Source organism: Tsukamurella pseudospumae (assembly GCF_001575195.1).
Taxonomy (GTDB): domain Bacteria; phylum Actinomycetota; class Actinomycetes; order Mycobacteriales; family Mycobacteriaceae; genus Tsukamurella; species Tsukamurella pseudospumae.
Genome location: NZ_LSRF01000058.1, coordinates 224,793 through 455,478, shown reverse-complemented (window position 1 = coordinate 455,478; position 230,686 = coordinate 224,793). Strand labels below are relative to the sequence as shown.

Genomic DNA, 230,686 nt, shown 5'->3' with positions numbered 1-230,686 from the left:
GTCGCGGCGGGGCTGGCCGGATACGCGTTCCGACGGTGGCTGTCGGTCGAGGGCGCGATGCGCACCGGCCGCGACCTGCGCGGGTCGCCCGCGACGATCGTGCTCGCGGCCCTGATCGTGCTCGCCGGGGCCGTGCTGGCCGTCGCGATGCTGGTGACGTGAACCCGGGGACCCCGGGGGCACCGTCGGGCCTGGCGGCCGAGCGGACCCGGCTGGCGCGCGTGCGGACCGTCGTCGCGGTGCTGATGACCTCGGCGATCGTGGCGCGTGCCGCCCTGGCCAGCTGGCCCGCGACGGCACTGGCGTGCGTGGCGGTGGCCGCGATCGCTGTGGGCACCCGCCTGCATCGGGCCCCGCTCGGGCCGGGTCGCGCGCTGGTGTTCGCGGTGCTCGTCGCGGTACTGGCGGCGGTGGGGCTGGTCGCGGTGCGGCTCTGACTGCGGGATTCCGGGAGTCTCGGAGCGCGCGATCGCGACGCACTCGGATTCTGACCGATACGGGCACGCGGTCCGGATCGGACAGAATCGGAGAGTCGTGCGGCGGACGTCGGTATCCCGGGCCGGAACCCGCGCGTTACGCCGGTCGGGCCGCGTCGCGCACCCGGATCCCGACGGTGCCGTCGGCGCCCCGTCGGATCTTGGAACCGGTGATCGTGAGCCACCCGAGGATTCCGTACTTCTTCGCGATCTTCGACGCGGCGGCCGAGCCGTCGAAGACCTCGCCGGTCCCGGCGACCTCGGGCCCGAAGGTCTTCTTGCCGCGGGTGTCGCACGCCTGGACCAGGACCGACGGGTTGCGCCGCAGCCGCTTGACCTTCCAGGAATCGGCGACGGTCCACACCACGAGATCGGCGCCGTCGCGCACGGCCCAGATCGGGGTGGCGACGGGCGTGCCGTCCTTGCGGAAGGTGGTCAGCAGGACGTACTGGGCGTCCGCGACATCGGCAACGCTGCTCATGCGCCCAGCGTAACCGGCCAGGCCGCGGGCACGCTGCGCGCGATCCAGCCCGCGATCGCGGCGTTGACCTCGGCGGGCTTCTCCTCGCCCATCCAGTGCCCGGAGTCGACGATCACCTCGGTGAGGTCGGTGCACGCCTCCCGCATCGGGTCGGCGAGCCGGGTCCCGACGGTGTCCAGGGTCGCGTCGTACCGGCCGTGCAGGAACAGCGCGGGCTTGTCGATGCGGCCGCCGTTGAGTTCCGTCTTCGCGTAGTCGGCATCGGCCCTGCCATTGACGTACCAGGAGTTCGGGCCGGCCATGCCGCCCCGCTCGAAGGCCGCGACGTAGACGGCGTGGTCCTCCGCGGTCAGGACTGCGGGGTCGAGCGGCAGCTGCGGCACCGGTCCACCGCCGAACCAGCCGCCGTTGCGGCTGACCAGAGCGGTGGGCGCCGGCCCCTCGAGATGCCGGGGCTCGCCGCGGCGGAACAGCGCCGCGATCAGACCGGGCAGGTCGCTCTCGAACTGGTCGGTCACCTCGTCGAAGGCCCTGAGGTAGTGCACCTGGTAGTCCCACTGGCCGTACGGGTACTCGTCGGCGGGGTACTTGTCGCGATCGATCAGGTCGAGCATCGACGGCCCGCTCGCCGGCAGGTGCGGCACGTTGAGCGAGGCCACGGCGTCGACGACCTCGGGGTGATGGGTCGCGATGTTCCAGACCACCGGCCCGCCCCAGTCGTGCCCGATCCAGATCGCGCTGCTCCGGCCCAGCGCGGCGAGCAACTCCAGCATGTCGGCCACCGCCTCCTCCCGACGGTAGGCCGTCTTCTCCGGGTGCACCGTCGACGATCCGTAGCCGCGCATGTCCGGCGCGACGCACCGGAGGCCCAGCGCCCCCAGCGCGCGGAGCTGGTGCCGCCAGGAGTATCCGAGCTCGGGCCAGCCGTGCACGAAGACCAGCAGCGGACCGTCGACCGGTCCGGACGCGAGGTACGCGGTGGTGTGGCGCGGGGTCCGGGCGATGTGCGGGGTGAGCGCGGTCATGAATACAGACTGACACGCGGCGCGACTCCTTGCCCCGGCGCGGCCCGCGGCCCACTATCGAGGTATGCCCCACGTGATCGTCCAGAACTGCTGCAACGACGGGTCGTGCGTTCCGGAGTGTCCGGTGGACTGCATCCACCCCACGCCCGACGAGCCGGAGTACGCGACCGCGGAGATGCTCTACATCGACCCGGACGTGTGCATCGACTGCGGCGCCTGCATCGACGCGTGCCCGGTGGGCGCGATCACCACCGACTACGAGCTGACGACGGAGATGGCGCCGTTCGAGGCGATGAACGCCGAGTACTACCGGGCGGTGGGGTCGGCGGCGGACCGCGATCACCCGTACGCCGACCCGCGACTCGGCCGCAAACGCCCCGCCTCGGACGCCGCGACGCTGCGGATCGCCGTGGTCGGCGCCGGCGCGGCGGGACACTACGTGGTGAGCGAGCTGCAGAGCCGGATCGACGTCCGCGCCGAGATCGACGTGTACGAACGCCTGTCGGAGCCGGGCGGGCTGGTCCGGTTCGGCGTCGCGCCCGACCACGCCGACACCAAGAAGGTCCAGGAGCAGTTCGCGAAATCCCGTGCACAGAAGGGCGTCACGACACACCTCGGGGTGCGGGTCGGCGAGGAGGTCTCGCACGAGGATCTGGCTCGCACCCACCACGCCGTGGTCTACGCGGTGGGGTCGCTGCACGGCCGCACATTGGGCCTGCCGGGAGCGGATCTGCCGGGCGTGACCGCCGCCGCCGACTTCGTGGCCTGGTACAACGGCCATCCCGATTTCGCCGGTCTCGCTGTCGATCTCACGCGCGAGCGGGTCGTGGTGCTGGGCAACGGGAACGTCGCACTGGACGTCGCGCGGATCCTCACCGCCGACCCCGAGACCTTCGCCGACACCGACATGACCGACGATTCCCTTGCTGCCCTGAGGGGTTCGCGGGTGCGGGAGGTCGTGGTGCTCGGCCGGCGCGGTCCGGAGCACGCCGCGTTCACGTCGCCGGAGCTGGTGGGGCTCGCCCGCACCGTGCCGGTGGTCGTCGAACCCCGAGACCTCATCGAGCCCTCCGACGACGCCGGCGACGACCAGACGCGGTTCTACCGCACGCAGAAACTGGCACTGCTGCAAGGTCTACCGTCTGCCGATGCGGATTCGGACGAGCGGCGGGTGGTGCTCCGGTTCGGCACCCCGCCCACCGGTATCACCGCCTCCGACGGTGCGCTGTCCGTCACCTTCGACGACCACGGAGCGCCGGGGAGCCTGGACTGCGGCATGGTGCTGGCGTCGATCGGGCTGCGCGGCACGTCCGTGCCGGGCGTGCCCTTCGACGACGCGCGCGGGGTCATTCCGAACGCCGACGGTCGCGTCCTCGGGCCCGACGGTGCCGCCCTCCCCGGCGTGTACACGGCGGGGTGGAGCAAGCGCGGCGCGACCGGAGTGATCGGCACGAACCGCTTCGACGCCCGCGGCACCGTCGACGCCCTGGTGGCGGACTACCACGCGGGACTGCTGCCCTCCCGTCACGAATAGCCCGCCACATGCCTCGCCATGGTGGTCGGCGCCATGAGAATTCGTCCGTTCGGACGACGCGCGAGAGCGCCGCGCGACAGTAGATTGCATGGGTGTATCCCCCCACACCGAACGCGCCTCTCCCGACGGCGCCGACCGCGAGAACCCGCCGGCGCAGCCTCCTGATCGTGATCCTCGCGCTCACGACCGTGATCGTTCTGGCCGGGGCCGGGTTCCTCGCGTACCGGATGCTCGCCGAGCCGGACGCACCGGACCGATTCCTCCCCGAATCGACCGTGGCAACCGTCCCGGTGGGACGGGCTCCGTCCGCGATCGCGGTGCACCGGACCGCCAATAAGGTCTACGTCGCGAACTACACGAGCGAGAGCGTCACGGTCATCGACGGGGCGACGAACAGCGTCACATCTACGGTGGACCTGCCGGGCTTTCGCCCGAGCGAACTGGAGATCGACAGCACACGCGACCGGCTGTACATCGGTTCCACTGCCGGCCGGAAGATAAAGATTCTCAATACAACGACCGATGAGATCATCGACACGGTCACAGTTGGCGACGGCCCCTTCATCGCCGCTGACCAGGGGCGAGATACTCTGCACACGGCGAATAACCGAGACCTCGACGTCACCTCATACAACGCGGCCACAGGTGAAGTCCGGCACTCCGATCCTATCGGAACGCGACCGTACTCGATCAGCTTTGATCCGAAGCGCGCCGTGCTGTACGTGGTGATCACCGCAGACAAGGAGTCGGCGGTCGCCGTCGTCGACTCTCAGACGCTCACCGTGGTCGACCGGATCCCGCTCGGCACAGCATCGTTCGAGAGCGCGTACGACCCGATCAGCAACAATCTGTTCGTTGCCAACACCAACGATGACACAGTGACGCTGGTCGACATGAACACCAGAACCATTCGGCGGACCATCCCATTGGGCACCACCGCGTACGAGTTCGGCCTCGATCCGTACCGCGGCACTGCGTTCGTGGGTGACTTCAACACGGGAACCGTGTTCGCCCTCGACGCGCGCACCGGTGACACGGTGCGAACGTACCGGCCGGGGACCAAGGCCACCGCGGTGGCGGTCGACACCGACCGCAAGGTGCTGTACGTCGCCGACCAGGACTCACAGGTGGTGCACGTGATGCGGTGACCACGATGCCGGCGGCACACACGAAGCGGGCGCGACCGAGGTGGTCGCGCCCGCTTTCGTGGTCGCCCTAGCCGACGATGAGGCGGTCACCGTCCGGCGAGAGGGTGACCTGCACCGTGTCACCGTCGCGGACATCGCCCGCGAGCAGCGCCTTGGCGAGCTGGTCGCCGATGGCCTGCTGTACCAGCCGGCGCAGCGGCCGCGCGCCGTAGAGCGGGTCGAAACCGTGCTGCGCGAGCCAGCCCCTAGCGTCGTCGGAGACCTCGAGCTCGAGCCGGCGCTGGGACAGCCGCTTGCGCAGCTGGTCCAGCTGGATGTCGACGATGCCGCCGAGCTGATCCTGGCTCAGAGCGTCGAAGATCAGCACGTCGTCGAGCCGGTTGATGAACTCCGGCTTGAACTTCGCGCGCACCGCGGCCATCACCTGCTCGGGCGTGCCGCCCGCGCCGAGGTTCGACGTGAGGATCAGGATCGTGTTGCGGAAGTCCACCGTGCGGCCCTGACCGTCGGTGAGCCGGCCCTCGTCGAGCACCTGCAGCAGCACGTCGAACACGTCCGGGTGGGCCTTCTCGACCTCGTCGAACAGCACCACCGTGTAGGGGCGGCGCCGCACGGCCTCGGTCAGCTGGCCGCCGGCCTCGTAGCCGACGTACCCGGGGGGCGCGCCGACGAGCCGTGCGACGGAGTGCTTCTCGCCGTACTCGGACATGTCGATGCGCACCATCGCGCGCTCGTCGTCGAAGAGGAACTCAGCGAGCCCCTTCGCCAGCTCCGTCTTGCCCACACCCGTGGGGCCGAGGAACAGGAACGAGCCGGTGGGCCGGTTCGGGTCTGCGACGCCGGCACGAGTGCGGCGCACCGCATCCGAGACGGCCTCGACCGCGGCGGTCTGGCCGATGACGCGCTTGCCGATCTCGGACTCCATGCGCAGCAGCTTCGCGGTCTCGCCCTCGAGCATGCGGCCGGCGGGGATGCCGGTCCAGGCGGAGACCACGTCGGCCACATCGTCCGGACCGACCTCCTCCTTGAGCATGACCTCGCCGTCGGACGCGGCACCCGAGCGGGTGACGGCCTCGTCGAGTTCCTTCTCCAGTGCCGGGATCTGGCCGTAGCGCAGCTCCGCGGCCCGGCCGAGGTCGCCGTCGCGCTCGGCGCGCTCCGACTCGCCCTTGAGGGTCTCGAGCTGCTCCTTGAGCGCGCGCACCGAGTCGATGGCGCCCTTCTCGTTCTGCCAGCGCGAGTTCAGCTGGGCCAGCTTCTCCTTGTGGTCGGCGAGCTCGCCGCGCAGCTTCTCCAGGCGGTCCTTCGACGCGGCATCGGACTCCTTCGACAGCGCCATCTCCTCGATCTCGAGGCGACGGACCAGACGCTCCTCGGCGTCGATCTCCTCGGGGCGCGAGTCGATCTCCATCCGCAGGCGCGAGGCGGCCTCGTCGACGAGGTCGATCGCCTTGTCCGGCAGGAATCGCGACGTGATGTAGCGGTCCGACAGCGACGCGGCGGCGACCAGCGCGGAATCGGTGATGCGCACGCCGTGGTGCACCTCGTAACGCTCCTTGAGGCCGCGCAGGATCCCGACGGTGTCCTCCACGCTCGGCTCGCCGACCAGCACCTGCTGGAACCGGCGCTCGAGCGCGGCGTCCTTCTCGATGTACTGGCGGTACTCGTCGAGCGTGGTGGCGCCGACGAGCCGCAGTTCGCCGCGGGCGAGCATCGGCTTGATCATGTTGCCCGCGTCCATCGCGGAATCGCCGGTGGCGCCGGCGCCCACGATCGTGTGCAGCTCGTCGATGAAGGTGATGATCTGCCCGGCCGAGTCCTTGATCTCGTCGAGCACGGCCTTGAGCCGCTCCTCGAACTCGCCGCGGTACTTGGCGCCGGCGACCATCGCACCGAGGTCCAGGGAGACGACGGTCTTGTCGCGCAAGGACTCCGGCACGTCGCCGGTGACGACGCGCTGGGCCAGGCCCTCGACGATCGCCGTCTTGCCGACGCCGGGCTCGCCGATCAACACCGGGTTGTTCTTGGTGCGACGGCTGAGCACCTGCACGACGCGACGGATCTCGTTGTCGCGCCCGATGACCGGGTCGAGCTTGCCCTCACGGGCCCGCGCGGTGAGGTCGGTCGAGTACTTCTCGAGCGCCTGGTACTGGCCCTCGGGATCCTGTGAGGTGACCTTCGCGCTGCCGCGGACGGCGGTGAAGGCGTCGCGGATGGCCTGAGGGTTCGCTCCGGCGTTGCCGAGCACCTGTGCGGCCTCTCCCCCGGCCTCCGCGAGGCCGTAGAGGACGTGCTCGGTGGAGACGAACTGGTCGCCCATCTCGGTCGCGAGCTTCTGCGCGGCGCTGATCGAGGCGATCGACTCACGGCTGAGCTGCGGCGTGGAGCTGGACCCACTGGCCTTCGGCTTGCGGTCGACGATCTCCTGAGCGCGGTTGCGCACGGTCACGGGGTCCACGCCGACCGCCTTGAGCAGCGGCGCGGCGATCCCGTCGGTCTGGTCGAGCAACGCCACCAGCAGGTGCGCCGGAGAGATCTCCGGGTTACCCGCGGACGACGCCGCCTGCAGTGCCGAGGTCAGCGCGGCCTGCGTCTTGGTGGTGGGGTTGAACGAATCCACTTACTGGACCTCCTGCGGTCGTGACGGAACTTGTCGTGCAACCTGAGCGCTCTCCACTCAAGTATGCCTACTGACATGTTCAACCGCCACAGTCTTGAGTCTGTTCCGCTCAACCCGCAATTCGACGGTGACCCGCACCACATTCACGCTACGTCGCCGGCGTCTCGCCACTCACGCGGTTGTGCGCGGCTACCCGTTCATCCTCGTCTGCACCCGAGGGCGCGCAGCCTCGATCCCCTGATCGACAGCGCTCGCGACCACTTCCGTCGCGCAGGCGGCCAGGGCAGCCACCGCGCCAACCATCACCATCCACAGACCCCAGCCGGTCGATGTTGTCGAACCCAGCCAACTGCTCGACTGGTCCACCACGTCCGGATTGACCATGACATACAGCCCGCCCGCGACGCCGACAGCGCCGAGTACTGCTCCTACGACTGCGACTACACGCCGTGCGGTGACCGCGAGGGCTACTCCCACAAGGGCGATCAGACTTCCGACGACCACAGCGGCGATTCCCATATCGGTTATCCCCAGATACCAATCTCCGTTGGACAGAAGCTTCCAGGCTCCACCGGGCTGGACGACATCCGAGTACGTCTTGCCGAGCCCCGGCGTTCGGTCCGTATACACCGATCCCTCGCGATTGAATGTCGTTACCACCCAAGGGCCGAAAGTACCTGCAACCACCGCCAAGCCTGAGATGGCAGCAATGGCGCCCACGATCCGCGTCGAAGTGGCTTTCGAACGCGACTTGTTGGGAGGCCTCCCTGTTGACGGATCGTCACTGTGAAGCACCGGGCGAATGACCGTGCGGTCCGGCGCAATCATCGTCGGATCAATGGGAGCCACGCTTCCGGCCGCTTCCACAAGCGCGGCAGCCAGCTCGGCGGCAAAGGCCTCGCTCGACGGATACCGGTCCGCCGACGACTTCGCCATCCCCCGCGCGATCACTGCATCGACCCGCGCACTCAACTCCGGCCGGGCCACCCGCACACTCGGTACCGGCGCCGTCACATGCGCGACGATCACTGCGCCGGCATTGGTGTTCGTGAACGGAACCGACCCGGTCAACAGGTGAAAGGCAGTCGCCGCCAAGGAGTACTGATCAGACCGCGCATCCACCGGCTGCCCCTGCAACTGCTCCGGCGAGGCGTAGCTGATGGTTCCGAGCGTCATCCCGGTCCCGGTCAGCTCGGAGTTCTCCGCGCCCAACCGCGCGATCCCGAAATCGGTCAGCAGCACCCGGCCGGTGGTACTCACCATGATGTTCGCCGGCTTCACATCCCGATGGATCAGCCCCTGCGCACCGGCGAAGTCCAGCGCCGAAGCCACGTCGCCCACCACCCGTGCGACCTCCCCGACCGGCATCGGCCCGCGGCGCACCACCTCGCCGAGGTCTACCCCGTCGACGAGGTCCAGCGCGATCCACAATCGGCCGTCGGTCTCGCCCCGATCGTGCACCGCCACGATGTTCTGATGGCTCAGCGACGCAGCAAGGTCGGCCTCCCGCTCGAACCGCGCCCGGAACTGCGCATCGTCAGCCAGATTCGGCGCCAGCACCTTCAAAGCCTCACGCCGCGGCAGCCGGGGATGCCGCGCGACGTAGACCTCACCCATGCCGCCCGCACCGAGACGCCGCTCGATCGTGTATCCGGCGAAGACTTCCCCTGGTTCCAGCATCGTTCCCTCCCAGGATGAACGATAGCAACGGATCTACGCCAGGGCGGCGACGCGCTCCGCGAGCTTCTGGTGGGTCGCGGCATCGGGATGGCCGTCAGCACTGGACCCGTAGACCCAGCCCTCGCTGAGCGGCGAGATGACCGACACCGTCGGATCGACGGACCGGGCGGCGCCCACGATGGCGGCCTCGGTGGCGCGGGCGTCGGGACCGCCACCGCGGACCGTCGGGAACACCGTGATCAGCGCGACCTTGGCATTCGGCGCCTGCCGGCGCACCGTCGTGATGACCTGCCGCACCTGGGCGTCGATCGCGGACGTCGAGGCGCCCACGTCATTGGACCCCGCCTGCACCACGACGAGCGACGGATCATGCGCGGGCAGGTTCGCGGCCTGCGTGAGCCCGGCGATCGCACCGTCGTTGTACCCGGCGCCGCTGCGCGCGCTGAGGTACACCGAGCGGCCGGCGATGGCGCTGATCATCCGCGGGTAGGCCACGACTCCGGCCACCTCGTACCCCGTCGAGATCGACGCGCCGATCACCACGATCGGGCGCCCGTCGGAGCCCTGCGTAGCGGGCACGGCGACGACCGGCGCCGCACCCAAGGACGCCACGAGGACACCGGTCCCGACGATTACCCCCAAACGCGACACGCTCATGCCGACATCGTGACACAACACTCGTCACATGCATAACTTTCGCAACTCTTGTTACGCGGCAGGGCGGATCCGCCGCCGCGACCCGAGCACTCGGCCACCGGCCGTCCGCACGACGACGGCGCCGTGCCGGAGCAGACCCCGCCAGACGCCCGGGCGAGCGGCGAGCACCGTCGAACGAGTCCGGTCGCGCGCGGGCACCCCCGCGATCCGCGCGGCGAGCCAGTCCAAGCTCGGCGTCACGGACAGCACCAGGGCGGTGAGGTGCTCCGACGCCCCGTCACGCAGGTAGTCGACGACGGCTCCCAGCTCACGGTAGGTCGCGACCAGGCCGTCGACGTCGTCGACGGAGATGATCGGGTCGCGGACGGCCTGCACCACCAGCAAGGGGCACGACGGTGCCTCCCGCCCGGGTTCGATGTCGGCGAACATCGCCGCCTGCGCGGGCCGTGCCAGGAACTCCTCGAGGGGCATAGTCAGGACCGATCCGACGTCGAACCCGCGGAACCGGGCAACCGCCCCGATCGTGCTGAACTCCGCAGCGCTCGCGAGCAGTTCCCGCGCTTGCGGAGTGCTGTGCGCGTCGAGGTCGGCCCGGAAGTCCGGGTAGGCGCGATAGAGGCCCGCGACGACGGCGAGCGCGAGGCCGCCGAACGGACCGCCCGCGAGCCGCAGGAAGGTGTTGCGCAGATTGCCGACGGGACTCCCCGCGACGGCGCCGGCCAGCGGTACTTCCGGCGCGTAGGAGGGCTGCAACTCCGCGGCCCAGGCGGTGGCGAGGCCGCCGCCGGAATAGCCGAACAGCACCGTCGGATCCTGCGGGCTGATGCCGAAGGGCGCGAAGGCGCGGGCCGCACGGATCCCGTCGAGCGTGCAGTACCCGGACTCGCGGGGCACGCCCCAGTTCCCGGACGTGCCCTCGTGATCGGGAACGACGACCGCCCAGCCGCGGGCGAGCGCCATTCCGACGACGAGCAGCTCCCAGCGGGTCGCCGAACCGTACGCGCGGGCGCCGCGGCGCAGCGCGTACGACGGGAAACTGCGCGGCGAGAGCGAGTCGATCGCGCACTGGAAGGACAGCAGCGGCCGCGGACCGTCGGCGGCACCGGCCGGGAGGATCAGCGTGGCGATGGAGGTCTGCGGCGCACCGTCGTGGTCGGCGGTGCGGTACTGGACCTGCCAGGCGCGGTGCGGGATCCGCACGCCGCCGAACACGCCCAGCTCGACGCGGCGGCTCCGTAGGATCGCGCCGGGCGCCGCGTCCGCGAAACCCGCGACCGGAACGAGGAAGGGGTCGCCCTCGGGCAGAGGCGGTCGCGGGATCCTGGGCGTCATCGCCTCAGGCTAATGCCGAATTCAGGCGAGTGCAGAAACTCGCTCGGCGAGGCGCTCGTGCGCGGCGATGCCGGGGTGCCCGTCGGCGGACGCACGGTAGCGCCACCCCTCGTTCAGCGGCGAGATGACAGCGACGGACGGGTCGACCGCCCGCGCGGCGCCGACGATCGCGGCGTCGGTACTGCGGGCCGCGGCGCCGTTGTGGATGGACGGGAACACGGTGACCACGGCGATCCTGGCGCCGGGCGCCTGCCGGCGCACCGTCGACACGACCTGCCGCACCTGCCCCGCGACGACGCCGGGCGACGCGCCGACGTCGTTGGTGCCGGCCTGCAACACGACCAGCGACGGGTTGGTGCGCGGGAGGTCGGCGGCGCGGGTGAGTTGGGCCATGGATCCGTCCGCGTAGCCTGCGCCGCTGCGGGCACTGACCAGGACGGGACGGTCCGAGATGGCCCGGACCTGACGCGGGTAGGCGTCGACGCTCGGGACCTCCTTGCCGGCCGAGACCGACGCGCCGATCACGACGACCGGGCGACGGTCCGCGGCCGACTGGATGCGCGGCGCGGTCCGGCCGCCGGCAGGGGCGACGCGGGGCGCCACGCGGACCGCGGGCTTCGCCAGGGCGACGGGCTTCGCGAGCGCGATGCGCTGCGTGGCCACCGGCTGCGCGCCATTCGTGTTCACGGAGCCGCCCTGCCCTGCGCCGGGGTCCGCCGACGCGGCCGCGATCGCGAACGGGGCGAACGCGATGCCCGCGCCGAGCGCGACGCCGTATCCGAATCGACGCAGGTGACGACGGTTCCGCGGTGCGGCCATGGCGGCGGGCCCTTCTCTTGAGCTCGGTGGATCGTGGTGGCGATCCGGCTCGCGGCTCGCACAGGACGAACCCGCGACGTGATGCCGCGGGCTCCTGCAAGGAATGTACTCGATCGCCGGCGACCCGGCCCGCCTCGACGCGTGTGATCCGCGTCCGACTCCCGGCATGCGCCTGCACGTAGAATGGTCGGGTCAGGTACGGGTTCCAACGGGCAGGAGCGGACGCGAGGTGGGTTCGCATTCACGGCACGGTCTGGCGCAGATCGCCGCCGACATCCGCCCGGAGGCCGACGAGTTCACCAAGAACCTGTTCGCCCGGCTCTTCGCGATGGATCCGTCGCTGCGCGACCTGTTCCCCGCCAGCATGACGGCGCACCGGGCCGTGTTCCACCGGGTGCTCGACCATGTCTTCACCGCGATTCCGAAGACCGAGGGCCACGACGAACTCATCGAGTTCCTCGCGCAACTCGGCCGCGACCACCGCAAGTACGGGCTCACCGAGGCGAACTACGACACGATGACCGACGCGCTCATCGCGGAGGTGCACGCGGTCTACCGTCCGCACGGCGGGCTGGATCCCGAGGACGCCGAGGTGCTCGAGCAGGGCGTGCGGCTGGTGACCGGCGTGATGCGCGGCGGCGCACACTCCGATCCCACGCCCGCCCGCCGCACGGGCCGCGTCGTCGAGGTGCTCCGACCGCACCCGGGGCTCGCCGTCGTGCGGCTCGTGACCGACGAGCCCCTCCTGTTCCGGCCCGGCCAGTACGTGGAGACGCAGATCCCTCAGGTCCCGCGGCAGTGGCGCCCGCTCTCGATCGCCGTACCGCCGAACACGCAGGGGCAGGTCGAGTTCCACATCCGGTCGGTCAACGGCGGGTACGTCTCGAGCACCGTCTTCGCCGAGACCCGCGTCGGGGACCTGTGGCTCTTCGGGCAGGTCCACGGGCTTCTCCGGCCCGACGGTGACCGTCCGGTCACCATGATCGCCGGGGGCACGGGCCTCGCACCGATGAAGTCGATCCTGCTGGCCATGGGCATGAACGCCGACAACCCCGACGTGCACCTCCTGCTGGGGGCGCGATCGCCGGGGCTGCTCTACGACTCGGATTCGTTGGCGCCGCTCGCCGCCACGAATCCGTGGCTGAAGGTGACGCAGGTGACCGATGCGCGGCGGGATCCCTGGTGGCTCAAGCGCCCCGCCACCGCGTACCGCAGCCTGCCGCTGCGGCACGGCTCGCTGGTCGACGCGATGGCCGACCTCGACCTCACCGGACGACAGGTGTTGATCGCCGGCCCGAAGGGCCTGCTGCGCGCCGCGCGCGAGGCCGCGATCTCCCGCGGCGCCGCCCCGGAGGACGTGCTCCACGACCCGCTGTGACGCGCAAGACCCGCTCCCGATTGGGAGCGGGCCTTGCGGATCAGTGGGTCCGCGCGAGCGGCGGGTCCGGGGTTGACGGCCCGGGGCAAAGGAGAGGTCAGCTCCTAGCCGCGGCGGCGGGTGCGGGGTTGCCAGACCACCATGGCAGAGGACTTCGGCACGTGCACCAGCTCGGTGCCGGTGCGGTGCACGGTCTCGACCTGGGCGGTCAGTTCCTCCACGCGCCGCTGCAGCGCGTCGACCTGGTTGGTGAGGTCGATGATCCTCTTGATGCCGGCGAGGTTCACGCCCTCGTCCTGCGAGAGTCGCTGCACCTCGCGCAGCAGATCGACATCCCGCGTGGAGTAGCGCCGACCCCCGCCCGCCGACCGCTCGGGCGTGACGAGCCCGAGCCGGTCGTACGTGCGGAGGGTCTGCGCGTGCATCCCCGCGAGCTGCGCAGCCACCGAGATCATGAACACGTGCGCGTCCGGATCGTCGGGGAACCGCTTGTCGCCGTTCATCGTCACGCCCCCGGGCCGCTCGCGCCGCCCGCTGCACCGGCCCAGCCGCTGCGCGGATCGAATCCGCTCGCGCGCTCGGCCTCGGTGTAGGCCCGCAGCGCCTCCTGGGCCCGCTCGTCGAGCGACGGCGGGACCGCCACCTGCACCTTGACGAGCAGGTCACCGTGACCGCCGGCCCGCTTGGGCACACCCCGACCACGCACCCGCAGGGTGCGGCCGTCGGTGGTGCCCGCCGGGATCTTCACGCCGACGGACTGGGTCAGCGTCGGCACCGTGACGGTGGCGCCCAGCGCCAGCTCCGAGAAGCTGACGGGCAGGGTGACCAGGAGGTCGTCGCCGTTGCGGCTGAAGACCTCGTCGGCCTTCACCTGCACGGTCACGAACAGATCGCCCGACGGTGCCCCGCGCATCCCCGCCTGCCCCTGGCCGGCCAGGCGGATGCGTTGACCGTCCTTGACGCCGGGCGGGATCTTGACGTTCACCGTGCGGGTGCGCACAGTGACGCCGGTGCCGTTGCAGTCGGTGCACGGGTCGTCGATCACCGAGCCGGTGCCGCGGCAGTCCGGGCACGGCTCGGAGAAGCTGAACGCCCCCTGGTTCCGGCTCACGAGTCCGGAACCGTTGCAGGACTGACACACCCGCGGGCTGGTTCCCGGCTTGGCGCCGGAACCGTGGCACGTGGTGCACGGCGACGGCGAGGTCAGCGTGATCGGCGTGGTCACGCCGAGCGTCGCGTCCCGGAAACCGAGCGTGATCTCCGACTCGAGATCGCTGCCCCGACGGGGCCGCGTGGCCTGAGGGCCGGGGCCGCCCTGCGCCGCGCCGCCGCGGTTGAAGAGGCCCTCGAAGATGTCTCCGAAGCCTCCGCCACCGCCGCCACCGCCGTTGCCGGAGGCGGCACCGTCGAAGATGTCCGAGAAGGAGAACCCTCCCGAACCGCCCCCGGCGTTGCCGAAGCCGCCGGAGCCGAAACCACCTGCGCCGCCGCCGTAGCCGCCCGAACCGCCGGAGCCGAAGCGACCGGCGCCGAACAGGCGTCGCGTCTCGTCGTACTCCTTGCGCTTGGCCGGGTCGGAGAGCACGGCGTGCGCCTCCGAGACCCGCTTGAAGCGCTCCTCGGCCTGCGTGTTGCCCGGATTCGCATCCGGATGCAGCTCACGGGCGAGCTTGCGGTAGGCCTTCTTGATCTCGTCGGCGCTCGCGCTGGAGCTGACGCCCAGCTCCTTGTAGAAGTCCTGTTCGACCCATTCCCTCTGTGCCACTGGGCATCACCTCCTTTCTATGAGTCGCCCTGAGCGGACTCACCCGGCGCATCGGCCGGACGGTCCGTCACAGCGACCATGGCGTTACGGATCACCTTGCCATCGATCTGATATCCCTGGCGCAGCACCGCTCCCAGAACGGGATCGGCACCGTCGCCCTCGTGCTGCACGGCCTCGTGGATCGACGGATCGAACTCGTCGCCCTCGGCGCCGAAGGGCTCGAGACCGAGCCCCTTGAGCACACCGTCGAGCTTGTCGGACACTGACTTCAGCGGTCCGGCCTCGAGGTCGCCGTGACCTCGCGCCCGATCCAGATCGTCCAGAACCACGAGCAGCTCACCCACGACGAAGGCCTTGCCCGCGGCACGGGCGTCGACGACCTCGCGCGCGGTGCGCTTGCGGTAGTTGGCGAACTCCGCCGAGACGCGCTGCAGATCGGCGGTGAGTTCCGCCTCCTTGCTCGACGGCGCCCCGTCCACGACCTCGGCCTGCGCCGCGTCGTCCGGCCCGGCCGGGGCCGCGGCGGATTCCTCCGCCACGGCCTCGGGGGTCACCTCGTCCGGTTCCACCGGATTCTCGGGGCTCGTCATTACTTGGCGTCCTTCGGATCCTCGTCGACGACCTCGGCGTCCACGACACCGTCGTCCTGCTGAGCGCCGGCCTCGGCACCGTCGGCACCGGCCTCGGCACCGGCCGCGGCGTAGATGGCCTGGCCCAGAGCCTGCGACTCGGTCGACAGCTTCTCGACGGCGGCCTTGACGGCGGCGATGTCGGTGCCCTGGAGCGCCTCGTTCGCCTCCTTGATCGCGGCCTCGACCTTCTCCTTGTTCTCGGCCGGAACCTTGTCGGCGTTCTCGGACAGGAACTTCTCGGTCTGATTGACCAGCGACTCGGCCTGGTTGCGGGTCTCCGCCTCCTCGCGACGAGCCTTGTCCTCCGCGGCGTGCGCCTCGGCGTCCTTGATCATCCGGTCGATCTCCTCCTGCGACAGGCCACTGCCGTCGGAGATCTTGATGGTGTTCTCCTTGCCCGTGCCCTTGTCCTTCGCGGTCACGTGCACGATGCCGTTGGCGTCGATGTCGAAGGTGACCTCGATCTGCGGCACACCGCGCGGAGCCGGCGCGATGCCGGTCAGCTCGAAGCTGCCGAGCAGCTTGTTGTGCGCAGCGATCTCACGCTCACCCTGGAAGACCTGGATCTGCACCGACGGCTGGTTGTCGTCGGCCGTGGTGAAGGTCTCGGAGCGCTTGGTGGGGATCGTGGTGTTGCGCTCGATGAGCTTGGTCATCACGCCGCCCTTGGTCTCGATGCCGAGGGACAGCGGGGTGACGTCGAGCAGCAGCACGTCCTTGACCTCGCCGCGCAGCACGCCGGCCTGCAGGGCGGCGCCGACGGCGACGACCTCGTCCGGGTTGACGCCCTTGTTGGGCTCCTGGCCGCCGGTGAGCTCCTTGACCAGCTCGGTGACGGCGGGCATACGGGTGGAACCACCGACGAGCACGACGTGGTCGATGTCGCCCACAGCGATGCCGGCGTCCTTGATGACGGCCTGGAAGGGCTTGCGGGTGCGCTCCAGCAGATCGTTGGTGATCTTCTGGAACTCGCTACGGCTCAGGTTCTCGTCGAGGAACAGCGGGTTCTTGTCGGCGTCCACCGTGATGTAGGGCAGGTTGATCGAGGTGCTCTGGCCCGAGCTCAGCTCGATCTTCGCCTTCTCGGCGGCCTCGCGCAGACGCTGCATGGCCATCTTGTCCTTGGTCAGGTCGATGCCGTGCTGCGCCTTGAACTTCTCGACGAGCCAGTCGACGATGCGCTGATCCCAGTCGTCACCGCCGAGGTTGTTGTCGCCCGAGGTCGCACGGACCTCGACGACACCGTCGCCGATCTCCAGCAGCGAGACGTCGAAGGTGCCGCCACCGAGGTCGAAGACCAGGATGGTCTGCTCCTTCTCGCCCTTGTCCAGGCCGTACGCGAGCGCGGCGGCGGTGGGCTCGTTGACGATGCGGAGCACGTTCAGGCCCGCGATCTGGCCGGCCTCCTTGGTGGCCTGGCGCTGCGCGTCGTTGAAGTACGCGGGCACGGTGACGACGGCGTCGGTGACGTCCTCGCCCAGGTACGCCTCGGCGTCGCGCTTGAGCTTCATCAGCGTGCGGGCGCTGATCTCCTGGCTGGTGTAGTCCTTGTCATCGATCTTCTGCGTCCACTCCGTACCGATGTGGCGCTTGACCGAGCGAATGGTGCGGTCGACGTTCGTGACGGCCTGGTTCTTGGCGGGCTGACCCACCAGGACCTCACCGTTGCGCGCGAAGGCCACCACGGACGGGGTGGTCCGCGAGCCCTCGGCGTTCGCGATCACGACAGCCTCGCCGCCCTCGAGGACAGCGACGCACGAGTTGGTGGTGCCGAGGTCGATGCCTACTGCACGTCCCATATTTGTTTGCCTCCTGGTTGCCGGCCGCGTGCGGCCGATGGTTACTTCCTGCTGACAAGACTTCAGCGCCCCCGGCTCAAGGGGCGAACACGTCAGTTCTACCCCATTGAGCGAGGCACGCTCAAGTAGTACGTCATGTCCAACGGACGTCCGGACGGGAATGTTCCCCGTTTCGCGAGAAAGTTGAGTCCATTCCACTCAAGTTCTGTTTCTGCAGGTCACAGCGCTCGACGGTGCGCTGTGACCTCACTCACAGTCCGACGTGCCGGCCCAGCACGGTAGGAATCAGGAGGCGATCCGAGTAGTTCCACGCATCCGTGACCGCCCGCCGACGGCTGAACTGAAGGCATGACGATCACCGTGTGTACCGACCACCGCGACGCCCTTCGCACCCGCATCGCCCGCGTGGCGCTGTGCGCCTCCGGCGCGGCCTACGGGTGTTTCGTTCTGCTCGTCGTCGCGATCCTGGGCAACGACCTCGATGCCTTCGACGAATTGGCGGGCGTCGCCGCCCTCGCTGCACTCACGACGCCCCTCCTCGCCGCGATCGGCAGCGCCTGGGGCCGCGGCCCGTGCCGGATCGCGTGCACCACCGTCCTCGCGATGACCGGTCCCGTGGTGGCCATCGTCGTGATCACCGCGCTGGCCGCCGCATCGCACTGAACCGTCTTCATCACCACAGCGGGCGCAGCATACCCACGCACTCGATGGATCCACACCCGCACCAGTCGGCTATGTCATGAAGGCACCGACAGCCACCACCACGTCTCCGCTCGATCGCGCCGGCCAGAGGTGACGTCGCGAGTCGGGCGCGGCGTTCGTCCCCTATGAAACACCGAATCCCCCACTCGAAGCCGGCCGAGCGCGGAAGCGACCCGGGCGCACCGTCGGATCAGTAGCGTCGAGGGCGACCGCGTCCCAGAACCAGGAGATCCGATGTACCGACTGACCGTGCTCTACAACCAGCCGACCGACGCCGCGGCGTTCGACGCGTACTACACGGGCACGCACCTGCCGCTGGCCGCGAAGCTGCCCGGACTGCGGAGCGCAGCGGTGTCGAAGGGCGACACGCTCGACGGCAGCACCCCGGACATCTACCAGGTCGCCGAGCTGTACTTCGACAGCAAGGCCGACCTCCTGGCCGCGCTCGGCTCGGACATCGGCCGCGAGGTGGGCAAGGATGTCGCGAACTTCGCCACCGGCGGTGCCTCGATGGTGTTCACCGAGGTCACCGAGGTTTCGCTGTAGCCCGGACACGACAGCGGGCGGGCCGCCGAAGCGACCCGCCCGCGTACCGTCGGACCCGTTAGGCAGCGACCTGTGCGCCCTGCACAACCGGCTCGAGCGCCTGCGCGACGATCTCCGCCACGTCGATCATCGGCTTCACCTCGAGGGCGGCCAAGACCTCGGCCGGGACCTCGTCGAGGTCGGTCTCGTTGCGCTGGGGCACGAACACCGTCTTCAGGCCGTTGCGCTGCGCGGCCAGCAGCTTCTGCTTGACGCCGCCGATGGGCAGCACCCGGCCGTTCAGCGTGACCTCGCCGGTCATCCCGACATCGCTGCGCACGCGCCGCCCCGTCAGCATGGACACCAGCGCGGTGACCATCGTGACGCCCGCCGACGGCCCGTCCTTGGGGACGGCGCCGGCCGGGAAGTGGATGTGCACCGTGCCGTTCAGCGCGGCCGGGTCGATCCCGAAGTCGGCCGCGTGCGCCTGCACGTACGACAGCGCGATCTGCGCCGACTCCTTCATCACGTCGCCGAGCTGACCGGTGAGTTTGAGCTCCGGCCCGCCCTCGCCGGGCGTGTGCAGCGCCTCGATGAACAGGACGTCGCCGCCCATGCCCGTCACCGCGAGACCCGTTGCCACACCGGGCACCTCGGTCCGCTCGGCCGTCTCCGGGGTGAACCGGGGCCGGCCCAGGTAGCCGACGAGCGAGTCCACATCGACGACGGTGCGCTCGGCACCGTCGGACTGCTCGACCGCCACCTTGCGCAGGGCCTTGGCGAGCAGCCGCTCGAACTGCCGGACGCCGGGCTCGCGGGTGTAGTTCGCCGCGATCTCGCGCAGGGCGTCGTCGGTGACGGTCACCTCATCGACGGTCAGCGCCGCCTTGTCGAGCTGGCGCGGGACCAGGTAGTCCCGGGCGATGGCGACCTTGTCGTCCTCGGTGTAGCCGTCGATCGTGACGAGCTCCATGCGGTCGAGCAGCGCCGACGGGATGTTCTCGATCACGTTGGCGGTCGCGAGGAAGACCACGTCGGACAGGTCCAGGTCGAGGTCGAGGTAGTGGTCGCGGAAGGTGTGGTTCTGCGCCGGGTCGAGCACCTCGAGCAGCGCCGCCGCGGGATCGCCGCGGTAGTCGGAGCCCACCTTGTCGATCTCATCCAGCAGCACAACGGGATTCATCGATCCCGCCTCGCCGATCGCGCGGACGATCCGGCCCGGCAGCGCACCCACGTAGGTGCGACGGTGCCCGCGGATCTCCGCCTCGTCGCGCACGCCGCCCAGGGCCACGCGGACGAACTTGCGGCCCAGCGCGCGGGCCACGGACTCGCCGAGCGAGGTCTTGCCCACGCCGGGAGGGCCGGCGAGCACCATGACGGCGCCCGACCCGCGGCCGCCGACCACGGACATGCCGCGCTCGGCCCGCCGCGTGCGGACGGCCAGGTACTCGACGATGCGGTCCTTCACGTCGTCGAGGCCGTGGTGGTCGGCGTCGAGGATCTCGCGCGCACCCTTGAGGTCGGTCACGTCCTCGGTCACCGTGTTCCACGGCAGGTCGAGGACCGTGTCGAGCCACGTCCGGATCCAGCCCGCCTCGGGGCTCTGGTCCGTGCCGCGCTCGAGCTTGCCGACCTCACGCAGCGCGGCCTCCCGCACCTTGTCGGGCAGGTCGGCGGCCTCGACGCGGGCGCGGTAGTCGTCCGAGCCCTCGGGCTCACCCTCGCCGAGCTCCTTACGGATCGCGTTCAGCTGCTGGCGGAGCAGGAACTCCTTCTGCTGCTTCTCCATGCCCTCGCGGACATCGGAGGCGATCTTGTCGCTGACCTCGGTCTCGGCGAGATGCTCGCCGGTCCAGTCGATGAGCAGCTGCAACCGCTCGTCGACGTCGCCGGTCTCCAGCAGCTGCCGCTTCTGCTCGGTCGTCAGCCACGAGGAGTAGCCGGACGTGTCGGCCAGGGCCGCGGGATCGGTGAGCTTGTTGACCGCGTCGATGAGCTGCCACGCCTCGCGGCGCTGCAGCATCGCGAGCACGACCTTGCGGTACTCGGCGGCCAGCTCCTTGGTGCGCTCGGTGACGGGCGAGTCCTCGATGAGGTCGACCTCCACCCACAGCGCCGCGCCCGGGCCGGTGGTGCCCGACCCGATGTGGGCGCGCTGCTCACCGCGGAGCACCGCGACGAACTCGGACTGCCCCTGCACCCGGCCGACCTGCACGATCGACGCCACGACGCCGTGCGTGGGGTAGCCGTCGCCCTGCCGTGGGGCGATGAGGAGCTTGCCGCGCTCGCTGGCGCGGCCGGCGTCCACAGCGGCCTGCGCGGCATCGTCGAGCGTGATCGGGACGACCATGCCGGGCAGCACCACGAGGTCGGAAACGAAGAGAACGGGCAGAGTCATCTGCTCAGACATGGGACCTCCAAAGTTCAGTCTGCCCCGCTCAACGTCGGCGGCCCGCCCGGTTGTTCCAGGCGTTCGCCGTGGGCGAACCCGTCGCCCGACAGCTGCTTTCGCAGCATCCGCGGCCGCGACGCGCAGATGTGTGGTCATTCGTTCTCATGATCGTGAGAACGGATGACCACACATTTTCAGCGGATCAGGCCGCGACGGGCTCACGGACGGGCGCGCCTCGTGCTCGACTGCGCCCCCCGATCTCACGCCGCCACCGGCTCGTGCACCGGGCGCGCCTCGTGCTCGACGCCCTCGTGCTCCCTTCCCACCTCGAACCGCAGCAGCCGCAGCGCGTTCGCCACGACGATGAGCGTCGAGCCCTCGTGGATGAAGACCACCGGGCCCATCGGCATCCCGAGGAAGGTCACGATCACCAGGAAGACGACGATGCCGAGCGCCGCGATGAGGTTCTGCCGGATGATGCGGCTGGTCCGCCGGCTCAGCCGGACCGCGAAGGGCAGGCGCCCCAGGTCGTCGCTCATCAGGGCGACATCGGCGGTCTCCAGTGCGACCGCGGAACCGGCTGCGCCCATGGCGATCCCGACGTCGGCCTGCGCCATCGCGGGCGCGTCGTTCACGCCGTCGCCGACCATGGCGCACCGTCGGGCCCGGTCGCCGCCGGACAGCTCCCGGACGTGCGAGACCTTGTCCTCGGGCAGCAGGCCGCCCAGCGCGCGGTCGACGCCGACCTCGCGCCCAACGGCCTCGGCGACCTGCTGATGGTCGCCGGAGATCATGACGATGTCGGTCATGCCGGACTCGCGTAGGCGGTCGAGCACCTGCCCGGCCTCCCGGCGGGGCGTGTCCATCACGCCGATCACCCCGAGGAAGCGGCCGCCGCGGCGGACGATCATGAGCGTGCGGCCGGCGGCCTGCAGGCGTTCGACGTCGGCGGCCACCGGATCGAGCGCGACACCGATGTCGGTGAAGAGTCGCTCGTTGCCGATCTCGACCGCCTCCCCCTCGACGACGGCGCGCACGCCGCGGCCGGTGACGGACTGCAGGTCCGTCGCGGAGAGAACGGTGCTGGTCCGGGCGGCGACGGCGTCCGCGACGGCGGCGGCCAGCGGGTGATCGGAGAGCCTCTCGACGGCCAGCGTGGTGGCGAGGAGATCGTCGAGCGGGGAGCCGGGAGCGGCGACGGTGTCCGTCACGCGCGGCTCGCCCCAGGTCAGCGTGCCGGTCTTGTCGAAGGCGATCGAGGTGACGCGGCCCAGCGTCTCGAGCGGCGCGCCGCCCTTGACCAGCACGCCGGCGCGGGCCGCGCGGGCCACTCCCGCGAGCACGGCCGACGGGGTGGCCAGAGCGAGCGCGCACGGGCTCGCGGCGACGAGCACGGCCATGGCGAGGTAGAAGGCGTCGTCGAAGGGCTTGCCGAGAGCGACGTACCCGACGACGAAGACGCCGATCACGAAGGCGATCACGGCCGGCACGTAGATCCGCTGGAACCTGTCGAGGAAGCGCTGCCTGGGCGACTTGGCCTGGTCGGTGGAGGCGACGAGCTCGACGACGCGGCTGAGCGTCGAATCCTTCGCGAGCGCCGTGACCCGTACGACGAGCGCGCCGGAGCCGTTCACGGTGCCGGCGAAGACGGTGTTCTCCGCACCCGCGCGGCCCGTGGCCGGTTCCTTCTCCACGGGCATGGACTCGCCGGTGACGGCGCTCTGGTCGATCGCGGACCGGCCGTCAATGACGACGCCGTCGGCGCTGACGCGGGCGTTCGGGCGGATCAGCACGAGGTCGCCGACGGTGAGGTCGTCCACCTGCCGGTCCACGAACTCACCGGCCGTGGTCGACGGTCCGCCGACGTGCACCAGCGCCGTACGGGGCGCGAGGCCGGCGAGCGCCTCGATCGACTTCGACGCCCGGGCCAGCGCGAACTCCTCCAGCGCGTGGCCGAGGCTGAACAGGAACAGCAGCACCGCGCCCTCGGCGAAGCGGCCGATCGAGGCGGCGCCGATCGCCGCGACGAGCATGAGGAAGTCGACCTCGAACTTCCCGGCCAGCGTGGACCTGATGGCCGAGCGGATGGTGAAGAAGCCGCCGAAGAAGTAGGTGGCGAGGAAGAGGGCGGTGCCGACGCCGGACAGCCCCAGGGCGTACTCGGCGATCATGCCCGCGGTGTAGGTGACGCCCGAGGCGATGGCGAAGCCGATCTCCCACCGCGCCGAGTGGCCGGAATCGTGGTCGTGTTCTGCGCTCATGGCTTCACCGTAGGTGATATATGCATACATTGCAATATATTGCTCCTAGGAGTTCCTAGACTCGACCCGTGCACATCGGAATCATCGGGGCGGGGCTGTCCGGGCTGTCGGCGGCGCTGCACCTGCTCGGGGCGGGCCATCGAGTCACCGTCGTGGAGCGGTCGCCGCAGGTCGGCGGGCGCGCGGGGACGGAGACCGTCCGCGGCCACCTCGTCGACCCGGGCGCGAGCGTGCTGACGATGCCGGAGCTGGTCTTCGACGCCCTCGCCGCCGCGGGGCTGGACCGCTTCGCCGCCGAGGACGAGCTGGACCTGCTCCCCGTCACGCCCGCGTACGCGGGCCGCTTCCCGGCGTTGGAGGGCCTGCCGGCCGGCGTCCTGCACGTACCCGACGACCTCGCCGTCGACGAGCACATGCGCTGGCAGGAGTCGATGTTCGACGCCGCCTACGAGCGGTTCATCGGCGGCGACGCCGCATGGTCCTCCTACGCGAACCCGCGCGACCTGGCCGCGCTCGGTCGGCTCGTGCGCCTCGGTGCGCTGCGGTCGATGCAACATCAGGTGGACCACCGCGTCGACGATCCGCGCGCCCGCCGCATGCTCACCTTCCAGGCGCTCTACGCCGGAGTCGCGCCGTCCGCCGCGCGGGCGGTCTACGCCGTGATCTCGCACATGGACGTCGGCCTGGGCGTCTGGTACCCGCGCGCCGGGATGGGCCGCGTCGCCTCGGTGATGGCCGAGCAGGTCGAGCGGGCCGGCGGCACCGTCGTCCTCGGGCACGAGGTGCTCGGCCTCGACGGGCGACGGGGCCTGGTCACGGGCCTGCGCGCCCGCCCGGTCCCGCGGCCGGACGGCAGCACCGGGCCTACCGGTCCGGTATCGGAGCCGGTGCGGCGGTTCGCGTTCGACGGGGTGGTGCTCACCGCCGACTCCCCGATCACCGACCGGCTCATCGCGCCGCTGGGCGGTCGCGCTCCGCGGCGGGTGCGGCTCTCGCCGTCGGCGGTCGTCGTGCACCTCGACGTCGATCCGGACCTGCAGGAGCACTGGCCCACGCAGGCGCACCACACGCTGGACTTCGGCGCCGCGTGGGAGCAGACCTTCGCGGAGATCACCGCGACGCGGGGACGCGGCCGCCTGATGAGCGACCCGTCGTACCTGATCACGCGGCCGTCTGTGACGACCGGCGAGGACTCCCCCGTGTCCGTCCTCGCCCCGTGCCCGAACCTGGAATCGGCTCCGCTGGACTGGGATTCCATCGGCGCCGACTACGTGCGCGACGTGCTACGGACGCTCGCGGGCCGCGGCTACCGCGGCATCGACTCCGGGGAGATCCTCCGCGTGGACACCCCCTCGGACTGGGCGCGACAGGGCATGTCCGCCGGCACTCCGTTCGCCGCGGCGCACACTCTCACCCAGACCGGTCCGCTGCGCCGCCCGCAACGCGTGCCGGGCATCGCCAATGCGGTACTCGCGGGTTCGATGACGCACCCCGGCGTCGGCGTGCCGCCCGCGCTCATCTCCGGTCGACTCGCCGCGGAGGCCCTCAGCGCCTCGTGACATCGGCGGATTCCTCCATCACGAGGGACGATTCGGCTTCGTGACGCCGAATTCCGCCGGTTTCACGACCGCCGCAGCCTGAACGAGGCGGCGAGGGCGGCCAGACAGACGAGCGCCGCGAGCGCCAGCGCCCCCGCCGGTGAACCGTGCGCCAGCACGGTGGCCACCGCGGCGGCGCCGAACGCCGAGCCCACTTGCCGCGTCGTGTTGAACACCCCCGACCCCGCCCCGACGAGGTCGCGCGGCAGTTCCGAGGTGGCGAGCAGCGACATCGGGCCCCACATCATCGCGCTGCCCACTCCGACGACGGCCGAGGGCACCATCAGCCACGCGGCCGCCAGTCCCGCGGCGATGACCGCCACGAAGATCCCGAGGCCGACGGCACAGACGGCCAGCCCCGCCGACAGCAGGCCACGGGGATCGCGACGCCGCAGCGATCGGCCCACCCGGGGCGCGAGTAGAGCGGAGACGAGCGCGGTCGGCGCGAGCAGGAACGCAGCGCCTCCCGGCGAGACACCGTGCTGCTGCTGGGCGTACAGCGTCGCAGGGAAGACATAGGCGGTCACCCACGCGCCCGCCAGCACATTCACGCCTGACGACGCCGCGAAACTCCGGATTCGGAACAGCCGCAGCGGGACCAGGGCACCGTCGCCCCGGCGCCGCTGCCCCGCGAGGAACGCTGCCGCGACGATCGCGCCCACGCCGAGCGTGAGCCACGGCAATGCCCCGTTCCCGCCGACCTCCTGCAGCCCGTAGACGAGGCCGAACACTGCGACGGCGGACAGGGCGGCGCCGGGGAGGTCGAGCCGGCGGGCGGTCACCGTCGAACCCGGCACGAAGCGCAGGGTCATGACGATGCCCACGATGCCGAGGGGGACGTTGAGCCAGAACACCCACCGCCAGCTCGCGACATCACTGAGCACGCCGCCCAGAAGCGGGCCGGCCAGCGTGGCGATCCCGGTGATCGAACCCCACACACCGAGGGCGCCGCCGCGGGACTCCATCGGGAAGACGAGGGTGATGATCGCCATGACCTGTGGCGTCATGAGCGCCGCACCGAACCCCTGGACGACGCGCAGCGCCACCAGGGCGCCGATGGTCGGCGCGCATCCGCAGGCGAGGGAGGCCACGAGGAAGACGGAGAGGCCGAGCAGGTACATCCGGCGGTGGCCGAACCTGTCGCCGAGGCGCCCGCACACCAGCATCGGGACGGCGAAGGCGAGCAGGTACGCGGACGAGACCCACAGCACCGATCGGACATCGGTCCGCAGGCCCTCCATGAGGCGAACGGTGATGACGGACAGCGCCGTCGCGTCCACCAGGATCATGACGTAGCCGAGGGCGAGCGCGCCGAGCGCGGCCCACCGGTCGGCGAAGACGGACGGGGATACGGGCGTGGAGGTACGCAAAAGAGGGGACTCCTGACACGGGTGGCACGGATGGAGGCGTCCGTCGATGCGGCAGCGCGCGTCGACACGTGTCAAGAGATCATGCGCAGCAGCCTATCCCGCATGGTGCGCACCTGATCAAGTGATTTACCGGCCCCCGTCTCATCGACGGAGGCCGGCACGCCTACAGGCGCGGGTCCACCGGCTCCGACTCCTGCGCCAGCACAGCGAACACGGCCTGGTGCACGCGCCAGAGCGGCGCACCGTCGACGAGCGAGGCGAGAGCGTCGAGCCCGAGGGCGTGTTCCGCCAGCGCCATCTTCCGCTTGCGAGCGAGGTTCCGGTCACGCAGCACGTCGAGCGAGTCGAGGTAGTCCGGCCCGTAGATGATCCGCAGGTACTCGCGGCCGCGGACCTTCAGACCGGGCTGCACCTTCCGCCCGGCACCGTCGAGCGGCTTGACGACCATCCCCTCGCCGCCCGCCTCCGTCAGCTCGGTCCACCACCGTGTCGCCTCCGCACGGTCCGTCTCCGATCCGAGATCGACGATGCGGTGCCGAGTGGGCGTGAGGAACGGATCATCCAGCGCGCCAAGGGCCTCCATGTGCCACTCGTGCGACTCGGTGGCGAGCACTCGTCCCTCGGCCGCCAACACCTGGAAGGGTGCGACGGTGACGCCGTCGAGCCCGTCCGTCGGCCGGCAGTACCTGGCATAGGCATCGCGGAAGGCACCGGCGTTCACCATCCTCCGTTCCGTACGCGCGCGGAGCGCGGTCACGTCGAGACCGCGGGCGGCGGCACCGTCGAGCCCGGTGAGAGCCGCCGGGAGCGCGACGCGGGCGGCGGCGCCGACCGAGGCGTACTGCGAGCGGATCAGGCCGTCGGCCTTCACCGACCACGGCAGGAGCTCGCAGTCCAGCGCGAGCCAGTCGGTCTCCAGTCGGTCGAACAGCGGGTCCACGGCCCGGCGGAGGCGGTCCACCAACGGCTCGACGTCGTCGAAGAAGGAACGACCGGTGCGGGTGAACACGGCGCCCGTACTGCCGTCCGTGACGCCGAATCGGCGTGCGGCCGTGGCACCGTCCCGGGCTAGGACGGAGACCGCCCGCGAGCCCATGTGCTTCTCCTCACAGATCACCCGCCGCACGCCCCAGGCGGCGTAGTCCTCGAAGGCGCGACCCGGGTGCTCCAAGAAGCCCTCGCCGCGCGACACCGACGCCGGGGACATGGTGGCCGGCAGGTACACGAGCCAGCGCGGGTCGACCGCGAACCGGCTCATCACCTCCAGTGCGGCGGCGGCGTTCTCGGACTCGACCTTGATCCGGCCGCCCGTGCGGGTGGGCAGCCAGCGGGTGCCGCCGACGTCGTCGTAGCGCAGCACGGACGCGACCCGATCCTGCTCCGACTCCTGCGACTCCCGCGGTTCCGGCCGGACCGGCTCGTACCACTGGGATTCCGCGGGGACGGAGACGATCTCGCGCTCCGGATAGCGCAGCGCGGTGAGGGCGCCGCCGAACACGGCACCGGTGTCGAGGCAGAGCGTGTTGTTGACCCACGCCGGCTCGGTGACCGGCGTGTGCCCGTAGACGACGGTGGCGGCACCCCGGTAGTCGCGGGCCCACGGGTACCGCACGGGGTAGCCGAACTCGTCCGTCTCGCCGGTGGTGTCGCCGTACAGGGCGAAGGCACGCACCCGCCGCGAGGCCCGGCCGTGGTACTCCTCCTTGAGGCCCGCGTGCGCCACGACGAGCCGACCCGCGTCGAGGACGTAGTGGCTGAGCAGCCCGTCCATGAACCCCTGAGCCGCGGTGCGGAACTCCTCGGTCTCGGCGGCCAGCTGATCGAGCGACTCCTGCAGTCCGTGTGCCACGGTGACCTTCCGCCCCTGCAGCGCGCGTACCAGCTTCGCTTCGTGGTTCCCGCTGACGCACAGCGCGTTCCCCGCGGCCACCATGCCCATGACGAGGCGCAGCACGCCCGGGGTGTCGGGGCCGCGGTCGACGAGGTCGCCCACGAAGACCGCGGTGCGGCCCTCGGGGTGCTCGGCGCCGTCCGGGCGCACGTGCCAGCCGAGATCGGTGAGCAGCGTGCGCAGTTCGGTGGCGCAGCCGTGCACATCGCCGACGATGTCGAACGGGCCGGTGAGCTCGGTACGGTCGTTCCACGGCTTCTCGCGGATGATCGCGGCACCGTCGGCCTGCGCGACGTCCCGGAGGACGTGGACCCGGCGGAATCCCTCCTTCTTGATGCCCTTCATCGACCGGCGCAGCTCCCGCACCTGCCGGGTGATCACCTGCGGACCGAAGGTGCGGTCGGCCCGGATCCGGTTGCGCTCGACCGCGACCTCGTCGGGGAGGTCGAAGACGATCGCGTCGACGAGGACGTCGTGATCGCGCGCGAGCGCCACCAGGGACGCGCGCGCCGCCCGCTGCACGTTGGTGGCGTCGACCACTGTCAGCAGGCCGCGGCGCAGCCGGATCCCGACGAGGTGATGCAGCAGGTCGAAGGCGTCGGCGGTCGCGGCTTGATCGTTCTCATCGTCGGCGACGAGGCCGCGGCAGACATCACTGGAGACGATCTCTGTGGGGCGGAAGTGGTTGCGCGCGAACGTGGACTTCCCACTGCCGGAGGCACCGACGAGCAGCACGAGGCCGCGCGCGGGCACGGTGATCGGCGCGGATGCGGCGGTCGGGGCGGCATCGGTCGGCGAGGTCATCGGTCGGTCTCCTTCCGGGTGAAGACGGCCATCTGGGTGGGGGTTCCGCGGTCGGGGTCGATGTCGCCGATGCCCTCGTAGCGGACCACGTAGCCGTGCCGGGCGGCGACGCCGTCGGCCCAGGAAGCGAATTCGGCGCGACTCCACTCGAACCGGTGGTCGGTGTGCCGCATCCCGGTCAGGTCCGGGTAGAGCGCGTTGTACTCGCGGTTGGGTGTCGTGACGATCACCGATCCTGGGCGGGCGGCGCCGAACACGACGTGCTCGAGCGCCCCCAGCCGGGACGGATCCACGTGCTCGATCACCTCCATGAGCACCGCGACGTCGAAGCCGGACAGGCGCTCGTCCTCGTAGGTCAGTGCCGCCTGGAACAGGTCGACCCGGGCGCGCTGGCGCTCGGTCATGCCGTCGAGGTGCAGCCGCTGCGCGGCGCGCTGCAGCGAGCGGACGGAGACATCGCAGCCCGCGACCCGCTCGATCCCCCGGGTCGCCAGCAGGCGTTCCACGAAAGCACCCGGCCCGCAGCCCAGGTCGACGACGCTGGCAGCACCACAGTCGACGATCACTCGATGCACCGCGTCGTGGCGCAGTGCGTTCAGCGGCCGGGGCGCGACCTCGTCGTCGGACGTCGCGGACGGCGCACCGTCGAGCTCCGCCAGGCGATCGAGGGCCTGCGCGGCGAGGCCCGGTCCCCGTCCGAGGTAACGGCGGGCGATGAGCTCCCGCTCGGGATGCGCAGCGAGCCAGCCCTCCCCGGACCGGAGCAGCTTGTCCACCTCATCGGGGCCCTGCCAGTAGTGCTTCGACTCGTCGAGGACGGGCAGCAGGACGTAGAGGTGATTGAGCGCGTCCGCGAGGCGGACCGTGCCGGTCAGCCGCAGTCGCACGTACCGGGAGTCGCCCCAGTCCGGGAAGGCGTCGTCGAGCGCGATCGGCTCGGCCTCGACCGACCAGCCCAACGGCGCGAAGACGCGCTCGGCCACCGCCGGACCACCGCGGCAGGGCAGCACCGGGATCGCGATGTCGAGGTCGATCGCGGTGTCCGCCACCGCCTGCCGCGACCCGCCCTGCCCCTTGCGCGCGCTGCGGAAGACGTCGGCGAGGGTCGCGGCGAGCAGCGAGGACGCGGCGTACGGTCGGTCGTTCACGTACTGCCCCAGCGAGAAGTCCGGCGTCGCGCGACGACGTCGCGCGAGCGCGATCGGATCCACCTCCAGCAGCAGTGCGGCCGTACACCGCTCCTCCGACGCCTCGGGGTAGAACACCGTGGCCGTCCCGAAGGGCTGCGAGAACTCCTGCACCCGATCGGGATGCTTGTGCAGGAGGAATCCCAGGTCGGTCGCGGGGGTACGGGTCGTGGAAACGGTCAGGTACACCCGTCCATTCTGCGCTGTCGCGGAGCGGCGGCCAAGCGATATTCAGTTGAGCGCACCGTCGGGCGTACCTATCGTCGCAGCATGACCGATCGGAAGAATGTCGAGTACGGGGACCGCGACGTGGCGCTGCAGGGCGAGATCCTGCGCACCGTCGTGGGTTCCGGCGTGCACGGCATCGCGATCGCGGGCACCGACGACCACGACGAGCTCGGCGTGTACGTCGAGCCGCCCGAGTCCCTGCTCGGCGTCGAGGAGCACCGTCCGGACTACATCTGGCGGACGCAGCCCGAGGGCGTGCGCAGCGGGCCCGGCGACACCGACCTGGTCATGTACTCGCTGCGGAAGTACCTGCGGCTGGCCGTCAAGGGCAACCCGACGGTGCTCCTGCCGCTGTACGCGCCCGAGGAATCGGTGATCACGGCGACCGATCTCGGGCGATCGCTCCGGGAGCTGCGCGCGGCGTTCCTCTCCCGACAGGCGGTGGAGCGGTTCCTCGGCTACATGCACTCCCAGCACGAGCGGATGCTGGGCCGGGCGAACGGCGTGCCGAACCGGCCCGAGCTGGTCGAGCGGTACGGGTGGGACGTGAAGTACGGCAGCCACGCACTGCGGCTCGCGTATCAGGGGTACGAGATCGCCCGCTTCGGGACGCTCACCCTGCCGATGCCGGCCGAGCAGCGCGAGCACGTGCTGGCCGTGAAGCGGGGCGAGGTCCCGCGCGCCGCGGTCTCCGCGGCGATCGGGGTGCTCGAGCGGCAGGTCCGCGAGCTGCTCGACCGCGGCACCCCGCTGCCCGAGCAAGCCGATACCGGCCGGATCACCGCGTGGGCGGTGGCCACGCAGCGCGTTCACTGGGAGTGGTGAGTTCCGCGCTCCACCCGTGGTGGATTGTGCCCGCCCAGCGGGCACAATCCACCACACCGCTCAGAGGAGGGCGTCGATCTGATTCATCGCCTCGGTCATCCCCTCCGCCATGCCCATCTCCAGCACCCGCTCGAGCTGCTCGAGCGTGCGGTGGACGGCGACCAGTTCCATCCGCGTCGATCCTCCCGCGGCCGTGAGGACGACCGTGTTCACGGAGTAGTCCTCGGGGTCGACGGGCTCGCCGTCGTCTCCGGCGAAACCGTCACGGAAGGTGAAGGTCGACGGTGCCGCCGTGGAGTCGGTCGACCACCAGCCTGCGGCCCTCGTCCCGTCCGGACCGGTCATGTAGTAGCGCGACTCACCGCCGGGCCGCAGCTCGTGGCGGACGAAGGTGGCCGGCCAGGTGGGCGGGCCCCACCACTTCTCCAGCAACCGCGGGTCCTCCCAGAGCTGCCAGACCTTCTCGGGCGAGGCGGCGAACTCCGCCTCCAGGGTGAACGTCAGCGCGTCGCGATCGGCGCCGGTGGTGAGCACGGGCATGGCGGAACTCCTTGGTCGAGTCAGTCGATCGGTTCAGTCCGTGGCGGCTCGAGCAGCGCATCCATCCGCGCGACCCGGCCCCGCCAGAGGTCCTCGTAGCCGCGCAGCAGGCGGGCGCCGCGCGCGATGGTCTCGATGTCGGGCCGGACCAGGGCCTCGCGGCCTCGTCGCACCTTCGTGACCAGGCCCGCCCGCTCCAGCACCGCCACATGTTTCTGCACCGCCGCGAAGCTCATGTCGTAGCCGCGGGCGAGCTCCGACACGGAACTCTCCCGCTCGATCACCCGGACGACGATGTCGCGCCGGGTGCGATCCGCGAGGGCGTGGAAGAGGCGGTCCACCTCGTCCGGCGCCAGTTCATCTACAACCATCACGTTGTACGTTACGGCCGTCACAGTCGCCGCGCAAGCAGTTCTGCACCCGTGCAGGAAAGTGATAGATTTCGTGCCGGGCGCTCTCACCGCAGGATGGCGCCCGATTGACACCAGGGTGTTGAATGTCAAGACACCCGCGGAAGGAGTCACACCGATGAGTTCGCGCGCCAAGGCTGCACAGCACGAGCCCGCCGAGGTCGAGATCCATGCTCGCAACGTGAGCTTCGACTGGGAGAACGTCCCGCTCGAATGGATCCCCGGCGAGCCCGTGGCCAGCGACATCGTCAGCAGCATCCTGCACTCCGTGCTCCCCGAGGGAGAGCGCTGGTTCTGCGAGGTCTACACCGAGGCGCTGCCCTTCGTGAAGGACGAGAACCTCGCCCGCACGATGCGCGGCTTCATCGGCCAGGAGGCCATGCACGCCGAGTCGCACGACCGCGCGCTGTCCGAGTACCTGGAGCGGTGCGGCATCGACACGAAGCCGGTGGCCCGGCAGTTCGAGTACATCTTCCGCAAGATCCTCGCACCGCGGACCTACCACTCCGATCGCGCCCAGTACAACGACATGGTGCAGCGGCTGTGGCTGATCGCGGCCGTCGAGCACTACACCGCGATCCTCGGCGTGTTCGCCCTCAACAACGCGTGGGACGAGTTCAACGTCGACCCGACGATGGCCGACATCTGTCGCTGGCACGGCGCCGAGGAGGTCGAGCACCGGTCCGTCGCGCACGACGTGGCGAACTACTTCGACCCCAGCTACTTCCACCGCTGCCGCGCGATGATCGTGGGCATCGTCTTCCTCATCCTCGCGCTGCACCGCACGTCGGGCTACATGCTGCGCAAGGACCCGAACTTCAGCTACTCCTACCCGCGGCTGTGGTGGGAGTACCTCAAGGGCTCGCACAAGAACATCCTGCCGAAGCTGCGGGACGTCGTGAAGTTCACGCTCATCTACTTCAAGCCCAACTTCGACCCGGCCTCGATCGGCTCGACGGCGCAGGCCGTGGCCTACCTCGCCACCTCGCCGGCCGCCCGGGCGGCGAACGGATGACCGGGGATCGCAAGGCCCCGTCTGTCTTCCGGCCCTGGGGCGAGCCCGTCACGGAGGTGCCCCCGCACCTGTACGGCCGCTGGAAGCACGACCCGCTGCTGCGCTTCGCCAACGCCTTCTTCGGCGTGACCATCCCCGCGTTCGCGCATCTGATGAAGCCGCGGAACCTGGCCGAGCCGAGCACCTCCCGCGACCTGCGAGTGGTCTCCCGCGAGATCGTCGCGCACGACAAGGACGTCGTCGCACTGACCCTCGTCTCCGCCGACGACTCCCCGCTCCCCCGCTGGACGCCCGGCGCCCACCTGGACCTCCTGCTCCCGTCGGGCCGCATGCGCGAGTACTCCCTGTGCGGCGACCCCGCGGACTCCGACACCTACCGCATCGCCGTGCGCCGGATCCCCGGCGGCGGAGGCGGTTCCGTCGAGGTGCACGAGACCCTGCACGTCGGTTCGACGGTGACCGTCAAGGGACCCCGCAACGGCATGCCCATGGCCGTGCCCGGCCACGGATCGTCCGCCGAGCACCTGCGGTTCGTCGCCGGCGGCATCGGCATCACGCCGATCCTGCCGATGATGATCGCCGCCGAGCGCCTCGGCCTGAGCTGGTCGATGCTGTACACCGGACGCTCCACCGACACCATCCCGTTCATCGCCGAGGTGGCGACGTTCGGCGACAAGGTCGAGGTCCGCACCGACGACGAGCACGGCATCCCCACCGCCGACATCCTCATCGGCGACACCCCCGGCCCCACCGCGCTGTACGCGTGCGGACCGATTCCGATGCTCGAATCGCTGCGCGTCGGCCTGATCGGCCGCACGGACGTCGAGCTGCACTACGAGCGGTTCTCCGCGCCGCCCGTCGTCGACGGTAAGCCGTTCACCGCAACGCTGTCCGCTTCCGACATCACGCTCGACGTGGCCGCGGACGAGACGCTGCTGGCCGCGATCCTCAAGGCCAAGCCCGACGCCCCGTACTCCTGCAAGCAGGGCTTCTGCGGCACCTGCCGGATGACGGTGACCGAGGGCACCGTCGACCACCGCGACAAGACCCTGACGCCCTTCGAGCGGGAACAGGGCCAGATGCTGACCTGTGTCTCGCGCGCGGCGGGCTCGCACCTGACCATCGATCTGTAAGGCGTACACCATGACTGACCAGCACCGGTTCGACGTGACCAGCTCCGACGGACTCACCCTGGCCGGGTTCCGTTACGGCACCCATGATCCCGCCCTCCCCACCGTGGTGGCGATCCACGGCTACCCCGACAACCACCACGTGTGGGACGGTGTGGCGGCGGCGCTCGACGGCCGTGCGAACGTGTACACCTACGACGTGCGCGGCGCGGGCGAGTCGGAGGCGCCGGCGGGCAAGGCCGGATACCGGTTCGATCGCCTGATCTCCGACGTCTCGCGCGTGATCGACGCGGTGCGCGAGGTGAGCGGCGACCGGTCGAAGGTGCACCTGATCGGCCACGACTGGGGCTCCATCCAGGGCTGGCACGCCGTCGTCGACCCCGCGGTGGCGGACAAGACCGCCTCGTACACATCGGTTTCCGGGCCGAACCTCAACCACGCGGGCGAGTACCTGCAGGGTGTCAAGGGTTTCAAGGACGTGCCGGCGCGGCTGCGCCAGGCGGCCGGCTCGACCTACATTCCGTTCTTCCTCGCCCCCGGACTCGCCGATTCGCTGTACAAGCGCGGCTGGGGCCAGAAGCTGATCGAGACGCTGGAGAAGCGCGGCACCGGCGGCAGGGTCGCCGAGGGATACGTCCGCAGCGAGCGCGACTTCACCAACGGCTTGAACCTGTACCGCGCCAACATGCCCGGCCCGTTCCTCAAGCCCGCCGAGGCGACGACCTCCGTACCCGTCCAGGTGGTGACGCCCGAGGGCGACCTGTTCGTGACGCCGCCACTGCAGCTGGCCGGCCTGGACAAGTCGCCGAAGTCGCGGCACGTGTCGGTGCCCGGCGGACACTGGGTGGTGGCACAGAACCCCGGACCGCTGGCGGATGCGACCTTCGAGTGGATCGAGTCGAACCGATGATCTCGCGGATCCCGGTGCGCGGCCGGTGGGTGCGCGTGCGCACGTCCGGCGACGCGTCGCTGCCCACTGTGGTTCTGCTGCACGGCATCACGCGCAGCCTGGAGGACTGGGACCCGACCTTCGAGGCCCTCGCCGGCGAGTTCCGTCTGATCGCTCCGGACCTGTCCGGGTACGGATGGTCCGCCCCGCATCCCGACGGTGCCGGGCTCGCCGCCCTGGGCCGCGGCGTGGGTGAGCTGCTGGACGCGCTCGAGGTGACCGGCCCCGTGCACGTGGCGGGCAACTCGCTGGGCGGCGCGGTCACGATGACCCTGCTGGCGCAGCGGCCCGAACTGGTGGCGTCGATGACCCTGGTCGACCCGGCCGGCTTCGGCTCCGAGGTGACCCCGCTGCTGCGCGTGCTGGGAATCCCGGTGCTGGGCAAGATCATCGCGACCACCGCGAGTCGGCCGGGCGCGATCGTGCAGGAGCGACTGATCTTCGCCGACAAGTCCTACGCGACCCGCGCGCGGATCGACCACGCGATGGCGATCGCCCACGAGACCGACGCGGGCCTGACCGCATGGAAGACCGCGGACGAGCTGGGGTCCGTGCGGCACGGCATCCTGCCGGGCTGGCGCGACGAGCTGCACACGACGATCGCGAAGACGCCGCGACCCACGATGGTGCTGTGGGGCGATGCCGATCGCGTGCTCCCGCCCTCGCAGTTGGAGAACGCGCGCTCGCTGATGCCGCACGCGGAGACGCACCTGATCCCGGGCGTCGGCCACATGCCACAGCTCGAGTGCGCGACCGAGTTCGCGGCGCTGCTCACGGACTTCCTGCAGCGCAACGCCATTGCGGACCTGCCGCGGGCCGCGTCGCAGTAGCCGCAGCGCTTGCGCGACCCTGCGGACGATGCGGACATCGCGGGCGGCGCGGGCGGCGACCGCAGGCGACGTGTGTCGCGCGCGGAGCCTATGCACTTCTCGCACACCAGCATCGTCGCAGCTCAAGAGTGTAATCGAAGTTCCCGTCGATGCGTCCCGCACATGCCCCGACGGTCTGTGCGGCGCACCCGGCGAGACCATCCTCGGGCTCACCGATCGGACCGCAGTCCACCGATCACTTCTGATTCTTCATAGCGTTGCAGCGCTATGAAGAATCAGAAGTGACAGCGGGACGTGGGACCACGTGAATCAGCGGGCGGGCGCGGCTCCGAGCGCGGCGGCGGCCGCGGTGAACGCGCGCCATTCCTCGCGGAGGCGGGTGAGTTCTTCGCGGCCGGCGTCCGTGAGTTCGTAGACCTTGCGGGCGGGGCCGGACTCGCTCTGCTCCCACTCGGCGGCGATGAATCCGTCGTTCTCCATCTTCACCAGCGCCGGATACAACTGGGCCCCCTTGATCGGCTGCAGCCCCGCATCGACCAGCGCCGCGGAGACGCCGTAGCCGTGCCGCGGCGCCGACTCGAGCACGCCGAGGATCAAGAGCGGCAACGTCGCCCGTTGCCACGCAGCGGTGCTCATCCGGCCACCTTCCGCGTCCGCTCCCGCCATGCCCGCGGGCCGCTCGTGAGGACGCCGATCGCGAGCATCACGCTCAGAGCGATGTTCAACGCCCTCGCACTCCCCTCGGCGTCGACCGCCATGAACGCTGCGAAGAGTGCGAGGACGAGGTAGAAGGCCGGCATCCGCCACCAGTATCGACCCGATGCACCGGAGGCATCACCCGCGAGACGTCGCGCCATCGCACCGGGCGCCCCGAAATCGTCGAACGCGGTGGTCGTCAGCTCCGCCCGCAGGTTGCGCTCGTAGTCCGCCGCATCCTTCCAGTGAACCCCCTTGGCACGCAGGGCCCCTCGGAATCGCTCGAACCACTCGTCGTCGGTCCATGCGCTCTGCGGCGTCCGTGCCGGCACGAGCCGCCAGGCCACGACCGCGAGCACACTCGGGAGCAGGAACGAGATCGCGACCAACCACCTGGGCGCTCCCGCGATCAGTACAGAGTCCGACCCGACCACTCCGGTGACGACGCCGCCGGCGGCTACGGCCGCGAGTGCACCCACGGCGAAGCGCGTCGCCGAACGCACCCGCCCGGCGGTGTAGAACGCCACCGCCGCAGAACCCGCGACCATGCACGCCACCACGGCGACCCCGAGTACGAGCGGACCGAGGCCCACGTCGACGGGGCCTGCACCGTCGAACAGGAACATCCCGCCCACACCGATTCCCATCATCAGCAGGATCACCGCAGACAGGGCGAAGACATCACGCATGCCCAGCCCTTCCGCCGCCTCCGCATCGGCGTCCGGACTCCCGTACTCGATCGCATCGGCCCGGGCGAGCTCCACGGGATCGCCGAACAACTCGTCAGCGGAGACTCCGGCCGCGGCGATGGAGTCGACGAGCTCGTTCTGCCGAGCGACGACGAGCTCACGATCGACGCCGTCCTGCCACGCGAGGGTGACGACGTAACGCTTGCCCCACTTCTCGTCCCGCTCAGCGAAGTCCTTCGCTTCCATCTCGACTCCTACCTAGATCGAATTTGTATCTAGATATAGCAGTCGGGACGACGACGGACAACACCGCCGACAGCGAGGGTATGCACGAAATGAATAGTCTCCAGGCGCAAAACACGACCTGACCAGGCGTGACGCGAGATATGCAGAAGATGAATACCCCGCGGAGTGACTACATCGTCACTGCGGGGCGACGACCGAGCGGGCGAGCACCGTCGCCTTCGCCGTCGTGGGGACGCGAACGCGGCCGGAGCGGGCACCGTCGAGCCCGGCGGACCGGAGACGGCGGACGAGCTCCCCGTAGAGGTCGGCGGCGGCGCGGACGCCGCGCTGGACGTCGCGCGGGAGCCGCGCGATCCCGGCGCGACCGGCGGCGAGGTCGGCGGCGGCGTCGTCGAGGGCGTCGTCGAAGGCCTGCTGCGTGAGCTCGGGCAGGTAGGCGCGGCCGAGGCGGAGCTCGTCGTCGGTGAGGTCGCGCAGGAAGTTGACCTTCTGGAAGGCCGCCCCGAGTCGCGCGGCGTCCGGCGCCAGGCGCTCGTAGTCCGACCCGGCGCCGGGAGCGGAGCGAGCGGGCCGACTCGAGGCGGGCACGCCATACAGGTAGGCGCGCAGGCACATCAGCCCGACCACCTCGGCGGACCCGTGGATGTACGCGGCCAGCGACTCCGGCGTGTGCGACGCGGGGGTCAGGTCCGCGCGCATGGACGCGAAGAAGGGCCTGGTCAGCTCGGTGCCGAAACCGGTCGCACGGGCGGTCGCGGCGAAGGCGTGCACCACGAGGTTCGCGCTGAACCCGTCCGAGATCGCGGCCTCGACGGACGCCTCGAGCGCGTCGAGGTGGGCCCGCGGATCGGTGGGGCAGGCACCGTCGACGATCTCGTCCGCCACCCGGACCAGCCCGTAGATGGACGTGATGTGATCACGCACGCGGCACGGCATCATCCGCGCGGCGAGCGAGAACGACGTCGAGTAGTCGCGGATCACCACGGCGGAGGCCGCGACCGCGGCGTGGAGGTACCGCTCGCTGGAATCCATGCCCACCAGTGTCCCGACCGTGTCGGCGGACCTGTCAGGCACCCCGATACGGTGGGGGCATGCGCGTCGCCACCTGGAATGTGAACTCGGTCAAGCAGCGGCACGGGCGGCTGCTGGAGTGGCTGGACTCGCGCCGGCCCGACGTCGTCTGTCTGCAGGAACTGAAGATGACCGACGACGCCTTCGCCACGCTGATCGGCCCGGACCTGGAAGAACGCGGCTACGAGTTCGCCACCGCGGGACAGCCGGCGTGGAACGGCTCGGCGCTGCTGTCGAAGGTGGGCCTGCAGGACGTCGTCGTCGGGATCCCGGGCGCGCCCGAGTACGAGGGCATCGTCGAGGGCCGCGCGATCTCGGGCGTCTGCGGCGCCGGAGACGGCGACCCCGGCATCCGCGTGCACTCGCTGTACACGCCGAACGGCCGCGAGATCGACTCCGATCACTACGCCTACAAGCTCGAGTGGCTCGCCGCGCTCGTCGCGCAGGTGAAGGCCGACACCGTCCCCCAACTGGTCTGCGGCGACATGAACATCGCGCCCACCGACGAGGACGTCTTCGACCCGGCGGCCTTCACCGGCCACACGCACGTCACGCCGCCGGAGCGCGACGCGATCGCCGCCCTCGAGGCCCTCGGCCTGCGCGACGTGGTCCGCGAACGCTGGCCGCACGAGCAGGTCTTCTCCTACTGGGACTACCGCGCCGGCATGTTCAACAAGAACCTCGGCATGCGGATCGACCTGATCCTGGCCAGCGGCACCGTCGCCGACCGGACCGCGGCCGCGTGGATCGACCGACAGGCCCGCAAGGGCAAGGGGCCGTCGGACCACGCCCCCGTCATGCTCGACCTGGACACCGCTCCCGACGGTGACATCGGTCCGATGGTGCCGCCACCGTCGGCCGGGCGGGTGAGCCCGAAGGGCGCGAAGCTTCCCCAGACCAAGGACTGAACCGTTTGCAACCGCAACGTGACTCTCGCTACACTCCTGCACCGACAGGCGGAACGAGGGAGTGCATGTGGACGCGGTTGCAGGCAGCATCAGCAGACGGCACGCCCTGCGCGCCGCCGGTGTGGGGACCGCGGGCGCGGGCATCGCCGCGCTGACCGGCCGGTTGGGCACCGGCCTGGCCTCCGCCGAACCCGGCGTCCGCAGCACCGCCACCCCGGACTCCCGCACGACGTGGGACCCGGAGTGCGACGCACTCATGAAGTCCGTGCTCGAGCGCGGCGACGTCGACCGGACGAACCGCGCCCTCGCGCAGTGGACGACGAACTCGCAGCCCGTCCCCGACGGCATGCCGTCGGACGTGCGGGACTTCATCGAGGAGGCACGCAAGCTCCCCGAATGGCTCGACGCCCGCCTGATGAAGGGCGCCGACACCTTCTACACCACCCGTAGCTTCTATCTCTCGACGATCATCGGGCTCTGCGGCGGGATCATGATGTCGGTGATCCCGCGCGAATCGCGGGCCGTCTACTGGTCGGCCGGCGGCGCGGACATGAAGGACCGCATCGCCAAGACCTATCGCCTGGTGTACGACCAGATCGCCGTCGGCGCCTACGGCCCCAACGGACGGGCCGCCACCACCGCGGTGAAGGTCCGTCTCACACACGGCGCCGTGCGGCACCTACTGCCGCAGTCGCCGCACTGGAAGAAGGTCGCCGACCAGCCCAAGCCCATCTCGCAGGCCGACATGATGGTCACCTGGCACACCCTCGCCACCATGGGCATGCGGATCATGCGGAACTGGGGCGTCCACCTGCCGCAGGACGAGGTCGACGGGCTGCTGCACTCCTGGCAGGTCAACGGGCACATGCTGGGTATTCGCGACGATTACATCCCGTCGAGCTGGGACCAGGCCGAGCGCCAGGCGCAGAAGGACCTCGACACGATCATGGGTCCGACCCCCGAAGGGGTCAAGATCGCCAACATGTTGGTGGACCACGGTCGCGACCTCGACGGACGAATCGTGTCGCGGCCGGCGATCGAGGCGTTCACCCGCTACTCCCTCGGCGACAAGCTGACGGACTGGATGCAGCTGCCGCCGCAGCCGCTGTACCAGGGCCTGCTCACCGCCACCTGGCCCACCTACGTGGCCATCCGCGAGGGAGGGCTCACGCAGGCCGCCCTCCCTCCCGAGCTGTACCACCAGATGGACCAGCTCGCGAACACCTTCGAACTCGTGTACCTGGGCGGCTTCCGGCCGATCAACATCGCCATCCCCACGGGCAACAACCCGAATTACGGTAAGCCGCAGTACAAGTGACTACTCCTCGGTGCTGAGCACCTCGGCGACGAATCCGTTCACACGGGTCCGCAGGTCAGCGAGGTTCTGCTCGCGGATCATCTCCACATCGGTGCCCTTGTGGAACGCGGGCGGTAGCTTGCGCGCGTTCGCGGCGCAACTGAAGTCCTCGCACACGAGCATGCCGATGGTGTCGCCCTTGCGACCGGCGGCACCGCCCCGTCGGACGGTGTAGAGGACCGCCTGGCTCGTGATGTTCACGTCGCGGCACCACGAGCACATGGCCTTCGCGGCGGGCTTCTTCTCGGCCTGGGTGAGGATGACGGTGACCAGCTCGGCACCGTCGGGTCCGGTGGTGGGGACGGCGACGTAGGCGCGCCGCGGGATCTTCCTGTCGCGCCACCCGAGGTACTCGAGCTTGCCGAAGTCGAGGTCGTCGAAGTCGGCCGGGAAGGTCACGCGCTTGATCTCGCTCTTGGTGGCGCCGCGGAAGGCGTCGATGATCTGCTGCTGGGATACGGGATCCATGATTGAACCGTTCTGTGATCCCCGGGCGGTGCGCCGGGGGTGAGGTGTGTAGGCAGAGCTGCGCGGCCGGTCCGGTGGATCGGCTGCGGGGCGGGATCATCTGCCGTGGCGCAGGGCGCCGGACACTCCTCCTCGGTTCATGCACTCCACCCTACGCGCGCTGTCACGCGAATTTCGCCGCCAGCTCCGCCCATGTCCGATCCAGCTCGCCGGCGGGGAACCGGCCGTCGATCTCGAGGATCGCCATGCCGTGCGCCGCGGCCCACAACGCCTGCGCCGCATGCGGATCGCCTGTGACCTCGAAGAAGGGTGCGCCCGACCACTCCTCCAGTCCGTCCGGGAGCGCGCCCCGGTCCAGTGGCCCGACGGTGGCGAGTCGGTACAGGTTCGGGGTGGCCCGCGCGACGGAGCGGTAGTCGCGAATCAGCTCTGCCACGCCGGTGACGGGGCGGAGTGCGGCGCCCGACTCGGCGAGCGCGACACCGACGAGGACGGCCTTGAGCGCGTCCTTGTTCGCGAAGTGCTTGTACAGCGACGGTGCGCGGATCCCGATCTCGTCGGCGAGGTCGCGCATCGTCACACGATCCCAGCCGTCGCGTTCCAGCAGGACGCGGGCGGCCGCCACGATCTGCCGGGCGCGAGGGGTCGCGGCGCGCAGCGGGTCCAGCTCGTCGGGGATCACCGGGCGATCGTAGCCAGCACCCGTTCCCGCAGCGCGCGGTTCATGGCGTCGAAGCCGTCGGCGACGTCGATCGACGAGCCGACCACGGGCACCAGCACTCCGCGGAACCGCTCACCCTGGATGAATCGGGTCCCGGTCGGCGTGGTCTCCAGACGGAAGGAGTGCTCGCCGTCGAGCAGCCGGGGCAGCAGAACCCTCCCCAACCAGCGCAGTTCGCGCTCCGGATCCACCGCCAACACCTCGGGCCGGAAGCCCGTCTCGGAGCCCCGGTCCCGGATCCGGACGTCGAGGTCGCGGCCGACCTCGAGACCGTCCGGCGCAGCGGCGCGGATCACGAACGGATTCCACTGCGGGTAGGCCTCGAAGTCGGTCAGCACCCGCCACACCTCTGCGGGCGACGCCTCGATCTCGACCGACCGCTCGACGGTCCGGTCCCGGTACAGCACGGCCGCGAGTACTCCCACCAGCACCATCACTGCGACCACCGACAGAATCCACTTCATGACGCCTCCAGGCTAACATTGTTAGCCTCATTGTAAGCTAACGTCGTTAGCCGCACAACCGCCGACCCGGCATTGACCACGCGGCCGACCGAACCTAATGTGACCGGCGAGTCACTTCTACGAACGCGGCGAGAGGAGCAGCGCATGACCACCTCGGTCACCGGACCCGCGCGCTCCGGCAGCCGCGGCGTCCCCCGCGAGGTCCGCGCCGCAGCGATCCTGGAGGCCGCCGCCCAGGAGTTCGGGGAGGCCGGATACGCCGGCGCCCAACTCACGACGATCGCGGCGCGCGCCGACGTGTCGAAAGCCCTCGTACTGGCCTACTTCTCGTCGAAGGAGAAGCTGTACATCGCCTGCGTCGAGAAGGCCGGCCCGATCGTCTTCGACGCGGTGACCGGCGCGGTCGCCTCGCCGAACTCCCCAGAACCGCACATGTCCCTGTTCGGCCGGTCCGCGAGCGCCGTCCTCACCTCACTGTTCACCGCCCTCGAGGGCCGCACCGGATACTGGGCGCTCCTGTACGACCGCACACTCCCCGTCGGCGCCGGACGCGACGCCGCCCGCGCCCAGCGGCACCGACTGCGGGAACAGTCGGCGCGCGCCGTCGCCGATGTGCTGCGCGCCGCGGGTCTGACCGATCCCCGGGACAGCTCCGCCGCCGTCCTGATCTGGGAATCGATGGTCTCCGCGTCCATGCACTGGTGGAGTCTCGATCCCGGCATGTCCGCCGGCGAGGTGTCCGCCACCTCCGCGCGCATCCTCGCCGCCCTGTCGTTCCCGGCACCGTCGACCACCCCCGAAACGGAGATGTCATGAGCCGCAAGATTTCCACCCTGTTGTCCCGCGCCGTGGTCGACGCGGCGCTCCCGTTGCTCGACAGCAGGATCGAGGCGTCGAGGCGTCCCTTCGACCAGCCCGAGATCCTGCGGCCGCACGTGACGTCCAAGGTGTGGTCGACCACGCACTACGGGGTGTTCGTACCGGACCTGCCCGAGCCCTACCGGTACGTGAACACGATGACGCTCATCGGCGCGCCCGGCGCGGAGCTCTTCGACCAGGATCATTTGGCGGCTGCGGACGCCCGCAACACCACGACGGTGCTCTCCTCGACCGCGTACGCCGACCAGCACTTCTACCGCGCGTACGACGCGTCGACGGAGTGCAGTTTCGCCCGCGACGGCTCCACACTCCGGTGGGGCGACGAGCTCGCGATCGACATCGACCTGCCGCGGGTGACGGTGCGCGGGCGCTACCCGGGATTCGGCGTCGACCTGGAGCTCGAGGTCACCGACCAGGTCTCCTACTTCGTCAAGACGCCCGTCTACGACCACCTCAGCCTGACGGCGCCGTACACCGGCACCGTCGACGGCGATCGGGTCGAGGGTGTCGGCACGTTCGAGTACGCGCGGATGCGCACGCACCAGTCACTGCTCGGCCGACCGATCCCCGGCCCGCTCAAGCTGCCGATCGACTTCTTCACGTACCAGATCATCGACATCGACCCCACGACGCAGATCCTGCTCACCGACGTCCGCGCCCGCGGCAGCATCGCGTGCCGCCTCGCGCACGTGCGCCGACTCGGCGCGCCGGCGGAGGTCTACGAGGACGTGCGGATGGAGGTGCTCGAGTCCCGCGAGGTGGTCGACGAACGGGGCCGGGCGATGACGGTGCCCGTCCTCCTCCGGTGGACGGTGCGCGACGGCGATGCCGAGGTGCTGACCGTGGACGGTTCGGTGGACAGCACGCTGCGCTACGGGCACGGACGCGGCTACGTGGGCGCGTACACCTACATCGGGTCCTACCGCGAGGAGCCCGTCGCCGGCAGCGCGTACCTGGAATGGATCGACACGCGCGACTGAGCGCGGATCGGCGCGTCAGCCCCGCGGGGTGTCGCCCGCCGGACCCGACGGCATCCCGCTGCCGGGGCACATACCTTTCCGACAAGCCATGCACGCGAAGCATGGCTACAAAACCGCAGGTCAGTGGCAGTTTTCGGCGATCGAGTCATGCGCGGAGCGCATGGCAGCGCCGCAGCACCCGGGCTCAGCGCCCCGTGCCGCCGCAGTAGGAGCCGAAGTACGAGGCGCTCCAGAGCTGCAGCGCAACGGTGCCGCCGATGAGGAGGACCAGCATCGCGACGCCGAAGACTCGCAGACCACGTGTCGTCCCATAGACCATATCGCCGCCCGCAGCGGCGCCGAGGATCAACGAACAGCCCAGCCACAGCAGCCCGACGATGTTGATGCCGATTCGACCGCTGACACCGACCCCGATGCCGCAGACCTCGACGGCGACGAGGTGCATCCGCACCCACGACCAGTAACCGATCGCTCCGGAGCCCGCGAGCACCACGATGAAGGTGGCGACTCGGGCAAGAGTCCCGAGCACGGCGCGCCGGCTCGCGTATTCGCCATTGTTCGAGAGGCCGCCACGCCGGGGGTCGACTGACATCCGACCAATGTAGCGAAGCGCACTGGGAGATGCGTCTAACGCATCAGCGCCCGCGGGCGATGTCCAGCGCGGCCTTCGGGCGGGACAGGAGGTACTCGCGGGCGAGGTTGCGGACCCAGGCGCGGCGGGTGCAGCCGCACTCGGCGCGGACGGCGTCGGCGTCGAGGCCGAGGTGCCGGGCGAGGGCGGCGGCCCGTCGGGCATGGAAGAACTGGGAGACGAGCAGGACACGTTCCACCCCGAACTCGTCCCGCGCGCGCCGACAGGCGAGGTAGGTGTCGAGGCCGGCACCGTCCGTGAGCAGGGCCGATTCGGGGACGCCCCGGTCGAGCAGCCATCCCGTCATCACGGCGATCTCGTCGCCGGACATGCCGCCCTGATTGCCGGAGACCAGGATCTTCTCGGCCTTCCCCAGCCGGTACAACTGCAGCGACGCCTCGAGCCTGCCCTCGACGAACGAGCCCGGGCGGCCACCGAGTACGGACGCACCGAAGGCGATCGCGACGGGGGCCGACGGGGCGTCGGCCGGGAGGTGGAGGGGCCCGGTTCCCGTGATGCCCGTCACGACGGATCGCAACCGCCCGGCCGGGCGGGCGTTCGACGATGCGACAGAACTCATGACCACACCTTACCGACCAGGTAGTTAGGTCATCCTTCGCGCGAAGGCACCAGGTCCGCGATCTACCGTTATGCCAGACGCAGTGGTTTCGCGCTTATATTACTCGCGAGTAACATGAGTGCTACCCAGCCCGCGAGGCAGAAAGGTGCACGACGTGGACCAGACGTATTTGGCCGCCGCCGAGTCCGACATCACCCCGCTGAACATCACCCTCGGCACGATCGGCGCGATCGCCTTCGTGCTCGGCTGGGCGATCTTCTTCCGAGGCGCGCTCCGCATGGTGCGGATCATCGCCCAGGGACAGTCGGCCAAGGACCGCTGGCTCCCCTTCATCCCGCGTGCCGCGGAGGTCGTGGTCGAGTTCCTCGCCCACACCAAGATGATCAAGAACCGCACGGTGGGCATCGCCCACTGGTTCGTCATGGTCGGCTTCCTGCTCGGCATGGTGCTGTGGTTCGAGGCTCTGCCGCAGACCTTCGACCCGTCGTTCCACTGGCCCGTCATCGGCGCGTGGCCGGTGTACCACCTCGTGGACGAGATCCTCGGCATCGCGACCTTCGTCGGCATCCTGGTGCTGATCGTGGTCCGGCAGGTCAAGCACCCGCGGAACCCCGCGCTCTTCTCGCGCTTCGCCGGCAGCAAGTTCCTGCCCGCTTACACGATCGAGGCCATCGTCCTGTTCGAGGGCCTCGGCATGATCATGGTCAAGGCCGGCAAGATCGCCATGACCGGCGAGTCCGACCCCGTCACCGACTTCTTCACCCGCCACGTCGCCGAGCTGCTCCCCGCGAGCCCGGCGATGGTCACGGTCTTCGCCTTCATCAAGCTGATGTCGGGCGTGACCTTCCTGATCTGCGTCGGCAGCAACCTCACCTGGGGCGTCGCGTGGCACCGGTTCTCGGCGTTCTTCAACATCTACTTCAAGCGCGAGCTGGGCAGCCGCCGCGCACTGGGCGCCGCCAAGCCGATGGTCTCCAACGGCAAGGTCCTGACCATGGAGAACACCGACCCGGACGTCGACAACCTCGGCGCCGGCAAGATCGAGGACTTCTCCTGGAAGGGCTGGCTGGACTTCACGACCTGCACCGAGTGCGGTCGCTGCCAGAGCCAGTGCCCCGCGTGGAACACCGGCAAGCCGCTGAGCCCGAAGCTGCTCATCATGGGCCTGCGCGACCACGGCTACGCCAAGGCGCCGTACCTCCTGGCCGGGGGCCGCACGGACCCGGCCGGCGAGCAGATCGGCCTGGTCGGCAAGGACGGCACCGTCGACGAGGCCGCGCTCGAGAAGATCCCCGCGGAGGCCCGCGCCGAGGCCGAGCGCTCGCTGGTCGGCCCCGCAGGTGAGGACGGCGCCCTGGGCGGCGTCATCGACCCCGAGGTCCTGTGGTCCTGCACCACCTGCGGCGCCTGCGTCGAGCAGTGCCCCGTCGACATCGAGCACGTCGACCACATCGTCGACATGCGCCGCTACCAGGTGCTGATCGAGTCGGAGTTCCCGCACGAACTCGCCGGCCTGTTCAAGAACCTCGAGAACAAGGGCAACCCCTGGGGCCAGAACCCCAGCCAGCGCACCGCGTGGATCGACGAGATGGACATCGAGATCCCGGTCTACGGCCAGGACGTCGAGTCCTTCGAGGGCTTCGAATACCTCTTCTGGGTCGGCTGCGCCGGCGCCTTCGAGGACCGCGCGAAGAAGACCACCAAGGCCGTCGCCGAGCTCCTCGACGTGGCCGCCGTGAACTTCCTGGTCCTGGGCCAGGGCGAGACCTGTACCGGCGACTCCGCGCGCCGCGCGGGCAACGAGTTCCTGTTCCAGATGCTGGCGCAGCAGAACATCGAGCAGCTCGACGAGGTCTTCGAGGGCGTGCCCGCGAAGCAGCGCAAGATCGTCGTGACCTGCGCCCACTGCTTCAACGCGCTCGGCAACGAGTACCCGCAGGTCGGCGGCGACTACGAGGTCGTCCACCACACGCAGCTGCTCAACAAGCTGGTCCGCGAGAAGCGCCTCGTGCCCGTGGCGCCCCCGAGCGAGGACGTGACCTACCACGACCCCTGCTATCTCGGTCGCCACAACCAGGTCTACGAGGCTCCTCGTGAGCTCATCGGCGCCTCCGGCGCCACGCTCAAGGAGATGCCGCGGCACCTCGAGCGGTCCATGTGCTGTGGCGCCGGCGGCGCGCGCATGTGGATGGAGGAGCAGCTCGGCAAGCGCATCAACATCGACCGCGTCGACGAGGCCCTGAACACGCTGTCCTCGACGCCCGCCGAGACCCCGAAGAAGATCGCCACCGGCTGCCCGTTCTGCCGCGTGATGCTCTCCGACGGCGTGACCGCCCAGACCGCGGACAACGAGGCCGCAGCGCCCGAGGTCGTCGACGTCGCCCAGATGCTCCTGGAGTCGGTCCGGCGCGGCCTCCCCGAGGGCATCGTCGTCGGCAATCCGAACCGCAAGGTGTCCGACGGTGCCACCGCCCTCGCCGAGGCACCTGCCGCGACTCCGGCGGCCGCACCTGCCGCGGCCGCTCCTGCTGCGGCCCCGGCCGCGCCCGCGGAGAAGAAGGACGCCAAGCCCGCAGTCGGCCTCGGCCTCGCGGGTGGCGGCAAGCGCCCCGGCGGCCCGAAGAAGCCGGGTGCGCCCAAGCCTGCTGCGGCTCCGGCTGCTGAGGCCGCTCCCGCGGCCGAGGCCCCCTCGGCCCCTGCGGCACCCGCGAAGCCCTCGGTCGGGCTGGGTATGGCCGGCGGCGCCAAGCGCCCCGGCGCGAAGAAGCCCGGCGGAGCCGCTCCGGCAGCTGCACCTGCTGCTCCCGCGGCCGAGACCGCTCCGGCGGCCGAGGCACCGGCAGCGCCGACTACGCCCGCGAAGCCCGCGGTCGGGCTCGGCATGGCCGGCGGAGCCAAGCGACCGGGCGCGAAGAAGCCCGGCGCGCCGAAGCCTGCAGCGGCCCCGGCGGAGGCCCCCGCGGCCGCCGCTCCCGCGACCGAAGCACCCCCGGCTCCGGCCGAGGACCGCACGCTGGCCACGGCCGGAGAATCGAAGGCCGCAGGATTCGGCATCGCCGCCGGCGCCAAGCGACCGGGCGCCAAGAAGCCCGGCGCACCCAAGGCCGCGGCACCCGCCGCTCCCGTCGCCGCGGAGGCCCCCGCCGCTGCCGAGGCTCCTGCAGCTCCGGTCGCTGAGGCACCGGCCGCCCCGGCCGCGGAAGCCCCTGCGACGTCCGCGGCTCCGGCCGTGGACCGCACGCTGAAGACCGCGGGCGAGTCCAAGGCCGCGGGGTTCGGCATCGCCGCCGGCGCCAAGCGCCCGGGCGCCAAGAAGCCCGGCGCACCCCGCGCCGCGGCACCCGCTCCGGCCGAGCCCACCCCGGCACCCGAGGCCCCCGCGGCCCCGGCACCCGCCGAGGAGGCTCCCGCGGACAGCGCACCGTCGGTCCCGGAAACCGCAGTTCAGGAAGCCCCCGCAAGCCCGGCACCGTCGGGCGGGAACGACCGGACGCTGACGACGGAGGGCGAGTCGAAGGCCAAGGGCTTCGGGATCGCGGCGGGCGCGAAGCGTCCCGGCGGCCGGAAGTGATCGACTCCGAGCGAATCGCTATCAACCGATAGGGCAGGATGGTCCCGTGCCTGAGTACGTGAGTTACGAGGAGTTCGGGCGGCGCTTCTTCGAGATCGCCGTGAACGAGGAGCGCGTCGGCTCCGCGTTCGCCGACATCGCCGGCGGCGATTTCACCGTGGGCCCGATCCCGTCGGGCCCCGGTGGGATGGCCAAGGTGTGGGCGCAGGTGGAGATCGACGAGCCGCAGCTCACCCGCCAGGTGGGCGAGCTCATCACCTTCACGGTGAAGATCCCGCTGCGCATCGGCCTGCTCATCGACCTCAAGGTCGACCGGATCCGCTACGACGTGGCCGGCCTGATCACGCTGCCGCTCACTGTGCGGGCAGCCGCGCCGCTGGAGCTGCGCATCGAGGTCGACCCGCCCAGGCCCAAGGACGTGTGGGTCGACGTCGAGTCGCGGACGATCCGCGGCTCGATCGTGCGCGTCGTGGCCAGCGTGGACGCGGAGATCCGGCGGTTCATCGCGCAGTACGTGGCCGAGGAGATCGACAAGCCCGAGGTCAAGAAGGCGCGGATCATCAACGTCTCCGAGGAGCTGGGACGCGCCTTCCACAACCTCGGCGACGAGGAGGACCCGCAGGCCGCGGCCGGCTCCGCACCCGTTGCCGAGGTCGTCGAGGTGGTGGAGGTCGTCGAGGTGGTCGAACCCACCGAGATCCTCCCCGCGCCGCCGGCCACACCCGACCAGTAGTCGGGGAATCCCCCGATTCCCGCGCGGGAGTCGTTGTCGCCGTCCGCGTCGGGAAATCCGCGGATCAGCCGGCGGCGCCGTCGACGATGTTCTGGATCGCCGCGCCGTACGCGGCCACCAGCTCGTCGGCGGTCGGCTCCCGGAACAGCGGCGCGGCCACCAGGTAGCGCAGGAAGGCCAGCCCGAACATCGTGCTGGCCACCACGCGCGCCGTCGCGATGTCGATCCCCGCGTGCTTCGTCAGCGTCGGGATCATCACCGACGACAGGAACTCGCCGAAGGTGTTGGCCGCGCCCTCGTCCGCGCTGATCGCGCCGCGCAGCAGCGCCCGGAAGGCATCCGTCGTCTCGGGCCCCTCCCACACGGTGAGCGCGGCCCGGACCAGACGCTCCCCCACTCCCTCCCGCGGACCGTCGAGGGCGGCGGTGAAGATCTCCTCCGGATCGACGGGCATGCTCATCACGCCCCGGAAGAGCCCCTTCTTATTGCCGTAGTAGTACGAGACCAGCGCGACGTCGACACCGGCGCGCGCCGCGATGGCGCGGATCGTGGTGCGGTCGTAGCCCACCTCGGCGAAGAGCTCCCGCGCCGCCTCGAGGATGTCCGTCTTGGCGGTACTCGTGCCCGCCCGTCTGCCCGTGGCCATGCGGCCAGCCTAACAGTATTTCAACGCGTGTTGACTTCTACGCCAACACAGTCGTAGTCTCGGTTTCATCACACGTTGAATTACTCGGAGGTGCTCCACCATGAGCAAGTCCCACGCCAAGCTCGCCGCGGCGTTCGCCGGGCTGGCCATCGCCATCCCACTCATCGTCCTGCTGTTCACCTGGCCCGCATCGCACGGCAAGCCGCACGACCTGCCGATCGGCGTCGCCGGGCCCGCGGCCGTCGCACAGCAGGTCGAGCAGCGCCTCGACGCCCAGCAGCCCGGCGGTTTCCAGGTGCACTCCTACGGCACCGAAGCCGACCTGGTGCAGGCCACGAAGGACCGGAAGGTCTACGGGGGCGTCGTCCCCGGGACCCTCGGCAGCGAGACGAAGGTCGTCGTCGCGAGCGGCGGCTCGCCCGTCGTCGCGCAGATGCTGCCCCAGATGACCACCGCGATGGCCCAGGGCCAGAAGGTGCAGACCGTCGAGGTCGCGGCGCTGTCCGCCGACGATCCCCGCGGTGCCGGCTTCGGCTCGATCGTGATGCCCGTCTTCCTCTCCGGCATGGTGCTGGCGCTGGCGACCGTGATGATCGGCGGCCACCCGAAGATCGTCGCCGTCGCGCTGCCCGTGGGCGCTGCCGTGGTCGGCGCGGCCGCCGTGGGCGCGGCCATGTCGATCGGCGTCCTGCCCGGCGGGTTCTGGGGCCAGTGGCTCGCCATGAGCGCGGGCATGCTCGCCATCGGCGCCACGGTCGCCGGCCTGGTCTCGCTGCTCGGCACCACGGGCATCGGACCGGCGGCGCTGCTGTTCATGCTGGTCGGGATGCCGCTGGCCGGGATCGCGGCACCGCCGGAGTTCCTGCCGCACATCTGGGGCGTGCTCGGCCAGTGCCTGCCCATCGGCGCTACGGGCACGGCCCTGCGCAGCGCGGCCTTCTTCGCCGACGGTGCCGTGGTCGGCGCCGGAGCCGGCGCGGCTTTCGCTGTGCTCGGCGCGTGGATCGCGGTGGGGTACGCCCTGCTCGTGATCGGCGCGGCGAAGCACCGGGCCCGGGCCGGCGCACCGTCGGACAAGGGCGAGGTGACGGAAAAGGATTTGCCGGAACCTGCGACGATATAGCCCATGAGCCGACCGCATGTGCCCCACATCCGCACCGAACTCAAGCCGCTCGAGCAGTCCGCCAAGCTGCAGAACGTGCTGTACGAGATCCGTGGACCCGTGGTGGCACAGGCGGCTCGGCTCGAGGCGCAGGGGCACCGCATCCTCAAGCTGAACATCGGGAACCCGGCGACCTTCGGTTTCGAGGCGCCGGATTCCATCGTCCGCGACATGATCCACGCGCTGCCCACCTCCCAGGGCTACAGCGAGTCGCAGGGCATCGCCTCCGCGCGACGGGCCGTGGTGACCCGCTACGAGGAGGTCCCGGACTTCCCTTACTTCGACATCGGCGACGTGTACCTCGGCAACGGGGTCTCCGAGCTCATCACCATGACGCTGCAGGCGCTGCTCAACAACGGCGACGAGGTGCTCATCCCCGCGCCGGACTACCCGCTGTGGACCGCCATGACCAGCCTCTCCGGCGGGACGCCCGTGCACTACCTGTGCGACGAGGACAACGGCTGGAATCCGTCGGTCGAGGACATCGAGGCGAAGATCACGCCGCGCACCAAGGCCATCGTCGTGATCAACCCGAACAACCCCACCGGTGCCGTCTACTCGCGCGAGACGCTGCAGCAGATCGTCGAGGTGGCGCGCAAGCACTCGCTCCTCGTCCTCGCCGACGAGATCTACGACCGGATCCTCTACGACGGCGCGCAGCACATCTCCATCGCCGAGCTCGCCCCGGATCTGCTGGTGTGCACGTTCAACGGCCTGTCCAAGGCGTACCGGGTGTGCGGCTACCGCGCCGGCTGGATGGTCCTGACCGGCCCCAAGGAGCACGCGTCGGGCTTCATCGAGGGGCTCACGCTGCTCGCCTCGACGCGGCTGTGCCCCAACGTCCCCGCCCAGCACGCGATCCAGGTGGCGCTCGGCGGCTACCAGTCGATCAACGACCTGATCCTGCCCGGCGGGCGACTGCTGGAACAGCGCGATGTGGCCTACGAGAAGCTCAACGCGATCGACGGCGTCAGCTGCGTGAAGCCGCGGGGCGCGCTCTACGCCTTCCCGAAACTGGACCCGAACGTGCACGAGATCCGCGACGACGAGCAGATGGTCCTCGACCTGCTCAACCAGGAGAAGATCCTGCTGGTCCAGGGCACCGGCTTCAACTGGCCCACGCCGGACCACCTGCGCGTTGTGACGCTCCCCTGGGCCCGTGACCTGGCCGAGGCGCTCGACCGGTTCGGCAACTTCCTGAGTTCGTACAAGCAGAAGTAGGGTGGCGGCGTGACAGCCGACCACGACCACGACCACGACGACGTGCACGAGGCCGCCGCGCACGTGCACAGCCATTCGCTGGCCAACATCTCGCTGGGCAAATGGGCCTCGCGGATCGTCGTCGGCCTGCTCGCAGTGATCGGGGTCGCCGTCCTCGCCGGACTGATCGTGCTGTGGCCGTCGCACCTGCGAGTCAGCGTGCCCGGCGGCCCGCAGGCGCCGAACCTGTCGAAGGGCGTCGTCGCGGAGCAGATGGTCGGCGACTGCGACTTCACCCCGGCCGGGAACGGGCAGGTCAGCGAGACACAGCCGCATCCGCTCCTCAACGCCGACGGTGGCTGCCTCAACAGCTCGGTGCAGATCACCAGCGGCCCGGACTCGGGCAAGTGGACGATGTTCTCGATCGGCACGCAGCGCACCAACGTGTCCGCGGTGCCGGGCCAGAGCTCGTCGGGACAGCCGTCCGGCATCGACCTCACGCGTCCGGCCACCCCGGGCACCGGGCAGCCCGACCTGTCGCCGGGCACCAAGATCCTCATCAGCGCCAACGGCGGCGGTGTGGCCGGGTCGCCGTCGAACTACGCGTTCTACGACTACTCGCGCGGCGTGTCGCTGTGGGTGTGGGGCCTGGTGTTCGCGGCGGTCGTCATCGCGGTCGCGCAATGGCGCGGCCTGCGCGCGATCATCGGGCTCGCACTGTCGGGCGCCGTGATCGTGCTGTTCGCCCTGCCCTCGATCCTCGACGGCAACTCTGCCGTGTGGGTCGCGATGGTGGCCTCCGCGGTGATCCTGTACGTGGTGCTCTACCTGGCGCACGGGGTGTCGCTGAGGACCTCGGCCGCGCTGCTGGGCACGCTGTGCGCGCTGGCCGTGTGCGGCGTGCTCGCGTGGCTCGCAACCCTGACCACGCAGGTCACGGGCCTGAGCAATGAGGACTCGACGAACCTGCAGGCGTACGCGACCACCGTGTCCATCTCCGGCGTCCTGCTGGCCGGCTTCATCATCGGCGCCCTGGGCGTGCTCAACGACGTGACCATCACCCAGGCCTCGGCGACCTTCGAGCTGGCGAAGCTCTCGCCCAAGTCCTCGCGGCGCCGGACCTTCCTCGCGGCCATGCGCGTCGGCCGCGACCACATCGCCTCGACCGTCTACACGCTGGTCTTCGCGTACGTCGGCACCGCGCTGCCGCTGCTCCTGCTGTTCTCCATCGCGGGCCGGCCGCTGGGCCAGGTACTCACGTCCGATTCCGTGGCGATCGAGCTGGTCCGCGCGTTCGTCGGCGGCATCGGCCTGGCGCTGTCCGTGCCGCTGACCACCGCGATCGCGGTGCTGCTGGCGAAGCCGAAGCGGGTCGCCGTCAGCGCGGAGGCCGCCAAGCGGTACACCGAGAGCCACCCCGACACCGACCCGTCGGAGATCCGGGTCCGCGAGCGTCGCTCTGCCGTCCGATCGACGGCGCAGGCCGCGGCGAACCCCGACGGTGCCGCGGCACGGTCCGTCCAGGCCGCCGAGGCGGATCCGGCAGGCGGCGTACCGTCGAGCCCCGAGACCGGTCAGTTGCCCGTCCGACGTCCCTCAGGCCCGACGGTCCGCCCGCAGCCCGGTCCGGCGCAGACCCGGCAGGTTCCCGCGCAGAGCCCGGCTCCTCGCCCGGTTCAGCAGCAGGCGCCCGAGACGCAGGGGCCCGGGCGTCGGCGGCTGCCGGACGAGCCGATCCCCGCTCCTCCGCGCCCGCAGCCGCGGCCACCGGTGCTGCCGGACCCGCCGCAGGGCGCACCGTCGGAGCCCCGGCGCCGGGGCCGGCACTCTGCGGACTGATCACGAAAAGTGCGGTCATTCGTCTCAAGAATCCTTGAGACGAATGACCGCACTTTTTGCCGGGATCAGCTCTGGAAGTTCAGGTACGCCTTCGACGGTGTCGGACCGCGCTGGCCCTGGTACTTCGAGCCCACGGCCGAGCTGCCGTAGGGGTTCTCCGCGGGGCTGGTGAGGCGGAACAGGCACAACTGGCCGATCTTCATGCCCGGCCACAGCGTGATCGGCAGGTTCGCGACATTGGACAGCTCCAGCGTGATGTGGCCGGAGAAGCCCGGGTCGATGAAACCGGCGGTCGAGTGGGTGAGCAGGCCCAGGCGGCCGAGTGAGGACTTGCCCTCGAGGCGGCCGGCCAGGTCGTCGGGCAGGGAGCAGACCTCGAGCGTGGAGCCGAGGACGAACTCGCCGGGGTGCAGCACGAAGGGCTCCCCCTCCGCGGGCTCGACCAGCGTGGTCAGCTCGTCCTGCCGCTGTTTGGGGTCGATGTGCGTGTAGCGGGTGTTGTTGAAGACCCGGAACAGGCCGTCGAGCCGCACGTCCACGCTGGACGGCTGCACCATCTGCGGGTCGAACGGGTCGATCCCCAGGCGGCCGGATTCCACGTGGGCGCGGATGTCGCGATCGGAGAGCAGCACGGGGTTCAGCGTAGGGCAGGGCGGCGGTGCGCGAGAGTGCACCCCGGATCGGGGATACTGCCTCTTCGTGACCGACACTCCCCTCCGCCGCGGACTCACCGCGCGGCACATCCGGTTCATCGCCCTCGGCTCGGCGATCGGGACGGGCCTGTTCTACGGCTCCGCCGCCGCGATCCAGGCGGCCGGCCCTGCTGTTCTGCTCGCCTACCTGATCGGCGGCGTGGTGATCTACCTCGTGCTGCGGGCCCTCGGCGAGATGGCGGTGCGCCGGCCGCAGGGCTCGTTCGGCGACTACGCCTCGTCGGCGCTCGGCCCGCGGGCGGGATTCATCACCGGCTGGATGTACGTCTTCGAGATGGTCTTCGTGTGCATCGCGGACGTCACGGCGTTCGCGGTCTACATGGGAACGTGGTTCCCGCACGTGCCGAAGTGGATCTGGGTGCTCGCGGTGATCTTCTTCATCGCCGCGCTGAACCTGATGCGGGTGCGCGTGTTCGGCGAGGTCGAGTTCTGGCTGACGCTGGTGAAGATCGCGGCGATCGTCGCCATGATCGCCGGCGGCGTCGCGGTGCTGATCTTCGGCTTCGGCATGCACGACACCGAGCAGGGCGTGAGCAACCTGTACGCGCACGGCGGCTTCTTCGCGACCGGCTTCGGCGGCTTCCTGAGCTGCTTCGTGCTGGTGGTGTTCGCCTTCGGGGGCTCGGAGATCATCGGCCTCACCGCGGCGGAGGCCGAGGACCCGGAGCGGACGATCCCGAAGGCGATCAACACGGTGCCGGTGCGGATCGGGTTGTTCTACGTCCTCGCGCTGGCGGTGATCATGGCCGTCATCCCGTGGACGCAGATCAGCAGCGAGTCCAGCCCGTTCGTACAGATCTTCCAGGCCCTCGGCGTGGCGCCCGCGGCGCACGTGCTCAACGTCGTGGTGATCACCGCCGCCCTGTCGGCGATCAACAGCGACATCTTCGGTGCCGGCCGGATGATGTTCGGCATGGCCCAGCAGGGTCAGGCTCCCGCGATCATGCGGCGCACGACCGCGAACGGCGTGCCCTGGATGACCGTGGTGATCATGACCGGCGCGCTGCTCGTGGGTGTGCTGCTCAACTACCTGATCCCCGAGAACGTCTTCGTGGTGATCGCCTCGATCGCCACCTTCGCGACGGTCTTCGTGTGGCTGATGATCCTCGCCTCCCAGTACCGCCAGCGGGTCTCGCTCCCCGCCGAGGAGGTCGCGCAGCTGCGGTTCCCCGTGCCGCTGTGGCCCTACGGGCAGTTGTTCGCCATCGGATTCCTGCTGTTCGTGACGGTGCTCATGGCCTTCGAGCACGACACCCTCGTCGCGCTCGTAGTGGGCTTCGCGTGGCTCGCGGCACTGCTCGTCGCGTACCGCCTGTGGGTGGCCCCGCGCACGTCCGCGAAGCCCTGACCGGCCCCCTGGTCCGACGGTGCGCCGTGCTAGTGTTGCCGGTACGCGCGGCTCCGTCGTCCGACGGTGCCGCTGCTGCCGATGTAGTTCAATGGTAGAACTCCTGCTTCCCAAGCAGGTAGCGCGGGTTCGATTCCCGTCATCGGCTCCACACGGAATCCCCCTGCGCAGCAGGGGGATTCCGTGTTTCACAGGCCGTTCTGCGCCACTCGCGGCTATTCGCCCGGGTGGCCGTCGAAGAACGGCCGCACCTCGACCCGCCCGCCGTGCAACAGCACTGGAGCACCCTTGGCGTGCTCGACCGCGGCGTCGAGCGATCCCGCCGCGATCTTGAGGTAACCGCGCACCACGTCTCCCTCGTCGACCAGCGGACCAGTCGTGACCCGCCCGTCGGCGTGGATCACACGGCCGTCGGTCTGCAGGGCACCGCTCGCATCGAGCAGCCAACCGTCACGCCGCCCCTCAGCCCAGAGCTCCTCCCACCTGCGGTTGAATCCCTGGACCTCGTCGGTCGACAGCGTGTCGAAGGTATCCCTGTGGCTCCGAAAGACCGCCAAATACTCCGCCATGCACCTGCTCCTCAGCTCGGATGGACGCGACACCTCGCCGCCTGACCAGGCTAGGAACTGAACCGTCGTTGAGGTCAAGCGACGGATCCGCCGACGACCCCGACCACCGCGGCGGCGGGAAGGTCAGGCACCGACCGGTTCTGCGGTTTCCGTCCGCGCCTTCTGGTCGGCGTACAGCAGGGTGTTCGCCACGATGAGGAACGGCAGCACAGCGATCTGGCCGAGCACCCAACCGCTGGTCGCGAAGAGCAGGCTCGCGAGGCTCTGGGCGGCTACGTCACCGTCTGCGGGCCGGGTCGCGTTGGCGGCCAGCGAGAACGGCAGGCCGACCAGGGTCGAGACCACCGTGACCACCAGGTACGTGCAGATCACCCGGCGCCAGAGCCGCCAGTAGCCGGTGCGCTGCAGGGCTGCGGCGCGCCACAGCGCGTCGACGGGCCGCAGCTTCTCGATCACGAGCATCGGCCCCGCGATCACCAGCGTCGGGAGCACCGCGAGCACGGTGAGCCCCGCGAGCGTGAAGAGCACCGTCGTCGTGAACCGCGCGACGTCCGGCCCCGCCCGGACCGCGAGACCGATCGCGGCTGCGGCCGCGAACACGATCGGCGTGAGGATGACGACGACGTCTAGCACGCCGAGCCCGACCGCCGCGGCGAGCCGCGGGCGCGCGTCCGACCACGCGCGCCGCAGGGACGTCGTGCGGTCCGTGGCGTACCGGTGGGCCACGATGGACCCGATCGCCGTGACGCCGACACTGGCGAGCATCCAGATCAGCGTCACCAGCATCGTGCTCGCCGGGTACACGCCGAGTGTCACCACCATCTGCCGGATGTCGCGGTCCGCGTCGGGCGCGACCCGTTCACCGCTGAGCAGCGGCAGCCGCGCGAGTACTCCGAGGCCGGCGATGGTGCCGATCGACACCGCGGCCAGCCCCAGCGTGGGCCGGGGATTCGCGCGGATCACGCCCACCGCGGATCGGTAGATCTCCCCCAGCCGGCGGGGCGGGCCGGCGTTCAGTCCTTGTCCTCGGGCGCGTCGGACGGGTTGCGCGCGTCGAGCTCCTTCGCGCGACGGCGCTGCTGTTCGGCCCGCTCGCGGCACTGCCGGAGGAACTCGTCGTCATCGTCGGCGTACTGGGCGATGTGGCGTCCCGGGCGTTCGTACTCGGGGAACCCCGCCGTCCGCGACGGTGCGCCGCCCCGGCCCCCGCCTCCCACGGGCCGGCCCATGAGGAACCAGATCAACGAACCCGCGAACGGAATGATGATCACGATGATCAGCCAACCGACCTTGGGCAGGTGGCGCACCCGGAACTCGTCCGAGGCGATCACGTCGATGAGTGCCGCGACCCACAGCACCATCACGATCGCACCGAAGTACGTCATCTCGAACCCCCACCCATAGGAAAACGGATAAGTGATGCTACCGCGAACCCCACGCGGTCTCGACATATTGTGTCACCGTGACTGATCTCAGCTGGCCCGCGACCCGTCTGCTCAGTGTCGGGAAGCGTTCCGGCGCCGTCCGCGGGCACCTGGAGTTGACGCAGACGCATCTGCGGTTCCGCCCGGCCGGGCTCGCCTCGAAGATCGACGGCACGCCGTTCGCGGTCCAGTTCCGGCACATCGTGGGCGCCGGCATCGTCGAGGACGTGGTCGGCCTGTTCAAGCGGACGCGGCAGCGGCTGTGCGTGACCCTCGGCGACGGATCTGAGCAGTTCTTCGAGGTGGGCAGACCTGACGAGGTCGCGGAGGCCGTCCGCAGCCGGCTCGGAGGCCGCGCATGATCGCCGTCATCGGGGGCACGGGGCTGTACCGCTTCCTGTCCGGCGCGACGGAGGAGGTCACCGTCGACACCCCGTACGGTCCGACGAGCGCCCCGGTGACCCTGGGCGAGATCGCCGGGCGCGAGGTGGCGTTCCTGCCGCGGCACGGACGGAAACACGAGTACTCGCCGCACACAGTGCCGTACCGAGCGAACCTGTGGGCACTGCGTCGGCTCGGGGCGACGAAGGTGCTCGCGCCGTGCGCCGTCGGCAGTCTCGACCCCGCGGCCGGGCCCGGGACGATCACCGTCCCGGACCAGCTCGTGGACCGCACGTCCGGACGGACGTCGACCTTCTTCGACGGACACGGCGTGCACGTGAGCTTCGCCGATCCGTACTGCCCCGTCCTTCGGGCCGCCGCCGCGCCGGGAGCCGACCGGGCCTCGGGGACCATGGTGGTCATCGAGGGCCCGCGGTTCTCGACGCGCGCGGAGAGCCGCTGGTACGCAGCGCAGGGCTGGGACCTGGTGAACATGACCGGACTGCCCGAGGCCGCCCTGGCCCGGGAGTTGAAACTCTGCTACGCCTCGATCGCACTGGTCACCGACCTGGACGCGGGCATAGAGGCCGGCGAGGGCGTGCACACCGAGGACGTGCTCGCGCAGTTCCGCGCGAACCTTCCGCGCCTGACGGACGTACTCGCGCGGACCATCGCCACCGTCGACCCGGCCGCACCGTGCGAGTGCGCCCGGGGCGATCACGACCTCCCCGACGGCCTCGACGCCGGTCCGGTCTGGATCTGAGTCGCACCGGGCCGAGCCTGCCGCAGAACGCGGAATCCGCACGACCGAATTCGGTCGTGCGGATTCCGCGGGTCGTTCGCGGCTACGCCGAGCCGAGGTACTTCTCGGTGTCGCGCTGCAACCACTTCACGATCAGGCCGGCCGGGACGGCGCTGAGGCCGATCACACGGTCACCGCCGACGGGCTCGATGAGCAGCGTCCAGGTGAACACGGAGCCGCCGTCGGGGTGCGCCTCGACGCGGTACTTCTCCGCCAACCGGGAAAGCCCGGGCGCGGTGGCGGACTGTACGTAGAAGGCCTTCTCGCACAGCGTCTCCGACTCCTCCCACGAGTAGAAGAGCTCGTCGGCGCTGACGCCCGGGCCGAGGTGCACCCGGCGGGTGGAACCCGCGGCGAAGGGCCGCGGGCTGGTCCACTCGATCTTGCGGATCCCCTTGCACCAGTGCAGGGGCCGGTCCGAGGTCAGCTCACCCCACACCCAGTCGACGGGGCGCGCCGAGCGCACGGAGAACTCGTACACGCCGGGACGGCCGGCCTGCAGTTCGGCGGGCAGGACGGGCTTGAGAGCGGGCATGGGGCCTCCTCGGCCTCGTGGTGACGGGTCGGACGGTGACGGGTCAGACGGTGTGCGCGTCCGCGACGTTCAGCGCCTCGTCGATGATGGCGAGACCCTCGCGGGCCTCCTCGGCGGAGACATTGCACGGCGGGACGACGTGGATCCGGTTGTAGTTGGCGAAGGGCAGCAGGCCGCCCTTCTTAAGGGCGCCGACGGTCTCGTTCATCGCCGGGCTGGTGCCGCCGTAGGGCGCCAGCGGCTCACGGGTCTCCTTGTCGCGCACCAGCTCGATGGCGAAGAAGACGCCCTCGCCACGCACATCGCCGACGGACGGGTGCTTGGCCTTGAACTCCTCCAGCGTGGGCCGGATGATCTCCTCGCCGATCTTCGCGGCGTTCTCGACCATGCCCTCCTCGGCCATCGCATTGATGGTCGCGACCGCCGCGGCCGTGGCGAGCGGGTGGCCGGAGTAGGTCAGGCCGCCCGGGTAGGGCTTGTCGGCGAAGGTAGCGGCGATCTCACCGCTGATCGCGACGCCGCCCAGCGGCACGTAACCGCTGTTCGAGCCCTTGGCGAAGGTCAGCAGGTCGGGGACCACGGGCCCGGCGGCGGTGGTGGCGTGCTCGATGGCGAACCACTTCCCGGCGCGACCGAAGCCGGACATCACCTCGTCGGCGATCATGACGATCCCGTACGTGGTGCACAGCTCGCGGACGCCGGCGAGGTAGCCGGGCGGCGGGACCATGATGCCGGGCGTGCCGGGGATGGCCTCGAGGATGATCGCGGCGATGGTGTTCGGACCCTCGAGCACGATGGTGCGCTCCAGATGCTCGAGCGCGCGCTGCGACTCCTGCTCCTCGGTCTCCGCGTAGAAGGAGCTGCGGTAGAGGAACGGGCCGTCGAAGTGGGCCACGGACTCGCCGCCGAAGTCGCTCGCGAAGCGACGGGTGTCGCCGGTGACGTTGATCGCGAGCTCGGTGCCACCGTGGTAGCTGCGGTAGCGGCTGAGCACCTTGCGGCGGCCGGTGTGCACGCGGGCCATGCGGATCGCGTGCTCGACGGCATCGGCGCCGCCGTTGGTGAAGAACACCTTGTTCAGATCGCCCGGGGTGCGCTCGGCGATGAGTCGTGCCGCCTCGCTGCGGGATTCGTTCACGTGCTGCGGTGCGATCGTGCAGATCTTCGCCGCCTGCTCCGCGATGGCCGCGACGACCTTCGGGTGCTGGTGGCCGATGTTCGTGTTGACCATCTGCGAGCTGAAGTCGAGGAGCTTGCGCCCCTCGCCGTCCCACACGTACGAGCCCTCGCTCGCGATGACGGTCATGGGGGTGATCTGGGCCTGCGCGGACCAGGAGTGGAAGACGTGCGCGCGGTCGAGCTCGTAGGCACGGGCTCCGGCCGCGATGGCGTCGTCGAGGGCCCGGCCGTCGGGCAGCGTGTCGGTCATGATTCATTCTCCAAAGTTCAAGACGGCGATATCCGCTGGTCTGCGCTGGTCACCTGGTACGTGTCGCGGTACTGCGAACGATACTCGGCCCGCCGAACACCGCTGACGGGCCGGGTCTTTCACCCGGCCCCGGACGCCGGCCTCGGCTACCGTCGAGGGCATCATGAGCATCGATCTCGACGCCCTCCTGACGGACGACGACCCGGCACCGTCGACCGCCCTGGCCGGGCATCCCGTGAACGCCGCGCTGGCCCGCGTGCTCGACGACGTGCGTCGGTCCGACCCGCCCGGCGCGGTGGCCGACTACATCCCACAGCTCGCCCACGTCGACCCCGATCGGTTCGGCATCGCGACGGTGTCCGTGGCCGGGCACTCCTACGGTGCGGGCGATCACCGGACGCCCTTCACGATCCAGTCGATCTCGAAGCCCTTCGTCTACGCGCTGGCGCTGCAGACGCTCGGGATCGAGGCGGTGGGCGAGCGGATCGGCGTGGAGCCCAGCGGCGAGGCGTTCAACGGGATCAGCTTCGACGCGCAGGGCCGCCCCGAGAACCCCCTGATCAACGCCGGAGCGATCGTGTGCACCTCGCTCATCCCCGCCGCCGACGGCGCCGAGCGGTTCGCGGCGATCCGGGCCGGGCTGTCGCGCTTCGCCGGCCGGGAGCTCGAGCTCGACGACGCCGTGTATCTGTCCGAGGCCGCCACCGGCTTCCGCAACCTCGCGCTCGCCGCCCTCGCCCGGTCCACCGATGCGCTGCGCACCACCGTCGAGGACGCGCTGGATCCGTACTTCCGGCAGTGCTCGCTGCTGGTCGACGCGCACGACGTGGCCGTCATGGGCGCCACCCTCGCCAGCGGCGGCGTCAATCCGGTCACGGGCGAGCGGGTGATCTCCGAGCCCGTCGCCCGGCAGGTGCTGTCGGTCATGGCGGGCTGCGGCATGTACGACCGGTCCGGGGCGTGGCTGTGCACCGTCGGGATCCCTGCCAAGTCCGGCGTGGGCGGCGGCATCGTCGCGGCCAGCCCGGGCGAGTACGGCATCGGCGTGTTCAGCCCGCCGCTCGACGACGCCGGCAACTCCAGCCGCGGCGTCGCGGCGTTGCAGCAGCTCTCGGACGAGTTCGGGCTGCACATGCTCTCGCGGCCGCTCACGGCGGTGACCGCCCTCGCCGGCATCGACGTCGACCCGGCGTCCGGCCGCGTCACCCTCCGGCTGCGCGGCGAGGTCGACTTCGTGGCCACCGAGCAACTCGTGCACGAGATCCTCAGCACCGGCCAGGTGCGGATCGGGACGGCGGTCACCGTCGACCTGACGAACGCGACGCGCCTCGCCCCGGTGGCCCGGTACCTGCTCACGCAGATGCAGCACGACCTCGGCTACGGCGTGCGGGTCGAGATCCTCGACCCCTCCGGGCTACTGGGCTGAGACCAGCAGTTCGCCGTCGGCGGGGACGCCCGGGTACCGGGTCCCGACGGTGCCGGGCGTCAGTCCGGGGAGCAGCTCACGGTCGGGCCGTTCGACGGTGACCCCGCGCAGCCGCAGCGGCAGGCCCTGGGCCGTGGCCGCGGACGCGCGGTCCATGAGCTGGGCGTGGACGTGCGGCACCGTTGTGTTGCCGGAGTTGCCGCACTCCCCGATCCGCTCCCCCGCGCGCACCGCCTGTCCCACGCGGACGCACGCGGAGCCGCGGCGCAGGTGCGCGACGAGGGCGAAGGCACCGTCGGCGTCGGACCTGATGACGACGTGGTTGCCGATCACCCAGCCCGGGCCCCCGTACGAGCGGATCAGGCCCTCGAGGAACATGTAGACGAGCGCGGGCTTCGAGGTGCGGCAGCGGTGGTCGCGGCGCCAGTCGGACACGCGGACCACCTCGCCGCTCACCATCGCGTGCACGACCTCCCCGAACCCGGCGACATCCTCGGGGCGCGCGAATCCCGTTCCCCAATCGAGCTTTCCGCCGTCGGGGACGAGCGCGAGGTCGACCGCGTAGGCCTGGCCGTAGTCGCGGACGCCGTGACTGGGCACCTTCGTCGACGGGCTGTTCAGCGCCACCCACCGCCCTCGGACCGGCGGTTCGACGGTGCGCGACGGATCGTCCGGCGGCTCGACAGGGCGGACGAAGCCGAGCAGCACGCCGATCGCGACGACGAGCGCGATCACGCCCAGCAGCCACCCCGGGGCGTCGAGGAGGCTCGCCACGACGAACGCCGGCACCCCGACCATGATCAGCGTCGAGCGCAGGCGGTACGCCCCGCGCAGCAGCGATCCGAGCACACCCACCTCCTGTGGATTGAAATTCCGTACTTTCAAACTATCGGATCGGTGTGGTGCCGTCCAGTGCCCGTCGGCGCCTCAGGTCACGGACACGGAGATCCGGTGCCAGCCGGTGGCACCGTCGGGGGCGACCGGCGCCTCCGCCTCGGTCTGGACCTGTCCGTTCGCGTCCGTGGCGCGGACCTCGAGGGTGTGCTCGCCGCGGGCCAGCGGGAGGGACGCCCGCCACTGCCGCCACGTGTCCGGCCCGACGGTGTCCGCGAGCTCGGCCTGCACCCACGGTCCGGAATCCGCACGGACCTCGACCTTGCCGATCCCGGTGTGCTGCGCCCAGGCGACGCCCGCGACCGTCACCGATCCGGCGGACGCCGACCCCCGCGGGACGTCGATGCGCGACTGCACCTTGACCGGGCCCCGCGCGGACCAGCCGCGCGGCGTCCAATAGCCCTGATCGGCGGCGAAGGTCGTGACCGTGAGCGAGGTCACCCACTTGGTCGCCGAGACGTATCCGTAGAGGCCGGGGACGACCAGCCGCGCGGGGAAGCCGTGGGCCACGGGCAGGGGCTCGCCGTTCATGCCGATCGCGAGCAACGACGTGCGGGCGGGGTCGCGGAGCACCTCGAGCGGCGTGCCCGCGGTGAAGCCGTCATGGCTGCGCGAGAGCACCATGTCGGCACCGGCCCGCGGTTTCGCCCGCTCCAGGAGCGCACCGATCGGGTAGCCGAGCCACAGGGCGTTGCCGATGAGGTCGCCGCCGACCTCGTTGCTGACGCATGCGAGCGTGACGTGGTGCTCCTGCATCGGCAGCGCGAGCAACTCGTCCCAGCTGAGCGTGAAGGGCTCGTCCACCAGGCCGTGGACCTCGAGCGACCAGTGCGCCGGGTCGATCTGCGGCACGCGGAGCGCGGTGTCGATGCGGTAGAAGTCGGCGGCGGGCGTGACGTAGGGCGTGAGGCCGGCGATCCGCAGGTCGGCGCCTGCAGGGACCGACGGTGCCGGGGTGCGCGGCACGGGCAGGCGCAGCGTCTCCCGAGCCGCCTTGACGGCGGTCGCCCCGGCCGACAGGAGGCGGGCGCCCACGAGGGCGAGCACCGTCGTTCCGGCGGCCGCACCCGCCACTACCAGGAATCCGCGCCGGTCCATGGCGCCGGCACCGTCCGCGCCCCGCTCCGGTACGCCGGCGGCGTCCGAACGCCGAGCCGGCTCGGCGGCACCGCCCGAGCTCCACGCGGGGGCCAGCCGCTGCGTCGCGAGGCGCAGCACCAGTACCGCCGCGCCGATGCCGACGAGGCTCGGCACGGCCCACAGCGCCGTCGCGTCCGGGCGTAGAACCGCCGTGACCGCCCCGGCGATCCCGACCGCGCCGACCAGCACCGCACCCCACGGCCGGCGCCGGAGTTCCAGCAGGCCCGCGGCCGCCGCTCCCACGGCGAGCACGACGCCCATCGTCCCGAGCAGCACCGCCTTGTCCGTAGTGCCGAAGGTTTCGACGGCGAAGTCCTTGAGCCATCGCGGCGCCGCGTCGATGACCGCCGCGCCGCCCGCGAACACCGTGCTCGCGCCCGGCGCGATGACCGCGGCCACGAGTTCCGCCACCGCCAGCCCGACGGCGCCCGCCAACACACCCGCGAGCGCGGCCGCCCACGCCGGCGCTCGACGCGCGGCCGGGCTCGCGGCAGGTCTCTCGGTCGTCCGGGTCACGAGTCCAGCGTGGCACTTCGCGGCCCCGTCCGGGGCGATCGTCCGGACAGCTCACCGATCCGTAAGAATTCGTGGCGGACGGGTTGCGACCGCGCCGGACGTGACACGACTTTCGGACGACACTGAAGATTCTGACCGATACGGACAGCGTGTCCGAGGCGGACAGAATCCGAGTGTCGCGCAGGAATGGCAGCCCTGCTGTCCAAGCCGGCGATCGTTCGCGACCACGGCACCGTCGGGCACACCGACGACGAGGGCCGCCGCAGCCCACCGGCTGCGACGGCCCCGTCGAACTCGAGAGGTGCGTCAGGCGCGCGCGTCGACCACCGTGTAGGTGCCGTCGGCGTACTCGGCGCGGATGAGCTTCTTGTCGAACTTGCCGACCGAGGTCTTCGGGACCTCGGTGACGAAGGCCCAACGCTCCGGGATCTGCCACTTGGGCAGCTTGTCCTCGAGGAAGGCGCGCTGCGCGGCGACGTCGGCGTCACCCGCGTCCTTGACGACCGCGAGCACGAAGGGACGCTCGTCCCACTTCTCGTCGGGCACGCCGACGACGGCGGCCTCGGCGATCGTCGGGTTGCTCATGACCGTGTTCTCCAGCTCGACGGAGCTGATCCACTCGCCGCCGGTCTTGATCATGTCCTTCGTGCGGTCGCGGATGGTCATGAAACCGTCCGGGCTGATCGACGCGACGTCGCCGGTGCGGAGCCAGCCGTCGTGGAACTTCGACGGGTCGGAGACATTGCCCTCGGGCGCGTAGTACGCACCGGTGATCCACGGGCCGCGAACCTCGAGCTCGCCGGAAGCCTCACCGTCCCAGGGCTGTTCGTTGCCCTCGTCGTCGATGAGCCGGGCCTGCACGGACGCGGGGAAGCGGCCCTGCGTGACGCGGTAGGCGAACTCGTCCTCCTCGGAGACGCCGAAGGGCGGGCGCGAGACCGAGCCGAGCGGCGAGGTCTCCGTCATGCCCCAGGCGTGCACGATCCGGGTCCCGAACTGATCGAACGCACGGATCATGGACGGCGGCACGGCCGCGCCACCGACGACGACCTCGCGCAGGTGCGAGATGTCCTGCGGCTTGGCCGCGAGCTGCGCGGCGACGCCGGCCCAGATGGTGGGCACGGCGGCGGCGAAGGTGGCCTTCGTGGCGTCGAGGATCTGCAGCAGCGGCTCGGGCTGCAGGAAGCGATCGGGCATGATCAGCGTGATGCCGCCCATCATCGCGGCGTAGGGCAGGCCCCAGCTCATGACGTGGAACATCGGCACGATCGCGAGCACGGAATCGGCGTTGCCGAGCGCCATGCCCGAGCTCGAGTTGACCTGCATCGAATGCAGCCAGATGCTCCGGTGGCTGTAGACGACGCCCTTCGGGTCACCCGTGGTGCCCGAGGTGTAGCACATCACGGCCGCGTCGCGCTCCGAGATCTCGGGCCAGTCGAAGGTGGTGGCCTCACCCGCGATGAGCTCGTCGAAGCCGTGCACGGTGATGCCCGCGGGCGCCTCGAGAGCCTCCTTCGGGCCGTTCGCGACGATGACGTGCTGCACGTTCGGGGTGCCGGCGAGGTACTTGCCGAGCAGTGGCGCGACCGAGGCGTCGACGAGGATGACCTTGTCGTCGGCCTGGTTGATGATGAACACCGCCTGCTCCGGCGAGAGGCGCAGGTTCAGCGTGTGGAGCACGGCGCCCATCGCGGGTACGGCGGCGTAGGCCACCTGGTGCTCGTTGTTGTTCCACATGAACGTGGCGACGCGGTCGCCGCGCTGCACGCCCAGCTTGGTCAGCGCGTGCGCGAGCTGCGCAGCCTTGTCACCGACCTCGGCGAAGGAGATGTCGCGCAGGCCCTCGCCCGTCCAGGTGGTGATCTTGGCCTCGGGGAACACGCGGCGGCTGTACTCGACGAGACGAGCGATCGTCAGCTCGCCGTCCTGCATCGTCGTCTGAATCACGGTGGTGGAGACTCCTTCTCGGATGGGGAATGCAGCCGGGGGTGCTACTGACTGGTGATCTGGTTGATCAGGCGCACGACCGACCTCGGTGCGAATTTACTCGAATTGGACAGCAGTGTGGTCAAGGTTCCGACGGAATAGTGGACTCGCGGCAGGAAGGGCACCCGGATCGACGGGTGCACGGAGTGCCACACCTGCTCGGCCACCTCTTCCGGGGTGATGTTCACGCCGAGGGTCCGCGTGCTCTTGGCGTCGGTCTCGGCGAGCGCCGTCTTCGCCCACAGCGGCCAGATCGCGACGACCCGGATGCCGTGCTTCTCCCACTCCAGCTCCAGCGCCTCGGTGAAGCCGGCGACGTAGAATTTGGCGGCACTGTAGGTCGCGATACCCGGCTGGCCGTAGATCGCCGAGGCGGAGCTGATGTTCACCAGGTGTGCACCCGGCTGGTCCTTCAGGTAGGGGAGCGCGGCTTTCGCGCCGTAGGTGACGCCGAGCGCGTCGATGTCGATCTGCAGCTTGATCTGTTGCGGCGTGATCTCGTCGAGGTCGCCACTGAACAGGACGCCCGCGTTGTTGTCGAGAACCGTCAGGCCGCCGCCGGTGTGCTGCGTGAAGTCCGCGAGCGCGGCCTCCCACTGGTCGTAGTCGGTGACGTCGAGCGTGCCGGTCACGATCTCCGGATGCGCCGACCTCAGGTCGGCGAGGGCGACCTCGTTGACGTCGTAGACGCCCACCGTCCACCCCTCTGACAGGAAGCGCAGGGCCGTGGCGCGGCCGATGCCCGAGGCACCGCCGGAGATGAAGATGGAAGGCATGACCCCAAACCTACCCGCTGGTCAGGCGGCGGTCAAGACTCTACTGAACATCACTCAATTAGCGGCGTGAGCGGCGACCATGAGCCGGACCCGCTCGACGAGCGCGTCGAGCTGAGCCTCGGTCACCGTCGCATGCCCGCCGGTGAGGGCCGCGTTGTAGTAGAGGCCGTCGCCGAGGAGGAGCACCGCGCGGGCGGTCGCCTCATCCGGAACCTGCTCGCGGAGCGTGCGCAGCCACTGATCCTGCATGCCGCGGGCCGCCTGCTGGGCGCGCGCGTTCGCCCCCTGGCTGAGGCGGAAGACCGCGACGATCGCGCGGTCGAGCGGGGTATCGGCGAAGACGGACGTGCGCACGTAGTACTCGACCGCGCCCTCCGGGGCCGCGGCCATGAGCTCGACGTCCTCCGCGACGAGCCGGTCGAGCCGGGCCACCAGCCCCTCGACCAGGGCGTCCTTGGAACCGAAGTGGTATAGGAGCCCGCCCTTACTCACGCCGGCGTCGGCGGCGACGGCCTCGAGGGTCGCGGCCCGCTCACCCTGCTCGATCAGGATGCGGACGAAGGACTCCAGCAGCTTGGCGCGCGCGGTCGGTGGGGGTGGCACACATCGATTCTAGGTCCCGCACGATCGACGACGCTCGTTTCTATACCGTCCGGCTGGTACAGTAACAGGGAATCGACCCGCCGAATCCCCAGGAAGTGCTCCATGACCGCCGTCGTCTCCCCCGCCACGCCCGCGCCCCCACGCGCCACGGTGCGCGATTGGGGCGCGCTCGCGGTCCTCATGCTGCCGGTGCTGCTGGTCTCCATCGACGGCACCGTGCTCGGCTTCGCGCTGCCGTCGATCGCCGCGACGCTCGGCCCCACCGCGGCCCAGCAGTTGTGGATCATCGACGTCTACCCGCTGGTGCTGGCCGGCCTGCTGGTCTCGATGGGCAGCCTCGGTGACCGGTTCGGACGCCGGCGGCTGCTGCTCCTCGGCGCGACCGGGTTCGCCGCGATGTCGGTGGTGGCCGCCTACTCCCCCACCGCGGTGGCACTCATCGCCGCCCGCGCCGGCCTCGGCTTCTTCGGCGCCATGCTCATGCCGTCGACGCTCTCGTTGCTGCGCAACATCTTCGCCGATCCGCAGCAGCGGCGGCTGGCCATCGCGGTGTGGGCGTCCTTCTTCGCCGCCGGCGCGGCGCTGGGCCCGATCGTGGGCGGCTTCCTCCTCGAGCACTTCTGGTGGGGCTCGGTGTTCCTCATGGCCGTGCCGGTGCTGATCCTGCTGCTCGTGCTGGCCCCGATCTTCGTGCCCGAGTCGCGCGACCCGAACCCGGGCCGCATCGACCCGGTGTCGATCGCACTGTCGCTGCTCGCGCTCACCCCGATCGTGTACGCCGTCAAGAGCCTCGCCAAGGGTGGCGACGTGCTGTCGGTCGTCCTGCCGCTCGCCGTGGGCGTGGTCGCGACCGCGCTGTTCATCCGCCGCCAGCTCCACCGTCCGGACCCCATGCTCGACGTCCGGCTGTTCACGAACCGCCGCTTCTCCGGCGCCGTCGCCGTGAATCTGCTCAGCGTGTTCTCGCTGGTCGGCTTCATGTTCTTCGTCAGCCAGCACCTGCAGCTGGTGGTCGGGATGAGCCCGATGGACGCCGGCTGGGCACTGGTCCCGGGCCTGATCACCATGATGGTCGCCGGGCTGTACGTGGTGCGCGCCGTGCGATGGATCGCGCCGTCGACCGTGGTGGTCTGGGGCATGCTCGCCTCCGCCGCGGCGTACGCCGTGGTCGCCGCGTTCGCCTCGCCCGAGTCGACGCTCGCCGTGCTCATCGCGTTCGCGATGCTCGGCGTGGGAATCGGTGCCGCGGAGACGCTCTCGAACGACATGATCGTCTCGTCGGTCCCCGCGGAGAAGGCCGGCGCGGCGTCGGCGGTGTCCGAGACGGCGTACGAGCTGGGCTCCGTACTGGGCACCGCGGTGCTCGGCTCGATCCTCGCCGGTGCGTACGCCGCCAATCTCGTGCTCCCCGCGGGGGTGACCGGCGCGCAGGCGGACACCGCCGCCGAAACACTGGCCGGAGCGCACCACACGGCCGCGCAGCTGCCCGCGGATACCGCTGCGGCGCTGATCGACTCGGCCGGTCATGCGTTCGACGCCGGCGTCACGGTGACGTCCGCGATCGGCGTGGGGCTCATGCTGGTCGCGGCCTGGATCGCGCACCGCACACTGCGCGAGCCCTCCTCGTCGGCCGAGCGCACCGCGGCGCAGTAGTCGCGCAGCCGCGACGCCGCGACGCTCGCGACCTCCGCGTGGGCCGCGAGCGTCGCGCCCGCCCGCGCGGCGAAGTCCGCGACGCCCGGCGGCCCGGCCCGCGCGGTCCACGCGCGGGCCGCCGCGCGGAGCCGATCCGCCTCCTCCTCCCAGCGCGCCGCGGCCCGGCGCAGCGCCTCCAGATCCACTGCGTCTGGATCGATGTCACCGGGCACGATCGCTCCCTCCTGTCAACACCGCCGCGAACGCGTCGAGCGATCGTGATCCCTCCGCGAAGTAGCCGGAGTGCGCCGCCAGGCCGAACCCCCGCGCACCGTCGACCGGTAGCGGCGTGGCGCCGAAGGACGGCGCCGACGGGTCCGCTCCCAGCCCCACCTCGACCCCCAGCAGCCTGCGCACGGACCCCAATACGCCGTCGGTGCGACCGATCAACGGCACGGGATCGTCCGGATGCCGCGCCACGAACACCGGCACACCCAGTTCCGCCGTGGATCCCACCGACCCGACGCCCGGCGAGCCCACCAGCACCATCGCGTCGACGGTGCCCGCGAGCGCCCCGTCCGCCCCGGCGAGCGCAGTCGTCGTGGAACCGTAGCTGTGGCCGAACACCACGACCCGCGCGTCCGCGACCGCGCGCAGCGCCGCGATGTCCCGCAGGTCGTCCTGCAGCCGGAACGCGCCCTGCCTGGCAGCGGCCCGGTTGCGCACCTCGAACGGGCTCGCCCTGCCCGACGGTGCGTCGTACCCGATCCAGGCCACCGTCGCCGTCGACCGGGCCGGGTCCGCACGGGCCGCCGCGTCGTACAGATGCACCGCGTTCGCGCTCACGTCCCCGATCGACGCCGCGGTGGTGCCCATCCCCGGCACCACGACCCCCACGTTCTGCGCGGTGTCGAGGTCGCCGATGGCGACGACCGCGATGCCGTCCCCGCCGAACGCCGTGGGGTCGTAGTCGAAGAGCTGCACGGTCCGCCCCGTCCGGTCCAGCTCCGCGAGCCGCGCGGACAGCCGCTCGAGCATCTCGAGCTCGGCCCGTTCGGCGCGGCTCCGCCGCTTCCCGCGAAGGGCCCGCAGGTCGGCTGCGAGCCGCGCCCGGTTCTCCTCGTCGCGCCGCGCGGCGGACCTCGGGCGGCCCGGTCGCGGAACGGGCAACGACGGTGCGCCGAGAGCCACCTGGTCGATCTCCGCCCGGCCCGGCCCCCACCGCTCACCACCCTCCGACTCCGGTGACCGGGCCGCGTCCGCACCGTCGAGCGCCGGCGCCGCGGGCAGATCGATCGCGGCGAGGCGCTCCGCGAGTCCTCCTCCGCCCGCAAGGATCTCGCGCTCGGCGAGCTCGATCGCCACCGCCAACTCGCGAAGCGCCCCGCCCTCGCGCGCCGCCCACCCCGCGTACGCATCGGCGGCCGTCCCCCGCCACGCCGTCTCCCCGATGACCACCATGGCGTCACGCTAGGCGCACCGTCGGACCCGGTGGCCGCGCGAAGGCGCCCGAACCGGCCCGTCATCCACAGGACCGCGGTCCTCCACACGGGCGGGTACGACGGCGGCCGGCGACGCCGGGCAGAACGGGTGCGGGAAGGCATCCGCACCCGATTCGCCCGCAGCGCCCGCGCGAGGAGGGCAATACGCCGGGTGCATACCCATCCCCCGAAACATCGCTCCTACCTGGGGATACAACAGGTATGCGCGCGGCGCATCACCTCGCGGAGCAACACCGCCCACTCCGAACAGCAGCACCGTCGAAGCACTACTCTGGACGCATGCGAATCGGTGCCCATGTCCGCAGTGACACCCACCCCGTCGAGACGGCCGAGAAGCTCGGCGTGGACGTGATCCAGATGTTCGTGCAGGATCCGCAGTCCTTCGACAAACCGCAACCGCACCCGCAGACGGAGGCGCTGAAGGCGTCGCCGCTGGAGATCGTGGTGCACTCCGCGTACCGGATCAACGTCGCCAGCCTCAACAACCGGCTGCGCATGCCCAGCCGCAATGCCGTCGCCCTGCAGGCGCAGGCGGCCGCGGACCTCGGCGCGTTCGGGCTCGTCGTGCACGGCGGTCACCTCCGCGAGGGCGAGGCGCTCGAGGAGGGGATCGCGAACTGGCGCAAGCTGTTCACGCGCCAGGCGGAGAAGGGCGGCTTCGGCGTACCCATCCTCATCGAGAACACCGCCGGCGGCGAGGGCGCGATCGCCCGCCAGCTCGAGGCCATCGACCGGCTGTGGGACGCCGTCGGCGACCAGGGCGCGGGGTTCTGCCTCGACACCTGCCACGCGTGGGCCGGCGGCGAGGACCTGCTGGGCATCGTCGAACGGGTCATGGCGATCACGGGGCGCATCGACCTGGTGCACCTCAACAACTCCCGCGACGAGTTCGACTCCGCGCGGGACCGCCACGCCAACCTGCAGGACGGCACCATCGACCCCGACCTGCTCGCCGATGTGGCCCGCGCCGCCGGCGCCCCGATCATCCTCGAGACCCCCGCCGACGGTCTCGCCGACGACGTCGCCTACCTCAAGGAGGCGCTCGCGTGAACTCCACCGACTGGGATGATCGCTACCGCTCCAGCGAACTGGTCTGGGGCGCCCCGCCGGACCCGTGGATCGTCGAGCAGGTCACGATCCTGCCGCCCGGCCGCGCCCTCGACGTGGGCACCGGCGAGGGGCGACACGCGCTGTGGCTCGCGACCCGCGCCTGGGACGTGACGGCGATCGACTACTCGCGCGTCGGCCTCGACAAGGCGGCCACCGTGGCGGCCCGGTCGCCGCGCACCGTCCGCGCCCGGCTGCACTGGACCCCGCTCGACATCACGGCCGAGGAGATCCCGGACCGGCCCTACGACCTCGTGGTGTGGGCGTACGTGCATCCCGACCCCGAGCACCGGGCGGCGGCGATCGCCCGCGCCGCGGCGGCCCTCGCGCCCGGCGGACTGCTCCTGCTGCTCGCGCACGAGAAGGCGGATTCGCACCCCGGCCTGCCCGTCTTCGGCGCCGCAGAGGTCTCCGAGGCACTACCCGAGGACATGGTGGTGGAGCACGTGGAATGGCGGGAGAGTGATCCGTACCACGGCACCGGCACTGACCTGGCCGTTCGCGCGCGCCGACGACGGGCCGACGCGATCGAGCCCGCGTAGTGCTTGCACTTGTTCGCACGCGGCGCGCGCGTTATTCTATAGATATTACCGAGCGGTAACTTACCGGCAGGTAACAGTCCGACAGCCTGATCTGAGAAGGTGGAACAGCCCCATGGGCCATTACAAGAGCAACGTCCGCGACATCGAGTTCAACCTCTTCGAGGATCTCGGCGTCGGCGAGGTGCTGGCTTCCGGTGCGTACGGCGACCTCGACGAGGACACCGCCAAGGAGATGCTGCGCGAGGCGGCCCGTCAGGCCGAGGGCCCCATCGCCGAGTCCTTCGCCGAGGCCGACCGCAACCCGCCGGTCTTCGACCCGGCCACCCACGAGGTGAAGATCAACGAGGCCTTCAAGAAGTCGCAGGCGCAGTTCGCCGACGGTGGCTGGGCGTACCTCGGCCTCGACGACGAGCTGGGTGGCACCGACGTGCCCCGCTCGCTGTACTGGGGCATCGGCGAGATGTTCCTCGGCGCCAACCCGCCCGTCTTCATGTTCGCCGCCGGCCCCGGCTTCGCGCAGATCCTGCACGACGAGGGCACCGACGAGCAGAAGAAGTGGGCGAAGATCGCCGCCGAGCGCAACTGGAACGCCACCATGGTGCTCACCGAGCCGGACGCCGGCTCGGACGTGGGCGCCGGCCGCACCAAGGCCATCAAGCAGGAGGACGGCTCCTGGCACATCGAGGGCGTGAAGCGCTTCATCACCTCGGCGGTCATGGACGGCATGTTCGAGTCCACCTTCCACCTGGTGCTCGCCCGCCCCGAGGGCGGCGCGCCGGGCACCAAGGGCCTGGGCCTGTACTTCGTGCCGAAGCACCACTTCGACGAGCAGGGCAACCTCGGCGAGGAGAACGGCGTCTACGTCACCGGCGTCGAGCACAAGATGGGTATCAAGACCTCCACCACCTGCGAGGTCACCTTCGGTGGCCACGGCAAGCCCGCCAAGGGCTGGCTCGTGGGCGAGGAGATCAAGGGCATCGCGCAGATGTTCAAGGTCATCGAACACGCCCGCATGATGGTCGGCACCAAGGCCATCGGAACCCTCTCGACCGGCTACCTCAACGCGCTCGACTACGCCAAGCAGCGCGTCCAGGGCGCCGACCTGACCCAGATGGCCGACAAGACCGCGCCGCGCGTGACCATCACGCACCACCCGGACGTGCGCCGCTCGCTGCTCACGCAGAAGGCCTACGCCGAGGGCCTGCGCGCCGTGTACCTGTACACCGCCGCGCACCAGGACGTCCGCACCGCGACCCCCGTGTCGGGCGCCGACGAGGAGATGGCGTTCAAGGTCAACGACCTGCTGCTCCCGATCGTCAAGGGCGTCGGCTCCGAGCGTGCCTTCACGCTGCTCGGCACCGAGTCGCTGCAGACCTTCGGCGGCTCCGGCTTCCTGCAGGACTACCCGATCGAGCAGTACGTCCGCGACTCGAAGATCGACTCGCTCTACGAGGGCACCACCGCCATCCAGGCGCAGGACTTCTTCTTCCGCAAGATCCTCCGTGACCGCGGCGCCGCGCTCGGCCACCTCGCCGGCCAGATCACCGCGTTCATCGAGGCCAACGCCGGTGGCGCCTTCGCCGCCGATGTCGCCCTGCTCAAGACCGCCGCCGAGGACGTGCAGGCCATGGCCGCCACGCTCACCGGTTTCGCGCTCGCCTCGCAGCAGGAGCCCTCGGAGCTGTACAAGGTGGGCCTCGGCTCCGTGCGCTTCCTGATGGCCTTCGGCGACCTGATGATCGGCTGGCGCCTGCTGCACCAGGCCGTCATCGCGCAGGCCGCGATCGACGGCGGCGCCTCCGGTGCCGACAAGTCCTTCTACGAGGGCAAGGTCGGCGTCGCGAAGTTCTTCGCCGCCAACATGCTGCCGCTGCTGACCTCCGTCAAGGACGTCGTCGCGGCCGTCGACAACCAGGCGATGGACCTCGACGAGGCCGCGTTCTGATCGTCGCTCCGTAACACGGAGCACCTCGAGGGCGCTCCGACCACCGGTCGGGGCGCCCTCTCCCGTTCCCGGGTCCGACGGTGCGCCGCCCGCGCCCGGAGCGCCTGGCACGCGTTCGCATCGGCGCGGCCCCGTCGTCTGTCATCCGAACGGATGAATATCGCCGGGACCGGCCCTTTTGATTCCGTACTTGTCAGCCCCAGGTGCGAAGATCTCCTCAAACAGCCCGAAAGCCATTGGGGCACAGGCTAATTACCGGAGGTCATTAGAATGGGTCGTCATTCCGCACCCACCGCACTCACGCGGGCCGCGAAGCGCGCCGGCGTCGCCACGTCGGCGGTCGCGGCCGTCGCATCGATCACCGTCGCGGGCGGCGCCACCGCGCAGGCCGCCGACACCATCCCCGGTGCGTCCGCGGCCGAGCAGGGCTACGGCAAGCTGCTCCAGGCCGCCACCGCCGCCGCGTCGAACGCGCTCAAGCAGGGCGAGAAGGGTGTCGCGCAGGTCGTCGCCACCTACAACGGCATCCCCGTCCTCGCCGACGTCATCAAGGTCACCACCGCGAACGGCGTGACCGTCCCGGTGATCGGGAACCTCCGCCTGGGCAGCACCGCGACGGACGCCGAGACCTCCGTCGAAGGCGGGTACACGGGCATCGCCGGCTCGTACCTCGGCGGCGCGGGCTGGTCCTGGGGCGATGTCGGCGGCACGGGCGGTGCGCCTGTGCTGTACGTCAGCGACTTCGCCGACCCCACCGGCATCGTGAAGGGCGCAGGCTTCCTCAGCTTCCCCGTGCTGAACATCGGCAACGGCGGCTTCAACATCGGTGAGAACTACCAGCAGACCTGGGTGAACGGCGAGATCAAGGGCCTGGTCAAGGGCGACTCCGGCTTCCACCTGCCGTACTTCAGCCTGGACGACGACGGCCTGCAGCTCTCCGGCCCGAAGATCTACGGCGGCCCCGACTTCGGCAAGACCGGCAGCGCCGACTTCGGTCTGAGCACGGGTTCCATCGTTTTCGACAAGGCGACCGGGAAGATCACCCTCACCGGCCCCGCACTGAGCAACGAGACCTGGGACGGCCCAGCGAAGTTCGCCGCCACCGGCTACGGCACGCTGACCGGTGGGCTCAACACCGGCTCGCTCGTCCTGAACGGCGCGGACTCGAAGTGGACCGCACCGTCGGGCTCGGTCCGCGCGGAGACGATCGACCTGGCACCGGTCGGGAAGATCAACGTCGGCGGGTCGCTCGACGGGGGCACCGTCGACCGCAACGGCGTCAACGGTGTGGGCGGCAACGTGACGGGTGGCACGACCACCACCAAGACCACGTCCGTCCAGAACAAGAACGACCCGACCGACCCCAGCGAGGTCACATCCACGACGGACACCACCGTCACGACCAACAACCAGGTCACCCTGGGCGGCAGCGGTTCCAGCTCGTCGATGCCCGTCGTGAGCGGCGACCACACCGCGACAACGCGCGAGGTGGTCACGAACACCCCGTCGACCCCGAAGGACGCGCCGACCACGACCACGTCCGACACGACCACGACGACCACGACGTCGATCAGCACCGACGGCGGCGTCACAGGACCGGAGACCACTTCGGGCAACACCCCCGCCGGCGGCAACGAGTAGCCGCACGGCACAGCGAACAGGGCACCGTCGGGAACCGTCCCGGCGGTGCCCTCCGCCATCTACACCCGGCACCACCCATGCTTCCGTCTCCGCGGTCCGCCCCGGTCCGTAAACTGCGTAACGACCCGCGCCCGACCGACGGAGAGCCGAGCCCCATGGACGAAACACGCCCCACCGACGTCGTGCTCGCGGCGCAGGACCTCGGTGTCGACGGGGAGCACGGGCCACTGTTCCGCGGCATCGACCTGGAGTTCGACCGCGGCCTGCACGCCGTGCAGATGCCGGCCGGGCCGGACCAGAACGCACTGCTCCTGACGCTGGCCGGGCGCCTCAAGCCCACGCACGGCACCGTCGACGCCCTGGGCGCGAGGAGCCCCGGCGCGATCCGCAAGAAGTGCGCCGTCGCGGCGTTCGAGGGCATCGACGACCTGGACGAGTCGGTCACCGTCGAGACCGTGCTGGCCGAGCAGCGGCGCTGGCTCGCGCCCTGGTACTCGATGGTGCCGCTGAGCGCCGGGCGGCTGGAGATGGACCGCGTGTTCGGCGACCTCGACCGTCCCGGGCCGCGGACGCGCATCGTCGAGCTGACGGACCTGCAGCTGTTCCTGCTGCGGATCACCCTGGCCCTGCTCAGCAATCACCCGATCCTCATCGTCGGCGACCTCGAGCAGGTCCGCGACAACCCCGGTCGCGCCGACGCCGTGCAGCGGCTGGGGGCGATCGCCGAGCAGTACACCGTGATCGTCGGGGTGACCAACCCCCTCGGCGGCATCGCGCCCCAGCACACCCTGCACGACCGACGCGCCCTGACCCGGAAGGACTGATTCTCTTGTCCGAGAAGAAGAGCCGCCTCATTCCCATCGTCGCCGGACTGGCCTTCGGTTCCGAGATCAAGCGCTTCGGCCGCAGCCGGCTGACGCGCGCGGCGATCGTCGTGATCATGCTGCTGCCGCTCGTCTACGGCGCGCTGTACCTGTGGGCGTTCTGGGACCCCTTCGGCCACGTCAACAAGATGCCGGTCGCGCTGGTCAACGCCGACAAGGGCACCGAGGTCAAGGGCCAGAAGATCAACGCGGGCGCCGAGGTGGAGAAGTCGCTCGCGGACGACAAGAGCCTCGACTGGCACATCGTCTCCCCGGCGGAGGCCGCGAAGGGCGTCAAGGACGGCACCTACTACTTCATGCTCGAGCTGCCGGAGAACTTCTCCTCCGCCATCGCCTCGCCCATGTCCGGCAAGCCGGAGAAGGCGCAGCTGCGCGCGGTCTACAACGACGCCAACAACTACGTCAGCTCGACCATCGGCCAGTCGGCGATGGCGCAGGTCCTCAACGCGGTGTCCACGCGGATCTCCGGGCAGGCGGTCAATCAGGTCCTGTCGATGGTCATCTCCGCGGGCGCGGGCATCGAACAGGCCGCGGACGGTGCCGGCAAACTCGCGGACGGTCTCGACACCGCCGACGACGGTGCCAAACAGCTCGCCACGGGCCTGACCACCGCGAAGACCGGTTCGGCGCAGCTGCGGACCGGATCACAGCAGCTCTCCGACGGCATCAACCAGGCCACCGACCCGATCCTCGCCATCACGAGGGCGTTGTCCGGGTTGGGCGGGAACACCGCGCAACTCCAGCAGAGCGCCACCGCACTCGCCGACGCCGCCGATAAGGCCGGGGTGTTCATCAAGGCGCAGGACACGATGCTGGCCGGCATCGACGCCGCCATCAAGCAGCTCACCGCCAGCCCCGATCCGGCTGCCCGGCAGGCCGCGGAGGGCCTGCGGGCGGTGCGGGCCCAACTCGCGCAGGCCTCGGTACCCGCCACCGCGAAGCAGCAGGTCGTCGCCGCATCGTCCGCCGCCGCCACCCTCACCGAGCAGCTCCGCACCCCCGGCAGTCCTCTGGCGACGATGCTCGGGCAGGTGGGCGCCACCGGCACCGACCTCACCGCGAAGATCACGCAGCTGCGCTCCGGCGCGGCGCAGCTCGCCGCCGGGAACGCCACGCTCGACGACGGCATCACCCAGCTGTCCGACGGTGCCGGCAAGCTCTCGGACGGGACGGGGCAGTTGCGCACCGGCAGCCGCGAGCTGGCGACCAAGCTGCACGAGGGCGCGGGCTCCGTCCCGAAGTGGACGGACCAGCAGGCCTCCCAGGTCGCCGAGACGATCGGCGGGCCGGTCCAGCTGGACGCGTCGCACGAGAACCGCGCACCGAACTTCGGCTCGGGCATGGCGCCCTTCTTCCTCACGTTGGCGCTGTTCTTCGGCGCACTGGTCCTGTGGATGGTGTTCCGTCCCTTGCAGAACCGCGCGATCGCCGCAGAGGTGCTGGCGATCCGGGTGGTGATGGCCAGTTACCTCCCGGCCGCCGCGATCGGCCTGTGCCAGGCGGTGATCCTGTACTGCGTGGTGCGGTTCGCGCTGGGTTTGGAAGTCGCGCATCCGATCGCGATGGTGTTCTTCATGATGGGCGTCTCGCTCGCCTTCATCGCGTTCACCCAGGCGGTGAACGCACTGGTCGGGCCGGCGGTCGGACGCGTTCTCATCATGGCGCTGCTCATGCTGCAGTTGGTGAGCTCCGGCGGCATGTATCCGGTGGAGACCACCGCCAGACCCTTCCAGGTGCTACACAAGTACGACCCGATGACCTACGGCGTCAACGGCCTTCGGCAACTCGTGCTCGGCGGCATCGACCACCGGCTCTGGGTCGCCATCGGGGTGATGCTGTTCATCTGGGTCGCGTCGATCACCGTCTCGTGTCTGTCCGCGCGGCGCAACCGACTGTGGAACCTCGACCGGCTCATGCCCGCGATCAAGATCTGAACCGCGTATCGACACCGCTCCCCGCTCCCAGCAGTTCCCCGCCCTCACCGGTTTGCGGGCGGTCGCGGCGTTCGCCGTGTGCGTCACCCACGCCGCGTTCTGGGCGGGCGACTACACCCCCGACCTCTGGGGAGCCGCCTATTCCCGGCTGCAGGCCGCGGTGCCGGTGTTCTTCGCCCTGTCCGGGTTCCTGCTGGTGCGGCCGTGGGTCGCGGCGGCACGGTCGACGGTGCGCTGCGGTACTGCCGGACGACGGGGCGGCGGGCGCGACGGGGCGGGCACTGCTGGGCCCGACCTGCGGCGGTACGCGGTCCATCGCGCGTGGCGGATCCTGCCCGCCTACTGGACCGTGGTCACCGTCGTCTACGTGATCTACCTGTGGCGGCCCGACGGTTCCACCCACGGCCAGGGCTGGGTCGGGTATGTGCGGCACATGACCTTCACCCAGATCTACGGGGTCGGGTACGTGCACACGGGGCTCTCGCAGATGTGGAGCATGTGCGTCGAGTTCGCGTTCTACCTGGTGCTGCCGCTGCTGGGGGCGGCGATCGTCCGCTGCGGGCCGCGGGCGTGGATCGTGCCCGCGGCGATGGTGGCGCTGTCCGTCGGGTGGCTGGTGCTGGTCATCGAGACGAACGTGTTCGGCAAGACCACCCGCACCTGGCCGCCCGCGTACGCCGCAGCCTTCGCCGCCGGGATCATCGTCGCGCTGGTGATCGACCGGGTGCGGGCGGCGTCGTGGGAGCGGTGGGCGCGGTGGGGTCTGCTGCTGGCTGCGGCGGCGGCCTTCGCGGTGCTGCTCACCCCGGCCGCCGGCCCGCTCGACCTGAGGTTGCCCACGACCGCGCAGGGCGTGACGAAGTACCTGCTCGAGGCGCTGATCGGCGGACTGCTGGTGGCGGCCTTCGCCGACGGCCGGCCGGGTGTGCTCGGCTCGCGGCCGATGGTGTGGCTGGGGTCGATCAGCTACGAGTACTTCCTGATCCACGTGATCGCGATGGACGTCGTCGTGCTCAACGTGCTGCACTACTCGCTGTTCCAGGGCTCGACGTGGACGATCGTCGCGGTGACCTCCCTGGTGACCGTGCCGCTGGCCTGGGTGCTCAGCCGCGCGGTGGAGAGACTGCGGGCCCGGGCGTCCGCGCGGTAGGTCTTCGGAAGACAGGTAACCGGTCCGACAAGGTATGCGTGCGACGCATACCCCACATTTTCGCAGGTCAGAGCCCATTTATCCTGAAGAGGGGTATGCGTCTCCTGCATACCCTCGCGTGGCGCACGCGGCGCGCCGCACCCCTTTCTCGGGACGGACCGCGGTAGGGCCGCTCAGAATGTCGGGTCCTGCGCGATCACGGGGAGCGTGGCCGACGCCTCTCCCTCACCGGAGCCCGACATCCTGAGCCGCCACGACACGGGAACGAATCGGCGGGCGGCCGAGGTGGAGGGACGGCGACGAACAGGTGCCACGCGATGGCCATGGGGTATGCACCGAATGCATACCCCACACTGAACAATACGGCCCTGACCTGCGAATTCACCCCTATACGCCGCGCGTATACCCCTTCGGGAAAACACTCATCACTCCGCAGGCGACGGAATCCACCGCACCAATCATCGGCGAAGCGCACTCGTCGTCGCATCGATCAGCTCGCGGCGGCGGGCGGACGGCGCGTCCCAGAGCTTCCCGGTCAACGATTCGAGCGCCGCGACCTTGGGCTCCAACTCCCCCAACACCGCCGCGCGCTCCTCTCCGGACAGCTGCGCCGCGGCGATGATCTCGTCGTCGAGGCCGAAGACGGCGTCGTCGAGCGCGGCGAGGTCGGACTCGGGCCCGTGTACGGCCGAGTCCGCGGGCGGCGGGACCGCGGGGGCGACGGCGCCGCGATGCACGTCGGCGATCGCGTAGCGGACCCGCTGGTGCAGAAGCGCCTCCGGCGCAGTCGAATCGGCCCATTCGGCCGGCGCGCGACCGGGTCGGCCGGGAACGAGATCGGAGGACCGGGCGAAGGTCCGGATGCGCTTGTTGGAGTCGCGGACGAACCAGAGGACTCCGACCAGCGTGAGCACCGCGACCACCGCGATCACGAGGACTATCACGACACCGACGCTCATGCCGTCCTCCGGGAGATCTGCGTACGCCGCTGCTCGATGATCAGACAACGATCCTCGACGTACAGCAGCCCGGCGGATTCCGCGATCTCGCGGGCCTCCGCCGAGCGGATCCGCAACTGCAACCACAGCGCGGTCGCACCCGCGGCCACGGCCTGCCGGGCGATGTCCGGTGTGAACTCCGAGGGCCGGAACACATCGACCAGCCCGACCTGTTCAGGGACGTCCGCCAGTGTGCGGTACACCTTTTCGCCCAGGATCTCGTCGGCGTGCGGGTTCACCGGGATGATGCGCCAGCCCCGGTGCTGCATGTAGGCGGGCACGTCGTGCGCCGCCTTCGCCGGATCCGCGCTGGCCCCGACCACCGTGATGGTGTCGTAGTCGCGAAGGATCTTCTCGACCACGTCGTCCGTCGTGCTCATACCCACCACTGTAGGCGGCCGGGGCCCGCTACATCAGCCCTCGATGATGGCGGTGATGCCCTGGCCGCCGGCGGCGCAGATGGAGATCAGCGCACGACCGCCGCCGTTCTCCTTGATCTGCTTCGCGGCGGAGGCCACGATGCGGCCGCCGGTCGCGGCGAACGGGTGGCCGGCCGCCAGCGACGAGCCGTTCACGTTGAGCTTGGACCGGTCGATCGAGCCGAGCGGCTTGTCGAGACCCAGGCGGTCCTTGCAGTACTCGGGCGACTCCCAGGCCTGCAGCGTCGCGAGCACCACGGAGGCGAAGGCCTCGTGGATCTCGTAGAAGTCGAAGTCCTGCAGCGTGAGGCCGTTGCGCGCCAACAGCTTCGGCACCGCGTAGGTCGGCGCCATGAGCAGGCCGTCCTTGCCGCCGACGTAGTCCACGGCGGAGTACTCGACGTCCTTGAGGTACGCGAGCACCGGAAGACCGCGCTCGGCGGCCCACTCGTCGGAGGACAGCAGCACCGTCGACGCGCCGTCCGTGAGGGGCGTCGAGTTGCCGGCCGTCATGGTCGCGTCGCCCAGCGAGACGCCGAAGACGGGCTTGAGCGTCGAGAGCTTCTCGACGGTGCTGCCGGGGCGCAGGTTGTCGTCGCGGGTGAGGCCGAGGTACGGGGTGATCAGGTCCTCGAAGAAGCCGCGGTCGTACGCGGCGGCCATGTTCGTGTGGCTGAGGTAGGCCAGCTCGTCCTGCTCGGCGCGCGAGACGCCGAACTCCTTGGACGTGATGGCGGCGTGCTCGCCCATCGACATGCCGGTGCGCGGCTCGCCGTTGCGCGGAATGTCGATGCCCAGGTTGGCCGGGAGCTTGCCGACCAGCTTGAGGCGGTCGACGGTGCTCGACGCTCGGTTGAGCTCGAGCATCACCTTGCGCATGCCCTCGGAGACGCCGATCGGCGCGTCGGAGGTGGTGTCGACGCCGCCGCCGATGGCCGCGTCGTAGCGGCCGAGCTGGATGCCCTGGGCCGCGGCGTTGATCGCCTGCAGGCCGGTGGCGCAGGCCTGCTGCACGTCGAAGGCGGGGGTGTACGGCGAGAGCGGGCTGCCGAGCACCGACTCGCGGATCAGGTTGAAGTCGCGGCTGTGCTTGAGCACGGCGCCGCCGACGACCGCGCCCAGCTGCTCGCCCTGCAGGTTGAACCGGCTCACGAGACCATTGAGCGCGGCGGTGAACATGTCCTGGTTGCTGGCCTTCGCGTACGCGCGGTCCGAGCGGGCGAAGGGGATCCGGTTTCCGCCGAGGATGGCGACCGGGCGGGTTTCGATGTTTGCCACGGGTTTCTCCCTGTGATCGAGGGTTGCTACTACCGAGTATTCTTACTCTGGAGTAAGTTGCTTGTCGATAGCCTATCGGAACCCCACACGGATGAGGTACCTCACATGCCTGATGCACCCAGCACGGACTTCTACGCGGCCTTCGTGAAGTCGGGCCCCGGCTCCTTCCTGGCCAGCCGCCTCGGCCTGCCGCAGCCGCCGGTCCTGCGTCGCTACCAGGCCGGCAAGCCCGCGCTCGCCGGCCCCGTCCTCCTCGGCGGCAAGGGCCGCCTCGTCGAGCCCGTCCGCGAGCTGCTCGCGGACTACGACCTCGTCGTCAACAACGGCGGCGCCCGCGGCGCCGAGAAGCTGGGCGGCGCGGTCTTCGACGCCACCGGCATCACCTCGATCGACGAGCTGGTCGGCCTGTACGAGTTCTTCGCCCCGCAGATGCGCTCGCTGGGCAACAGCGCCCGCCTCGTGGTGCTCGGCACCACGCCGGAGCTGGTCGAGGATCTGGACGAGCACATCGTCCAGCGCGCCCTCGAGGGCTTCACCCGCTCGGTCGCCAAGGAGCTGCGCGACGGTGCCACCGCCCAGCTCGTGTACGTCCACCCGGACGCCGCGACCGGCGCCTCGGGTCTGGCCTCGACGCTGCGCTTCCTCCTGTCCGGCAAGTCGGCCTACGTCGACGCGCAGGTCATCCGCGTCACCGACAAGGACGCGACCGCCCCCGCAGACTGGGACAAGCCGCTCGCCGGCAAGGTCGCCCTGGTCACCGGCGCCGCCCGCGGCATCGGCGCGACCATCGCCGAGGTTCTCTCGCGCGACGGTGCGCACGTCATCGCCGCCGACATCCCCGCCGCCGGTGAGGCGCTGTGCGCGGTCGCGAACAAGGTCGGCGGCACCGCGCTGCCGCTCGACGTGACCGCCGAGGACGCGGGTAAGAAGATCGCCGAGCTGGTGAAGTCGCGCCACAACGGCCTCGACATCATCGTCAACAATGCCGGCATCACCCGCGACAAGCTGCTCGCCAACATGGACGAGGGCCGCTGGAACTCGGTCATGGCCGTCAACCTCAAGGCCCCGAAGCAGCTGGTCGACGCCCTGCTCGCCGAGGACGCACTGAACGAGGGCGGCGCGGTCGTCGACGTCTCCTCGATCGCCGGGATCGCCGGTAACCGTGGCCAGACCAATTACGGCGCGACCAAGGCCGGCGTCATCGGCCTCGTCGACGCCTACACCCCGGTGCTCGCGAAGAAGAACATCACCATCAACGCGGTGGCCCCCGGCTTCATCGAGACCGCGATGACCGCGGCGATCCCACTGGCCACGCGCCAGGCCGGCCGTCTGATGAACTCGCTGCAGCAGGGCGGCCAGACCGTTGACGTCGCGGAGACCATCTCCTACTTCGCGGCGCCGTCCTCGGCCGCCGTGACCGGCAACGTCGTGCGCGTCTGCGGTCAGAGCCTGCTGGGAGCCTGACATGGCCAAGAACGTGACCGTGCTGCAGGCGCCGCCGTCGAGCCTGTCCGTGCTCACCCGCGGGCTGCGCGGCATCCTGCCGGTCGTCGGCAAGCAGGGCCCCCTCAAGCCCGAGACCGCCCTGCCGGACCGGACCGTCGAGCTCACCGTCGACGTCGATCCCGCGCGGGTCGGCGAGTACTGCGAGGTCGTGGGGCTGCGCAACACCGGCGAGGTGCCGGTGATGTACCTCTACGTGCTGTCCTTCCCGCTCATCATGGATCTGTTCCTGGCCGACGACTTCCCCGCCGCCGCAGTGGGTTCCGTGCACGTGGAGAACACGCTGACGCGGCGGCGCCGCGTGGTGCCGGGCGAGTCGCTGACGCTGCGGACGTCGGTGGGCAACCTGCGGGAGCACCGCAAAGGCATGCTCATCGACTTCACAACGGAGTTCACCGATGCGTCCGGCGCATCGGTCGCGTCCGAGGTGTCGACGATGCTCATCCAGCAGCGCACGTCGCTGTCAGGTGGCGACGGTGCCCGCGGCAGCGCACCCAAGGAGGGCCGCCCCGGCGCCCCCGACGCGCTGCTGTCCGTGAACGGCTCGCTGATCCGGCAGTACGCGGGCGTGAGCGGCGACCGGAACCCGATCCACATGTCGCCCCTGGGCGGCAAGGCCTTCGGCTTCCCGTCGTCGATCGCGCATGGCGCCTGGACCGCCGCGGCGATGCTGCGCGTGGTCGAGGGACACATCCCCGACGCGGTGGTGCACCACGTGCGCTTCGGCAAGCCGGTGATCCTGCCGGCGCGGATCGGCATGTACGTCTCGCGTGACGAGGCCACCGGCGGGACCGAGATCGTGGCGAAGGACCTCAAGAAGGGCTTCCCGCACGTGACGGCCACCGTCACCCCGCTGTAGTCCGCTGTTCGACGGTGCCGAGCGAGCCCGCTCGCTCGCTCCCGGCGCTCACGGTGCCCCGCCCGGCTTCGGCCAGGCGGGGCACTGTGCGTTCCGGGGGGGCAGGAGGTCCGGGGGGATCGGCTGGGCCGGCGCGTAGGGGGTGATCAGGCGGGCGCGAAAGAGTCATGTGTCGTTCCGACAACCTATGCGCCCGACGCATGTCCTGAAACACTGCAGGTCAAACACCATTTCGACGATCAGAGTCATGCGCTCAACGCATACCCCGCTCACCCGTCGGCGGACGCCCCGTCGAGATAGCGCCGCAGTGCATCGCGCCGGACCGCGATGCACTCGACGCACCTGCACATGCGTTCCCACTCGTCCTCAACGGCCCGCTTGGCGTCCGGATCGAGATGAGCTGCAGAGATGCCGCCCGCGTCGGACGCGGCATCGATGATGTCGGCGACCAGCCGCACTGGAACCCCCGCAGACACGAGATCGCGGATGTCCCCGGCTCTTTCGGCGAGCTCGACGGCGTAGTCCCGGTAGCCGTTGGCCGATCGGTCCGGGACGAGGAGGCCCGCCTCCTCGTAGTGCCGGAGACTGCGCTCGGTGATCCCCGTCAGCCTCGCGAACTCACCGATCTTCACTTCCGCCCCTTCGGTCTTGACCTTGACGCTAGCCGGAATGTTCAACGATCGCCGCATGACGATCACAGCGATTCACGACCGCATTATCGGCGACGACGACGGCACACCCGTTCTCCTCATCCACGGTTTCACTGTCGACCACCGGATTCTGCTCCCCCTGGACGACGTATTCGCACGTTCGTCGCATTCGTGGCGGAGACACTACATCGACCTGCCCGGCTTCGGCGCCAGCCCCGCCGGACCTGAGGTCGACGGTGCGGACGCCCTCGGTAGGGCCGTCGAGGACTACATCGGCGAGCGTTTCGGCACAGAGCCTTTCGCTGTCGTGGGCAACTCGCTCGGCGGTGCCCTCGCTCGGCGCATCGCGTGCTCGATGCCGGACCGGATCCTCGGGATGTGCCTCATCGTCCCCTCCGTGGTCCCGCTCGCAGAACGCGACCGCCCGGCGCCCAGCCGATTCGACGAGGACACGTCGCTGTTGGAGGAACTGTCCGGCGAGGACCGCGCAGCGTACGCGGAGATGGCCGTCGACCTGACGCGGGACAACTGGGAACGGTATCGCGATGCCGTCCTGCCGGGTCTGCGGACCTACGACCGCACTGTCGCTGCGCGGATCTGGGCCGACTTCTCCTTCGCCGCCGAGCCCGAGACACTTCTCTCGGAACCACTGAGCGCACCGTCTTTGCTCGTCACTGCGCGCCAGGACTCCGTCGTCGGTTTCGTCGACCAGCTCCGCCTACTGGAGCACTACGACCGAATGTCGATGCTCCTCATCGATCGCGCGGGCCATAACGTGCACATCGACCGTCCGGCGCCGGTGCGGGCGGCGGTCGGCGATTGGATCGATCGCATGGCGCCCGAGCGCGGATCCGCTCCGCGCCTATGACACTCCAGCCTCCGGCCCCGTCCAGCCCTCGCAAGCTCTCGATCGACGAGGGTATGCGCGCAACGCATAGCCTGGCTCCGCAAAATGCACTCTGACCTGCGATTTCATGGGGCATGCGCGGGGCGCATGACTACTGGGAACGACCACAGGTCCTACGCGGTCCCCGCGCGCCCTGCCCCGCCCGCGCTCGGCCGAGCCCGAGCGCACCGTCGGCGAACTACTCCGGGCGCTCGCCGCGGATGCCGCCCCAGAGGAACGAGGTCATGATCTCGACGGCCCGGTCGAGCTCGACCTTTCCGGTGGCCAGACGGTCCGCGATCGCCTCACCGGAGCCGACCAGGGCCACGGCGTAGAGCTCGAAATCGGTGTCGTCGGGGGCGTACTTCGCCGCCTCGCGGAGCAGCACCGCCGTCATCTCGACCACCCGCTCGCGACTGGTCTCCGACAGCGCCGCGAACGCGGCCTGACCCGTGGCCTCCCGGTACATCACCCGCCACGCGTCGCGGTTCTGGTCGACGTACTGGAGGAAACCGGCGATCACCGAGCGCAGGCGCTGCAGCGGCGGGAGCGTGGGGCTCGCGTCGAACTCGATGCTGCGCATGAACTTGCCCGCCTCGCGGGTCACGCAGGCGCCGAACAGCTCGTCCTTGGACCCGTAGTACAGGTACAGCATCGGCTTGCTGATCTGCGCTTCACGGGCCACGGCGTCCATGGACGTCTCGTAGAACCCGTTGCGCGAGAACACCTTGATGGCGGCGTCCAGCATCTGCTGCTCGCGCACCGCGCGGGGCAGACGCTTCGTTCCACCGGCCATCGGCATCCTCCTTACTCTCGAGTCAGATAATAGCCCACAAAGTTACCCGCAAGTAAGTTCCGGGAGAATCCGCGGACTTCAGCAGGTGACGACGTGCTTGGCGCGGGCCACGCGGAGCACGGAGGCGTCCAACTGTTGACGCGTGAGCTTCCCCGACTTCACGGCGGCCTCCACCGCGTCCAGCGCGGCACCGAGCTGGTCGGTCGAGATCCACAGCGCGATGTCCGCCCCGGCGAGGAGCGCCTTCGTCACCGCCTGCGGCACGCTGAACTCGTTGGTGATCGCCTTCATGCCGGACAGGTCGTCGGTGAAGATCGGGCCGTCGAAGGGCTTGGCACCGTAGCCGGTTCCGCCGCGCAGCAGGTGCATGGTCGCGGGGCTCAGGCTGGTGGGCAGGCCCGGCTCGGTCAGCCCGGGCACCGTCAGGTGGCCCACCATGATCCCCGCGTCGCCGGACGCGGCCGCCGCGCGGAACGGGAGGAGGTCCTTGGTCTTGAGCTTGCTCAGCGGCGGCACGCTGACGCCGCCCTGATGCGAGTCGCCGGACGAGCTGCCATGGCCCGGGAAGTGCTTGAACACCGGGTACACGCCGCCGTCGCGCAGGCCGGCCGCGAAGGCCTGGGAGTACTTCGTGACCACGGCGGGATCGTTGGAGTACGACCGGTCACCGATGACGGAGTCGTCGGGCTGCGCGGAGACATCGGCGTCGGGCGCGAAGTCGACCGAGATGCCCATCGACTTCATGAGCTTGCCGACCCGCGCGCCCTCGGCCCGCGCCTGCGCGACGGTCATCGTGCGCGCCAGCTCCCGCGCCGAGACGAGGTTCGCGCCGGGCACCCGGGAGACGCGGCCGCCCTCCTCGTCGACGGACACCATCGCCGGCACCTTGCCCGCCTTCGCCACCGATTGCAGTGTGCCGCTGGAGAACACGCCCTTGTCGGTCCAACTACCGATGAACACCCCGCCCACGCCCTGCTGCACGGCACGGCGGGCGTCGGCGGCGTCCTTCACCCCGACCATGAGCAACTGCCCGACCTTCTCGCGCACCGTCATCTTCGCGAGGAAGTCCGTCCCACAGGACGCGGGGCGTCCCGGGCCCGACGGTGCCGCGGAGGCCGTCGAGCTCGCCGCCTGCGCGGCCGTCGCGGTCGTCGACGGCGCGTCGGGCGTGGAGGTGCCGCACGCGGCGACCGTGGCCGCGGCGATCACCACGATCGTGAGATTCCGGTTCAGTCGCATCGGGATCAGTGTGTCAGATCGGCCGTCAGCCCTTCGCGACCTTGTCGATCGAGGCGACGAGGAGCTTGTCGAACAGCGCGCGGTCGGGCGTGCTGTCCATCGACATCACGACCACGGAGACGGCGTACGACCCGACCCGCGCGATGCCGACGACGGACCGCTGCTTCGTGCTCTGCCCCGCGACCTGCGAGGTGGCGGTCTGCTCGATCACGACGAGGTCGTCCGCCGGGGTCTTCGGCGCGTCGGAGACGACGGTCGTCTCCATCTGCGTGCGCACCTTCTGGCCCTGCACCGACATCTCCGCGGTGACCGACTTGCACGCGCCCCGGTAGGAATCGCGCAGCTTCGCCACATCGGGCTTCTGTGCGATGACCGACTCGCTCGCCACGCCGGTCCCGACGGTGCCGACCGCCATGCCCAGCTGGGAGACGTTCAGGTTCTTCGCCGCGTCGACGACGGCCGTGCCGGACCCGCACGACGCCGGGGTGATGGTGGCGCCGTTGGCGGCGCCCGACAATTGGTCGACGGACTGCTGGAGCTGCGCCTGCCCGACGGGCACGGCCGTGATGCCGGCCGGCAGCTCGGCGGCGGTGAGCGCGAGGTCCTTCGCGGGCTTCGCGGCGGCCGCGGCCGTCTCCGCCGCGGTGGCGGAATGGCCGCTGTGGTCCGTCGTCTCGGCCGAGCCGCCGCCGCAGCCGGCGACGAGTGCGGCGGCGGCCAGTGCGGTGGTCGCGACGCCGGTGAGGCGGATGAGCTTCGTCATGATTTCTCCCGATTTCTGCAGGTCCTGCGCCCGCTGAGCGTGCCCGAGCACGCCCAGCGGACGTACCGTTCACCGGTGAGTATCGCTGTTCCCGCCTCCGCGTGGCTCCACGACTGGCACTTCGACGCCCTGGGTGTCGCGGCGGTCCTCCTGGCCGCGGCCTATCTGTGGGCCGCGCGGGGCGGGCCGGTGCCGTTCGTGCGCCGGGTCGCGTTCACGGTCGTCGGGTGCGCGGCGGCCGTGGCGATCGCGTGCGGACCGATCACGGAGTACGCGCCGCACCTGTTCTGGGTGCGGGCGCTGCAGATCACGCTGCTGCTGTACGTGGTGCCGCTGGGCCTGGCGTCGGGGATGCCGGTCACAGTCTTCGGCGGCCTCCTGTCCCCCGCCCGACGGTCCGCCGCGCTCCGGGCCCTGCGCAGCCCGCTCGCACGGGTCCTCGGGCACCCCGCCGTGGGCTCCGGCCTGTTGTTGGTGACGCCGTGGGTGCTGCTGTTCTCCGGCTGGAACCTCGCGGCGATGCGGAATCCCGCGCTCGACCTGCTCACGCGCTGCCTGCTCGTCGGCGCCGGTTTCGTGTACTTCTACACCCGGGTCCAGGCGGACCCCGTGCCGCGGCGCTACCCGCAGGGCCTGTCGCTGCTGATCACGCTGGTCGAATCGCTGGCCGACGGGGTACTCGGGATCGTCGTGTGGCTCGGACCGCTGCTGTACACCGCGCATTACGCCGCACTGGGTTTCAGCGAGGACTCGATGCGGCTGTCGCAGACCGTCGGGGCGGGCATGCTGTGGCTGCTCGCGGACCTGTTCGGCCTGCCCTTCCTGGTGATCCTCATGTTCGCGCTGCGCCGCGAGGACGCCGCCCGGCAGGTCCGGGTGGACGCGGCCGAGGACGCCCGGGACGCGGCGCGCGCCGACGACGAGCAGGCGGGCGGGGGCGCACCGTCGAACGGACTGTGGTGGGAATCCGACCCCGAACTGGCCAGCCGGTACCACCGCTGACACGCCCGTACTTGCATCTTGCAACTCAACGGTTTCGGCGTAATCTGGAGGTATCAGACAACCGCGAACATCGAGGTGATCCGCATGACTGTCTCCGTCAAGGTTCTGATCGCGTACGACGGCTCGGAGTCCTCCCAGCGCGCCGTGAAGTACGCCAGCAAGGTGCTCGCCCAGGGGCGTGACGCGGAGGCGATCGTGGTCACCGCATGGGAGTCCACGATCCATCAGGCCGCCCGTCTCTCCGCGATGTCGGGCGTCGCCGGGGCCGGGGCCGCCGAGACCGCCCTGACCCGCGAGAGCGACATCGTCCACGACGAGGCGCGCAAGACCAACCAGGAGGGCGTCGACCTCGCGGCCGCCTCCGGGTTCGCCGCCCGGGGTGAGCTGGTCGAGGTGTCCACCACGGTCTGGGCCGCACTGATCGCCGCGTCGGACACCGACGACGTCGACGTGATCGTGTCCGGCAGCCGCGGCATCTCCGGCATCAAGGCGCTGTGGCACTCGTCGGTCTCGGAGCACGTCCTGCGCGGCTGCCAACGGCCCGTGATGATCGTGCCCTCGGGCTGCGCGGACCTGTAGTCGCCGCCCGCGACCATGCCCGCACGCCGCGTGCGTCCGCGGCGTGCGTCCGCTCGACCTGTAGACTCGCCCGCATGGACCGCACCTCGATCATCGCCAGCGCCACCGCCGCGCTCGCCGGCATCGTCGTCGCCGTGGCCCTCGCACTGGTGAGCGGCGCGGCCGTCGGCCAGACGACGCCGTCCACCGACATCAACAGCGTGTCGAAGGACAAGGGCTTCCTGCAGGGCTCGTCGAACTACGGCGAGCGCGACGACTCGGGTGCCAACAAGTAGCCCCCAGCATTCCGACGAACCCCTGACCCGCCGCGCAGGCGCGTGGGCGTTCGTCGTCCTGCTCGCGCTGAGCTTCCTCAGCGCCCCCGGCAAGGTCGTCGCCGACACCAAGCTCGACCTCACCGCGAACCCCCTCGGCTTCCTGGCCCGGGCGGCGAACATCTGGTCCAGCCAGTCGCCGCTGGGCCAGGTGCAGAACCAGGCCTACGGGTACTTCTTCCCGCACGGCGCCTTCTTCGCCCTCGGCCAGCTCCTGCACGTCCCGCCGTGGATCACGCAGCGGTTGTGGTGGGCGCTGCTGCTGTTCGCCGGGTTCTGGGGGATCGTCCGGCTCACGGAGGCGCTGGCCACCGGGTCGCGCGGCAGCCGGATCGTGGCCGCGTCCGCGTTCGTACTCGCACCGCAGGTACTCACCACACTCGGTGCGATCAGCTCCGAGACCGCGCCGGTGATGCTCGCGCCGTGGGTGCTGCTGCCGCTGGTGCAGATGCTCACGGGCGCGGACGTCCCCCTGCGGAACCTGGCCGCGAGATCCGCGGTCGCGGTCGCGCTGATGGGCGCGGTCAACGCCGTGGCCACCGGCTTCGCGTGCGCGGTGGCCGCGGTGTGGTGGCTGCTGCACGTGCGCTTCGGCCGCGGGACCGGCCCGTTCTGGCGGTTCAGTGCCTGGTGGGCGGTGTGCGTCGCGCTGGCCACCACCTGGTGGATCGTGCCGCTGCTCATCATGGGCCGGGTCAGCCCGCCGTTCCTCGAGTTCATCGAGTCCTCCCGCGCCACCACGCAGTGGGCGTCGCTGCCGGAGGTCCTCCGCGGCACCACGTCGTGGAGCCCCTTCATCTCCGACGAACGCGCGGCCGGCGCGATGCTGACCACCGCCCCCGCCGCCGTGGTCGTCACGGGCCTGCTCGCCGCCGCCGGCATCGCGGGGCTCACCATGCGCGGCATGCCCAAGCGCGGCGTCTGGGCGACGGTGTTGCTGATCGGGTTGGCCGGCATCGGCGCGGGCTACGCGAGCGGGTTGGGCTCGCCCTTCGCAGAACCGGTGCGCGTCTTCCTCGACAGTGTCGGCGCACCGCTGCGCAATGTCTACAAACTCGAACCCTTCCTGCGGTTGCCACTCGTCCTGGGCCTGACGCACCTGCTCGCGCGGGCGCCGCTACCGGGCACCGTCGGGCTCGCGCGCGTGCGGCGGGCACTGGCGCACCCCGAGCACGACCGGCTCGCCGCGGGCGCGCTCGCGGTCGTCGTGGTGCTGGCGCTCGCGGGCGGCATGGCCTGGACCGGCAAGCTCGCGCCCCGCGGCCCCTACGACAAGATCCCCGACTACTGGTCGCAGGCGGCCGGCTGGCTGTCCTCGCACGCCGCCGGGACCGCGCCGGGGCAGGCCCGGGCCGAGCGCGCCCTGGTCGTGCCGGGCGCGCCCTTCGGCGCGCAGTTGTGGGGCCTCACGCGCGACGAGCCGATCCAGCCCCTCGCGGAAACCCCGTGGGCCGTGCGCGACGCGATCCCGCTCAACCCGCCCGGCGCGATCCGTGCCCTCGACTCGGTGCAGCGCCTGTTCAGCGCGGGAACCCCGTCACCGGGGCTCGCGGCCACGCTGCGCCGGCAGGGCATCTCCTACCTGGTGCTGCGGGCCGACCTCGACCCCGACACCTCCCGCTCGGCGCGCCCGGCGCTGGCCCGCGCGGCGATCGAGGGCTCGCCCGGGATCACGCAGGTCGCCACGTTCGGGCCCGAGGTCGCGCCGCCGACCGTCGAGAAGGTGGTCGTCGACTCGGGACTCCGGCCGCCCCTGCCCGCCATCACGATCTACCGGGTCGACGGTGCCGTTCCCACCGGCCCGTACGTCACCGACCTGGCGTCGATGCCGCGGGTCGCCGGCGGTCCGGAGTCGCTGCTCACGCTGCAGGCCGACGCCGCGACCGCGGGCCGGCGCGAGCTGGGCTCAGCGCTGCTCGCCTCGGACGCCGCCGCGGCCGGCCTGCCCGACGGTCCGCTGACAGTCACGGACACGCCGAAGAACCGCGAGACCGACTACGGCCGGGTCGACGACCACAGCTCCGCGATCCGCACCGCCGACGACGCTCGTCGCACGCTCAACCGGTTGCCGGACTACCCCGTCGCGGGCGCGGGCCCGGTCGACGGGGCCTGGGATCCCGACGGCGGCGGCGCGAGCATCACGGCGTCGAGCTCGGCGGCCGACGCGACGCAGCTCGGCACGGTGCTCCCCGGCGCCGGACCGGCCGCGGCGGTCGACGGCGACAAGAACACGTCCTGGGTGTCGTCGGGCCTGGACCACGCGCTGGGCCAGTGGCTGCAGTTCACGCTGCCGGAGGCGCGCGGCGACCTCTCGGTGACGGTCACCGTCGGGCGGGCGCTCGGCCCCGCGGTCACACGGCTGCTGATCTCGACCGAGGCGGGCACCGTCTACTCCGATCCGGTCACGGCGAACACCCCGATCACGCTGGTCGCGCCGTCCGAGCCGACGCGCTGGGTTCGGATCACCGCCGCCGACACCACCGATCACACCTGGGGCAACCAGTTCGCGGTCTCCGAGGCGCAGCTCACCGACGCCCGGACCGGTCGCGCGGTCCCCGCCCGTCACGACGTGGTCCTGCCACGGTCCGGCCCCGCGGAGCGCTGGGTCTTCGGGCAGGACACGATGGGCCGCTCCGGCTGCGTCGTCACACCCGGCGAGAAGGGCGCGCCGGGCCCGGTGCAGTGCGCCGACATCGCGATCGGACCCGAGGAGCCCGGCCGGCTGCGGCGCACCGTCGACGGTCCCGGCGCCCCGGCCGTTCTGCCCGCGTTGACGGTGCGAGCTCGGCCCGGTCAGGCGCTGTCGACGCTGCTCGCGAATCCGGCGGCGCCGTCGGCGTACGCGGAGTCGGCGGTCGGCGACGGCCGGGGCAGTTCCGCCGCGGTGACGGACGGCGACCCGAACACCACCTGGACCGCCCCGCAGTCGGTCACGCAGGCCACCTCGCCGAAGCCGGTCCTGCGGTTGCGGCTGCCGTCGGCGCAGCTGGTCGCGGGCCTGACGCTGACGATGCCCCGCGGCGAGGCGCCCACCCGGCCGACGCGGGTCGGCATCGACCTGGGCACGGGCCGGCAGGTGCGCGAGGTGCCGGCGGGCGATTCCGTCACGGTGAATGTCGATCCCGCCGTGACCGATTCGATCTCGATCTCCCTGCTCGACTGGGACGAGCGGCTCAACGTCAACGCCCTCGGATTCCCGGAGAAGATGCCGCCCGGCCTCGCCGAGGTGCAGGCCGTCGGGCCCGACGGTGCGCCCGTTCCCGGCTCCGAGCCCGCCCCCGCGGACCGCCCGATCTCGGTGCCGTGCGAGACCGGACCGACGGTCCGGATCGGCGACCGGGACGTCCGGTTCCGGCTCGAGGCGAGCGCCCGCGAGCTGCGCGACGGTACGCCGGTCCGCGCGATCGCCTGCGATACCGCTCCGCTGCCTCTGCCGGGCGGTCGGACGCAGGTCGTCGCGACGCCCGGGCTCGCGTTCAGTGTGGAGACGCTGACCCTGGACACGCCTGCATCGGCGTCCGCCGCGGATTCGGCCCGCGATGCGCCGCGGGACGAGAGCGTGAAGGTGCAGAGCTGGACCCCCGACCGTCGCGTCGTGACGGTCAGCAGCGCGGCCGCCGACCAGGTCCTCGTCGTGCCCGAGAGCCGGAACCCCGGCTGGGCCGCGACCGGGCCGGACGGGAAGCCGCTGCGCGCGGTGACCGTCAACGGGTGGCAGCAGGGCTGGGTGGTTCCCGCGGGGACCGATGGCGCTGTGACACTGCGGTTCTCGCTGAACGCGCCGTACCGCATCGGGCTGTTCGGCGGGCTGCTCCTGCTCGTGATCCTCGCCGCGCTGGCGCTGGTTCCGGGTTCCCGACCCGGCGCCTCCGCCGCCGTACGCGCCTGGCAGCCGGGGCCGCTCGCCGGTGTCGGTGTGGGCGCGGCGGCGTTCGTGCTGAGCGGCTGGCCCGGTCTGGCGCTGTGGGCGGTCGCCGGCGTGGCGACGTGGGTGATCTCGTCGCTGCGCGTGAGCCCCGAGCGCCGCGCCGCCCTGCGCGTCTTCGGCTCGGCGGGTTTCGTGCTCGCCGCGATGCTGCTCCTGGCCACGGGCCCCTGGCACGCCGATGCCGGCTACGTCGGCCACGGGCCCTGGCCCCAGGGCCTCGCCCTCGTCGGCGTGTTGCTGATGGCCTGGTCGACGGTGCCACCCCTCCGCCTGCCGGGCCGTCGTCGCGACCGATCCGGTGAGGCGGGGCCGGCGGGCGCGGCGGGGACGGCGGGGACGGCGGGGACGGCGGTCAAGCCCCGCTCCGCCGAGGAGCAGTAGTCGGTCGAGAAAGGTATGCGCTGCACGCATGCCCCACGGTTACGCAGCTCAGATGAGGTTTTGGGAGCGGAGGGTTATGCGGTTCGCGCATACCCCGATCGGGCGCTCCACCGCGACAGCCATCGCCGACCACCCACGCCCGACCCGCGCGAGCCCGCGAGCTGAAGGCTGGGAACGTAAGCCAGGAGCCGGCAGCCGGGAACGTGAGCCGGGAGCCGGGAACGTGAGCAGGGAAGCCACGGGCCGGCAACGTGGGCCAGGAGCCGCGGGCCGCGGGCCGGCAACGTAGCGCTGGGAGCGTGGAGTGCGGGCCACGGACCACAAGACCACAGACCGCTCGAGAACACGCGTCGCGAGCAACGCGCCCACCTCGCAGCCCACCGGGGGTATGCGCAGCACGCATACCCCTAGCCGAAAAATATGCGCCTGACCTGCACATATTTGGGTATGCACGATGCGTATACCCTTTTCGGAACGACACTGCCCTCGCCCCAGCCCGGCACCTGCGGCGCCCCGACCCAACCCGCCCAGCCCGGCCCCGCCTGACCTGACTCCGGCCTGTCCTCGATCCGGACCGGTGTTAGACCCCGGCCTCGGTCTCGACCGCGCTCCCGACCGCGCCGTCCACCGCGCCCTGGGACCCGACTGTGGCGGCGGACCGTCGGGCCTCATGACGGGCCAGCCAGCGGCGGGCCGGCTCCTCCACCCAGGCGTAGCTCAGCGCCGCTACGGCGATCGAGAAGACGAGGGTCAGCAGCGTGACCGCCACCATGTTCCCGTGGAAGGGCATGATCGCGAACAGCGGGAAGATCGCGGTCAGCACCACGAGGTGCCAGATGAAGATCCCGTACGACCAGCGCCCCAGCGCCAGCATCGGCCCCGACGCCAGCCATCGCGACGGCGCCCCCACGGGTGCGAGCACGAGCGGTGCCAGCAGCAGGAGGGCCAGCACACCGCCCAGGCCCATCCGGACCGCGAACTGCCAGGACTCGGGGGTGTCCAGCGTCACCGGGCCGCCGAGTGGCGTGCAGATCACCCCGAACACGACGAGGGCTGCCGGCCAGCAGATCCGCCGCCGCGCGAGCCGCCGCGCCCCCGCGTACCGCGACACCGGAGCACAGACCATCTCCGCGAGCACCATGCCCGCCACGAACCACGGGACGTAGGAGGGCAGCCAGTTGTGGTGGTTCACTCCCGGGGGCAACGCCAGCGCGGCGCCGACCCACGCCCAGGACAGCGACGCCGCCGCCACCGCCAGCAGGACCGGCACGCGCCATGGCGCCCGCGCTCCGCGCACCCGCACCAGTGCCAGCGCAGCGAGCGGCAGCACCAGGTAGAACAGCATCTCCACCGACAGCGACCACATCTGGGTGAGCCCGTCTGTGAGCGAATAGGGCACGAAGACCTGCGTCAGCGTGAGGTTGGCGAACCAGGTGGATCCGGACGGCGGGTCAGCCCGCGGCAGCAGCGCCAGCGCCACCACCGCGACCACCAGATACGCCGGCATGATCCGCACGAGTCGCGACCGGTAGTACCGCCCCGTCGCAGGCCCGGCACCGTCGGACCACGCGGCCCGCGCGTGCGCGCGCCACAGCAGGAATCCCGACAGCCCGAAGAACAGCGCGACCGCCATGTCGAACCGGCCCCACACCCGGCCCATCACCGAATGTCCCACCTGACCGGTCTGGAAGGCGGTGTGGGTGAGCATGACGGCGACCGCCGCGACCGCCCGCATTCCTTCGAGCGCGGGCACGAAACCGGCCGCGCCCGCAGTCTTTGCAGTCGCGAAATCGCTGGTACCGGCTGTGCTCATCGTCCACAGAATCTACCCGTGATTCCGGCCCGCCCCGCGCGCGCGACCGGTGTCCCGCCGGTCGCACCTGTAGGCTCGGGTACTTGTAGACGGGTGCGCCGGTGCGTGCCCTCGCAGCGAACCGGCGCGTGCGACCACGCATGCGCCCCGTAGAAGATGTGAGGAGACACTTCGATGGCGGTAGGCCGTAGCAGGCTGGCGCGCGTTATCGGTCCGATCCTGATCTTCGTGGGCGCACTCCTGATCACGTCCGCGATCGCCGGACCGGTCTACGTGGCCGGCAAGCTGACCACGATTCCGCTGAACCTGGACATCACCACGGTGGCGAGGTCGGAGAAGCCTGCGGACTCACAGGCGGACGCGCAGTTCCCCGCGCGCCAGCTGGACCTGTGCTCGTTCAACAAGCCGAAGGCCGTGATCAACGACGTCTCGGTGACCACGCAGACCCGCACGCTCGTGACCTCGCCGTCGGACAAGAGCACGATGACCGTCCAGTCCGGCATGTCCATGGTGGTCCCCTCGATCAAGACCAAGGGCGAGCCCCGGCACCCCGAGCTGACCGGCGCCGCGAAGAACGAGCGCCCCTGCGACGACGGCCTGGTGCAGGCGTGGCTGGACCGCGTATCGCTGGACCGCGAGACGGGCAAGCCCACCGACAAGATCTCCGAGGCCACCTACTCGCCCGGCGAGAGCGCTCCCGCGGTGAAGATCGGCGATCGTCAGGGCCTGCAGTACCGCTTCCCCGCGGACACGACGCAGGACGGCCAGTACTCGTTCTTCGACCTCATCACGCGCAAGAACGTGGGCCTGAAGTTCGTCGAGGAGAAGGAGGTCAGCGGGACCAACACGCTGCACTTCCAGGGCACCCAGGACTGGGTCGACCTCTCGACCATCCGCGACGGCAGCGACGCGACCCTCGGCACGGTGCTCACCAAGACCGCCGGCTGGTGGGGCATCGAGGGACCGGGCGTCGACGCCAAGGACGACATCACCCTCAACCGCTGGGCCAAGACCGCGGTCGACCTGTGGGTGGACCCGAAGTCGGGCATCATCGTCGACCAGTCGCTGCATTACACGCAGCAGTTCCGCACCCCGGCGCAGGTCTCACCGAACACGGCCAAGGCGATCCGCGACTTCCGCCTCGAGGTCTTCAACGCCCAGCAGCGCTGGGTCGATGCGACGGTCCGCTCGCAGGCGGAGGCCGCGAAGTCGGCGCAGAACAGGATCGCGGTCGCGAAGTACGTGGTGCCGGTCGCCGGCGGTGTGCTCGGCGTGATCGCCCTGGGGCTCGGCGCGTTCGCGCTGATCCTGGGCCGTCGGGCCGCTCCTGCGGCGGGCGGGCGCACCGGGGGCGGAAGCTACGACGGTGCCGCCCCGAGCGCCCCGCTCGACGACGAGCCCACCGCGCACTTCGGCGGCGACGATCCGACGACGCCGCTGGGCGCCGACGCGGATCCGGCCACGGAGGCCTTCAGCGCTCAGCCGCGGCCGGACGAGTCCCGGACCGAGGCGATCGACTTCCGGAAACGGGACGACCAGCGCTGATCGCCACAACAGCACCGACCACCATCACCGCCGCGAGCGCACCCAGCGCCGCGGCGGTGATCATTTCCACGGGCGTGCGCGGCCAGGTCAGCAGGACGGCCGCCTCGACCGCGAGCACCGCCCACGCGTAGCCGGCCATGCGGGTGCGCTCGATCGCGATCGCGTACAGCAGCAGCCCCTGCAGCAGCGCGATGAGCGCGCCCTGCGCGGCGAACAGCCACAGCAGCCCCTGCACGGGCCGGTACTCCGCGCCGGCGAGCAGCGTGGCGAGCGGCGCGCAGATCGCGGCCCCGGCCACGCACACCAGTCCGAGCCCGATCAGCAGAGCGAGCACGGTACGCAGTGCGCCCCGGGCCCGTTCGGGCGTGGCGAGCTGCGGATAGAACACGACTCCCACCGCCTGCGGCAGCCAGAACGCGACCTTAGCGGCCACCGCGCCCAGCGCGTAGGTGCCGCCGGCGGCCGCTCCCAGCACGGGCCGCGCGAGCAGCAGGTCCAGCGACGCGAACACCGCGAGCACCAGCTGCACCGAGCTGGCGCCCAGAACGGCCCGCACGCCGGCGACGGGATCGAGTGAGGGCGCACCGTCGGACCCGGGCGGCGAGCCGGCGAGCACCCGGCCGAGCCCGGCCGCGACGAGAGCGCCCACGGTCGTGCCGAGCAGTGCGGGGCCGGGGCCCACCAGCAGCCCCGGAATGCTGAACGCCAGCTTCCCCAGGCCCGCGACGGCCAGCAGGACGGCGAGTCGTCCGAACCGCCGCTCCCCCTGCAGGACGCCCTGTTCGACGGCGAGCAGCACCAGCGCAGGTGCGGCGGCGAGTGCGGCGGCGGCCGTGATCGCCCGGGTGTGCAGGCCCGCGGCCGCGAGCGGCACCGCGACCCCGGCGAGCAGCGTCGCGCCGACCGCGATCACGTACCCGAGGCGGCGCATCTGCGCGGCGCCCGCGCCGCGCACCACCTGGCGCGCGACCACCGTCTGCAGTGCCAGCGCCGGCACCGCGAGCACCAGCACGAGCTGCAACAGCGCGGCGAACTCGCCGTAGCCGGACGGCCCGAGCCAGCGGCTCGCCGGCAGGTGCACGAGGTACGAGCAGAGGTTCGCCAGCATCGAGCCGACCGTCACCCACGCCAAACCGCTCACCCGCACATTCTGTCAGTAGGGTGGCGGAGATGAGATCGCGCGACGCTGCCCTCGCCGCCTGGTCGGCCGCGCTCGCGTTCGTGATCCTGGGCCCGCTGGCGGTGGGCGGGCGGTATCTGCTGCTCCGCGACGCGGTCTCCACGCCGCGCTCGCACCTCACCGACGCCGCGCTCGGCCTCGGCGGCAACGCCGCTCGCGCGACCCCGCAGGACTGGTTGCTGGCGCTCGGCTCGCAGGTCGTCGACGGTGGCCTGCTGGTCACGGCCCTGCTGTTCGTCGCGCTCGCCGCGGCGGGGTGGGGCTTCGGGCGCTGCGCGCTCGCGATACTGAGTGCCGTGGGCCGCGACGCCGGCCTCGGCGCGGGCCTGGCCGGGGCGACGGTGGGGCTGTGGAACCCGTTCGTCGCCGAGCGCCTGCTGCAGGGGCACTGGAGTCTGCTGGCCGGCTACGCGGCGATCGGGTGGATGATCGTAGCCGGACTGCGGCTGTCCGGCCGGCGGCAGCTCGGCGCCTTCGCCGCCTGCCTCGCCGCGGGCGGCCTCACGCCGACGGGCGCCGTGTTCGCGCTGATCGCGGGCCTCGTGACGGCGCCGCGGCGCTGGGCGTGGCAGTTGGGCCTGTTCGTCTGTGCGGCGGCGCCGTGGGTGTATCCCTCGCTGGTGTCGGGCGACGGTGTCCGCGCCGACCCGGCGAGCGTCGCCGTGTTCGCCGCACGGGCCGAGCCCGGACTGGGCACGCTGGGGTCGTTACTCGGGCTCGGGGGGATCTGGAACCGCCAGTCCGTGCCCGACGGTGCGCCGTGGCTCTGGACCGTCCTCGCCATCGTCCTGCTGGTGGGCGGGCTGATCGTGCTTCGCGCCCGTCTGTTCTCGCCGCCGCTGGGCCGGATCGCGCTGCTCGCACTGTGTGCGGTGGTCCTGCCCGCGCTCGCGGCGACCGGGCCGGGAGTATCGGTGCTCGGGGCCGTGGTGCAGGCGATCCCGGGGAGCGGGCTGCTGCGCGACGGGCAGAAGTGGGTGGCGCTCGCGGTGCCGCTCGTCGCGACCTGCGCCGCGGCCCTGGTGTCCGCGCTGCCGGCCACGGCCCGCACCGCGGGGGCGGTCGCGGTCGCCGCGCTGCCGATCGCGGTCCTGCCGGGGCTCGCGTGGGGCGTCGGCGGGGCGCTCGCGCCGGTGACCTACCCGGCGTCCTGGCGCACCGTCGCCGATGCCGTGCCGGCGGACCGCGGAGTGGTCGCCGTGCTGCCGCCGGGGATGTTCCGGACGTACGCCTACGGGCCCGCGGCGCCGGTACTCGACCCGGCGCCGCGGATGCTGCGCGCGCCCGTCCTGCAGACCGGTGAACTGCGGGTGGGCGGCCGGTCGGTGGATCGCGTGCCGGGCGTCGCGGCCGACGCCGAGGACGCGCTCGCCTCTGGCGGCGACGCCCTCGCGGGCCGGCTGGCGCAGCTCGGCGTCGGGTGGGTGCTCGTGGAGGCGGTGTCCGGCGACGACGGAGCGGTGTTCCCGACGGTGCCCCTGCCGGGCCTGGCACTCGTCGTCGACACGCCCGAGCTGCGGCTCTATCGCGTGCCGGGCGAGATCGCGACCGCGGGCGCGTCGCCGCCGGAGCGCGCCGGAGCGTGGGCCGCGCACCTGCTGTGGGCCGCGGTACTACTGGGCGGCGCAGCTGCGGCCTCCCCGATCCGACGGTCCGCCGCCCGCGCCGTGGCCGCCGACTCCGACGACGACGGCTGAGCGCCCGGACATTCTGTACACCGTTCGGTCTTTTTGCGATTCCGCTTGCAGCTTCATGTCCGTTATTTCTTCATGTAATTAGCGCAGCGCATGATACGCTATTCGTGGCGAAATGAGAACCCTTCACCGATGTCGGCTATCTCACTGTTCCCAGGTCTTTTGTGCCGCTATCCACTTCGGGATCATGATTCGCATGATCTCGGGTTTCTCGGAACAGTGGCAGTGCCCGGCGGGCGAGTGGGCCGTATGGGCTCCCGACGCGACCACGAGGGCGGCGATGAAGACCGCACCTGAACAGGGCGTGAGCACGTCCTTCATTCAGGCCGACCACCTGCGCAGCGGCATCGACGGCGAGGCGTGCACGCGCCGGCTCGTGTTCACCACATTCACGATTCACGATGTATTCGACGAATCGTTGATCAATGTGGTGTTCACCGATTTCGTCCGTGCGCACGACGTCTTCCACACCTCCTTTCCGGTGTCGACGCAGCCCGATCCGCACGGCCGAACCCTCACGCCGGAGCAGATCGGACTCGCTATCACCGCCTCGTCGAATTCCCGTCCGGGCGTCACCGTGAAGGATCATCTGCTGGAGTCCGTGCCGGAGCTGCACGACTGGGCGGCCTTCGCCTTCGCCGTCACGGGCGTCGAGCGGGCCCGGCCCGACTCCCCCGCGCCGCGCTTCGACGTGGTGGTCTGCTCGGACCACATGTTCACCGACGGTGTCTCGCAGGCCGTCAGCTTCTTCGAGCTCCTGACGCGGTACACGGCCGCCCGCGCCGGCCGGCCGTTCACCGCGGTACCGGTGCGGCCGTACAGCGAGTTCACGCGGGAGCAGCGCACGTTGGCGGCGACCCTCACGCCGACCCATCCGGACGTGGTGCAGTGGCGCGAAACGCTCCGCCGCTCCGGCGGGATGCCGCGCTTCCCACTCCCCCTGGGCCTGGCCGAGGGCGAGGCGGCGCCGGGGCGGATCGCCGTGCACGGCTCGTTCATCGACGCCGAGCGGACGGCGCGGTTCGCCGCGGCGGCCAAGCGCGCGGGCGCGAACATGAGCAGCGCCCTCCTGGCCGTGCTCGGCCAGGTGCACCACAACCTCACCGGCGACGAGCTGTTCACGATGCTCATCCCCCGCGCCGACCGGTCCGGCGCCGGTGACGCGATGGCCGTCGGCTGGTACGTCACCCTGGTCCCCGTGCAGTTCTCGGCACGCGGCGACTTCGACGAGGTGGCCCGCAACGCGCACGGGGCCGTCGCCGTGGCCAGGCAGCTCGAGCGCACGCCGGTGTTCCCCGTCATCGACCTGCTCGCCGACGACCCGGACTTCCCGGTGGAGCACGGCTTCTCCTCGCCGATGCTCTCCTACATCGACGTCACTCGGGTTCCCGGCGCGGAACTGGCTCGGCAGCACGACTTCTCGGTGTTCGCCAATGCCACGCCCTCACGCGAGGTGTTCGTGTGGCTCAACCGGGACGAGTCGGGGCTGGACTTCAACGCGATGCACCCCGACACCGTGCAGGCCGCCCGCTCCGTCGACACGGTGTTCCGGCTGCTCCGCGACCGCATCGTGGAGGTCGCCGAGCGCAGCCCCGCGCTCACCGCTGTGTGACGACCGGCCCCAGCCGCGGCGATCCGCCCGGGCTCACCGTCCGGCGCTCGGGCCCGTCGGGACGCAGCGCCGAGCGCAGGTCCGCCGAGAATCCCCCGACGCGCGAGACCAGCTCCGCCTGGAGCGCAGCCCGCCCGCGACGATCGAGCGGCGGCACCGCGCCGAGCGGGGCGACGCCGAAGGCGATCCAGGAGGCCGCGGGATCGACGGCGACGGACGTGACCACCAGCTGCGCCCGGCTGGCCGGGTCGGCACCGGCGGGCCGGGGACCGAAGGGCACGGGCACAACGACGGGCAGGGCGAGGCCGCGGGGCTCGCGGCGCCGCGGGTAGCCGAGGAGGCGTTCGGCCTGCGGCACCGTCAGCCCGACGAGTTCCTCCGTCCGGATCCGTCCGCCCGATCCCTCGCGACGCGCGGACGGGACGATCGCCACGAGGACCAGCACCGCGAGGACGCCGAGCAGGGCCTGCACCAGCCGTCCACCCGTGGCCGCGAGCACGGTGGACGCCGCGGCGAATCCGCAGGCCAGGAGGTGCATCGCGAGCTGCTGCTGGAGCGACCGCGCGATCGTGACGAGGCCCACGAGCAGGATCGCCAGCGCGAGCGCGGCCATGTCCCACCGGCGGACCGACAGTGCTACGAGCAGGCCAGCGCCGAAGACGAGCAGGTAGGCGATCCACCATCCGCTCGCCCGCGGGCCCATCACCACTCTGGTCATGCAAAGACGATACAACCCAGGTTTGGCTGTGGATACGGATCAGTGCCCGCGGCGGATCCACTCCTCGAGCTGTGGGGATTCCGCACCCAGTGTCGTGCCGTCGCCGTGGCCGGTGTTCACGACCGTCTCCGGCGGCAACGCGAACAGGCGGTCGCGGATCGACTCGATGATCACCGAGAAGTCGCTGAAGGACCGGCCGGTGGCGCCCGGACCGCCCGCGAACAGCGTGTCGCCGCTGAACAGCCGCCCCGCCTCGGGCAGGTACAGGCACACCGATCCGGGCGAATGCCCCGGTGCGTGGATCACCTGGATCTCGGTGCCGCCCACAGCGATCCGGGTGTCGTCCGCGAGGTCCTGGTGGCCGACGCCCGGGTGGGTCATGGCCCACAGCACGTCGTCGCCGGGGTGCAGCAGGATCGGCGCGTCGAGCCGCTCCGAGAGCTCCGGCGCGACGGTCACGTGGTCGTTGTGCCCATGGGTGCAGACGATTCCGCGCACCGTCCGACCGTCGACGGCGCCCACGATCGGGTCCGCCGAGTGCGCGGCGTCGATCACGACGACCTCGCTGTCGTCGCCGACGAGCCACACGTTGTTGTCGACGTCCCAGTTCCCGCCGTCGAGGCTGAACGTGCCGGAGGTGACGACCCGTTCGACCCGCAGCGTCACAGCACCACCACCGAGCGCAGCACCTCGCCGCGGTGCATGGTCTCGAAGGCCAGCTCCACCTCGTCGAGCGCGATCCGCTCGGTGACGAACTTCTCCAACGGGAGACGTCCCTGCCGGTAGAGGTCCACCAGCTGCGGGAAGTCCCGCTCCGGCAGGCAGTCGCCGTACCACGACGACTTCAACGCCCCACCGCGCGAGAAGAAGTCGATGAGGGGCATGTCCAGGGTCATGTCCGGCGTCGGCACGCCCACCAGGACGACGGTGCCCGCCAGGTCGCGGGCGTAGAAGGCCTGCTTCCAGGTCTCGGGGCGGCCCACGGCATCGATCACCACGTCGGCGCCGAAGCCGTCGGTGAGTTCCTGGATCGCCTCCACGGCATCGACCTCCGCGGCGTTCACAGTGTGGGTGGCGCCGAGCTCGCGGGCCAGTTCGAGCTTGCGCGGATCGCGGTCGACGGCGATGATCGTGCGCGCCCCCACCAGCCGGGCACCCGCGATCGCCGCGTCTCCCACACCGCCGCAACCGATCACGGACACGGTGTCGCCGCGGGAGACGGCTCCGGTGTTCACTGCGGCGCCGAGGCCCGCCATGACACCGCACCCGAGCAGGCCCACCACGGCCGGGTCGGCCTCGGGATCGACCTTGGTGCACTGTCCCTGATGCACGAGCGTCTTGTCCGCGAACGCGCCGATACCGAGGGCCGGCGAGAGCTCGGTGCCGTCCTCGAGGGTCATCTTCTGCGTGGCGTTGAAGGTGTCGAAGCAGTACTGCGGTTTCCCGCGCTTGCAGGCGCGGCACTGCCCGCACACGGCCCGCCAGTTGAGGACCACGAAATCGCCGGGCGCGACGTGATCGACACCCGCACCGACGGTTTCGACGACACCCGCCGCCTCGTGCCCCAGCAGGAAGGGGAACTCGTCGTTGATGCCGCCCTCGCGGTAGTGCAGGTCGGTGTGGCAGACGCCGCATGCCTGGATCGCGACCACCACCTCGCCGGGCCCCGGGTCCGGAATCACGATCGGGACGAGCTCAACGGGCTTCCCCTGGGTGCGGGCGATGATTCCTCTGACGGTCTGCGGCATCAGTGCACCTTATCCATCCAGTCGTCCGGGACGCGACCCTCGGGCCCGGGTACGGGCTGGGACGCGGGATGGGCCTGCGGATCGGCCAACCGCGGACCGTCGTAGTAGCCCTGCGTGGCGTAGTCCCAGAACCAGTCCTCACCGGGCTCGAAGCTCTGCACGATCGGGTGCCCTGCCTCGCGGGCGTGGGCGCTGCCGTGCTGCGACGGCGACGAGTCGCAACACCCGACGTGCCCGCATTGGGCGCAGCGGCGCAAGTGGAACCACCAGCCGCCGGTGGCATCGCACTCGACGCAGCCGGTGCCGCTGGGCGGAACGCTCGGATCGATGGGATCGCTCATGACTCGTCCTTCTCCTCGGGGTCGGCCGGCGCGCGTTGCGGACCGGCGATGGGCAGTTTCACGGTGAACACGGTGGCGCCCGGCTCGGACGTCACCGAGAGGTTCCCCTGGTGCTTGTTGACCACGATGCGCCATGAGATGTCCAGTCCCAGACCGGTTCCCTCGCCGATGCCCTTGGTGGTGAAGAAGGGCTCGAAGATGCGTCCCACCACGTCGCGCGGGATGCCGGAGCCGGTGTCACCGATCTCCACCACGGCGCACTCGTCCTCCCGCCGGGTGCGGATCGTCAGGGTTCCGTTGCCGTCCATGGCCTGGATCGCGTTGTCGATGAGGTTGGTCCACACCTGGTTCAGCTCGGCGCCGTACCCGCTGACCTCCGGCAGCGTGCAGTCGTACTCCTTGACCACGGTGATGCCCTTGCCCAGTTTCTTGCCCATGATCACCAGCGTGCTGTCGAGCAGCTCGTGCAGGTTCAACTCCTGGAAGGGCGCACGATCCATCTGCGAGTACTGCTTCGCGGCGGCGACCAGCGTGGAGATCCGGGTCGTGGAGTCGGTGATCTCGTTGAGCAGCTGCTCCGTCTCCACCGTGTAGAACAGCCACTTCAGCGCGCCCGGCAGCATCTCGGGCCCCACCTCGGCGAGCACGCCCTCGAACCAGTCCTCGTCGGCCCCGGCGGCCACGAACGCGGGCGCGAGCGTGAAGGCGTCCGCGACGTCGTGGTCCTCGAGCCAGTCGGTGATCTCGTCCTCCCGGTCCGAGGCCTCGAGCGGGCTGAGCGACGGGGACTTCGCCACCAGTTCGACGGCCTGCCGCTGCAGGTCGACGAGGTCGACCAGCTGCTCGTGCCGCCAGGTGCCGTTCGCGATGTGCGCCAACTTGTCCCGCATGCCGGCGATCCGTTGCCGCAGCTCGTCGGCCGCACGGACCGCCGCACCGGCGGGGTTGTTCAGCTCGTGGGTGAGCCCCGCGGAGAGCGAGCCGAGCGCGAGCAGCCGCTCCCGCTCGCCGATCATCTGCTGCTGCCGCTTGCCGCCGTAGAACACGCCCTCCAGCAGGTGCAGCGCCATCGGGAACCACTGGTGCATCAGCTCGTTGAAGTCGGCGGAGGGCAGCACGAAGAAGCGCACGGGCGTGATCGCCCGCATCGACGCGTTGTACTTGCCGCCCATCTTCTCGCCGAGGAAGCTGGCCCAGGCCCCGGCGTACACGCCGCGCTGGTCCGTGCGGGTCGTCTCCACCGGCAGGCCGCCCACCGTCTGGCTCAGGGCGATCGTGCCGGAGAGCAGGACGAACAGCAGCTCAGCGGTGTCTCCCTCGCCGTACACCACGCCCTGCGGGTAGTCCTCGATACGGCCCCGCTCGCAGAGCCATTCGAGCTGCTCGTCGGAGAGCTTCTCGAAGAGGAACAGCGTGCGCAGCTCGTCCACCAGGCAGGGGTGATCGCTCGGGGCGCCGCCCACCCGCGCGGTCAGGCCCGCCGGTGTGTTCCCACTGGTCTCGGTCATGAGTCGATGCCCTCCAGATAGCGGTGGACGAACATGACCGCCATCGCGCCCTCGCCCACCGCTGAGGCGACGCGCTTGGCGGATTCGGACCGGACATCGCCCGCCACGAACACGCCCGGCACACTGGATTCGAGATGGAACGGGGGCCGGTCCAGTTCCCAGACCGACGGGGCGTCCTCGGGACGCAGGTCGGGCCCCGTCAGGACGAAGCCCTTGCCGTCCCGCTCGACGATGCCGTCGAGCCAGTCCGTGCGCGGCTCGGCACCGATGAACACGAACAGGAAGTCCGCGGGCACCGTCTCCTCGGTGCCGGCTGCGCGATCTCGCAGTGTCAGAGTCTCCAGGTGCTCCTCTCCCTGCGCCTCGATCACCTCGACGCCGGTGCGCACGTGCACGTTCTCGATCGCCGCGAGCTGCTGGATCAGGTAGTAGGACATGGACGCCTCGAGCGAGGCCCCGCGCACCAGCAGCGTCACCGAGCAGGCGTTGCGCGAAAGGTAGGCCGCGGCCTGGCCGGCGGAGTTCGCCCCGCCGACGATGAAGACGTGCTGGTCGGCGCACGCGGGGGCCTCTGTGAGCGCCGACCCGTAGTAGACGCCGGCGCCCGTGAGCCGGTCCAGGCCGGGCGCGTCGAGCCGCCGGTACGACACGCCCGTCGCGAGGATGACGGTGTGCGCCCCCACGGACGTCCCGTCGGCGAACCGCACCGTGCGCCCCGCTCCCGCGATCTCCAGCGCGGTGACATCGGAGGTGGTGATCACCTCGGCGCCGAACTTGCCCGCCTGCAGGCGCGCGCGCTCAGTGAGCTGCCCGCCGGACACCCCGTCGGGGAAGCCCAGGTAGTTCTCGATCCGCGAGCTCTGCCCGGCCTGCCCGCCGGTGGAGTGCCGCTCGACGAGCACCGTCCGCAGCCCCTCCGACGCGCCGTACACGGCCGCGCCCAGGCCGGCGGGGCCGCCGCCCACGATGACGAGGTCGTAGAAGTCCTCCGACGGTGCCGTGGACAGTCCCACGTGCTGCGCCAGTTCGCTGTCCGACGGTGCCGTCAGCACCGTCCCGTCCGCCGCCGCCACCAACGGCAGGTCCTGCCCGTCGCTGCCCGCGGCGGCCAGCAGCCGCTGCCCCTCCGGCGATTCGGAGGTGTACCACCGGTAGGGGATCTGGTTGCGCGCGAGGAACTCCCGCACCTCGGAGGAACGCGAGGACCACCGGTGGCCGACGACCTTCGTCTCCGGCACGGGCCGGTAGTCGCTGCGCGCCCACGCCTCCAGTTCGGCGTCGATCACCGGGTACAGCTTCTCCTCCGGCGGGTCCCACGGCTTGAGCAGGTAGTGGTCCAGGTCGACGACGTTGATGGCCTCGATCGCCGCACCCGTGTCCGCGTACGCGGTGAGCAGCAGGCGCCGCGCGCCCGGGTAGACGTCCATCGCGGACTCCAGGAACTCCAGCCCCGTCATTCCAGGCATGCGGTAGTCGGCGAGGATCGCCGCCACGACGTCGCCGCGCAGCTTGAGCTCGCGCAGCGCGTCGAGCGCCTGCTGCCCGCTCTCCGCGCGCACGATCCGGTAGTCGCCGCCGTACTTGCGCCGCAGGTCACGGGCCACGGCGCGGGACACGCTGGGATCGTCGTCGACGGTCAGGATCGCGGGGCGCCGTTTCTCGGGTTCGGTCACCGTTTCAGATTACGACGGTGGCCGCCTCCGCGTCGGTGAGTGCAGCTGTGAGCGAACACATCGCGTCCGGTCCGTATCCACGAGGGCGACACGTCCTGCTTCACCATCGATTCACGCTAGCGGATACGCTGTCCCGCTGTCCCCGCCCGATTCGTTTCGACCCCACCGAAACGCCACACCCCCGAATCGTTCGGTCCCCACCAGAACGCCCGGCGTTGTGGTGGGGAGCGAACGGATTGGGGGGGACGACCCCATCGACGACGATCCCCGCGATACCGATCCCCTCCGATCTTCGGTGCGTGTCGGCGAGGACACGCCGATCAGCCGGCGCAGTCTTCCACCAAAGCTCGAAGAATCCGACGTCAACGCGGCAACGACGGCCGAGGGGTATGCGTGCGACGCATGGCATCCGCCTCAGAAATGCCCGTGACCTGCAGATATTCAGCCATGCGCCGCACGCATGGCTTTCGCGATCGACTACCACCGCCGGCTGATCCGGCCCGCGTCTACTCACCCGAGCTGCGCACGCCCACGCCGCGACGGCAGCCCGCCGATCCAGCGAGCGCGAGCCTCAGACCAACCCGCCCACACGCTCTCCCGCCATGGACGCGGACAGCACCCGGGCGACACCGTCGGCGGTGGCGGGCCAGGAGAACTCGCCCGCCCGCTCCTGCGCCTTCGCCCCGAGCTTCTCGCGGAGCAGCGCATCGCTGAGCAGCAGGTGCACCGACTCCGTCAGCCCGGCGAGGTCGCGGACCAGGAGGCCGGTGGCACCGTCGACCACCGAATCGGTGAGCCCGCGCGACGACGTGTACCCCACCGTGGGGACCGCGTGCTGCGCCGCCTCGATCACCGTGATGCCCCAGCCCTCCTTACGGGAGGGCATGACGTGCACCCAGGCCCGCGACAGCAGCCGGTGCTTGCGCTCCTCGGTGACGTGGCCATGGAAGGTCACACGATCCAGCACGCCGAGCTTCGCGGCGTGCTCGTAGAGCTCGGAATCCCACCAGCCGCTACCGATCACGTCGAGATGCAGGTCGGGGACGCGATGGCGCAGGCGGGCTAGCACATCGAGGGCGTCCTCGATCTGCTTGTGCGGCACCAGCCGTGACAGCACCACGATCCGGGGCGACGGCGCCCGCAGGTCAGAGACACCGGGCGCGACAGCGTCGATCCCGTTGCGCACCACGGCGACCCGATCCGCACCCACGCCGAGCAGCGCCAGCTCCTCCGCCGACGGCAGCGACACGGTGAGGTACTGCGACGCGCGATGCACCCACGGCGCGAGCCGCGACTCGATGAACCAGCCGACCCGCGCGACGAGCCGACCCGCCACCGGCCACTGCTCGCGATGGCAGTGGTGCACGAGCACCGTCACGGGCACGCCGGCCACGATCCGCGCGAAGAAGGGAATGCCGTTCTGGGTGTCGATCACCGCGTCGGGGCGGATGCCGCGCAGCGGGCCGCGCCCGAACCGCGCCGCCACGATCGCCACCAGCGCCAGCGGGTACACCGTGAACCGGCCGCCGCCGCGGGAGATGCGCACGCCGCGCACCGACTCGGACCGCGCCGCCCCCGGGTACATCGCCGTCCGGAGCGTGACCCGCACGCCGCGCGCGGCCAACTCCTCGCCGACGCGCTCGAGGTACAGCTCACTGCCGCCGCCCTGGGGGTGGCGGGTGTCACGCCAACACAGCAGGAGGACCTCACGCACGCGTTCTAGGGTACCGTCCGGTCACGTGTACCCCGCTACCTGGAAGAACGCCACGGCACGGCTGCGGCGGCGCGCCACCCTGCGCCGCTCCGTCGGGCTGCTCTCGGACTTCCGGTTCGAGCAGTCGGAGCCCGCGCGCTTCTACGGCTCGCTCGCCCGCGACACCGTCGACCTGACCGGCGACCTGTTCGGGGACCTCGACGGCGCTCTCGTCCTCGACGTGGGCGGCGGCCCCGGCTACTTCGAGGACGCGTTCGCCGAGCACGGCGCCGTCTACGTCCCCGTCGAACCCGACCCGTCCGAGGCCCACGCCGCCGGCATCACCTCCTCGCGGGGCGTCCGGGGCTCCGGGCTCGCGCTCCCGATCGCCGACGGTGCCGTCGACGTCTGCCTCTCGTCGAACGTCGCAGAGCACGTGCGCGATTGGCGGACGATGGGCGACGAGATGCTCCGGGTGACCCGTCCGGGCGGCATGGTGATCCTGAGCTACACGGTCTGGTACGGGCCCTTCGGCGGCCACGAGATGGGGCTGAGCCACTACCTCGGCGGCCAGCGCGCCGCTCGCAGGTACACGCGTCGGCACGGGCACCCGCCCAAGAACCTCTACGGCACATCGCTGTTCAAGGTCGGCGCCGCAGACGGCCTCGCCTGGGCCCGCACCGTCGACGGTGCCGAGCTCGTGGCCGCCTTCCCGCGGTACCACCCGTCGTGGGCGTGGTGGATGGTCCGGGTGCCGGTCCTGCGCGAACTGCTCGTCTCGAACCTGGTGCTGGTGTTCCGCAGGCCCTGACACCTGTTCGACGGTGCGCCGCAACGGGTCCGGCCCCCGACCGCGGATCGCGCGGGAGGGGGCCGGACCGGTGAAGAAACGGATCAGGCGGCGTCCGCCGTGTCCGTCGACGCGGTCGACGAGGAGTCGGTCGACTCCGCGGCGGTGCTCGTGGTGGCATCGTCCGACTTCGGATCCGTCTTCGCGGCATCCTCGGTCTTCGGATCCGTCTTCGCGGCGTCCTCCGTCTTCGGATCCGTCTTCGCGGCGTCCTCGGTCTTCGGATCCGTCTTCGCGGCATCCTCGGTCTTCGGATCCGTCTTCGCAGCGTCCTCGGTCTTCGGATCCGTCTTCGCGGTGTCCTCGACCTTGGGCTCGTCGACACGGTGCTTGCCGACGTAGCCGTCCGCGGCCTTCGCGGCGTCGGCGTCTTTCGCCTTGGCAGCGGCCGCATCGGCATCCTTAGCCTTGGCGGCAGCAGCATCGGCGTCCTTCGCCTTCGCGGCAGCGGCCTCGTCCTCGGTCGCGGCACCGGCGGCGGCGTCCGCCACGGCGGGGGCGGCGAGGAGCGAGGCGACCTGCGCCGCAGGCGCGTCCTTGCCCTTCGCGGTATCGGCGAGCGACTTCGCGGTATCGGTACCGGCGAGACCGGCCAACCCCTTGGTCAGGTTGCCGAACAGGTCGGTCAGCCCGCCGCCGTTGATGACGGAGGAGGCCAGCGACACCGGCAGCGAGATCACCGTGGTGATGAGCGAGATCACCGGCTTGAGCAGGCCGAGCCCCAGGTTCACCACGGGCGAGACGATGGTGTTGGTCACGAGCGAGATCGGCCCGGCGATGAGCGGACCGACGAACGGGATGTTCGCCACCAGAGTCGGGATCAGCTGCGCGCCACCGGAGACCACGCCGCCGACGATGCCGGTGAGCAGGTCGGGCAGCTTCGCCAGGCCGCCCGGCGTGCCGAGGCTGGCGATGACGAGCGATACGACGCGACCGATCAGCTGGCCGTCCATGATGCCGAGCAGCTTCTCGTCCGGCAGGCCGTTGACGATGTCCTTGAGCTTGCCCGTCGGGATCGCGCTCACCAGCTGGATCAGCTTCTCGGTGGGCAGGCCCGCGACGATGGGGCCGAGCTTCTCGACGGGGATGCCGTTGACGATCTCGCCGAGCGTCTTGTCGTCGAGGCCGGAGACGACCTTGATCAGCTTGTCGGTCGGGATGCCGGCGACCAGCTTGGTGAGCTTATCGGCGGACAGGCCCGCGACCACGGGGCCGAGAACGTCGAGCGGGATGAGGTCGACGATCTTGCCGAGCCGGTCGGCACCGAGGCCGGAGACGACCTCGGCGAGCTTCTCGTCCGAGATGTAGCCGACGAGCTTGGTCAGCTTCTCCGTGTCCAGCGCGGCCACCGCGGGGCCGATCTTCGCGGGGTCCACCTTGCCGATGACCTCGGTCAGTACGGCGGGATCAAGTCCCTCGACCAGCTTGGCGATGGTGTCGGTCGGCAGGCCCTTGACGACGGTCGTCAGCTTGTCGACGGGGATCTGCTTGACGAGCTCGGTCAGCTTGTCGGCGGGCAGGCTCGCGACCACGGGGCCGAGGATCTCGTTGGGGATGCCGCCGACGAGGTCCTTGAGCTTCTGCTGATCGAGCCCCGAGACGATCGTGACGAGGCGATCGGTCGGCAGCGCGCCGACGATCTTCGTGAGCGTGGCGTCATCGAGGCTCTTGACGACGTTGATGAGTTTGTCCTGCGGGATGCTCTTCACCACGGCGTTGAGCTTGTCCTGCGACAGCCCCGAGACGATGGTGTTGAGCTTGCCCTGCGGAAGGCCGTTGACGATCTCGGTGAGCTTCGCCTCGTTGAGGTTGTTCATGATCGCCACGACGGCGGACGACGGCATCGCCTCGAGGATCCGCGCCGTCTTGTCCGCCGGGATCCGCTCCATGATGGCGGCGACCTTGTCGGGCGGCACCTGCGCGAGCACGCGCGCCAGCTTGTTCGGGTCCGCGGACGACAGCTCGGAGACGAGGAGCGCGTCGGGCAGGAGATCGATCAGGCCGACCGTCTCGATGTCCACGCGCAGCGGCGCTGCGGCGGCGGGCACGGCGAGCACCTGCGCCGGGCTCACCGCGTGCGGCAGGGTCAGGCTCCCGGCGGGGAGGGTGGTCAGTGCCACTGAACCGGCGAGCACGGTGGCCGCCATCGCTTTGGTCACCACCCCCGTCCGGCTCCAGCTGAATGTCGCGCCGGGGCGCATGAGGGCGCTGTCGCGCAGGGCTGCTTCACGCATGGTTCTTCTCCTGGGGAGGTCTCAGTCGTAACGGCCGCACGCCTTGAGGGTGGGGCGCCGCGGCGTGGCTGAGGAGCGATCGCCCATCGACAATGGAACTTACGTTGTCTTCAGCCACCGCGAAGGCTAGCCACAGGAACTAGCTACCGATGGGTAGTTACTTCGTTTTGAGATTCAACCGAGACCGAACCGTGACAGAGCCGGTTGGCCGACTAAATGCGCAGGTCACACCACATAAAGAGAGCGGCGCGTCAGTCCGATTAACACCGTTTCCCGGCATGCGACCGATCTCCCCAGGCCACAACAGGCGCTGTATCCGTGTCATCTGAACAAGTGAACGATGTGACCTGTACCACTTGCTGCAGAAGGAGGAGGGTTCGCTCGTTTTCACCCAGGAAGGCGAATTTCGCCCAGCTTCTCAGGGTTGCGGATGATGTAGACGCCCGTCACGGTGTCGCCGACGACCTCCACGCAGAGGACGAGGTCGACCGCCCCGTCGAACGCCACGACGATCGCCGGCATGCCGTTGAAGACCCCGAACCGCATGCCCATCTCGCCCATCGTCGTGCCCTTGCGGAGCAGCCCGGTCACGAGCCGCGCGACTCGATCCGCACCGTGCACCGGCCGGCGCGCCGCCGACACCACGCCGCCGCCGTCGCCGAGGAAGACCACCTCCGGCGCGAGCACGTCCATGAGCCCCTGGACGTCACCGGTCGCCGCCGCGACGAGGAAGCGCTCCGCGACGCCCTGCGCGAGCGCCGGTTCCGCCACCGCACGCGGGCGCCGCGCCTGCACGTGCCCGCGGGCGCGGTGCGCGATCTGGCGCGCCGCCGCCTCCGACCGGTCCACCGCCGCGGCGATCTCCGGATAGCCGAAGTCGAACACCTCCCGCAGCACGAACACCGCGCGCTCGACGGGCGTGAGCGATTCGAGCACGAGCAGCATGGCCGTGGTCACCGCCTCCCCCGTCAGCACGTGCTCCGCGGGCCCGTCGCCCGACGGTGCCTCCAGGGGCTCCGGCAGCCACGGCCCGACGTACTCCTCACGCCGCCGCGACGCGGCACGCAACGCGTTGAGCGCCTGCCGCGTCACGATCCGCGCCAGGTAGGCCCGCGGATTCTCGATACCCGCGATGTCGACCTCCCGCCACCGCAGATAGCTCTCCTGCAGCACGTCCTCCGAATCGGCGACACTGCCGAGGATCTCGTACGCCACCGAGAACAACAGCGGTCGGTGCTCGGCGAACAGATCCGCGGCGGACGCGTCGCCCCCGTCGGTGGTCTCACCGGTCATCGCGGCGCCGGCAGCCACGCGTAGCGAGCGGTGTGCGCGGCGCCGCGCGCCATCCGGCAGACCTGCTCCTTGACGACGGCGGCAGCGGCGCCGCCGAAGTGGATGCGCGTGGGGGTGTCGTCGCGCCGGGCCGCCTGGATCACCGCACGCTTCCGGCCGATCGAGACGTTCTGGCCGGTGTATCCCATCGAGTACCGCCGGGCGGACTTCCCGGCGAGCTCACGCGCCAGGTTGTCCGCACCGTGCGCGCCCTGGGGCAGCGCCGTCTGACAGCTGAGCCGCTGCCCGGGAACCGCGGCGCCGTCGCCGACCGCGACGATCCGTGGATCCGAGACGCTGCGCAGGAACTCGTCGACGAGCACCCTGCCGGCGTCGTCCACGGCGACCCCGCTACGCGCCGCCAGGTCGCTGACCTGCGTCGCGATCGCCCACAGCACGAGGCCGTCGACGGCACCGTCGAACCTGCCCCGTTCGATCACGACGCCCAGCCGGTCCAGCTCGCGCCGGACGCGGGCCCGCGCGCCGGGACCGAGCGACGCCCCGACCTCGCCCTCACTGAGCAGCCGGACCCGCAGGCCGGGCCGGGATTCGGCGACCTCGGCCGCGGTCTCGATCCCGGTCAGGCCACCGCCCACGACGGTGACGGCGGCACCGTCGGGCAACGCGGCGAGAGCCGAGCGCGCCTGTTCCGCGGTCTCGAGCGCGCCCACGGCGTACGTGCCCGACGGTGCCGTCGGCGCCCCGCCCGCGGCGTAGACGAGGCGGTCGAAGGGCAGCGACGTTCCGTCGGCCAGAACGACGGTGCCGTCTCCGATCGTGTCGACCGATCCCACGATCAGCCGAATGCGTGGATCGAGCATCTCGGCGAGCGGCGTGAGGGCCGTCCCGCTGCCTGCGACGTGCTCGTGCAGCCGCACCCGATCGACGAAGTCGGCGCGTGGGTTGACCACTGTCACATCGACATCCGACTTCCTGGTCAGCCGGTTGGCGGCGATGGTGCCCGCGTAGCCCGCGCCGATCACGACGACCTTCATGATTGCCTCCTCATGCGATGAACTCATCTTCCGCATATGGGACACCGGCCGCCCGGGATCTGTGACAGCGCTCCCGGATCAGCCCTCGGCGATGGCCGCGAGCGGCGGGGTGCGGGCCGCGCGGATGGCGGGCAGGATCGCGGCACCGACGCCGACGAACGCCGACGCCACGAGCATCACGATCACCGTCGACCACGGCACCACGACCGAGCCGAGCCCCTGGTCGCGGAGGGCGTGCACGAGCGAGACGCCCAGCAGCACCCCGAGCACCAGCCCGAGGGCCGCGCCGAAGATCGCGATCAGCATCGACTCGAGATAGATCGACCGGCGCACCTGTGCACGGATCAGACCGATCGCGCGGAGCATGCCGATCTCCCGGCGCCGCTCCACCACGGACAGCGCGAGCGTGTTGACGATACCCAGGATCGCGATCACCACGGCCAGCCCGAGAAGCCCGTACAGCACGCCCATCAACGCCGTGATCGCCTGCCCCGCTTGATCCTTGAGGTCCTGCTGGTCGTCGACGTTGACCACCAGCAGCGGCTTGACCGCCTCCCGCAACCGCTCCTTGAGGTCGCTCACGGACGTACCGTCGGCGGCGTTGACGAACACCGACTGCGGGGTGACGATCGGCGCCGTGGCCCCACTCGCGGGCGGGTACAGCGTGTTCATGTCCGCCGCGGTGATCACGGGACCGGACAGCATGCCGCCCTTCGCCTCGTAGATCCCGGTGACGGTGAGGGTGGTCTTCGCGCCGCCGACCGCGGACATCGGCTCGACCTTCGCGCCGACCTCCCAGCCCCGCTCGCGGGCCGTCTTGTCGTCGACGAGGATCCCGCCCGCCTTGAGCGTCATGTCGCCCGACACGCGGGTCAGGTTGAAGACGGAGGTCACGGCACCGTCGACCGCGAGGGTGCTCTCCCGATCGCCCCCGATCCGCACCGGCACCCCGTACAGCACCGTCTTCTCGCCGATCCCCGGAACGTCCTTGATCGCGGACAGCGCGGCGGGCGGCATGCCCAGCTGCGGCGCCTGCAGCACGAGGTCTGAGCGGATGCCCTGGTCCACCTGCGCGTCGATCGACTTCTGCATCGACGCGCCGAGCGTGCCGATGACGCCGACCAGCGCGACGCCGATCACCAGCGCGAAGGCCGTCGCCGTGGTGCGCTGCGGGTTCCGCATCACGTTGGTGCGGCCGAGTCGTCCCGCCGGGCCGAAGGGCGCGGCGATCACCTTGCCGATGCCGCCGAGCAGCGGTGCGACCAACGCGGGGCCGCCGATGACCACGGCGAGGATCAGGCCGAAGCCGGCGATGCCGACGACGATCGCGGCGCCCGCGCCCACCTCGGTGGTCGCGACGAACAACAGCGCCATCGAGCAGAGCAGCAGTGCCGCGCCGATCGCGCCGCGCACCATGACCGATTGCGCGGAGCCGCCGTCCTGCGCACGCATGGCGGCGACGGGCGGCACGCGGGAGGCGCGCACCGCGGGGATCAGGGCGGAGACCACCGTCACGACGGTGCCGACGACCATCACCGTGATCACCACCGCGGGGCTGACGGCGAGACCGCCGTCGGGGAAGCCCGCGCCCGCAGCCGTCACGCCGGCCCGCAGCAGCAGCGCGAGGCCGATACCCACGGCCAGGCCGAGAGCGCTGCCGACGATGCCGACGACGAGCGCCTCGAGCACCACGGAGTTGCGCACCTGGCTGCGGCCGGCGCCGATCGCGCGGAGCAGCGCCAGTTCCTTGAGGCGCTGCGCGACCAGCATCGAGAAGGTGTTGTAGATGATGAAGACGCCGACGAGCAGGCCGATCAGACCGAACGCGACGAGGAAGTAGTTGAGGAAGCTGAGCCCCTGGTTGATCGTGTCCTCGAACTGCTGCCGCACCTCCGCGCCGGTCTGCACGTTCAGGTCGGGTAGGCGCTGGGCGAGCGCGTCGCGCAGCTGCTCGGGCGTCGTCCCGGACGCGGCGCCGACCTCGATGTACGGGGCGGTGGCGCCGTCGCCGAACAGCTTCTGCGCCTCGTCCTTCGCGAACAGCGCCCCGAGGTAGCCGCCGGAGTCGGTGGAGATCGTGTACACCCCGACGATCGTCACGTCGATCGGGCCGGGCGAGTGCGGGGCGACCACCGTGGTCTTCGCGCCCACCGGCAGGTCGAGCCGCTCGGAGGCGGACTCGTTGAGCACCATCTCGTTCGGGCCCGACGGTGCCCTGCCCGAGGTGAGCTTCAGGCCGTCCGGGTCGAGGTTCTCGCCGGGCGGCAGGTAGGCGCCGCCGACCTGCGGGGCGCCGGTGGGCGAGACGACCTCACCCTTGCCGTCGCGCAGGGCGATGGTGCCGGTGATCGCCGGGACCACCACACGCACACCGGGGACCGCCTTGATCTGGTCGACGACCGACAGCGGCACGCCCGGCCCGGCGGGTCCGAACCCGCCCTGTCCCTGGGCGTTCTTCGGCGACACGCGCGCATCGACGCCGACGGCGATCTTGTCGGAGATCCCGTCGAAGGCCTTCGACAGCGTGCCCGTGAACACCATCGACCCGGCGATGAACGACGTGCCGAGCAGCACGGAGAGCACCGTCAGGACCAGGCGCCCCTTGTTCGCCATGAGGTTCCGCAGCGCGACGCGCCGCATCGGATTCGCCATCAGCGGGCGACGAGCTCGTCGAGGTGGATCAGCTTCTCCGCCACGCGTTCCGCCGTCGGACGACGCACCTCATCGACGATCCGGCCGTCGGCGAGGAAGACCACCCGGTCCGCGTAGGCCGCGGCGCGCGGGTCGTGGGTCACGATCACCACGGTCTGGCCGAAGTCGTTCACCGCGGCGCGCAGGATCGAGAGCACCTCGGCGCCGGAGCGCGAGTCGAGGTTGCCCGTGGGCTCGTCGCCGAAGATGATCTCCGGCCGGCCCACCAGAGCGCGGGCGCAGGCGACGCGCTGCTGCTGCCCGCCGGACAGCTCGGTGGGGCGGTGCCCCAGCCGCGGACGCAGGCCCAGCCGATCGACGACGGTGTCCAGCCACTGCTGGTCCGGCTTGCGGCCCGCGATGTCCAGCGGCAGCGTGATGTTCTCGATCGCCGTGAGCGTGGGCACCAGGTTGAACGCCTGGAAGACGAAGCCGATCCGGTCGCGACGCAGCTGGGTGATCTGCTTGTCGTTCAGCGACGTGAGCTCGGTGCCGCCCACCAGCACCGATCCGCCGGTCGCCGCGTCCAGGCCCGCGAGGCAGTGCATGAGCGTGGACTTGCCGGAGCCCGAGGGCCCCATGATCGCGGTGAACTCTCCGGCCAGGAAGTCGACGGTGACGCCGGCGAGGGCGTGCACCACGTTGTCGCCCTCGCCGTACACCTTGGTGAGATTCGCGGCCCGCGCCGCGACCCCGGTGACGGGGATGTTCGCCGTCGGGATCTCCTGGGCACCGGGAATCTGTGTCATACAGACGAGAATGCCAGAAATGTGTCACCTGTGACATCGGGAAGAACCCCTGGATCCATCCGTCCGATTGCGGACGGAATCCGTCCTGTGATCCCCCTACCGTGGCCTCGGGCGCCACCGGGCGCCCGCCGGATCACTCACCACGAGGAGACACCCATGCAACTCGCCGCCACCCGTATCTTCACCGACGACGTCGACGCACTCGTCACGTTCTACGAGCGCGTCACCGGCCTCGATGTCGCCCGCGTGCACCCGCTGTTCGCCGAACTGCGCACGCCGTCCGGCACGCTCGCGATCGCCAGCACCCGCACCGTCCCCGCGCTGGGCGAGGGCGTCGCCGCGGCCCGCCAGAACCGCAGCGTCGCCCTCGACTTCCATGTCGAGGACGTCGACGCCCTGTACGGCACCCTCACGGACCTCGCCGACGCGGTGGTCCTGCCGCCCACGGTGATGCCGTGGGGCAACAAGTCCCTCCTGCTCCGCGACCCGGACGGCAACCTGGTGAACCTGTTCACCCCGCCCGCCGCGGGCCGGACCGCTCCCGAGGACACGGGCGCCTGACCTTCGGGGATGATGGACCGATGCGTCTCGAACCCCGCATCCTCATGCACCTGTCCGGCGTCCTCGACCTGCGCGACGGGAAGTTCTTCGGCAGCTGCTTCGGCCACCGCGTGCCCGACGACCTGCTCGCCGCCGTCACGGTGCACGGCGCCGCGACCAACCGAGCGACCGCCGGGTTTGCCTCGCCCTCGCGGTCGCAGTCGGCGATGCCCGTGGAGCTCGAGCACTGGGACGGCGTGCCGCCCGACGACGGCGTCTGGGACACGGTGCTGCGCACGCAGCTCTGCGTCGACACCTCGGGGTCGGTCGAGTGGTTCTCCCCCGGCCCCGAGCACGACGGTGCCGCCCCGGACGACGTGATCGAGTTCCCCATGGCGCGCGGCTTCTACGAGGTCGAGGCCGCGGCGCGGCACGCCGGCGAGGGCGCCGACACGTGGCGACTGCGGTTCTGGTCCTCCGACGAGTACGGCCCCGACCTCAAGGAGATCCGCGAGATCGCGCTCCTCGCGCGCTGACCGCCGCTACCGTGGTCGGCACGGGGATCGGGGGATCCTCGTGGTTCGGGGGGACCATGACCAGATCCGCGTCGACGACGCAACCGTCGCTGCACGCACTGCAGGCGTTCCGGGCGGGGATCTCCGCGCTCGGCATCCGGTTCGGCGAGTTCGAGGCCGCCGCGCGCGACACGGCGCTGGCCCGGCGCGCCTTCGAGGCCGCCACCACCGCCGACCCCGCGATGGCCGACGCCTGGCTCGGCCGCGCGGCCGCGGGCGAGTCCACCGCGGAGGTGCTCGCTGCCCTGCACCGAACCGCCGACGCGATCGGCGCCGCGGCGCGGCGGGTCGGCCTGCCACCGGGCGCACTGTCCACCGTCTTCAGTACCGGCCTGTACGTGGATCATCCGCTGCGCGACGCCGCGACCGCGCACGTCGCGTACGCCGCGCGGCTCCTCGCCGACGGCGCGCCCGACGAGGCCGTCCGGGTCCTCGACGCCGCGCCGCGGTGCCCCGTCGAGCGGTATCAGCGCGCCGTGACGGCGGCCCGGACCCGACGGTGGCCCGACGTCCTGACCGCACTCGACGGGCACGCCGGCTGGGGCGACCCCGTGCTCGGCGCCGCGGCGGCCACCATCGCGGGATCCGCTGCGGCGCAACTGGGCCGGTTCGCGGAGGCCACCCGGCTGCTCACCGTCGCGGCCGAGGGGCCGGTGCCCGGCGCCGCCGCCGCGGCCCGCTACTGCCACGCCCTGGTCCTGCGCGAGCAGGGCGAGGAGGACCGCGCCCGGGAGCTGCTGGAGCGGGCGGCACCGTCGTACCCGCCCGCGGAGGCGGCGCTCCGCGACCCGGGCCACCGCCTGGTCCTGGAGACCCCGGCCGCACCCGAGGACGCCGCCGGCGCCGCGCCGGACGACGGCGCCGACCTGCTCGCCGAGGCGGCGGCCGAACTGGACCGGCAGGTGGGGCTGCGGGAGGTCAAGGAGCAGGTCGCGCGCCTGCGCACCACGATGCAGCTGGCCCGCGTCCGCGCGGATCGCGGGCTCGCCAGCGGCAGCCGGTCGCTGCACCTCGCGTTCACCGGACCGCCCGGCACGGGCAAGACGACGGTGGCGCGGATCGTCGCCCGGATGTACCGAGGACTGGGCCTGCTCGCGAGCGACACCGTGGTCGAGTGCTCGCGGCGCGACCTCGTCGGCCAGTACCTGGGCGCCACGGCGCAGAAGACCTCCGCGGTGATCGACTCCGCGCTCGACGGCGTCCTGTTCATCGACGAGGCGTACACGCTCGTGCAGGAGGGGCTCACCGGTGGCGACGCGTTCGGCCAGGAGGCCATCGACACCCTGCTCGCCCGGATGGAGAACGACCGGGACCGGTTGGTAGTCATCGTGGCGGGCTACGACGCGGAGATCGACCGGTTCCTGGGCTCGAACGAGGGCCTGGCGTCGCGGTTCGCGCGCCGCATCCGGTTCCCCGGCTACACGCCCGGCGAGCTCGCGGAGATCGGCGCGGCGCTGGCGCGCTCCCGCGACGCCGTGCTCACGGGCGACGCGGCGGCCGTCCTCGAAGCCTGCTGCGCGGGCGTCGTCGACCGATTGGACCGCCTGGGCAACGGTCGGTTCGTGCGCAACGTGATCGAGGCGGCCGAGGAGGAGCGGGAGCTGCGGCTCGCCGATTCAGGGATCGACCTGGCCGACATCGACGAGGCTGCGCTCATGCGGATCGAGGCCACGGACATGGCGCGCGCCCTCGACGGCGTGCTGGGCGCGGGCGCCCCGGCGATCTCCTAGCTCGAGCTCGCGACGTTCGCCGCGTACTCGTCGCTGCTGGACGGCCCGGTGCCGGTCATCATGACCTCGTCGGCCAGCCTGTCGGCGGCCTCCAGGTCGATACCGGTCTCGCGCTGGCTGTGGACGATGAAGATCTCCGCGTCGAGCGAGGGCTCACCGTCGGCGTAGACCATGCACTCGACCACGACGAGGTCCGTCTCGGCCTTGACGATGTGCGAGGTCAGACGCAGGCCGAGGCTGAGGACGTCGCCGACGTGCAGCGGACGCAGGTACCGGAAGGACTGGCCGGCGTGCATGATCGCCGACAGGTTGCACCCGGGTATCACCTTGGCGACGAGCGCCGAGGCGCCCTGCAGCATGGGCGCGCCGAGCATCGTGGCCGGCACCGCAACATCGTCGGGCAGCACGCGACTGGCGGCGTACGGGACGTCCCAGCTGCGGATGGCGCGCGCGAACGACCGCACCGATTCCGCGCCGATCTCATAGGCATCGGGGAACCAGATCTCCCACTCGTCGGCGACGGCCACGTCTCTCTCCTTGAACGCCAGCCCTCGTTTCAACCTTGGAGGGACGTATCAGAATAGCCTGCGCCTACGTGCTATCTCAAACCAACGACACCCTTATGACAACACGGCGTGTCACGTGGCCCACGCCTCGGTGACAGGAGGCGTCCGGACTACTAGCGTCGAGGTCATGTGGAGGACGAACTCGCTGCGCGTCGCCGTCGTCGGCGCGGGCATCGGCGGCCTGGCGGCGGCCTCGGGCCTCCAGCGCGCCGGCGCGGAGGTGATCGTCCTCGAGCAGGCCGCGCGCTTCCTCCCCCGCGGGTCCGGGCTGTCGCTGTTCTCGAACGGTTTCGCGGCTCTGCGCTCGCTCGGCCTGGAGGAGCCCGTGCGGGCCGTCCTGGCCGAGGGTCCGCCGTCCGTCCCGATCGGCACCATGCGGGCGGACGGGACGATGCTCGCCGCGTTCGCGCCCGCCACCGTCGCCGACCTTCGCGTGATCGACCGCACGGACCTGCACCGGGCCCTGCTCAGCGGCCTGGCCCCCGACACCGTGCGGCCCGGTATCCGCGTGGAAGGGCTCAGCTCCGGCACCCTCGACCTCGGACCGAGCGGCCTCCTGGAGGACGCGCACGTCATCGTCGGCGCGGACGGCATCCGCAGCCGCGTCCGGGGCAGCCACGCGGGCGACCCCGGCGCGGCCTACTGCGGGTACGGGGCGTGGCGCGGAATCACCGACACCCCCGTCGTGCTGCCCGACGGTGGCGAGACCTTCGGCCGGGGCGAACGATTCGGGTACATGCCACTGCGCGACGGCAGGGTCTACTGGTTCGCCGTGCGGCCCTCGCAGGCTGACGACCTGCCCGAGCCCGGCGAGCTGCACGAACGCTACGGCGCGTGGCACGATCCGATTCCCGAGATCCTCGCCGCCACGGATCTCTCGCGGGCCGGGTACCAGCCCACCGAGCGGCTCGCGCACCCGCTGCGCACCTACTCGCGCGGCCAGGCGACGCTGGTCGGCGACGCGGCACACGCCATGCCTCCCACCCTCGGACAGGGCGCGAACCTCGCGCTCGAGGATGCCGCGGTGCTGGTATCACTGTTGCGGCCGCTGGCGAGCGACCCCGATCCCCGCGAGGTCCCCGCGCGGCTGAGCGCCTACGACAAGGCGCGACGGCCCCGCACCCAGCGCATCGCGCGGCAAGCCCACCTGCTGGGCGCCGCCGGCCAATGGGATTCCCCAGGTGTGGCTTTCGCGCGGGACCTGGCCCTGCGCCTGGCCCCCGATCGCCTGCTCGACCGCGCCTTCCGCCTGCCCCAACGCTGGTCGCCCCCGGACTGAACGAGCGCACGCCATTTGGCATCCACCGCACGGCGTGACGTCCCTCTCCTCGATCGGTGCATATCGCCGTCGAGGCGCATAATGTCCGTATGTCATTCGATGATCGAAGTGTCGAATCGCTGGTCGGCCGCGCGGTCGGCGACCCCCTCGCGCCGTTCGCTCTGCGACCCGAGAAGCACCACGTGTTCGCTCCGCGCGGAGATGCGTTCGTGGCGTACGCGATCCGGCTCGGCGTGGTCGTCGCCGGCGGCGACCCCGTCGGCCTCACTGCGGAGGCCCGCGCGGCGGCGATCGACGAGTTCGTGCGCCGCGCCGGGCACCGCCCGATCGCGGTGCTGGGCGCCGGCGAGGCCTACCGTCCACGCTGGGAGGCGAACGGCCTGCGGGCCGTACCCATCGGACGGGACGTGGTCATCGACGCGTGCTCCTTCGACCTCGTCGGTCGACGGTTCCGCAACCTGCGCCAAGCGGTCTCGCGCACCCGCAACGCGGGGGTCACCGTCGAGATCGTGCGGGAGGGCGACGTGACCGACCTGGACCGGCAGGCCGTCCGCCGGATGGAGGCCCTCGCCGGGCACGACCCGAGCCGGGGCTTCTCGATGATCCTCGGGCGCATGCTCGACGGTGCCCGTCCCGACGGCGTGTTCGCGCTCGCCCGGAGGCCGGACGGCACCGTCTGCGCCGCGCACCGGTACCTCCCCGCCGGGCCGGAGGACCTGTCGCTGGACCTGCCTCTGCGAGCCCGGAATTCGCCGAACGGGGTGGACGAGCGGCTCACGCTGGAGACCGTCGCGTGGGCGCGGGATCACGGCTACAAGCGGGTCTCGCTGGCCTTCGCACCGTTCCCCGACCTGTTCGCCGACGACTCCGCGACGCTGCGGAACCACCCGCGGCTCAAGGCCGCCGCGCGGCGCGCGGTGCACGCCTTCGACCCGCTGCTCCACGTCGAGCGGCTCTACCGGTACCTGCGTAAATACCGCTCGTTCGACCAGGAGCGCGCCGTCATGCTCCGCCCGCACCAGGTCGCACGGGTTGCGGCGGCGCTGATCCTGCTCGAGTTCGGCCGTTACGGCCGCGACGCCCGGCTCTGAGTCGCCGGCGCGATCAGGCGGCGGCGCGTCCCGCGACGAAGGCCTGCACGCACCGCTCGATGTCGTCGGCGGTGTGGGCAGCGGAGAGCTGGACGCGGATCCGGGCCGCGCCCTGCGGCACCACCGGGTAGCTGAACGCGGTGACGTACACGCCGTGCTCGAGCATCGCATCAGCCACCCGCGCCGCGAGGGCGGCGTCGCCGAACATGACGGGGATGATGGCGTGCTCGCCGTCGAGCAGCTCGAAGCCCTCCTCCGTCATCCGGCGGCGGAACAGGGAGGCGTTGTCCACGAGCCGGTTCCGCAGTTCAGCCGAGTCGCGGACCAGCTCCAGCGCCCGCAGCGTGGCCGCGACGATCGCGGGCGCGAGCGAGTTCGAGAACAGGTAGGGCCGGGCCTTCTGCCGCAGCATCGCCACGATCTCGGAGCGGCCGGAGACGTAGCCACCGGACGCGCCGCCGAGCGCTTTGCCGAAGGTGCCGGTGTAGACGTCGACGCGGTCGCCCACGCCGGCGTGCTCGGGAGTGCCGGCGCCGGTGCCGCCCATGAACCCGACGGCGTGCGAGTCGTCGACCATCACGAGCGCGCCGAAACGCTCCGCCAGGTCGCAGATCTCACGCAACGGCGCGAGGTAGCCGTCCATGGAGAAGACGCCGTCGGTGACCACGATGATCCTCCGCGCGGGCGCGTCGCCGGTGGTGGCCTCAGTCAGCTTGGCCTCGAGGTCCGCCATGTCGCGATTGGCGTAGCGATAACGCCGCGCCTTGGACAGCCGGATCCCGTCGATGATCGACGCGTGGTTGAGCGCGTCCGAGACGATCGCGTCCTCGGGACCGAACAGCGACTCGAAGACGCCGCCGTTGGCGTCGAAGCAGCTGGAGAAGAGGATCGTGTCCTCGGTGCCGAGGAACGCGGAGACCGCGGCCTCCAGCTCGAGGTGCAGATCCTGTGTGCCGCAGATGAACCGCACGGAGGCCATGCCGAAGCCGCGGTCGTCCATCGCCTGCTTGGCGGCGGCGATCACGTCCGGGTGGTCCGCGAGGCCGAGGTAGTTGTTGGCGCAGAAGTTGAGCACGTCCACGGCGGGCTCGCCGAGGCGACCCGCGGCGATGCGGCCCGACTGCGGCGAGTCGATGTGCCGCTCGTTCTTGAACGTGCCCGCGGCGCGGATCTCGTCGAGCTCACTGCGGAGCTGATCACGCATCGTCGAATACATGTGGGGTCCTTCCGGATCGGATCATGGTGCGGGCTGGTCGGTACGGATCGGAGATCAGGGCGACGCGGTCAGACCCCGGTCCAGTCGAGCACCACCTTGCCGCCGGTGCCGGCGCGGGCGGTCTCGAAGGCGCGCTCCCACTGCGCGGCGGGCAGCACGTCGGTGACCAGCGATTCGATCCCGGCGCGGAGGGCGTGGTTCGACGAGAGCATCGCGCTCATCGCGTACCAGGTCTCGTACATCTCGCGGCCGTAGATCCCGGTGAGCGTGAGCATGTGCGTGACCACCTTGCCCCAGTCGATGTCGATCGCGCCGCTGGGCAGCCCCAGCATCGCGATCCGGCCGCCGTGGTTCATGTTGTCGATCATCTCCGGGAGCGCCGTGGGATGCCCGGACATCTCGAACCCGACGTCGAAGCCCTCGGTGAGCCCGAGCTCGCGCTGCGCATCGGCGATCCGCTGCCGCGAGACGTCCACCGCCAGATCGGCACCCAGCGAGCGGGCCAGTGCCAGGCGGGGTTCGGAGACATCGGTGATCGCGATCCGGTTCGCGCCGGCGTGCCGCGCCACACCGATCGCCATCAGACCGATCGGCCCGGCGCCGGTGATGAGCACGTCCTCGCCCACGAGCGGGAAGCTCAGCGCCGTGTGCACGGCGTTGCCGAGTGGGTCGAAGACCGCGCCCAGCTCGGGCGTGATCGCGGGATCGCGGTGCACCCACACGTTGGTCTCGGGGATCACCACGTACTCGGCGAAGGCACCGTCGCGCTGCACGCCGACGGACCGGGTGCGGATGCACATCTGCCGCCGACCGGCGCGACAGTTGCGGCACACGCCGCAGACGACGTGTCCCTCCCCGGACACCCGGTCCCCGACGAGGACCTCCCGGACTCCGGCGCCCACGGCGACGACCTCGCCGTAGAACTCGTGCCCCGGGATGAGCGGCGCGGCAACGGCACCGTCGGCCCAGGCGTCCCAGCCGAGGATGTGCAGATCCGTCCCGCAGATTCCCGTCGCCATGACGCGGATCTTGACCTCGTCCGGACCGGCCTCCGGCTCCGGACGGTCGACGAATTCCAGTCCGGGGCCGCGCGCGGACTTGAACAGTGCCTTCATGGGTTCCATTGCACAGCGAGCGAGGATGAAGAACAATGACCATCTACTGATCCGATAGTTAAGGATTCACTTCATGGATATTCGGCAGCTGCGGGTGCTGCGCGAGCTGGGCGATCTCGGGAGCGTGCGCGCGGTGGCCGATGCCATGCTGATCACCCCGTCGGCGGTGTCGCAGCAGCTCGCGCTACTGCAACGCAGCGTGGACGTGCCTCTGACGCGCCGCGAGGGCCGCAACCTCGTGCTCACCGACGCCGGGCGGGTCCTCGCCGACGCGGGCGCGTCCGTGATCCGAGCGATGGCCGACGCGCGCGCCGCCATCGGCGCCTTCCACGACGACCCGGCGGGCACGGTCGCGCTCAGTGCCTTCCACAGCGCCGGCCACGCGGTGTTCTCACGGCTCGTCGACCGCCTGCCGCCGGGCACCGACGGAGTGCCGCACCTGCGCCTGTCGGACGAGGACGTCTCCCAGCAGGAGTTCCCTGCGCTCACCGCACGGTACGACCTCGTGCTCGCCCATCGGATGGCGAACGGGCCCGCGTGGCCGCAGGATCGGGTGTCGGTGCTCCCGATGATCGAAGAGGCGCTCGACGTGGCGCTCCCCGCCGAGCACCCGCTCGCCGCCCGCGACGCCCTGCTGCCCGCGGATGTCGCGGACGAGCCGTGGGTCACCAGCCGCGCCGGCTACTCCCCCGCCGACGTGCTGGCCGCGGTGGTCGCTGTGACCGGCCGTCCGGCGCAGGTGGTGCACCGGATCAACGACTACTCCGCCGTCGCCGCGCTCGTGGCCGCCGGCGGCGTGATCGGGCTGCTGCCCCGGTACACCGCGCGGCAGGCGCTCGCGCCCGGCCTGGTGCTGCGGCCGCTGCGCGGCGTCGCCGCCGTCCGCACGATCGACGTGCTCGCCCGCCCCGAAGCGCTGCGCCGCCGATCGGTGATGACGGTGGCGGACACCTTGCGCGACATCCTCTCCGAGCTCACCGCGCCCCGGGCGTCCTGACGGGGCCCGGGGCACCGTCGGTCAGAGGATCGGGAGCGCGTCCAGCAGCGAGCCGACCAGGCCACCACCGGACGAGCCGCCCGACTCCGAGCCCGCGGACACGCTCGGGATCGAGGGTGATGCCGCTCCCGCGCCGGACGTCGAACCGGAGCCGGAGGTCGAGCCCGAGCCCGAGGTGGACGCGCCGCCGCCCGCCGTTCCCGTGCCGGATTCCGTGGCCGCACCGGCGGTTCGCGCACCGACCGACGCTCCGGACGTCTCGCGGTCCGAGCCGGGCGACGACGCCGCCCCGCTCGCCGCGTCCGCTCCTGCGGTGGTCCGGACGGTCGCGTCCGGTGCGGAACCGGAGCCCGACGGTGCGCCCTCGGCGGCGCCCGCGGTGCCGGCGGGAACCGCCCTGTTCGCTCCGCCCGACGGTGCCGTCGCCCGGCCCGTTCCACCCGCGTTCGCGCCGGGCGCGCCGCCGGTCCCGTTCGTGCCACCGGTCGCGTTCGTGCCACCAGCGCCGTTCACGCCGGCAACGCGTGGTGCTACGGCACCCGTCCCGCGGCCGTCCGCCGAACCCGCACCGCCCGAGCCGGAACCGGTCCCGTTCGCGGAGTTCGCGCCTGCCGAACCGCCCACACGGTTCGCACCGCCGCCGTTCGCACCGCCGCCGTTCGCACCGCCGCCGTTCGCACCGCCGCCGTTCGGGCCTCCGGCGGTCGGGCCGCCGACGCGGGCCGGAGCGGCCTGTGCCGGGGCGCCGCCCTGGCCGGCACCCCTCGGCGTGCCTGCGCCCGGCGCGCCGGAACCGCCTTGCGGCGCGATGTTTCCGCCGCCGGCAATGCCCGCTCCGCCGCCACGGCCCGCGACACCGGCCCCGGCCCCGGCTCCGGCTCCGGTCGCACGTCCGGCACCCGTGGTGCGCCCCGCGCCCGCGGTACCGCTGCCGGCGGCCGTGCCGCCGTTCGCGTTCCCGGCGCCCGGTACACCCGGCTGCACCGGAGCGGGGGGCTTCGCCGGGTCGCCACCGGCCTGCGCGGCGCCCGCACCGAGCCAGATCGAGCCCACCGCCACGGCGGCGGCCGCCGACGCGGTCATCCGCGTCACCGATACCGCGGTCCGATTGTTCCTACGATGCCGCCCTTGATACCTGGACATGAACTCTCCCGTTCTCCATTCGCGCAACGACCATTCCTTCGGGCGGGCGAGTATCGGAATGCGGACACGACCGATCGCCGCAACTCCCCGCGGAGCGCGGCGCATGCTTGAGATGCCTTGAAGACAAACGGAACTCGGAGGTGCTTTCTCCGCCTACAGAACTCGACCCACCTCTGAGGAAACACGAGTCACAGGAGGTTATCCAGGAAACCGGGGTAACGATAACGACACGATGCGAACGCGACCACAACCCGGAAAGGGCACGTTCTGCAACGTTGTTCCGCACCGTGAAGTGCGATCTATTTCGCATCAGTAATTTTTCGATCACATCGGACAACCGCGCTCATCACGCGGTTGCGAACACCGGATCGACCGCTTGCCGCAGCCGTCGCGACCGCACCCGGGCGCAGTGTCCTTTGCCATCGCCGCACCGATCGCGGCCGCCCGCCGGACAGCACTGCGCCCCCGCCGAGAACGGCGAGGGCGCAGTGCGTGTCGCGGAGCGACCGGGGGCTCAGCCCAGACGCTGCTTGAGCGCGTCCAGCTCGTCCTTCAGCCCGGTGGGTAGCTTCTCACCGACGAAGCCGAACCACTCGTCGATCGACGGCAGCTCACCGCGCCACTCGTCGACGTTGACGGCGAGGGCCTCGGCGACATCCTCGACCGGCGCGTCCAGACCGGTGAGGTCCAGCTCCTCCGGCGTCGCGACGATACCGATCGGCGTCTCCTTGCCCGCGGCGTTGCCCTCGATGCGATCGACGATCCACTTGAGCACGCGGCTGTTCTCACCGAATCCGGGCCACAGGAAGCGCTTGTCCTCACCGCGACGGAACCAGTTGACGTAGAACACCTTCGGCAGCTTGGACTCGTCGGCCTGCTTGCCGATCTCGAGCCAGTGCTCGAAGTAGTCGCCCACGTTGTAGCCCAGGAAGGGCAGCATCGCCATCGGATCGCGGCGGACGGTGCCCACCCTGCCCTCGGCGGCGGCGGTCTGCTCGGAGCCCACGGTGGCACCCATGAACACGCCGTGCTTCCAGTCGCGGGCCTGGGTGACCAGGGGCACCGTCGTCTTGCGGCGGCCACCGAAGAGGATGGCCGAGATGGGCACGCCCTGCGGGTCGTCCCACTCCGGGGCGATCGACGGGCACTGCGACATCGGGGTGGTGTAGCGCGAGTTCGGGTGCGCCGCGACGGTGACCGCACCGTCCTCGTTCTCGGCCGAGCTGGACTCCCAGTCCTGGCCCTTCCAGTCGGTGAGGTGCTGCGGAGCGGCGGACATGCCCTCCCACCAGACGTCGCCACCGTCGGTCTTGGCGACGTTGGTGAAGATGGTGTTGCCGGCCTCGATCGTCTTCATGGCGTTCGGGTTCGAGTCGTTCGACGTGCCGGGGGCGACGCCGAAGAAGCCGAACTCGGGGTTCACCGCGTAGAGGCGCCCGTCCTTGCCGAAGCGCATCCAGGCGATGTCGTCACCGACGGTCTCGGCGCGCCAGCCCGGCAGAGTGGGCTGGATCATCGCGAGGTTGGTCTTGCCGCAGGCCGACGGGAACGCGGCCGCGACGTAGTAGACCTTGTCCTCCGGCGAGATCAGCTTGAGGATGAGCATGTGCTCTGCGAGCCAGCCCTCGTCGTGCGCCATCGCGGAGGCGATGCGCAGCGCGTAGCACTTCTTGCCGAGCAGCGCGTTGCCGCCGTAACCCGATCCGTACGACCAGATCTCGCGGGTCTCCGGGAAGTGGGTGATGTACTTGGTCTCGCTGCAGGGCCACGGCACGTCGGCCTCACCCGGCGCGAGCGGCGCACCCACGGAGTGGATGCCCTTGACGAAGAAGCCCTCGTCGCCCAGCTTGTCGAGGACGGCCTGGCCCATGCGGGTCATGATCTTCATCGAGACCACGACGTACGCACTGTCGGTGAGCTCCACGCCCAGCTTCGGGTCCTCGGCGCCCAGCGGGCCCATGCAGAAGGGCACCACGTACATGGTGCGGCCCTGCATGCAGCCGCGGTACAGGTCCGTCATGGTGGCCCGCATCTCGGCGGGGCGCATCCAGTTGTTCGTGGGGCCCGCGGCCTCCTTGGTCTCCGAACAGATGTAGGTGCGCGACTCGACGCGCGCGACATCGGCCGGATCGGAGAGCGCGAGGAACGAGTTGGGCTTCTTGTCCTCGTTCAGCTTGGTGAACGTACCGGCCGCGACCATCTCGGACGTGAGACGGTCCCACTCCTCGTCCGAGCCGTCGGCCCACACGACGCGGTCGGGCTGCGTGAGCTCGGCGACCTCGCGCACCCACTCGATGAGCTGCGCGTGCTTCGTGGGGAGATCCCCCTCGAGACCGGGAATGGTGGCTGACGTCATATGTGTCATCTCCGAGAGTCGCAATCCGAACCTTTGGACCAGTGTCACACATCGGACAAGGTCACAGCACCGAGGGTGACGTGCTTCATCTCACACCACACGCCCGGTGCCACCGCGCCGACGGCCGCTCCCGCCTCACCCCACGTCGCCGCGGTCCATCAGGCGCCAGGCGCCGCCGGAGAACCGCCACGTCTCGAAGGTGCCGTTCGGCCGGATCCGGTGGTAGACGTCCGCGACGCCGTCCGCGTCGAGATCGGTGAAGACCGCGGTGCCGGACGCGTCCGTCAACGTGCCCGTGTCGACCAGCCCGTCACCGTCGGTATCGAGGGCGTGCACGTCGAACCACCCGCCCTCGGCGTGCACCCACAGCCCGCCGGGCGAGGGCCCCTCGGCGGGGACGGCACCGTCGAACAGCTCGGGCCCGAACGCTCCCCCGCCCGAGGGCCCGAACAGACCGAAATCATGGTCCATATGAATTAGACGCACCGGCCCCGGGATCGGTTCCCGATCCGCGTCCCCCGCCGGGATCGGTCGCCGGACCGCGCGCGATCCGCAGGGCGGCGTCGGCCTCCGCGGCCACGAGGGCCGCCGCCAGCTCCACCTCGACCCGCTGCCGGAACACCGCCGACGCCGCGTCCGCCCGGTTCCGGCGCTCCGCCCGCGCGGCCGTCCGACGACGCACTCGCAGCAGCCACACCGCCGCCGCGAGCCCCACCGCGAGGCTGATCGGCAGCGCCAGCCAGCGCACCCCGCCCAGCGCCTCCAAGGGTGCGGCCACGGCCCGGCCGATCCCGAGCCCCGCGGAAGCACCCAGCACGAGGACCGCCGCGTCCTCGGGGCCGCGGCGCCGCGCGGGCGCGGCCGGCGGATCGGCGCGGGGCAGCGACGGGGCAGCGGGCTCCGGCACCGCGGGCCAGCCCGCGAAGGTCCCGCGGTAGACCGCGCGCAGCTGCTCGCGCAACGACCGCTCCAGCTCCACGACCACGCCGTCGAGCCGCGCGCGGACATCACCGTCGTCGTCGAGACGCTCGTCGACGTCCTGGCGCAGGCGGAAGCCCTCCGCCGACGCCGCGAGCAGGGTCGCCCGCAGCCGGGCCACCGCCGCACGCAGGTACGCGGACCGGTCGGCGCGCTCCAGGGCCGGGTTCGACGGTGCCGCCCCCATCCGGGGCGGACGGGGCGCCGGCGGCGCGGGGTGCACCAACGCCTCGTGCAGCGCGTCGAAGCCGGCGCCCGAGTCCGGTTGGACCGCGAGCACGTCGGCCCCGAGGCGACGCGCCGAGGCGGCCGTCGTCTCCGCCGCGTCCGGGTAGACCTCGGCGCCGGTCGCGACGAGCACCGTCGACAGGCCGGCCCGCAGCCGGCCGAGCGCGGCGAGATCGACGGCGTCGGCCGGGACACAGGCGTCCAGCACGTACACGGCCACGTCGTGCGGGTCGCGGTACTCGCCGAGCGGGGTCAGCGCACCGTCGGCGCCGACGGCCGCCGCGTCGCCGCCCAGCCGGGCCGCCACGGCGACCGCGCCCGCCGGGTCCTGTCCCGCGACCAGGATCGTCACGACGCGCGCCCGAGCCGGTCGAGCAGGATCCGCTCGGCGTCGTCACGTCGAGCGCAGTCCGTCACGGCGACGATGCGCAGCAGGTCCTCGAACTCGGCCTCCCGGCGCTCCTCATGGCCGTCGAAGGCGGCAGCGAGCGGCGCCAGCAGGGCGTCGACGCCGCTCAGGTCGCGCAGGCCCGCGAGGAGCTCGTCGTCGGGCATCGACGGTGACCCGCGCAGCGCACCGATCGCGCAGGCCAGGCCGTAGCCGCCGAGCCTGGAGAGCAGCCCGACGTCCGTGCCGAGCGCCTCCCGGGCCGCGACGGCGGACTCCGGCAGCGCCAGGTCGGACTCCGCGAGGCGGCGCACGGCGGGCAGGTCGACGGGGTCGACATCGTCGAGCAGCGCCATCACGGGGATCACCGGGCGGCCCAGCACGTCACCGAGGCGTTCGGCGTAGGCGTCGGCGGCGCGCCACGAACCCGCAGCGTCGGCCCGCGTCCAGGCCACGACCGGCGGCGGGCCGGGCGATCCCGCGGCGAGATCGTCGAGCGCGGCCCGGTCGGTGGCGCGCAGGCCGCCCGCGAAGCAGTACAGGACCGCGTCGGCGGCACCGTCGGACAGCCCGACCGAGCGGGCGCGCAGGGCCGCACCCAGCACCGTCTTCCCGACGCCCTCGCGGCCGAGCACGCGGACGCACGGCGGACCCGTGCGCACCGACAGGTCTTCGAGCGCGCTCCGGACAGCCGATTCCCCCATGAGAGCCCCCACTCCCGGCCGGCGCCCCCGCGCCGGTCCCTATCGGGAGGGTACGAGCGCGTCGTCGTCCGCGGCGGGCGAATCACCCGATTGGTGTCCGCCGGCCACGAACGCCGCGAACACCGCACCGACCACGCAGATCCCCGCGGTCACCAGGAAGACCTCGCCGAACATGTGCGCGTACGCCTCCTGCGTCTGCCGGGCGACCGCCCGCACCGTCTCCGTGAAGTCGCCCTGCGGGACGATCGGCGGCATGGCGTTGACGATCGAGTTCAGGCGGTAGAAGCCGAAGGTGGTCAGCGCGGCGACGCCGATGAGCATGCCGCTCATCCGGGCGACCACGAGCAGGGCGGACGCGATACCGGCCTGCGAGAGCGGCACCGCGCGCAGCGCCGCCGACGACAGCGGGCCGATCACCACGCCGAGCCCGAAGCCGGCGATCGCCAGCGAGGTGTCCAGCGCGGGCAGGAAGCCCAGGTAGTGGGCGGAGAGCACGTCGGTGGGCCAGGTCGCGATGAGCAGGTAGCCGCCCGTCGCGACGAGCAGCCCGACCACCGACACGAGGCGGTCGCCCACGCGCGTCGCGAGGAAGCCGCCGAGGACGGCACCCACGGGCAGCGCCAGCAGGAACCGCACCAGGGTGAGCACCGCGGCCACCCCGTCGCGCTCCAGGACCGCGCGCGCGTAGATCTCGACGTCGACCAGCGTGACCATGAGCGCCGCGCCCGCGCACACCGACGCGGCGCACGAGGCCAGGAACGGGCGCACCCGCATGCCGGCGGTCGCGATGAGTTTGGTGAGCGCGAACTTCTCCCACAGGCCGAACAGCACGAAGGCCACCGCGGCACCCAGGAGCAGCCAGAGCCCGTTCGGCGGCAGGACGTGCTCGCCATCGGGCTCGGGGTTGTACAGACCGATCACCGACAGGCCCAGCGCGACGGCCAGCAGCAGCCCGCCGACGACGTCGACCTTCTCCTTCGACACGGCGCGCTTGGGCACCGTGACCTGCAGGAGCAGCATCGCGATGAGCGCCAGCGGCACGTTCACCCAGAACACCACGCGCCAGGCGTCGTCATGGGGCACCGACGCGAAGTGGTTGTGCACCAGCGTCACCACGCCCACGCCGACGACGGGGCCGAGCACGCTGCCGAGCTCCTGTGCCGCGCCCACCCAGCCGAGCACGGCGGCCCGTCGGCGCGCGGACCAGAGGTCGGCCGCCAGGGCCAGGGTCACGGGGAGCAGCGCGCCGCTCGCGACGCCCTGGACCACGCGGCCCACGAGGACCTCGGGAACGGTGTCCGCGAACGCGGTCACGATCGACCCGACGATGAACAGCGCGAGGCTCGCCTGCAGCACCAGGCGACGCCCGAAGCGGTCGGAGAGTCGTCCGAGCAGCGGCATGGCCGCGATGTACCCCAGGAGGTACCAGGTGATGATCGGCGTGGCGAGCTGGATCTTGTTGATCGGGATCTCGACGCTGCGCATGATGTCCTCGAGCACCGAGACCACCACGTAGGTGTCCAGCGCACCGAGGAGCACCGCGAGGCCCGCGGCGCCGATGGCCACGCCGCGCCCCCGGACCGCGCCGGACGCCTCCGACGGCGCCGTGAGCGTCACTTCGCGGTCTTCGGGTCCAGCAGGGTGACCCTCTTGCCCCAGTCCGAGAGCGTCACGATGAGCGTCCCGTTGTCGAAGCCCACGTTGGCGCGCACGAGGTTGTTCGGCGCGGCTTCCTGGACCCAGAAGGTCAGCGGCCGGTCGCCGAGGGCGGCCTTCGGGACGATGCCGGCGAGTGCCGTGCCCGGGATGATGCCGGAGATCCGGATGGCGTCGGTGCCGCCGATCTGCTCGCGGCCCTCGACCTTGGGCTCACGGACCGACGACAGGAGCTTCGCGATGCCCTTCTCGGGGTCCAGGATGGCCGAGGCGTCGTAGATGTCGGCGGCCAGGCCCATGTCCTGATACGCCTGCCCCGAACCGAACTGCGCCCACAGATGCGCGTCGACCACGACGAACTTGGCCTTGACCTGGGTGCCGTTGAAGGTGACCTCGGCATCGCCCTGGCCGGACACCTTGGGCTCGTTGGTGAGGTACGCGGCGACGCTCTTGACGGGCAGGTTCGGCACCGTGCCGTCGACCGAGAGGTCCAGCTGCACGTCGTGCAGGGCGCGGGCGGACGCCGCCGACGCGTCGATGATGGTCTTCGCGTCCGGCAGCGGGGCGTCGGACTGCTTCGCGTCGCTGCTCTTCGAGCACGCGGCGACGAGGCCGAACGCGGCGAGGAGGGCCACCATCAGGGTGGCCAGACGGAGCGCCGTGTGGCGAGTGTTACGCACGATCATGCGGCCAATGCTAGGTCACATCCGCAAAGCTGGGACGATGGAGAGCGTGCCCCAGTCTCAGGATCCCCGCGCCGAGCACCGTCGGCTGTACCCGCGAGTAACCAGTTTCCGCTCCCGCCGCGCCTCGCTCACTCCCGCTCAACAGCTGGCGATGGACACCGGCTGGGACACCCTGGGCCGGGACATCCCTCCTCCTCGGCCCGTCGAAGCGTTCCCGGCGGAGAACCCGGACGCACGGCCCGGCGCCACCCTCGCCTCCCCCCTCTCCGACGAGCAGCCCGACGGCGCCTTCCCGGCACCGTCGCACCCCTTGGACGCGGCGGCGTGGTTCGGGCGTGAGGCCCCGCTCGTCGTCGAGATCGGGTCGGGCACCGGCACGTCGACCTGGGCCATGGCACAGGCCGAGCCCGACCTGGACGTGGTCGCGGTCGAGGTCTACCTGCCCGGTATCGCCCAGCTGGTGGGAGCCGTGCAACGCGCGGATCTGACGAACGTGCGGGTCGTGCGGGGCGACGGTGTCGCGATGCTCGAGGACATGGTCGCCCCGGGCTCGCTCACGGGCGTGCGCGTGTACTTCCCGGACCCCTGGCCCAAGGCCCGTCATCACAAGCGCCGGCTGCTCTCCGAGCGCATGTTCGCGCTCATCGCGGATCGCCTGCGTGTCGGAGGGATTCTGCACGTGGCCACTGATCATGCAGACTATGCAGAGGCGATTGCGGAGACCGCACCCTCGGAGCCGCTCCTGCGGCCCGTGGCACTGCCCCCGCGCCTCGCCGACGCCGGCCTGCCGATCTCCGTCGACCGCCCGGTGACCAAGTTCCAGGACAAGGCCGCGCAGGTGGGCCGCGAGATCCACGAGTTCGTCTGGGAGCGCGTGGAGGAAGGAGAGGTGTCGTGACGAGTCCGACCGACGAGTCCGTCGTGACCGCCGATCCGGCCCGGCGCGTCCTGCTGGTGTGGGACGCGCCCAACCTGGACATGGGGCTCGGCTCCATCCTGGGCGGCCGGCCCACCGCGGCGCACCGCCCGCGCTTCGACGCGCTCGGGCGCTGGTTGCTGGAGTTCACGGCCACCCTGGAGTCGGACGGCGCGGCGAGCCGTGAATCCGGCACCGCACTCCGGCTCGAGCCCGAGGCCACCGTCTTCACCAACATCGCACCCGGCACCGCCGACGTGGTCCGCCCGTGGGTCGAGGCCCTGCGGAACGTCGGCTACGCGGTGTTCGCCAAGCCGAAGGTCGATGACGACAGCGATGTCGACGACGACATGCTCGATCACATCGACGTCCGGCGGTACTCGCCGGGACTCGGTGGGCTCGTCGTCGCCTCCGCGGACGGCCAGGCCTTCCGCGAGCCGCTCGAGGAGATCGCCGCAACCGGGGTCCCGGTCAAGGTACTCGGGTTCCGCGAGCACGCCGCCTGGGCGTTGGCTTCCCCTACTCTGGACTTCGTCGATCTCGAAGACATCGCCGGGGTGTTCCGGGAGCCGCTGCCACGCGTGAGCCTCGACGCGCTGCCCGACGAGGGTGCGTGGCTGCAGCCGTTCCGCCCCCTGTCTTCGCTACTTTCGAGCCGGGCCTAGCCCTAGAACCGGCCACCGGAAAGGATTTTTCGCTTGTTCGCAGCGATAGGACGCTTCAGTTACGCGTTCCGATACACGATCATCGCGGTCCTGTTCGTGACCATCGCCACCACCGGCGTCTGGGGCTTCCTCGGACTCGGGGCGAAGACCAAGATGAACGGTCTCTACGACGAGAACAGCGACTCGGTGGCGGCGGCACAGGTCACCGACCTGGCCAACGGTCGCGAGATGCAGCCCGACATCCTGGTGCTGATCAAGCCCGCCGAGGGCAAGAAGATCACCGACCCGGACGTCGAGAAGGCCGTCGAGCAGACCCGCCAGGACATCCTCGCGAAGTACGCCACCGGTGACGACTCGAAGCTGAACCCGACGAACGAGAAGGAACCGCAGGCGAGCTCGCTGAGCTACACGATGTTCGCCCCCGGAGGGCCGCAGGCGAACGACGCGCTGTTCAAGAAGTTCAGCCGCACCGACGCCAAGGGCGGCACGTGGGGCTTCTTCACGCTGCCCATGCGCTCGGCGGACGACACGCAGCGCGGCAAGGACTGGGTGGCGATCCAGCAGCCGTTGATGCGGATGCTGCAGTCCGACGCCAACAAGGCGGTCTTCACCGCGCAGGTCGGCGGCCTGGTCCCGGTGACCTCGGAGGTCACGGAGGGCGTCCAGAAGGACCAGAAGAAGGCCGAGATCATCGCCCTGCCGCTGGTCGCGATCGTGCTGTTCTTCGTCTACGGCGGCGTCGTCGCGGCGGTGCTGCCGATGATCATCGGCGTGCTGACCATCGGCGCGGCGATGGCCGTCGCCTCGGTGATGGCGGACTTCACCGACGTCAACCTGTTCGTCGGGCCCATCATCTCGCTGATCGGCCTGGGCATCGCCCACGACTACGGCCTGTTCATGGTGTCCAGATTCAGAGAGGAACTGGACGAGGGCTACGACACACCGACGGCGGTCAAACGCACGGTGATGACGGCCGGCAGAACGGTCATCATGTCGTCGCTGCTCATCGTGGCCGCGCTCGCCTGTCTGTACATCTCGCCGCTGGGCCTGCTCACCTCGATGGCCACCGGCGCGCTGCTCGGCGTGTTCATCGCCGCGCTGCTCTCGCTGACGCTGCTCCCCGCGATGCTCGCGGTGCTCGGCCCGAAGGTCTTCGCGCTCAGCTTCCACTGGTTCCTCACCATCTTCGACAAGTGGAACCTGCCGCTCATCGGCGGCGTCATCCATTGGGCCGCGGAGAAGACGGGCCGCGCGAAGACGAAGGCCAACATCGAGGCCGGCATGTGGGGCAAGGTGACCGATGCGGTCATGAAGCGCCCGAAGACCGCCATCGTCGGGGTCGTCACGCTGCTGCTCGCGATCTGCATCCCGATCGTCGGCCTCCAGTTCGGCGGCATCTCGCAGACCTACCTGCCGCCGGACAACAAGACCCGCATGGCTCAGGATCAGTTCCAGGAGCTGTTCCCGGACAACACCGGTCAGCCCGTCAAGATCGTCTTCACCAACGCCAGCGACGCCCAGATCAAGCAGGTCCTCGACGAGGCGAACAAGATCCCGGGCTTCACCCGCTCGAACCCCGCGGACCCGAACTCCGCGCGGTTCGGCGCCGCCGGAGATGCCGTGTCCACCGCCAAGGGCACCTCGAACAAGCTGGTCGTCCGCGGCCACGAGGTCTCGATCCGGACGTCGAGCGGCAGCATGCAGGACCCCAACGACACCGCAGCGGTCGGCGAGGCCCTGACCGCGTTGCGCGGCATCACGATGGACGGGGCCGACGCGAGCAAGGGCGTCGGGTTCCTGGTGGGCGGCATGCCGATCCTGCAGCAGGACTCGATCAACTCGATGTTGGACCTCCTGCCGGCCCTGATGCTGCTGCTGGTCCTGGTCACCACGATCGCGATGTTCCTGGCCTTCGGCTCGCTGACGCTGCCGATCAAGGCCGTGCTCATGTCGCTGCTGTCGCTGGGCTCGACGCTCGGCTTCCTGACCTGGATGTTCGTGGACGGTCACGGCGGCGACATCTTCAACTTCACCGGCGGGCCCATGATGGCGCCCGTGCTGGTGCTGGTGATCGCGGTGGTCTTCGGCCTCAGTACCGACTACGAGGTCTTCGTGATCTCCCGGATGATCGAGGAACGCGCGGCCGGCGCCACGACGAAGCAGGCGATCCGCGCCGGCACCGCGAACACCGGACGGATCATCACGGCGGCGGCCATCCTCCTCGCCTGCGTCGCCGCGGCGTTCGCCACGTCCGACCTGGTGATGCTCAAGTACGTGTCGTTCGGCCTGATGTTCGCGCTGCTCGTCGACGCGACCGTGGTCCGCATGGTGCTCGTCCCGGCCGTGATGAAGCTGCTCGGCGACGACTCCTGGTGGGCGCCGAACTGGATGCGCAAGATCCAGGAGGCCGTCGGCCTGGGCGAGACCTCCCTGCCCGCCGAGACCCGCGACGGCCGTCCGCTGTCGTCGGTCCGGCCCGCGACCGCGGGGCCCGGGAAGGCCGCACCGCAGGTCGTGGCGGCGGGTGTGCCGGTCGTGGCCGGCTCCGCATCGAGCCCGGCCGAGCACGCGATCCCGCCCGGCGCGGGCATGCCGCCGACCGACCGGCCGGCCCGCCCGACCCCGATGGGCCCCGGCCCCCGGCGTCCCGGACCGCCGCCCGGTTTCTCCGGCCGGATCGAGCTGCCACCGCGCCCCTCGGCGCCCACGCAGCGGCCGCCGCAGGACCCGCGCAGCTACCAGCAGCCGCTCCCCGGGCGCCGTCAGGGCCCGCCGCCCGGACAGTACGGCCCCGGTGGCCCGCGGCCCAGCGGCCAGATGCCGCGACCGCAGGGCCAGCGCCCGGGCGGTCCGCCCCCGGGTGGCCCGCAGGGCCAACGCCCGCCGTACCCGCCTCTCCCGCAGGGGCCGGGTGGGCCGCAGGGCCCGCGCCCCGGCGGCCCCCGCGACACCGGGCCCCAGCCCGGCCGGGACCAGGAGCGCTAGACCCGCCCCTGGTTCGACGGTGCCCCGCAGGACTCGATCCTGCGGGGCACCGTCGTATCCGGGGCCGCGAGGCGCGCGATGTCGGCGCACCGTCGTTCCCTTCGGGCCGGAGGTCCGAGAACGGCATGGTGATGGAGCGCCGTGCACGAGTAGGCTCCGTGTCCATGGCGGGGAGCGACCAGGACCTGGAGATCGCCGGGTACCGGGTGATCGAGCGGCTGGGCGCCGGCGGCATGGGCGAGGTCTACCTCGTCGCCCACCCGCGGCTCCCCCGGAGCGACGCGCTCAAGCTGCTCGACGGTGCCGTCTCCGCCAGCCCGGAGTTCCAGGCGCGGTTCATCCACGAGGCGGACCTACTGGCGCCGCTGTCGCACCCCAACATCGTGCACCTCTACGACCGCGGGCAGCTCGACGACGGCCGGCTGTGGCTGACCATGGAGTACCTCCAGGGCACCGACGCCAAACAGCTGCTGCGCGAGCAGGGACCGCTGGCGCTGGGCCTGGTCTCGGAGATCGTGAGCGGCGTCGCGGGCGCGCTCGACTACGCCTATCAGGATTTCGCCATCACCCACCGCGACGTCAAACCCGCCAACGTCCTGGTGCGGCTACGGGCGGGGCGGGCCGCCGCGGTCAAGCTCGTGGACTTCGGGATCGCCAAGGCCTCCACGGAGGCCACCTCGTTGACGGTGACCGGCACGACCGTCGGGACGCTGGGCTACCTGTCCCCCGAGGCGATCGGCGGCCTCGACCTGGACAACCGCACCGACCTGTACTCGCTGGCGACCGCCGCGTTCGAACTGCTCACGGGCGCAGCGCCGTTCACCGGCACGACCATCGCCGCCGTCATGGGCGCCCACCTCTACCAGCCGGTGCCGGCGGTGCAGGAGCGCGGACCGGGCCTCCCGCCGGAGCTGGACGCCGTCTTCCAGCGCGCGCTCGCCAAGGACCCCGGCGACCGGTTCGCGACGAGCGGCGAGTTCGCCGAGGCGCTCGCCGCGATCGCCGCCGCCTCCCCCGCGGCGCGCGCCGCGGCCCCGACCGTCGCGGACGACGACCCGGGCTACGCCGCGACGATGCTCCGCCCCGCCGAACCCGCCGCCGACGACGCCCCGACCACCGTCGCCCCGTCGGCCGCACCCACGGCACCGTCGGGTCGCGCACCGGTCGAGCTGCGGCGCGGCGAGACCGTGGACCTGCCGCACGCCGCGGAGCTGCTGCTACGCGTCGAGACGCCGCGCGTCCGAGCCGGCAGCGATCTGTTCGCACTGATCGTGGACCGCGACGAGCGGGTCCTCAGCGAGCAGCACATGGTGTTCTACAACAATCCGCGCGACCCCGACGGCATCGCGGCGCTCGCGCCCGGCGACGAGGCCGGCCTCGCCCTCGCTCCGCACGCGCTCCCTCCGGGTGCGCGGATCGTGGTCGCCGTCGCCACCGACGCGCCCGAACCCACCCGCCCGACGGTGCCGGCCGTCACCGTCGGGTGCGCCGACGGGACGTGGACGGTGCCGGCGGCCGGCGAACCGGGGCTGCGCGCGTCCGTCCTGTTCGAGGTGTACCACCGCGACACCCCGTCCGGAGACCGGGTGCTCCGGCTGCGCGCCGTGGCGCAGGGGTGGACCGACGGGGTGGCGGCTCTTGTCCGGAGCTACGGCGTCGAGGTCGACGAGGGCTGATCCGAGTCCGGATCGGCCTTCGGCTCCGACCCCGTGGGCGCCCGTCCGGCGGCACCGTCGGCCCGGGGTACTGAACCGGCCTGCCGGGGCTCCGCCTGCCGGGCCTCGTCCGCGGCGGCACGCTTGGCGGCCTGGCGCATCTCGAGGGCGTCTCCGACGGCGTCGCCGATCTCCCGAGCGACGTCCGCGACGGCGGTGGTGATGATGGTCGCGATGCGGCCGACGCGGATGGAGGTCGACTCGACGGCCTCCTGCGCCGCGTCCTTGCGCCGCTCGATCTTGCCCACTGCGACTCCTCCGTTGCGGTCCGGTGCGTCCGGCCTAGACCGACACCATCTCACGCTCGACGGCGCGCTGCCAGCCCGCCGCGGCCAGCGCCTTCGACGCGGCGTCCTCGTGACGGGCGCGCTCGATGGTCACGGCCAGGTCCGGCTCCTGCTTGGTCCAGCTGTTCGGCAGCGAGAGCTTGGCGATCTTCTTCCACGTCGACGTGAGCTGGCTGCGCAGCGAACCCGTGTTGTAGGGCAGGCCGAACTCCTCGCACGTCGCGCGCACCTCGGCGGCGACCTCCGGGTAGCGGTTCGCGGGGATGTCGGGGAAGAGGTGGTGCTCGATCTGGAAGCTGAGGTTGCCGCTCATGACGTGGAAGAGCTTGCCGCCGTCGATGTTCGCGGAACCGAGCATCTGCCGCACGTACCACTCGCCGCGGGTCTCCTCGGCCGTCTCCTCCTTGGTGAAGGTCTGCACGCCCGACGGGAAGTGGCCGCAGAAGATGATCGAGTACGACCAGATGTTGCGGATCAGGTTCGCCGAGGCGTTGCCCAGGAAGGTGAGCGGGAACAGCGGGCCGGTGAGCAGCGGGAAGATCACGTAGTCCTTGAGCACCTGCTTGCCGGCCTTGCGGCGCATGCCCGCCACGAGTTCCTTGATGTCGGACCACTTGCGGTTGCCCTTGACGATGTTCTCGGCCTCGAGGTCGTGCAGCATGACGCCCCACTGGAACAGCACCATCAACGCACTCGCGTAGGCGAGGTTGCCGAGGTAGTAGGGGTGCCACTTCTGCTCGGGCGCCATCCGCAGGATGCCGTAACCGATGTCGCGGTCCATGTCGAGGACGTTGGTGAAGGTGTGGTGCAGGTAGTTGTGGCTGTGCTTCCACTGATCGCCCGGGCACACGTTGTCCCACTCGAACTCGCGCGAGTTCAGGCCCGGCTCACGCATCCAGTCGTACTGGCCGTGCATGACGTTGTGGCCGATCTCCATGTTGTCCAGGATCTTCGACACGCCCAGCGCGCCGACGGCGACCGGCCACAGCGGCGGCAGGTACATCATCGCGCGGCCGGCGATCTCGAGCCCGCGCTGGTAGCGGACGATCTTGTAGATGTACTCGCGGTCCTTCTCGCCGAGGTCGGCGAGGACGCGGGCACGGATGGCGTCGAAGCGCTCGCCGATGATCTCGACCTGCTCGGCGGTGAGGGTGATCTGTTCGGTCATGATTTCTCCCCTGGGTCTGTGGTGCGGTGGCTAGAGCGCGATCTCGACGTCGCCGACGGGCGCGCTGATGCAGAGCTGGATGTGCTGGTCGGGTTCGGTGTCGGTCTCACCGGTGAGGACGTTGGTGGTGCAGCCGGACTTGCGCACGGCGGTGCAGGAGAAGCAGATGCCCATCCGGCAGCCGCTCTCGGGGAACAGGCCGGAGGACTCGGCCTGGTCGAGGATGGTGCGGCCGTCGTTGTCGACCTCGGTGCCCGCTTCCGTGAAGCGCAGGGTTCCGGTCGCCTCGCCCGACGGTGCCGACACCACCGGCGGGGTGAACTCCTCGACGCGGAGGTCGACGCCGGCGTCGGTGTACAGCTGTTTCGCGGCGTCCAGCAACGACGCGGGACCGCACGCGAGGCCGACGTCGCCGTAGCCCTCGAGCTGCCCGATGTGTTCGGCACCGAGGTGCCGGCCGCCCGCGCGGGTGTACACGTAGGTCACCGACACGTTGCCGAACCGGGCGAGCCGCTCCAGTTCCGCGCGGTACGGGTTGTCCGCCGAGTCGCGGCAGAAGTGCAGGAGCGCGACCTCGCCGTCGTAGTTCTCGTCGATGAGCGTGCGCAGGATCGAGAGTACGGGTGTGATGCCGCTGCCGCCGCTGATGAGGCGGATGCTTGCGGGGCGGTCGCCGGGTGTTCCGGGCAGGACGAAGGTGCCGCCGGCCGGCGTGAGGCCGAGCACGTCGCCCACGGCGAGGTTCTCGCGGAGGTGCTTGCTGACGTGCCCGTCGGCGTCGGCGGTCACGGTGAACTCGAGGTCGCCGTCGTGGTGCTGCGAGCTCGCGGGCGAGAAGCAGCGTGTCTGACGGACGCCGTCGATCACGGCGCTGACCTGGATGAACTGGCCGGCCTGGAAGCCCTCGAACTGGCGAGTGGGGGTCACACTGAAGGTGACGGTGCGGTCGGTGCGGCGACTGACGGCCGTGACGCGACCGCGGATCTCCGTCCAGGTGACCATCGGGTCGACGAGCTCGAGGTAGCGATCCACGGCGTGCGGGGTCAGCACGGCCTCGATGACGTTGCCGGCGAATCGGGTGAAGCGGCTCATGGCTGTGTTTCTCCGTTCAGTGCACGCTTGTACACTCACAGTATGCACGCAGACGTCCGCTCCCCGTCAAGGAGTTGTTCCGTGACCTCGGCCACAGCCTCCGCGACACCGTCCCGACGCAGGGGCGATAGACTCGAACCCATGCCCAGACCGACCCCGCGCGCCGTCGAACGGCACACCCCGGGGCCGTCGCGGGCGGAGGCCAAGGAACGCACGCGGCAGGCCCTTCTCGACGAGGCGCTGGCCCTGGCCGGTGAACGCTCGTTCGCGAGCCTGTCGCTGCGCGAGGTGGCGAAGGCCGCGGGCGTGGTGCCCACTGCCTTCTACCGTCACTTCGCCTCCATGGACGATCTCGGCGTCACCCTGGTCGAGGACGCCATGCGCGTGTTGCGTCGTATGCTCCGCGAGGGCCGGCGCGAGGGCGTCGCGCCGAGCGGCGCCGAGGCCGTCCGGATCGTCGCGAAGCAGGCCCGCGCCAACGACGCGGAGTTCCAGTTCCTGGTGCGTGAGCGTTACGGCGGTTCCCCCGAGCTGCAGCGGGCGATCGACGTCGAGCTGCGGCTGTTCGCCAAGGAGCTCACGCACGACCTGTCGCGGATCCCGCCGCTCAGCGAGTGGAGCGTCGAGGACCTCGACATGGTGGCGGACCTCTACGTGACGATCATGCTGGGTTTCGTCGCCGAGCTCGTGCGCATCGACGCGCGCAACAACCGCGACGAGGCCGAGCTCATCGACCGGACGTCCCGGCAGCTCACCGTCGTGGCCCTGGGCCTGGCCTCGTACCACCCGGCCGAGCGGTAGCGCACCGTCGCGCTGCGTTCCGGGCGCCCCCCGATTCGTCACACCCCCACCCCTTGGTCGACCGCTCCCCCTGATTCGTCGTAACCCCACCGGAACACCGGTCGTTCGGGTGGGGTTACGACGAATCGGGGGGCTCAAATCGCTCAGAAATCGCCGACGGTGCGCGACGATCGAAGCATGACCTCTCCCCAGACGCGCAGCGAGCACGACCTGCTCGGCGACATCGACGTTCCGGCCGACGCGTACTACGGCGCCCACACCGCCCGGGCACTGCTGAACTTCCCGATCACCGGTATCCCCATCGCCACCCACACCCACCTGGTGAACGCGTTGGCTGCGGTGAAACAGGCTGCGGCGTCGGCGAATCGCGAGCTCGGGCTGCTCGACGAGGAGAAGGCACGGGCGATCGTCGCCGCGTGCGAGCGGATCCGCGGCGGCGAGCTGCACGAGTGGTTCCTGGTCGACACCATCGCGGGCGGCGCCGGCACCTCGACCAACATGAACGCCAACGAGGTGATCGCCAACGCCGCCCTCGAGCACCTGGGCCGGCCCCGCGGCGAGTACACGACCCTGCACCCGCTCGACCACGTGAACCTCGGCCAGAGCACCAACGACGTCTACCCGACCGCCGTCAAGATCGCCCTGATCACGCAGTTGCGCGAGCTCCAGGAGGCGCTCACCGAGCTGCGCGGCGCGTTCGGCGCCAAGTCCGGGGAGTTCGCGGGGATCGTGAAGATGGGCCGGACCCAGCTGCAGGACGCGGTCCCCATGACGCTCGGGCAGGAGTTCGGCGCCTTCGCGACCACCCTCGGCGAGGACATCGTGCGCCTGCAGGAGGCCACGCGGCTGCTGCACGAGCTCAACATCGGCGGCACCGCCATCGGCACCGCGCTGAACTCCCATCCGGGCTACCGGGCGCGGGTGATCGAGCGGCTGCGCGAGGTCACGGGTGTCTACGAACTGATCGGCGCCACCGACCTCATCGAGGCGACGGCCGATGTCGGCGTCTTCGTCCAACTGAGCGGCGTGCTCAAGCGGATCGCGGTGAAACTGTCGAAGACCTGCAACGACCTGCGGCTGCTGTCCTCGGGTCCGCGCGCCGGGCTCAACGAGATCCACCTGCCGGCCGTGCAGGCCGGGTCGTCGATCATGCCCGGCAAGGTCAATCCCGTGATCCCTGAGGTGGTGAACCAGATCGCGTACGAGGTGATCGGCCACGACGTCACGATCACCATGGCCGCCGAGGGCGGGCAATTGCAGCTCAACGCCTTCGAGCCGATCATCGCCCGGTCGCTCGTGGAGTCGATCTCGCACCTCACGCGCGGGGCGCGGGTGCTCGGCGAGCGCTGCGTCGCCGGCATCACCGCCAACCGCGACCGGCTCGAGCGGATGGTCGCCGAGTCCATCGGTGTGGTCACGGCGCTGAGCCCCACGATCGGCTACGCCGCCGCGACCTCCGTCGCCGCCGAGGCCCTCGAGTCCGGGCGGGGAGTCGTCGAGATCGTCCGCGAGCGCGGCCTGCTCGACGATGCCGTGCTCGACTCCCTGCTCACCCCCGAGTACCTCACGGGCCATCCGCCGCTCGCACTCTCCCCGCAGTCCGACGGCGCCTGACGGTCCGGTCCGGCACGCGCCGCCGGCGGGTGCCGCTTTCTCAGCCGGCCCCACCGGCCCGATCCGCGCGGCCCGGGGGCGGTCGTAGCGACACGAACGCGACGATCCCCCCGATCACACAGAGCGCGGCGGAGACCAGCATCGCCCGGGCGAAGCCGCTCGCGAGGGAGGCTCCGCTCGGGTCGGTGATGCCCACCGCGAGCGGCAGGACGGCCACGGCGAGCAGGCCGGCGAACCGCGAGATCGCGTTGTTGGCACCGGAAGCGGCCCCGACGTACTCGGCGGGCACCGCGTCGAGCACCGTCGACGTGAGCGGCGCGACCGTCATCGCCATGCCCGACCCGAACACCAGGACGCCGGGCAGCACCCCGCCCCAGTAGCCCGCGCCCGGCACGACCCGCACCAGGAGGGCGAGGCCGGCCCCGGCGACCATCGGTCCGACGGTCATCAGCGCGCGGGGGCCGGTCCGCTGCGCGAGCGCGCCGATCCGCCCCGACAGGAGCGCCATGACGGCGGTGAAGGGAACGAACGCGAGACCGGCCTCCAGGGCTGAGTAGCCGAGGTTCGTCTGCAGGTGCAGCGACAGCAGGAACAGCGCGCCGCCCAGCCCGGTGTAGACGGCGAGGGTGACGATGTTCGTTCCGCTGAACCGCGCCGATCGGAACAGGTGCATCGGAACGAGCGGGTCCGCCGCGCGGTGTTCGACGACGGGGAACGCGGCGAGGGCCGACACCCCGATGGCGAGGGCGAGCAGGACGATCGGCGTCCAGCCCTGCACCGGGGCCTCGATCATCGCGAAGGTCGCGCCGCCCAGGCCGATCGTGATGCAGGTCGCGCCGGCCACGTCGAGCCCGCCCCGCACCCGCGTCGGACGGATCCGCGGCACGTGGCGAACGGTCAGGGCCAGGGCCGCCGCTGCGAGCGGCACGTTGATCAGGAACACCCAGCGCCACGACGCCGAGTCGACGAGCCATCCCCCGACGAACGGCCCGATCGCGGACGAGACGCCGCTCAGCCCGGCCCACACGCCGATCGCCCGCCCCCGGTCCTCGGCGCGGATCACGGTGTCGATCAGCGCGAGGCTGTTGGGCACCAGGAGCGCGCCGCCGATGCCCTGCACCACGCGCGCCGCGATCAGGATCTCGCCGGTGGGGGCGAACCCGCACGCGATCGACGCGAGCGTGAACACCGCCAGGCCGGACAGGAAGACGGTGCGCCGGTCGTACCTGTCGCCGAGTGCGCCGCCCAGCAGGAGCAACGCACTGAGGGTGAGCAGGTACCCGTCGAGCACCCACTGCAGCATCGACAGTCCGCCGCCGAGGTCCCGCCCGATCGCGGGCAGCGCCACGTTGACCACCGAGCCGTCGAGGAAGGCGACGCCGGAGCCGAGGACCGCGGCGGCCACCAGCCACCGGCCGGGCGGCGATGCCAGTGCCAGCCGCTGGGTCGGGCCACCCGCGTCACCGGACACGACGGCGTGGTCCGGGGCGGATCTCCTTCGGCGCAACCTCACGCACAACCACCTCTCCGGGAGCCGAACCGCGGCCCGACGAGCGGACCACGTCCATGGTCGCATCAGTCGACGGACCGCACCATCGGCTCTGTCCGCCACTGCACGATGTTCGTCGCGGCGTAGGGTCCGGGGCATGACGGGACCAGGTCCGGGTGGCCGGGGCGGTATGCGGGCTATCGACGAGGATGCGGTGCGGGTGCAGAACGCCGCGGCTCCCGATGTGGCCCACCTCGGACGGCGGATCGTCGCCCTGTTCGCGCCGTACAGAGCGCAGATCATCATCACGTGCGCGCTCGTGATGATCACCGCCGCGATCGGCGTCGTTCCCCCGCTGTTGGTGGAGCGGGTGTTCGACGACGCCCTCTTCCCGAAGGCCGGCACCCCGTCGATGTCCCTGCTGATGTGGCTGGTGCTGGGCATGATCGGCCTGTACCTCGTCGCAGCGCTCCTCAACGTCCTCCAAGCGTGGTTCACCGCGACCATCGGCAATCGCATCACCGGCGATCTGCGGGTTCAGCTCTTCGAGCACCTCCAGTCGATGGAGCTGGGGTTCTTCACCCGCACCAAGACCGGGGTCATCCAGTCACGTCTGCAGAACGACGTGGGTGGCGTGTCCGGAGTGCTGACCTCCACCGTCACATCGATTCTCGGCAACGTGGTGACGGTGATCGCGTCGCTGGTGGCCATGGTGCTCATCGACTGGCGACTGACGCTCGTGTCCGTCGCGATCATGCCGATCCTGACCCTGGTGCAGCGGCGCGTCGGGCGGGTCCGCGCGAAGATCGCCGGCCGAACGCAGGAATCGCTGTCGGAGCTGACGGCGATCACGCAGGAGACGCTGAGCATCTCCGGCGTCCTGCTGTCCAAATCGTTCAACCGGCAGCGCACCGAATCCGTTCGCTACCAGCGGGAGAACGCCAACCAGATCGACCTGCAGGTACAGCAGGCGATGAGCGGTCAGACCTTCTTCGCGGTCGTTCAGGTGCTCATGTCGTCCGTGCCCGCGGTGATCTACCTGATCGCGGGATTCCTGCTCACCGGCGATCAGGGTGGCGGGATCACGGCGGGCGCGATCGTCGCCTTCACGACTGTCCAGGCGCGCTTGCTGCAACCCCTGGTATCACTGATGCGCGTCGCGCTCGATGTCCAGACCTCCCGGGCACTGTTCGCGCGGATCTTCGAGTATCTCGACCTGGTCCCCCAGATCGAAGACGACCCGGACGCGATCGACGCCTCGAACGCGCCCGGGCCCCGCGGGAGCATCGCCCTCGAGGAGGTCACCTTCCGGTTCCCGGACGCTGCGGACGACAGCCGACCCACCTTGGACGACATCAGCTTCCGGGTCGAGCCCGGGCAGCACGTCGCGCTGGTGGGACCGTCGGGATCCGGTAAGTCCACGATCCTCTACCTGATCCCACGTCTCTACGACGCCACGTCGGGGGCGGTCCGATTCGACGGCGCGGACGTCACCACGCTCACTGCGGCGTCGATCATCGACGAGGTCGGCATCGTCGCTCAGGAGACCTACCTGTTCCACGCCACCATCGCCGACAACCTGCGCTACGCGAAGCCCGATGCCACCGACGAGGAACTCCGGCAGGCGTGCATCGCCGCCAACATCGACCACATCATCACCGGCTTCGAGCAGGGCTACGACACCATGGTCGGGGAACGCGGGTACCGGCTCTCCGGTGGCGAGAAACAACGCATCGCGATCGCACGGGTACTCCTCAAGGATCCCCCGGTCTTGCTGCTCGACGAGGCGACGTCCGCGCTGGACACGGTGTCGGAACGCGTGGTCCAGGAGGCGCTCGACACCGTCGCCCACGGCCGCACGACGATTACTGTCGCGCACCGCCTTTCCACCATCGTCGACTCGGACGTCATCCTCGTCGTCGACGCCGGCCGGATCGTCGAATCCGGCACGCACACCGAGCTCATGGCGCGGAACGGCCTGTACACCGAGCTCGCCGAGCAGCAACTCGCGGCAGCGCGCATCGACGGCGCCAGCTCCCGCGACCAGGCTCCCCTGCCCGGCCGCCGCGCGGACCGATGCCCCGAGTTCGACGACCTCGCGCATGCTGTTGCGGAGCTCATCACGCCCATTCTCGATGCCCGAGCACCCGTCCGTCCGGTGGGTTCCGAATCCGAGTGGCCGCCCGCGATCCAGTAGTCGGCTGTGCGAGACCGCCCTTGATCTATACCCCCTAGGGGTATATCGTCGGCGTCATGGAACACGACCACGGCGCCGGCACCACGCACGCCGCACACGACATGACGGCGCACACGGGGCACGACATGCCCGGGCACGACATGGCAGCCATGCCCGGGATGGACCACTCCGGCCACGGTGGCCATGCAGGCCACGGCGACCACGTCGCGCAGTTCCGGCGACTGTTCTGGATCATGTTGGTGCTCGCCGTTCCGACGGTCGCGCTGTCGGACATGTTCGCGATGATCCTGGGCTACTCACTCCCGGACGTACCCGGTCTGCGGTGGGTCTCGCCGGCGCTCGGCACCGTCATGTACGTGTGGGGCGGCAAGCCCTTCCTGACGGGGGCCGTCTCGGAGATCAAGGCCCGCAAGCCCGGCATGATGCTGCTGATCGGGCTGGCGATCACCGTCGCCTTCGTCGCGTCCTGGGGCGCCTCGCTGAGCATCCTCGACCACCAGCTCGACTTCTGGTGGGAGCTGGCGCTTCTCATTGTGATCATGCTGCTGGGCCACTGGATCGAGATGCGCTCGCTCGCGCAGACCACCTCCGCGCTGGACTCGCTCGCCGCGCTCCTGCCGGACGAGGCGGAGCGGGTCGACGGGGCCACCATCGTCACCGTCGCACCGTCGGAGCTGCGCGTGGGCGATGTCGTGGTGGTGCGCCCGGGCGGCTCGGTCCCCGCGGACGGCGTCGTCGTGGACGGTACTGCGGCGCTGGACGAGTCGATGATCACCGGCGAGTCGCGCACCGTCGAGCGGACCCTCGGCGATCCCGTTACGGCGGGCACCGTCGCCACCGATTCCGGTCTGCGCGTGCGGGTCACGGCGATCGGCGACGACACCGCCCTCGCCGGCATCGGCCGGCTGGTCGCCCAGGCGCAGAACTCGACCTCCCGCGCCCAGCGGCTGGCCGACCGCGCCGCGGGCTGGCTGTTCTGGTTCGCGCTGGGCGCGGCCGCGATCACGGCGGCCGTGTGGTCGGCGCTGGGGATGCCCGACGACGCCGTGGTCCGCACCATCACGGTGCTGGTGATCGCGTGCCCCCACGCACTGGGTCTGGCGATTCCGCTGGTGGTCAGCATCGCCACCGAGCGCGCGGCGAAGGGCGGTGTGCTGGTGAAGGATCGGCTGGCACTCGAGAGCATGCGCACCGTCGACGCCGTGCTGTTCGACAAGACCGGCACCCTCACGCGGGGCGAGCCGACCGTCACCGAGATCAGTGCGGTGTCGGGCGACGACGACGCCGTCCTCACCCTCGCCGCCGCGGCGGAGGCCGATAGCGAGCACCCGCTGGCCCGCGCGATCATCCGCGCCGCCGCGGACCGCGGCCTGACGGTGCCCGCCGCCACCGACTTCAGCAGCTCTCCGGCCGTGGGCGTCACGGCGACGGTCGACCGTGCGACGATCCGCGTCGGCGGCCCGCACCTGCTCGCCGAGGAAGGCGCGCAGGAACTTCCGGTCGCGAACGCCTGGCGCGCGCACGGCGCGATCATCCTGCACGTGCTCCGCGACGGCGACGTGCTCGGCGCGCTGGCGTTGGCGGACGAGGTGCGGCCGGAGTCCCGCGAGGCCGTCGACGCGCTGCACGCCCTCGGGATCCAGGTGGTCATGATCACCGGCGACGCGGAAGCCGTGGCCCGCACCGTCGCCGACGACCTCGGGATCGACCGCGTCTTCGCCGGCGTGCGCCCGGAGGACAAGGCGGCCACGGTCGCCGAGCTGCAGCACGAGGGCCGGCGGGTCGCGATGGTCGGCGACGGCGTCAACGACGCGCCGGCGCTGGCGCAGGCGGACGTGGGCCTGGCCATCGGCGCGGGCACCGACGTGGCGATCGCCTCCGCGGGCGTCATCCTCGCGAGCGACGACCCCCGGTCCGTGCTGTCGGTGATCGAGCTGTCGCGGGCCTCGTACCGCAAGATGCAGCAGAACCTGTGGTGGGCGGCGGGATACAACCTGATCTCGGTCCCGCTCGCCGCCGGAGTGCTCGCACCGATCGGTTTCGTGCTGCCCATGTCGGTGGGCGCGATCCTGATGTCGCTCTCGACGGTGGTGGTGGCGCTCAACGCGCAGCTCCTCCGCCGCCTGGACCTGCGTCCGCAGGCTGTGACCGCGAAGCTCGTGGGGACCCGACCCGCTCGGCCGTGACGCCGGTGCACACGCGAGACGATCGCTATGGTGGCGGCAACGCCCCGCACCGCGGGCACCGACGTGAAAGGGCCGATCGTGGCCAAGACGACGCAGCAACCACCTGAGTTCGCGGACACGGCGCCCTACACGGTCGACTACGTGCACGACTGCCCTGCGCCGGTGGAGGCGGCGTTCGAGGTCTTCAAGGACAACCGCGGCGGCACCCGCTGGCTGGGCTGGTTCGTCACGGCGGTCACGCCCACGTCGGACCCCGAGCACGGCGTGGGGTCGACGCGCACCGTCACCTTCCTCTACGGCCTCGGCAGCCTCGAGGAACGATTCGTGGCCTGGGAGGAGAACCGCCTGTGGTCGTTCACCGCCACCTCGTTCCGGCCGCGCTTCTTCTCCAGCTTCATGGAGCGGGTCACGTTCGAGGCGGTGGACGAAACCCGCTGCCGGATCCACTACCGCGCCGGCATCGACTTCACCGCGCTGGGCAGACCCTTCGCCCGCCCGGCGATCGCCTTCCTCAACCGCGCGATCGTTCCGACCCTGGAACGGATGAGTGCTCTGGCGGTCGAGCAGTTGCGGTGATGAACCGGCGTCAGATGCAGAAGGGTCGCAATCTGCGTGGCGGACAGGCCCTTCGTCACCAGGCGCGGCACCTCGACCACGCGACTCTCGGTTCCTGACCGATTCGGACAACCGCGCGTCGGTACCCGGCCGCCACATCCGCGACCGACGCACATCACCTACAGATCCGGCGGCTTCTGCCCCTGAGGAATCCCTCCTGGAGGTAGCCACCCACGGAATCGAGCACGGATCGATCCGTGCAGACTCGGAGGTCTCACAGCCCCCAGATGACCGAGACGCTGGACGCCGAACATCTTGCTGGACGGCCTGATCGGCGCCTCTGCCGTCATTGTCCGAACCGGTCAAGATCGGAGAGTCCGATGATCGCGATGGGCCGTTGCTTTGCGCGCCAGCACATCCCGCCTCTGCGCACCCGCTCGCGCGCCGCCGCGCCGCCGCACCCGCTTCAATCCAGCCCGTTCTCCAACGCGTAGCGGGCCAGCTCCACACGGTTACCCAGCTGGAGCTTGCGGAGCGTGGCCTGCACGTGGTTCTCGACGGTGCGGTGGCTCAGGTGCAGCCGGGTGGCGATCTGCTTGGCGGACAGGCCCTTCGCCACCAGGCGCAGCACCTCCGTCTCGCGCGGCGTGAGCGCCGCGGCGGGCGTCGGCTCCGGCGCCGCGGCCATCCGCCGGAACTCCCCCAGCACCAGCCCCGCGAGGCCGGGCGTGAAGACCGGTTGCCCGGCCGCAGTGGCGTGCACGGCTGCGACCAGCTCGTCGGCGGAGGCGCTCTTGACGAGGTAGCCGCAGGCCCCGGCCTTCACGGCCTCGACAACGTCGTCGCGCTCGTCCGACGCGGACAGGATCAGCACCTGGGCCTTCGGTGCCGCGGCCAGCACCAGCGCGGTACCCGCGGCGCCGTCGCCGTCGGGCAGTGACATGTCCATCAGCACGACCCGCGGCTGCACCGCACCGGCGATCCGCCCCGCGGCGGCCACCGAGTCCGCCGTCCCCGCGACGACGAATCCGCGGGCCTCGAGGTCGCGCGCGACCGCGTCGCGCCACATCGGGTGGTCGTCCACCACCAGTACGGAGATGTCCGCGTTCGCGGCTACGTCCGGGGTATCCATAGCTCCCATTCCACTCCCTCGTCCACGCCGGTCGTCAACTCCGCGCGCCCACCCAGCTCACGCATCCGTCCGACGATCGACTCCGCCACCCCCAGTCTGCCCTCGGCGCGCGCGGCGTCGAGGCGCCCCGGCGCGATGCCTGCACCGTCGTCGCGCACGGTCACCAGGACCGCGTCGCCCACATCCTCGAGCAGCAGGAAGGACCGCGCCCCGGGACCGGCGTGCCGGAGGGTGTTCTCCAGAGCGTTCCGGACCGCCGCGGTCACCTCCGCCGCGGTCGAGGCGGGCAGCGTCACCGCCCCGCCGGGCTCGGCGAGGGTCACGGTCGACGACGCCAGCGGCCGCAGCAGCTCCCGCAGGTCCACCAGGTCGCCGTCGCCGGCTGTCCCCGGTTCGACGGTGCCGCCCGGCGTCTCGGCGATCAGGCGGCGCAGCGCCCGCTCCTGCTGCGCCGCGAGCTCGCCCAGCGCGCCCAGCTCCGTCCCGGGGCCGCCGAGGGCGGCGCACCGTCGGGCCAGGAAGGCGAGGGCCTGCAGCACCCCGTCGTGCACCTCCCGGGCGAGGCGCTCCCGGGCGCGGGCCTCCGCGGCGACGCGCTCGGCCTCGCGCAGCTGCTCCTGCGAGCGAATGGCCACGCGCGCGGCCACGCCGATCCCCAGGCCCACCGCCATGAAGACGGGATAGTTGGCGTCGCGGAGGATCGTCTCGGGGAAGGTGCCGCGGTAGATCGCGTTGATCGCGGCGATGACGATGCCGCCGATCACGCCCGCGACCGGCCCGGACAGGATCGCTGCGGAGACCACGGGATTGGTGAGCCACAGTGTGGTCGGGAGGGTCTGGTTGTGCGCGGTGAACGCCGGCGATGCCACCCAGACGGTGCCCAGCGCCAGGACCGCGGCGACCGCGAACTCGGCGAGCACGAACCACCGGTGCCGCCCGAATCCACGCACGTAGCCGAATCCGGCGACCAGGCTCACCACTACGACGGCGCCGATCATCACCCAGCTCCAGCCCACGTGCCGGTACCGGTCCGCCTCGTCGATCTGCCGGCCGACGGCGTAGAGCACCGACAGTGCCCGGAACCACTGCGCGCCGCGCCACAGCGGCGCGCGGGGATCCCCGCCGTCGGACGTGGCCCCGTCGGCGGACTCGGCGCGCCGTAGACGGGTAGCGAGGCCTTGCATGTGCCCACGTTAACCGGTGAGTAGGCTGGCGCCGATGAGCGAAGGTGAATCGGCCGACCGGGCGGATCGCCCGGACCCGGCCGCGGCGCCGGGAGCGGACGTCGACGGTCCGACCGGGGCGGACACGCCCGACGACGCCGCAGCGGCGATCACGGCCGATGCCGAAGGCGGCAAACGGCCGGTGCTGAACCGGCGGCGCTGGAAGTGGGCGCGGCGCACCCTGCTGGTGATCCTCGCGATCGTCCTCGGCGTCGAGGCGTATCTGTTCTGGCCGACGGTGTCGAAGTCGGTCCGCGAGCTCAAGCACATCCGGTGGGAGTGGGTCGTCGCCTGCGTCATCGCGGTGTTCTTCTCGATGGACTCGTTCGCCCAGGTCACGCGCACCCTCCTGCGGTCCGCGGGCGTGCCCGTGACGCAGCGGCAGGCGCTGAGCCTGCAGATGGCGTCCAACTCGGTCTCGCAGTCGCTGCCCGGTGGGCAGGTGCTCGCGCCGACGCTGGTCTACCGGCGCACCCGCATGTGGGGCGCCTCGCCGGTGATCGCGACCTGGCAGATCGTGATGAGCGGCCTGCTCATGTCGGCGGGGCTCGCCGTCCTCGGACTCGCGGGCGGCCTGCTGGCCGGCGCCAAGACCAGCCCCTACTCCGTGGTGTTCTCCGTCGCGATGCTCGTGGTCTTCATCGTGCTGGTGCAGTACGTGGCCTCGCACCCGGACGGCCTCTACGTCGTCGGGGCGCGGCTCATCCGCTGGATCAACGACCTGCGCAACAAGCCGGAGGACACCTGGCTCGCCCGCTGGAAGGAGATCCTCGACCAGCTGCAGGCCGTGAAGCTGAGCCGCCGCTACGGCGCCGAGGCCTTCGGGTGGTCGCTGTTCAACTGGGTCGCCGACGTGGCCTGCCTCGCGTTCGCCTGCTACGCCGTCGGCGACGCGCCCGGCCTCGCCGCGCTCGCCGGCGCCTACGCCGCGTCGAAGCTGGTCAACACCGTCAGCCCCATCCCGGGCGGCCTCGGGCTGGTCGAGGCGGCGCTGGTCCCCGCGCTCGTGCTGGCGGGGATGCCCGCCAGCTCGGCGCTGACGGCGACCCTGCTGTACCGGCTGGTCAGCTACGTCCTCGTCGTGGTGGTCGGCTGGATCGTGATCGTCGTCGGATACCGCAGCTACCGCGCCACCCTGGACGTCGACCCCGACGCGGCCGGCGGCAGCGGCAAGCCCGGCAGCACCCGGCCCGCGCAGGACGCCGATCGCACGGTCGAAGCCCCCGAGGGCGACAGCGGACCGTCGACCAGCCCGAGTTAGCACCCCCACCTGCCCTTTTAGCGCGCCGCAACCGGCTCTCAAGGGCGACGGGGCATCGTCGTCCCTGTGAGCGGACGACCCGCACGCTCACATCGCCCCGGAGTGGAGGGGGGCGGGGGGTCAGGCCCGGTCGGGGCGCGTCTGGGAGGACCGCGCCCCGGCCGCGTGCCGAGCACCGTCTACCGTGGTCACATGCGTATTCCGGCCATCGCCGTCCTCGACGTCGTCTTCGTGCTGCTGTTCGTCGTGATCGGCCGGTTCAACCACAACGAGGCGTTCTCGCCGGCCGGGTTCGCCGAGACCGCGTGGCCCTTCCTGCTGGCCCTCGCCGTGGGCTGGGCCTTCACCTATGTGCTGGCCGCCCTGCGCGGCCACGAGCCCGGGCGCGCGCAGACCTTCTACCCGGGGCGCGTCTTCCCCGCGGGCGTCATCATCTGGATCTCGACGGTGGCCTTCGGCATGACCGCCCGGGGCCTGCTCACCTCCAAGGGCGTCGAGGTCAGCTTCGTCATCGTCGCCACCATCGCGCTCGGCCTGTTCCTGCTGGGCTGGCGCGCCGTCGCGCAGCTCGTGATCGCCCGTCGCGCGAAGGCCTGAACTACTTCAGGTACGCCCCCGCGACCTGCAGCGATCCGCTGCCGGAACGGTCGCCCGTCACCATGATCGCGAACGACTGATCGCCGCGGTAGCCGATGAACCAACCGGGGCCCTCCGGCCCGTTGGTGCCGACGAGGCCCTTCGCCTTGGTCGCGACGAGGTCACTGCCGTCACCGGACGGCGAGACGGTGGCGTCCATCTTGGCGCGCACGGCTCTGAGGATCTTCTCGTCCACGTCGCCGATGGGGACGCTGGGCTTCGCGGTCTGGCCCTGTACCACGAACGGCGCCGTGGTCTTCCCCTTGGCGATGGCCGCGGCGAAGATCGCCATGCCGAACGGTGTGGCCTTGACGGTGTCGCCGCCGAGCTCCGCGGGTCCGCGCCCGCCGACCCCCGGCAGTTCCGCGGTCACCGTCTTCACGCCCGTCATGGCGAAGTCGGTGCCCATGCCGAGCGGCGCGAGCAGCTTTCCCTGCTTGCCCGCGTCCTTGCCCGCAGCGGCGTTGACCTCGCTGTACAGCGGCTCGAGGACAGGCCCCGTGGTCGACAGCCCGGTGAGGGCCCAGTCGGGTGAGACGGCGCTGGCCTGCGTGTTCTGCGCGGCGGCGAGCACGGCCCCCGTCGAGATCGAGACCACGACCATCGCGGCGGGCTGGCCCAGCTGCACGACCGCGTTCTCGACGTCGAGCTGGACCTTGGGATCCATGGCGGTGCGCAGGTCCGGTCCGGGCGGCCCCTGGTAACCGACGATCTTGGTGGGCGGCTTGCCGTTCGTGAGCAGTTGCACCTCCCAGCCCGCGGTCGCGTCGCGGTTCGCCTGCCAGGCGCCCTTGATCCCGTCGAACAGCGGCGAGAACAACTGTCGGTTCGAGATGAGCAGGTCCTGGGCCGGGGTGTCCTGCAGGCCGGGCACGGCGGTCAGCTTGTCTCCGAGCACGCCGAAATCGTCGTCGCGCAGGTCGAGGACGGGCACCGGCTTGCCCGGGTCCGCCTTGGCCTTCGCGGCGAGCGATTCGGGGGTGACCAGCGGCGCGACGGGCGAGACGATCTTCGCGACCCGGGTCAGACTGTCGGTGAGGTTCTTCGTCTTGTTCGGGTCGACGGTGAGGCGATGGACGATGCCGGCGAACATCAGGTCCGACTTGTCGGCGGCGAACACCTTGGGCGCCTTGGCGTCGGTGCGGATCTGCCGGATCGAGGTGTCCGGGGTGAGCCCGGGCGCGAGCACCGCCGGGTCCCAGGAGATCCGCCAGCCGATGGACAGCTGCGAGGCGCTGCCCTTGGTGGTGTAGTCCCAGTCCCGGCCGTCACCGAAGTTCCAGTGCGTCTTGACGTCGAAGGTCGCGCTGCCGCCGGAGTAGCGCTGCACGTTGGCCGTGGTGACCTTCACCGACTGCGCGTTCATGTCGCGCAGGGTACGGCCGATGACGCCACCCGCCGCGTCGGGCGACGACGTGACGGCCGCCGCGGCGACGGCCTTGCCCTCCCCGATCGCCGAGGTGTAGCTGTCGAGCATCTTCTGCACCTCTGCCACGGCGCTGTCGCCGCACGCGGACAGCCCACCGCCGACGCCGAGGAGCAGGACGGAGACCAGCGCGGCGGTGCCGTGGCGTGCCCGACCGCTCCGTCTCACGTCGCCTCCCTCGTGGTGAACGGCCCTGCGCCGTCCCTGACGGCGGAGCTTACCTTTCCGACCATGGCATCCTTGGGATATGGATCTGGTGGTGCGTTCCGCGGACCGGGCCGCGTCGTCGATGCCCGGCGTCCGGTCACGTCACTGCTTCTCCTTCGGAGACCACTACGATCCCGACAATACCCACCACGGAATCCTGCTGGCCTGCAACGCGGAGCAGGTCGCGGCGGGCACGGGCTTCGACACGCACCCCCACCGCGCCGTCGAGATCGTCACCTGGGTGCTGTCCGGGTCGCTGGTCCACCAGGACAGTGAGGGACACGCCGGGCTGGTCCACCCGGGCCTCGCGCAGCGCATGAGCGCCGGGACCGGGGTGCTGCACTCCGAGCGCAACGACCGCGCCGTCGAGGGTGCCGACGTCCGGTTCGTCCAGATGTGGGTCCTGCCGGACGAGCCGGGCGGCGCACCGTCGTACGAGCAGCGCGACACGACTGCCGAACTGGCCGCGGGCGCGCTGGTTCCGGTCGCGTCGGGCGACCCCGCACAGGACGCGGCCGTCCGGATCGGGAACCGCGGCGCCACGCTGTTCGCGGCGCGGCTGGCGCCCGGCGGCACCGTCGACCTGCCGGACGCGCCCTTCGGGCACCTCTATCTGGCCGACGGTGCCGTGGTCACCGAGGCCGCGCAGGGCCCCGTCGGGCTGTCCGACGGTGACTCGCTGCGCACCGCCGGGGACGGACGACGCGTGACCGCCGGGCCCGACGGTGCCGAGCTCCTGTTCTGGCGCATGCTCACCCGCCTGGGCGGCTGATCCGGCCCCGACGGTCCGCCGAGGCCGTCGCGGGACCTACGGCAGCGGGCGATCCGAGGGCACCACGAGGTAGCTGGGCCGGTTCGGGTCGATGATCACGTGCTGCGGCGAGAACCTGGTCTCCGAGGTGACCGGGCCCAGCGTGATGGCCTTGATGAGGTTCAGTGCGAACACGTCCACCCGCAGGCGGTGCCCGGGCTTGAGGATCGCGCTGACCGCGTGCGTGGCGATGTCGAGCTCCACGACCTGCCCGGGCTTGACCAGCTGCCGCTGGTTGATGTCGAGCTCGTAGTAGGGCGCGGTGTAGTCGCCGGCGGCGGTCTTGAGGCTGCGCGACTGGTCGATCTGCCGCAGCGAGGTGGTGAGCTGCCCGGAGCTGATCACCTCGGACCGGCCGTCGGGCGAGACATCGGTGACGTTCACCGACCAGTACGCGTCCCGCTGGTCCTGCGTGGTGGTCAGGTGCAGGTTGATCGGCCCGGAGATCACCGTCGACTTCCCGACGGGCTTGCTCGTGAAGGTCAGCCCGTTCATCTCCGCGACGCGGTTGTCGGCGGCGCAGCCCTGGAAGACCAGCAGGCCGAACATCGCCTGCCCGGTGTCGTTCGAGCACAACGTGCTGAGGCCGGGGCCGACGGTGCGCCGCGCCGCGAGCTTCGGTTTCGCGGTCTGCAGGCTGTTGTCGGACAGCGAGCCCGGCGCCGTGCCGGAGGTGAGGCTCGAGAGGTACATGCGCTGGTACTGCTGGTTGGGCTCGGGGAAGCCGTCGCCCTGCCACCAACCACCACCCTTGCGGTGCACCGTGACCGGCGCGTAGTTGTCGATGCCGTTGTCGGCGTCCTTGAGCCACTTGTCGAACCAGGCCTTCTGGAGCACGTCGGCGCGGGTCGGCTGGTTCACGCCGCCCAGGTCGTGGGTGACGGTGACGTGGTACGCGTCGCCGATGATCACCTTCTTCTTCGACAGCGGCAGGCTGCTGAGCTCGGACGGCAGGCGCCATTCGGTGTTGGTGAACAGGTCGTGCCATCCGCCGAACGCGAAGGTGGGCGTGGTGATCTTGTTCAGCGGCGTCCGGAAGGCCTGCCGCAGCGGCGAGTTCTTGTCGATCAGCTCCTTGGTCTTCGGGTCCAGTCCCTCGGCGGTCGGCGAGAAGACGCCCGAGAGTAGCTGCGGCACGAACACCGCGGGGTTCTCGATGCGCTGCTGCAGCCATTTCCAGTCGAAGGTGCCGTTGAGCAGCGAGCGGATGTCGGGGATGAACTTGAGGATGTTCACCAGCGCGAGCCAGGGGCCGAGGAAGCCCACGCCCAGGCCGCCGCCGGGCGCGATGATGTCCGCGGTCAGGTCCGCGCCCGGCACCACCGGGAAGAGCGCCTGCAGGCCCTTCGGGTTCTTCGATGCGACCTGGAGCTGGTTGATGCCCGAGTACGACACGCCGGTCATGCCCATTCGGCCGTTGGCCCACTTCTGATTGCGGACCCAGTCGAGGACCTCGACGGTGTCCTGCTGCTCGCGCTCGGCGAACACCTGCCACACGCCCTGCGAGTTGCCGGTGCCGCGCACGTCGACGACCACCTGGGTGTAGCCGTTCTGCACGAGCTTCGGGTCGAGGCCGGTGAAGGAGCTGACCATGCCGCCATTGAGCACGTCGCGCAGGTCGTTGACGCCGGCGATCGGGGTGCCGGCGAAGTTGAACAGGTTCAGCAGCTGGATCAGCGCGGGAGAGAGCACCGGGACGTTCATCGCGAGCGTCGCGATGGCGCTGACGAATTTGGTGTAGGGCGTCATGTTGACGATCGTCGGGGTCTTCGTGTCGATCGCCCGGCCCGAGGCATCGGCGGGGCGGAAGACGTTCGCCTTGAGCACGGTGCCGTCGGACATCGTGACCGGCACGTCCCACTCGATGGCCATCTTGGGGTACTTCGTGGGGCCGTCGTGGTCGGCGCTCCACTCGGGGTTGATCATCCCGGCGACTCCGGGGCCGGGCTTCCACGGCTCCGCAGTCGCCTTCGCGTTCAGCCCGGGGACGGTCACCACGGTCGCCACGAGGACGAACGCGGTGAGGAGGGCGGCGAGGACCAGTCGCAGGCGCGGACGCGTCAGCCTCATACGAGAATCTCCTTGAACATAGCTCCACCGCACAGGCCAACCCCGTTTGCGGTATGCATCACACGGCACCGTATCGCTGTGCGGCCTCACACGGAATACTGACGAGTCAGTTCTCCCACCATGTGAGATCACTGAGGAGGAGCTGGCAGGATGGCAAGGTGACCTCTACTCCCGCTCTGGACCTCAGCCACGTCGACCCCGCCGTCCGCGTGCAGGACGATCTGTTCGGCCACGTCAACGGCAAGTGGTTGGACAGCCACGAGATCCCCGCGGACCGCTCGACCGACGGTGCCTTCTACGCCCTCCGCGACGCCGCGGAGCGGCACGTGCGCGACATCGTCGAGGAGTGCGCCGCCGCCCCGGCCGACGCCGGACGCGACGCCCGCAAGATCGGCGACCTCTACGCGAGCTTCATGGACACCGCGGCGATCGCCGCGGCCGGACTGACGCCGCTGACCGACGAGCTGACCGAGATCCGGTGGGTGCAGTCACCGTCGGACCTGGTCACGGTGCTCGGGCGCCTGCAGCGCACGGGACTGCGCGGCGTGCTCGGCTACTACGTGGACACCGACGCCAAGCGCTCCGACCGCTACCTGGTCAACCTGGTGCAATCCGGCATCTCGCTGCCCGACGAGGCCTATTACCGCGAGGAGCAGTACGCGCCGGTGCGGGAGAAGTTCGTCGCCCACGTCGCGGCGACCTTCCGGTTGGCCGCCGGCGCACTGGAGGGCGTCGTCGCCGCGGGTGCGGAGGACGCGGCCGCCGCGCAGGTGCTCGACCTCGAGACGGCGATCGCCGCCGGGCACTGGAACGTCGTGGACCGCCGCGACGCGGACAAGGGCTACAACCTGCGCACCTTCGCCGAGCTCGACGCCGAGGCGCCCGGCCTGCGTCTCACGGAGTGGGTCGCGGCGGTCGCGGGCTCCGCCGATTCCTCGGTGTTCGCGGAGGTGAACGTGCGCCAGCCCTCGTACGCCGCGCACGTGGCCGACCTGATCACCGACCGGCCGGTCGAGCAGTGGCGCGTCTGGCTCGCGTGGAGCCTGCTGCACGCGCGCAGCCCGTTCCTCACGGACGACCTGGTCGACGAGCACTTCGCCTTCTACGGCACCGCGCTCACCGGCACGCCCGAGATCCGCGAGCGCTGGAAGCGCGGCGTCACGCTGGTCGAGCAGTACCTGGGCTTCGCGGTCGGCGAGCTGTACACCGCGCAGCACTTCCCCGCCGATTCGAAGGAGCGGATGCGGGCGCTCGTGGCGGATCTGGTCGAGGCGTACCGTCGCCGGATCTCCGAGCTGCCGTGGATGACCCCCGCCACGCGCGAGCGGGCGCTGGAGAAGCTCGGCAAGTTCACCCCGAAGGTCGGCTACCCGGACGCGCCGCGCGACTACGCGACACTGGAGATCCGCCGCGACGACCTCATCGGCAACCTGCGCCGCGGCGAGGCCTTCGAGCACGACCGGGAGTTCGCGAAGATCGGCGCGCCCGTGGATCGCGACGAGTGGTTCATGACCCCGCAGACCGTGAACGCCTACTACAACCCCGGCATGAACGAGATCGTCTTCCCCGCAGCGATTCTGCAGCCGCCGTTCTTCGCCCCGGACGCCGACGACGCCGTCAACTACGGCGGTATCGGCGCGGTGATCGGGCACGAGATCGGCCACGGCTTCGATGATCAGGGTGCCAAGTACGACGGTGACGGCAACCTCGAGGACTGGTGGACCGACTCCGACCGCGCGGAGTTCGGCAAGCGCACGGAAGCCCTCATCGCGCAGTACGACACGTTCGTGCCGCGCGAGCTGGCCGACGAGGCCGGCGGCTCGGAGCACCACGTCAACGGCGGTTTCACGGTCGGCGAGAACATCGGCGACCTCGGTGGTCTCGGGATCGCCCTCGTGGCGTACGGGATCGCGCGCGAACGCGCGGGCGGCACCGTCGACGATGCCTCGACGACGATCGACGACCTGACCGGCCTGCAGCGCGTGTTCTACAGCTGGGGCGAGATCTGGCGGGGCAAGTCACGGCCCGAGGAGGCGATCCGGCGGCTCGCCATCGACCCGCACTCGCCGGCCGAGTTCCGTTGCAATGCCATTGTCTCCAACCTCGATGCGTTCTACACCGCGTTCGGCGTCGCCGCCGGGGACCGCCTGTTTCTGGACCCCGAGCAGCGTGTCTCGATATGGTGACTGTCGATCAGTAAAGTTCTACCGACGTCCCGTCGAGCAGCCGGCGGATACCCAGTTGTGAGCCCCGTGTCGATCCGGCACGGAGAACGGGCGGCCGTGCCTCATCGCAAACAGACCACTGAACAACTCCCCTCGGTTCTCGGCATCGTGCACGAGGCACCGCCCGCCGAGGAGGTGCCCCTCGAGGAGCTCACGCTCAGCGAGCGCATGGGCGAGATCGCGAGGCTGCTGCGCGAACAGTCCGGTGATTCGGAGTCCCTTCTCACGGCGGCCACCCAGTTCGCCGTGGAGCAGGTGCCGGGAGCGGATTTCGCGAGCGTGACCCTCGTCGATCCCAAGGGCGGGATCTCCCATCCGGTGGTGATCGGCGACGAGGCGCAGCGGGTCGCCGACGTCCAGCGCGATCTGCAGGAGGGCCCCAGCGTGGGCGCCACCTTCGAGTCGACCACGATCCTGATCGACGACACCTCCGCCGACGACCGCTGGCCGCGGTTCGCCGCCGCCGCTCGCGACGCGGGCGTGGGGTCGATCCTCAGTTTCTGCCTGTACGTGCAGAACGACGCCTACGGCACCCTGGATCTGATGGCCCGCGAGCCGCACGCCTTCGACGCGGAGTCCGTCTCGATCGGCTCGCTGTTCGCGGTGCACGCGGCGGTCGCCTTCTCCGCCGTGCGCGAGAAGGAGCAGATCCGCGCCGCCCTCACCACCCGCGACGTGATCGGCCAGGCCAAGGGCATGATCATGGAGCGCTACAAGCTCGACTCCGACGCAGCCTTCAGGTTGTTGGCCCGGCTCTCGCAGGACAGCAACGTTCGGCTCGCGGAGGTCGCGGAGCAGGTCATCGAGGCCGGTCCGGAGTAGCGGACCCGACGGTGCGCCCGCCCGTTCCGGAGCGCACGCTCCGGCGGCGGGCGCTCCGCGGGCTACGGGCTGAGCTCCGACGGCTGGCGCGCCGGCGGCTGGCGCTGGCACTCCGGGCTGCGGGCGGCCGCTACGGGAGCGCGCCCGGAGACCCATCGGCCGGACGTACCGCGTGGACGTCGACCCGGGAACGCCGAGGTGGCCGGGGGACCCAGAGGTGCCATGCCGATCCGCAAAGCCATGCGTGACACGCATACCTCACATCACCGCAGGTCAAAGGGCTTTTCATGCGACCGAGCCATGCGCCGCACGCATGGCTCGCGCCTGCCGCTGCTGATCCATGGGGAATCACCGTGCGCTTCGGTCCCCGACCTCGCGGCCACCGCAGGGACCCCCGATTCCGGTTCGTCCCCCGCGCCACACCGAGCCGCGACCCAAACGTCCGCTCCCCCACCGAACGCCGGTCGTCCGACGAGGGGTCAGCCGTCCCCCACGCCACGCCGTCGCCCCCCACGCCACGCCGCCGTCCCGCGCGCCACGCGGCCGCCCCCAAGGCCACGCCGAGCCGCGACCCATGCGCCGGACGCATGGCTTCGACCGAAAATATCGCTCTGACCTGCAAAATATGCAACCATGCGCCGCACGCATGGCTTGGCGAACGGGCACCCGCCTTCTCAACGCGGCCCGCACCGTCGAACCCGGACACCGCGCCGCACCGCCGCCAACCGGGCACGGCGCACCGTCGACCCCGGAAACGAAAGGTCCGGCATCACCTGTGGGGTGATGCCGGACCTCTCAATTGGAGCGAGTGCTCGACGCGGACCTACTCGTAGGTCTCGCCGGCCTCGGCCTTGGCGACCAGCGAGGCGGGCGGCGTGAACTGCTCGCCGTACTTGCCGGCCAGGAACTTCGCCTGCTCGACGAAGGCCTTCGGACCGGTGAGGCCCTCGGCGGGCGTGCCCGGGCGGCCCTCGTAGCCGTTGATGTACTGCATGACGCCACCGGTCCACGCGGGGAAGCCGATGCCGAAGATCGAGCCGATGTTGGCGTCGGCGACGGACGTGAGCACGCCCTCGTCGAAGCAACGCACGGTCTCGATGGACTCGATGAAGAGCATGCGCTCCTGGAGCTCTGCGAAGTCCGGCTTCACGGAGCCCGACTTGAAGTGCTCCTGGAAGCCCTGCCAGAGGCCGGTCCGCTTACCCTCGGCGTAGTCGTAGAAGCCCGCGCCGTCCTTCTTGGAGGTGCGACCGTTCTCGACCATCCAGTCCACGACGGCGAATGCGCCGTGCTGCGGGACGTCCTTGCCCTCGGCCTTGAGAGCCGACTCGGTGGCGAGGCGGATCTTCTGCATCAGGGTGAGCGTCAGCTCGTCCGTCAGCTGCAGCGGCGCGGCCGGGTAGCCGGCCTGCTGGCCCGCCTGCTCCAGGTACACCGGGTCGACGCCCTCACCGATGGCCGCGAGGGCCTCGTTGATGAACGTGCCGATGACGCGCGAGGTGAAGAAGCCGCGGCTGTCGTGGACGACGATCGGGGTCTTCTTGATCTGCAGGGTGTAGTCGATCACCTTGGCCAGCACGGCGTCGGAGGTCTTCTCGCCCTTGATGATCTCCACCAGCGGCATCTTGTCGACGGGGCTGAAGAAGTGGATGCCGATGAAGTCCTCGGAGCGCTTGACGCCCTCGGCGAGGATGGTGATCGGCAGCGTCGAGGTGTTGGAGCCGAGGATGGCGTCGGGCTCGACGATGTCCTCGATCTCCTGGAACACCTTGTTCTTCACCTCGACCGACTCGAACGCGGCCTCGATCACGAGGTCGACGCCCGCGAAGTCCTGCGGGTCGACGGTCGGCGTGATGCGGGCGAGCAGCGCGTCGGACTTCTCCTGCGTGGTGCGGCCCTTGGCCAGCGCCTTCGCCTCGAGCTGCTCCGAGTACGCCTTGCCGCGCTTGGCCGCGTCGATGTCGATGTCCTTGAGGACGACCTCGATGCCGGCCTTGGCCGAGACGTACGCGATGGCCGCGCCCATCATGCCGGCGCCGATGACGCCGACCTTCTTGGCCTGGTACTTCTCGAAGCCGTCGGGCCGCGAGCCGCCGCCGTTGATGTGCTGCAGGTCGAAGAAGAACGCCTTGATCATGTTCTTCGACACCTGGCCGGTGGCCAGCTTGGTGAAGTAGCGCGACTCGATCTCGAGGGCGGTGTCGAAGTCGACGTAGGTGCCCTCGAACGCGGCGGCCATGATGGCCTCCGGCGCCGGCATCGGCGCACCCTTGAGCTGCTTGCGCAGGTTGGCCGGGAACGCGGGGGCGTTCGGTGCCAGGGTCTTGTCGATCGGGGAGCCGCCGGGAATGCGGTGGCCCTTGACGTCCCACGGCTGCGCCGAGGCCTCGGGGTTGGCCTTGATCCACGCCTTCGCGGCGGGGATCAGCTCGTCGACGGTGCCGACCAGCTCGTTGACCAGGCCCGTCGCCTGGGCCTTGGCCGGAGCCATCTGCTGGCCCTGGAGCAGCACGCCCATGAGCGCGCCCTGCAGCCCCAGCATCCGGACGGTGCGGACCACGCCGCCGCCGCCGGGGAGCAGGCCGAGGCTGACCTCGGGGAGGCCGATCTTGCTGCCGCGCACGTCCGCCGCGATGCGGTGGTTGGTCGCGAGGGCGATCTCGAGGCCGCCGCCGAGCGCGGCACCGTTGATCGCGGCGACCACGGGCTTGGGCAGCTTCTCGAGGCGGCGGAGATCCTTCTTGATCTCCTGCACCTCGTCGAAGACCTTCTGCGCGTCGGCCTTCGTGGCCTTGCGGATCTCGGTCAGGTTGCCACCGGCGAAGAAGGTCTTCTTCGCGGAGGTGAGCACGATTCCGGTGATCGACTCGACCTCGGCCTCGAGGCGGTCGACGGTGGCGCGCATGGACGTGCCGTACAGCTCGTTCATGGTGTTCGCCGAGCTGGTGGGATCGTCCATCGTCAGGACGACGATGCCGTCGGCATCCTGCTCCCAGCGGATCATGTTGTCAGACATGTGTTTTTCAGTCTCCTGTTGTTCCGGCGGGCGTCAGATGCGCTCGATGATGGTGGCCGAGCCCATGCCGCCGGCGATGCACAGCGTGATGAGGCCGTAGCGGCCGCCCGTGCGCTCCAGCTCGTCGAGCACGGTGCCCACCAGCATGGCGCCGGTGGCGCCGAGGGGGTGGCCCAGCGCGATGGCGCCGCCGTTGACGTTGACCTGCTCGCGATCGAGCTTGAAGTCCTTCATCCACTTGAGGACGACCGAGGCGAAGGCCTCGTTCAGCTCCCACACGTCGATGTCGTCCTTCGTCAGGCCGGCCTTCGCCAGGACCTTCTCGGTGGCCGGCGTCGGGCCGGTCAGCATGATCGTGGGGTCGGCACCGGTCGACGCGGTGGCGACGATGCGGCCGCGGGGGGTCAGGCCGGCCTTCTTGCCGCCGGCCTCGTTGCCCACCAGGACGAGCGCGGCACCGTCGACGATGCCCGAGCTGTTGCCACCGGTGTGGACGTGGTTGATCTTCTCGACCGTGTTGTAGCGCTGCAGCGCGACGGCGTCGAAACCGCCCATCTCACCGACGACGGTGAAGGCGGGGCGCAGCTTGCCGAGGTCGGCGGCGGTGGTGCCGGGACGACGGTGCTCGTCGTTGTCGAGCACGACGAGGCCGTTCTGATCCTTGACCGGGACAACGGACTTCGCGAAGCGGCCCTCGTCCCACGCCTTCGCGGCGAGGTCCTGCGACTGCGCCGAGTACTCGTCGACATCGTCGCGGGAGAAGCCCTCGATGGTGGCGATCAGGTCGGCGCCGATGCCCTGCGGGGCGATGTAGTTGTCGTAGCTGTACTGCGCGTCGTAGAACAGGGCGCCGAAGTCGGAGCCCATCGGGACGCGCGACATCGACTCGACACCACCGGCGAGGACCAGGTCGTCACCGAGGCCGGAGCCGACCTTCTGGCCGGCGATGTTGGTGGCCTCGAGGCCCGAGGCGCAGAAGCGGTTGATCTGCACGCCCGCGACGGTGTCCGGCAGGCCGGCCACGATGGAGGCGGTGCGGGCGATGTCGGCGCCCTGCTCGCCCACGGGCGAGACCACGCCGAGCACGATGTCGTCGATCGACGCGGGATCGAGATTCTCGTTGCGGTCCTTGATCTCGTCGATCAGGCCGACCACGAGGTCGGTGGGCTTGATCGCGGTCAGCGAGCCGTTCTTGAGCTTGCCACGGGGCGTACGGATCGCCTCGTAGATGAATGCGTCAGACACTGGGTCTTCCCGTCCTTTCGAAGAAGGTGTTCTCAGGGCTCGTGGATGCCACGGGACCTGTCACTCCTACAGGCTAACCGTCTGTAGCTTATTTGGAAAGAGTGGCAGGTAGAACGATACCTAGAACGTGATCCATGGGCTATCGTGACGTTAATCATGGCTGCACCTTCATCTCGCGGATCCGGCCCCGGATCGCGCCTGCGCCCCGCCGAGCGGCGTCGCCAACTGGTCGACGTCTCCACCGGCCTGTTCCTGGACCGCGGGTACGGGAACGTCTCGGTGTCCGACATCGCGCGCGCCGCAGGGATCAGCGGCCCCAGCTTCTACCGGCACTTCCCGGACAAGGAGTCGATCCTCGCCGCAGCGATGCGCTCGGCGGTGGACGAGATGTCCGCCACCACCGCGCGGGTCCTGGCCCGGCGCGGAGCGAGCTTCGACGACCTCGCCGCGGCGGTCTTCGCCATGGCGGTCTCGACCCCCGGGCCGCTCGCACTGTGGCGGTGGAATCGGCGCCACCTCACCGCGGAGCAGGCGCACGAGATGATCGCCGCGAGCGAGTCCGTCCTCGGCTCCTGGACCGAGGCGCTGCGTCGCGACCACCCCGAGATCACCGACGACGACGCCCGCGTCCTCTCCTGGGCCGTGCTCGCCGTCGGCGGATCCGTGCCTCCGAGCCGCGGCCGCATCGGCATCCGCCGCTACCGCGCCGACCTCGAGACGATCGCACGGCGCGTGCTGCGCGCAGCACCGTCGAAGGCCCCGGTCCTGCCCGCGCCGCCCGCGCGCCGCGCGCCCGTGCTGCGCAGCGACGAGATCCTCGACGCCGCGTCCGAGCTCTTCTTCTCGCGCGGCTACAGCACCGTGAGCATGGACGACATCGGTGCGGCCGTGGGCATTTCGGGCCCGAGCGTGTACGGGCACTTCCCCTCGAAGGGGTCCATCCTGGTGGGCGTCGTCGGCCGCGCACGTGCCGCGCTCGAGATCGGCGTCATCGGCGCGGCCGGGGCGTCCGACGGTGACCCCGCCGTCGAGTTGCGCTCGCTGGTCCGGTCCTACGCCGCGAACCTGGTCAGTTCCACCGACCTCGCCGTCGCGTTCACCGTCGGGCGCGAGGTGGTCATCGAGTCGGGAGGCGAGGCGCTTCTCGCCGCGCAGAAGGCGTACGTCGCGCGCTGGGTGGCGCTCCTCTCCGCGGCGGCCGACGCCGCCCGGTCCGACGGGGCCGAGGGTGCGCTCGACCCCGCGGGTGCCCGCATCGCCGTGGGCGCCGCGATGACGATCGCCAACGACTTCGCCCGCACCCGCCGCCTCCGCCGGCGCCCCCGGTTCTACGACGAGCTGGTCTTCCTCGTCGACGCCGCGCTCGGCCTCTGACCCGCCGAACCCGCCGATCTCCGGTGCGCGTGTGCGATGGGACGTGCCTTGACCGTCGGGTGCCGGAATGTGCGGTCATCGGTCTCAATGATCACGAGAACGAGTGACCGCACATTTCGACGCCGGGCCGCGCCCGCGGAATCACCACCCGTTGACGTGCAGCACCGTGTCCAGCGGGGCTCGCTTGGCGCGCTTGAAGTCGGTGCCCTGGGTGTACGCGACGGGCATGAGCACGCCCTGCCGGACGCTCGCCGGGATGCCCAGCGCCTCGGCGATCTCCCGCTCGTACTCGAGATGCAGTGAGGTCCATGCGGATCCGAGGCCGCGTTCGCGCAGAGCGAGTGCGAGGCTCCAGGCCGCCGGGAGCAGCGAGCCCCACAGCCCGGCCTGGTTGCCGGCGGGCAGTTCGCCGCCGGGCACGTGGATCGCGCCGATCACCAGTGCCGGCACCTGCTCCATGATCTCCGCCAGGTAGGTGGCCGACGAGGCCACCTTCTCGGCCGTCTCGAGGTCCTTCGGCGGCTTCGCGGCCCGCGCGGCCGCGCCGGCCTCGGCGTACGCGAAGTAGGACTTGCGGTAGTACTCGGCGACGATCTTCTTGGGCTCGGGGTCGGTCAGCACGATCCAATGCCAGCCCTGCGCATTGCTGCCCGACGGCGCCTGCAACGCCACCTCGAGCGCGTCGGTGATCACGCCGAGCGGGACCTCCCGCTCCAGGTCGAGACGCTTGCACACGGACCGGGTGGTGGCCAGTACCTCATCGGCGGACAGGTCGAGATGCGGGAAGTCGAGGGCCATGCCCCACTCTAACGAGCGCGCCCCGGCGTCGTATTCCCCCGCTTGGCGCGGTCGAGCGTGGCCAGCGACTTCTTGGCGGCCGCCAGTTCGGCCTGGAGCGCCGCGACCTTGTCCGCCGCGGCGTCACGGGCCGCGGACAGCACCTCGTCGACGGCGGCCCGCGCCTCCTTGTCGCCGAGGCCCGCGAGGGCCTTGTGCACGGCGGGCAGGGCGATCTCCGACGCACCGGCCGGCTTCTGCGCGTTCCGCGTCACCTTGAGCGAGGCGGAGTTGTCGGCGCCGACGTGCAGCGTGATCGTCACGGACCGCGCCGCCTTGGGCGCGGGCGTCCCGGGGCGCTCCGCCTTGGGCGCGGGCGTCCCGGGGCGTTTGCCCGACGGTGCGCCACCCGCCGCCGTGCCCGACGGTGCCGGCCCCGCGGGCGCGGGACTCACGGGCGCCGGTGCGGCCGCCTTCTTCGGCGCCCGCTTGACCGGCTTCGGCTGCTTGGTCGAACGCAGCTCCCTTGCCTCGTAGGGCAACTGGTCGTCCACGCCGGTCGGCTTGACCGTCACGGTGGCACCGTCCACCTCGACGATCCGGGCCGACGCACCGGCGGCGAGGCCGAGGCTGGGGACGGCCTCGACAAGATAGACCAGGGGCTTCCTACCTTCGGCGAGCGCCGCCGCGTAGCGGGTGAGGTCGTCGTCCGTGAGCGTCTGCTCGGCCATCTACTTGATCCCCTTCGAAATCGCCGGAAGTACCGTCGACTCCACCGTATCGATCGCGAGCGGCCCGCCGTAGAGCAGTGCGTCGACACCGTTCGTCTTGTCCACGATGATGATCGGCACGCCGTAGATCAGTGACGAGGGGACCCCGTCGAAGCCGCCGTTGCCCGCGGACGGGTCGGTACGGGCCACGATCGTGCGGTCGACGTCGCTGGAGTTGACCGCCTTGTAGAGGTCCGACGAGCCGAGCGTGATCCACCCGGACCCCGACCCCGAGACGGGCGTCTGCATCGAGAAGCCGAGCAGCCCGAGCAGCTGGAAGGGATTGCTGGAGCTGGTCGCGATCCGCGTCGACGAGCCGTCGTAGTGCACCACGTCCAGCTTCTTGCCGTTGAAATCCGGGTGCGCGGAGCGCAGCTCGGTGATCTTGGCCTCGTAGGTCTTCTTCACCGCGTCCGCGCGCCCCTTGGCACCGAGCGCCTCGGCGATGAACGCGAGCTGCTCCTGCCAGGTCCAACCCGACTTGCCCTGTTCGGGGACGGCGATGGCGCGGCCACCCGCCAGGGACTTGAGGTCCTTGACCGTGTTCGCGGCTGCGGGGTCCGTGTCGATGATGAGGTCCGGCTTGGCCTTCTCGATCACCGACTTGTCCGGGTTCGCCGAGGTACCGGCCGTCTGCACCTTCGCCAGTGCGGGCACCCAGGAGGGCAGCTCCGACCTCGGGCCGTTCGCGCCCGCGACGACGTCGAAGCCCAACGCCGACACCAGTTCCGCGTCGCCCGCGCCGAGGGCGACGATGCGCTGCGGCCGGCTGTCGAGCTTTGTCTCGCCGTTGACATCGGTCACGGTCCGGGCGCTCCACGCGTCGAGCGCCGGCCCGGTGTCCTTGTCGCCGCCGATGAACACGAACGCCAGGACGGCGACGAGGACCACGACGAGGGCCGCCGCGCCGCCGATCAGCAGTGGCTTACGGCTCTTCGGCTTCGGCGCGCCGGGCATCCCCGGCATCGACGGACTGCTCGGCCCGCCCAGGGCGCCCGGCGGCGGCCCGCCGGGCCCGTAACCGGGAGGCCCCGCGAACCCGGGCAGCGTGCCGGGTGCCACACCGGCCTGGTTGAAGCCGGTCGCCAGCGCCGGATTCGACGGCGTGCCCTGCCAGTTCGTGCCCACCGGCGCGGTGGGCGGCGCCATGCCCGAGGCGCCGGACATGCGGCGCGCGGCGGCCGCCAGCGCATCGGCGAACTCACCGGCGGTGGAGTACCGGTCCGCCGGGTTCTTCGCCATCGCCCGGCCCAGCACATGGTCGATCTCGGGCGAGAGGTCGGGCCGCTTGAGCCGGATGCTCGGCGGGTTCTGGCTGATGTGCGCCAGCATGAGTTGCCCGGAGACGGTGGTGGTGAACGGCGGAGCGCCGGTCAGCAGGACCACGGCCGCGCACGCCAGCGAGTAGACATCGGCGCGGTGGTCGATGGGATTGCCGAGCAGCGCCTCGGGGGCGGTGTAGGCGAGCGTGCCGACGACGGTGCCGGCCTGCGTGTGCTGCCCGACCTCGGTCTGCGCGGCGCCGATGCCGAAGTCGGCGAGCTTGACCTGCTCGCCGCGGCGGCCCCGGTCCACCAGGAAGTTGGCGGGTTTGACGTCGCGGTGCAGGATCCCGTGCTGGTGCGCGTAGTCCAGCGCGTCGGCGACCTGCTCGATCGCGGCGACAGCGCGGTCCAGGCTGAACGGCCCTTCGCGCTGCACGGTCTCGGCGAGGTTGCCGCCCTCGACCAGCTCCATCGCGATCCACAGGTGCCCGTCGGACTCCCCGCGGTCGTAGACGTCCACGATGTGCGGGTGCTTGAGGCCGGCGATGAGGTCCGCCTCGCGATCGAACCGCGCCCGCACCGCGGGATCGGCCGACAGCTGGCTCTGCAGCACCTTCAGCGCGACCGACCGGGGCAGCGTACGGTGCCGGACCCGGTAGACCGTGCCCATGCCACCGGTACCGAGCACCGACTCGATCACGTATCCCGCGATCGATTCACCAGGTTGGGCGACCACGAACACCTCCACTCACGCACGTCTACAGCGTGATGAATCTACCGCGCTGCAGGTTGCGCACCGCTTAACGCGAGGTTGGCGGCTCGCCGGAGGGGGGACGCTCGCCGGACTGGCCCCAGCGCGGCGCGGTCGGCGGACGCACCGGACGGCGGACGGGACCGTCGGCGCCCTGGTCCTGCGTAGGACGCACCCATCGGTTCCCACCCTGCTTGCGGGGTGCGCCGCTGCCGCGTTCGTAGGGCGGCGGCGGGAGCGGCCGGACGGGGCGCGGCGCCCGGACCGGCGGCGCGGGCGGCGTCGACGGGGCACCCGTCCCCGGCCGGGCCTGCTCGGGCTGGGGAGCGACGGGCTCCTGGGACACGGGCTGCGCTACGTGCTGCGGCGCCACCTGTTCCGGGTGCCGGGCCGGCCCGGCGGGTGCACCGCCGGGGGCCTGCACCGCCGGCGCCTGTGGACCCGGAGCCTGCGCCGCGGGCACCTGCGGTGCCGGAGCCTGCGGTGCCGGAAGCGGAGCCCGCTGAGCCGCCGGCACCTGCTGGGGACCAGGCACCTGTTGGGCGACCGGTGCCTGCGGGGTGACCGGCGCTTGCGGGATGGACGGCGACGGCGCGAGGCGCGGCTGCGACGGCGCCTGCCGCGGCATCCGAGGCGGCGGCGGGAGGGGCACCACGGGCACGGCCTGCTGCGCCTGTACGTCGCAGTACCGCAGCTCCTCATCAGTCGGGTTGAGGACCACCTCGAAGGCGCCGCGGTCGCCGATCACGACCCGCAGCTTCGACGGCGTGACCTGCTCGACGACGAGGTCGGCCTTGCTGTCGACGACCACCGCGCCGGGAGCGCGGAGGGTCAGCATGGTGCGCTCGGGCACCGCGGTGGCGGGGACACCGTCGAGCACGGTGATGTCCGACGGTCGTCCGGCGGGGCCATCGGCGATGCGGAATCGCGCCGGATCGGCGAGAGTGCTGGCGAGCGTGGCCCACTGCTCCGGACGGTTCGTGTGCACCGCGACCGACGCGCCGGCACCCACCGAGCGCAGCAGCACCAGCTGCAGCGCGATCAGCTCGGTCGCGAACTCGACGCGCAGGGTCTCGGGGACGGGCGATCCGTCGAACAGGGGCAGCGCGACGGCATCGTTGCCGGAGATTCCCCACACGGGACCGGCGGGGCCGACGGGGATCTCGACGGCGCCGAGGTCGGTGAGCGCCGCGGACGGCAGGTCGACGATGCTGGACCCGCCGCCGGGCAGCGTGCCCCGGGCCAGCTCCATCTGCCGGCCGGGCACGGCGACGAGGGCGTCATCGAGGTTGTCCACGATCGGTACGCCGGTGTCGTAGCGCACGAGGCCGCTGATCTCCACGGGCGACTGCGCGGTGGCCTTGCGCAGGCGCAGCACGACGGCGGTGCTGTCGCTGTCCAGGCCCCACCAGCGATCGAGCTTCTCCGTGGAGGTGCGGACCGGGTCGACGAGGTAGGTGGTGGCGAACTCCGTGCCGTGCTCGATGTTGTGCCAGTTCTCGGTGCCGTCCAGGGGATCCGCGCCGAAGGTCATGCGCGCGTCCAGCCGCGCGAGCTCGGCGGCGGGCAGCACGCGGGCGCGGATCAGCCGCTCCTGCAGGCGCTGCTCCAGGCGGCGGGTCGCGGCCATGAGTGCCTTGGGGCCGGCGGTGCGGGAGGGCCCGCGGCGCACGATGCCGGCGAGATTGCGCTGCGTGTTCACCCGCAGGATGAGCCACGTGGAGCGCTCGGCCATCGCGGAGTAGAACCGGACGCCCTGCGCGTACGACGCGCGGTACGCGGGGCCGGGCGGCACGCGACGGCCGACGGACGCGACGTCGATGTCCACGTCGAGGCCGTACTGGGTCATCATGGTCGCCAACAGATCCAACGGGACCGTGTCGGCGGCGTACGCGCGCCCCTCGCGCAGTCGGGTCTCCGACGGATCCGCCGTGAGCTCGATCGCCGAGACCAGCTCGTAGCCGTCACCCTGCCGGACACCGCACCCGTCGACGTCGATCACCCGGCCGGGGATGCCGCCGGACGCGCGGCGCCGGCGACGCAGGTAGCGGTACCGGGCGCCGATCCTCTCGGTGAGCACGATGCCCCGCACGGTCACGAAGGCCACGAGCGCACCGAGCACGACCAGCGCGACGACGGCCCACAGGGGCCAGCGCGCCACGAGGACCGCCGCCAGCAGCGCCGACAGCACGGCCCATACCAGCGCGCGGCGGAGGGTGACCCGGATGCCGAGCAGCCTTCGCCGCCGGGCGATCTCGGGATGTGTGGGAATCGTCGTGTCCATCACGCCCTCCGCTTCCGGCCGGGGCGGGTCAGCGCGACGACCCCGCCGAGCACCACCAGCGCGATCACGCCCGCGCCGGCCACGATCGCGGCGGTGCGCCGCGGCCGCGTGTCCGGCTCGGGTGGGGGCGGCGGCACGAGCAACTTCTCCACCGATCGCGGGTCGATGTCGGCGTCCGTGGCCGGCACGTTCGCGGTCAGCGCCGCGACCGGGTCGATCAGGCCGCGGCCCACCTTGTTGTCGGTGCCCCGGCCCGGGGCGTGCGCGGTCGCGACCATCCGGGCCGCGACCTCGGTCGCCTTGAGCTGCGGATACCGGGAGCGGACCAGCGCCGCGGTACCGGCGGCGTAGGCGGCCGCGAACTCCGGCCCCGCGAAGGGCACCAGCGTCCGCTCCGACGGGACGCCGTTCACCACGCCGTCGCCGCCGCGCGAGCTCAGCGAGACCAGCCCCGCACCGGGTGCGGACACGTCGAGCCACGGGCCGTTCAGCGAGCCCGCCAGCGGCGTGCCCTGCGCGTCGGTCGCGCCCACCGACAGGACCTGCCCGTCGAACCAGTTCGGGGTGGCGACCGTCGTCACCGTCCGCCAGCCGCGGGGATCGTCGGGCTGTCCCGGGTCCGGGTCGGGATTGGCCTTGCAGTCGTTCGCCCCGACGGTGCCGCCCTTGCGGTCCGTTGCGCCGGCGCCCACGACGACCAGCGCGTCCTTGGCGCGCAGCGCGTACGCGACCGCGCCACCGATCTCGCGTTGGCGGAACTGGTTGTCCGCGGCCATGCACACCGGCTCCGGCACCACGATCACCTTGGCGCCGCGGTTGGCGGCGCGCACGATCGCACGAGCGATGCTGCGGGTGGTGACCGCCGCTCGGCTCTGGTTGGGGTCCGCGTCGTCGGCGGGCGTGTTCTGCAGGGAGAAGGCCGCGGAGTCGACCCGGATCGACATGACCCGGGCATCGGGCGCCACACCCACGAAGGCGTCGCCCGTCGCGGGCTGCGCGGCGACGATGCCCGCCACGAGCGTTCCGGTCGAATCGCAGTCCACCAGACCGCGATCCGCGGCCACCATGTTGTCGCCCGCACCGTCGAGGCCGCGTAGCCGCGCCTGCGGCCGCACGCCGGTACTGAGCACCGCCACCGTCACGCCCGCGCCGGTGGAGAACTTGTGCGCCTCGTCGATCCGCAGGGTGTTCGACGGTGCCGGCGCCGCCGCCAGGTTCGAGTTCGGCAGCACGCCGGGCTCCACGCAGCGGGGGTTGTTGTACCGCAGCGGGCGTTCCGGACCGTCGGAATCGGGCGGAGCGCCACCGATGTCGGCGACGGGCGGCACCACGGCGCCGGACACGGCGGGTGCCCAGCTCCCGGCGATGACGACGGTGACGGTGGCGGCCAGGGCGACGGCCGTCTGTGGGATTGCGCGCACGGACCCTCTACTTCAGGAACGACAGGTCGAGTTCACGCATGAACGCGAACACCCGGGTGGTCCACAGCGCGAGCATGACCACGGCGAAGATCGCGAACTTCTCGCCGAACTCGATGCGGCCCATCAGGCGCGCGGACAGCGGGCGGCCGTGCCCGGCCGGGTCGGTGGACACGCGATCGGCGAGCAGCAGCGCACCGGTTCCGAACGCGGCGAGCGCGATCGCGCTCACCACGATCACGGCGAGGCGCGCGAGATCGGAATCGACCGCGGTCACCAGGATCACCGCGAGGCCCGCGGCCACCAGGAATCCGGCGACGAAGAAGACGGTCGCGTGCACGCGGTCGTCGAGGGTGCGGCCCCGCAGCACGCAGACCACCGAGACCAGCGCCGCGATCACGACCTCGCCCCAGAAGTAGTGGCTGTGCGGCACCAGAACGGTGAGCGCGGACACCACGAGCACGCCCGCGATCGCCACGTAGAAGCCGGTGAGGAGCTTCGCCGCGGTGCGCGCCTTGCGCTCGAGGCCGGTGTTCTCCTGCGCGCGGGCCAGTTCCGTGGTGGTCTCGTCGTCGAAGGTGTCGACGTGGTACGCCGCGTCGAGTTCGTTGCGATCGATGTCCTCGCCGGGCGGCGGCAGCGTATCCGGCCGCACGCGGGCCAGCATCAGGGCCCAACCCTGCGCCCAGTTGGCCAGCAGGAGAGCTCCGATCACGCCGATCGCGGGGATCGCCGGGCGTTCCAGCGGCGTGTACGCGAACAGTGCGCTCGCCACCACCGTCACGGCGGCCACGAGGCCGAGGCCCGCGAGGACCGCGGCGCCGAGCCCGCTCGCACGGCCCAGCACGATCACACCGATCAGTGCGAACAGCGCGCCGACCAGGACGTTGGCCGCGGTGAAGGCACCGTCGGCGCCGCCGTCCGGCGGGATGAGGACGAACCCGGCCGTGAAGAGTACCGGGGCCGCGGCGATCTGCAGGGCGTACGCCACCTGGCGCGCGCCGTACTGACGGTCCGCCGAGACGGCGGCCAGGACCACCGCGATCGCGGCGAGGGCCGCGACCGGGAACCACCACAGCGCACTGGAGTGCGCGAACCACGCGGTGAGCACCAGCGCCGAGAACACCCCCGCGCCGAGCACCAGCGCGACGAGGCCCAGCACCCGGGCCGTCGTCGACTCGAACCGGCGGAACCGCTGCCGGCAGAACTCCTGGATCGCGTCGGCGGTGCTCTCGATGAGCGGCCGGAAGGTCTGCGTCGAGAAGGTCTCCGCGAGGATCAGCCGGTCACCGTCGAGCACGCCGGCGTCGCCGAGCGACTTGTCGCGCGCCAACGGGGTTCCGCCCTCGCGGGCGAAGGTCCACGCACCGGTCGTCGAGAAATCGTGGTCCGGGAAGATCTGCTCCAACCCGGGGATCACGGAATCCATCACGACGGACAGCCGCCGGCGGGCCAACAGGCTCCGCTCGACGGAGTTCTCCCCCACCTCGACCAGGACGCGCACCTGCTCGGGGACGGCGGACCGCCCGGGGCCCGCCTGCTGCGTACCGGCGGCGGGCTCCGGGGTGATCGGGAAGACCATCTCTTGCTAGCGTCCCTCGCTCGTGCGCACCTGCTGCAGCTCCGCGAGCTTCTGCGCGGCCGGCGGCTCGTAGCCCGAGTTGAACCCGTCGGCCAGGTCCGCGGCCAGCTCCTCGAAGGCCCGAACCGTGCGCTTGCGCAGCAGGTCCAGGTCGATCGGCTGATCCGAGTCCAGGTGCGGGTCGTACGGGATCTCGTGGACGCGCAGCTTCTGGCCGGCGCGGAACAACTCGTCGAACTGCTCGACCGAGACGCTGCTGCGCCGCTTCGTGTGGTTGATCACCACGATCGTGTTCGCGAGCAGGCCGTGCCAGCCGTGGTGCCGCAGCCAGTCGATCGTCGCGGCCACCTTGCGCACGCCGCGGGTCGTGGCCGAGGCGGGCAGGATCAGCGCCGAGGAGATCTCGAGGACACCGGTACCCGTGTGCGTCTGCAGGCCGCGGCCCGCGTCGGCCAGCGCGAGGCTGTAGTGCGGGCGGAAGATCGAGTACAGGTCCAGCACGTCGTCGTAGTCGGTGACGTCGCGACCGTTGAACCGCCACGGGCTCGGGAGCACGTGCAGGTTGGTCGAGGTGACGGCGAGGTGCTTGTCCACCTGGTTGCGGTCCGACAGGTCGCTCTGCTGGATGAGGGTGCGCGCCGTCGACCCACCCTGGTGCCACGCGGTCACCTGGTCGAGGTCGCCACCGTCGGGATCGAGGTCGAGGGCGACGACGTTGTCGGCGCGGGTGCGCTCGAGGATCTGGCCCAGAACACCGACGATGAGAGTGCCGCCGGCGTTATCGGCGAACACGCTGGTGACGTGGAACTTGTTCTTCGGGACGCGGATGCGGTGCACCAGCTCGGCGTGTTCCTGGTCGTTCGCGCTGGGGCCGATGTCGAGGCCCATCCGGCGCAGGAAGGCACGCCAACCGGACACGCGCACCGCCGCGTCCGAGAACCGGATCTGCTGGTTGAACGAGGAGGACGCCGTCGACATCGGAGCCGAGACCGACTCGCCCATCGGACGCATCGGGGCCTGCTGGTGCTGCGGCGGAGCGATCGGCGCCTGGCCGTTGTGCACCGGCGCGCCCTGCTGCCCGAAGGGCTGCGGCGACGCCGGGCGTTGGATCTGTCCGGACGCCTGGGGCGCCTGGAACTGACCGGTGGGCGGCGCGGGCTGGAAGGGTGCCTGCTGGGCCGGACCGGTCTGCGCGGCGGGCGCCTGCGGGGCCTGGGGACCCGAGAACCCGTTCTGGCCCTGCCACTGCTGCTGCGGGACCGGCACGGGCGACGGTGCCCCGGTGGCGCCCTGCTGCGTGGGCGCCTGCGCGGCGACGGGCTTCGGCACGGCCTTCTCGGCGGGAGCCGCGGGCGCGGGGAGCGCGGGCTCGTCGGACGGCGCGGCATCGGACCGTTCCGAGACCGCCTCGTCGGCCTTCGCGGCCTCGTCCTTCACGTCGGCCTTCGGCGCACCGTCGGCATCGGCGGACGCGCCCGGCTTCGACGGGCCCACCGGCTCGTCGTCGACGACGGGCTGCTCCGCGGTGGGCCGCTCGTCTGCGGGAACCACGAGGGGCGAGGTGGGCGCCACGGTCGGGACGACACCCGCCACGTCGAGGTCGTCGACCTCGGGCAGCGCGGGCTCCTCCCATTCACCGCTCACCGGCTCGGACACCGGTCCGGTGGGGACGGCCGGGCGGATCACCGGCGCGGCGGCGGTGTCGGTCGAGGGCAGCACCGGGGCCGCGGTGTTCTCACCATGGCCGTTTTGCGGCACAAAAGGCACCCGAACGTTCGTAGCTGCGTCGCTCATGGACTGCACCTCTCTTACTCATCAGTATGTTTGCAGATTAATACACGGGCAGGTCAGAGGGCCAGAGGGGGTGGCTCTCAGTTCGCGGTATCGAACCACCCGGCGGAACCGCCGCGCTCGACCAGTTCCACGAGTCCCTCGGCGAATCTCCGCCGGGTCCCGGGGCTGATCGTCACGTCGAGCAATCCGCCGGATCCCCGCTTCGTGGTCGACAGCACGCGGCCGGAATCGGTGTCCATCACACCCACCGCCCATCGCGCCTGCGCCCGGACGCCACCGGAATCCGCACGGTGGTAGACGATTTCGGCGCGTCGACCGGAGTACCGCGCGGCCTCCACGAGGAGGTCGATGGTCTGCGGCGGGAGATCGTGCTCCCGCAGCCTGCCGCGGATGGCCCGTTCACTGCGGGCGTCGCCCACCGAGGGATCGAAGGTCGCGACGATCTCCGCGAGCTCGGCGGCGTCGACGGTGAGCGAGTCGAACTCGGCCGGCTCCCGGGCGCCGAGCACCCGCCAGAGGGGTTCCACGACCGTCGCGTCGAAGTCCTCGCGGTCGGTCGAGAACCCCTGGACCGTGAGCTGATCGTCGTTGCGGAACGCGACGACCACCTGATCGTCCCGGCGCACAGCGGCCCCGCGGAGCACCGCGTCACCGTCGAAGACGCGGATCGCGAGCTCGGCGGACGGCGCCTGCAGCACGTGCAGCCACCGCGCCACCTGTGAGTCCACGCGACCGGCGTCATCGACCAGACCCGCGGCGATCAGGCCCGGCATCACGGCGAGGTCGACCATCAGCTGATCGTCCGGCCGGTACACGGTGGGGTGGATCGCCAGGACGATCGGCGCCAACTCCGTGACGTCCGACAGCCGCATCAACAGCAGCAGTTCGTCGACGTCGACGGCGAAGGCGGACAGCTTCGCCGCCTGTTCCTCGCGCAGCACAGCTACCCGCCCTCTCTTTCGCTACGGGGCCGGTACGCGACCGGCCCCGATCGTTCTAGACGCCGTAGAGACCTGCGGCCTGCGCCTGGCCGGCCTGGTGGATCGTGGCGGCGGTCTGGATGTTGACACCGGTCTTGCGGATCGCCATGGCGAGGTTCTCGTTGGCCTTGAGGCACACCTCGTGCACGTGCTGGTAGCTCTCCTGGTCCACACCGACCCAGTTGCCCGCGTTGAGGTTCGCGGTGTTGTTCGCCGTCAGCTCGGCGATGTTGGCGTCGGCCACCGCCGCCGCCTTGTTCAGCGACAGGGAGGTCACGTCGTAGCTGGTGTAGTCGACCTTGATCAGTGGTGAGGTCATCGTCGTTGTCCTTCGGGGTAGCGGCAGTCTAGACGACGTAGCCGGTGAACAGGCCGCCGGCGTCGCCGTCGGTGCTGGAGATGAGACCGCCGTTGCGGCCCAGGGCCTCGGCCACGGCCTCGAGCTTCTGCTGCTCGGCGTTGCACACGGCGATGAGCTCCTCCATGTGCGCGGAGGCCTTGTTCGTGGTGTCACCGGCGTTGGCGGCGCGGTAGGCCTCGGCGGTGGTGCGCACGAACTTGATGTTCGCGAGGGTCGTCGCGGCCACGTCGTGGGTCTTCGCGGTACCGGCGGCGTGCGTGACGGTGTTCAGCTCGTAGATCTGCGGGGGCATGATTCCTCCAGTTCAGAGATGGTGTCGGTCGATGTTCGCTACGGCGGGGATCAGCGCGCCTCCCCACTCGACGGCACGTCGACGGGGACGGACTCGAACTCGGGCACCGAGTCCTGATAGATCGGGACGGCCGCGGTGTCCGGCACCACGATCCGCTCGCGCTGCTTGCCCTTCGACCTCGCGACGGGCGCGCTGGTCCCGGTGGGAAGGATGGGCCGCAGCGGCTCGACCGCCACCCGCGGGACGGGCGGAGGCGGGGGCGCCACCGTCAAGCCGTCCGTCATCCAGTTCGACGGTGCCGCCACCTGCGGCAGCGCCGCCGTCGCGCCCGGCACGGCCCGCAGGGCCGCCGCCGAACTCGTGGACCGCTCGCCGCGGGACATCCGCTCGAGCGTGGGCGACCCGGGCCGGGCTCCGAAGTACCCGACTGTGCTGGTGCGGTTCTCGGCGTTGACGCCTCCGATGAGCGCGCTCATCGGCTGGTACACGACACCGCCGGCCACGCCGCCGCCGGCGGCCTGAGCGCCACCGCCCGCGCCCTGCAGGACCTGCTGGGCCCCGGTGGCAGCGACGCCGCCGGCCACACCCGCGGCCTGCGGCACGGCACCGCCGAGCTGCTGCACGAGCGAACCGCCCAGCTGCTGTCCGGTGGTGGTGCGCACCGCGCCCGGGGTGTCGCGCGACTGCGACTCCGCGGTGGCCGCGTTCGACGCGACCTGTTCGAACCGCTGCGCGTTGACCGCGACGGTCTGGGCGAGTTTGGTGCCGGTGAGCACGCCACCGGCGATGCGCATCGCGAGCATGCTGGCCGTGGCCTGCGCGCCCTGCGCCGCGAGGGTCATCTTCGTGACCACCGCGTCGCCGACCGACGCGGCGCCGGCCGCGGCGGCGGGGATCGGCACGCCGATGGCCGTGGCCATGGGCTTCGGCGGCACGAAGGGCTCGAAGGTCATGTTCGCGACCGAGTTGGCGAGGTACACCGCCATCATCGACGCGTTCTGCGCCCACATGGCCGCGTACTGCGCCTCGTTCGCGGCGATGGCCGCGGTGTTCACGCCGAGGAAGTTCGTCGCGTTGAGCACCCCGTTGGTGATGTGGTTCTGCGCGATCTCGGGCAACTGGGCCATCCCGGCGAGCGCCGCCGAGTAGTCCGCCGCCTGCTTGGTGTGCCGAGTGGAGGCGAGCAGCGCCTGCACCCGCAGGGCCTCGTTGTGCGCCATGTACATCGCGACATTGCGCGTCATCAGCGCGGTCTCCGGCGCCTGCCACGACGCCGCCAGGCGCGGAAGCAGGGAACTGAGGAAGACGGAACGGGCGCTCACCGACGCCGCGACCGATGCCCATCCCGCAGCTGCGGCCGTGGCGGGTGCCGGACCGGCCCCGGACATCAGGCGGCCCACATTGACCTCAGGGGGGAGCGCGGGGAACGTCACGACATCACACTCGCGTCAGAACTGGACGGCGTTGTCGGCCATGATGTACGTCGACGCGACGGCCGACAGGCTGACGCCGTACTGCGCCACCTCCGCGTGATCGACCACGGAGGTCGCGAGGAAGTTCGCCGCGTGCGCAGCGGAACCCGCCGAGACCAGCAGCGACACGTCGTCGGCGCCCGCGGGCACCACCGCACCGATGGTGCCCGCGGCACCACCGATCAAGCCCGAGGTGGTGGCGACATTCGCCAGGACCTCGTTGGTTCCTGCCAAGAGCTGTATAGGCGCCACGTTCAGGCCCACCTGCTATCCCCTTTACTTGATTTTCAAGTTGCAACTAAAACAGAATTGTCAAACTTCGTCAATCCCTGGTTGTCCAAAATTGTCATCCCCAAACATCCTCGGCGGCGACCGACTCGTCCCGCCGCACCCCGTTCCAGGCGACCTGGACGATGTCCGACGGTGCGCCGCGGCCCGGATGGAACCGCCCACGGCCCGGGATGCCGAAGCGCTGCCCCCGCTCACCTGCGATGTTGAGGTTGAACTTGTCCGCCGAGAGGGCCAGCGCCATGGAGCTGTGCGTGTCCAGGAACTGGATCAACGGGTCGGAGCTGGCCTTGTAGAGGAACTCGGTGTCGGTGAGGACGACGATCACGTGGAAGCCGCGAATCACACCGTCGTTCATCAGCTTCACGGTCTGGGTCAGGGGGTTGGTGCGGTCGCCGCGCGCGACGACGGCGTCGTAGTCGTCGATGATGAGGAAGACCTCGGGCCCGGTCCACCAGTCCCGTCGCGCGAGGGCCGCGCTGTCGGCGGCGTCGGGGACGCGCCGGTAGGTGACCTCGTTCGGGTCGGTCTCGCCCTCTCCCATCCAGTCCACGAGCTTGTCCTGCCACCTGCGCAGGAAGTCGTAGAGGTCGGAGCCGTGCAGCCCGAGGTTCTTCGGGTTCGGTGCGAAGGCGCCGCGGTGCACGCGCTTGGGGTCGAGCAGCGCGATGGCACCGTCGTCGATCGTGGGGTACCGGCGGCTGATCGCCTCGATGAGCGTGTGCACGAGGGCCGATCGGCCCGAACCGCTCTCGCCCACCACGTACATGTGCGCCTCGCGCCCGAAGTCCGCGACGGCGAGGCCGCCGTCCGTCTCGCGCACGCCGAAGGGCAGGCGCACCCGTTCGCGCTCGCTCGCGGCGGTGGGAAGCACGGAGAACAGGTCGTCCTGGAGCACGACCTCGGGGAGCGCGAGGAGCTTCGGCGCCGTCGCGCCGGAGGTGTTGGCCCGGCGGATCCGCTCGACGACCTCCTCGATGCCGGCGCTGAGCGTCTCGGGTGAGCTGTCGCCGTCGGCGCGCGGGAGTGCCACCAGCGCGAGCAGCTCGCGATCGGTGGTGATCACGTGGCCGGCCCGGTCCGGGACCACCTTGTTGCGCTGCGAGTTCACCACGGACATGTCGTAGCTCGCGGTGGACACCCGGCCCTCGATGATCGTGTGCATGTGGCTCGCGAGGCCGCGCAGCACCGTGTTCCGCGCGGTGGTCACCACGAAGTGGACGCCGTAGTTCAGCGCGCCGGAGGCCAGCGCCTCCAGCACCGCGACCTTGTCCTCGAACACGCCGCCCTCGGTGACCGCGGCGTCGAAACCGTCGATCACGATGAAGACGTCGCCGAAGGCGTCCTCGGCCGTCACCGCCGACTCGGGGTCACTGCGCAGCCGGCGGTACTCGGCCATCGAATTGACCCGGTACTTGCGGAAGAGCTTGACGCGCTGGTCGATCAGGTCCGACATCTGGGACACGATCCGGTTGATCGCGTCCTCCTCGGCGCGGGTCGCGATTCGGGAGACGTGCGGCAGGTCCTCGAGCCGCATCCAACCGCCGCCGGTGTAGTCGACCACGAAGAACTGCACCTGCTCCGGGGAGTGGGTCAGCGCCAGCGAGGTCACCAGCGTCATCGCCGCCGTGGTCTTGCCCTTCTGCGGCGCACCGTAGATGAGCACGTTGCCCTGGCCGCCCGACAGATCCAGCTCCCACACGGGCTGCTGGTGCTTGGCGGGGTCGTCGAAGACGCCGAAGGGCGCCTTGAGGGTGGCGGGCGTGGTCACCTTCGGCGCCACCCATTCGTCCGCGCTCAACGACGGTGCCACCGCGTCCAGCGTGGTCGAGGTCAGCTCCGGCAGCCACGGCTTGTAGGCCGGGCGCGCGGGGGCCTGCGTCAGCAGCTCCTTGACCACCGTGAACACCGTCGGCGCCGCGAGCAGTTCCTCCTCGGTCCGCACGATCTCGTCGTCTTCGACGATCTCGACCTCGAGGTCCGGGATGTCCACGCGGCGGGCCGTGAACCCGCGCGAGGACAGGTCGTCGGCGGTCGGCTGGACCACCTCGCGGACCACCGGCTCGGGAGCCGCCTCCGGCGCGAAGTAGGGCTTGCCGGTGAAGCCGGCGTAGAACCGGATCAGGTCGTCCTCGTGGAGCGTCTTGATCAGGCCGTTGCCGGGCTTGCCGGGAAGGTTCTTCGCGTCGGGGACGCCGATCACCGCACGCGAATCGCCGGCGGTGCCGGTGCGAAGTGCGATGTGGTAGTGGATGTTCGACTCGAGACCGCGGGAGCGGGCCATCTCCGCGTTCTGCGACGCGAGCAGCAGGTGCACACCCACGGACCGGCCGACGCGCCCGATCTGGCTGAAGATGTTGACGAACTCGGGCTTGGCCTCGAGGAGCTCGGTGTACTCGTCGATGAGCACGAGCAGTGCGGGCATCGGCTCGAGGTCGGGGCAGTGCCCCGATTCGCGGGCCTTCTCGTACTCGGTGAGCCCGATGATGTTGAACGACGGGTACTTCGCGGCGGCGCTGTCGAAGAGCTGCTGGCGCCGCTTGAGCTCGCCGGTGATGACCTCCATCATGCGGTCGACCATGCTCTCGGACTTCTCGAGGTTGGTGACCACGGCCGCGACGTGCGGGATGTCCTCCATGCCCTGGTAGGTCGCGCCGCCCTTGAAGTCCACCAGGAGCAGGTTCAGCATCGACGGCGGGTGGAACAGGCACGCGTCGAGCACGAGGCAGCGCAGGAACTCCGACTTGCCCGAGCCCGAGGTGCCGATCATCTCGCCGTGCGGTCCGGTGCCGCCCTGGCTCGCCTCGCGCATGTTGAGGAAGATCCGGGCCCCGTCGGGCGCGAAGCCGATCGGGAAGTTGAGCCGACGGGGGTCGTCGAATCGCTTGATGCGCTGCCAGAAGTCCACGACGTCGATGGCCCCGGGATCGTCGACCTGCACGAGGTTCGCCCAGTCGCGACCGGTGTCGTGCCGCTCCTTGGAGAGCAGTGAGGCGGTGGTCTCGAGTTCCCACCTGGCCAGCTTTCGGGCGGTGGTGTGCGCATCCACGAGGTCGACGTGGTCGGCGCGGGCGATCTCCTTGGGCGCCTCCAGCGGGAGGTCGGAGTCCCAGCGGGTGACGATGCCCGCCTCGTCGACGTTCAGGAGCACGGCGTGCGGGAAGGCGTCGATGACCCCGTCCGGCGGGGCGATGAGGATCCACGTGACGTCCGCGAGGGAGGCGATCGCCTGGTCCGTCATCCGGGCCCGCTCCGCGGATTCGACGATGACGACGGTGTGCCGGGTGCGTCCGGTGACCTCCGACTCGGTGGTGAAGGGGCGGGCGTAATCGACGATGCGGTCGCCCTCGGCGACCGGCTGCTCATCGCCGCCGGCGAGGTCCTCGAGGAAGTCGGTCCAGTTGCCGTAGATCATGCGGCGGGAACCGAGCGCGTCGATGAGCGTCGGATGCTGCACCTGCGGTAGCCATTTCAGGTACTCCCAGCGACCGCCGTCCGGGGCGTCGGCGACGACGGCGATGCGGAGTCGGTCGGGACCATGGGTGATCGCGAGGTGGTTCAGCATCGCGCGCACCATGCCCGCGCTGCGCTCCCGGTCGCCACCGACGCCGAGCACGGGCAGGTTGCGCAGGGTGAACGCGACCGGCATGTCGGCGACGGTGGAGTGCGTGTGCAGGAACTTCACGGTCTCGGTCCACTGCACCGGGTCCAGGAACTCGCCGTCCGGCGCCTCGGGGGTCAGCAGCTTGGCCTTGGGCACGATGCGTCCCCGCCCGTACCGGGCCGCGGTGAAGCGACTCCGGCGCTCCTGGTCACCGTCGCCGACCTCCCACATCCGCTCGGTGCCGATGAGCGAGGCCACCACGGCCGGATCGGGGTAGGCGTGCGCGAGCGCGTCGTAGTAGTTGCGGCCGCGCGCGAGCGCCTTCTCCCGTGAGGTGCCGATCGAACGACTCGCCTGCTTGCGGTCGTGCAGCAACTGCCCTTTGGACTTGCTGCCGCTGCCGCCGGGGCCTCCGCCCATGTACGCGAACATGCCGAACAGCAACATCATCGGCATGAGCAGCATCACCGGGTTGAAGCCGCGGTTCATGCGGATCATCATGAACAGCATCCCGAGCACGGCGACCACCATGACCACCGGCATCATCACCGTGCGCCACTTGCCGGGCGGGTCCACCTCGTCGATGGTGTCCGGGGTCCGGACCTCCACCTCCTTCTTGATGACCCGCGGCTCCTTCTTCGGGTGCAGCGGGGGCTCGAAGACCTGCCTGCTCATCGTCTGTCCCTCACTTCGTGCCGCGCGGATCGAACTTCGCGACGACCGGGTCCTGCGCGCCGCCGTCGTGCTTGATGGATGCACTCGCCTGCGAGAGCGTCGGCCCCTGCGCCAGCAGGCTGACGATGGTCCACGGCGCCGGAACGGGGTTGCGCAGGCCCAGCGCCTTGGCGGTGGACCCGACCTCGTTCGAGCCCTGATCGTCGATGCCGAAGCGGATCCCGGTGTCGGCGATCCAGAACTCGCCGCTGTGCTCGCGCGAGTCCTTCGCGGACCCCGTGGCGTACACGTACCGGCCGCTGTTCGCCGGCATGTAGACGTCGTCGGCGACGGTGCCCGCCGACCCCGCGGACCCGATCAGCGGGATCCGCGCGGCGTTCTGCTCGGGGGTCAGCGGCAGCCCGCTGGAGACCAGGACCCGCAGGGAAGCGGTCGGTTTGTCGCCGTCGTGCGACCAGGCCAGGCACGTCACCGGGTCGGCGGTGGTGTCCTCGATCCGCACCTTGCCGGCGGGGAAGTGATCCACCGCGATCCGGCCGCCGACCTTGGGCCACTGGTTCGCCTTGGCCGCCTCGGTCTCCACGACTCCGCTCTTGACGGGCGAGACCGTCTGCAGGACGGCGGCGGCGGTCTGCCCGATCTGCTGGATGCCGTCGGCCGCGGCGACGTAGTAGGTCCAGCCGCCGTCGACGGTCGGGACCCGCAGCGTCGTACCCACGAGCAGCTTGTCGGTGTTGGGGAACCGCACCGGCTTCCCGAGGTCACTGATCGGCGGGACGTCGATGGGCTCGCGCGCCGCGAGGGCGTTGAACAGGCCCGCGGACATGGGGATCACGCGCTGGTCGATCGAGATCCCCAGGGTCTCCCGGATCGCGGAGTTGCCGAGGTCCAGCCGCGCACGGCCGACCACGCCGTCGTGTTCGTAGACGAGCCAGGTCTGGCCGTCGAAGGTCACGAGTCGGGCGCGGTCGCCGGTCAATTCGTCGGTGCCGTCGGCGGGCGTCGGTTCCCCACCGATGACGGTGACCTTCACCGCCGACGTGGCGGTCGTCGGGAGGCCCGTCGACGGGTCCAACGGCACGGCCGATCCGGTCGCCGTGGTGTCACACACGGCCCACCGCGACGAGGTGCTGTCGGAGTTGCGGATCACCGTGGGGGCGTATGGAATCCCGACCATCGGTCCGCGCGGCAGCTTTTCGATCTCGGACGACTTCGCCTGCACCGGCTTGGCCGGAGAGCCGATGATCAGCTGCCCCGAGACCACGTTCGGGATCGGGCTGAGCGCGTCGCCCACCTTCACGTACAGCGCACCGGTCTGGCTGTCCTGGATGATGTCGCCGTCCTTGACCTTGCCCGCGGGGAAGATCACCGCGCCGATGACGCAGCCCAGCACACCGATCAGGCCGGCGGCGAGGGCGATGTACAGGGGCGATCCCTGGTACTTCTTGACGTCGTCGATCCACCGCGTGTCGCGGCGGACGAGCGCCTCCTCGTTACGGCGCTGCAGGTAGGCCTCACCCGACTTCTGGTACTTCGAGGTGAGCCGGAAACCGCGGACCCGCTCCTGCAGGCCAGATTTCGCGCTCGACGGGTCCGGGGTCGTCTCAGCCATTCGCCTCCGCCTGCCAATCCGCCAACAAGTGCCACTCCGACCACGGGAAGTTCGGTGATACGCGGAGGGTCTCCTCGTACGCGAGCCGGACGTCCTCCAGTTCTACGGTGCGCAGCAGGGCGCGCTTCTCCTCGGTCGAGAGCATCGAACGATCGACGGCGCTCACCCGGAAGTCGCGGAAACCCCGTGCGCCCGAGATCACGGTGCGCATGAAGCGCGCGTTCGACATGAGGTCCACGCCGGAGCACATGCGCCCCTTGAGGTCCAGTGCGCTGACCTCCGCGAGCCGCTTGTTGTGCTCCTCGAGGTAGGCGCGCACGCCCTCCCCCAGTTCCTCGCGGCTCCTGGCCGCGACCGACTCCGCGATCGCCACCAGCTCGTCCGGGGTGAACGAGCTGAACGAGATCCGCGTCGGGAAGCGCAGCGGCAGTCCGGGGTTCACCTGCAGCAGGCGGTTCATGTCGTCGTCGTACCCGGCCAGCACCACGACCACCTTCTCGCGCAGCGGCTTGTCGCCCTCGTTCTCGATCCGGGCCAGCAGCACCTCGAGCGCCTCACGACCGAAGCGCGAGGCCTGGTCCTCGCCGTCGCCGGCGACGAGCCCGTACGCCTCGTCGAGGAAGAACAGGCCGCCCCGGGACTCGTCGATGAGCTTGTTCGTGCGGATACCCGCCTGGCCCACGTAGCCCGTCATCATGTCGCTCGGCTGGTGCTCGAACACCTCGGGACGGGCGATCACGCCGAGGCCGTAGTACAGCTTCGCGAGGATCCGCACGCCGGTCGTCTTGCCGGTGCCGGGCGGGCCGGTGATGATCGCCGACAGGCGCATCTCCTCCTCGCTGTACTCCTCCCCGAGCTCCTCGCTGAGCAGCTTGCGCTCCCGGTCCATCTCGACCTTCGACGCGAGACGACGGATCTGCGACTTCACGTCGGGGCTGCCCACGAGCCCGTCCAGCTCACGCCACGCGTCGGCGAGGACCACATCGCGCTGCCGGTCCAGTGTCTCCTGCTCGATCTCCTGCGCGGTGGTGCCGGACGACGGGTTCCACGGGTCACTGCGGGTCTTCATCGACTGCGCGGTGACCACTTCCAGCGACAGCCCGGCGGCCGCGTGGTCCAGGTCTGCGCGGTGGGAGATCCAGGCGCGGGCGTCGCGCACCAGTTTTACGGCGCCCTCCTCGTCGCCCGTGGCACGCAGGGCGTACGCCTGCGTGACGATCAGGCTGGCCTGCACGAGTTTGAAGTCCTCCGACGCGAGCGCGGTCCTGGTCGCGGACAGCGCCTGATGTGCGTCGCCGGTGCCCACCAGGGCGCGCGCCGTCAGAGCCGTGACCCCGAGCTGCCAGAAGCGGACGGCACCGTCGGACTCCGGAGAGACCCAGAGCGGCTCACGGCCGTCGGACACCGTCGAGAGGACCTCGGGCCAGCGATGCGCGAGGCCCAGTAGGCAGATCCACAGGTAGCGAAGGTAGTTCCGCTGTGCCGGCGAGTCGGCGGTCACCTCGCGCTGCAGGCGCGTGAGCTCCTCCGCGGCCTCGGCGAGGAAGCCGGCCTGGGCGAGGATCACCGCAGCACCGGCACGGGCGTAGATCACATCCGTGACCGGCATCCCGAGCTCGACGACCCCCATCTGCACGGGGATCTTGAGCCCGAGGGCACCCTCGGCGGGATCCACGACCATGCCGTTGCGGCGCAGCTCCGCACCGAAGTTGCGGGCGGAATCGAGCAGTCCTCGCGCGGCGGCGGGATCGCCGAGTCGGGTCCGGTCGACGGCCATGAGGCCCATCCACGCATCGCACATCGTGGGGTCGGCCTCGACGGCGAGCCGGAAGGCCTGAGCCGGTTCCTTCGTATCCGCCCGCGCCGCGAGCGATCGCAGCCCGAGCGAGAAGTACCGCTGGGCAGTGGGATTCGATGTCGTCATCGTGCCTGAGTCGAGTCCTGATCCTGGCCGGCGAGGAACCGGGCGAACGTCCATGCGTAGAGAGCGGAGTCGACGTCGCCGTACGCCGCGGCAAGAGTGGCCACCACGATCGCGCGCTCCACCATGCGGTCCCGCAGCCTGCGGGCATCGGGCGCACTGCGGAACAGGTCCTCGGCCGAAGCCGGGGTGCGGTCGAGGCGGAGGACATCACTGAGCGCCTGCTCGTCCCTGTGCAATTGGTCGAGCACCGGAGGCGGCACCTCCCCCTTCGCCTCGAGGAAGCACCGCGCATCCAGGCGGGCGGCCTCGATCCCGATCGCGTGTTCGGGGGCGATCGCCACCGACTCCAGGTCGCGGACCAGGGCCCGGGCCTGACGGCCCGCCTCTTCCGAGTTCAACGAGCGGATGTGCTGCAGCCGAGCCGGCGAGACGGTGGCCTCGAGCCTGCCACGGCCCCCCGCGAGCAGCTTGCCCGGCCGATCGACGCCGACGACGTTCTCGACGCCCAGGACCTCGCTGTAGGCCCGGCTCGGGTGCGTGGTGGCGACGGCCGTCAGCGAGTAGTCCTCGAACGTGGCGTACTCCATGAGCTGGCGCACCGGGTCGTCGATGGACGCCCAGCGGTAGCCGGTGGGCATGTTCCAGACGACGCGCGCGCCCGCGGGGATCACCACGCCCGGGGGCAGCCAACCCGCGTCCGACGTGGTGACGACCATGATCGTCTCCGTGTCGTTCTCGAGCAGCCCTGCGGCCCAATGGAACCCCGAACCGGGGCCGTGCGGCGAGCCGCGCAGCGAGCCGAGGATCGAGGCGACCGCGTCGTGGACCTGCTGCACCGCGGGGGACGACCGCTTCTTCAGCACCAGCGGCTCCGTGCGTCCCAGGATCGCCGGTCCGGTGGCGAGCACCGGCGGGGCCTTGGGCGCGGCGGGTTCCTCGGGCTCCGCCTGCGGTTCCGGTGCCGCGAGCCGATCCGCGGCCGCCGCAACGGCGAACGGCACCGGCTCAGCGGCGACGGGGCTCCTGCCCGCAGCCTTCATCAGGTCGGAGAACTTGACCGCCTTGACCGTCTGCCGCACCGGGCGCTGCGGCCGGACGGCTTCGGGGTCGGGCTCGGGAGCGACATCGGGCTCGGCCGCGGGGGCCACGTCGCCGGCTTCGGCCTGGTCGTCCTCAGCGGAATCGACATCCGTGTCAGAGGCACCGGCCGCATCGTCGACGGGGCCGTCCTCGTCCGCCGCGTCGTCGCTGTCCGCCACAGGCTCGTCGTCCGGTCCGGGCTCGTCGTCGACCTCGGCCTGGGCAGCGTCGGGCTCATCATCAGCCTCGGGCAGGTCGTCCGCGATGTCGTCATCAGCCTCGACAGACTCGTCCACGACCTCGGCGACATCGGTCTCGTCGTCCACCTCGGCCTCGGCAGCGACGGGCTCAACCTCGTCCGCCTCGACCTCGGCAACCTCGGGCTCATCGTCGATCTCGGCCACGTCCGCGATCTCGTCATCAGCCTCGGCGGGACCCTCCACAGGATCAGCGGACTCGCCCTCGTCGGGCTCCCCGTCGCCCTCGGAGTCTTCGATCTCTGTCACGGACTCGCCGCCGACCTCGGGCTCGACGGCTGCGGTCACGTCGTCAGCATCAACGGAGCCGTCCACGACGTCAGCGGCGTCGGTCTCCTCGTCCACCTCGGTCTCGGCAGCGACGGGCTCGTCATCAGCCTCCGGCTCGACGTCCGCGGTCACGTCGTCAGCATCGACGGACCTGTCCGCAGCATCCTCACCGAGATCGCGCGCATCGTCGACATCCTGCGGGGGTTCGACGTCCATCTCAACCGCCTCCGCCTCGATCTCCACGGCCGCGCCGGCGGCCGCCGTCACCTCGGGATCGCGCGACGACGGCACCGTCGGGACCGCGCCCGCTCCCGGCCACGCCCCGGCGGACGGCACACGCCCGAACGAGAGGAAGTCGTCGTCGACTGCGGGCACCGGAACGGACCCGGCCTCGTCGGCCAGGGGAAGCATGGAGGCGGTCTCGGCAACCGTCTGTCCCGCTACCTCGTCCACGACGGGGCTCGGTGCCGGAATCGGCACGAACTGCGCCTGCGGCATGATCGGGATCGGACCGCTGGACGCCGCCGACGGCTCCGCGGGCACGGATGCGGTGGCGTTCCCGTTCACCGCGGGCGTTCGACCGAAGGCCAGGAAGCCGTTCATCAGTGGCTGCGGCACGACCGCGCCGTCCGCCGACGGCAGCGCTCCGACCGTGGGCACCCGGCCGAGGTCGATGAAACCGTTGACCGAAGCCGGCGCGGCGAGCTCGGAGACCGGGGCCTCGTCGCGAACGTCGGCATCGGGCTCATCGTCGGCCAGTGCGGCGACCTCGGAATCGGGCGCGTCACCATCGGCGTCGGTCGCATCGGCGGCCTCCGGGGATGCGGGATCCGAGACCGGCGGAGCGTCGAACTCCTCGGCCTCAGCGCTCTCGGCAGGCTCAGCGGCACTCGGCTCCTGGTGCACCGTGGTCGACGGCGTCCGACCGAAGGCCATGAAGCCGTAGACCATCGTGGTCTCGTCGCCCGAGTTCGCGAAGGCGTCCTGCGCCGCGGCGGCGGCGTCCTCTTCGACGGTGACCACGGCCTCCTGCTCGACGGCGGCTACTGCGGCCGTCATCGGCGCTTCGTCGACCGTCGCGTCGTGGCCGTTGGTCCCGTTGATGCGGGAGGTCTCTGCAGCCGCATGGCCGTTGATCGGGGGCGTCTCCGCGGACTCCGCGTGACCGTTCCGCTCAGTGTGTCCGTTCTGTCCGGCGCGGGCGTCGCGCACCGCGTAACCGTTGCGTGCCTCGCCGTTCCGGGCGTGCCCGTTGCGCGCGACGCGCCCGTTGCGTTCGACGGACTCGGTGCTGGTGCCGGGCACGCGACCGAAGGCCATGAACCCGCTGACCAGACCGACGGCGGGCTTCTTCTTCGTGGTGGACTGCTCCGGGGTCGGCATCTTGTCGGCGACCTCGCTGGCGCGCGCCCGGGCGATCGCGATGAGCTCGGCGATCCGCTCGGCGGGGTCGATCCCGGCGACGGCGGACTGCCGCTGTGCGGCCTCGATGTCGGCCTCGACCTGGTAGACGATCTCGGACTGCTCCAGGTTCACCTGCTGCAGGCTGCGCGCCAACTCGCCGAGCGCGTGCGAGACGTGCACGAGCGACTCGCCGACCCTGACGATCCCGATGAAGCCCTGCGCCCACTTGCCAGTCTCGGACTCGAGGAACTCCGAGACGTCGACCTCGCCGAGCTGAGCGGTCGCCGTGGTCCCCTCGCTCGCGACGCGGAAGGCGTAGGAGGACGCCTGCGCAGCGGACAACGCCCGCGACGCCAGGTCGTCCGGGGTCACCTCGTCTTCCCAGATGCCTTCGAGGAGGACATCGGCGTGGGGGGTATCAGGGCGATCGATCACAACGAATCCTCATTCAGGTCGTGCGCGGCGCGGAGGCCGCAGCGAACCGGATGCTCACGACGGAGCACCGACCTTCTGCTGGGCGGACACCCACACCGACGGGCGCGACGCCGTGGCTCGACCCGACGCCTGCGCAGCGGTCAGCGCCTCAGCGGCCTCGAGCTCGGGTACGACATCGTCGATGAGGTCGTCGATGGTCTCGACGATCCGTTCTCCGTGTGCACTGGTGGAGCCCACAGAGGAACTGATCGACTTCACCGTCGATCGCAACTGAGCCGTCGCGATGGCCGCGCGCGCTTCGATGGCGCGGGCTCCAGCGCTCTGGCCGAGGTTCGCATCGCCGTCCTGTTCGGAACCCATGCCACCCTCCCGTCCTGCCAGCACAGACGGCACCGAAGCGCCGTCCGAATTCGTTGTCGCAAAAGAATGTACCACTCGCATTGCAACTGCACTTTTCTGAACTATCGCTTTTGCTACCGCAAGATCGCCTGGTCAGGCCCTGCACGACAGCTCGCGACAATGCTGGTTGTCGGACAATGCGCCCTGGTCGACCACGCAGGCGGTAACCGATCCCGACCCAACCCACGGCAACCTTCGCAATTCACCCGACCAACGATCGCCGGAGCGAATCGATGCGGACAGGAGCCCACGGTAAGACGCTGTCGGAAAAGACATTTCCCGCTACGCTCCCCCGCGACGGACAACAACGCCCACACACGCGGACTCTCTTTTGTTTTCCACCGCACCGAGTCTGATGAATTCACGTTGGCAATCCATTCGGGATCGCTGCAGCGCCGAACCGCCGATGACTCCGTGGCGAACACGACCCGGGCCCGTGCGATGCTGTCCGACATGAGGGGAATTCGAGGCACGCTCATCGGGGTGGGCACGGCGACCGTCCTCGCGGTCACCGGGTGCTCGTCGACGATCGCCGGGACCGCACAGCCCGACCCGAGCGCGGCCGTCCGGCTCGACACCGGCGGCTACCCGACGAGCCCCCGTCTCGTCTCGTCTCGGACCGAGCGGGACGATCGCCGGGTGCAGAGCAGCTACGAGCTCTCGGCCCACCTCATCTCCCCGGCCGAGGTCGACAAGTCCTACGACTGGCTGTCCAACAACGCCCGGACTCCCGTCTTCGCCTCGATCACCGCGCTGACCTTTCAGTTCGGCATCTCTCAGGCGATCGCACTCCAGTCGGGCGGGGATACGTTCGTCGGCGGCGCGATCTCGGCCCGGCAAACCGACGCAGTCGGTCGGACGAGCGATTCGACCTCCGGAATGTCCACGATCGTTCTGCGGTATCGAACAACCGACAACGCGCGGAAAGCGGCCGACGGGCTTCGGAACGACCCGGGTGCGGTGGGCCCCCAGCACGCGTTGGACAACCATCCCGATGCGTTCACCGGTCCACCGATCACCACCGTGGCTCTTCCCACGGTGTGGTGGGTGCCGGTGAACGACTACCTGCTCGGCGTCGGGTTCACGTCCTCAGTACCCGTCGGAACCGCACAGCAGTTGGCGGAGCGGTGGCTCGCTCTCCAGGTGCCCGAGCTCGCGAAGATCACCGTGTCGGCGACCGATATGCTCGGGCTCCCGCCGGACCGCGACGGGATCATGTCCCTGACCATCGACGGCACGCCGACGATGCCGGACGGTGAGCGTCCGAGCGTGGGATACCTGACGCCCCGCGCCTACGCGAACTCCGCCAACGGCCGGTGGACCTCGTCGATGACGAAGTACGAGCGCGCCGGTGTCGACCTCATCGGCGCCGCCGGAAGCGTCGTGCATCGAACCCGCAGCGCCGCGGACGCGCGCTACCTCCTGGACCAGTCGAACGACGCGTCCGCCGAGCCGCAGACCGAGGGCGGCTCGGCCAGAGAAGCCCCACCGGCCGGCGTCAAAGACGCGTCCTGCACATCCTTCGTCACGCGGGCCACCGGGGACGCGCGGAAGGCCTACGCGTGCAGTCTCGCACGAGGACGCTACTTCATCACGACGGACGCGGTCAGCACACTGACCCAAGCCCACCAGCAGGCCGCCGCGAGCTACCTCATGGCGAAGGACGCGAAGTAGCTGGCTACGCCGTCACGCGCGACACGGCACCGAGCGGATCCGTGTAGACACCGTCGAGCGCAGCGGCGCCGGCGGCCTGCTGCTGGACGCGACCACCCGCACCACTGACCCGCACCGCCCGGCCGGGCTCGGCCGAGGTGGCCTTCAACGCGGCCGAGACGTGCGGCAGGATCGCGGTGTGGTCGGTGAACGCCTGGCCGCCCAGGATCAGGCGGTCGGGGTTGAAGATGTCCGCGACGAGAGCCGCCGCCTCACCCAGAACACGGCCGCGCTCGGCGACGATCGCCCGCGCCGTCTCATCGCCGGCCTCGGCGAGCTTGTGCAGATCGGCGATCGTGCGGACCGGAAGCTTCTGCGCCCGTGCGGCATCCACGACGGCGGTGTCGGTGACGGCGTCCTCGAGCCGGCCGGTGCGCTGAGGATCCAGCAGCTCCACGTTGCGGGTCGGCAGGTGGCCGATGGTGTGCGGCCCCGACTTCGGCGAGTGCACCGCGCCGTGCAGCGCCAGCGCCACACCCACGGTCTCGCGACCGTAGACGTACAGCGTCGACCCCTGCGACTCGTACTCCTCCGAGAGGTGCAACTCGGCGGCGGCCATCGCCTCCACGTGCGGGGCCACCGTCACCGGCAGACCGATCGCGCCCGAAAGACGCTCTCCCAGTGCGACGTCCTTCCAGCCGAGGCGCGGGTGGTCGGCGACCACGCCGCGATCGTCGACGCGACCGCCGATCGCGATACCGGCACCCAGAACGGTACGTCCGTCCCAGCGAGCCAGGAACCGTCGGGCACTCGTGGCGATCACCGACAGCACCTCACCCGGCTCGCCGCTCTCGGGCGTCGGGATCTGAATGGCACCCACGACCTTGCCCGCCACGTCGTGCATCGTCACCGTGCTCACCCGGAACCCGATGTGGATGCCCAGGGCGAGAGGGCCGTTCGGGTCCACCTCGAGCGGGAGACGCGGACGGCCGACGACGCCGCTCGCAGCACGGTCGGCGCGCTCGCGCACCAGGCCGGCCTCGATCAGCGCGGTGACCTGACGGTTCACGGTGGCGGCGGAGAGCTGGGTCTCGCGGGCGATCTCATCGCGCAGCACGAGGCCGCCGCGACGGATCACTCGTAGCACCGCCGCCGCCGGCTTCTCCGAGACCCGCAGCTGCGGGGCGAAGACGCGCGCCGGGGCGGCCGGTCGCGCCTGCCGTTCGATCCCGGCCGGACGGGCGAGGGGGTTGCGGGGCCGTGTCGTGCGAGCCGCCGCCGGGCGGACCTGGGGGGCGCGCGCCGGCGCGGTGCGGGTCGAAACAGGGGAAACGGGGGGAAGATCAACGACGGTCATGGTTCCTCGAAGGTGTGCGTACGCCGCGACCTCCGGGATTCACCCCGGGCGCAGACGTGAAGATGGAGTTGTCGAACGACTCGACCCGATCGACGGGTCGGAGGGAGTGCGAGCGGAAACGCTCAGCAGCAACACATTCGACAGTGCACGCGAACCATGGGGAGACGGCAACCCAGCGCGACGGTCTCATAACCGACGCGCAGATGGGCCTCAAGACTCCCGGACATGCCTTGAAACTAGCACCACACACCTCGCGCCGCACAAGCGCCACGACCGCCAATGGGACGCAGATCACATCTCCGGGACCTCGAAAACAGGATGCGAAGCGCACGCACTGTTGTCTACACTCGACGCCATGCTCTCCTGAGACGTCCCCGGACCTGTTCTTCGCGCACCCGCCTCACCCGCCGTGCCGCGCCCCGATGGACCTCAAGGAGCATTCATGGCTACCTCTCTCGCTGTCTCCGCACTCTCCCTGCGCTGGCCCGACGGCACGAAAGTGTTCGACGACCTCAGCTTCACCATCCCCGCAGGTCACGCCGCCCTGGTCGGTGCCAACGGCGCCGGCAAGAGCACGATGCTGCGCATCCTCGCAGGCCGGATCACCCCGACCGCCGGTTCGGTGAGCGGCACCGGGGTCGTCGGGTACGTGCCCCAGCACCCGCAGGCGCAGCCGGAGGACACGCTCGCCGACGCACTCGGCATCGGCGGCACCGTCGCCGCGCTGCGCCGTATCGAGGGCGGCTCGGCCGAGCCCGAGGACTTCGACGCCCTCGGAGACGACTGGGACGTCGAAGAGCGCGCGACCGCCGTCCTCGACGGCCTGAGCCTGCGGCTCGGGGCCCTGGACCGCACCGTCGGGACGCTGTCCGGCGGCGAGGCCACCCTCCTGGCCATCGCCGGGCAGCTGCTGCGCCGGCCCGACACCCTGCTCCTCGACGAGCCGACCAACAACCTCGACCAGCGGGCCCGCGGCCTGCTCACCGACGCGCTCGATCGGTTCGGCGGCACCGCGGTCGTGGTCAGCCACGACCTCACGCTGCTCGAGAAGATGGACAGCACCGTCGAGCTGTACCGCGGCTCCGTCCGCGTGTTCGGCGGGCCCTACTCGCACTACCGCGAGGTGCTCGACGCCGAGCAGGCGTCCGCGGAGCAGGCTGTGACTACCGCCAAGGGCGATCTCAAGGCGCAGCAGCGGGACCTGATCGAGGCGCGGACGAAGCTCGATCGCCGCAAGCGCTACGCCGACAAGGCCGAAGCCGAGAAGCGCGTGCCGCCGATCCTCGCGGGTCTGCTCAAGCAGAAGGCGGAGGTATCGGCGGGCAAGCACCGCGTCCTGCACGAGGGCCGCGTCGACTCAGCCCGGGACGCCCTGGACTCCGCGCGGGAGGGCGTCCGCGACGACCGCGCCGTCCGGATCGCCATGCCCGAGCCCGGTCCGGGTCTGCACCGCACCCAGCTGTCCGACGGTCCGCTGCAGGTCACCGGCCCGGAGCGGATCGCGCTGATCGGTCCCAACGGGGCGGGCAAGACGACGGTGCTGCGGCGCGCCATCGCCGCCGCCCGCGAGGCCGAGCCGCCGACGGTGATCGGCTACGTCCCGCAGGACGTGCGGTTCGGCCCGACCGAGGAGGGCTCGCTGCTCGACGCGGTCCGCGACGCGCACCCGGACCTCGACGCGCAGCACGCGCACGCCGCGCTGGCCCGGATGCTGTTCCGCGGTAGGCAGTCGGAGCGGATCGTGAACACGCTCAGCGGCGGCGAGCGGCTGCGGCTCGCGCTGGCGATCGCCCTGCTGGGGGATCCGGCACCGTCGCTCCTGGCACTGGACGAGCCCACTAACAACCTCGATGTCCCGTCGGTGGAACTGCTGGTGGAGGCGTTGCGGGCGTGGGCGGGCGCGCTCGTGATCGTCTCGCACGACCGGGCCTTCCTGGACCTACTGAACCAGACTCGCGAGGTCGAGATCGGGCGCTGAAGGTCGCGGGGGAGGGCTCAGGAACCACCTCTGCGGGCCGCCTCCTCCACCTCGTCGAGGCGACCCTCGATGAGGTGGAACATCCTTCTCACGTGGCGCGCGTCCACCAGGGCGTCGTGTCGTCGTGCCGGGTAGCCGGGTAGCCGTTGACCGAGCAGGAGCGCGTACTCCCGCACATTGCGTGTGCTCATCGGCAGCCACCCCGGCTGCTGCGCCATATTGCCCCAGATCTGCATGAGCGCCACCTGATCCCACGCGCCGAAATCCGCCCAGAGCACCGTGGGGCGCGGCAGGAGGAACTCGTCCAGGCGCGCGCGTAGTTCGGCATCGCTGCGACGTGGCATCCCTGCGACGGCCGGTAGCACGTGCTCGGCCAGAAAGGGGTCGGCAGCCGCCCGCACCCGGTCGTACTGGTCCGAGTGCTCGTAGAACTCGCGGCCGGTGTCGGACACCACGGCGATCGACACCAGCCGGATACTGACACCGTCCCAATGGAATTCGGTGTCGTAAAAGTACCGGCTATCGCGGCGGGAGTCCTGTTCATCGGCGTGCGGGCGCTCCACCCGGCCCGCCCATCGACGGAAGCGCTGCAACCGTCGCGTCCTATCGGGCGACGTCGCAGGTCACGGCGCAACGCGACCAGACGTGCCACGTATCGATCATGCCGAGCATCTTGTCACAGGCGAGCTCTTCGCTGCCAGCACCACCGTCCACATCAACGCTGGTCAACGGACCCGAGTCCCGGGGTACCCGTCCGATCGGGTGGGCAGGACCCACCCCGTCCGGCGGATCCGGCCGGCTCCCGGCATCCATAGAGTTGATGAGCATGATCGATGCTCTCGCAGCGGGTTCGGGCCGCCGGTGGTCGGACGGCGGGGTCCACGTCTCCCGCGTCCGACGCGGCCGGGCCCTCTCGGTCCGTCGCAACGAGCGCGGCTGGGCCGTGCAGCACCGTCTCGCCCCGAACGACCTGCGGGACTCCCTGGCGTTGCGCATCGCCGCGGAGGCCGGGCCGTGCGCGGTCGAGGAGTTCGAGCGCATGTTGGTCGGCGTGGTCCGCACCACCGTTCCCGACGCAACCCGAGCGTGGGTCCAGTACTACCGCAACTCGATGGCCGACCTGGAGTCCGGCGCCGCCGACTTCGCGCCGGTGCACGCGACCGCCGCCGAACTCCTGGTGGGGGATTCGCTGCTGGACCTCGGTAGTTGCTTCGGATTCTTCGCGCTGCGGGCCGCGCGATCAGGGATGCAGGTGACGGCCACCGATCTGTGCGCCGGGACCATGACGCTCCTTGACACTGTCGCGCGGGAGATCGAGATCCCGCTGTGCACGCGTGTGGCCGACGCGACCAACACCGGGCTGCCGGACCGCTACGCCGACACCGTCTCCGTCCTGCACCTGCTCGAGCACGTGTCACCCGAGGCCGGTACCGCCGTGGTCGACGAGGCCCTGCGCCTAGCCCGCGAACGGGTGATCATCGCGGTCCCGATCGAGGAGGAGCCGGACACCCGCTTCGGGCATGTGAGCACGTTCACCGTCGACGGCCTGCACGCCCTGGTCGCGGACCGTGGACTGCGCTGCCGCAGCTTCGAACACCACGGGGCGTGGCTCGTCATCGACCTCTAGATGCCTCTAGATGATGCCCCGCTTGCTCGCCTCGTACGCCGCCTCGGCGCGACGACTGGCGCCCAGCTTGCGCAGCACATTGCTCACGTGGAACTTCACCGTCGTCGGCGAGATGAAGAGTTGCTCCCCGATTCCGTTGTTGGAGTTGCCCTTCGCCAGCAGCCGCAGCACCTCGAGCTCCCGAGCGGTGAGTTCGTCGTCGGTCGGCCGCCCGTTCGCCAGGGTCTGCACCACCGCGACGGCGGTGCGGGAGTCGAAGGCGCTCTGTCCGCGGGTCACGGACCGGATGGCGCTCACCAACTCCCGGGTGTCGACGTCCTTGACCACGTAGCCGCGTGCACCGGCGTGCACCGCCTCGACCACCAGCCGCTCGTCCAGGAAGGTGGTGAGCACCAGCAGCCCGATCTCGGGGTGCGCCGCCGAGAGCTCCCGACAGAGCGAGAGGCCCTCCAGCTCGGATCCGCCCGAGAGCTTGAGATCGATCACCATCACGTTCGGGCGGATCGAGTCCGCCACCACCCGGGCCTCGGCCGGGGTGGCGGCCTCGCCCACCACCTCCAGATCGGGTTCGCGTTCGAGGATCGAACGCAGCCCCTGCCGGAGGATCGCGTGATCGTCCACCAGCACGATGCGCGAGTCGACGGATGTCCTCATCGTTTCCCCATTCACGAGGCCTCCTCGACCGGCAGTGTCACCTGGATGCGGATCCCGTGCAGCCGCGAGCGCCGGATGGCAAGGCTCCCGCCGCATTCCGCCGCCCGATCGGCCATGTTCGCCAGCCCCCGGCCGTGCCCATCGACGTCCCGCCCGAGGCTCGTGCGCAACCGCTCCCGGAGCACGGCGGGGTCGCCGGCACCGTCGTCGTCCACCGCGAGGTCGACGTGCCCGCTTCCGTAGCGCAGCGTCACCGTGGCGCGCTCGGCGCCCGCGTGCACGGCCACGTTGAACAGGGCCTCGCCCGCGATCCGCAGCAGCGCGTGCTCGACCGCCGCCGACAGCTCCCTGATCTCGCCCCGCACCCGTACGGCGACCTTCAGCTCGTCCGGTTCGTGCACCACGCCCAGCTGGCGCAGCATCTCGGGCAGTCCGTCCGTGTGCCGGTCCGAGCTGTTGTTGAGGGTGTAGATGGCGGAGCGCAACTGCTCCACGGCCCGGCGGGTCATCTCCTTCGCCAGATCCAGCCGCTCGGCGCGCTCGGCGTCGGGGATCTCACTGCGACACACCTCGATCTGCATGCCCGCCGACAGCACCGCCTGGGTCACACTGTCGTGCAGCTCCCGGGCGATCCGGTGCCGCTCGTCGTCGAGCGCACGGTGCCGTTGCACCGCCCCGAGTTCGCGTTGCATCCCCGTGAGCTCGGCGTTGCGCACCGCGAGGTCCGCGGCCGTGCGGCGCAGCTGCGCGTGGGCCTGCTCGGACCGATCGAGCAGCGTGGTGATGCCCTCGTACAGCGAGGCGTTGTGCAGTGCCACGGCCGTCTGACTGGCCAGGATGTTCAGGACCGCGGCATCGGTCCCGTCGAGCTCACGCCCCACCGGGGTCCAGGCGGCGATCGCCCCGACCACCGTGCCGTCGAGCACCAGCGGAACGTACGCGTGCCGGCCCTGCAGCACCGACTCCCCGGTCACCGTGTCCGCGTTGCGGATCCGCTCGAGGCATTCGGTCACCTCGTAGGGCAGCGGCGGCCCCGTCACCCGGCCCACCAGGAACGGGATGCCGTCCGGACCCAGTACCAAGCGCCGCAGGCCGGCCGCGGCGAGGCTGCCCTCGGTGAGCGCGAAGACCACCCAGTCGGCCTGCAGGTGTTCGCGGGCGGCCTGCGCAGCGGAGCTGACCACCGTCTCCGGACCGTCGACCGTGCGCACCAGCGCACCGGCGATCAGGTCCAGGGCGTGCAGGACCCGCTCGGCCCGCTCCTGCGCCCCGCGGTACTGCGGGTAGAAGGAGCTCTTGCCCGACCGGAGTCCGGTGAGCGCGGCCAGGTCCGATTCCGCGGTCACATCGCCGCCCGGAACAGCGCGGTCATCTCGTCGACGGTGGCCGACCGCGGGTTGGTGGCCATGCACGAGTCCCGCAGGCTCTGCGCCGCCAGGCGCGACAGGACCTCCTCGGGGACCCCCAGCTCGGACAGGCCGCGGGGCCCGCCGACCTCACGGGCGAGCGCCTCGACGCGGTCGGCGACGGCTGCCGCCGCCTCAGCGGCCGGCGCGTGTTGCTCGGGCAACCCCATTCCGGCGGCGATCGCGACGTACGGGTGGGGGTCGATCTCGGCGTTGAACCGGATCACGTGCGGCAGCAGGATGCCGTTGATCACGCCGTGCGGCTTGTCCAGCAGCCCACCGACCTGATGACTCATCGCATGCGCCGCACCGAGGATGGCATTGGTGAAGGCCATGCCCGCCTCCAGGCTGGCCTGGGCCATGACGAGCCGGTCGGACATGCGGGTGGGGTGCGCCATGCTCTCCGCGAGCGACTCGGAGACCAGGCCGACGGCGCGCAACGCGTGGTGGTCGGTGAGCGGGTTGTGCGCGAGCGAGACGTACGCCTCGACCCCGTGGGTGAGCGCATCGAGCCCACTGGCGGCGGCGAGCCACCGCGGCATGGTGGTGAGCAGTCGCGGGTCGATCACGGTGACGTCCGGGACCAGGGTCCGGCCGAGGATGGTCACCTTCACGGCCCGCGCGGTATCGGTGACGATGCAGAACTGGGAGACGTCCGCGCCGGTGCCCGCGGTAGTGGGCACCATCACCGTCGGCGGTATCGGGCGGGTCACCCGGTCGACGCCGATGTAGTCGAGGATGTCGCCCCCGTTGCTGGCCAGGATGGCGACGCCCTTCGCCGCGTCCATCGCCGAGCCCCCGCCGATCCCGATGATCACATCGCACCGCTCGGCGGCGTACTGCTCGAAGCCAGCGGCCACCTCGTGGTCCTTGGGGTTCGGCGTGACCTCGCTGAAGACGTGCGGACGCAGGCCGGCCTCGCGCAGGTGCTCGGCGAGTTCGGCCACCCAACCCGCTTCGATCAGGCCGGGGTCGGTGACCAGGAGCGGTCGCACGGCCCCCAACCGGGCGGCCGCGTGCGCCGCCTCACCGAGCGCGCCGACGCCGAAGACGATCTCGGGAGCGTGGAACTTCACGGTGCGCGGTACCTCGCGGCCGATCAGCGGCACGGAGCGGTCGCCGGACGTGCGGCTGTCGAGGTATGTCACGGGCTGCTCCTCAACGAGAACGTTGCGACTCATGCTACAAGCACGGAGGAGTTTCAGGGCTGCCCGTCGGCACGGGCGGGCACCTGCCCGATCAGGCAGGCGCCCGCTCGTGCGGGCCTCACCGAAGTGCGTTGCCGAGGTCGCGGGCGCGCTCGATCAGCTGATCGGCGTCGCGGGCGACCACCACACCGTCGCAGTGTTCGCGGTACTGCGTCATCGCGCAGGTGGCCTGGGCCCAGTACCGCTCGGATTCCGGGGTGACCCAGGCCAGACGGTGCACGCGCCGGCGCAGCTCGGCGAGGTCCTCGGCACCGTCGGGCCGACCGCCCGAGCGGCCGTCGCCGACGATGAGCACCGAGGTCCGCTTGCCCAGTGCCGTGGGCGCTGCGAGGAGCTCGGAGAACACCTGCCCGTAGTCGCTCGACGCCTCCAGATCGATCTCGGGATCGGCGAGCACCCGGGCCAGGGCCTCGTCCCCGGTCCCGGCGAGCAGCGCGTCGGTCACGTCGACGGGATGGTCGACGAACGCGAACACCTCGCACCGACTGGTGCGGCGCCGGATCGCCTGCGCCATGCGCAGGGCGAAGGCGGTGACCGGCCGCACGGACAACGAGACATCGGCCAGGATCAGCACCCGCAGCCGATCGGGCCGCGGCACCCGGGTCGCCAGCCGGAAGGGCACCCCGTCCGTGCCCAGGGCCGCGCGCGAGGTGGCGCGCATGTCCAGCCGACCGTGCCCGTGATAGCGCACCCGTTCCCGCGGTGCCCCGCGCATCCGGCGCAGGACCTCGTGCACAGCCAGCTCCAGCTCCGCATGCGAGCGGGACTCCGCGCTGCCCGGCGCGCCGGGTGCCGGGGTGCCGACCTCGGCGAGCGCACCGACGAAGGACGCGAGCGCGGCGGCGAGCCGCTCGGCCTGCGCCTGGGTGAGTTCCTCGGCGCCGCTGTCGGAGTAGAGGCTGTTCGGGTCGTAGGCGTCGAGCCAGGCCAGGATCGACGCGGGATCGTCCCACGTGAGCGTCCCCGAGGCGGAGACGGTGGCACCGTCGGACAGGCCGCCGACCTCGGAGGCACCCGCGCGGTCGACGTCCAGGGTGTAGCTCACCCCGCGCCGTCCGCTGTCGTCGGAGCCGTTGACCGACAGGCTCTCGTCGGCGGCCGTGACGGAGAAGTCGTCGTCGTCCTTGTGCGGGTTGAAGCCCTTCTCCGCGTCCGGCGTGTCGAACAGTTCGCCGACCTCGGCGGCGCGCTCGTTGTAGTCGGCGTAGCGGCCCAGTTCCGCGTCCTCCGCGAGCTCCAGGTCCTCGGGCAGGGCACCGGTGAGCCCCGCGCGCGCCGGGTCGCGCTCCTCGTCCTCGGCAGGTCCGGCGACTCTGTCGAAGAGCGCGGCGAACGCGCTGTCGAACCCGGCGTTCTCATGGGAGTACTTCACGCAGGTGGCGCGCAGTCCCGCGGCGAGCCGGGGCTTGTCGCGCGCACCGAGCATTCCCAGCACCCGGCGTACCTCGATCACCTCCGCCGGCGAGGCGCTCACGCCGTGCACCCGCAGGAGCATGCCGAAGGCCGCGGCGACCACATCGAGGACGCCGGCCCCACCGGTGCGCGGGAGCTCAGCTCCGGCCATGGCCCTTACCGCCGTGTCCCCGAAAGACATTGGTGGTGGTGTTGGCCGGGCTCGCGGCCACCGTCGGGCGGGGTACGGCGCGGTCGTCCTCCGGCGCCCGCGCCGGCGCCCCGCGGCCGTGGACGAGGTCGACATCGGAGGAGTACTTGAGCAGCGCCGCGTACAGCAGCTCCGACGAGTCGGCGGTGCTGCGCCCCGTGGCCGCGAGCACGGCCGCGATCCGCGCCGCGTCGATCACCTCCGAGGTCGACGGGCTCTTGCGCAGCGGAAGCGTGCGCAGGTGGCCCGCGAGCTCCACCACCTCCGCGACCGCCGCGGACTCGACCTCGGGTGCCCGGGCGCCCACGATCTCCCGCTCGCGTTCCGGACTGGGGTAGCCCAGGTGGTAGTGCAGGCACCGCCTCTTGAGGGCGGCGCTCAACTCACGGGTGTCGTTGGAGGTCAGGATGACCCACGGCCGAGTGCGGGCGGTGAAGGTTCCCACCTCGGGAACCGTCACCTGGTTCTCCGCGAGCACCTCGAGCAGCAGGGCCTCCATCGACTCCTCGGTACGGTCCACCTCGTCGACCAGCAGCACCACCGGCTCCTCGGAGAGGATCGCGGCGAGCAGCGGCCGGGCGGCGAGGAAGGCCTCGGAGTACAGGCCGAAATCCTGCGTCGCCAGGTGGGCGGAGGCCTCGGCGAGGGTGTCGAAGTCCGCGAGTTCGACACCGATCCGGTCCCGCAGCATCTGCACGTGCAGGAGCTGGCGGGCGTAGTCCCACTCGTACAGGGCCCGGCTGTCGTCGAGTCCCTCGTGGCACTGCAGCCGGATCAGCCGCCGCCCCGATACCTCCGCCAGAGTCTTGGCCAGCTCCGTCTTCCCGACGCCCGCCGGCCCCTCCAGGAGCAACGGGCGGTCGAGCACCGTTGCGAGATGGACCACCGTGGCCAGGTCGTCGTCCGCGATGTAGTCGCTCCCGCGGAGGGCGTCGCGCAGGGCGGCACCGTCCGCGAATTGCGGTGTGTTCGTCCGTTCGGTGGCCACGGTAGTCATCTCTCCTCTACTCCTCGGTCAGTACTTGCCGTTGATGGCGTGGTCGACGACCGGCAGCATCGACGCGACCGTCACCTCACGCGGGTTGCCCGGCGTGCACCAGTCGTCCTGGATGTGCTCGGAGATCGCCAGGATGGTCTTGTCGTCACCGGGGATCCGCTCGCCGCGGCCGGCGTACTTCTTCGTGTTCATCTGGTTCTTCTCGTACGAGTCCGTGCGGATCTCGCCGAAGTTGTCGGGAATGCCGACATCCTTCGCGAGTCGGATCGCGGCCTCGACGGCGGCATCGGCGGCCTGCACCGTGGTCATGTTGCGCGTGTCCACGCCCATGGCGGTGGCGATCTGCGCGTAGCGCTCGTAGCGCGAGGGCAGGTTGTACTCCCACACGCGGGGCAGCGCGATGGCGTTGTTGAGGCCGTGGTGGCTGTCGAAGAACGCCGACACCGCGTGCGAGATCGAGTGCACGATGCCCAGGCCACCCGAGTTGAACGCCTGCGCGGAGATGTACTGCGCGTTCATCATCCCCTCGCGAGCCTTGAGGTTGCGCGGCTCGAAGGTGGCCTCGCGCAGGTTCTTCGCGACGAGCTCGATCGAGTACAGGGCGTTGCCCAGCGACGGGGCGAAGTCCAGGCGGGAGACGAAGGGCTCACTGCCGTGGGCGAGGACGTCGAAGCCGCAGTACGCGGTGAAGTGCTGGGGGCAGGTGTAGTACAGCAGCGGATCGTCGATGGCGAGCGTCACGATGGAGGCCTCGTCGAAGGCCACCCACTTGTGCGGCTTCTCCATGTCGGAGGTGTCGGTGATGACATACGCCCAGGAGGTCTCGGAGCCGGTACCGGCGGTCGTCGAGACGGCGATGTGGGGCGGGTTCTCCCGGTTCGTCGACTTGGCGAAGCCCTCGAACTCGTTGATGTTGCGGCCGTCGTGAGCGATCACCACGCGGGCGCCCTTGGCGGCGTCGTGGCTCGAGCCGCCACCCACGGAGATGATGCTGTCGCACTTCTCCCGCTGGTAGGTCGCCGCGGCCTCCATGACGTTGTAGTCCTTGGGGTTCGACTCGACCTTGTCGAACAGGACCACCTCGACGCCCTGGTACTCGATCTTGCCGATGAGCTCCTCGATGATGCCGGAGCCGCGCAGTCCGGTGGTCACCAGCAGCGCGCGCTTGAAGCCGAGGTTCTTCGCCTCCACGCCGATGATGTCGTGAGCGCCGACGCCCATCAGCGCACGGGGGAAGGGGTGGAACTCCTTGATCGGGAAGTCCCAGATCTGGTTCAGTTCGATGGCCATGACGTGGCTCCTTGAGTCGGGGTTCAGAGGGTTGTGATACGCCTCACAAAGACACTCTGGCCTGCCGAACCGCCGCCGGGAACAGGGAGCCGCATCAACCGTACGGTCGACCACCGCATCCCACCCGATCGGGCAGGGCCGGCCCTGCCCTGGACGGTCAGGAGGACAGGCGCTCCGCGATCAGCCCCGCCGTCATGAGCACGCTCGCGTGCGGGCCGCTCCGCAGCGGACCGGGCAGCACCGAGCCGTCGACCACCCGCAGACCGGCGATTCCGTGCACCGACCCGTCGGCGGCGGTGCGGGACCCGAGCGGCACGGTTCCCCATGCGTGCGAGGACATTCCAGGAACCGCATCGACGGTGACGGTGCCCGGCCGGACCAGGTGCGCGAACTCGGCGGATTCGAGCATCTCGACCACCTGCGCGGCACCGTCGGCCATGCGTGCCCGCGAGGTCCCGTCCGGATCACCCAGGTCGAGCTCGACCCCCGCGCCGGCGCCGAGCGGACGGATCGCGCCGGTCGTCGGACGCGTCATATCGGCGATCCCGATGGCCACCCCGCCCGCGGGCAGTCCCTCGATGTAGTTCGCGAAGTCGTCCGAGTAGCACCGGATCTCGAGCCCCTCGACGGTGTGCAGCACGGTCTGCAGCAGCGGGCTGCGGCGCAGCGGCACAGACGGGGAGAACCGCACCAGCAGCTCCGGATGCTCCTGCGTGACGAGCGGCCCGAGGAGCGGCGCCAGCAGCGCCCCGGAGCCGAGGGTGCCGGCGGCGAGGATCACCTCGCCGCAATCGATCCGGCCACCGTCGGTGAGGACGCCGGTCACCCTTCCTGCCGTCGCCGTCAGCGCGCGGGCGACGCCGCGCTCCAGTCGCGGGCGGCGGGTGGGCGATCCGAGGAAGGCATCGGCCGCGGTCCACCGGTGACCGTCCGCACGATTCGACCGAACCCGGTTGAGCCCCACCATCGGCCAGGACCCGGCCTCCGGCTCCGCCCCCGCGCCGCCGATGGGCGACCGGGGCAGGCGAGCCCCCCAGTACGCCTCGAAGGCGGTGGCGGTCTCGCCCAGCTCGTCGTCCGCGAAGGGCGTCGCCCGCATCCGTGGTTCGAGTCGGTCGAAGGCCGCCGAGATCTCGCCGAGCCGCCACGGCCACGGCGCGTAGTCGTCACGGTGACCGCGTAGGAAATAGCCGCCGTTCACGACGGACGACCCACCGATTCCGCTGCCGCGCACCACGTCCCTACCGCGCGACTCCGGATGACGCAGTACCCGCCCGGCGCCCGGATGGATCGGCAGCGTGGTGAGTGCGGTGGTCGGCCGATCGGCTGCGGTCAGCGCGCCCCGCTCGAGGAGTAGTACCCTGCGCGTCCGATCGCGCGCGAGCTGCGCCGCGACGAGGCAGCCGGCGCTCCCCGCGCCGATCACCACCACGTCGGGCGCGGTCATCGACGCGTGACCACCGGACGCAGCGCCGCAAGGTCTCGACGGGCTGCGACGCCCTGCCACACCCCCAGGCCGTAGGCCAGGTCGTCGAGTCTGTGCAGCACCGCCCAGGACAGGGGATCCGGATGGCGCGCACCCGGTTCCGCGATCACCTGCGCCACCCAGGTGGCGGCGGCCTCGGCCACGGCGGCCGCGAGGAGGCGACGCCGGAACCGGGGTACCGCGAGGGCCGCCACGAGGGTGATCGGCCAATGGTGCCGGAGCATCGACGACCAGCCCTGCAGCGTCCCGAACCACGCGGCACGGGCCACGTTCCGGGCCGCGAGTCCGTCTCCCCCGGGCACTGAGCGCAGCGCCGTGCGCAGGCGCGAGAACATCCACAGGTACACGCCGAGCGCGAGAACGGTGCCGGACCGGGTGCGGGAGAGCAGTCCGACGGTCGCGGCGATCCCGATCGGAGTGGCGACCACGGGGGCGGCGGCCCCACCGTGCCGGCGAGCCAGTTCCGCAGCGCCGGTGCCGTAGAACCGGCGGCGCCCCAGTAGTTCCCGCAGATCGCTCCGGTGCTCGTGCGCCACCCGCGAGTCGGGCTCGTACCGCACCGTCCAGCCCGCGGCGGCGAGCCGCCAGCACAGGTCCACGTCCTCGGCCACGCGCAGCGCCGCGTCGAAGCCGCCGACCGCGTCGAGCGCCGCGCGCCGCGCGAGCAGCGCCGCCGACGGGACGTACGAGAGGGGCCGCCCCGGCGCCGCGGCGGCCGGCCGTGGGCCCATGTCGAGGCTGGAGTGGCGGTTGGCGTAGACGGCGATGGGCGCGTACCGCCCGGGCCGGCTCAGGCCGACGATCCGGGGGGCGACCAGGGCCACCGTCGGATCCGCGAAGTGCCAGGCCGCGTCTCGAAGCCACCCCGAGCAGGGCACGGTATCGGAGTCGAGGAAGGCGACCACCTCGGTGTCCGCCAGGGCCGCACCGTGATTGCGGGCGGCGGCGGGCCCCTCGTTGCGCTCCAGGCGCACCACCCGGATCAGGGGCGAGTCCGGCACCGTGATCGGCTCGGGGGAGGCATCGTCGACGACGATCACCGGCAGTCCGGGGAGAGCACGCAACAGCCGGTCGACCCCGGACTGATTGCCGCGCACCGGGATCACGACCGTCACCGCCTCGTCAGCTGCGGGGCCCGCTTCCGGGGGTACGGGATCGGCGACCCCCGCGTCGAGAAGCCTGCGGGCCACCTGCCGCGCACCGTCGTCGGTGACCCGGAGGACGCCCCCGGCGTCGATCATCGCGGCCGCGGCGTGGGACAGGGTGAGCACCCGTAGCGGTGAACCCCCGATCAGGTGGCGCCCCCGGCGGGCGCATTCCCGACCGAGCCGGATACGGAAGCCGTCGGGAAGATCCCGGGCGACGGGGCCGTTCACCGGAGTCGTCCGGTCTCATCGGGATTCCACTGCGCCAGAGCCCTCGCCAGGTCCGCGCCGAGCGCTTCGACGAGCCGGCCGCCGAGCTCGGCGGTCGCCGCGGTCGGGTCGCCCAGCACCCCGTTGCGGGACACCGCGCCGACGCCACCGCTTCGCATCCGGTCGAGAATCGTGGCCAGCGGCGCGGTGGTGCCGGGCTCGATCCGGCTGCGCTGCACGCGGTCCGGATCGAGCGCCAGCAGTACCGAGGTCTCGGTCGCACCGGCGTGGGCGTCGGCACCGGGGAAGGCGCACGGGAACCAGGTCACGTCGCGCCCCTCGGTGCGCAGCAGCCGGACCGCCGCGACCAGGGGCTCGAGGTTGCCGCCGTGCCCGTTGACGAACGCGATCCGACCCGCCCATCGAGTCGCACTGCGCGCCAACTCGATCAGGACCAGCCGCAGGGCCTCCTGACCGATCGACACCGTGCCGGGGAAGCCCTCGTGCTCGCCCGACGCGCCGTAGGGCAGGGCGGGCGCCAGCACGAGGTCCGTCGGTTCCGCCCCGCCCTCACCGTCGGACGCGGCGGCGACGGCGCTGCGCGCCACCGCGACGGCGATCCGGGTGTCGGTGTCCACCGGTAGGTGCGGGCCGTGCTGCTCGGTCGAACCGATGGGCACCACGAGCACCGGCCGGTCGTCCACGAGGTCCGGCCAGGTCAGGTCGGCGAGTCGACGGCTCATCGGGCCTCAGCCGCCGAAGGTGCGCTCGAAGTCCGGCGGAATGATGAGGTCGTCGCGGCTGAGCTCGTCGATGTCGGAGCGGCCCAGCCCCATCAGGGTCGAATCGATGCCCATCCGCAGCAGATCGAGCACGTTCTCCACGCCGGCCTGGCCGTTGGCGGCCAGGCCCCAGAGGTACGCGCGACCGATCATGACGGCCTTGGCGCCGAAGGCGAGCGCCTTGACCACGTCGCTGCCGCGTCGGATCCCGCCGTCGAGCAGCACGTCCAGATCATCGCCGACGGCGTCGGCGATCGGGCCGAGCACGCGGATGGTGGCGGGGGTGCCGTCGAGGTTGTTGCCACCGTGGTTCGAGACGGAGATGGCGGTGGCGCCGATGTCGACGGCGCGCTTCGCGTCGTCGAGACGCGAGATCCCCTTGACCATGAACTCACCGTCCCACTGCTCACGCAGCCACAGCAGGTCCTCCCACGTGGGGGGCGGGGTGCTCATCCACTGGCCGTAGGCGCCGAAGAAGGTGGGGCCGCTCTCGTTGCGGTCGACCAGGTTCGGGGCGCTGAGATCGGGCACGATGATCTTGCCACCGCGGATCCAGTCGAGGGCGTAGCGCGGCCGCACCGCGATCTCCGGGGCGAGCCGGGCGAGGGCCTTCACGCCGACGCGCTCGGGGATCTCCGGGCTGCCCCAGTCGCGGCCGATGTTGAAGACCCAGTCGGTGGTGACGATCAGGCCCTTGCACCCGGCCTCCTTGGCCCGCTGGACCCGCTTGAGGATGCTCTCACGATCGCCGAGCCAATAGATCTGGAAGAAGATCTGGCCGTTGACCGCCGTCACCTCCTCGACCGGCTTGCTGGCGAAGCTGGACAAGCCCATCGCGGTGCCACGCGCCGCGGCGGCGCGGGCCACCGCGACCTCGCCGTCCGGGTCGACCGCCTGAACACCGGTGGGGGAGATCATCACCGGGAAGGACAGGTCCTGACCCATGACCCTGGTGGCGAGGTTGCGCTCGGGAGCCACGCCCACGACATGCGGGGCGAAGCCCAGCTCGTCGAACGCGGCCGTGTTGTCCGTCAGGGTGATTCCGCCTTGCGTACCCGCCACGAGCGACGAGTAGACGGTGCGGGGCAGGCGCTTTTGTGCGCGGCGCTGCGCCTCATGGACGGTCTCGAACCAGGGGTTCGGCCGCCACGGATTCTTCTCCAGCAGGTCGCTGAGGAGTGCCATGGAAACGCTCTTTCCGTGTGATCGTTCAGGGGGTCGGCGTGAGGCCGGTCAGGGGGTTCTCGTCGCAACTACGGCTGGGGGGCCGCGTCATGAGCGTGAGGGGCACACCGCGGGAATGGTCCTTGTTCGCGGTGGGCTTGCTGCGCTCCCCGGCGAGCAGCGATTCGCCGTAGCCCTGCACGCACTCCGGATCCGGCCCGTCCAAGGGCAGGCCCGTGAAGAACTTGGCCGCCATGCAGCCACCGCGGCAGGAGTCGAAGAAGCTGCACTGCGAGCAGGCCCCGGCGCTCTGCGGTTCACGCAGCGAGCGGAACAGGTCCGAACTCTGCCAGACCTCCTGGAAGCCGCCGTCGGACGTGACATTGCCCGCGAGGAAGTTCTCGTGGATCGCGAACGGGCAGGCGTAGACGTCGCCGACCGGATCGATCAGGCAGACCACGCGGCCGGCGCCGCACAGGTTCAGTCCGGGCAGGGCTCCGCCACCGCCGGCGCCGCCGAATGCGGACAGGTGGAAGAAGGAGTCGCCGGTGAGCACGCCGTCGCCGTGCGCCACCAACCAGTCGTAGAGCTGGCGCTGCTGCTCGGGCAGCGGATGCAGATCGTCCCAGACATCGGCGCCGCGTCCCGACGGCCGCAGCCGGGTGATCCGAAGGGTGGCACCGTAGCGGTCGGCCAGGGCCTTGAACTCGTCGAGCTGGTCCACGTTCTGGCGGGTCATGACGACGCTGATCTTGGCGTCCTTGAAGCCCGCAGCGGCGAGATTGTCCAGGGCTCGGACCGCCATGGCGAAGGAGCCGGGGCCGCGGACCGCGTCGTTGACCTCGGCGGTGGCACCGTCGAGGGAGATCTGCACGTCGACGTAGTCGGACGCGGCGAGCCGCTGCGCCGCCTCGGGCGTGATCCGCAGCCCGTTGGTGGAGAACTTCACACCGACCTGGTGATCGGTCGCGTAGTCGACGAGCTCCCAGAAGTCCGGGCGCACCGTCGGCTCGCCGCCGCCGATGTTGACGTAGAAGACCTGCATGCGCTGCAGTTCGTCGATGATGGCCTTGCACTGTTCGGTGCTCAGCTCACGCGGATCGCGCTTACCGGAGCTGGAGAGGCAGTGCACGCACGCCAGGTTGCAGGCGTAGGTGAGCTCCCAGGTGAGGCAGATGGGGGCGTCGAGTCCGCGTTCGAACTGATCGACGAGTCGCCCGACCGGGGCGGGGCTGGGCCGTTCGAGGGTGGTCATGGTCTCACTCCTGAGGGAAGGCCGGGATGATCATCCCGGACCGGGCGAGTGCGTCGAGCGCATCGAGGTACGGTGCGCGATCGTCGACGGCCACGCCCGCGGCGTCGAGCGCTGCTGAGGCGCTCGGCTGCAGATGGAGGCGCTGCACCACGTCGACGACGACGAGGTTCTTGAGGAAGGACAGCTTCCGGGTGCCGAAGTGGTAGAGCAGCGCACCGAAGGGCTCGGGCCGCACCGCGACGCGCGGGTTGATCGTCCAGCCCAGATCGGGATCGAAGGGGGCGTCAGCCCCGGCGGCCACAGGGCCGCCGGGAGCCGACGCGTGCGCGACGGGCATCAGTACACGCCGCACATGCCGTCGATGGACACTTCCTCCACCAACGATTCCGTCACGAGCTCGTCGTGCGTCGTAGTTTCCTTGTCGGACATATGAACCAACCTCCTCATCGTGATTGTTGTGGTTCCCGTCACACAGTAATGGCACTCAGTGCAAAATCATAGGGGTTCGTCGGAATTCGTCCTGCCGTACGATCGCGAACAGTCCCCGACCGGCGGGAACGCGCAGAAAAAGGATGGCGACGATGGCCAGTGGTGGACGCAGCGGACCGCTCGGCGGCCGTCCTTCCGCGACCACCCGGGGCCGGCTCAGCGCCATCGCCGTGGACCTGTTCATCGAGAACGGCTTCGACGAGACCAGCATCGACGAGATCGCCGCCGCCGCGGGAATAGCCCGGCGGACCCTCTTTCGCTACTACCCGTCGAAGAACTCACTCGCCTGGGGCGAGTTCGACGATCATCTGGAGGGCCTGCGCGGTCTCCTCGATGAGGCGGCCGGCACCGGGACGCTCGGCACCCAGCTCCGCGACGCGATCGTCGCCTTCAATCAGGTGCCGGAATCGGAACGCGAGCACCACCGCCGGCGCATGCGCCTGCTCCTGTCCGTGCCCGCGCTCCAGGCGCATTCGATGATCATGTACGCCGATTGGCGACAGGTCATCGCGGAGCACGTCGCCCGTCACCTCGGAGTCGCGGTCTCCGCCCACGCGCCGCAGACGATCGCGTGGATGGCGCTCGGCGTCGCCCTCGCCGCCTACGACCAGTGGCTCGAACAGCCCGATTCCGAACTGGAGGTCCTCCTGACCACGGGCTGCGAGCTGCTGATCGACGGCGTCGGGCACACCGACGCCGAGGCCGCACCGCCGCGGGAGCCCAGCCGCGACGCCCCGGCTCAGAGCCGATAGGACTCCAGTCCCAGCCAGCCGGCCATCTCCGCGACCGTCTGCTCCAGCGCGGCTTCGGAATCGGCATCGCGCTCGCCGGGCTCCCAGGTCGTGGCGTGCACCAGCAGCTCCCCCGCCGCACGATCGGCCTTGACATCGCAGCGCGCCACGATCCGGTCACCGAGGACGAAGGGCAACACGTAGTAGCCGTGCACCCGCTTCTCCTTGGGGGTGTAGATCTCGATGCGGTAGAAGAAGTCGAACAGCGCCTCCGCCCGCTCGCGCTGCCACACCACCGGGTCGAAGGGCGAGAGCAGCGCCCGCGCCGCGATCGCCCGGGGCCGCTTGGCCTCCGCGTGCAGGTAGACGGTGCCCGGCCACCAGTCCGCCTCCACCGGCAGGAGTTCGCCGGTGGCAACGAGCTTCTCGACGGCGGGTGCCGCCTGCGCCGCGGACAGCCGGAAGTAGTCGCGCAGGCAGCGCAGCGTCCCGATGCCGTGCGCCTTGGCCGACTGGCGCAGCAACTCAACGAACGCGTCCTCGTCGGACACCTCGTGCTCGGCGAGCTCACCCAGCACGGACGTGGTGGGCGCGTAGAGGCGCTCGAACTGGCTGGTGCGGCCGGCGCTGGTGACCTCGCCGGCGTGGAAGAGCACCTCCAGCCCCTCCTTCACCGACGACCAGTTCCACCCCCAGTGCGTCTTCTCCACCACCTGCTCGTGCTCGAGGTGCGCCTCGAGCGCGCGGGCGGTGAGCGGCGGCAGCTCGGCCAGTGCGCCGCGCAGCCGGTCCAGCTGGCCGGGGTGCCGGGCGTCGTAGCTCGCGAACCGCTGCGCCACCCGGTCCGCGGTCCGACGGTGCCGCAGCAGCGGCCAGGTCTCGGGCGGCACCAGCGAGGCCTCGTGTGCCCACGCCTCGACGAGCCGCCGCGGATTCCGGTCGCGGGCGCGATCGAGCAGCGCGGTGTCGTAGTCGCCGAGCCGCGCGAAGACCGGTAGGTACTGGCTGCGGGCGACCACGTTGACGCTGTCGATCTGGATCAGCTTGAGCCGGTCGATCGTCTTCTGGACCTGCCGCATCGTCGGGGCGGCGTTGCCCGCGAACCCCGACTCGAAACCCTGCGCCGCGAGCGCGATCCGGCGGGCCTGCGGCTGCGAGATCCTCATGCGCCGGCGAGGCGCGGGAACAGGTACTGCGCGAGCATCGGCGCGATGGTCACGCCGCCGTGGTCGGCCGGGTCCAGCCAGCGCGCCTCCGCGATCTCCGCCGCCGCCCGCGGCTCGACCCGCAGCGCGGTGGCGAAGACGGTGGACTCGATATCGGTGTTCGCCTCGTTCGCGGCGGGGCCGCGCCACGACACCAGGTGCGTCAGATCCGCCGTGGTGAGGCGAACGCCCAGCTCCTCGTCGATCTCGCGGACCGCGCAGTCGATCGGCGCCTCCCCCGGCTCCAGCTTGCCGCCGGGCAGCATGAACGCGTCCGTCCCCCGTTTGCGCACCGTGAGCACCCGCCCGGCCTCATCCCGGAAACACACCGCGGCCACCGTCAGCAGATCCATGCCCGCCACCCTAGCGACGACCTCCGACATCTTTTCGCTCCGCGGCAGGCGTTGTTCCCGACGCCGCGTCCACCGGGACACCGTGACTGCTCAACACCCTCGGATTCGGTCCGCGCCGGACACGCTGTCCGATCCGGTCAGGATCGGAGAGTCGTCCCGCGGACTCATCCCACGCCCCGCACCCGGCCACCGCTGCCACGCCCCGCGCGTCAGCACTCCGGCACGTTCACGGCGAGGCCGCCGAGGGAGGTCTCCTTGTACTTCGACAGCATGTCGGCGCCGGTCTGGCGCATGGTCTCGATGGCCTGATCGAGCGAGACGCGGTGCGTGCCGTCGCCGTGCAGGGCGATCCGGGCGGCGTTGACGGCCTTCACCGACGCGATGGCGTTGCGCTCGATGCACGGGATCTGGACGAGCCCGCCGATCGGGTCGCACGTGAGCCCCAGGTTGTGCTCGATCCCGATCTCCGCGGCGTTCTCCACCTGCGCCGGCGTGGCACCCATGACCTGCGCCAACGCACCCGCGGCCATCGAGCACGCGGAGCCGACCTCGCCCTGACACCCGACCTCGGCACCGGAGATCGACGCCCGCCGCTTGTAGAGCACCGCGATCGCCGCGGCCGTCAGTAGGTAGTCGCACACGACCTGCTCGCGCCGCGCCGCCAGCGAGGAGCGGAACTTCAGCGCGTAGTACAGCACCGACGGCACGATGCCGGCGGCACCGTTGGTCGGCGCGGTCACGATCCGACCGCCGCACGCGTTCTCCTCGTTCACGGCCATGGCCGCCACGTTGAGCCAGTCCATGGCGTCGGCACCGTCGGATTCGACGAGCCGTCGGTACAGGCCCGGCGCGCGCCGCTTCACCCCGAGCCCGCCGGGCAGCATGCCCTCGGACCGGAAGCCCCGCTCGATGCACGCCTCCATGACCGACCAGATGTGCAGCAGCCCGGCGCGCACCTCGCGCTCGGCCACGTCCGACGGTCCGCCGTGCAGCGCGATCTCGTTCTCGAGCATCAGCTGCGGCACCGTCAGGCCCGCGCGCGGACAGGTCTCGAGCAGCGCCGCCGCGGTGTCGAAGTCGTGCGGAACACCGGACGTTCCCGCCAACGGATTCACCGTCTCCGCGCCGGAATCACGCTCGACGAAGCCGCCGCCCACCGAGTAGTACACGGCCTCGTGGCTCGCGAGCTCCCCGCGGTCGTTGGGGCCACCGTCGAACTCCGCGCGGAACCGGATGCCGTTGGTGTGCCGGGGCAGCACGGTCAGCGGGTGCAGCACGATCTGCTCGGCGCACAGGGACACCTCGTCCCGGCCCGCGATCCGCACCATCCGGGTCGCCTCGATCTCCGCGCCGCGCTTCTCGACGTAATCCGGATCCACCGTCTCCGGGCGGTTGCCCTCGAGCCCCAGCAGCACCGCGGCGAAGGTCCCGTGCCCGCGCCCCGTCGCGGCGAGCGAGCCGTAGAGATCGACGTGCAGGGCGCGCACCGTCGACGGCAGTGAGCGCAGCTCATCGGCGAAATCGGCCCCTGCGCGCATCGGCCCGACGGTGTGCGAACTCGACGGGCCGATACCCACCGAGAACAGCTCGAAGACACTGATAGTCACGTCCTCCAGCGTAGGCCCCATACAGTGGTCGTATGGGCGACGCCGCAGATCTGGACATCGACGCTCTGCTCCTCCCGGGCAAACGCAAGTACACCTTCCGGGAACTCGCGGAGCAGGCGGGTATCGACGTGGAGGACCTGCGTCTCTGGTGGACCTCCGCGGGCTTCGCCGACCTCCGCGACGACGACCAGAAGGCGTTCACGCGCGACGACGTGGCCATCGTCAAGGACCTCGGCGAGCTGTTCAGCGGCGGCGTCGTCGACCGCGAGGCCGTGGTACCGGCGGCGCAGTCACTGGGCCAGGCGATGTACCGACTCGCGGAGTGGCAGGCCGGCATGGTCCGGCAGTACCTCGACGATGCCGCGGCCGCCGGCGTGAAGGATCCCTCGGACGGCGTGGCACGGGTCATCGATCGGATGGAGAACCTGCAGGCGCATGTGTGGCGCCGGCACCTGTCGTCCGCGACGCAGCGCCTGGTGACCCTCGACTCGACCGACGCGCTCACGGCGCGCATGGCCGTCGGCTTCGCCGACATGGTCGGCTACACGCGGCTGAGCCGCGGCCTCGCGATCGAGGAGCTGAACACGCTCGTCGCGACCTTCGAGGCGCGCATGCAGGCGGTGATCTACGGCGGTGGCGGGTGGATCATCAAGGGCGTCGGCGACGAGGTCATGTTCGCCGCGGAGAACCCGGCGGACGCCGCCCGAATCGGCCTCGAACTGCAGGAGCCGCACGAGTACCCGGAGCTGGACGCGATCGAGATCGAGTTCCCGCAGCTGCGCGTGGGCCTGGCCTACGGCGAGGTGCTGCAGCGCTACGGCGACCTGTTCGGCAGCGTGGTCAACCTGGCCGCCCGCCTGACCAGCGCCGCTCGGCCCGGGACCGTGCTCGTCGACGACAACTTCACGCAGGCCATCGTCGATGAGCCCGGGATCGACACCAAGAGCCTGCGCGCCTACCGCGCCCGCGGCTTCCGCGCGGTGCACCCGCACCTGCTGCGGTACAGCAAGGACGCCGTCGCCGCGAAGGAGGCGGAAGCCGCCGAAGCAGCGGCCGCCGAGGCCGAGGGAACCATCGAGGAGTAGCTCAGGCGGCGGCGAGCGCCACGGGACGCGGGCGCGAGCCGAGCAGCTCGCGGTGCACGCCGCCGACGAACTCGATCATCGAGCCGCCCAGCGCGTCGCACACGCTGCTCAGAACCTCCGACGAGGCCTCCTTGCGGCCGCGCTCGACCTCGGAGAGGTACTGCGTGGAGACACCCGCCTCGCCCGCGACCTCGGCGAGGGTGCGGCCCTGCCGCGTGCGCTCCTGCCGCAGCACGCGGCCGAACACCTCACGCAGCAGCGGCGGGCGCGCAGCCTCCGCCGACTCGTGCGTCTCGATGCTCGCCACCCCGCTCGTCATACGTTTCACCCTATCCGACGGTGCGCTCGCCGGGCGGAGCGTTCACGGTCGGCGAAACCGGCGCGTCGTCCTCGGGCAGCGGGTGCTCCAGCTCGTCGCGCGGCATCCGGGCGGCGAGGATCGCGATCGCCGCGAGCGGGATCGGCAGCACCGCCGCGAGCACGAAGGTCGCGGTGAGGCCGATCGCGTGGCTGACCGGACCCGCCAGGGCCAGCGACAGCGGCATGAACACCAGCGAGACGAAGAAGTCCAGGCTGGAGACCCGGCCGAGCAGGCGGCGCGGCACACGGCGCTGCAGCAGCGTGCCCCAGATCACCACGGGAGCCTCGAAGACCACCCCCAGCACGAAGCCCGCCGCGACCATGACCAGGACGTTCGTCGCGGTTCCGTACACCGCGAGAGGCAGGGCGCCGACGCCCCAGAGGCACATCATCACCGTGAGGTAGCGGCGGGGCAGCTTCCGCGAGGCCATGAGCAGGGCGCCCGCCACGCCGCCGAAACCGTAGGCCGCGAGGATCATCGAGTGGTCCGACGGTCCGCCGCCGGCGTGGTCCTTGATCGCGAAGGGCAGCAGCACATCGAGCGGGCCGACGACGACCAGCACCTGGATGCTCGCGAACAGCAGCGTCGCCAGCAGCCACGGGGTGCGCCGCACGTACTGCACGCCCTCCCACAGCTCACGCAACGGATGTCCCGGCTCGAGCCCGTCGGCACCGTCGGCGACGGCGCCGTCGGGCTCGAGACGGATCCGGGAGACGGACACCGCACCGAGGACGGGGAGGCACCCGGCGACCACGAGGGCCAGGCCGGGCGAGTGCAGCGCGATGAGGGCGCCCGCGATCGCCGGCCCCGCGGCCATGGACGCCGCCGGCCGCACCGCCGACTCGTAGCCGTTGACGGCGAGCAGTTCACCGGGCGAGACGAGCCGCGGCACCAGTGCCGAGTAGGCCGGGAAGTAGAAGCCGGACACCAGGCCCAGCGCGAAGGTGACGACCAGCATCATCGGCACGGTCACCGCGTCGGTGAGCACGAGCACGCCCACGCCGCCGATCGTGATCGCGTTGGCGATCTCCAGCACGAACAGGATGCGCTGCTGCGGCAGCCGATCCGCGAGCACGCCGCCGGCGAGGGTCGAGACGAGTAGGCCCGCGGCGGCGCCGCCGGACACGACGGAGACGCTGGTGGGCGAGCCGCCCATGCGGATGACCTGCCAGACCATCGCGATCATCCACATGCCGTCCGCGATGAGCGCGCACAGCAGCGTCACGAACAGGAACCGGTAGTTCCTGCGCAACAGCGGGCGCAGCATGCGGGGCACGTTCCAGCGCGTGCCGAGGTCGGTGAACACCCCTCCACGTTGCCGATTCACGCGTCCGGAATCAACTGATTTTCCCACTTGCCATCAACCGCGGTCGAGGTATTAGCGTGCCTGGAATGACCACCGAGACCGGGACCGAACCACAGCGCCGCACGAGCGGCCTGCGGTGGTTCCAGGTGGGCTCGGTCGCGCTGATCTCGTTCCTCGCCTTCGAGTCCCTCGCCGTCGGCACGGTGCTGCCGCGCGCCGCCGAGCAGTTCGGCGCCACGGCCGAGTACTCGGTGGCTTTCGGCTCCGCGTTCGCGGCCATGATCGTGGCGATCGCCTGGGCCGGGCCGTGGGTGGACCGCAGCGGGGTCCGTCCGCCGCTGGTCGTGGGCGGGATCCTGTTCGTCCTCGGGCTGATCGTCGTCGGCTCCGCGCAGGGCATGAACGTGCTGGCCCTGGGCCGCGCGGTGCAGGGCCTCGGCAGCGGTCTGCTCAGCGTGGTCCTCTACGCCATGGTCGGCCGCCTGATCCCCGCCGACGACCGGCCGCGGATCTTCGCCGCGTTCTCCACCGCGTGGGTGGTGCCCTCACTCGTCGGCCCCGCGATCGCGGGCCTGACCGCCGACACGGTGGGCTGGCGCTGGGTGTTCCTCGGCATCGCGCTCCCGGCCGTCGCAGCCCTGGCCGCGACGCTACGGGCCACCGTCGGGCTGGACGAGTCCGGTTTCGTCTCCGACGGTCCGCCGGACCGTGCGGTTCTGTTCGCCGCCCTGGTGGCGGGTGCGTCGACGGCGGTGGCGCAGTTCGCGGCGCCCCGCGGCGGGGCGGGATTCCTGGTGCTGGCGGGTGCGTGCCTGGCGGTGGCCGTCGGCGCGACGCGGCGCATGCTGCCCGCTGGGACCCTGCTGGGGCGCAGCGGGATTCCGCGACTGGTACTCACCAATCTGCTTCTGGCGGGCGCCTTCTTCGCGGCCGAGATCTACGTGCCGCTGTATCTGGTGCACGTCGACGCGATGTCGCCCTTCGCCGCCGGCTCCGTGATGACGGGTGCCGCGCTGCTGTGGGCCGGCGCCGCACAGGTGCAGGCACGGATCCCCGCGTCCGGGCCGGTGCGTCGGCGGCTTCCGCTCCTCGGAGCCGCACTCGTCCTCGCCTCGGTGGCCGGCGTGGCCGCCTGCTTCGCCGCCGACGCCCCGTGGCCGGTGATCTTCGTGGCGTGGGCGATCGGCGGCCTCGGCATGGGCCTGACCTATCCGACGCTGTCGGTGCTCGTACTCGGCGCCAGCGCCGCCGACGAACAGGGCACGAACTCCAGCGCCCTCAAGCTGGCCGATTCCGTGGGCACGGCGCTGGCCATCGCCTGCGCCGGAGCCGTGTTCGCACAGGTACTGGCGTGGGGCCACACCGGATTCGCCGTCACGATGCTGATCCCACTCGCCGCCGGAGTGGCGACGGTGCTCGTCGCCGCCGGCCTGACGATCGAGAAGTCAGCGGACTCCTGATCGGCGATCCCACCGGGCGATCGCCGATCAGTATTCGACCGATTCTCCGAGCGCCGCTGCCTCCCGGAGCAGGTGCATCGCCCGGCGCACCACAGGATTCCTGCACTCCGAATCCTTGACGTACGCGACGATGGTGCGGCGCGGTGCCGGATTGCAGACGTCGACGGCGACGGTGCCGGGCGGCAGTTCGGTGGCACCCAGACGGGGCAGCACCGTGACCCCCACGCCACGGGCCACGAACCGGAGCGCGGACGGGTAGTCGGTGGTCTCCACCACGAACCGGGGCGTGAATCCGGCTGCGGCGCAGGCGTCGAGCACCGCCTGGCGGCAGGCGCCGCGGCGCACGTCGTTGTCGATCCATCGCTCGTGCTCGAGTTCGGCCATGTCCACCAGATCGCGGCCCGCGAACCCGTGCCCCTCGGGCACGACGGCGACGTAGGACTCGACCACCAGATCCTCGTGCGAGAACCCGGCGACGGCGGTGGTCTGCCCGTGCTCCTGCCGCACCGCGACGGCGAGATCGGGACGGCGGGCGGCGATCTCGGTCACCTCGTCCTCGATCCGCAGACGCAGGCGGGTGTCGGGGAACTCCGCGCTGAGGGTCTGCACGACCGCGGGCATCCAGTGCGTTCCCGCCGTGGCGAAGACGTTCATGGTGATCCGATTGGCCTTACCGGCCCGCAGATCGTCGACCGTCGCGCCGAGGTCGTTGAGGCGAGCGAGGACACCGTCGGCCTCCGTGGCCAGCACCCGCCCCGCGGGGGTGAGCTCCACGCCCCGCCCGACCCGTTCCAGGAGCTTGAGTCCGGTCTCGCGCTGCAGGGCGGCGACGTGCTGCGAGACGGCCGACGGCGTGTAACCGAGGCTGGCCGCCGCCGCGGCGACGGAGCCCGTGGCCGCGACGGAGCGGAAGATCATGAGCCGGTGTGCGTCGAGCATGAGGCGTCTCCATTCAGTATTACTGAATGATAATATAGAAACGTTCGCTTGTGCTTATTCCGACTGGGTCGCAGAGTTGAGGCATGACGAAACGACTCCCCGCCCTGGCACTCGTCGCCGTGATGTTCGCGTGGGCTTCCGCGTTCGTGGTGATCCGCGCGATCGGCCCGCACGTCTCGCCGATCGCCATAGCCGAGGGCCGCCTGCTCGTGGGCGCTACTGCGCTCGGCGTCGTCTGGGCGATGAAGGCGCTGTACGACGGCGGTCTCCGACTGCCCCGCGGGCGTACGCTCGCGCTGACCGTCGGCTACGGCGCGCTCTGGTTCGCGCTGTACACGGTGCTGGTCAACGCCGCGGAGCGACACCTGGACGCCGGCACCACCGCCCTGCTGGTGAACATCGCACCGATCATCGTGGCGGTCCTCGCGGGGGCCGTCCTCCACGAGGGCTTCCCGCCGCTGCTCGTCGTCGGGATCTCGATCAGCTTCGCCGGTGCGGCCGTCATCGCCTTCACGGGGGACGGCAGGCGCGACGGTGCCGGAGTCGCCCTCGCAGTCGCCGCGGCGCTGCTCTACGGCATCAGCGTGGTCGCCCAGAAGCTGGTGCTGCGCACCGTCGATCCGCTCACCGCCACTGCGCTGGGCGCGGGCGTCGGTGCGCTCGTCCTGCTGCCGTGGGCGCCCCGGCTGTTCCGCGAACTGGCGGTCGCGCCGACGAGCAGCACCGTCGGTGTGCTCTACCTCGGGCTCGTCCCGACCGCGCTCGCCTTCCTGCTGTGGGCCTACGCGCTGGCGCACACCCCCGCCGGGGTCACGGCCTCGTCGTCGTACGCCGTGCCGGGCCTGTCGATCCTGCTCAGCTGGGCCTTCCTGGCCGAGACGCCCACCGGGTGGGGCCTGTTCGGCGGCGCGCTCTGCCTTGCGGGCGTGGCAGTCTCGCGGATCACCCCGCGACGTCGGCGCACAGCACCTCCGGCCACGCCCGCACGTCCTGCGGAGTCCGGGCGACCGACAGCGACGCCCGCGGCAGCATCCTGCTGAGCTCCTCCGCCGTCGACACCGGATGCGCCGGATCGTCGATCCACGCGAGCAGCGTCACGGGGATGTCGATCCGCGCCAGCACTTCCGGGGCCGGGAGGTCGCTGTCGGCTGCGCCCCGGAACAGGACCGGCAGGAGTTCCTCCGGCACGTCGGGCACCGTCGCAGGATGCCCGACGGTGGCCGGCGGCACCGGCGCGTCCTCCCCCGCGGCGAGGAAGGCCTGCAGGCCCCGCTCTTCGAGGAACGTTGCGGCGGAGCGGTACTCGATCGACTTCGCGGGGCGCGTCGCCCAGGCGGTGGGCGGCACCATGAGAGTGAGGCCACCGAACCTGTCGGGATCGCGCACCGCGGCGTGCAGCAGCGTGCCGGTCCCCATGGACGGGCCGACGCCGTGCACCCGCTCGCCCGGGAACCACGCGTCGAGGAGCCGGAGGAGATCGTCGGCGAGGTTCGGCCAACGGTAGTCGGCGGGGACGGGACGGCCCGTCGAGCGGCCGTGACCACGGGCGTCGTAACGCAGCAACCGGGTTCCGCTGAG

At 70.9% G+C, this 230,686-nt stretch carries 192 protein-coding genes and 1 tRNA gene (2 of these 193 only partly in view); 74 read left to right on the top strand and 119 right to left on the bottom strand.

Translation table 11 applies throughout. The features are described 5' to 3' along the window. Window positions 1-162 carry the 3' end of a YidH family protein gene (locus AXK60_RS20485; protein ID WP_068573979.1) on the top strand. 225 nt of this gene lie to the left of the window's left edge, so the window shows 162 of its 387 coding nt (coding positions 226-387); its start codon lies off the left edge, out of view; its stop codon occupies window positions 160-162. Beyond that, entirely contained in the window at window positions 159-437 is a 279-nt protein-coding gene (locus AXK60_RS20480; protein WP_068573977.1) for a DUF202 domain-containing protein, read from the top strand. Before AXK60_RS20485 ends, AXK60_RS20480 begins: the two co-directional genes overlap by 4 nt. A gap of 136 nt (window positions 438-573) precedes the next feature. On the opposite strand, the gene AXK60_RS20475 is transcribed toward AXK60_RS20480, so the two are convergent. Further along, complete coding sequence (locus AXK60_RS20475) at window positions 574-957, bottom strand: PPOX class F420-dependent oxidoreductase (RefSeq protein ID WP_068573975.1); 384 nt, start codon at window positions 955-957, stop codon at window positions 574-576. Then, window positions 954-1,982, bottom strand: a complete 1,029-nt coding sequence (locus AXK60_RS20470; RefSeq protein WP_068573973.1) for an alpha/beta hydrolase — start codon at window positions 1,980-1,982, stop codon at window positions 954-956. Before AXK60_RS20470 ends, AXK60_RS20475 begins: the two co-directional genes overlap by 4 nt. Before the next feature lie 64 nt (window positions 1,983-2,046). Between AXK60_RS20470 and AXK60_RS20465 the strand changes: the two genes are divergently transcribed. Continuing rightward, a complete protein-coding gene (locus AXK60_RS20465; RefSeq protein ID WP_068573971.1) occupies window positions 2,047-3,516 on the top strand; it encodes an FAD-dependent oxidoreductase in 1,470 nt (489 codons plus the stop codon). A 167-nt stretch (window positions 3,517-3,683) separates the two neighbouring features. Continuing rightward, complete coding sequence (locus tag AXK60_RS20460; protein WP_068573969.1) at window positions 3,684-4,664, top strand: YncE family protein; 981 nt, start codon at window positions 3,684-3,686, stop codon at window positions 4,662-4,664. 67 nt (window positions 4,665-4,731) lie between these two features. Here AXK60_RS20460 and clpB read toward each other — a convergent pair whose 3' ends face one another. The 5 genes from clpB to AXK60_RS20435 form a co-directional block, all read right to left on the bottom strand. Further along, window positions 4,732-7,284, bottom strand: coding sequence for an ATP-dependent chaperone ClpB (gene clpB / locus AXK60_RS20455; protein WP_068573967.1), 2,553 nt, complete (start codon window positions 7,282-7,284; stop codon window positions 4,732-4,734). Window positions 7,285-7,473: 189 nt separating this feature from the next. Continuing rightward, the gene (locus tag AXK60_RS20450) at window positions 7,474-8,964 is read right to left on the bottom strand and encodes a serine/threonine-protein kinase (protein WP_068573965.1); all 1,491 of its coding nucleotides are present in this window, start codon (window positions 8,962-8,964) and stop codon (window positions 7,474-7,476) included. A 33-nt stretch (window positions 8,965-8,997) separates the two neighbouring features. Then, the gene (locus tag AXK60_RS20445; protein ID WP_068573963.1) at window positions 8,998-9,621 is read right to left on the bottom strand and encodes an SGNH/GDSL hydrolase family protein; all 624 of its coding nucleotides are present in this window, start codon (window positions 9,619-9,621) and stop codon (window positions 8,998-9,000) included. A 51-nt stretch (window positions 9,622-9,672) separates the two neighbouring features. After that, window positions 9,673-10,953: a lipase family protein gene (locus tag AXK60_RS20440; RefSeq protein ID WP_068573961.1), complete on the bottom strand. Its 1,281-nt coding sequence runs from the start codon at window positions 10,951-10,953 to the stop codon at window positions 9,673-9,675. A 21-nt stretch (window positions 10,954-10,974) separates the two neighbouring features. Then, window positions 10,975-11,772, bottom strand: a complete 798-nt coding sequence (locus AXK60_RS20435; protein ID WP_068573959.1) for an SGNH/GDSL hydrolase family protein — start codon at window positions 11,770-11,772, stop codon at window positions 10,975-10,977. A 229-nt stretch (window positions 11,773-12,001) separates the two neighbouring features. On the opposite strand from AXK60_RS20435, the gene AXK60_RS20430 reads away from it, so the two are divergent. Continuing rightward, window positions 12,002-13,150: an FAD-binding oxidoreductase gene (locus AXK60_RS20430; RefSeq protein WP_068573957.1), complete on the top strand. Its 1,149-nt coding sequence runs from the start codon at window positions 12,002-12,004 to the stop codon at window positions 13,148-13,150. 104 nt (window positions 13,151-13,254) lie between these two features. On the opposite strand, the gene AXK60_RS20425 is transcribed toward AXK60_RS20430, so the two are convergent. The 4 genes from AXK60_RS20425 to dnaK are packed head-to-tail and all read right to left on the bottom strand — an operon-like array spanning window position 13,255 to window position 17,346. After that, complete coding sequence (locus AXK60_RS20425) at window positions 13,255-13,653, bottom strand: heat shock protein transcriptional repressor HspR (RefSeq protein WP_068573955.1); 399 nt, start codon at window positions 13,651-13,653, stop codon at window positions 13,255-13,257. A gap of 2 nt (window positions 13,654-13,655) precedes the next feature. Continuing rightward, window positions 13,656-14,915 carry a molecular chaperone DnaJ gene (dnaJ, locus tag AXK60_RS20420; protein WP_068573954.1) on the bottom strand — a complete coding sequence of 420 codons (1,260 nt, stop codon included), beginning with the start codon at window positions 14,913-14,915 and terminating at the stop codon, window positions 13,656-13,658. 17 nt (window positions 14,916-14,932) lie between these two features. Then, window positions 14,933-15,505 (bottom strand): nucleotide exchange factor GrpE, encoded by a 573-nt coding sequence (gene grpE / locus AXK60_RS20415; RefSeq protein ID WP_068573952.1) that lies wholly within the window; start codon window positions 15,503-15,505, stop codon window positions 14,933-14,935. Beyond that, window positions 15,505-17,346, bottom strand: coding sequence for a molecular chaperone DnaK (gene dnaK / locus AXK60_RS20410; RefSeq protein WP_068573951.1), 1,842 nt, complete (start codon window positions 17,344-17,346; stop codon window positions 15,505-15,507). Before dnaK ends, grpE begins: the two co-directional genes overlap by 1 nt. A 348-nt stretch (window positions 17,347-17,694) precedes the next feature. Here dnaK and AXK60_RS20405 point away from each other — a divergent pair, with 348 nt between their 5' ends. Continuing rightward, window positions 17,695-18,009, top strand: coding sequence for a hypothetical protein (locus AXK60_RS20405; protein ID WP_068573949.1), 315 nt, complete (start codon window positions 17,695-17,697; stop codon window positions 18,007-18,009). A 273-nt stretch (window positions 18,010-18,282) separates the two neighbouring features. Beyond that, entirely contained in the window at window positions 18,283-18,594 is a 312-nt protein-coding gene (locus tag AXK60_RS20400) for an EthD family reductase (RefSeq protein WP_068573947.1), read from the top strand. 58 nt (window positions 18,595-18,652) lie between these two features. On the opposite strand, the gene lon is transcribed toward AXK60_RS20400, so the two are convergent. After that, on the bottom strand, window positions 18,653-20,983 hold the full coding sequence (gene lon, locus AXK60_RS20395) for an endopeptidase La (protein WP_068573946.1): 2,331 nt from the start codon (window positions 20,981-20,983) through the stop codon (window positions 18,653-18,655). Window positions 20,984-21,225: 242 nt separating this feature from the next. Continuing rightward, window positions 21,226-23,226: a heavy metal translocating P-type ATPase gene (locus AXK60_RS20390; RefSeq protein WP_068573944.1), complete on the bottom strand. Its 2,001-nt coding sequence runs from the start codon at window positions 23,224-23,226 to the stop codon at window positions 21,226-21,228. 68 nt (window positions 23,227-23,294) lie between these two features. Between AXK60_RS20390 and crtI the strand changes: the two genes are divergently transcribed. Further along, complete coding sequence (gene crtI, locus AXK60_RS20385; protein WP_068573942.1) at window positions 23,295-24,785, top strand: phytoene desaturase family protein; 1,491 nt, start codon at window positions 23,295-23,297, stop codon at window positions 24,783-24,785. Window positions 24,786-24,847: 62 nt separating this feature from the next. Here the strand turns inward: crtI and AXK60_RS20380 are convergent, their stop codons facing one another. The 3 genes from AXK60_RS20380 to AXK60_RS20370 form a co-directional block, all read right to left on the bottom strand. Then, on the bottom strand, window positions 24,848-26,194 hold the full coding sequence (locus tag AXK60_RS20380) for a DHA2 family efflux MFS transporter permease subunit (protein WP_068573939.1): 1,347 nt from the start codon (window positions 26,192-26,194) through the stop codon (window positions 24,848-24,850). A gap of 163 nt (window positions 26,195-26,357) precedes the next feature. Then, the gene (locus AXK60_RS20375; RefSeq protein WP_068573937.1) at window positions 26,358-28,889 is read right to left on the bottom strand and encodes a polynucleotide kinase-phosphatase; all 2,532 of its coding nucleotides are present in this window, start codon (window positions 28,887-28,889) and stop codon (window positions 26,358-26,360) included. Further along, the gene (locus tag AXK60_RS20370) at window positions 28,886-30,265 is read right to left on the bottom strand and encodes a 3' terminal RNA ribose 2'-O-methyltransferase Hen1 (protein ID WP_068573935.1); all 1,380 of its coding nucleotides are present in this window, start codon (window positions 30,263-30,265) and stop codon (window positions 28,886-28,888) included. The genes AXK60_RS20375 and AXK60_RS20370 overlap by 4 nt, the downstream gene beginning before the upstream one ends. An 81-nt stretch (window positions 30,266-30,346) precedes the next feature. Here AXK60_RS20370 and AXK60_RS20365 point away from each other — a divergent pair, with 81 nt between their 5' ends. Next, entirely contained in the window at window positions 30,347-31,129 is a 783-nt protein-coding gene (locus tag AXK60_RS20365) for a nucleotidyltransferase domain-containing protein (RefSeq protein ID WP_068573933.1), read from the top strand. Between the two features lie 60 nt (window positions 31,130-31,189). Here the strand turns inward: AXK60_RS20365 and AXK60_RS20360 are convergent, their stop codons facing one another. Beyond that, the gene (locus AXK60_RS20360; RefSeq protein ID WP_068573931.1) at window positions 31,190-31,669 is read right to left on the bottom strand and encodes an SRPBCC family protein; all 480 of its coding nucleotides are present in this window, start codon (window positions 31,667-31,669) and stop codon (window positions 31,190-31,192) included. Between the two features lie 20 nt (window positions 31,670-31,689). Further along, complete coding sequence (locus AXK60_RS20355) at window positions 31,690-32,040, bottom strand: ArsR/SmtB family transcription factor (RefSeq protein ID WP_068573929.1); 351 nt, start codon at window positions 32,038-32,040, stop codon at window positions 31,690-31,692. Between the two features lie 157 nt (window positions 32,041-32,197). Between AXK60_RS20355 and AXK60_RS20350 the strand changes: the two genes are divergently transcribed. From AXK60_RS20350 to AXK60_RS20335, 4 genes are read left to right on the top strand one after another with little or no spacing between them, the layout of a single operon-like run. Beyond that, window positions 32,198-33,094 carry a metal-dependent hydrolase gene (locus AXK60_RS20350; RefSeq protein WP_068573927.1) on the top strand — a complete coding sequence of 299 codons (897 nt, stop codon included), beginning with the start codon at window positions 32,198-32,200 and terminating at the stop codon, window positions 33,092-33,094. Further along, window positions 33,091-34,227, top strand: coding sequence for a PDR/VanB family oxidoreductase (locus AXK60_RS20345; protein WP_068573925.1), 1,137 nt, complete (start codon window positions 33,091-33,093; stop codon window positions 34,225-34,227). The genes AXK60_RS20350 and AXK60_RS20345 overlap by 4 nt, the downstream gene beginning before the upstream one ends. Before the next feature lie 10 nt (window positions 34,228-34,237). Beyond that, window positions 34,238-35,134, top strand: a complete 897-nt coding sequence (locus AXK60_RS20340) for an alpha/beta fold hydrolase (RefSeq protein ID WP_068573923.1) — start codon at window positions 34,238-34,240, stop codon at window positions 35,132-35,134. Continuing rightward, window positions 35,131-36,003, top strand: a complete 873-nt coding sequence (locus AXK60_RS20335) for an alpha/beta fold hydrolase (RefSeq protein ID WP_068573921.1) — start codon at window positions 35,131-35,133, stop codon at window positions 36,001-36,003. The genes AXK60_RS20340 and AXK60_RS20335 overlap by 4 nt, the downstream gene beginning before the upstream one ends. Window positions 36,004-36,312: 309 nt before the next feature. Here the strand turns inward: AXK60_RS20335 and AXK60_RS20330 are convergent, their stop codons facing one another. From AXK60_RS20330 to AXK60_RS20320, 3 genes are all read right to left on the bottom strand, one after another. Next, entirely contained in the window at window positions 36,313-36,639 is a 327-nt protein-coding gene (locus tag AXK60_RS20330; RefSeq protein ID WP_068575262.1) for a PadR family transcriptional regulator, read from the bottom strand. Next, on the bottom strand, window positions 36,636-37,634 hold the full coding sequence (locus tag AXK60_RS20325; RefSeq protein WP_068573919.1) for a hypothetical protein: 999 nt from the start codon (window positions 37,632-37,634) through the stop codon (window positions 36,636-36,638). The genes AXK60_RS20330 and AXK60_RS20325 overlap by 4 nt, the downstream gene beginning before the upstream one ends. Window positions 37,635-37,811: 177 nt before the next feature. Then, window positions 37,812-38,708 carry a phytoene/squalene synthase family protein gene (locus tag AXK60_RS20320; protein WP_244881144.1) on the bottom strand — a complete coding sequence of 299 codons (897 nt, stop codon included), beginning with the start codon at window positions 38,706-38,708 and terminating at the stop codon, window positions 37,812-37,814. A gap of 17 nt (window positions 38,709-38,725) precedes the next feature. On the opposite strand from AXK60_RS20320, the gene AXK60_RS20315 reads away from it, so the two are divergent. Both AXK60_RS20315 and AXK60_RS20310 read left to right on the top strand, forming a co-directional pair. Further along, entirely contained in the window at window positions 38,726-39,613 is an 888-nt protein-coding gene (locus tag AXK60_RS20315) for an exodeoxyribonuclease III (protein ID WP_068573914.1), read from the top strand. A 67-nt stretch (window positions 39,614-39,680) separates the two neighbouring features. After that, window positions 39,681-40,931 (top strand): oxygenase MpaB family protein, encoded by a 1,251-nt coding sequence (locus AXK60_RS20310; RefSeq protein WP_244881143.1) that lies wholly within the window; start codon window positions 39,681-39,683, stop codon window positions 40,929-40,931. Here AXK60_RS20310 and AXK60_RS20305 read toward each other — a convergent pair whose 3' ends face one another. The 3 genes from AXK60_RS20305 to AXK60_RS20295 all read right to left on the bottom strand — a co-directional run bounded on the left by AXK60_RS20305 (window position 40,932) and on the right by AXK60_RS20295 (window position 42,623). Then, on the bottom strand, window positions 40,932-41,438 hold the full coding sequence (locus tag AXK60_RS20305) for an FBP domain-containing protein (RefSeq protein WP_068573913.1): 507 nt from the start codon (window positions 41,436-41,438) through the stop codon (window positions 40,932-40,934). A gap of 163 nt (window positions 41,439-41,601) precedes the next feature. Continuing rightward, window positions 41,602-42,120, bottom strand: coding sequence for a TetR/AcrR family transcriptional regulator (locus AXK60_RS20300; protein ID WP_175400080.1), 519 nt, complete (start codon window positions 42,118-42,120; stop codon window positions 41,602-41,604). Then, window positions 42,117-42,623 carry an SRPBCC domain-containing protein gene (locus AXK60_RS20295; RefSeq protein ID WP_082778155.1) on the bottom strand — a complete coding sequence of 169 codons (507 nt, stop codon included), beginning with the start codon at window positions 42,621-42,623 and terminating at the stop codon, window positions 42,117-42,119. The genes AXK60_RS20300 and AXK60_RS20295 overlap by 4 nt, the downstream gene beginning before the upstream one ends. Window positions 42,624-42,767: 144 nt before the next feature. Here AXK60_RS20295 and AXK60_RS20290 point away from each other — a divergent pair, with 144 nt between their 5' ends. Together AXK60_RS20290 and AXK60_RS20285 are read left to right on the top strand one after the other, a co-directional pair. Beyond that, on the top strand, window positions 42,768-43,439 hold the full coding sequence (locus AXK60_RS20290; RefSeq protein WP_068573911.1) for a TetR/AcrR family transcriptional regulator: 672 nt from the start codon (window positions 42,768-42,770) through the stop codon (window positions 43,437-43,439). Continuing rightward, window positions 43,436-44,482, top strand: a complete 1,047-nt coding sequence (locus AXK60_RS20285) for a DUF6670 family protein (RefSeq protein ID WP_068573909.1) — start codon at window positions 43,436-43,438, stop codon at window positions 44,480-44,482. Before AXK60_RS20290 ends, AXK60_RS20285 begins: the two co-directional genes overlap by 4 nt. 184 nt (window positions 44,483-44,666) lie before the next feature. Here the strand turns inward: AXK60_RS20285 and AXK60_RS20280 are convergent, their stop codons facing one another. Both AXK60_RS20280 and AXK60_RS20275 read right to left on the bottom strand, forming a co-directional pair. Further along, the gene (locus AXK60_RS20280) at window positions 44,667-45,074 is read right to left on the bottom strand and encodes a hypothetical protein (protein ID WP_139058059.1); all 408 of its coding nucleotides are present in this window, start codon (window positions 45,072-45,074) and stop codon (window positions 44,667-44,669) included. 43 nt (window positions 45,075-45,117) lie between these two features. Further along, the gene (locus AXK60_RS20275; protein ID WP_082789251.1) at window positions 45,118-45,693 is read right to left on the bottom strand and encodes a SanA/YdcF family protein; all 576 of its coding nucleotides are present in this window, start codon (window positions 45,691-45,693) and stop codon (window positions 45,118-45,120) included. Between the two features lie 190 nt (window positions 45,694-45,883). On the opposite strand from AXK60_RS20275, the gene AXK60_RS20270 reads away from it, so the two are divergent. Continuing rightward, complete coding sequence (locus tag AXK60_RS20270; protein ID WP_068575258.1) at window positions 45,884-49,264, top strand: (Fe-S)-binding protein; 3,381 nt, start codon at window positions 45,884-45,886, stop codon at window positions 49,262-49,264. A 46-nt stretch (window positions 49,265-49,310) separates the two neighbouring features. Further along, window positions 49,311-49,997 carry a hypothetical protein gene (locus AXK60_RS20265; protein ID WP_068573903.1) on the top strand — a complete coding sequence of 229 codons (687 nt, stop codon included), beginning with the start codon at window positions 49,311-49,313 and terminating at the stop codon, window positions 49,995-49,997. A 64-nt stretch (window positions 49,998-50,061) separates the two neighbouring features. Here AXK60_RS20265 and AXK60_RS20260 read toward each other — a convergent pair whose 3' ends face one another. After that, window positions 50,062-50,643: a TetR/AcrR family transcriptional regulator gene (locus tag AXK60_RS20260; protein ID WP_068573901.1), complete on the bottom strand. Its 582-nt coding sequence runs from the start codon at window positions 50,641-50,643 to the stop codon at window positions 50,062-50,064. Between the two features lie 100 nt (window positions 50,644-50,743). Between AXK60_RS20260 and AXK60_RS20255 the strand changes: the two genes are divergently transcribed. Genes AXK60_RS20255 through AXK60_RS20245 form a run of 3 tightly spaced genes read left to right on the top strand, consistent with a single transcriptional unit; the run spans window position 50,744 to window position 54,844 of the window. After that, window positions 50,744-51,766 carry a hypothetical protein gene (locus AXK60_RS20255; RefSeq protein ID WP_068573899.1) on the top strand — a complete coding sequence of 341 codons (1,023 nt, stop codon included), beginning with the start codon at window positions 50,744-50,746 and terminating at the stop codon, window positions 51,764-51,766. Window positions 51,767-51,769: 3 nt separating this feature from the next. Continuing rightward, window positions 51,770-53,026: a pyridoxal phosphate-dependent aminotransferase gene (locus AXK60_RS20250; RefSeq protein ID WP_068573898.1), complete on the top strand. Its 1,257-nt coding sequence runs from the start codon at window positions 51,770-51,772 to the stop codon at window positions 53,024-53,026. Between the two features lie 9 nt (window positions 53,027-53,035). Then, entirely contained in the window at window positions 53,036-54,844 is a 1,809-nt protein-coding gene (locus tag AXK60_RS20245; protein WP_068982558.1) for a YibE/F family protein, read from the top strand. 65 nt (window positions 54,845-54,909) lie between these two features. Here AXK60_RS20245 and dcd read toward each other — a convergent pair whose 3' ends face one another. After that, window positions 54,910-55,476, bottom strand: a complete 567-nt coding sequence (dcd, locus tag AXK60_RS20240; protein ID WP_068573895.1) for a dCTP deaminase — start codon at window positions 55,474-55,476, stop codon at window positions 54,910-54,912. A 67-nt stretch (window positions 55,477-55,543) separates the two neighbouring features. On the opposite strand from dcd, the gene AXK60_RS20235 reads away from it, so the two are divergent. Continuing rightward, window positions 55,544-56,905: an amino acid permease gene (locus AXK60_RS20235; RefSeq protein ID WP_068573893.1), complete on the top strand. Its 1,362-nt coding sequence runs from the start codon at window positions 55,544-55,546 to the stop codon at window positions 56,903-56,905. A 77-nt stretch (window positions 56,906-56,982) separates the two neighbouring features. Next, a tRNA-Gly gene (locus tag AXK60_RS20230) sits at window positions 56,983-57,056 on the top strand. A gap of 64 nt (window positions 57,057-57,120) precedes the next feature. Here the strand turns inward: AXK60_RS20230 and AXK60_RS20225 are convergent. The 3 genes from AXK60_RS20225 to AXK60_RS20215 form a co-directional block, all read right to left on the bottom strand. Further along, the gene (locus AXK60_RS20225; RefSeq protein ID WP_068573891.1) at window positions 57,121-57,474 is read right to left on the bottom strand and encodes a YciI family protein; all 354 of its coding nucleotides are present in this window, start codon (window positions 57,472-57,474) and stop codon (window positions 57,121-57,123) included. Window positions 57,475-57,597: 123 nt separating this feature from the next. Continuing rightward, window positions 57,598-58,443, bottom strand: coding sequence for a hypothetical protein (locus AXK60_RS20220; RefSeq protein WP_068573889.1), 846 nt, complete (start codon window positions 58,441-58,443; stop codon window positions 57,598-57,600). 44 nt (window positions 58,444-58,487) lie between these two features. Continuing rightward, the gene (locus AXK60_RS20215) at window positions 58,488-58,859 is read right to left on the bottom strand and encodes a PLD nuclease N-terminal domain-containing protein (protein ID WP_068573887.1); all 372 of its coding nucleotides are present in this window, start codon (window positions 58,857-58,859) and stop codon (window positions 58,488-58,490) included. Between the two features lie 77 nt (window positions 58,860-58,936). Between AXK60_RS20215 and AXK60_RS20210 the strand changes: the two genes are divergently transcribed. Both AXK60_RS20210 and AXK60_RS20205 read left to right on the top strand, forming a co-directional pair. Further along, on the top strand, window positions 58,937-59,260 hold the full coding sequence (locus AXK60_RS20210) for a hypothetical protein (RefSeq protein WP_068573885.1): 324 nt from the start codon (window positions 58,937-58,939) through the stop codon (window positions 59,258-59,260). Then, a complete protein-coding gene (locus tag AXK60_RS20205) occupies window positions 59,257-60,042 on the top strand; it encodes an S-methyl-5'-thioadenosine phosphorylase (protein WP_068573882.1) in 786 nt (261 codons plus the stop codon). Before AXK60_RS20210 ends, AXK60_RS20205 begins: the two co-directional genes overlap by 4 nt. Window positions 60,043-60,124: 82 nt before the next feature. Here AXK60_RS20205 and AXK60_RS20200 read toward each other — a convergent pair whose 3' ends face one another. Beyond that, the gene (locus AXK60_RS20200; RefSeq protein ID WP_068573880.1) at window positions 60,125-60,616 is read right to left on the bottom strand and encodes an SRPBCC family protein; all 492 of its coding nucleotides are present in this window, start codon (window positions 60,614-60,616) and stop codon (window positions 60,125-60,127) included. Between the two features lie 43 nt (window positions 60,617-60,659). Next, entirely contained in the window at window positions 60,660-62,045 is a 1,386-nt protein-coding gene (locus AXK60_RS20195; protein ID WP_068573878.1) for an aspartate aminotransferase family protein, read from the bottom strand. A 163-nt stretch (window positions 62,046-62,208) separates the two neighbouring features. Here AXK60_RS20195 and glsA point away from each other — a divergent pair, with 163 nt between their 5' ends. Next, window positions 62,209-63,471 carry a glutaminase A gene (gene glsA, locus AXK60_RS20190; RefSeq protein ID WP_082778152.1) on the top strand — a complete coding sequence of 421 codons (1,263 nt, stop codon included), beginning with the start codon at window positions 62,209-62,211 and terminating at the stop codon, window positions 63,469-63,471. Here the strand turns inward: glsA and AXK60_RS20185 are convergent. The 5 genes from AXK60_RS20185 to AXK60_RS20165 form a co-directional block, all read right to left on the bottom strand. Then, window positions 63,460-64,320, bottom strand: a complete 861-nt coding sequence (locus AXK60_RS20185) for a M23 family metallopeptidase (protein ID WP_217491794.1) — start codon at window positions 64,318-64,320, stop codon at window positions 63,460-63,462. The genes glsA and AXK60_RS20185 overlap by 12 nt on opposite strands. 78 nt (window positions 64,321-64,398) lie before the next feature. Continuing rightward, window positions 64,399-66,021 (bottom strand): molybdopterin-dependent oxidoreductase, encoded by a 1,623-nt coding sequence (locus tag AXK60_RS20180; RefSeq protein ID WP_068573873.1) that lies wholly within the window; start codon window positions 66,019-66,021, stop codon window positions 64,399-64,401. A gap of 306 nt (window positions 66,022-66,327) precedes the next feature. After that, on the bottom strand, window positions 66,328-67,968 hold the full coding sequence (locus AXK60_RS20175) for a long-chain fatty acid--CoA ligase (protein WP_068573871.1): 1,641 nt from the start codon (window positions 67,966-67,968) through the stop codon (window positions 66,328-66,330). A 44-nt stretch (window positions 67,969-68,012) separates the two neighbouring features. Further along, entirely contained in the window at window positions 68,013-68,783 is a 771-nt protein-coding gene (locus AXK60_RS20170) for an SDR family oxidoreductase (protein WP_068573870.1), read from the bottom strand. Window positions 68,784-68,837: 54 nt separating this feature from the next. Next, window positions 68,838-69,386, bottom strand: coding sequence for a TetR/AcrR family transcriptional regulator (locus AXK60_RS20165; protein WP_068573868.1), 549 nt, complete (start codon window positions 69,384-69,386; stop codon window positions 68,838-68,840). A 102-nt stretch (window positions 69,387-69,488) separates the two neighbouring features. On the opposite strand from AXK60_RS20165, the gene AXK60_RS20160 reads away from it, so the two are divergent. Continuing rightward, on the top strand, window positions 69,489-71,039 hold the full coding sequence (locus AXK60_RS20160; protein ID WP_068573866.1) for an MFS transporter: 1,551 nt from the start codon (window positions 69,489-69,491) through the stop codon (window positions 71,037-71,039). Between the two features lie 204 nt (window positions 71,040-71,243). Here AXK60_RS20160 and AXK60_RS20155 read toward each other — a convergent pair whose 3' ends face one another. After that, window positions 71,244-72,482, bottom strand: a complete 1,239-nt coding sequence (locus AXK60_RS20155) for an alpha/beta hydrolase (protein ID WP_068573864.1) — start codon at window positions 72,480-72,482, stop codon at window positions 71,244-71,246. Between the two features lie 320 nt (window positions 72,483-72,802). On the opposite strand from AXK60_RS20155, the gene AXK60_RS20150 reads away from it, so the two are divergent. The 7 genes from AXK60_RS20150 to AXK60_RS20120 all read left to right on the top strand — a co-directional run bounded on the left by AXK60_RS20150 (window position 72,803) and on the right by AXK60_RS20120 (window position 81,726). Further along, window positions 72,803-73,573 (top strand): deoxyribonuclease IV, encoded by a 771-nt coding sequence (locus AXK60_RS20150; protein ID WP_068573862.1) that lies wholly within the window; start codon window positions 72,803-72,805, stop codon window positions 73,571-73,573. Next, window positions 73,570-74,172 (top strand): class I SAM-dependent methyltransferase, encoded by a 603-nt coding sequence (locus AXK60_RS20145; protein WP_068573860.1) that lies wholly within the window; start codon window positions 73,570-73,572, stop codon window positions 74,170-74,172. The genes AXK60_RS20150 and AXK60_RS20145 overlap by 4 nt, the downstream gene beginning before the upstream one ends. 112 nt (window positions 74,173-74,284) lie before the next feature. Continuing rightward, window positions 74,285-76,117, top strand: a complete 1,833-nt coding sequence (locus AXK60_RS20140) for an acyl-CoA dehydrogenase (RefSeq protein ID WP_068573858.1) — start codon at window positions 74,285-74,287, stop codon at window positions 76,115-76,117. Between the two features lie 270 nt (window positions 76,118-76,387). After that, window positions 76,388-77,758, top strand: a complete 1,371-nt coding sequence (locus tag AXK60_RS20135; protein ID WP_068573855.1) for a hypothetical protein — start codon at window positions 76,388-76,390, stop codon at window positions 77,756-77,758. A 155-nt stretch (window positions 77,759-77,913) separates the two neighbouring features. After that, window positions 77,914-78,582, top strand: coding sequence for a hypothetical protein (locus AXK60_RS20130; protein WP_068573853.1), 669 nt, complete (start codon window positions 77,914-77,916; stop codon window positions 78,580-78,582). Between the two features lie 35 nt (window positions 78,583-78,617). Beyond that, window positions 78,618-80,576, top strand: coding sequence for a YhgE/Pip domain-containing protein (locus AXK60_RS20125; RefSeq protein WP_068575256.1), 1,959 nt, complete (start codon window positions 78,618-78,620; stop codon window positions 80,574-80,576). 52 nt (window positions 80,577-80,628) lie between these two features. Further along, window positions 80,629-81,726 (top strand): acyltransferase family protein, encoded by a 1,098-nt coding sequence (locus AXK60_RS20120; RefSeq protein ID WP_068573851.1) that lies wholly within the window; start codon window positions 80,629-80,631, stop codon window positions 81,724-81,726. 458 nt (window positions 81,727-82,184) lie between these two features. Here the strand turns inward: AXK60_RS20120 and AXK60_RS20115 are convergent, their stop codons facing one another. Genes AXK60_RS20115 through AXK60_RS20105 form a run of 3 tightly spaced genes read right to left on the bottom strand, consistent with a single transcriptional unit; the run spans window position 82,185 to window position 84,421 of the window. Then, window positions 82,185-82,685 (bottom strand): hypothetical protein, encoded by a 501-nt coding sequence (locus AXK60_RS20115; RefSeq protein WP_068573849.1) that lies wholly within the window; start codon window positions 82,683-82,685, stop codon window positions 82,185-82,187. After that, window positions 82,682-83,104 carry a CoA-binding protein gene (locus AXK60_RS20110; protein WP_068573847.1) on the bottom strand — a complete coding sequence of 141 codons (423 nt, stop codon included), beginning with the start codon at window positions 83,102-83,104 and terminating at the stop codon, window positions 82,682-82,684. Before AXK60_RS20110 ends, AXK60_RS20115 begins: the two co-directional genes overlap by 4 nt. A gap of 33 nt (window positions 83,105-83,137) precedes the next feature. Next, window positions 83,138-84,421, bottom strand: coding sequence for an acetyl-CoA C-acetyltransferase (locus AXK60_RS20105; RefSeq protein WP_068573845.1), 1,284 nt, complete (start codon window positions 84,419-84,421; stop codon window positions 83,138-83,140). Window positions 84,422-84,526: 105 nt separating this feature from the next. Here AXK60_RS20105 and AXK60_RS20100 point away from each other — a divergent pair, with 105 nt between their 5' ends. Then, on the top strand, window positions 84,527-85,885 hold the full coding sequence (locus AXK60_RS20100; RefSeq protein ID WP_068573843.1) for a 3-oxoacyl-ACP reductase: 1,359 nt from the start codon (window positions 84,527-84,529) through the stop codon (window positions 85,883-85,885). 1 nt (window position 85,886) lies between these two features. Further along, entirely contained in the window at window positions 85,887-86,783 is an 897-nt protein-coding gene (locus AXK60_RS20095; protein ID WP_068573841.1) for a MaoC/PaaZ C-terminal domain-containing protein, read from the top strand. A 269-nt stretch (window positions 86,784-87,052) separates the two neighbouring features. Here the strand turns inward: AXK60_RS20095 and AXK60_RS20090 are convergent, their stop codons facing one another. Next, a complete protein-coding gene (locus tag AXK60_RS20090; RefSeq protein ID WP_082778151.1) occupies window positions 87,053-87,472 on the bottom strand; it encodes a MerR family DNA-binding transcriptional regulator in 420 nt (139 codons plus the stop codon). On the opposite strand from AXK60_RS20090, the gene AXK60_RS20085 reads away from it, so the two are divergent. Beyond that, window positions 87,471-88,301: an alpha/beta fold hydrolase gene (locus AXK60_RS20085; protein WP_068575255.1), complete on the top strand. Its 831-nt coding sequence runs from the start codon at window positions 87,471-87,473 to the stop codon at window positions 88,299-88,301. The genes AXK60_RS20090 and AXK60_RS20085 overlap by 2 nt on opposite strands. A gap of 217 nt (window positions 88,302-88,518) precedes the next feature. Here the strand turns inward: AXK60_RS20085 and AXK60_RS20080 are convergent, their stop codons facing one another. From AXK60_RS20080 to AXK60_RS20070, 3 genes are all read right to left on the bottom strand, one after another. Beyond that, window positions 88,519-89,115, bottom strand: coding sequence for a TetR/AcrR family transcriptional regulator (locus tag AXK60_RS20080; protein WP_068573837.1), 597 nt, complete (start codon window positions 89,113-89,115; stop codon window positions 88,519-88,521). A gap of 78 nt (window positions 89,116-89,193) precedes the next feature. Beyond that, complete coding sequence (locus AXK60_RS20075) at window positions 89,194-90,354, bottom strand: glycoside hydrolase family 3 N-terminal domain-containing protein (protein ID WP_068573835.1); 1,161 nt, start codon at window positions 90,352-90,354, stop codon at window positions 89,194-89,196. Window positions 90,355-90,379: 25 nt separating this feature from the next. Continuing rightward, a complete protein-coding gene (locus AXK60_RS20070) occupies window positions 90,380-91,117 on the bottom strand; it encodes a hypothetical protein (RefSeq protein WP_068744507.1) in 738 nt (245 codons plus the stop codon). A 75-nt stretch (window positions 91,118-91,192) separates the two neighbouring features. Between AXK60_RS20070 and AXK60_RS20065 the strand changes: the two genes are divergently transcribed. The 4 genes from AXK60_RS20065 (at window position 91,193) to AXK60_RS20050 (ending at window position 97,321) form a co-directional block, all read left to right on the top strand. Next, window positions 91,193-92,119, top strand: coding sequence for a cytochrome c oxidase assembly protein (locus AXK60_RS20065; RefSeq protein WP_068744505.1), 927 nt, complete (start codon window positions 91,193-91,195; stop codon window positions 92,117-92,119). Window positions 92,120-92,203: 84 nt separating this feature from the next. Continuing rightward, a complete protein-coding gene (locus tag AXK60_RS20060) occupies window positions 92,204-92,698 on the top strand; it encodes a universal stress protein (protein ID WP_068573829.1) in 495 nt (164 codons plus the stop codon). 74 nt (window positions 92,699-92,772) lie between these two features. Further along, window positions 92,773-92,973, top strand: a complete 201-nt coding sequence (locus AXK60_RS20055) for a DUF2613 family protein (protein WP_068573827.1) — start codon at window positions 92,773-92,775, stop codon at window positions 92,971-92,973. Beyond that, window positions 92,960-97,321, top strand: a complete 4,362-nt coding sequence (locus tag AXK60_RS20050; protein WP_175400079.1) for an alpha-(1->3)-arabinofuranosyltransferase — start codon at window positions 92,960-92,962, stop codon at window positions 97,319-97,321. Before AXK60_RS20055 ends, AXK60_RS20050 begins: the two co-directional genes overlap by 14 nt. Window positions 97,322-97,901: 580 nt before the next feature. On the opposite strand, the gene AXK60_RS20045 is transcribed toward AXK60_RS20050, so the two are convergent. Further along, window positions 97,902-99,134, bottom strand: a complete 1,233-nt coding sequence (locus AXK60_RS20045; protein WP_082778148.1) for an acyltransferase family protein — start codon at window positions 99,132-99,134, stop codon at window positions 97,902-97,904. 174 nt (window positions 99,135-99,308) lie between these two features. On the opposite strand from AXK60_RS20045, the gene pgfA reads away from it, so the two are divergent. Then, entirely contained in the window at window positions 99,309-100,679 is a 1,371-nt protein-coding gene (gene pgfA / locus AXK60_RS20040) for a cell envelope lipid trafficking protein PgfA (protein ID WP_082778147.1), read from the top strand. Here pgfA and AXK60_RS20035 read toward each other — a convergent pair. Beyond that, window positions 100,606-101,820 (bottom strand): lipopolysaccharide biosynthesis protein, encoded by a 1,215-nt coding sequence (locus AXK60_RS20035; RefSeq protein ID WP_068573823.1) that lies wholly within the window; start codon window positions 101,818-101,820, stop codon window positions 100,606-100,608. The two genes, pgfA and AXK60_RS20035, sit on opposite strands and share 74 nt — an antisense overlap. 29 nt (window positions 101,821-101,849) lie before the next feature. Between AXK60_RS20035 and AXK60_RS20030 the strand changes: the two genes are divergently transcribed. Continuing rightward, window positions 101,850-103,556 (top strand): MmpA family trehalose lipid delivery protein, encoded by a 1,707-nt coding sequence (locus AXK60_RS20030; protein ID WP_244881142.1) that lies wholly within the window; start codon window positions 101,850-101,852, stop codon window positions 103,554-103,556. A gap of 193 nt (window positions 103,557-103,749) precedes the next feature. Then, window positions 103,750-105,165, top strand: a complete 1,416-nt coding sequence (locus AXK60_RS20025) for a condensation domain-containing protein (protein WP_068573821.1) — start codon at window positions 103,750-103,752, stop codon at window positions 105,163-105,165. Here the strand turns inward: AXK60_RS20025 and AXK60_RS20020 are convergent. From AXK60_RS20020 to AXK60_RS19990, 7 genes are all read right to left on the bottom strand, one after another. Further along, a complete protein-coding gene (locus tag AXK60_RS20020; RefSeq protein ID WP_139058058.1) occupies window positions 105,152-105,883 on the bottom strand; it encodes a hypothetical protein in 732 nt (243 codons plus the stop codon). The genes AXK60_RS20025 and AXK60_RS20020 overlap by 14 nt on opposite strands. A gap of 39 nt (window positions 105,884-105,922) precedes the next feature. Further along, window positions 105,923-106,549 (bottom strand): MBL fold metallo-hydrolase, encoded by a 627-nt coding sequence (locus AXK60_RS20015; protein ID WP_068573818.1) that lies wholly within the window; start codon window positions 106,547-106,549, stop codon window positions 105,923-105,925. Then, the gene (locus AXK60_RS20010) at window positions 106,546-107,631 is read right to left on the bottom strand and encodes an S-(hydroxymethyl)mycothiol dehydrogenase (RefSeq protein WP_068573816.1); all 1,086 of its coding nucleotides are present in this window, start codon (window positions 107,629-107,631) and stop codon (window positions 106,546-106,548) included. Before AXK60_RS20010 ends, AXK60_RS20015 begins: the two co-directional genes overlap by 4 nt. Then, on the bottom strand, window positions 107,631-107,972 hold the full coding sequence (locus AXK60_RS20005) for a UBP-type zinc finger domain-containing protein (RefSeq protein ID WP_068573814.1): 342 nt from the start codon (window positions 107,970-107,972) through the stop codon (window positions 107,631-107,633). The genes AXK60_RS20010 and AXK60_RS20005 overlap by 1 nt, the downstream gene beginning before the upstream one ends. Then, window positions 107,969-109,480, bottom strand: a complete 1,512-nt coding sequence (locus AXK60_RS20000) for an ATP-binding protein (RefSeq protein ID WP_082778146.1) — start codon at window positions 109,478-109,480, stop codon at window positions 107,969-107,971. Before AXK60_RS20000 ends, AXK60_RS20005 begins: the two co-directional genes overlap by 4 nt. Beyond that, entirely contained in the window at window positions 109,477-111,153 is a 1,677-nt protein-coding gene (locus AXK60_RS19995) for an NAD(P)/FAD-dependent oxidoreductase (RefSeq protein WP_068573812.1), read from the bottom strand. The genes AXK60_RS20000 and AXK60_RS19995 overlap by 4 nt, the downstream gene beginning before the upstream one ends. A gap of 571 nt (window positions 111,154-111,724) precedes the next feature. Then, a complete protein-coding gene (locus tag AXK60_RS19990) occupies window positions 111,725-112,867 on the bottom strand; it encodes a glycosyltransferase family 4 protein (RefSeq protein WP_068573810.1) in 1,143 nt (380 codons plus the stop codon). A gap of 25 nt (window positions 112,868-112,892) precedes the next feature. Here AXK60_RS19990 and AXK60_RS19985 point away from each other — a divergent pair, with 25 nt between their 5' ends. Next, the gene (locus AXK60_RS19985; protein WP_068573808.1) at window positions 112,893-113,657 is read left to right on the top strand and encodes a class I SAM-dependent methyltransferase; all 765 of its coding nucleotides are present in this window, start codon (window positions 112,893-112,895) and stop codon (window positions 113,655-113,657) included. 83 nt (window positions 113,658-113,740) lie between these two features. Here the strand turns inward: AXK60_RS19985 and AXK60_RS19980 are convergent, their stop codons facing one another. The 5 genes from AXK60_RS19980 to AXK60_RS19960 form a co-directional block, all read right to left on the bottom strand. Then, window positions 113,741-115,930, bottom strand: coding sequence for a magnesium transporter MgtE N-terminal domain-containing protein (locus tag AXK60_RS19980; RefSeq protein WP_082778145.1), 2,190 nt, complete (start codon window positions 115,928-115,930; stop codon window positions 113,741-113,743). A gap of 387 nt (window positions 115,931-116,317) precedes the next feature. Then, a complete protein-coding gene (locus tag AXK60_RS19975) occupies window positions 116,318-117,223 on the bottom strand; it encodes an RNA polymerase sigma-70 factor (RefSeq protein WP_068575252.1) in 906 nt (301 codons plus the stop codon). After that, window positions 117,220-118,257 (bottom strand): NAD(P)/FAD-dependent oxidoreductase, encoded by a 1,038-nt coding sequence (locus AXK60_RS19970; protein ID WP_068573805.1) that lies wholly within the window; start codon window positions 118,255-118,257, stop codon window positions 117,220-117,222. The genes AXK60_RS19975 and AXK60_RS19970 overlap by 4 nt, the downstream gene beginning before the upstream one ends. 78 nt (window positions 118,258-118,335) lie before the next feature. After that, window positions 118,336-120,909, bottom strand: a complete 2,574-nt coding sequence (locus AXK60_RS19965) for an ABC transporter permease (protein WP_068573803.1) — start codon at window positions 120,907-120,909, stop codon at window positions 118,336-118,338. Then, window positions 120,909-121,697 (bottom strand): ABC transporter ATP-binding protein, encoded by a 789-nt coding sequence (locus AXK60_RS19960; protein ID WP_068573801.1) that lies wholly within the window; start codon window positions 121,695-121,697, stop codon window positions 120,909-120,911. The genes AXK60_RS19965 and AXK60_RS19960 overlap by 1 nt, the downstream gene beginning before the upstream one ends. A gap of 156 nt (window positions 121,698-121,853) precedes the next feature. Between AXK60_RS19960 and AXK60_RS19955 the strand changes: the two genes are divergently transcribed. The 3 genes from AXK60_RS19955 to eccA are packed head-to-tail and all read left to right on the top strand — an operon-like array spanning window position 121,854 to window position 124,542. Next, on the top strand, window positions 121,854-122,258 hold the full coding sequence (locus AXK60_RS19955; RefSeq protein ID WP_068573799.1) for a VOC family protein: 405 nt from the start codon (window positions 121,854-121,856) through the stop codon (window positions 122,256-122,258). A 20-nt stretch (window positions 122,259-122,278) separates the two neighbouring features. After that, window positions 122,279-122,773 carry a hypothetical protein gene (locus AXK60_RS19950; RefSeq protein WP_068573797.1) on the top strand — a complete coding sequence of 165 codons (495 nt, stop codon included), beginning with the start codon at window positions 122,279-122,281 and terminating at the stop codon, window positions 122,771-122,773. 56 nt (window positions 122,774-122,829) lie between these two features. Continuing rightward, window positions 122,830-124,542: a type VII secretion AAA-ATPase EccA gene (eccA, locus tag AXK60_RS19945; RefSeq protein ID WP_068575251.1), complete on the top strand. Its 1,713-nt coding sequence runs from the start codon at window positions 122,830-122,832 to the stop codon at window positions 124,540-124,542. Here the strand turns inward: eccA and AXK60_RS19940 are convergent. Beyond that, window positions 124,539-125,069, bottom strand: a complete 531-nt coding sequence (locus AXK60_RS19940) for an FAS1-like dehydratase domain-containing protein (protein ID WP_068573795.1) — start codon at window positions 125,067-125,069, stop codon at window positions 124,539-124,541. The two genes, eccA and AXK60_RS19940, sit on opposite strands and share 4 nt — an antisense overlap. A 166-nt stretch (window positions 125,070-125,235) precedes the next feature. Between AXK60_RS19940 and AXK60_RS19935 the strand changes: the two genes are divergently transcribed. Both AXK60_RS19935 and AXK60_RS19930 read left to right on the top strand, forming a co-directional pair. Continuing rightward, a complete protein-coding gene (locus tag AXK60_RS19935; protein WP_231855460.1) occupies window positions 125,236-126,387 on the top strand; it encodes an FAD-dependent monooxygenase in 1,152 nt (383 codons plus the stop codon). Between the two features lie 89 nt (window positions 126,388-126,476). Then, on the top strand, window positions 126,477-127,478 hold the full coding sequence (locus tag AXK60_RS19930) for a phosphatidylglycerol lysyltransferase domain-containing protein (RefSeq protein WP_068573793.1): 1,002 nt from the start codon (window positions 126,477-126,479) through the stop codon (window positions 127,476-127,478). Between the two features lie 13 nt (window positions 127,479-127,491). Here the strand turns inward: AXK60_RS19930 and AXK60_RS19925 are convergent, their stop codons facing one another. Next, complete coding sequence (locus AXK60_RS19925) at window positions 127,492-128,694, bottom strand: glycine C-acetyltransferase (RefSeq protein ID WP_068573790.1); 1,203 nt, start codon at window positions 128,692-128,694, stop codon at window positions 127,492-127,494. A 68-nt stretch (window positions 128,695-128,762) separates the two neighbouring features. Further along, complete coding sequence (gene tdh, locus AXK60_RS19920; RefSeq protein WP_068573788.1) at window positions 128,763-129,809, bottom strand: L-threonine 3-dehydrogenase; 1,047 nt, start codon at window positions 129,807-129,809, stop codon at window positions 128,763-128,765. A gap of 73 nt (window positions 129,810-129,882) precedes the next feature. On the opposite strand from tdh, the gene AXK60_RS19915 reads away from it, so the two are divergent. After that, on the top strand, window positions 129,883-130,806 hold the full coding sequence (locus AXK60_RS19915) for a LysR family transcriptional regulator (RefSeq protein ID WP_068573786.1): 924 nt from the start codon (window positions 129,883-129,885) through the stop codon (window positions 130,804-130,806). Between the two features lie 21 nt (window positions 130,807-130,827). On the opposite strand, the gene AXK60_RS19910 is transcribed toward AXK60_RS19915, so the two are convergent. The 7 genes from AXK60_RS19910 to AXK60_RS19880 all read right to left on the bottom strand — a co-directional run bounded on the left by AXK60_RS19910 (window position 130,828) and on the right by AXK60_RS19880 (window position 138,945). Continuing rightward, window positions 130,828-131,889, bottom strand: a complete 1,062-nt coding sequence (locus AXK60_RS19910; protein WP_068573784.1) for a hypothetical protein — start codon at window positions 131,887-131,889, stop codon at window positions 130,828-130,830. Window positions 131,890-132,463: 574 nt separating this feature from the next. Then, on the bottom strand, window positions 132,464-134,305 hold the full coding sequence (locus AXK60_RS19905; protein WP_068573783.1) for a phosphoenolpyruvate carboxykinase (GTP): 1,842 nt from the start codon (window positions 134,303-134,305) through the stop codon (window positions 132,464-132,466). Between the two features lie 135 nt (window positions 134,306-134,440). Beyond that, on the bottom strand, window positions 134,441-134,776 hold the full coding sequence (locus AXK60_RS19900) for a DUF6802 family protein (protein WP_068573781.1): 336 nt from the start codon (window positions 134,774-134,776) through the stop codon (window positions 134,441-134,443). Then, the gene (locus tag AXK60_RS19895) at window positions 134,766-135,863 is read right to left on the bottom strand and encodes a hypothetical protein (protein WP_068573779.1); all 1,098 of its coding nucleotides are present in this window, start codon (window positions 135,861-135,863) and stop codon (window positions 134,766-134,768) included. The genes AXK60_RS19900 and AXK60_RS19895 overlap by 11 nt, the downstream gene beginning before the upstream one ends. Continuing rightward, window positions 135,860-136,603, bottom strand: a complete 744-nt coding sequence (locus AXK60_RS19890; RefSeq protein ID WP_139058056.1) for a hypothetical protein — start codon at window positions 136,601-136,603, stop codon at window positions 135,860-135,862. Before AXK60_RS19890 ends, AXK60_RS19895 begins: the two co-directional genes overlap by 4 nt. A gap of 39 nt (window positions 136,604-136,642) precedes the next feature. Next, a complete protein-coding gene (locus AXK60_RS19885; protein ID WP_068573775.1) occupies window positions 136,643-138,220 on the bottom strand; it encodes an MFS transporter in 1,578 nt (525 codons plus the stop codon). Continuing rightward, entirely contained in the window at window positions 138,217-138,945 is a 729-nt protein-coding gene (locus tag AXK60_RS19880; protein WP_068573773.1) for an LppX_LprAFG lipoprotein, read from the bottom strand. The genes AXK60_RS19885 and AXK60_RS19880 overlap by 4 nt, the downstream gene beginning before the upstream one ends. A 37-nt stretch (window positions 138,946-138,982) precedes the next feature. Between AXK60_RS19880 and trmB the strand changes: the two genes are divergently transcribed. The 4 genes from trmB (at window position 138,983) to AXK60_RS19860 (ending at window position 145,187) form a co-directional block, all read left to right on the top strand. After that, window positions 138,983-139,843 (top strand): tRNA (guanosine(46)-N7)-methyltransferase TrmB, encoded by an 861-nt coding sequence (trmB, locus tag AXK60_RS19875; protein ID WP_068982555.1) that lies wholly within the window; start codon window positions 138,983-138,985, stop codon window positions 139,841-139,843. Further along, on the top strand, window positions 139,840-140,526 hold the full coding sequence (locus AXK60_RS19870; protein ID WP_068573768.1) for an NYN domain-containing protein: 687 nt from the start codon (window positions 139,840-139,842) through the stop codon (window positions 140,524-140,526). Before trmB ends, AXK60_RS19870 begins: the two co-directional genes overlap by 4 nt. A gap of 33 nt (window positions 140,527-140,559) precedes the next feature. Beyond that, window positions 140,560-143,511 (top strand): MMPL family transporter, encoded by a 2,952-nt coding sequence (locus AXK60_RS19865; RefSeq protein WP_068573766.1) that lies wholly within the window; start codon window positions 140,560-140,562, stop codon window positions 143,509-143,511. A 164-nt stretch (window positions 143,512-143,675) separates the two neighbouring features. Then, entirely contained in the window at window positions 143,676-145,187 is a 1,512-nt protein-coding gene (locus AXK60_RS19860; protein WP_068573764.1) for a protein kinase domain-containing protein, read from the top strand. On the opposite strand, the gene AXK60_RS27705 is transcribed toward AXK60_RS19860, so the two are convergent. Genes AXK60_RS27705 through AXK60_RS19845 form a run of 3 tightly spaced genes read right to left on the bottom strand, consistent with a single transcriptional unit; the run spans window position 145,160 to window position 147,773 of the window. Then, window positions 145,160-145,474 (bottom strand): hypothetical protein, encoded by a 315-nt coding sequence (locus AXK60_RS27705; RefSeq protein ID WP_231855459.1) that lies wholly within the window; start codon window positions 145,472-145,474, stop codon window positions 145,160-145,162. The two genes, AXK60_RS19860 and AXK60_RS27705, sit on opposite strands and share 28 nt — an antisense overlap. Window positions 145,475-145,508: 34 nt before the next feature. Continuing rightward, complete coding sequence (locus AXK60_RS19850) at window positions 145,509-146,681, bottom strand: fatty acid desaturase family protein (RefSeq protein WP_139058055.1); 1,173 nt, start codon at window positions 146,679-146,681, stop codon at window positions 145,509-145,511. 30 nt (window positions 146,682-146,711) lie between these two features. Beyond that, window positions 146,712-147,773 carry a flavin reductase family protein gene (locus tag AXK60_RS19845; RefSeq protein WP_068573759.1) on the bottom strand — a complete coding sequence of 354 codons (1,062 nt, stop codon included), beginning with the start codon at window positions 147,771-147,773 and terminating at the stop codon, window positions 146,712-146,714. Between the two features lie 141 nt (window positions 147,774-147,914). Here AXK60_RS19845 and AXK60_RS19840 point away from each other — a divergent pair, with 141 nt between their 5' ends. Both AXK60_RS19840 and AXK60_RS19835 read left to right on the top strand, forming a co-directional pair. Continuing rightward, window positions 147,915-148,574, top strand: coding sequence for a TetR family transcriptional regulator (locus tag AXK60_RS19840; protein WP_068573757.1), 660 nt, complete (start codon window positions 147,915-147,917; stop codon window positions 148,572-148,574). 177 nt (window positions 148,575-148,751) lie between these two features. Further along, window positions 148,752-150,188, top strand: coding sequence for an aspartate ammonia-lyase (locus AXK60_RS19835; protein WP_068573755.1), 1,437 nt, complete (start codon window positions 148,752-148,754; stop codon window positions 150,186-150,188). A gap of 40 nt (window positions 150,189-150,228) precedes the next feature. Here the strand turns inward: AXK60_RS19835 and AXK60_RS19830 are convergent, their stop codons facing one another. After that, entirely contained in the window at window positions 150,229-151,701 is a 1,473-nt protein-coding gene (locus tag AXK60_RS19830) for an MFS transporter (RefSeq protein ID WP_231855458.1), read from the bottom strand. A gap of 133 nt (window positions 151,702-151,834) precedes the next feature. On the opposite strand from AXK60_RS19830, the gene AXK60_RS19825 reads away from it, so the two are divergent. Genes AXK60_RS19825 through AXK60_RS19815 form a run of 3 tightly spaced genes read left to right on the top strand, consistent with a single transcriptional unit; the run spans window position 151,835 to window position 156,636 of the window. After that, entirely contained in the window at window positions 151,835-153,874 is a 2,040-nt protein-coding gene (locus AXK60_RS19825; protein ID WP_068573751.1) for an ABC transporter ATP-binding protein, read from the top strand. A 56-nt stretch (window positions 153,875-153,930) separates the two neighbouring features. Further along, on the top strand, window positions 153,931-156,060 hold the full coding sequence (locus tag AXK60_RS19820; protein ID WP_082778141.1) for a heavy metal translocating P-type ATPase: 2,130 nt from the start codon (window positions 153,931-153,933) through the stop codon (window positions 156,058-156,060). Between the two features lie 30 nt (window positions 156,061-156,090). Then, window positions 156,091-156,636, top strand: coding sequence for an SRPBCC family protein (locus tag AXK60_RS19815; RefSeq protein ID WP_175400077.1), 546 nt, complete (start codon window positions 156,091-156,093; stop codon window positions 156,634-156,636). Between the two features lie 445 nt (window positions 156,637-157,081). Here AXK60_RS19815 and AXK60_RS19810 read toward each other — a convergent pair whose 3' ends face one another. Then, the gene (locus AXK60_RS19810; RefSeq protein ID WP_068573747.1) at window positions 157,082-157,747 is read right to left on the bottom strand and encodes a response regulator; all 666 of its coding nucleotides are present in this window, start codon (window positions 157,745-157,747) and stop codon (window positions 157,082-157,084) included. Then, window positions 157,729-158,931, bottom strand: a complete 1,203-nt coding sequence (gene macS / locus AXK60_RS19805; protein ID WP_068573745.1) for a MacS family sensor histidine kinase — start codon at window positions 158,929-158,931, stop codon at window positions 157,729-157,731. Before macS ends, AXK60_RS19810 begins: the two co-directional genes overlap by 19 nt. 34 nt (window positions 158,932-158,965) lie before the next feature. On the opposite strand from macS, the gene AXK60_RS19800 reads away from it, so the two are divergent. Together AXK60_RS19800 and AXK60_RS19795 are read left to right on the top strand one after the other, a co-directional pair. After that, on the top strand, window positions 158,966-160,231 hold the full coding sequence (locus AXK60_RS19800) for a lysylphosphatidylglycerol synthase transmembrane domain-containing protein (protein ID WP_082778139.1): 1,266 nt from the start codon (window positions 158,966-158,968) through the stop codon (window positions 160,229-160,231). A gap of 192 nt (window positions 160,232-160,423) precedes the next feature. Continuing rightward, the gene (locus AXK60_RS19795; protein WP_068573743.1) at window positions 160,424-160,828 is read left to right on the top strand and encodes a DUF3054 domain-containing protein; all 405 of its coding nucleotides are present in this window, start codon (window positions 160,424-160,426) and stop codon (window positions 160,826-160,828) included. A gap of 1 nt (window position 160,829) precedes the next feature. Here AXK60_RS19795 and AXK60_RS19790 read toward each other — a convergent pair whose 3' ends face one another. Next, window positions 160,830-162,461, bottom strand: a complete 1,632-nt coding sequence (locus tag AXK60_RS19790) for an NTF2-like N-terminal transpeptidase domain-containing protein (RefSeq protein ID WP_068573741.1) — start codon at window positions 162,459-162,461, stop codon at window positions 160,830-160,832. Between the two features lie 79 nt (window positions 162,462-162,540). On the opposite strand from AXK60_RS19790, the gene AXK60_RS19785 reads away from it, so the two are divergent. After that, a complete protein-coding gene (locus tag AXK60_RS19785) occupies window positions 162,541-163,272 on the top strand; it encodes a pirin family protein (protein WP_068573740.1) in 732 nt (243 codons plus the stop codon). A 36-nt stretch (window positions 163,273-163,308) separates the two neighbouring features. Here the strand turns inward: AXK60_RS19785 and AXK60_RS19780 are convergent, their stop codons facing one another. After that, window positions 163,309-165,381, bottom strand: a complete 2,073-nt coding sequence (locus AXK60_RS19780; protein WP_068573738.1) for a CocE/NonD family hydrolase — start codon at window positions 165,379-165,381, stop codon at window positions 163,309-163,311. 158 nt (window positions 165,382-165,539) lie between these two features. Between AXK60_RS19780 and AXK60_RS19775 the strand changes: the two genes are divergently transcribed. Both AXK60_RS19775 and AXK60_RS19770 read left to right on the top strand, forming a co-directional pair. Further along, window positions 165,540-167,567 (top strand): M13 family metallopeptidase, encoded by a 2,028-nt coding sequence (locus AXK60_RS19775; protein WP_068573737.1) that lies wholly within the window; start codon window positions 165,540-165,542, stop codon window positions 167,565-167,567. Window positions 167,568-167,663: 96 nt separating this feature from the next. Beyond that, entirely contained in the window at window positions 167,664-168,428 is a 765-nt protein-coding gene (locus tag AXK60_RS19770; protein ID WP_244881141.1) for a GAF and ANTAR domain-containing protein, read from the top strand. 823 nt (window positions 168,429-169,251) lie between these two features. Here AXK60_RS19770 and AXK60_RS19765 read toward each other — a convergent pair. Continuing rightward, complete coding sequence (locus AXK60_RS19765; protein ID WP_068573735.1) at window positions 169,252-171,444, bottom strand: 3-hydroxyacyl-CoA dehydrogenase NAD-binding domain-containing protein; 2,193 nt, start codon at window positions 171,442-171,444, stop codon at window positions 169,252-169,254. A gap of 33 nt (window positions 171,445-171,477) precedes the next feature. Next, complete coding sequence (locus AXK60_RS19760; RefSeq protein ID WP_068573733.1) at window positions 171,478-172,689, bottom strand: acetyl-CoA C-acetyltransferase; 1,212 nt, start codon at window positions 172,687-172,689, stop codon at window positions 171,478-171,480. A gap of 156 nt (window positions 172,690-172,845) precedes the next feature. On the opposite strand from AXK60_RS19760, the gene AXK60_RS19755 reads away from it, so the two are divergent. Beyond that, window positions 172,846-174,063 (top strand): TetR/AcrR family transcriptional regulator, encoded by a 1,218-nt coding sequence (locus AXK60_RS19755; RefSeq protein WP_068573731.1) that lies wholly within the window; start codon window positions 172,846-172,848, stop codon window positions 174,061-174,063. Window positions 174,064-174,204: 141 nt separating this feature from the next. Here the strand turns inward: AXK60_RS19755 and AXK60_RS19750 are convergent, their stop codons facing one another. The 17 genes from AXK60_RS19750 to AXK60_RS19670 form a co-directional block, all read right to left on the bottom strand. Next, window positions 174,205-174,861, bottom strand: a complete 657-nt coding sequence (locus AXK60_RS19750) for a nitroreductase family protein (protein ID WP_068573729.1) — start codon at window positions 174,859-174,861, stop codon at window positions 174,205-174,207. An 8-nt stretch (window positions 174,862-174,869) separates the two neighbouring features. After that, complete coding sequence (locus AXK60_RS19745) at window positions 174,870-175,571, bottom strand: DUF6319 family protein (protein WP_068573727.1); 702 nt, start codon at window positions 175,569-175,571, stop codon at window positions 174,870-174,872. Continuing rightward, window positions 175,572-177,611 carry a serine/threonine-protein kinase gene (locus AXK60_RS27850; protein ID WP_139058054.1) on the bottom strand — a complete coding sequence of 680 codons (2,040 nt, stop codon included), beginning with the start codon at window positions 177,609-177,611 and terminating at the stop codon, window positions 175,572-175,574. A 64-nt stretch (window positions 177,612-177,675) separates the two neighbouring features. Continuing rightward, the gene (gene eccE, locus AXK60_RS19735; RefSeq protein WP_068573723.1) at window positions 177,676-179,910 is read right to left on the bottom strand and encodes a type VII secretion protein EccE; all 2,235 of its coding nucleotides are present in this window, start codon (window positions 179,908-179,910) and stop codon (window positions 177,676-177,678) included. Beyond that, window positions 179,910-181,331, bottom strand: coding sequence for a type VII secretion-associated serine protease mycosin (gene mycP / locus AXK60_RS19730; RefSeq protein ID WP_068573722.1), 1,422 nt, complete (start codon window positions 181,329-181,331; stop codon window positions 179,910-179,912). The genes eccE and mycP overlap by 1 nt, the downstream gene beginning before the upstream one ends. Before the next feature lie 7 nt (window positions 181,332-181,338). After that, on the bottom strand, window positions 181,339-182,910 hold the full coding sequence (gene eccD / locus AXK60_RS19725; RefSeq protein ID WP_068573720.1) for a type VII secretion integral membrane protein EccD: 1,572 nt from the start codon (window positions 182,908-182,910) through the stop codon (window positions 181,339-181,341). A 6-nt stretch (window positions 182,911-182,916) separates the two neighbouring features. Continuing rightward, entirely contained in the window at window positions 182,917-184,704 is a 1,788-nt protein-coding gene (locus tag AXK60_RS19720; RefSeq protein ID WP_139058053.1) for a MinD/ParA family ATP-binding protein, read from the bottom strand. 77 nt (window positions 184,705-184,781) lie between these two features. Continuing rightward, on the bottom strand, window positions 184,782-185,645 hold the full coding sequence (locus tag AXK60_RS19715) for an ESX secretion-associated protein EspG (protein WP_068573716.1): 864 nt from the start codon (window positions 185,643-185,645) through the stop codon (window positions 184,782-184,784). 55 nt (window positions 185,646-185,700) lie between these two features. Then, window positions 185,701-186,003 carry a hypothetical protein gene (locus AXK60_RS19710; RefSeq protein WP_068573714.1) on the bottom strand — a complete coding sequence of 101 codons (303 nt, stop codon included), beginning with the start codon at window positions 186,001-186,003 and terminating at the stop codon, window positions 185,701-185,703. 28 nt (window positions 186,004-186,031) lie between these two features. Next, a complete protein-coding gene (locus tag AXK60_RS19705) occupies window positions 186,032-186,337 on the bottom strand; it encodes a hypothetical protein (RefSeq protein ID WP_068573712.1) in 306 nt (101 codons plus the stop codon). Window positions 186,338-186,387: 50 nt separating this feature from the next. Continuing rightward, window positions 186,388-187,770 carry a PPE family protein gene (locus AXK60_RS19700; RefSeq protein ID WP_139058052.1) on the bottom strand — a complete coding sequence of 461 codons (1,383 nt, stop codon included), beginning with the start codon at window positions 187,768-187,770 and terminating at the stop codon, window positions 186,388-186,390. A gap of 15 nt (window positions 187,771-187,785) precedes the next feature. Then, window positions 187,786-188,061: a PE family protein gene (locus AXK60_RS19695; RefSeq protein WP_280512895.1), complete on the bottom strand. Its 276-nt coding sequence runs from the start codon at window positions 188,059-188,061 to the stop codon at window positions 187,786-187,788. 94 nt (window positions 188,062-188,155) lie between these two features. Continuing rightward, on the bottom strand, window positions 188,156-192,376 hold the full coding sequence (gene eccCa, locus AXK60_RS19690) for a type VII secretion protein EccCa (protein WP_068573705.1): 4,221 nt from the start codon (window positions 192,374-192,376) through the stop codon (window positions 188,156-188,158). A 10-nt stretch (window positions 192,377-192,386) separates the two neighbouring features. Continuing rightward, entirely contained in the window at window positions 192,387-193,988 is a 1,602-nt protein-coding gene (gene eccB / locus AXK60_RS19685; RefSeq protein WP_068573703.1) for a type VII secretion protein EccB, read from the bottom strand. Further along, entirely contained in the window at window positions 193,981-195,912 is a 1,932-nt protein-coding gene (locus tag AXK60_RS19680) for an AAA family ATPase (protein WP_068573701.1), read from the bottom strand. The genes eccB and AXK60_RS19680 overlap by 8 nt, the downstream gene beginning before the upstream one ends. Beyond that, window positions 195,909-199,358, bottom strand: coding sequence for a hypothetical protein (locus tag AXK60_RS19675; RefSeq protein WP_068573699.1), 3,450 nt, complete (start codon window positions 199,356-199,358; stop codon window positions 195,909-195,911). Before AXK60_RS19675 ends, AXK60_RS19680 begins: the two co-directional genes overlap by 4 nt. Window positions 199,359-199,412: 54 nt before the next feature. Continuing rightward, complete coding sequence (locus AXK60_RS19670) at window positions 199,413-199,718, bottom strand: hypothetical protein (protein ID WP_068573697.1); 306 nt, start codon at window positions 199,716-199,718, stop codon at window positions 199,413-199,415. 492 nt (window positions 199,719-200,210) lie between these two features. On the opposite strand from AXK60_RS19670, the gene AXK60_RS19665 reads away from it, so the two are divergent. Next, window positions 200,211-201,431, top strand: a complete 1,221-nt coding sequence (locus AXK60_RS19665; protein ID WP_139058050.1) for a DUF7373 family lipoprotein — start codon at window positions 200,211-200,213, stop codon at window positions 201,429-201,431. Between the two features lie 4 nt (window positions 201,432-201,435). Here AXK60_RS19665 and AXK60_RS19660 read toward each other — a convergent pair whose 3' ends face one another. Next, window positions 201,436-202,767, bottom strand: coding sequence for an ROK family transcriptional regulator (locus AXK60_RS19660; protein ID WP_082778136.1), 1,332 nt, complete (start codon window positions 202,765-202,767; stop codon window positions 201,436-201,438). Between the two features lie 442 nt (window positions 202,768-203,209). On the opposite strand from AXK60_RS19660, the gene AXK60_RS19655 reads away from it, so the two are divergent. Beyond that, a complete protein-coding gene (locus AXK60_RS19655) occupies window positions 203,210-204,745 on the top strand; it encodes an ABC-F family ATP-binding cassette domain-containing protein (protein ID WP_068573694.1) in 1,536 nt (511 codons plus the stop codon). Between the two features lie 17 nt (window positions 204,746-204,762). Here the strand turns inward: AXK60_RS19655 and AXK60_RS19650 are convergent, their stop codons facing one another. Continuing rightward, entirely contained in the window at window positions 204,763-205,308 is a 546-nt protein-coding gene (locus AXK60_RS19650; RefSeq protein WP_068573693.1) for a 3'-5' exoribonuclease domain-containing protein, read from the bottom strand. Between the two features lie 263 nt (window positions 205,309-205,571). Here AXK60_RS19650 and mftM point away from each other — a divergent pair, with 263 nt between their 5' ends. Then, complete coding sequence (gene mftM, locus AXK60_RS19645) at window positions 205,572-206,372, top strand: mycofactocin oligosaccharide methyltransferase MftM (RefSeq protein ID WP_244881140.1); 801 nt, start codon at window positions 205,572-205,574, stop codon at window positions 206,370-206,372. Between the two features lie 6 nt (window positions 206,373-206,378). Here mftM and AXK60_RS19640 read toward each other — a convergent pair whose 3' ends face one another. The 13 genes from AXK60_RS19640 to mftA form a co-directional block, all read right to left on the bottom strand. Further along, window positions 206,379-207,026, bottom strand: coding sequence for a MadR family response regulator transcription factor (locus tag AXK60_RS19640; protein WP_068573689.1), 648 nt, complete (start codon window positions 207,024-207,026; stop codon window positions 206,379-206,381). A gap of 11 nt (window positions 207,027-207,037) precedes the next feature. Then, the gene (locus AXK60_RS19635; RefSeq protein WP_068573686.1) at window positions 207,038-208,372 is read right to left on the bottom strand and encodes a MadS family sensor histidine kinase; all 1,335 of its coding nucleotides are present in this window, start codon (window positions 208,370-208,372) and stop codon (window positions 207,038-207,040) included. After that, window positions 208,369-209,580: an iron-containing alcohol dehydrogenase gene (locus AXK60_RS19630; protein ID WP_244881139.1), complete on the bottom strand. Its 1,212-nt coding sequence runs from the start codon at window positions 209,578-209,580 to the stop codon at window positions 208,369-208,371. The genes AXK60_RS19635 and AXK60_RS19630 overlap by 4 nt, the downstream gene beginning before the upstream one ends. 118 nt (window positions 209,581-209,698) lie before the next feature. Next, window positions 209,699-211,204, bottom strand: coding sequence for a MadC family VWA domain-containing protein (gene madC, locus AXK60_RS19625; RefSeq protein WP_068573684.1), 1,506 nt, complete (start codon window positions 211,202-211,204; stop codon window positions 209,699-209,701). Then, entirely contained in the window at window positions 211,191-212,240 is a 1,050-nt protein-coding gene (locus AXK60_RS19620; RefSeq protein WP_068573683.1) for a MadB family AAA-type ATPase, read from the bottom strand. Before AXK60_RS19620 ends, madC begins: the two co-directional genes overlap by 14 nt. An 18-nt stretch (window positions 212,241-212,258) precedes the next feature. Beyond that, window positions 212,259-213,530: an NDMA-dependent methanol dehydrogenase gene (mdo, locus tag AXK60_RS19615; RefSeq protein WP_068573681.1), complete on the bottom strand. Its 1,272-nt coding sequence runs from the start codon at window positions 213,528-213,530 to the stop codon at window positions 212,259-212,261. A gap of 157 nt (window positions 213,531-213,687) precedes the next feature. Then, window positions 213,688-214,977 carry a mycofactocin system GMC family oxidoreductase MftG gene (mftG, locus tag AXK60_RS19610; protein ID WP_068573679.1) on the bottom strand — a complete coding sequence of 430 codons (1,290 nt, stop codon included), beginning with the start codon at window positions 214,975-214,977 and terminating at the stop codon, window positions 213,688-213,690. Next, complete coding sequence (gene mftF / locus AXK60_RS19605; RefSeq protein ID WP_425315227.1) at window positions 214,974-216,287, bottom strand: mycofactocin biosynthesis glycosyltransferase MftF; 1,314 nt, start codon at window positions 216,285-216,287, stop codon at window positions 214,974-214,976. The genes mftG and mftF overlap by 4 nt, the downstream gene beginning before the upstream one ends. A gap of 101 nt (window positions 216,288-216,388) precedes the next feature. Next, on the bottom strand, window positions 216,389-217,114 hold the full coding sequence (gene mftE, locus AXK60_RS19600; protein WP_068573675.1) for a mycofactocin biosynthesis peptidyl-dipeptidase MftE: 726 nt from the start codon (window positions 217,112-217,114) through the stop codon (window positions 216,389-216,391). A gap of 6 nt (window positions 217,115-217,120) precedes the next feature. After that, complete coding sequence (mftD, locus tag AXK60_RS19595) at window positions 217,121-218,338, bottom strand: pre-mycofactocin synthase MftD (protein ID WP_068573672.1); 1,218 nt, start codon at window positions 218,336-218,338, stop codon at window positions 217,121-217,123. A gap of 25 nt (window positions 218,339-218,363) precedes the next feature. Next, entirely contained in the window at window positions 218,364-219,572 is a 1,209-nt protein-coding gene (gene mftC, locus AXK60_RS19590; RefSeq protein ID WP_068573670.1) for a mycofactocin radical SAM maturase, read from the bottom strand. 4 nt (window positions 219,573-219,576) lie between these two features. Next, complete coding sequence (mftB, locus tag AXK60_RS19585) at window positions 219,577-219,909, bottom strand: mycofactocin biosynthesis chaperone MftB (RefSeq protein ID WP_068573668.1); 333 nt, start codon at window positions 219,907-219,909, stop codon at window positions 219,577-219,579. Then, window positions 219,909-220,001 carry a mycofactocin precursor MftA gene (gene mftA / locus AXK60_RS19580; protein ID WP_068573665.1) on the bottom strand — a complete coding sequence of 31 codons (93 nt, stop codon included), beginning with the start codon at window positions 219,999-220,001 and terminating at the stop codon, window positions 219,909-219,911. The genes mftB and mftA overlap by 1 nt, the downstream gene beginning before the upstream one ends. Window positions 220,002-220,153: 152 nt before the next feature. On the opposite strand from mftA, the gene mftR reads away from it, so the two are divergent. Next, entirely contained in the window at window positions 220,154-220,813 is a 660-nt protein-coding gene (mftR, locus tag AXK60_RS19575; RefSeq protein ID WP_068982554.1) for a mycofactocin system transcriptional regulator, read from the top strand. Here the strand turns inward: mftR and AXK60_RS19570 are convergent. From AXK60_RS19570 to AXK60_RS19560, 3 genes are all read right to left on the bottom strand, one after another. Continuing rightward, window positions 220,801-221,958 carry a winged helix-turn-helix domain-containing protein gene (locus AXK60_RS19570; protein ID WP_068573664.1) on the bottom strand — a complete coding sequence of 386 codons (1,158 nt, stop codon included), beginning with the start codon at window positions 221,956-221,958 and terminating at the stop codon, window positions 220,801-220,803. The two genes, mftR and AXK60_RS19570, sit on opposite strands and share 13 nt — an antisense overlap. After that, window positions 221,955-222,350 carry an NUDIX hydrolase gene (locus AXK60_RS19565; protein ID WP_068573663.1) on the bottom strand — a complete coding sequence of 132 codons (396 nt, stop codon included), beginning with the start codon at window positions 222,348-222,350 and terminating at the stop codon, window positions 221,955-221,957. Before AXK60_RS19565 ends, AXK60_RS19570 begins: the two co-directional genes overlap by 4 nt. A gap of 209 nt (window positions 222,351-222,559) precedes the next feature. Further along, complete coding sequence (locus tag AXK60_RS19560; RefSeq protein WP_068573662.1) at window positions 222,560-223,957, bottom strand: L-serine ammonia-lyase; 1,398 nt, start codon at window positions 223,955-223,957, stop codon at window positions 222,560-222,562. Between the two features lie 32 nt (window positions 223,958-223,989). Between AXK60_RS19560 and AXK60_RS19555 the strand changes: the two genes are divergently transcribed. Then, window positions 223,990-225,042, top strand: a complete 1,053-nt coding sequence (locus AXK60_RS19555; RefSeq protein ID WP_068573661.1) for an adenylate/guanylate cyclase domain-containing protein — start codon at window positions 223,990-223,992, stop codon at window positions 225,040-225,042. A gap of 1 nt (window position 225,043) precedes the next feature. On the opposite strand, the gene AXK60_RS19550 is transcribed toward AXK60_RS19555, so the two are convergent. Both AXK60_RS19550 and AXK60_RS19545 read right to left on the bottom strand, forming a co-directional pair. Further along, entirely contained in the window at window positions 225,044-225,361 is a 318-nt protein-coding gene (locus tag AXK60_RS19550) for a helix-turn-helix domain-containing protein (protein WP_068573660.1), read from the bottom strand. A gap of 10 nt (window positions 225,362-225,371) precedes the next feature. Further along, window positions 225,372-226,709 carry an MFS transporter gene (locus AXK60_RS19545; RefSeq protein ID WP_244881138.1) on the bottom strand — a complete coding sequence of 446 codons (1,338 nt, stop codon included), beginning with the start codon at window positions 226,707-226,709 and terminating at the stop codon, window positions 225,372-225,374. Between the two features lie 86 nt (window positions 226,710-226,795). Between AXK60_RS19545 and AXK60_RS19540 the strand changes: the two genes are divergently transcribed. Then, on the top strand, window positions 226,796-228,169 hold the full coding sequence (locus tag AXK60_RS19540) for an MFS transporter (protein WP_068573658.1): 1,374 nt from the start codon (window positions 226,796-226,798) through the stop codon (window positions 228,167-228,169). Window positions 228,170-228,196: 27 nt separating this feature from the next. Here the strand turns inward: AXK60_RS19540 and AXK60_RS19535 are convergent, their stop codons facing one another. Then, window positions 228,197-229,108, bottom strand: a complete 912-nt coding sequence (locus tag AXK60_RS19535) for a LysR substrate-binding domain-containing protein (protein WP_068573657.1) — start codon at window positions 229,106-229,108, stop codon at window positions 228,197-228,199. Window positions 229,109-229,191: 83 nt separating this feature from the next. Here AXK60_RS19535 and AXK60_RS19530 point away from each other — a divergent pair, with 83 nt between their 5' ends. After that, on the top strand, window positions 229,192-230,148 hold the full coding sequence (locus AXK60_RS19530; protein ID WP_082778133.1) for a DMT family transporter: 957 nt from the start codon (window positions 229,192-229,194) through the stop codon (window positions 230,146-230,148). On the opposite strand, the gene AXK60_RS19525 is transcribed toward AXK60_RS19530, so the two are convergent. Next, a protein-coding gene (locus AXK60_RS19525) for an alpha/beta fold hydrolase (RefSeq protein ID WP_068573656.1) crosses the window boundary here: on the bottom strand, window positions 230,051-230,686 show its 3' portion. Its footprint extends 138 nt past the window's final position; the window shows 636 of its 774 coding nt (coding positions 139-774); its start codon lies beyond the right edge, outside the window; the stop codon is at window positions 230,051-230,053. The two genes, AXK60_RS19530 and AXK60_RS19525, sit on opposite strands and share 98 nt — an antisense overlap.

Excerpts from the sequence above, each read along its gene's own strand:
- AXK60_RS20470 (WP_068573973.1), bottom strand. The coding sequence starts at position 1,982 with ATGACCGCGCTCACCCCGCACATCGCCCGGACCCCGCGCCACACCACC.
- AXK60_RS20080 (WP_068573837.1), bottom strand. The coding sequence starts at position 89,115 with ATGGCCGGTGGAACGAAGCGTCTGCCCCGCGCGGTGCGCGAGCAGCAG.
- AXK60_RS20405 (WP_068573949.1), top strand. The coding sequence starts at position 17,695 with ATGACGATCACCGTGTGTACCGACCACCGCGACGCCCTTCGCACCCGC.
- AXK60_RS19905 (WP_068573783.1), bottom strand. The coding sequence starts at position 134,305 with ATGACGTCAGCCACCATTCCCGGTCTCGAGGGGGATCTCCCCACGAAG.
- macS (WP_068573745.1), bottom strand. The coding sequence starts at position 158,931 with ATGCAAGGCCTCGCTACCCGTCTACGGCGCGCCGAGTCCGCCGACGGG.
- AXK60_RS20475 (WP_068573975.1), bottom strand. The coding sequence starts at position 957 with ATGAGCAGCGTTGCCGATGTCGCGGACGCCCAGTACGTCCTGCTGACC.
- AXK60_RS20290 (WP_068573911.1), top strand. The coding sequence starts at position 42,768 with ATGACCACCTCGGTCACCGGACCCGCGCGCTCCGGCAGCCGCGGCGTC.
- AXK60_RS19810 (WP_068573747.1), bottom strand. The coding sequence starts at position 157,747 with ATGGATACCCCGGACGTAGCCGCGAACGCGGACATCTCCGTACTGGTG.
- AXK60_RS19570 (WP_068573664.1), bottom strand. The coding sequence starts at position 221,958 with ATGAGGATCTCGCAGCCGCAGGCCCGCCGGATCGCGCTCGCGGCGCAG.
- AXK60_RS20350 (WP_068573927.1), top strand. The coding sequence starts at position 32,198 with ATGAGTTCGCGCGCCAAGGCTGCACAGCACGAGCCCGCCGAGGTCGAG.
- AXK60_RS19950 (WP_068573797.1), top strand. The coding sequence starts at position 122,279 with ATGCGTCTCGAACCCCGCATCCTCATGCACCTGTCCGGCGTCCTCGAC.
- AXK60_RS20045 (WP_082778148.1), bottom strand. The coding sequence starts at position 99,134 with ATGAGCACAGCCGGTACCAGCGATTTCGCGACTGCAAAGACTGCGGGC.
- AXK60_RS20360 (WP_068573931.1), bottom strand. The coding sequence starts at position 31,669 with ATGCCCGTGCTCACCACCGGCGCCGATCGCGACGCGCTGACGTTCACC.
- AXK60_RS19960 (WP_068573801.1), bottom strand. The coding sequence starts at position 121,697 with ATGACACAGATTCCCGGTGCCCAGGAGATCCCGACGGCGAACATCCCC.
- AXK60_RS20130 (WP_068573853.1), top strand. The coding sequence starts at position 77,914 with ATGGACGAAACACGCCCCACCGACGTCGTGCTCGCGGCGCAGGACCTC.
- AXK60_RS19755 (WP_068573731.1), top strand. The coding sequence starts at position 172,846 with ATGGCTGCACCTTCATCTCGCGGATCCGGCCCCGGATCGCGCCTGCGC.
- AXK60_RS19930 (WP_068573793.1), top strand. The coding sequence starts at position 126,477 with ATGTCATTCGATGATCGAAGTGTCGAATCGCTGGTCGGCCGCGCGGTC.
- AXK60_RS19910 (WP_068573784.1), bottom strand. The coding sequence starts at position 131,889 with ATGACCGCGTCGGCGGCCGCCGCCGTGGCGGTGGGCTCGATCTGGCTC.
- mftB (WP_068573668.1), bottom strand. The coding sequence starts at position 219,909 with ATGCCCGTCGCGCACGCGTCGGCTCCCGGCGGCCCTGTGGCCGCCGGG.
- AXK60_RS20305 (WP_068573913.1), bottom strand. The coding sequence starts at position 41,438 with ATGGATCCCGTATCCCAGCAGCAGATCATCGACGCCTTCCGCGGCGCC.
- AXK60_RS19720 (WP_139058053.1), bottom strand. The coding sequence starts at position 184,704 with ATGAGCGACGCAGCTACGAACGTTCGGGTGCCTTTTGTGCCGCAAAAC.
- eccB (WP_068573703.1), bottom strand. The coding sequence starts at position 193,988 with ATGGCTGAGACGACCCCGGACCCGTCGAGCGCGAAATCTGGCCTGCAG.
- AXK60_RS20250 (WP_068573898.1), top strand. The coding sequence starts at position 51,770 with ATGAGCCGACCGCATGTGCCCCACATCCGCACCGAACTCAAGCCGCTC.
- mftG (WP_068573679.1), bottom strand. The coding sequence starts at position 214,977 with ATGACCGCGCCCGACGTGGTGGTGATCGGCGCGGGGAGCGCCGGCTGC.
- AXK60_RS19705 (WP_068573712.1), bottom strand. The coding sequence starts at position 186,337 with ATGCCCCCGCAGATCTACGAGCTGAACACCGTCACGCACGCCGCCGGT.
- AXK60_RS20025 (WP_068573821.1), top strand. The coding sequence starts at position 103,750 with ATGATCTCGGGTTTCTCGGAACAGTGGCAGTGCCCGGCGGGCGAGTGG.
- AXK60_RS19800 (WP_082778139.1), top strand. The coding sequence starts at position 158,966 with ATGAGCGAAGGTGAATCGGCCGACCGGGCGGATCGCCCGGACCCGGCC.
- AXK60_RS19880 (WP_068573773.1), bottom strand. The coding sequence starts at position 138,945 with ATGATCGTGCGTAACACTCGCCACACGGCGCTCCGTCTGGCCACCCTG.
- AXK60_RS20365 (WP_068573933.1), top strand. The coding sequence starts at position 30,347 with ATGACCGATCGGAAGAATGTCGAGTACGGGGACCGCGACGTGGCGCTG.
- AXK60_RS19710 (WP_068573714.1), bottom strand. The coding sequence starts at position 186,003 with ATGACCTCACCACTGATCAAGGTCGACTACACCAGCTACGACGTGACC.
- AXK60_RS20355 (WP_068573929.1), bottom strand. The coding sequence starts at position 32,040 with ATGGTTGTAGATGAACTGGCGCCGGACGAGGTGGACCGCCTCTTCCAC.
- AXK60_RS19680 (WP_068573701.1), bottom strand. The coding sequence starts at position 195,912 with ATGACGACATCGAATCCCACTGCCCAGCGGTACTTCTCGCTCGGGCTG.
- AXK60_RS20200 (WP_068573880.1), bottom strand. The coding sequence starts at position 60,616 with ATGCCCGCTCTCAAGCCCGTCCTGCCCGCCGAACTGCAGGCCGGCCGT.
- AXK60_RS20340 (WP_068573923.1), top strand. The coding sequence starts at position 34,238 with ATGACTGACCAGCACCGGTTCGACGTGACCAGCTCCGACGGACTCACC.
- AXK60_RS20225 (WP_068573891.1), bottom strand. The coding sequence starts at position 57,474 with ATGGCGGAGTATTTGGCGGTCTTTCGGAGCCACAGGGATACCTTCGAC.
- AXK60_RS19890 (WP_139058056.1), bottom strand. The coding sequence starts at position 136,603 with ATGGGGGAATCGGCTGTCCGGAGCGCGCTCGAAGACCTGTCGGTGCGC.
- AXK60_RS20440 (WP_068573961.1), bottom strand. The coding sequence starts at position 10,953 with ATGACGCCCAGGATCCCGCGACCGCCTCTGCCCGAGGGCGACCCCTTC.
- AXK60_RS20390 (WP_068573944.1), bottom strand. The coding sequence starts at position 23,226 with ATGAGCGCAGAACACGACCACGATTCCGGCCACTCGGCGCGGTGGGAG.
- AXK60_RS19980 (WP_082778145.1), bottom strand. The coding sequence starts at position 115,930 with ATGCGTGAAGCAGCCCTGCGCGACAGCGCCCTCATGCGCCCCGGCGCG.
- mftD (WP_068573672.1), bottom strand. The coding sequence starts at position 218,338 with ATGGCACTCCTCAGCGACCTGCTGGAGAAGAATCCGTGGCGGCCGAAC.
- AXK60_RS19550 (WP_068573660.1), bottom strand. The coding sequence starts at position 225,361 with ATGACGAGCGGGGTGGCGAGCATCGAGACGCACGAGTCGGCGGAGGCT.
- AXK60_RS20160 (WP_068573866.1), top strand. The coding sequence starts at position 69,489 with ATGACCGCCGTCGTCTCCCCCGCCACGCCCGCGCCCCCACGCGCCACG.
- AXK60_RS20100 (WP_068573843.1), top strand. The coding sequence starts at position 84,527 with ATGCCTGATGCACCCAGCACGGACTTCTACGCGGCCTTCGTGAAGTCG.
- mftA (WP_068573665.1), bottom strand. The coding sequence starts at position 220,001 with ATGTCCGACAAGGAAACTACGACGCACGACGAGCTCGTGACGGAATCG.
- AXK60_RS19750 (WP_068573729.1), bottom strand. The coding sequence starts at position 174,861 with ATGGCCCTCGACTTCCCGCATCTCGACCTGTCCGCCGATGAGGTACTG.
- mftR (WP_068982554.1), top strand. The coding sequence starts at position 220,154 with ATGGCCAGTGGTGGACGCAGCGGACCGCTCGGCGGCCGTCCTTCCGCG.
- AXK60_RS20215 (WP_068573887.1), bottom strand. The coding sequence starts at position 58,859 with ATGACGTACTTCGGTGCGATCGTGATGGTGCTGTGGGTCGCGGCACTC.
- AXK60_RS19665 (WP_139058050.1), top strand. The coding sequence starts at position 200,211 with ATGAGGGGAATTCGAGGCACGCTCATCGGGGTGGGCACGGCGACCGTC.
- grpE (WP_068573952.1), bottom strand. The coding sequence starts at position 15,505 with ATGACGAGCCCCGAGAATCCGGTGGAACCGGACGAGGTGACCCCCGAG.
- AXK60_RS20335 (WP_068573921.1), top strand. The coding sequence starts at position 35,131 with ATGATCTCGCGGATCCCGGTGCGCGGCCGGTGGGTGCGCGTGCGCACG.
- mftM (WP_244881140.1), top strand. The coding sequence starts at position 205,572 with ATGATCGATGCTCTCGCAGCGGGTTCGGGCCGCCGGTGGTCGGACGGC.
- AXK60_RS19835 (WP_068573755.1), top strand. The coding sequence starts at position 148,752 with ATGACCTCTCCCCAGACGCGCAGCGAGCACGACCTGCTCGGCGACATC.
- AXK60_RS19860 (WP_068573764.1), top strand. The coding sequence starts at position 143,676 with ATGGCGGGGAGCGACCAGGACCTGGAGATCGCCGGGTACCGGGTGATC.
- AXK60_RS19745 (WP_068573727.1), bottom strand. The coding sequence starts at position 175,571 with ATGGCCGAGCAGACGCTCACGGACGACGACCTCACCCGCTACGCGGCG.
- AXK60_RS20030 (WP_244881142.1), top strand. The coding sequence starts at position 101,850 with ATGAGATCGCGCGACGCTGCCCTCGCCGCCTGGTCGGCCGCGCTCGCG.
- AXK60_RS20400 (WP_068573947.1), top strand. The coding sequence starts at position 18,283 with ATGTACCGACTGACCGTGCTCTACAACCAGCCGACCGACGCCGCGGCG.
- AXK60_RS20135 (WP_068573855.1), top strand. The coding sequence starts at position 76,388 with ATGGGTCGTCATTCCGCACCCACCGCACTCACGCGGGCCGCGAAGCGC.
- AXK60_RS20195 (WP_068573878.1), bottom strand. The coding sequence starts at position 62,045 with ATGACCGACACGCTGCCCGACGGCCGGGCCCTCGACGACGCCATCGCG.
- AXK60_RS20425 (WP_068573955.1), bottom strand. The coding sequence starts at position 13,653 with ATGAACGGCGACAAGCGGTTCCCCGACGATCCGGACGCGCACGTGTTC.
- AXK60_RS20170 (WP_068573870.1), bottom strand. The coding sequence starts at position 68,783 with ATGCCTTCCATCTTCATCTCCGGCGGTGCCTCGGGCATCGGCCGCGCC.
- AXK60_RS19845 (WP_068573759.1), bottom strand. The coding sequence starts at position 147,773 with ATGAGCCGCTTCACCCGATTCGCCGGCAACGTCATCGAGGCCGTGCTG.
- AXK60_RS20345 (WP_068573925.1), top strand. The coding sequence starts at position 33,091 with ATGACCGGGGATCGCAAGGCCCCGTCTGTCTTCCGGCCCTGGGGCGAG.
- AXK60_RS20115 (WP_068573849.1), bottom strand. The coding sequence starts at position 82,685 with ATGAGCGTCGGTGTCGTGATAGTCCTCGTGATCGCGGTGGTCGCGGTG.
- madC (WP_068573684.1), bottom strand. The coding sequence starts at position 211,204 with ATGGCCGGAGCTGAGCTCCCGCGCACCGGTGGGGCCGGCGTCCTCGAT.
- AXK60_RS20000 (WP_082778146.1), bottom strand. The coding sequence starts at position 109,480 with ATGACCGAGACCAGTGGGAACACACCGGCGGGCCTGACCGCGCGGGTG.
- AXK60_RS20285 (WP_068573909.1), top strand. The coding sequence starts at position 43,436 with ATGAGCCGCAAGATTTCCACCCTGTTGTCCCGCGCCGTGGTCGACGCG.
- AXK60_RS19955 (WP_068573799.1), top strand. The coding sequence starts at position 121,854 with ATGCAACTCGCCGCCACCCGTATCTTCACCGACGACGTCGACGCACTC.
- eccE (WP_068573723.1), bottom strand. The coding sequence starts at position 179,910 with ATGGACACGACGATTCCCACACATCCCGAGATCGCCCGGCGGCGAAGG.
- AXK60_RS19820 (WP_082778141.1), top strand. The coding sequence starts at position 153,931 with ATGGAACACGACCACGGCGCCGGCACCACGCACGCCGCACACGACATG.
- lon (WP_068573946.1), bottom strand. The coding sequence starts at position 20,983 with ATGTCTGAGCAGATGACTCTGCCCGTTCTCTTCGTTTCCGACCTCGTG.
- eccCa (WP_068573705.1), bottom strand. The coding sequence starts at position 192,376 with ATGAGCAGGCAGGTCTTCGAGCCCCCGCTGCACCCGAAGAAGGAGCCG.
- AXK60_RS20070 (WP_068744507.1), bottom strand. The coding sequence starts at position 91,117 with ATGACGAAGCTCATCCGCCTCACCGGCGTCGCGACCACCGCACTGGCC.
- AXK60_RS19935 (WP_231855460.1), top strand. The coding sequence starts at position 125,236 with ATGTGGAGGACGAACTCGCTGCGCGTCGCCGTCGTCGGCGCGGGCATC.
- AXK60_RS20445 (WP_068573963.1), bottom strand. The coding sequence starts at position 9,621 with ATGAGCGTGTCGCGTTTGGGGGTAATCGTCGGGACCGGTGTCCTCGTG.
- AXK60_RS20435 (WP_068573959.1), bottom strand. The coding sequence starts at position 11,772 with ATGGCCGCACCGCGGAACCGTCGTCACCTGCGTCGATTCGGATACGGC.
- AXK60_RS20020 (WP_139058058.1), bottom strand. The coding sequence starts at position 105,883 with ATGACCAGAGTGGTGATGGGCCCGCGGGCGAGCGGATGGTGGATCGCC.
- AXK60_RS19660 (WP_082778136.1), bottom strand. The coding sequence starts at position 202,767 with ATGACCGTCGTTGATCTTCCCCCCGTTTCCCCTGTTTCGACCCGCACC.
- AXK60_RS20075 (WP_068573835.1), bottom strand. The coding sequence starts at position 90,354 with ATGCGACTGAACCGGAATCTCACGATCGTGGTGATCGCCGCGGCCACG.
- AXK60_RS19640 (WP_068573689.1), bottom strand. The coding sequence starts at position 207,026 with ATGAGGACATCCGTCGACTCGCGCATCGTGCTGGTGGACGATCACGCG.
- AXK60_RS20205 (WP_068573882.1), top strand. The coding sequence starts at position 59,257 with ATGATCGCCGTCATCGGGGGCACGGGGCTGTACCGCTTCCTGTCCGGC.
- AXK60_RS20095 (WP_068573841.1), top strand. The coding sequence starts at position 85,887 with ATGGCCAAGAACGTGACCGTGCTGCAGGCGCCGCCGTCGAGCCTGTCC.
- AXK60_RS20465 (WP_068573971.1), top strand. The coding sequence starts at position 2,047 with ATGCCCCACGTGATCGTCCAGAACTGCTGCAACGACGGGTCGTGCGTT.
- AXK60_RS19555 (WP_068573661.1), top strand. The coding sequence starts at position 223,990 with ATGGGCGACGCCGCAGATCTGGACATCGACGCTCTGCTCCTCCCGGGC.
- AXK60_RS19825 (WP_068573751.1), top strand. The coding sequence starts at position 151,835 with ATGACGGGACCAGGTCCGGGTGGCCGGGGCGGTATGCGGGCTATCGAC.
- AXK60_RS20275 (WP_082789251.1), bottom strand. The coding sequence starts at position 45,693 with ATGAGTTCTGTCGCATCGTCGAACGCCCGCCCGGCCGGGCGGTTGCGA.
- dnaK (WP_068573951.1), bottom strand. The coding sequence starts at position 17,346 with ATGGGACGTGCAGTAGGCATCGACCTCGGCACCACCAACTCGTGCGTC.
- AXK60_RS19840 (WP_068573757.1), top strand. The coding sequence starts at position 147,915 with ATGCCCAGACCGACCCCGCGCGCCGTCGAACGGCACACCCCGGGGCCG.
- AXK60_RS20110 (WP_068573847.1), bottom strand. The coding sequence starts at position 83,104 with ATGAGCACGACGGACGACGTGGTCGAGAAGATCCTTCGCGACTACGAC.
- AXK60_RS20090 (WP_082778151.1), bottom strand. The coding sequence starts at position 87,472 with ATGCGGCGATCGTTGAACATTCCGGCTAGCGTCAAGGTCAAGACCGAA.
- AXK60_RS19540 (WP_068573658.1), top strand. The coding sequence starts at position 226,796 with ATGACCACCGAGACCGGGACCGAACCACAGCGCCGCACGAGCGGCCTG.
- eccD (WP_068573720.1), bottom strand. The coding sequence starts at position 182,910 with ATGGTCTTCCCGATCACCCCGGAGCCCGCCGCCGGTACGCAGCAGGCG.
- AXK60_RS19670 (WP_068573697.1), bottom strand. The coding sequence starts at position 199,718 with ATGGGTTCCGAACAGGACGGCGATGCGAACCTCGGCCAGAGCGCTGGA.
- AXK60_RS19970 (WP_068573805.1), bottom strand. The coding sequence starts at position 118,257 with ATGAAGGTCGTCGTGATCGGCGCGGGCTACGCGGGCACCATCGCCGCC.
- AXK60_RS20150 (WP_068573862.1), top strand. The coding sequence starts at position 72,803 with ATGCGAATCGGTGCCCATGTCCGCAGTGACACCCACCCCGTCGAGACG.
- pgfA (WP_082778147.1), top strand. The coding sequence starts at position 99,309 with ATGGCGGTAGGCCGTAGCAGGCTGGCGCGCGTTATCGGTCCGATCCTG.
- AXK60_RS19530 (WP_082778133.1), top strand. The coding sequence starts at position 229,192 with ATGACGAAACGACTCCCCGCCCTGGCACTCGTCGCCGTGATGTTCGCG.
- AXK60_RS20295 (WP_082778155.1), bottom strand. The coding sequence starts at position 42,623 with ATGAAGTGGATTCTGTCGGTGGTCGCAGTGATGGTGCTGGTGGGAGTA.
- AXK60_RS20260 (WP_068573901.1), bottom strand. The coding sequence starts at position 50,643 with ATGGCCACGGGCAGACGGGCGGGCACGAGTACCGCCAAGACGGACATC.
- AXK60_RS19620 (WP_068573683.1), bottom strand. The coding sequence starts at position 212,240 with ATGACTACCGTGGCCACCGAACGGACGAACACACCGCAATTCGCGGAC.
- AXK60_RS20010 (WP_068573816.1), bottom strand. The coding sequence starts at position 107,631 with ATGCCGCAGACCGTCAGAGGAATCATCGCCCGCACCCAGGGGAAGCCC.
- AXK60_RS19565 (WP_068573663.1), bottom strand. The coding sequence starts at position 222,350 with ATGGATCTGCTGACGGTGGCCGCGGTGTGTTTCCGGGATGAGGCCGGG.
- AXK60_RS20060 (WP_068573829.1), top strand. The coding sequence starts at position 92,204 with ATGACTGTCTCCGTCAAGGTTCTGATCGCGTACGACGGCTCGGAGTCC.
- AXK60_RS19785 (WP_068573740.1), top strand. The coding sequence starts at position 162,541 with ATGGATCTGGTGGTGCGTTCCGCGGACCGGGCCGCGTCGTCGATGCCC.
- eccA (WP_068575251.1), top strand. The coding sequence starts at position 122,830 with ATGACCAGATCCGCGTCGACGACGCAACCGTCGCTGCACGCACTGCAG.
- AXK60_RS20255 (WP_068573899.1), top strand. The coding sequence starts at position 50,744 with ATGAGCAAGTCCCACGCCAAGCTCGCCGCGGCGTTCGCCGGGCTGGCC.
- AXK60_RS19765 (WP_068573735.1), bottom strand. The coding sequence starts at position 171,444 with ATGTCTGACAACATGATCCGCTGGGAGCAGGATGCCGACGGCATCGTC.
- tdh (WP_068573788.1), bottom strand. The coding sequence starts at position 129,809 with ATGAAGGCACTGTTCAAGTCCGCGCGCGGCCCCGGACTGGAATTCGTC.
- trmB (WP_068982555.1), top strand. The coding sequence starts at position 138,983 with ATGGAGAGCGTGCCCCAGTCTCAGGATCCCCGCGCCGAGCACCGTCGG.
- AXK60_RS19965 (WP_068573803.1), bottom strand. The coding sequence starts at position 120,909 with ATGGCGAATCCGATGCGGCGCGTCGCGCTGCGGAACCTCATGGCGAAC.
- AXK60_RS19900 (WP_068573781.1), bottom strand. The coding sequence starts at position 134,776 with ATGGACCATGATTTCGGTCTGTTCGGGCCCTCGGGCGGGGGAGCGTTC.
- AXK60_RS20140 (WP_068573858.1), top strand. The coding sequence starts at position 74,285 with ATGGGCCATTACAAGAGCAACGTCCGCGACATCGAGTTCAACCTCTTC.
- AXK60_RS20325 (WP_068573919.1), bottom strand. The coding sequence starts at position 37,634 with ATGGAAGCGAAGGACTTCGCTGAGCGGGACGAGAAGTGGGGCAAGCGT.
- AXK60_RS20450 (WP_068573965.1), bottom strand. The coding sequence starts at position 8,964 with ATGCTGGAACCAGGGGAAGTCTTCGCCGGATACACGATCGAGCGGCGT.
- glsA (WP_082778152.1), top strand. The coding sequence starts at position 62,209 with ATGAGCATCGATCTCGACGCCCTCCTGACGGACGACGACCCGGCACCG.
- AXK60_RS19655 (WP_068573694.1), top strand. The coding sequence starts at position 203,210 with ATGGCTACCTCTCTCGCTGTCTCCGCACTCTCCCTGCGCTGGCCCGAC.
- AXK60_RS20280 (WP_139058059.1), bottom strand. The coding sequence starts at position 45,074 with ATGTCAGTCGACCCCCGGCGTGGCGGCCTCTCGAACAATGGCGAATAC.
- AXK60_RS20330 (WP_068575262.1), bottom strand. The coding sequence starts at position 36,639 with ATGAGCACCGCTGCGTGGCAACGGGCGACGTTGCCGCTCTTGATCCTC.
- AXK60_RS20055 (WP_068573827.1), top strand. The coding sequence starts at position 92,773 with ATGGACCGCACCTCGATCATCGCCAGCGCCACCGCCGCGCTCGCCGGC.
- AXK60_RS19535 (WP_068573657.1), bottom strand. The coding sequence starts at position 229,108 with ATGCTCGACGCACACCGGCTCATGATCTTCCGCTCCGTCGCGGCCACG.
- AXK60_RS20155 (WP_068573864.1), bottom strand. The coding sequence starts at position 72,482 with ATGGTGGTCATCGGGGAGACGGCGTGGCGGGGGACGGCCGCCGATGCG.
- AXK60_RS19975 (WP_068575252.1), bottom strand. The coding sequence starts at position 117,223 with ATGACCGGTGAGACCACCGACGGGGGCGACGCGTCCGCCGCGGATCTG.
- AXK60_RS19795 (WP_068573743.1), top strand. The coding sequence starts at position 160,424 with ATGCGTATTCCGGCCATCGCCGTCCTCGACGTCGTCTTCGTGCTGCTG.
- mftE (WP_068573675.1), bottom strand. The coding sequence starts at position 217,114 with ATGAGCCGTCGACTCGCCGACCTGACCTGGCCGGACCTCGTGGACGAC.
- AXK60_RS19915 (WP_068573786.1), top strand. The coding sequence starts at position 129,883 with ATGGATATTCGGCAGCTGCGGGTGCTGCGCGAGCTGGGCGATCTCGGG.
- AXK60_RS20315 (WP_068573914.1), top strand. The coding sequence starts at position 38,726 with ATGCGCGTCGCCACCTGGAATGTGAACTCGGTCAAGCAGCGGCACGGG.
- AXK60_RS19850 (WP_139058055.1), bottom strand. The coding sequence starts at position 146,681 with ATGACCGAACAGATCACCCTCACCGCCGAGCAGGTCGAGATCATCGGC.
- mdo (WP_068573681.1), bottom strand. The coding sequence starts at position 213,530 with ATGGCCATCGAACTGAACCAGATCTGGGACTTCCCGATCAAGGAGTTC.
- AXK60_RS20375 (WP_068573937.1), bottom strand. The coding sequence starts at position 28,889 with ATGACCTCGCCGACCGATGCCGCCCCGACCGCCGCATCCGCGCCGATC.
- AXK60_RS20085 (WP_068575255.1), top strand. The coding sequence starts at position 87,471 with ATGACGATCACAGCGATTCACGACCGCATTATCGGCGACGACGACGGC.
- AXK60_RS19925 (WP_068573790.1), bottom strand. The coding sequence starts at position 128,694 with ATGTATTCGACGATGCGTGATCAGCTCCGCAGTGAGCTCGACGAGATC.
- AXK60_RS19780 (WP_068573738.1), bottom strand. The coding sequence starts at position 165,381 with ATGAGGCTGACGCGTCCGCGCCTGCGACTGGTCCTCGCCGCCCTCCTC.
- AXK60_RS20005 (WP_068573814.1), bottom strand. The coding sequence starts at position 107,972 with ATGAGCGATCCCATCGATCCGAGCGTTCCGCCCAGCGGCACCGGCTGC.
- mftC (WP_068573670.1), bottom strand. The coding sequence starts at position 219,572 with ATGACCACCCTCGAACGGCCCAGCCCCGCCCCGGTCGGGCGACTCGTC.